Raw genomic sequence first — 221,815 nt, forward strand, 5'->3', positions numbered from 1 at the left:
TTTCCGGGCTCGAAACGACGTTTGCCTTGTACATCAACGACTTGTACGGCTTCACCTCCAAAGACTTGGGCTACATGTTTCTCGTCATGGGGATCATTTCCGCATTCGTCCAGGGCGGACTGATCGGAAAAATGGTGAAGAGCATGGGAGAAGCAGCAGTCCTGACTCTTGGGATACTCCTGTACGGCATTGGCTTTTTTGCCATCCCGTTATCTGGAAACTTCTGGGTGCTCGCACTCGTCCTGTCTTTGTTCGGTGCAGGACAAGGCATGATCCGCGCGACCGCTACGGCCATGATCACGCACCGTACGACGCAAGGACAAGGAGTCACGACTGGCGCGATCAGCTCAATGGACAGCTTGGGCCGAATCCTCGGTCCACTGGCAGGAGGCGCTGTGTACCAGTTTACCTCCAGCGGTCCGTTCTTCCTGGGCGGCGTGCTGATGGTGCTCATCCTTCTCTGGTTCCGCACCAGCTATAAGCGTTTGCCTGAGCCGAGCGCACAGGCATAAGAAAAAGGATCAGGATTTCAGTCTTTACACGGAGTCCCGATCCTTTTTTCTTTTTCATAGGACTTTATTAGATACCAGGTCCTCCGCGAGAGCTGTTAATTCGTCAGTTTGGATAGTGCCCCGAAATAATCGACGACGACTTCACGGAATTCTAGAGCAGCTCGCGAAATATACCGACTCCTGTGCCATAATAAAGCGATTTCCCGCACCAATTCGTGATTCTCTACTTGGAGATATTTGATTTGTTCCCGAGAATCTCTTGCCGTACTTGGTATGAAGGCTATGCCAATGTCTGCTTCCACAAGCTTGATTAGCCTTGCAGGTTCATCTCCCTCATACACATATTTAGGTGCAAATCCAACCGATCTGCATATTGAGTCTACTAAATCGCGTGTACCGTAACCTCTCTTTACGCCGACAAACCATTCATCCCTCAATTCTGTCAAAGATACGATGCTTCGGTCTGCCAGTCGATGTCCCCTTGGAACAGCTACGAGGATGGGGTCGATGAACACGATTTGACATTCAATGTCATCCTCTTGTATAGGTGGTGAGGACAAGCAAAAATCGACCTCTCCTCTATGAAGAAGCGCAGCCATTTCCTGCGTGCTCAGCATTTGTACGTGAAATTGGATATCAGGCAGCTTTTTCCGAAACTCTCGAAGGATATCGGGCAGCGTGCTTGCAGTAGTCACCGCCAATTCCAGTGTGCCATGCTCCGGGCTGGACAAATCGCTAAGCTCCAGCTTCCCCTGTTCCAATTCAAACAATGCTCTTTCCGCACGGCGCAGGAATTTGCTTCCGAACTCATTCAACCGCAGCTTTCTCCCTTTTCGATCAAATAGAGGGACTCCTAGATCCTCCTCCAATCGTTGAATCGTTTTGCTTAGTGACGATTGGGTCACATGCAGGCTTCGTGCAGCTTCGGTCACATGTTCCATACGAGCTACCTCGAGAAAGTATTGCAGTTGAAGAAGTTCCATTTCGCATCCTCCGTTCATTCCTTCAAATCAATGAAATCATAACATGAAATGCGTTGGAGTAAATGTTTGGTTTACAGTACGATATCATCAAAACGCTTTAGGGGGGCTGAAAATGGGGGCTCACAGCAGGTGGTTGATGATTTCCGTTGGACTGGGGATACTATTGAACCCATTAAATTCTTCGATGATTTCTGTTGCTATTGCGAGGCTGCAAGATGTGTACCGTCTTGACTTCACTGTTGTTTCGTGGATCATTTTCTCTTTCTACATTGCGAGTGCCATCGCTCAACCTGTCATGGGAAAGGCAAGCGATTTGTTCGGCCGTAAGAAGATATTTCTTACCGGGCTTGTCGTATCCTTCATAGCATCATTATTGGCTCCATTATCACCAAACTTTGGGTGGCTCATTGTGTTCCGAATTGTGCAAGCAATCGGAACAAGCATGATGGTTGCAGTTGGAATGGCCCTTGTACGAATTCATATTACGGAGAAACAAGCGACTGCGCTGTCCGTATTGTCTATCTTCCTATCCGGAGCAGCAGCGATTGGACCGTTTATCGGCGGGGTCTTGATTCATTATTGGGATTGGTCTGCTATCTTTCTCGTTAATATTCCGTTCTTGGTGGCGAGCTTGCTGTTAGCTTGGAGGATGATTCCAAAGGACGAATCCCCAACATCCGTGCTACTTAGCATGTCCTTTCGAAAATGGCTGGATTTGATTGATGCAACAGGGATCCTGCTCTTCACAGTGGGCCTGGTTGCACTGCTATTTGGATTACTGTCAGCAAAATCATCCGGGCATGTCTCATTGTGGCAGATCATTGTCGGGGTGATTGGCCTCGTGCTGCTTTTGGCTTTCGTACGACATGAGTTAAAAACGGCGTCACCCTTTATTCCTCTGCGGACATTCGCCAAGTATCCTGCGATGACTTGGGTCAATGTCGAATTCATGCTTGTTAACGTCCTTTTTTACTCGCTTTTTTTCGGGCTTCCGTCCTACTTGCAAAAGGTGCGTCATGTCAGCGAGTTCCATACAGGGATTCTCATGCTAAGCTTAGGTTTGTGCTCACTCGTTGTTTCTCCAATAGCAGGACGATGGATTGATAAATCAGGACCTCGGTCGGCATTGATCGTATCCGCACTACTAATGGCATTTGGGTCTGTGTGGCTCGTGTTGTTACATCAAGATTCACATGTCATCAGTGTGTGTTTGGCTTTAGCTGCGTTTGGTATCAGCAACGGGTTAAACAATGTCGGTATGCAAGCAGCCTTGTTCAAAAGTTCTCCAAAAGAAATAATCGGAGTAGCATCCGGATTATTTAATACATCCAGATACCTGGGGACCATTCTATCCTCGTTGTTGATCGGCATTGTAATGGGAGATCAGTTCAGCTCCGAGGGGTTGCGAGTGCTGGGGATTATCCTCACGACAATCGCATTGTTCTTGGTATTCATGAGTCTGCGACGGGAATCGAGACAATTGAGTCCAGCTTCCAAGTGAGCAACGCATTCATGAACGTAAGATGCGCATGCCAAATATCCTTCCAGAAACTTAGTGGAAGGCTTTTCTTTTCCTGATCTTTTATAGGATTTAAGCTAAATCAAGGAAAGCTTGTTCTCCGGTTTCAGATAGAATCGTTGCCTCGACTTTTTTGCCGATACCGGGAATCGATTGGATCATCTCATATTCTTAATGGGAAGCCCCCGGCTGACCTCAGCATACGACGGGTTCGATCGTGTAAAAGATCAAGCCAGTCTAACACTTTATTTTCGTGTTATGACTGGCCTTGATCCGCATTATCGCCCGCTCGACTGTACGATTTTCGCCATTTCAATCGGCTTTTCTTTCAGGAACAGTGCGCTGATGGCAGCCAATCCCGCCAATGCGGAGAAATACATAAAGACGTTGGTAAAATCAAAGCTTCCGCCCGAACCGACATTGACCAAGTATCCAGCGACTAATGGCGTCAGAAACGCGCCCAGCTGTCCGCTGCCATTGACAAGACCCGTGGCCCCCCCGACGACCTCGCTCGGGTAGCGCTTCTGCAGAGCTGCAGTGACGGATCCGGAATTGAAAGCAACGAAGAATCCCGAGAGGAATAGCATCGCAAGCAGGACAGGGACATTTCCCTTTTCAACAGTGCCGATCATCCAGAGTACCGGAATGCATCCGAGGTTGGCGATCAAGGCGATCGGTTTCATTCGTCCCAGTTTGTCCATGAGCCAGCCTCCCAACAGGATGCTCACAATGCTGATCACGGAAGGCAATGAGGCGACATACCCCATCTCCTTGATGTTAAAGCCGTGCTGCTTGACCAGGAAGGTGCTCAGCCATGTCGTGAAGCCCCAGAGAATCCCCATTTGGCAGAACATGATCAGGCAGATGATATAGAACGTACTGTCCTTCAGATAGACTTTATTTCTTCCTTTTTCAGTGGTTGCCTCGGGCATCGTTACCCCTTTGTCGGCACGGATCAGGTCCATTTCCTCTTGGCTCACTCTGCCTTTTTTGTACATTTCATCTGGCGTGTCCTTAAAGAATAACCACAGCAGCAAAACTCCGATCGCCCCTGGGATTGCCAAGGTATAAAAGACGGGCCTCCACTGACCATCAAACAGAGTGGCGGAAAGATTCGTCAAGACAATCGGAACGATAGCCAATCCGACGTAATTGGACGTGTTGAAAATCGAGAGGGCCGTTCCCCGCTGGGAGTATGGAAACCAATTGCTGATCGCCTTTGCCGCAGGCGGGAAATGATGGGCCTCACCTAACCCCAAACCGATTCGAACGGCAATGAATTGCCCAAAGTTTTTCACGAAACCCGTGACCACAGTGACGAGAGTAAAAGTTATGATAGCGACATTCATGACCTTTTTCGGTCCGAACTTATCTGCCAGAAAGCCGGACGTAATCTGACCGATGGCGTAGGCAAAAAAGAACGCAGATGCGATTTGCCCAACCTCTACCGGAGTCAAATTCATATCCTTTTGAATAAAGGGTAAAAACGTTAACACCGCCACGCGATCGAAGTAATTGATAATGTAGAGCAGCCAAAGAATGAAAAGGACGACGTACCGATATCCCCATGCTTTTTTGACAGCAGCAGACATAATGCCCCCCCTTTTACTGGTTTTGAATAGTAAGTTGAAGCTAGCAGTTGGACTGAGGAATCGGTTTTTCGTTCACGTTAAGCAACAATTGTTCATAAGCTTCTACACTAAGCCCCATGCTTAACGCGCCATCTATGGAGATCGCTTGACCAGTAATATAAGCAGCTTCATCCGTACAGAGATAATGGACAAGCGAAGCTACTTCTTCTGGAGTGCCGTAACGGCCTAGGGGGATGATTAGCTTCGTTGCCTGCCTTTGAGCGTCGGTTTCCCAATTTACCATAGGGGTAGCTATTTTTCCTGGACAAATGCAGTTCACTCTAATATTTTTGGAGGCCAGCTCCAGCGCAGCTGTCACCGTCAATCCGACTACGGAAAACTTTGAGGAAACATACGGACTTGAATTAACATCTCCTCGTAAGCCCAGCATGGAGGCAGTATTGATGATCGCTCCGCCGCGAACCATATGGCCTGCTGCATGCTTCATTCCGTGAAGGATACCCATGGAATTGATCTCAAAGGCTCTTTTATAGTTGGAAACGGGATTTTCCGTAACTCTTCCTTTCATACCGCTAACCCCAGCATTATTGAATACGAGGTCAATCTGTCCGAAAGTGTCAGCGGCCTTATCCATCAGAAATTTAACTTCTTCTTCTTTGGAGACATCGGTTTGAATGTACAAGCCTCCAATCTCTTCGGCTAACTGTGTTTGATCCGTAATGTCACCAATGACGACCTTGGCTCCCGCTTTGGCAAAGCGTTTGACCGTAGCAAGTCCTATTCCGGACCCTCCCCCAGTAATGACTGCAATCTTTCCAGAAAGTAAGAACATCATGTCCCTCTCCTTATTTTGATTTCCACGATCAAACATTTGCGTACCGTAACGGATGTTTCTATCAAAATCATGAATGAGTCAGTTCCAAAACCTCTGTGACGATCTTTGTCCACACCTCAGAGCTTTGATCGATGATTTCAAAGTGCTCGACATTAGGAAGTGAGATCATTTCCACTTGGTCTCCTGCTCGCTCAGCAAGCTCTTTATAGAGGCTGGATAGCTTCACCGGAACATTTACATCCAGATCTCCATGAATCAAGATCTGAGGTGTATGTAACGGCAGCAGTGCTACGGGAGAAACCTCTTTGTAACGACCAGGAACTTGCGTCGGAGTTCCGCCTACGAAGTCTGCCACTGGATTCTCAACCTCCACTTTGCTCACGATCCGCTGTTTGTAATGGATAAGCTTCCACATCAGCTCCAGATCGATAATGCCACCCAAGCTTACTACCCCTTTTACGGCTAATGGAACGTTGGAAGTTCTTAGGATGCTCCCTTCCGGCAAACGGTGGCGAGCCGCAAGCCAAACTGCAAGATGGCCGCCGGCCGAATGACCTAATGCCACCGTTCTTGACAAATCCAACTGATAGGTTGGAGCTATCTGGCGCAAAAAGTCAGCAGCGCTCGCTACATCCTGCAAGGTGCCGGGGTACCCTCCTCCAGCATCACCCACCCGTCTGTACTCGATATTCCAAGTCGCTAATCCTCTTCTGGCGAGGTCCTCCGAAACGGGTGTCATCAGATCGAGATCAAACATCGCCTTCCAAAACCCGCCGTGAATGACGATCACAACCGGATGCGGTCCTTCCCCTTCTGGCAGACGTAAATCGCCGAAATGAAACTCATTTTCCCCATACCTCAAACGTACTGCATTTGCCCGTTGAAGCTCCTGTTCATGGTTTGTTGCCATTTCATCGCCTCCAAATGAGTGATACATTGACTTGCATCTCGACAATAGGAGTTTTAAACAGTACCACTATCTTGAGATAGATCATAATTGAATTTTCAGTAAATTGTCAATATTAAATTCCAAATTAGTAGTTCCATTTAGTACTACTTATTCGTTTTTGATGAATTACGAACTTGATAATTTCTTCGATTCCGATAGTATGGAACCATAGCACGAAAATCAGTAGCACCTTAGAATCACTCTTACTTGTGTTTGCAGTAACTGGTATTTTGGTTAAGGAGGCTACAAATGATAGATTTACTTAATAAAATTGGACTCACCGATTTGGAGGCCCGCTGCTACCTCACCTTGCATGAAGAGCCCAATTTATCCGGCTACGAGGTGGCCAAGCGCGTCTCAGTCTCTCGTTCCAATGTGTATGCTGCCTTGCGTTCGTTGACCGAAAAAGGCGCTTGCCGCTACATTGACGGAGAGCCTGTTCGATATGATGCCGTCCCGATCGAGCAATTGGTTCGTCATTTGCAATTGGAGTTTGAGCAAACGACAAAGTCTTTAATCCGTCAGCTCAAATCCATGCCCAAGAATGAGAATTCCTTTTACAACTGGCAAGGGGACCACCAGATCAAGACAGCCATACACCGGGTAATCGCAAATGCCCATTCGATCATTGTCGCGGATTTATGGTCGGAGGATCTCCATTGGGTAGAAGAGGACTTGCTCGAGGCGGAAAAAAGGGGCGTAACCGTCGTACTCGTCATCATAGGGGAATGTCAAACCTCACTGAAAAACGTCTTTGTCCATGTCAGGAGCGATGAGTGGAGCATTTCGATGGCTCGAAAGTTTTCGATTCTATGTGACTCGCAAACAGCCCTGCTCGGTGGCTTTGGCGGCGATGCCAAGCATACGGCATTGGAGACATCACAGCCTGCGATCATCGAAATGTTGAAGACCGCTTTTTATCACGACATTATCATGCAGCATATCGAACGCGACTTTGCGGAAGAGTTGGCTGAGAAGTACGGGGAAAAGTACTCCAAAATCATTCATTATTACAACAAGGAGAAGGGTTGGGATATCTGACGAGTGGCTCCATTTTGGCCACTTCTCCTGAGCAAATAGGGGCTATCCCACATGGGACGCCCCTTTCTAGACTTTTTCTCTTCCACGCAACCCTACTTCATCTCTACATACTTCAGATCGCCATTCCCCAGCGCATCTGTATAGATCCCGTTCGCTACCTTTTCGCCTTGAAGCCAGCTGAGCGTGTAGAAATAGATCGGGGACAGAGGCATTTCGTCCATCAGGATTTGCTCCGCCTGACCAAACAGCTGCTTTCTTTTCTCGAGATCCCGCTCTTTGGCCGCCTGCTGCAAAAGCTCGTTGTAGTGGGGATTCGTCCAGTTCGTATTGTTGTTGCCCTTCTTCTCGCGGAAAATCTCGATGAAGTTCACCGGGTCGTTAAAGTCCGCTACCCAGCCTCTGCGTGCGATCTGGTAATTGCCAGAATCGAGCGTGTCCAGATACACCTTGAATTCCATATTCGCTACCTTGACATCGACGCCCAGCGTTTGCTTCCATTGATCCTGCACGGCTTCTGCAATCTTCTTGTGCGCCTCGCTCGTGTTGAAGATCAAGGTGATCGGCGGAAGCTTGCTGATGCCCAGCTCCTGCATGCCCTCTGCGAGCAGCTGCTTCGCCAGCTCCGTATCATGATCGCGGAAATAGCCGTCCGGTTTGACTGCCATCGTCGGCGGCAAGATTCCAGTCGCAGGGATTTGGCCCGCTTGCAAAATGTTATCGATGATCGCTTGCCGGTTGATGGCATACCCGAATGCTTTGCGGATTTTCACATTGTTGAACGGTGGCTTCTCAATATTGAATTGGTACCAGTACGTATTGGCGACTGGGATCACCTTGAATGCTCCGGATTCCTTCAAGGCCGGGATGGCATCCGTAGGCAGCGTGCTAAACGGTCCGCCCGCCCAATCCAACTCGTCGTTTTCGAACATGGACAGCTCTGTGTTCTGATCTTCAATCATCGTCACGTCGATCTTGTCGACCTTCACGTTGTCTTTGTCCCAGTAGCTGTCGTTTTTCACGAAGCTCATTTTGTTCTTGTGCGCCCATGTCTCCAGCTTGAAAGGACCGTTGCCTACATGGCTGCTTGCCTCCATCGCCCAATTCGGATTGGCTTCCACGACCTTTTTGTTCACAGGGTAGTACGTTGCGAAGGCAGTCAGCTCCAGGAAAAAGGGCGTTGGATTCTCCAGATGGACCTCGAGGGTCTTGTCGTCGAGCGCTTTTACGCCGACGTCGTCCCTTTTGGCTTTACCTGCGTTGTAGTCAGCGCCATTTTTGATGTAAAAGAGCTGGTAGGCGTAATCGGAAGCCGTCTGCGGATCGAGAGCTCGCTTCCAGGCGAATTCAAAATCGTGGGCCGTTACCGGATCTCCATTGCTCCACTTGGCGTCCCGCAAATGAAACGTGTAGGTCAGGCCGTCTTCCGATGTCTCTATCTTTTCGGCTGCGGCTTCGTGAAACTTGCCATCCGGTCCTTTGCGCGTCAAACCGTCGAACGTGGAGGAAACCACCATGCTCGAGATGTTGTCATCCGAGAGCCCCGGGTCTGCCGTCGAAGGCTCTGAGCCGATATTGAAGCGGAAAACCTTTGTACCGCTTCCTGCGGTGGACGTCCCGGGAGCTGGCTGACTGCTCTGGCTGCCTTCTGATGTCGGCGGTTTTGCTGCTGGAGAGCTCGCGGTCGAGCATCCTGCCAGCACCCCTGCCGCGAATAGACAAGTAACAAGAAATGCGCTCACCCTTCTCTTCATACAAGTTCCCCCTTTATTTTCCAGCTGACCATACTATAGCGCATGATCTGGAGGCCCGGAATAGAAAGCGGGAAGATTTTATTATGATTTATCAGATTATTGTTTTTGTTCAAAATAATAAAAACTAATAAAGCTAGCAATGTTTACCGAGGTTTATCAAAGAATCCGATAGAGCTGAGTGAAAAGGCGTCCGACTTTGGAGTGTAGCCGACCCTCTTTCTTGTTTCATCGAGATTGAGGCGCTTGAATCGGTTGTCAGAAATGCCGTGCAGGATCGTAAAAGGAGGAAGCTCTTGCGCAAGCATGGCCTTCTCGATGAGATCGCACAAATCCTCTGGACTGATATAAGCGCTCATGTCCCGGGCGGAAAGTGGCTCTCCATCCGGTCGATACTCATCATACGCTCCGATTCGCACAGCAATGCTCTGTAGCCCTTCGCTGTGGGCAAAATAAGAGGCAAGCGATTCACCGAAGCATTTGCTCACTCCGTACAGATTGCGTGGGCGTGTCGGCATATCCGGGTAAACCTGGGCATCCAGCGGGTAACCTTCTATCGCTTGGGCACTGCTCGCAAAAATGATTCGCCCTACACTTTGATCTTTTGCAGCACGAAACATATTAAACGTTCCTTTGATGTTGTTTTCCAGCAGGGATTCATAAAAGCCGGCATCAGGGGACGGATCTCCTGCGAGGTGAATGACGGTATCGATCCCTTTGCAAGCGTGTTGGCAGGCTTCCAGATCTGCTACCTGGAGAGTCAGCTTCTCGTGCTTCGGGTCATGAGCGATATCCAGCCTGGACAAATCCAGATCAGCCAATCGCAATGAATATCGGTCTTTAAAAAACGCTGTTAAGGCACTTCCTATTCTTCCCGCAGCGCCAGTAATTAGGATTTTCATAGTAACAGCTCCCTCTATGTAAAAGTGAATTGCCCTCTCTCACACCACAAATGGAGCAAGGACAGCCAGAACGATCGAGCACACGATGAGCGTAACGGTGAGCGGCCTCGGGAGCTTCTCTCGGCCTCGCCCTTTGTACCAGCCGGCAAACTGCCACTTGTTCCTGAATAAAAGGAAGACCCACAGGTAAATCGCGAGCCCGAGAAGCCAGCCATTTACGGAATCAAAGCCGAGCAAGGCGTATACCTGGTGCAGCATTGCGCTCAGAGCAGCGCCAAACAGAATCATGAGCAAAACGATGCGCACGATCTCTAGCAAGAACCCCATCTCTCCCTCCTCCCTCTTTCGCACATGGAAGAGAAACCAGGCTGCCACCAATCTTTCGACAGCCTGTGTCTCCTTCCTTTCTACTCCCTCTGGTATTTCTGCGGCAGCAGCTCCATGATTCCGATTTTGCGAGCGGGCTTCGTATCATCCGGCAAGAGGACGTGGACCTCTTTCCCGTAATCACTGATCAGCTCCCGGCAGATGCCGCAGGGGGAGACAAGACGAGCATCCCCCTGACCGTCGGATAGGACTGCCACAATGGTATCGAATTCATCCTCGCCCTCTGAGATTGCCTTTCCCAGTGCGATCGCTTCCGCGCACACCGCGACTCTCCCAATGTACGCCTCCAGATTGACTGCCGCATAGATCTTCCCCGACTTCGTGCGGACAGCCGCTCCCACATGGTGCCATCCTTCTCTGTAACGTGCCTGGATGATTTCCTTCGCCGATTCGATCAGCTCGACATCCCTGTGATCCAGCTTACTCATGACGATCTCTCTCTTTCCCTTCAAGTGTTGTGTCCTATCCAGGCCTACGATTCCTGCAGCGCAAGCCACGACTGATAATGTTCGTCTATCTGCAGCTGGAGCTGCTCACTTTGCGCTTGCCATTCGATCAGCTGCTGGTAGTCTTCTTTTCCCGCAGAGAGACGTGAAAGCACCTCATCACGTTCACTCTCCAGCTTCGCAATCTTTTGCTCCAGTTCGGCAAGCTTGTATGGATTCGGACGCTTTGCCGGCTCTGGAGGACGCAAAGCTGCAACTGGCTTCGGAGCAGCCACGACCTCGACTGCTGCCCATCTTGCCTTGGCTGCCTGCCGCTGCTTGCGTTTTTCCCTCGCCTCCTCATAGGTCCCGATATCGTGGACGAGCTGCTTGTCCTCGACCCAGAACACCCCGTCGGCCATCTTTTGCAAGAAATAGCGGTCATGCGAGACGATGAACAGCGAGCCTTTGAAGTCGGCCAGCGCTTCCTCCAACGTCTCCCGCGCTTCGATATCCAGATGGTTGGTCGGTTCGTCCAGCACGAGCAGGTTGATTTCCTGATGCATCATTTGTGCTAGACGCAGGCGCATCCGCTCGCCGCCGCTCAGCTGCCCGATCCTTTTAAACACATGCTCGCCGTAAAAGAGAAACTTCGCCAACAGATGCCTCGCCTCCGCCTCCGTCACATGCGCCACTTCCCGGAACAAATCGATGACACGCTGGCTTTGATCGCCCTCCAGCGCTTGCTGGGACAAGTATCCGACCTTGACGTTGCTGCCGATTTTGAGAGTGCCCGCATCTGGCTCTGTTTCCCCTAGCAGCATGCGGATCAACGTCGATTTGCCGCAGCCATTCGGACCGAGCAAGGCTTTGCGTTCGCCGTATCGAAGCAGGAACCCCGCATCCGCGAACAGCGTTTTTCCTCCATATGCTTTGTGCACGCCCGTTGCGATCAGCACATCCTGGCCGCTTCGCTCGGTCTTTTGAAAAGCGAGCCCCATGCGATCCGCTTCCATCTTGGGGCGGTCGATCCGCTCAATTCGTGCCAACGCTTTTTCCATGCTTTTCGCACGGCGGTGAAAGGCCTCGTTTGGAGGATTCGAGCGATTCCCCCACTCTTTCAGCCGTTTGATCGTTTCCTTCATTTTTTTGATTTGCTTTTGCTGCTCCTGATAGGCGGCGAATTGACGAAGCAGCCGCTCTTCACGCTCCCGGGCAAAAGCGCTGTAATTGCCGATGTAGTACTCTGCTTCTCCACCGTCGACATGATAGACAGAAGTCACGACGGCATCGAGGAAATAGCGGTCATGAGAGATGATCAAGACTGTGCCTGGATAGTCCTTTAAGAATCCTTCCAGCCATTCCATGGACTCTACGTCCAAATGGTTCGTCGGCTCATCGAGCAGGAGCACATCGCTGCGCTGGCAGAGAAGCTTGGCGAGGCCTGCTTTCGTCTTCTCTCCGCCGCTTAAGTGGGCAAAAGGCGTTTGCAAATGCTCAGGCAATATGCCCAGCCCTTCTACGACCTGCGCCATCTTCGTCTCCCACTGATAGCCGTCCAATTGCTCGAACGCTTCCTGCAGCTTTTGATAGCGCTGCATCAGCCTCTCTAGATCGGCAGCAGATTCGGATGCTTCGGCCATCTGCTGCTCAAGGCCGCGCATCTCCACCTGTAACCGGATGACTTCTTCAAAGGCACTGGCAATGACATCCCGTGCCCGCCAATCCTGCGGGTAGCTCGGCGACTGCGGCAGGTATGCCCACACACTGCCTTTTGCCCGGTACAGCTCACCTGCGTCCGGTGTCTCGATGCCTGCGAGCAGCTTGAACAACGTCGTTTTGCCGGCACCATTCGGACCGACGATCCCGACTCGCTCTCCTGCCTTGATCTCGATGGTAATGTCTTGCAAAACGGGATCCGCCCCGTACGATTTTTTAATTTGGTGCGTAGCGACTAGTATCATCGTGAAAATCCTCCTTGGTAGTGGATGGTAACGGAAAAACAAAACGCAAAAAAGCCGCAGGCCTACGCCCGCGGCATCGTCTAAGGACAAATCAATCGGCGACAGCTCTGCTGTGCCCAACCGTGTCCGTATTCGCATAGAACAAAACAACCGTTCCTTATCGATGCATGGTACGCCTATGGATAACCTGTTCAGTTGTATGGTTAAAAATGGGCAGACTGATCCCGTTGTATGCTACATCATGTGTCATACTGGTAATCTCTACCACAAACCATGCGTGAACGGCTCCAAACACGTACCTACACCTCCATTTCCAAGGAAGAATTTTACCTATCCTCCACTATACAACAGTTTGATGCTTTTCTCAACCTGCTCTCTGAAAAAACGGACAGATGCCGAGGACTACTGGGCAAACAGCGGTTTTTTCGTATCTGCATCCAGGAAGACCACCGTGGTATACGGCGGCAAATCAGCTTTTGCTACAATATACGGGTATGCGATCGCTTGGGTATACATCCTGCCCGGCTCTGGCTTTGTCTTTTTGACATACACCAGCAGCTGCTCCCAGCTCCACTGGGTATGCGTCACCTGCAGCCCGTATCCGGGATTCGGAGATTCCCCCCGCGCGATTACGTACAGATTGCCCCGCTGGTAAATGCCTTGTTCTTTTCGCACCGATTCGACATAAACCCGTTCATCCTTGGTCAGCTTGTCTTCGGTGAGCAGGACCAGAGCTCCCTCATGCTGGGCTGCCGACACTTCCACCGCCTTCTTTTGGGCGTTCCACGTAATTTTGCCACCTGCTTGTTCTACTATCCATCTCAGCGGCAGGTATACCTGGCCATTTTGAACCTTCGCCACCTGTCCATTTTCCACCCATTTTCCATTGACCGCTACCTTTCCATCGCTAAGCCGAAACGTAAAGCTCAGTTCATCCGAGAGCTTCAATACCCCATTGCCAGCGGATACCTTCCACTCCCCTTGCAGAAGCCGGCTCGCATCCTCAGCCGCAACGTATGTCCGCTGTCCCACGAGGATCGGTGCTTTGCCGAGAGTGGCGAGCACGCCATTCACATACACTTGCGCGGCTGCTGGTGCTGCAGGAGCAGCTGCAGCCGGATATGCCGCAAGAATTTGGATGCCCAGCGCGGCCGCGATCAAGATCTTTCCCTTCATCGTCGTTCCTCCATTCATCTGAACGCTTCTTCGTTGTTCCTATCTTGTAAGACTAGCAATCGGTTTTATTCGTTTCATTCCGGATAGAAGAAAACCCGATTTTCCACTCATGCGAAAAAATCGGGTCATTGGGGCAGTCAGTGCAAAAACCAGCTGCCCATGAACACGACAGCAGGAATCGTCAACAGAGCCAGAAGGGTAGAAAAGACAGTGGTCATCGCACCCATTTCCTCGTCCGCCTTGTAGCGTCCAAAAAGAATGGAAGCCAAGGTCAGGGTGGGCATCGCTACCTGCACGAGTGTCACACTCGAAATGTCTTTGTCGATCGTGAAGGTGGACAGCAGAAAAGCAGTCAGTAAAGGAAAGACAAATAATTTCATCGCAATCGGCATGCTGAGGAGCGGGAAGGAAACCTGCGGCTTGCTCTTCAGAAACATCGGCAGCAGCATCCCGATGTACATCATTGCCAGCGGGGAAGCCAGCTTGGACAGCGTGCCAAACAGCTGCTTGACAGGCTCAGCCGGAGCAAAGCCGATCATGGCCGAGCCCAGCCCAATAACGATCGCAATCATCGGAATGTTGATGATGGTTTTCAGGCCTTTGAGCGAGAAGGCTCCTTTGTCCTGGAGCATCATCACGGCAACCGTCCACAAGACGACATCCACCCCTGCATCAAAGATCGCGGCCAAGAGCGCTCCCTTGGGTCCAAAGAGGGCGGCACAGAGCGGAAGCCCGATAAATCCGGTGTTCCCCAGCGCGGACAGGATGGCAATCTCCCGGCGCTTTTTGGATGAAAGGGGCAAAGTCCGTGCTCCTATCCAACCGACGGCGATTCCCAAGCAGTTTAAAAGAATGGAAATGATGAAAATTGAAAAAATTTGGGTCAGCGTATTGCTGTCAATGGGGGTCTGAAAGATTCCGTCCAAAATAATGCAAGGCATCGCCACGTTGACGATGATCGTAATGACAAGCTGGCGGGAATCGGCCGTCAGCGGCTGTCGATAGCCAATCAGGCTACCGATTCCGATGATGACGGCCATGATCAGAATGGATTGGGTCAATGTCTGAAATTCCATGCCGTCCTCCCGCCTACATCTGTACAGGCAGCCATGTCAACTCAGTCGGCTCCCCTTTGTCACAGGTACGTAAAATGTCTCCGCAAAGCGGTACAGCCTTTTCCAAGGGCACGCACCACGAGACGGGAAAGGTGACTTCATTTCCTTCAATCACGAGGCCAGCCATCACGCCCGGATGCTTGTCCGTTGTAAGCACATAATGCTGCTCCTCCGGCTCATGCTCTTTCCATTGCACGAGAACCTGCCCGTTATTTCCCCCTGCCACGACCAAATCCACGTGATCGCCGTAAGCAGCGTGGACCAGCGTGCGGGAGCTCCCGTTCAGCTGTGCGATTTCTTTGAGGACCTCATGCCAAGCGACGTGCTTCTGCTCGATCCCGCTTTCATCTGTATAAAGACGCCAGTCGTTCAACATCGTATTGGACTCCTTTTCTCATCTGCTCATATCTAGCAAGTCATTGCCACGATTCGTACCTAATTGTACGCTTCTTTGCTGCGTTGCTCAATAACAAAACCTCCCGGATCCAAAGGCCTGACATAGCCTTCCCCTTCCTTGTGTATCCTAAGGGGGAGCAAAAAAGCGGAAAGAAAAACCGATCAATCAAATCGGATTTTACACTTTTTTGATTGACAAACCTTATTTCCGCCACTACTATGAAGCAGTAAAATTCTAAACCATCAAAGGGGATCATTCAATGAAAAAGCTACTTTTCTCCGCCTTAATCTCTAGCATGCTACTGGGTATTGTCGGCTGCGGCACTTCCGGATCCGGTTCAACCTCCCAGCCAAATAATACGACACCGCCTGCTGACCAAGCCGCTTCTCAAAGCCTGCTCGAGAAAGTGAAAGCAGACAAAAAGCTCGTGATCGGAACAGAAGGTACATACTCTCCTTTCACCTTCCACGACGAATCCGGCAAATTGACAGGGTATGATGTCGAGGTCGTTACTGAGGTAGCGAAGCGCCTGGGAGTAGAGCCCGTGTTTCAGGAAACACAATGGGATGCGATTTTTGCAGGTCTGGATTCCAAACGCTTCGATGTGATTGCCAATCAAGTGGGCATTCGTCCTGACCGCCAGGAAAAATACGATTTCTCCAAGCCGTATTCCGTATCGCATGCAGTCCTGGTCACCAATAAAAACAATACGACTGTAAAAGATTTTAAAGATATCAAAGGTCTGAAAGCAGGCCAATCGATGACGAGCAACTACGCGGACCTCGCTCGCACCAACGGAGCCGAGATCGTCGCTGTCGACAGCTTCAACCAAGCGATGGATCTCATCGCGACCAATCGCGTCGACGTCGTGCTCAACGACAATCTGACTGTCCTCGATTACTTGAAGCACAAGCCAGATGCGCCTATCCAGATTGTCAAGAAAAACGAAGAGGGTCAACCAACCGCCTTCATGTATCGCAAAGGCAGCACCGATCTGGCTGACGCGATGAATAAAGCGCTGGATGAAATGCAGCAGGACGGTACGCTGAAGAAGATTTCCGAAAAATGGTTCGGCGAAGATATCTCCAAATAATTCATTGACAAAACCACTCAACCCTTATAGTATTTTCCTTATTTAATTCACATCGGTTTAGTGGGGGTTATATTATGAAAAAACAAATATTCACCGCATTCGTCTCGACTCTGGTTTTTGCACTAGCCGGCTGCGGGGCTGCACCGAGCAATGAATCTCATCAAAATCACCAAACCTCTGCCCCTGCTCAAGCAGAAGCACCTAAGGAACAAAACCTGCTCGATAAAGTAAAAACGGATGGCAAGCTCTTGATTGGAACCGAGGGCACCTATGCACCGTTCACCTTCCACGATACGACCGGCAAGCTGACCGGCTATGATGTGGATGTCGTGACGGAGGTAGCGAAGCGAATCGGTGTAGAGCCAGTCTTCCAGGAAACGCAATGGGATGCGATGTTCGCGGGACTCGACTCCAAGCGGTTTGACGTGGTTGCCAATCAGGTCGGTATCCGTCCTGACCGCCAGGAGAAATACGATTTCTCCAAAGCGTACACCGTCTCTACCGCCGTACTCGTAACACACAAGGACAACACTAGCGTGAAAGGCTTTGAAGATATCAAAGGCTTGAAAGCAGCTCAGACGCTCACGAGCAACCTGACTGACATCGCGAAGAAGAACGGTGCAGAGATCGTAGGGGTGGAAGGCTTTAACCAGGCAATCGACCTTCTCGTCTCCAAGCGTGTCGACATCACGATCAACGACGGCCTCTCTCTCCTGGACTTCCTGAAACAGAAGCCTGATACGCCAATCAAGATCGTAGCCAAGGATCCGAATGTCGCGGAAAACGGCTTTATGTTCCGCAAAGGCAGCAAAGAGCTGGTAGATGCCTTCAACAGCGCGCTGGACGAAATGTCCAAGGATGGCACGCTGAAAAAAATCTCTGAGAAATGGTTTGGTGCAGATGTCTCTCAGTAACTTTTTTGACAATCCAGAACGCCTGGACCGTTGGATCTCAATCGCGCAAAGCTCCTTTCTCCCTCTGGTGAAAGGAGCCTTGCTCTATTCTTTGACGCTCGCGATTGCGTCCTTTTTCTTCGGTCTCATCATCGCTATTTTTACAGCATTGGCGCGAATCTCGGGAATCAAGCCGCTTGTGGCCATCGCCCGCGTCTACGTCTCGATCATTCGCGGTACACCTCTGCTCGTGCAGCTGTTTATCATCTTTTTCGGTCTTCCCAGCATCGGGGTGATGATCGATCCGATTCCATCTGCCATCATCGGGTTCTCTCTCAGCGTCGGAGCTTACTCTTCCGAAGTGGTCAGAGCAGCGATCCTGTCCATTCCAAAAGGCCAATGGGAGGCTGCGTACTCCATCGGTATGACGTACCGGCAGGCTCTGCAGCGGGTCATTCTCCCGCAGGCAGCTCGCGTTTCGGTGCCGCCTTTGTCCAATTCCTTTATCAGCCTGGTCAAGGATACCTCTCTCGCTGCTGCGATTCTCGTACCGGAGATGTTCCGAAAAGCGCAGGAAATCGTCGCATCCACCTATGAGCCTCTCCTCGTCTATTCGGAGGCCGCACTGATCTACTGGATGATTTGCTTTGTGCTCTCTATCATTCAGGACCGGCTCGAGAACCGGCTGGACCGTTACGTTTAATTGAATTGAAGTAGAAGTAGGTGAATTTCAAGCCATGATAGCCATCACGGATTTGCACAAGCAGTTTCATCACCTGCAAGTGTTGAAAGGAATCTCCTTGAGTGTGGCCAAAGGGAAAGTCATCGTCATCATCGGACCGTCCGGCTCTGGGAAAACCACCCTTCTTCGCTGTTTGAACGCGCTGGAGGTACCGACCAGCGGCGCCGTTCAAATCGGAGAGGTCAAGATGGATTTCTCGAAAAAGGTAGAGCGCTCCCAGCTGCCACAGCTGCGCAAGCAAACGGGCATGGTGTTTCAGAACTACAATCTCTTTCCGCACATGACAGCCTTGGAGAACGTCATGGAAGGCCCGGTCACAGTGAAAAAGGAGACCAAAGAAAAAGCGAGGGCCAAAGCCTCCACTCTCCTCGCAAAAGTGGGACTCGGCGATAAGCTCGATCATTACCCGGCGCAGCTTTCGGGGGGGCAACAGCAGCGTGTGGGAATTGCCCGCGCTCTCGCGATGGATCCGCAGGTCATGCTGTTTGACGAGCCTACATCAGCGCTGGATCCGGAGCTGGTCGGCGAGGTACTCAAGGTCATGAAGGAGCTGGCACAGGAAGGTATGACCATGGTAGTCGTCACCCACGAGATGGGCTTTGCACGCGAGGTGGCGGACGAAGTCATTTTCATGGATCAAGGAGTCATCGTGGAGCACGGCACTCCGGAGCAGCTCTTTACCAGTCCTCGTGAAGAGAGAACACGCCAGTTCCTGCAGCATTTGAAGTAAAATCTCTTTTTCGGCTAGAAAAAAAAAGACTCTGCGCCTCTCAATTGGCACAGAGTCTTTTTTCATGTAAAAATTCCTTAGTCATCACAGAAACATGCGATCAGAAGAATGATGAGAATGATCCACAGAAAACCGCCATTGCCGAATCCAAAGCCAAATCCCATCGCTATCTCTCCCCTCTCCTGCCGATGTGAGCTGCTGTCTATCAAACAGCGCTTCTATCTCACCATATGAAAACCCGGTCATACCCGTATGGATGCCTGTCTAGCTCGTGTCCCAAATGCAAAAAAAACGGGTGCTTGCCTCTCCAGGCCTAAAAATTAACAAATGCTTCATGTTGTCTCTACCGTTCCTTAACATCTGTCCTCTATCATGGAGATTGTCAGACCCTACGATGGACATATCGTCCTCCATTTGCCGCCCGAATAGCCCCCTTCTAGATCGGGCGGGCTTTTTTCATGAAACCAAACATGCAAAAAAAGCGAGCCTCTCAAAGAGCGCTCGCTTGCTTCTATTCGAACCTCGTGAATTTGTTCTCTGCCGGTGTTCGCGGCCCTGGCTTTGGAACAGCATCCTGATCGAAAAATCCGAGATGCAGGAATCCGACGATCTTCTCACCTGGGGCAACGCCCAGGACCTGATGGGCCTTGGGATCCCAGTTGTGCGGGTTTGTCTTCCAGACGACGCCGAGGCCCTTCTCCCAGGCAAGCAGCTGAAAGTTTTGGATCATCGCACAGGTAGCGCTGAAGTCTTCTTCCCATTGCTTCTGGCGAGGGTCTTCTTTCATGATCACGATCAGATAAGCCGCAGGAGCACTGAACAGCTCACGGCGGGTTGCCTGCTGCTCCGGAGCGTATACCGGAAGCATCCGTTCGATGAAGCTCTCTTTGTTTTCTGTCGGGACAAACAAAAACCGCCACGGCTCGCGCAATCCATGATTCGGCGCATAGACAGCGTCATTCAAGAGTTCAAGGACCAGCGATTCCGGAACCGAATCCGGTTTATAGTCTTTTTTAATCGAGCGGCGCTCGCGAATGATTTTGGAGATTGACATAGGTTCACCTTCTAGTAAAGAAATGTAATTTTGATAATGGTTCTCATTTTCATATGTTATCGTTTACGTAGCTCAAAATCAAGTGGCACCTATCATGAATTTTCCATATTCCGCATATGACCGGCATGATACAATCCTTACCAGGAGGCGATGTTGCGTGAATCAAGAACGTCCACACTTGATCAGACCTGGCTTTTTCAGCATCAATGCCGCAGCGGATCGGCGACGAAACGAGTTTGACTTCCACAATGAAGCGCTGCTCTATCATGATCGCACCATCGATACGATCTTTTTTGGAGACTCTATTACGCACTGGTGGGATCTTTCCACGTTCTTTGCAAACTCCCCGTACACGATCATCAACCGCGGGATTGGCGGAGATACGACCACTCATGCTCGCCTGCGTTTTCCTGCCGACGTGCTGCAGCTTCGGCCGCGGCATGTCATCATCCTGATTGGCATCAACAATACATGGGCCCTGGACGCTTTTTCTCCTGTAGATCGGCTGTCCGCGGAAGAAATCTACCGGCAAGTGACCGGCGATGTAGATTCCATGGTCCAAGCAGCGCTGGAGATGGCCATCTGTCCGGTCGTCTGCTCCCTGCTCCCCACCCGGATGGACCGCTATGCCCGCAACGATGAGCGAAATGACCTCGTCGTGCGAATCAATCAGGCCTTCAAAACCATGGCAGCCGGCTCAGGTGCCATCTATGTAGACTACCACTCGCACCTGACCGATTCGGATGGGCTTACTTTGCGCGAGGAGCTCGCCGACGATGGCCTGCATCCTCATGTGATCGGATACGGGATCATGACCAAGGTGCTTTGCGAAACGCTTTCCGCACATGGCATTGAGCTGCTCGGATAAAAAGAAAGGATGAGGCGTTCAAGCAGCCCCATCCTTTTTCGTTTATTCGGGACGTCGGTCTTTGAGCCAATCGCCGCCCTTTATTTTTCCTACCGAAGCCATGAGGACGGACAGGTGCGCGACCCCATCGATCCCCAAATATCGGTTCATGTCGCGATCCATCCAGTGACCGACCGTACTGACGCCAAGTCCCAAGCCGTTTGCGACGACGTGGAGATTCTGCGCGACATGTCCGGCATCCCACCAAATATAGCGATAGGCCCGTTCCTTGTACTTGTCCTTCGTCCGGTCCACGACGGCGGTCCAAACAAAATTGACAGCTGCGCGCCGCGTCATTTCCTGTTCCTCCGTAAACAAGTAGGCCGACTCTGCAGGGTCTTCCCGGCGAAGTCCTTCCAGCTGCCAATTTTCCACATCGAGGTGGTACAATCCTTTTTCCAGACCTTCGACATGGTTGACCAGCAAATAGGTTTCGATCGGATAAAGAGCCCCTGCCGACGGAGTCGTCCGCAGCTGGTAGTCCCCCATATCGGCTGTAATTCCTTGGGTTCCCCAGAGGAGAATGTTCAGCTCATTTAGCGTCATCGGCGTAGCCAAAAAGTTCCGCTTGGATCGGCGGCTGCCAAGCAGCTCCCACAGGTTTGGCGAATCGGGGAAATCAGGCTTGCCTAGGGGAATGCGGACGAATGCTTCCTCATAACGCAAATAAGTAGCGGGACGCTTGGAAAAATCGTAGCGGGAAGCCCAGCCCTTTTCCAGCTCCCCTACACCGTATGAAGTTGCCTGGATAAATTCATTTGCGATTCTTTGCCATTCCGGATGCATCTTCTTGCAGCCTCCCTTTGGATAAACGTTTCGTATGAATCTCACTATACGTTTCGCATTACCATTAGTAAAACAATCGTTTATAATAGGTTGCATAAGAATTATCTAATGGAATGGAGGCGTTTGCTTGTGACTTTGGCCCAGCTCCAGGTCCTCATCGCCGCTGCCAAGGCTGGAAGCTTTACGCGAGCCGCCGAGGACATCGGCTTTACCCAGTCCGCCGTATCGCAAATGATCAGCAGTCTGGAAAAAGAACTGGGAGTCTCCCTCTTTCACCGCAGCCGCAGCGGGATTACCCCGACCAGCATCGGAGAGCGCATGCTGCAGCATGCGCGGGACATCCTCCAAATCACCGCCTGCATGACCCAGGAGGCGGCATCCGCACGAAATCTGGATACAGGCACCCTGCGCATCGCGGCGCTCAATAGTGTGGCGTCCAGGCTGCTCCCGGGGCTTCTGGGTGACTTCCGCAAACGGTATCCGTCCGTAGAAATCATCCTGTTCGAAGGGAAAAATGACGAGATCGACAATTGGATCGCCAGCTCCGTAGTCGATATCGGGATTACCGTTCATCCCGATTCAGACCTGCAGACCCTTCCCCTGATTCAAGACCTCATGATGGTCATTTTGCCCGAGTCGCATCCGCTATGCCAGGAGCCGCTTCTTTCTTTTTCCCAGATCGAGGAGCGCTGCTTTATCATGCCGCGAGATGCATGCGTCAAAAACATGCTGCACAACAATGGCATCTACCCCAAGTCGACGTTTGAAGTCGGTGACATCAGCACGATCCTGACCATGGTCCAGGAGTACATCGGGGTAAGCATCCTCCCCGAGCTGTACATCCCCCAGACCATCCCGAAGATCGTGGCGATCCCGCTCGATCCACCCATCACTCGGCAGCTCGTTCTCGCTGTGCGCAATTGGCAAGCCATCTCGCCTGTGACCGCTGAATTTGCGGTGCACTGCCAGAAGTACATCAGCTCACTGGAAAAGAAAGCGGTCAGGTCTTCGCAGACCTAACCGCTTTCGTCATTTCCCTAAGCTGGCGACAATCTGGCTCAGCTGCCTGATTCCCCGCTCCAGATCCTCCAAAGAAGCATGCGCGTATGAAAGCCGCAAATAGCCATCCGTTTCCTGAGCGTAGATGTTCCCTGGATTCAGCAAAATCCCCTGACGCGAAGCCTTGCTGAAGAGCTCAAGCATAGATACCTTGGCGTTGATCTTCAGCCAGATAAAAAATCCTCCGCTCGGGATTTGCCAGGTAGCCAGCCCGCTCATATGCGTATCCAAAGCCTGGAGAGCCGCTGCCAATCTGACCTTCAGCTCCCTTCGCACCGCCTGGACATGCTCGCTGTACAGACCGCTGGAGAGCCATTCTGCTGCCACTCTCTGCGACAAGGAGCTGGACCCGTAGTCCGTCTGCATTTTGATGTCTGACAAGCGATCAATGACTGGCTCCGGCCCAATCACCCACCCGATGCGTAGCCCCGGTGTCAACGTCTTGGACAGACTGCCCAGATACAGCACGTGTCCATGCTTGTCCCGCGCCTTGAGAGGCAGAGGCGGCGGCTCGTCAAACCAGAGCTCCCGATAAATGTCGTCTTCCATGATCGGCAGGCGTTCCTCTTCACAGACGTGCAGAAGCTCCCGGCGTCTTTTTTCTGTCATGAGCACACCGGTCGGATTGTGGAAACAAGGAATGGTGTAGAGAATATCCCCATTTTTTTGCTTCTTTTGCGCTGCGATCGCACTTGGAAGCAGCCCATGCTGATCCATCGGCAGACCCGACAGCTTCATCCCCGCTGACTGAAACAGATGAAGGGAGTACAAATAGGACGGGCGCTCCAGCAAAACGGTAGAGCCACGGTGCAGCAGTCCCACAGAGATGAGCTGCAGCGCCTGCAGCCCCCGGACACGATCAGAATCGAGGATGGAGATGCTTCGATCCCAAAGCTTTTGACGTACTCACTCAATGCTTGCCTGAGCGGCAAAAACCCTCTCGGCTCTTCATAACCAAACGTCCCCAGATTCCCGGTTACCCGGTGCATGACTTCCTTCATGGTCTCCAGCGGAAAAATATCAGGAGACAGCTCACCTTTTCCGAGTTGAATGAAGCTCTGATTCGATTCATCCCGATTGATTTCCTGAACGGCTGCTTGACTCGGCTTGTACAAGCCGGATTGGACATATTCATTCCAGTCGGGCGGCGGATTGGTGGCGAGCAATGTCCAGGTATTGTTGATGACAACCGTCCCCATGCCCATCCTTCCTTCCAAGAGTCCATCCGCTATCAGCTCCTCCAACGCCGTTATGACTGTACTCCGGTTGACCCCAAACGTAGCAGCGAGGTCGCGCTGGCTGGGAATCACGCTGCCGATCGGCCATTCCCCCGTGGATATTTTCTCCATGACGTACGCGATGATTTGCTTGTACTTGGGTTCCTTTTTGGCGGTTCTCATGCCGTTTTTGCTCATTTGATCAGTCCCCTCCTCTACCCGATCGATGGCAAAGTGGTTGGGTTTCGTTTTGTGCAACTGGTTGAAGCTATTTTAGCAATTCGTCATTAAGATGAAAACAAAAAGGAAGTCGGCCCTTTAAAATGGTTGGGTTTTCTCACAGAAAGGAACAAGCGTAATGAAGAAACGGTCTTCGCTCGCGATTTTCATCGCGCAATGCACCTCCCTCGTGCTTTGGGCTTCGGCATTCCCCGGGATTCGGGTGGGGCTGGAAGCATACTCGCCCGATCAGCTCTCGCTGCTGCGCTTTCTCATCGGTTCTGCGCTGCTCATTCTGTTTGCCGTCGTCTTTCGCATCCGCTTGCCTGAAGGAAAGGATATCCCCGTCCTCCTGTTGCTTGGCGGGCTTGGCTTTACCGTCTATCATGTCGCGCTCAACTACGGCGAGCAGACGATTTCTGCAGGAGTAGCCAGCCTGTTTGTCTCGACAACTCCCCTTTTTGCTTCACTCCTGGCCATGCTCTTTTATCGGGAGCGCTTTGGGATTCGCGGGTGGGTCGGCTCTTTGCTCGGATTCATTGGCGTCATGATCAGTTCCTTGGGGACGGGCGAGACCCTGCAATGGAATGGCGGAATATTCTTAATCCTGCTCGCATCCTTCTCCGAGAGCCTTTACTTCGCGTTTCAACGCACGTATGTAGAAAAATACGGCTTTCTCGCCTTTACGGCCTACACGATTTGGGGTGGAACCTTTTTCATGCTTTACGCGTTGCCTGGTTTGGGAGAAGCCATCGCCCATGCACCCGCGCAGGTTTCCGCAAGCGTCCTCTACCTGGGTATTTTTCCGACAGTGATTGCTTATCTGGCTCTCGCTTTCGTCACGTCGAGGGTCGGCGCCTCCGAGGCTACCAGCTCGCTTTACCTGACACCCGCACTCGCTTTTGCCATTGGCTGGGTATGGCTGGGAGAAGTTCCTACCCTGCCCTCGATCCTCGGGGGAGTCGTCACGCTGTTGGGTGTTTTGCTTGCGACGTTCAGAGTGCAGCACTCCTCTGCGGCAAATGACATCAAGGGGAAGCTCGGCCATTAACGGATCCGCTCTTCCCCTTCTTTTCCGACTGCTCTCTATTCCATCATCCGCACCAGTTTTCGCGAAAGGGCCAGCAGAACCAGCCCCATCAAGATCGCGAGAAGACCAATGATGCCGAAAACCTCAAAATAGCCGAGTGACTGCGTAAAAGCGGCGAGATAACCGCCGAGGATATTCGCCACACCCGTACTTGCGAGCCATACTCCCATCAAAAGCGATGCCAGCTTGAGAGGTGCCAGCTTGCTCACCATCGACAGCCCGACTGGAGAGAGGAAGAGCTCCCCTAAGGTATGGAGCAGATACGTGAAGATGATGAACATGATATTGGATTGAACGACGATGTTGTTTTCGTCACTCCCCGTCTGCAATACAGCGACGATCAGCACCATGTACCCCAAGCCGAGCAAGATCATCCCGCATGCCATTTTCACGGGGATGCTGAGGTCGCCGCGTTTGGTCGATGCCAGCTTGACCCAAAAGCCTGACAAAACAGGGGCGAGTACGACAATGAAAAACGGATTGAGCGACTGGAACCAAGCGGTGGGCACTTCCCAGCCAAAGAAATGCTTGTCCACAAACTTGTCGGCGTACAAGGTCAATGAACTCCCCGCTTGTTCAAAGCCAGCCCAGAAAAAGATGACGAAGCATGTGATGATGACAATGACCGCTGTGCGCTGCTTTTCTTTGGTGGTGAGAGGTTCCTTAGAAACGTCTCCCGCCCCCTGCGAAATAGATGCTGTCCTGACCGTCTCTTTGCCGATGTCGCCCAGATAGCGGTTTCCCAAGCCATTGTAAATGGCTTGTCCGATGATCATGCCGATCGCAGCAGCCAAAAATCCGTAGCGGAATCCAAAGTGATCGACACCATCCACGGATGTCTTGAACAAATCCTCTGCCAAGTAGCCGCAAATCAACGGCGCGAAAAACGCCCCGATGTTGATCCCCATGTAAAAGATGGTAAAGGCGGCATCCTTCCTGCCTTCGTCATTGGGATACAGCTCCCCGACTAGCGTCGAGATGTTGGGCTTGAAAAAGCCGTTGCCGATGATCAGCAGGGCGAGCCCGAGATAGAGCCCGACCGTGTTGGTAACCGCAAACAGCACGAAGTTGCCCAGTGCCATCAAAATCCCGCCAATGGTGATGGCGCGCCTTCTCCCGATGAAGCGGTCAGACAAATACCCTCCAGCGAGTGGCGTAAAATAGACAGCTCCCGTGAAAAATCCATAGATGCTCATCGCCGTGCTTTTCTCATAACCGAGTCCACCGCTTATCAGAGCCGAGGTCAAATACAAGGTCAGTAGAGCTCGCATCCCGTAATAGCTGAAGCGCTCCCAAAGCTCTGTGAAAAACAGCAAGTACAGCCCTGGCGGATGCCGAACCTTCCCATGCTGTGCTTGCCCTGATTCCGCCATCTTTCATCGCTCCCCGCCGCTAGTTTGTTTGCATGTCTCTTGGTACACATCTTTTACTATTTGTTACGGGAGACATTTTATTCCTCACAGAAAAACGCGGCCCCAGTCGAATGGAACCGCGTTGCCCACTTTCTTATTCGTCTATTCGTCGGCCAGCAAGCCGAGCTCGGCTGCGAGCACGAGGTACATGGCATGGGACCAAAGCAAGGGTACAGCCGGACTCCCTTCCCGCTCCACCCAATGCGTGTAGGATTCGGGAGATAACAGGCGATCTTGCACCTGCTCGGGCAGCCCTTCCGGAAGCAGATGAGATTCCACCCAGTGGAGGATCCAGCGCGCTTCTTCCTGTTTTCCGGCGCGGACGTAGTACCAGCCGAGCCATGCTGACAGCAATGGCCACTGCCCACCGCCAAAGTACGTATCTGCCGCATAGCGGTGAACGCCATGACCTGACAGCAGCTCTCGCTCGATTGCTTCTACCGTCCGGATCATCGCCGGATCACTCGGTTCGATCACCCCAAAGGGCACGGAGATCCACAGCAAACTGGCATCCACAGCCGCATTGCCCACCGATTTGATGAAACGGCCGTCGTTGATTCCTTTTTCGAGGACAAAACGGCGAATGTCCTCCCCCCACTGGAAAAGCTCCCCGGCACGCTCCGGAATATGCTGTGCCATCGCTTGGACACCGCCGTAAATGGCTGCCATCGTCACGGGATGCTGCCGGTCTCCCCATTCCTCCCAGCAGTCGTAATTAGGCAGCTCCCAGCATGTCCGCAAGTAATCCAGAGTCAGATCGATGGACGGCCGCAGCTCGCGGATAAGCTCTATCTCGTTGCTGAGCCGCACATGCTCGGAGAGTCCCCACAGCCATGTGCCGTACCCATCGAGCTGAAAGCTTCCCCACTCCCCTGGCACCTCTTCTCCGTCCAAGGTATAGCGGGTATGCAAAAACTGCTCATTTCCGCCGCTGGTATGTCCAGCCTGCACCGCCGCGATCGCTGCCCGTGCTTTATCCGCATAACGTCGTATCACAGCATCGCACCAGCGATAAAAACGCCGGGCGCTCTCATGCTGTCGCGCACGATCCATGGCATAGGCGGTAAACGCCCCATCGCGAAGCCATGCATATTGATAAGGTCGAAAAGCAGGGGAAGCCAAGTAGGCCCCGCTCTTTGCCTGATACCGTTTGATAATCCGCATGCTTTCCTCGATCAAGGTACCTGTCGTCATTCGTTTTCCCCTCCTGTGAGACAAGCATCGTCCATTCCAAGAATCTCACATCAAAAAGAAACCGCTTCCCTTAGCATATGCACTTCTCCCCCCGAGGCGTACCCTCGCTTGGAGCCAAACAAAAACCTGCCGGAAGACGGTTCCAGCAGGTTTTGACTTTCTTCTTTTTCGTTCTCTCTACGTACCGTCAGCTAGATTCAGGTAATGCTGCAGCTCCTCGTAAAAAGCAGGATTGCAGGCCATCACACTGCTTTTCTGATCGAAGGGTAACGGCGTCCCCATCATATTCGTGACTTTTCCGCCCGCTTCCTCGACGATGATACGCGCTGCGCCGAAATCCCATGCGTTCAAGGACATGCTCACATAGCCATCCAGTCTTCCCGCTGCGACGTAGGACATTTCCAAGGCAGCGCTCCCCAGCAGCCGCATGCCGCGCACTTTTCCGGCCAGCTTCTTTACGATCTGGTCGATGCCCATTTGCTCGGCTCGCTTGTTCCAAAAGACGCTCGTGCACAGCAGCGCTTCCTCGAGCGTCACCACTTTCTCGAGGTGCAGCGGCCGCTCGTTCAAGTATGCCCCTTCTCCTTTGACCGCATAGAATAGTTCATCACGGGAAGGGTCGTACACAGCACCGACCAGACCCTCTCCCTTGTGATAGACCGCGATAGACACCGCAAAGTTGATTTGCTGATGGACAAAATTGGTCGTTCCATCTATCGGATCGATGACCCAGAGCGTATCGAAATGCTTGTAATCCCCTTTGAATTCACTTTCTTCCCCCAAAATCCCGTGATCGGGGAAGCGCTCCAAAATCATTTGGATCACGTGTTTCTCCACTTCTTTATCAACAGCCGTGACAAGGTCGGAGGCAGAGGTTTTGTATTCCACAGTAAACGGTTCCTTCATTCGCTTGAGACTCAGCTCACCCGCAGATCGGGCGCATCGCAGAGCCAGCTCTTTCAGCTGTGCCAGTGATGGTTCTTGCACACGTATCGCCACCTACAACATGACTTTTTGTTTAGTGTACCATACTTTACCTGTGGTTACACCACACTGAAACAGGGGTTTGGCCCATCGCGAACAAAAAGAGGCCCGAAACGATGGGCCTCCTTTTTCCTTCCTTAGCAGCAGCGTGTGACTCCGCCTTTTTCATACCGCTCCCGAAGCGCATACATGTAGTACTCTCGCTCCGTCATAGGGAAAACACCGGGCGCCGCATGGGTCGCATACCAATGCTGGACGTAGCGATCGTAGTCGGGCATACCGAAGATCGTCTTGATGGCAGAGCTCACACGGCGCAGTGACTTTCGGATCGCTCTCCACTTGCGCCTCATGCCACGTGGTGACCTTTTCCGTCGATGATATCCCCTTTGGATGGAATATACGGAGATTCGTAGAGCGGGTACTTCTTGCCGCGCAAGATATTGATCCACAAGCGAGCGCCATCCAGGATGATCCCGATCGTGATGACCATGAAAATCGCGCAAACAGCAGCATCGATCTGGTCATTCAAAATCATCTTTTGTGCGGCTTCGATCGTTTTTACGCCTTTGGGCAAAGTCCCTGCATCAAGCGCTTTTTGGAAAGCCTCCGCATGGGCGAGGAACCCGATTTTCGCATCCGGATGGAACAGCTTTTGCCAGCCGGCCGTCAATGTCGCGGCACTCAGCCACGCCATCGGAACCAATGTCACCCACGAGTAAGCGGCCTTGCCCATTTTGAAGATGAGCGTCGTTCCTACGGTAAACGCGATTGCAGCCAGCATCTGGTTGGCGATTCCAAAGAGCGGCCAGAGCGTATAGATGCCACCCAGCGGATCCATGACGCCTTGCAGCAGGAAGTAGCCCCAGCCGATGGAGATGATCCCCGATCCGATCAAATTGCCAGGAAGCCAATTCGTTTCCTTCATTTTCGGGAAGACGTTGCCGAGCATGTCTTGCACCATGAAACGGCCCACGCGAGTACCGGCATCGATGGTGGTGAGGATGAATACCGCCTCGAACAGGATGGCAAAGTGGTACCAGAATGCCATCAAAGCCTTTCCGCCCAATACGCCAGAGAATATGGTCGCCATCCCGATCGCCAGCGACGGCGCGCCGCCTGTGCGGGATAGGATCGTTTTCTCCTGAATGTCATTGGCAAGCGTCGTCAGCTGATCAGGCGTCACCGTAAAGCCCCAGCTTGATATCGTGGTCGCGGCAGCTGCCGCGTCTGCTCCGATGACAGCCCCCGGCGAGTTGATGGCAAAGTAGACTCCAGGCGTGAGCACGCAAGCGGCAATCATCGCCATGATGGCTACGCCGGACTCCATCAGCATGCCGCCGTATCCGATCAAAGGCGCGTGCGATTCCTTGGAAATCATTTTCGGTGTCGTTCCTGAGGAGACCAGTGCGTGGAAGCCGGATACGGCCCCGCATGCGATGGTGATAAACAGGAACGGGAACAGATTGCCCGCAAATACCGGGCCGGTACCGTCGATGAATTTGGTCAGAGCAGGCATGTGCAGCGGCGGCAGTGTCAGGATGATGCCGACAGCCAGTACGGCAATCGTCCCTACCTTGAGGAACGAGCTCAGGTAATCACGCGGTGCCAGGAGCAGCCACACAGGCAGCACGGAAGCGACAAAGCCGTACACAATGATCATCCAGGCCAGCTGTACCTTGGAGAACGTAAAGGCAGGTCCCCAGGTAGGCGATGCAGCTACCGCCTGCCCCAGCCACAGCGACAGGAACAGGAGGGCCAGCCCGATGATCGAGCCTTCCATGACCCTGCCCGGACGAATGTAACGCATGTACAAGCCCATAAAAACGGCGATCGGCAAGGTCATAAAGATGGTGAAGGTCGCCCACGGAGATTCCGCGAGAGCGTTTACAACAACCATCGCCAAAACGGCAATCAAAATGATCATAATGGCAATAATGCCTACCAGAGCGAGTGCACCGCCGAACGGGCCAATCTCTTCCTTGGCGATCTGACCCAATGATTTCCCATTGCGCCGCATGGAACCGAACAGAATGATGAAATCCTGGACCGCTCCCCCGATGACGACCCCCACAATAATCCAGAGAGTTCCCGGCAGGTAGCCCATCTGTGCCGCCAATGTCGGACCAACGAGAGGACCCGCACCTGCAATCGCTGCAAAGTGGTGGCCGAACAAGATCCATTTGTTCGTGGGAACGAAGTCCTTTCCGTCATTGTTCACTTCGGCCGGTGTGGCCCTGTTGTCATCCAGACCCATGATTTTCTTCGCAATAAAACGGCTGTAAAAACGATAAGCTACAGCATAAGTGCAAAAAGCGGCTGTGAGCAGCCAGAATGAGTTGACAGATTCACCGCGAGTCAGCGCAATAATCCCAAAGCCGACAGCGCCGAGCGCAGCAATCCCGCCCCAGATCAGAACGGAGAGTAACCATTTTCTCATCCGAGTATCCTCCTTTTTCATTTGGTATTCAGGCAAAAGAATGCCTTCCTAGAACGTATCACAAGAAGAAATTCCTCAAAATGGAAATTGGCTGAATCGCACAAATTACAACCTGAAACGCACCATAGACGCATGAATGAAAGCGGATACAATCCAAATGGACTTACCCTCTCTTTGGCATCATGCGTCCGCTCTCGTTTTCCCCGAGCACTTTTTGGATCGCTAGCTCTATCCTTTCTTTTTGCAATGGCTTTGCAATAAAATCCTTTGCTCCGGAGTGAATGGCCTGGATGACGGTATCCCGATAAGCAAGGGCCGAGCACATGATGATTTTGGCATCCTGATCAACCTCCAAGATCTTTCTAGAAGCACGAAGGCCGTCCATTCCCGTCATGGAGATGTCTATCAGAACCAAATCCGGCCGATACAAGCGATAATTTTTCACCGCTTCTTCCACCGAATCTGCCTCTGCAATGACCTTTAGCCCCATCGATTCGAACACGCTTCTCATCGTGAGCCGCGTGAACGCTGCAACATCAACGATCATAATGCTGTTCATTTCTTCTACGTTCTCCTATTCAGTCTGTCATCCCGCAGCCCTGCACCAAACGGCAACATTCTACCTGTACTTCCTCAACAATTTCTAAACAAACGGATCCAAATGCCTCTTTTCACAAAAAAAGTCGAGTGCAGCCCTAGGCTACCTCGACTCATTTCTCTCTTTTTCTGTTGTTCTTCCATACTTAAAGCTTAGCGACTAGTAGATTCAGCCTTTCTGCCATGCTCGCAAGCTCTTCTGTGGCCGATGCCGTCTCTTCCGTACTCGCGGAGGTTTGCTCGGTTACGGCAGCGATGCTTCGTGCGGAACTGGCCTTTCCTTTTTCTATCGTCTGTCCGAGCTTTCGTTCACGTCGATCGGATCCCTTCAAAAGCGTTTGTCACCAGATCGCGCATATAGGAATCATCCAGCTGGTCGCCGGTTACAAGCAAGCGATAAAAAATCGGCCCGTAAACAAGATCGATGCCTAATTCAACATCCAAATTCTCTTTCAGATCTCCTCGCTGAATGCCTTTCTCAAAAAGCTCTTTGGCTTGGAGGCGCCGGGGCTGGAAAAACCGCGCTCGATATTCCATCGCCAAATTGGAATCTAGCTGCCCTTCTCCTATTAACTCCTTGATGATGTTTCCCTCTCGACTCGTCAAAAACCTGGTTAAGCTGGTCGCGTGAATCAGAATATCCTGAAAGGTAGAGCCTGTATCTGGCACGGGTAATCTCGCAGATGCAGCATTGAGAAACCCTTCCATGATTACGGCAGCTTTGTTTGGCCACCATTTATATATCGTTGCCTTGCTAACTTTCGCACGCTCTGCAATCTTATCGACGGTGACCGCTTTAAAGCCCTCCTCCAACAGGAGGTCATAAGATGCGGAAAGGATTGACTTATGCGTTTCGACATTGCGCGGACGCCCTCTTTTTCCCTGCACATTCATCATCCCTTTCAAAAATAGAAACCATACGTTTAGTATACGTATTGCGGCTTGAAAAGGAAAAAAATTTTCCTTATTTACAAAACTATACGTTCAGTATATTATTTAATTGCAATTAGGAAACTGAACGTTCAGTATTTGTTTTTTTGTGAAATGATCATGGGAAGAGAAAACGGAAACAAAAAGGAGACCATATGAATACTTCGAGAAATCAAGCTATTGAAAAGAGTATCCCGGCCTGGCTAACCCTGCTTCTCGCAACCGCTTGCGGCATCATTGTCGCCAATCTTTACTATACGCAGCCTCTAGTCGGATTAATCAGTTCTTCCATCGGCCTGTCTGCTGGCAGTGCAGGCTTAATCGTAACGCTGACCCAGATCGGATATGTTGTCGGCTTACTGTTTATCGTTCCTTTGGGGGATGTGATTGAAAACCGAAAGCTGGTTTTCACTGCATTGGTTTTTACAGCAGCAGCTCTGACTGTTGCAGCAGTGACGAAACAAGCTACTCTTTTCTTTATCGCTTCCTTGCTGATCGGGATGGGCTCGGTCGCAGCACAAGTACTGGTACCTTTTGCATCCTATCTGGCGACAGATGCTGCGCGGGGCCGCGTCGTAGGCAATGTCATGAGTGGTCTGCTGCTGGGTATCATGCTTTCGCGCCCGTTGTCGAGCCTTGTGGCTGATATGTTTGGCTGGCACGCGATTTTTGCCTTGTCAGCAACAGCGGTGTTTCTCTTAGCGATCATTCTTTTGAAGGTGCTGCCTGCTAGAAAACCAGTCACAAACACAACCTATGCAACCCTTCTGGGTTCCATGTGGCACCTGCTGTTACAAACACCGATCTTACGTCGCCGTGCCGCTTACCATGCTTGTGTATTTGCCACGTTCAGCCTGTTTTGGACCACTGCCCCTTTGCTTTTGTCTGGTCCTGAATATCATTTTTCGCAGAAAGCCATCGCTTTGTTCGCACTTGTTGGAGTGGCGGGAGCCCTAGCTGCACCCGTAGCCGGACGGATAGCGGATCGTGGATGGACGAAACCTGCAACCGGAATCGCACTTGCCACCGTCATCGTTTCCGTTCTGCTGCCTCTTCTATTCCAGACACGTTCTATTGTTGGAATTGCTGCACTCGTCGTATCCGCCATCCTATTGGATGCCGGAGTTTCCGCAAACCTCGTGCTTGGACAACGCGAGATATTTTCGTTGGGACCGGATGTCCGCAGTCGATTGAACGGACTTTTTATGGCTATCTTTTTCTTCGGGGGTGCTATCGGGTCTGCTATCGGCGGTTGGTCTTACGCCGTCGGGGGATGGAATGCGGCTTTATGGATTGGGTTGGTTTTCCCTGTCCTTGCGTTCCTCTATTATGCAATGGAAAAAAAGCGTTCCTAAAAAATACTTGTGCAAATCAGCGAAATTCCCACTGCATCTTTTTTGAAATCAAGGGGTGAGAACGTAAGAAAAGAGGGTCCCATTTGGAACCCTCTTTTGCTTAGATGCGGAAGCCGCCGCCGGAGAGCTGTTGCTCCGCGAAGGTCACCAGACGCTTGGTGATTTCTCCTCCTACGGAACCGTTTTGACGGGAGGTCGTGTCCGGTCCGAGGATGACTCCAAATTCTGCAGCGATTTCGTACTTCATTTGATCGAGCGCTTGAGATGCTTGCGGAACGAGCTTTTGGTTGCTATTGCGATTGCCTGTGTTGAACATTCGTGATCCCTCCATTCGTTGTTGTGGGCTTATTATGCACCCGTTTCCGTGGCAATATTTACGCCGAATAGAGATCCCTTAACTTACCAATTTCAGAGCAAGCCTTTCACAAAAGGCTCCTCCAGCTTGCTGATCATCTGCTTCTGCTTTTCTGCCAGATTGACCTGTATCGATTCCTTGTATTCTATCGCGAATTTCACGCGGGACAGGATGCGTTGGGCAAGGCCCTGTTCATCAGTTGGCACCGTAAGTTCAGGCAGCTGCAGCGAGTGGGTGAAGTCCAGGCATTTGAAGCGGTACGCCAAGCAGACGAAAGGAATACCGCAAGCAGCACTGAGTACGTTGGCATGCAGCTTGAAGTTGATCGTCGCCTCCATCTCCTGGATGCGGCGCATCATCTCTGCATGTCCGTGCACTTCCAGATCAAGAGTAACCTGCCCGGGTCTTCCGATCTTTTGGCAGAGTCGCTTGTTTGCATCCCGATCCGGTCCCCACATGGTGAAAAGATAAAGCTGATAGCCATCATCCACCAGTTGTCGCGCCACTTTCGCCAAAGCATCCTCGACAGCAGCCTCGTTTTTCCCGTAAATGCGGTTGTACGATGTTCCCCAGTTGATCCCAACCACCTTTTGTCCATTCTCTGTTTTCCTGTTGCCGGCTGCAGGTGGGAGCAGCAGCATGCCCGGATCACCACTGATCGATAGGCAGTTGCCGACGCCCGCTTCCTGCAGATATTGATGAGTCAGCGGCCCACGCACCCCAAAAAACACAGCGTGCTGCCCGATTTCTCGCAGCATTTGCCGCATCTTCTCACTTTCTCCGAAGCGTGCATCCAAAAGTCTTCCTGCTGCGTCCAGCTGCGCCGGCATTTGCGTATCGTATCCGCTCCCCCAGATCACCAGTCGCTTCCGTTGAAGGACTGCCCGATGCGCGACATCCACGTAGCCGGGAACGAGCAGGGAACCACCGCCAAGGACGATCGTATCGTACGGGCCGAGGTCTGCGAGATCGACACCGGGCAAAGAAGGAACCACCTGCACCTGCTGTGCATCCAGATGCTTGTGCGACAGCTGTTCAAATACCCGCCACATCAGCTCGTCACCCAGATTGTTAAACCCGATCCAGCCCACGTACAAGACCTTTCTCATTGTGACACTCCCCCCTCCTTGCTGGTTATCACACGTTCGAACAGGTCGAGAATTTCCTGACCCTTTTGAAAAATGTCAAACTGGGACGAAACCCACGCTCGCCCCTGCTCCCCGATCTTACTCAGTGCTCCACGGTCGGCAAGGGCTCTTTTCAACGCTTCTGCAATCAACGCAGGGGACGGCTTTTCAATCGAATCATGATCGCCGAAATAGTAATCCCAGGCCATGGCGTAGAGTTCGGGTGTGATCAGGCCCACGTACCCGTGATTCCCAATCGCGAGCAAGGGTTTGCCGCAAGCCATCGCCTCCAGCGCCACGCGTCCCGTACCAATCACGAGGTCGCTCCTCCTGTAGTACGGCTTGACGTCTGTTTGCTCGCCGACGATGTGGACGTAGGTGGAACCCTTCATCTTGTTGAGGTTCCGGGCCAATTCCTGCACATGATGAGCCTGTGCCCCCGTTCCGACCACGACGATGTGCAAGTCTTCCGGTTCGGTCAACGTCTTCGTCGCACGCAGCACCATGTTGCAGACGGAGGCTTTCTGCCAAGCTAATCTGCTGACGTAGGTGACGACGGTCGCATGTTCGGGCAAATCAGGCAAAACCTGTGGCTTGTAAGCTTCGCCTGGTTCAGGTCCGAACTCTTCCGGATCAATCCCATTTGAAATGACTGTCGAGGCAATTCCGTAAGCCCGCCAATAACGCTCGACCGGTTTGCTCACACTGATGACTGCATCGCTCAGTTGTGCCAGCTCGGTCGCCTCTTCTCGCGGATAGTAGGTTCCATGCATGGTAAACACAACGGGGATGCCCAATTCTCTGGCTGCTGATGCAGCAATGATTCCCGACGGTGTCATATGAACGTGTACAATGGTGATGCCTTGCTGCTTCATGATCTGACTGTAGGCATCGTACAAAAACTTCTTGCGCTCGGGGAGTGGGACTCCTTTCGACTCCACGAGATGAATCTGAAAGCCTGCTTTGACAAACTCCTGATGGATTGGACCGTCCGCCCCTGCGTAAAACAGTCGGGCTCCACAGGCTAAAAACGGCTTGCTGATGCTAAGAACATGCGTCTCCGTCCCGCCTGTGCCCATGCTGTCCAGAACCATCAATATGCGGCTTGTCACGTTTATTCCTCCTTTCTGCGGTAATATTTGGTCGAGCGTTGATTGGCGTGAAGACGGTAGTAATACAGCGCCTCCGGAATGTTCTCGATCCTGGCTCTCGCGTTCAGGCTCTTCGCGATGAATTCGTAATCTTCCGCACCCTTGATCCGTCTGGTAGGCCCGCCGATCTGATCAAACAGGCGTCCTCTGAACACGATGGTTCCGTGACAAACGCAGTGTCCACCGTTTCCGTATACTTTTTTGATTTCGTCTCCGTATTTGATCCACGTAGACAATTCCCGCTTGGTCGGCATCTCGGAAGGGAAGGCATAATAATTCGTTCCCACGAGCTCGATATCCGGATTCTGCTGTAAAAACTTGATCTGACGCTCCAGCCTGAGCGCATGGGAATAGTCATCTGAATCCTGCACCGCAATGAATTCTCCCCGCGCCAGATAAAACCCGACATTGATCGCACCGGAAAAGCCAACATTTCTCGGCAGCACATGGACGATCACCTGATTTTCGGCCAATGACGCCTGATGCCGCCTGATCCACTCATTGATGATCAGGACGGAATCGTCGGTCGACGCGTCATCGACGATAATCAGTTCCCACTTTTGATAGGTCTGCAACAGAATGCTGTCGAGACATTCCCGTAAATAGTCAGCGCGGTTGTAGTTGGTGATGACCACGCTCACCAAATTCTTCACACGTTCCATCTCCATAGAATTTTCACTCCATTTTCTCATCGTTCTTTCGCAAATCCGCCCCTCTCTGCCAATAGTTGAAACGCTTCGATGTGATCCCCTACAATCTGACAGGCGGCAGGCGATCTGCCGAATGGGGCGAGATGCTTTTCCGGCCGAAGCCGATTCATCCCAAAACTGTCTACCTGATGCACTTGATTAATCGTCAATCCTGCCAGCATGGCTGCCATTTGCGCTTTCGGTGGACAAGCAAGCAGCGTCCATCCGAGCGGGGCAAACGACTCCCGGCGCAGGGCGAATGGCACGACGAGCATGGAGGCAATGTCCAGATCTTTGCGGTTGGCTGCCAGATTCAGGCCTTGTCTTGCCGCCACAACTACATTGTCCGTCCGTACTGCGGGCAGGAAATCGCGTTGATCATTGAGCGCGACGTCACAGCGAAGCTGACACGCGCGAACGAACGGATAGAGATCCATTGCCGGCACGACGAAATCGGCATCCACAAACAGCAGGATATCGCCGCGGGCGAGACTGGCTCCCACGGCCCGACCCGTGTCCACCCCGAGCGGCTCAGGAAACTCCACGACAACGGTCCCGTGCTGCTTTGCAATCTGTGCCGTCTGATCCTGCGATCCATTCACCACCACGATGATTTCGGACGGCTCGAGCTGCAGCACTTCTTTGATGACTCGCCCCAGTGTGGCCGCTTCGTTGCATGCGGGAATGATGACGGACAAATGCTGCCCACCGTAGAGCTCCGTTTGACAAAGAGGCCAATTCCCTGACTGTTTCACAGGGAGCTGGCTTTCGTTGCCTTGGAGCCGGTTTAGGATATCCCATCTTCGTCCGCCATCTCCCATTCCTCCTCTAGAAGGCAGGAGGGAACATACATGTACTTGCTCCGCGATGACCGCCTGTTCCCAGGTGGATAGCTCGAACAGCCAAGTCGCTGACAGCTCTGGCGAAAAAGGCATGTCATCTTTCGCCGGCTCCATTGGCTGCACCCTCATGATGGCACCGCCTGACGCCAAATACCTGTGAGCCTCTCCCGGATAAGCGAGACGATCCGCTCCTATTTTTCTCAGGGCATCTCGCGATAAGGCATGGGGCATCTCTAGCAGGCTGGCTTCCCTCAATTCCTTTCGACCATAGAGGTCATTGAGCATTCGTGCGAGGCTGTGGACAGGCTTTGCTCGTTTCATGCCTCTGCCCCTGCACACTTCCCGGGACAGCAACACCTCGACATTTTCGTACTGGATGGGAAAGAGAAAGCGTCGCAAGCTAGACTCCGGATAAAAGCAGTCCTCACCGAGAAACAGAAGTATGTCCCCTTTTGCCTGCTCTGCGCCGAGTGCCCGGCCTGCAAACAGATTTGCGGGTCCATCGATGGAAACGACATGGCACCCGGACTTGGCGGATGCAGGCAGGAAATCCAGCAAATGAGCGGATACGGTCAAAATGATTTCCAGAGGCTGCAGCCGCAGGCACTGAGCTATTTGTTGCTCTACATGCTTCGCCTGAAAGGTGGCGGGAATGATGATGGACAACGTTCGCGCACGCCGTTCCATCCTACCTGCTCTCATCGTCAGACGACCCTCACATAAGTGATGCGATCCAATTGGAAGGTGGTCGGCTGACCGCTCCCATACCCCGGCGCATCGGCAGCGAGGATCGTGGCCGTACTTTCCCCGACTCGGATCAACACTCCGGTTTCCACCTGCAGACCTGTAACAACCTCGATCGTCTCCCCCAGGAGAGACCGCAATTTTTCTTGGAAATCCATGTAAACTCCTCCTTTTACACTGTTTGAACAAAATTGATTTGACGAAACGGAATCACGACAATGGTGCCGCCTGACTCTTCGATCTGAGCATAATCGGCTCCGACCACCTGCAAGACTCCCGCAACATTCCCTGCTTCCGTCCCCACTTCAACCGTTTGATTGAGATAGCGTAGCAACACTTGCCGGATTTCCGGCTCTTTCGGACATGTCTTCTCCTGTGGAGGGCTGGGTTTGACTTTCTCCCACAAAAGCCCCCTGAGTCCCTCAAAGTATGCTTTCAGCTCTTTTTCATTTACAATGAGCCACATTCTCTTCACTCTCCTTCTTTGTTTCCTATCCTTGTGGAATTTCTCCACTCGTACAAGGTATACGAGAAATGTCGAAGGTGACATAAGTCATTTGCGCATTTTGCTCAGATTAGTTCAATTCCCGCATCCTTTTTGACCTGAAAATGAAAAAAACTCGGCAATTGCCGAGCTCATGGTTGTCCATCTTTCCGTTTTTCGGTCGTGCAGGCATGTCTTGCTTTCTCTTTCTTTCGAAAAAAAGGGACGGATGCACATTAAGAAGATTAACTTAGGATGAATTTATTTTTTGAAAAATTTACCTTTTATTCAAAATAGAAACCTCTCAATCTGGGCAAAAGCTTAGAATCACTTCTCGTTTTTCACCCCTTCGCGCACGGCTTTTATTTCGTAGGAGCCGACCTCCGTATGGAGGATGTATTCCGGCTTTGGCTTTCCGAGATTCGCTTTATGACCAGCAATATGGGCTTCACTCTTTTCCCATTGCTTCCAATGCTTCTCCGTTTCCCAGCGGATCTGCACCACTACCTCTTCATCGCCTTGACGAACCTTCTTAACCATTACGGTAACATCAACCAGACCTACCTGCTCATCGAGGACGCCAGCTTTGCTGAATCGTTCTACGACCTTGTCCGAGTGACCCTCTGCAACCGTAATCCTTCTCCATTGAACAAGAAGCCATTATCCCCTTTGCTTCCTACCGTTTGGATCGCTGTCGAATGGGGGCCATACTGCCATCCCCCATGTACCATCAAGTCTTACGAATCTAAATACGATATATCGTATTTTGTCAACGGGATCATGTATTACCTTTGAAAAGAAGATTTTTTGCGAAAGTTATCTAAACCTCTTGTACCTTACGCAACGTCAGGTTTTATACTTAAGGAACCGGTACACTGCTAGCGCCAAAGAAAGGAGTGGATTATGCAGAAGCATTGGAAAGTAGGGGATCTTTCCAAATTGACTGGACTTACGGTGCGAACCCTGCGGTATTACGACCAGATCGGCTTATTTTCGCCATCAGGGCATTCTGATTCCGGCCATCGATTGTATAACGAATCCGATATCAGACGGCTGCAAAAGATCTTGTCTTTGAAAGATTTGGGGTTATCTCTGGAGGAAATTCAGAAAGTGATGAAGGGACATGCCTATACTTCATCTGAAATCGTGGGGATCCAGATTGAACGGGTCCGAAGAAATATAAAAATCCAACAGAAACTTCTGGCTGAACTGGAACGTGTGGCTGAACGGATGAACCAGCAGGAGCCGCTTTCCATTGACGCATTTCTTTCCTTGCTGGAATCGATGAAGATGAGCCACGAAAAACACATCATCAGACATCGGTTGAATTGGGAGGACCGTTTCGATCTGCTCGGCGATTTTTTACACGATGAGTGACTGAAATTCTGTTCGCTAAAGGAGGATGTATGATGAAACAACGCTTTACGAGCCACTCTACATTCAAATTGGAGCGCATGTACCGCGCCTCTCTGGAACGCGTGTTTGCGGCATGGTCGGAGCGCAGTGCCAAAGCCCGTTGGTTTCAACCCGCAGAAGAATTCGAATTCCGGGTTGGCGGGCGAGAATTTAGCCGGGGAGGTCCTCCGGGCGGGCCCGTCTATACCTTTGAAGCATATTACCAGGAAATCGTGCCCCAGGAACGCATTGTATATACGTACTCTCTAGACCAAGATGAAATCCGGATATCTGTATCGATCGTAACCGTCGAATTTATCCCGACCCTCGATGGCATCAAACTCATTTTTACGGAACAGGGAACGTTTATCGACGGCCACGACACGCCTGAGCAACGTGAGCAGGGTACGAAGGAAATGCTGGAGCAGCTCGAAAAATCTCTTGGGGAAGGGACAGCAGACAATCTCGAGATCTTGACTCAACGGGTCTTCGACACACCTCGAAATCTGGTATATCAAGCATGGACCCAGCCTGAGCTGCTCGCCCAGTGGTGGGGACCCACCGGATTCACGAATACGTTCCACACTTTCGATTTACGACCTGGAGGCATCTGGGAGTTTACGATGCATGGTCCAAACGGTGCCGCCTATCCGAACCGAAGCGTTTTCCGTAAAATCAGTCCCGAATGCATAGAGCTTCGGCACGACTCCAAACCTCACTTTATTCTTACTGCGATGTTTGACGAGGTTGACGGTGGGACGAAGCTGACTTTCCGGCAGACTTTCGAAACAGAAGTGGAATATAACAAGCTGAAACCTATTTGCGAAGAAGCAAACGAACAAAATTTGGACAGACTGGGTGCGCTTCTGAAAAAGCTATCTGAATAACTCTTCCCGTGAAACAGGTGCCCAGCCTTGTATGTTTCATGCGTAACTGGTCAGGGGCAGCGTCCAAAGCTGCCCTCGGCTATTGGAAAAACCTTTCCTGGGCATTCTGTGTACAGAACTCTCTCCGTTTCTATTCAGAGAAAATGTCCTGCCCCTTCTCTGTCAATCGATACTGCCCTCGTCCTACCGGATTTTTTTCTGCCAGTCCTTTTTTGATCAATGCCCCAAGCGGCTGGTTCACATACAAGGAATGGAATCGCCGGGCATTCTCCGGACTCACCCCTGGCAGTTTCCCTGCGATCACAGTGGGAGTCCGCCACACGTCTCTCGCCAGTGCCAGCAGTACATTCCACTGCTTTTGCGGCAGCTTGTGCACGGATTTCTTTTTCCCTGTGTCACGGGCATTCCCTTGCCGAGAGCGAAAATAAAGCCTGCCTCCCTCTTTCTTTCGCTCACACCAGCCTGCTTCAAATTGCCAAAGAGCTTTCGCCAGAGAAGCACGCGGACTTGCATAGTGCGTCTCGCAATGATCGAGAATTTCCTTGATCGTCCGCCAATCGTTTGCCTCATCCAGGTATCTCCGAATCTGATTCATCGTGATGCGGTAGGGTGTGATATAGCCGCCGCCGCTTTGGCCGCCCTTCACCTCGGAAGTCTGATGATGCTCGGTGAGCGCATCCCGTAGATAAGGCAGCGTACGTCTGGCAAGCTTCGGCATCTTGTCCGGCCATACGCTCCCGAACTTGCTGATGGTCAGCACGCCGATCCCGTAATCGCGCAATACCATGGTCACAAACTTTTTATACGATTTTGGCTGATACGGAATCGCGATCCAAATGTAATGGGCATAGTCGCGCCATCTCAGCGCCTGTTCGATCAGGTCCAGACTGAGGGACTGCTTCATCTCCACGACTCCCACCAGCGGTCCGTTCGTCACGACTACATCCGCGCGCCCATTCCGATGACGGCATTCTACCTCCGGATAAACGGTGAACCCGCGCTCCTCCATCCAGCGTTTGATCGGTTCGTACATATCCTCTTCTTTCATTCGTTTTCTTTGCCTCTTTCGTTCTGTAGTCTTTTCCTCCACTTTATCACGAGCGGTTTGGACATACTATCCGGTCAACCGTTTTCCAACTGCGTCTTTTCCTGTACGATCGTTTTGCGTACAATAAACAAAGTGAGAAAATAGACGTTCCTGAAAGGGAGGTATTGACGTGGAAGAGAAAAAAGATGCACTTGTCCCGGAACTTGAGGAACTGCTTTATAAATTTACGGAATTGCTGACGGGCGAAGCCACGCCAGAGCGCGTCGAGATGGTAAAGGTATGGTGCCTCTACACCCATATGAGCAAGGCAATGCCGCCACTCATCCAGCACTGGGCGAGCGAGCCTGACCATCACGAAGCTCGCAACCAAATCCGGGAGATTATCGAGCAAATCAAGCAGTGGAATCAGACGAAAAACCAGAAGCATTAGGGGCGCGTTTTTGAAAGAGATTTCAGGGAGTTCTCTTTCTTTAAAGGTGTAAACCTAAACAAAAAGGCTGCCTCTTTTGGCAGCCTTCTCTTCATATTTTCCTCACAAGGAAGCACTGAAACGCTCAGGCACGTACTCGATGTTCGCTTCTGCTGTGATCGTCAAGCAGTGATTTACGTGATCGTATTCCACCGGATTATCCTTGACGTAAAACCATATTTTCTTCGTCGGTTCCCCTTCTGCTTCCCGGAAGAGAAAGACATTCAGCTCTTCCTTCCATTGCAGGATATCTTCCACGACAGCATCAAAAGGGACATCTATGCGAAACAGCCAGCCTGTCCCTGCCTGTTCCACGCGGTACGCCACATCGTGCTTGCTGGAATCAATAAACGTGCGACCACCGACGGCGTGTTTGACCAATAAGGTTTCCTTCATACTTCCCCTCTCCCTCACGGCAAATCGATTAGCATGAAAAACGCTTCATCCAAAGCTGTGATCGCAAGCTCCGATACGTCTTGGATACGTGCCGTATCCCTTTTCCCCAGCTCGTGTCCATTCACCGCAAGCTTTCCTTCGATCACAAACAAAAATACGCGTCGTCCTTCCTCCTGCTCAAACGACAGCTCCCGGCCCTGTTCCAGCCGGCTCAAGTAAATCGTCATGTCCTGATGAATGGACGCGACGCACTCGCTCCCTTGCCTAGAGACAACTGGCAGCAAGTCATTGTTCAACTGCTCCTGATCATAGCGCTTCGTTTCAAACGATGGCGTAAGTCCTCGCTCCTGCGGCATGAACCACAGCTGGAGAAACTTCACACCTTCCGTCTCCGATCCGTTGTACTCCGCATGCACGATGCCAGTCCCGGCTGACATTCGCTGCACTTCCCCCACCGAGATGACCTCGACATTCCCCAGATTATCCTCGTGCTTGACCTGTCCATCCAGGACAATCGTGACGACTTCCATATCGCTGTGCGGGTGAGGCCCAAATCCTTTTCCGCCCGCTACCTCGTCGTCATTGCACACTCGCATGACCCCAAAGCTCGTATTGTTCGGATCGAAGTATTCGCCAAAAGAAAAGCTGAGATGACTGCGAAGCCATCCCGCATCGACCGAATATCTCGAATTTGAAGGATATACTTGAAACATGGCAAACGTCCTCCCTTATTCCTTCTCGCCTACCCACATTGTACGGGGATTTTTCCTTTTCTACAAATAAGGACCCTGTGCAAAGTGCACCTGGTCCTCAAAAGCCAAGCCTCTTTTTCAATTCCTTTACCACGTTGCGGCTCACGGGAATTTCCGTTTTCCGGCAGTCCTGCATGACGAGATGAATCGAGCCCTTGAACCAGGGCACGAGCTCCGCCGTCCTCGATAGGTTGACGATAAATGCCCGATGCGTACGGAAAAATTGCTTGGGAGACAACCGGCTTTCCAGCTCCTGCAGCGTAAACGAAGTGGAGAACTGTTCATTTCCCGTATAAATGCTGGCATATCGGCCTTCCAGCGTAGCGTACACGATCTCGTTTGGATCGATGAGCATGATCTTTCCGCTTTTTTCTACCGGCACCCTGCGCGGCTGTTGATCAGCGAGGACGTTTTGCAGGAGGGTCTGCAGCTGCTCCTCCAGATACGGGGTGGTTGCTGCTGGCTGGGATTCTGGGCTGCGCATCTTTCTCACCCGATTCATCGTCTTCTCCAGCCTCGTCTCACTGAATGGCTTGACAATGTAATCGATGGCATCCGTCTCAAAGGCTCGCACGGCATGAATCTCGTAGGCACTCGCAAAGATGATGACCGGCGGATTCACCATCGATTCCAGCAATTCCTGACCGACGTCCACGCCATCCCGATCCTGCAGATGTATATCTAAAAAGACGGCATCCGGCTCGACCTGCAAGACGGCGTCGATGGCCTCTTCCCCGCTGCTCGCCTCACCTATGACGGACACCTCCGGAAACTGCTCCAGCAGGTACCGCAGCTCAGACCGGGCAGGCGCCTCATCATCCACGATGAACACTTTTAGCACTGGCACTCACTCCTACTGGCAAAGTAATGACACAGGTGGTCCCTTCGCTCACCACGCTTTGGATCGCGATCCCGTACGGTTGTCCGTACACCGACTGGAGCCTGCTCTTGACGTTGGACAGTCCGATCCCGGATAATCGGCGCTTGCCTTCCTGCTTGCTCGGGGGCATCGCAAAAGGATCTGTCTCCATGCCTACGCCGTTGTCAGCGACTGTCAGCTCCAGCGTCTTCATATCCAGCCGTCTTGCCTTGATCCTGACAGTCCCTCCTTCACGCTTGGGGAGCAAGCCGTGCTTGACCGCATTTTCCACCAACGGCTGAAGAATCAATCCGGGGACGATCACGCTTTCCACTTCTCTCTCGATGTCGTATTCGACGTGCAGCTTTTCCCCGAAGCGCGCACGCTCGATCGCGAGGTACGCCTCAATGTGCTCGAGCTCCTCAGCCAAGCTGACGTACCCTCCCGAATCGTGCAGATTGCGCCTGAAATATTCTCCCAAATGAATCAGCAGCTCACGCGCCTGCTCCGGACGGAAGCGGATGAACGAGACGATCGTATTGAGCGCATTGAACAAAAAATGCGGATTGATCTGGGCGTGCAGAGCCTTGATTTCCGCGTCAGCCAAGAGACGTGACTGCTTTTCCAGCTCAGCCAGCTCCAGCTGGGTCGAGATCAAATTGCCCAGACCACGGACGAGCTCCAGATCGACTGCAGACAGCTTGCGCGAACGGTCTTGATACAGCTTCAGCACACCCGCTGCCTCTCGCCTGCGCATGAGAGGAACGAGAATCGCGTAGCGCAGCGGACAGTTAGACTCCTTGCAGCCGATCTCCTCCCGATTGTGTGCAATCATCACTTCTTTGGTATCCAGAACAGCCTGCGTCGCTTTGGTCGTGATCCCTTCGCCTACCACGTGATGCGAGGCCCCGGCACCTACATGGGCGAGCACAGTCTTGGTGTCTGTGATGGCGACCGCCGCCACCCGAGTCGTCCGGAGGATTTCCTCGGCTACCTTTTTTGCCGACTCGTACGACAGCCCTTCCCGCAAATACGAGAGCGTCTTGTCAGCCACCTGCATTGTCCGCTGAGCTTGCAAAGCTCCGATGCGATCTTCCTCTTTTTTGACCAGGTCGATGATGATGACGAGGATGGCAATCCCCAGAGAATTGACGACAGACATCGGAACGCTGATGGACTTGACGAGCACCAGCGCATCCGCATACGGCCGGGCCACGAGCAAGATGATCCCCATTTGCATCCATTCTGCGATAAACCCGACGATCAAAGCAGTCGTCCAGCCGATTTCCTGCTGGCGATTGCGGCGGAATTGGTAGATCAGCCCCGCGATCAGTCCTTCGCTGATCGTCGAGATGGCGCACGCCAAATCGGTGAATCCGCCCAGGGAGTATCGATGAAGTCCAGCAATCAATCCTGTCATGAGGCCTACCCAGGGACCTGCCAACAGCCCCGCCACCACGGTACCGATCACACGGGAGTTGGCGATGGCATCCTGATACCAGATGCCATTGTACGTGCCGAAAATGGAAATCGCCGAGAAAATCAGGACGACCACCGCTTTTTCCTTCCATGTCGCTTGTTGGTTCAAAATGCTGCGGAAGGCGCGCACGCGGGTGAACAGCAGCGCTGCAACGATCAGGACAGCCGTCCGTTCAGCCAGCGGCATCATCAAGGCAAAATTCACGGGTATTCCCCCTACCGAAAACAATATCCTTCTTCCTATTATGGTCAGCAGCCCTATCATCGGTCAACCATTGTCAGAAACGGGGCAAAAAACAGAAAAAAGCGAATGGCCTGCACCATCGCTTTTCTCCTTATAATACGCGATTCAAAAATTCACGAGTGCGCTCTTCCTTCGGGTTGTTGAATATTTCATGAGGCGGGGCGAGCTCGATGATCCTTCCTTGGTTCATGAATGCCACAAAATCAGCGACATCCTTGGCAAAGCCCATCTCGTGCGTCACGATGATCATGGTCATTCCTTCCTTTGCCAGCTGCTTCATCGTCTCCAGCACTTCGCCGACCAGCTCCGGATCAAGGGCTGACGTGGGCTCGTCAAACAGCATGATATCCGGCTTCATCGCCAGTGAACGAGCGATGGCTACCCGCTGCTTTTGACCGCCTGAGAGACTGGCAGGATAAACATCCGCTTTTTCTTCCAGCCCTACTTTCTTCAAGAGCTGCATCGCCTCTCGCCTGAGCTCCTCCCGATTCGGCTTTCGCACGACCAGTGGCGCCTCCATGACGTTCTCCAGCACCGTCTTGTGGGGAAACAGATTGAAATGCTGAAACACCATTCCTACCTTTTGCCGCACCTTTGTCAAATCATCCTTTTTGGGATCGATGCTCTTTTCCTCGATGAAGATCTCTCCCCCGTCCTTGATCTCCAAAAAGTTGATGCAACGGATCAGCGTGCTCTTTCCTGAACCGCTGGCCCCGATTAGAACGGCCACTTCCCCTTTGTTCACCGTCAGGTTGACGTCCTTTAGCACCTCGTTGGACCCAAAGCTTTTTTTGAGATTCTGCACACGAATCATTTCCTGTTTCATACCCATCCCTCCCTTAGTCGCCTTTGGCCAAACGCTGCTCCATTTTGCCAACCAAATACGTGAAGAGCATGACGATCACCAGGTAGTAAAGAGCTACGATCAAAAAGAACGTCATCTCATCAAACGTCTCTGCAGACAGGCGGCGTGCCATGGAGAACAACTCGTCCATGGCGATGAAGGCGGCGAGAGACGACTCCTTCAGCGACAAAATGAACTGATTGCCGAGTGGCGGTATGGAACGCTTCAATGCTTGCGGCAAAATGATGCGGCGCATGGTTTGCCTCGTGGACATCCCGAGAGAAAGCCCTGCCTCCCTTTGTCCTCTATCGATCGACTGGATCGCGCCGCGGAAGATTTCCGCAATGTACGCCCCGCTGTGAACAGCCAAAGCCAGGGCGGCTGACCAAAATTGCCCCAGATCGATCACTTTGTAAAACCCAAAATATAAGACGAAAATTTGCACGATCAAGGGGGTTCCGCGAATGATGGTGATATACACATTGGCGAGAAGCTGACCTCCCGGAATCTTGGACACCTTTAGCAGCGCGACCAACAGGCCGATCACGGTTCCCACGATGACAGAGGCGATCGTCAGCTCAAAGGTAAGAAGCAACGGCTTCATAAAGAACGGCAGCGTACGAAAAAACTCTTCAAGTAAGTGAGTGAAACTGGGCACTCTATGCCACCTCCGCTTGTCTCAAATGGTCCTGCCAAGCCTGTCGATCGGCTTGGCAGGCACTTCTGTTTGTGGCACTAGTCCTTTTTGCTGATATCGCGGTTGAAATACTTTTCGCTGAGCTTCAGATAGGTACCGTCCTCATGAATCTGTTTCAGTACTTCATTGATTTTGGTCAGCAGCTCCGTATTCCCCTTGCGAACCGCGATGCCATGCTGCACCTCCGTGAGTGCCGCGCCGCTTTTCTTGATCTTGAGGCCCTGCTGAATAGCGATCTCGCCTACGACGCTGTCCGTAATCACGACATCGTGCTTTCCTTGCTCCAGAGCGCGCAGGGCGGTCACGTCACTGTCGTAGGTCTTGATGTTGTCCGTATACTCCCGAGCCATTTTTTCATGGGTCGTACCCAGAGCGACGGCTACTTCCTTTCCTTTCAGGCCATCCAGGGTAGAAATGGTGCCATCCGGCCTGGTAAAGAGCTGTCCGCCGGATAAGTAGTAGGGATCGGCGAAATCCACCTGCTGCTTGCGCTCTTCCGTAATCGCATGGCTCGCGATGGCCGCATCGTATCGACCTTCTTTTACCCCGGCGATAATGCCGGAAAAAGGTGAAGTAACTGGTTTTGCTTGAAGATTCAGACGTTTTGCAATCTCATTTCCGATCTCAATATCAAACCCTGTCAGCTGTCCGTCCTTAAAATAGCTGAACGGCTGATATTCACCCGATGCAGCGAACGTAAACACACCTGATTCTTTGGTCATCGACGACGCATTGCCCGCAGGTGCGCTGGCTCCTCCCGTGCTGCCGCTGGAAGTCGTCGCCTGGCCACAGCCTGCCACGAGTAGCGACGTGGTCAGCAGCAAAGTAGCAAGAAACCCCATATTTTTTTTCATTTTCTTTTCCCCCTTTTATTTCCCTTATTGGTTCTAGCACGGACGATCGAACGTTCCTTCCACCTCCTCTCGCGTGAGAGCTACTCTGGCAGCTGCAGATTCTCGGATATTTGCAGAGTGGCTCCCGTTCCCTCGATGACGTCTTCGAGCGAAAACGGGTACATGACTTCTGTCAGCACCAGACCTCCCGCAGTCACCTCGATGACCGCCCTCTCCGTGATGATGATATCCGCACACCGCTTTGCTGTCAGCGGCAGGGTACACTCCGATACGATTTTCGGCTCCCCTTTTGCATTCGCATGGCTCATCATGACGATCACTTTCTTGGCATTTCGCACCAGCTCCGTCCCGCCGCCGATTCCATAGACACGCTTCCCTGGGACGATCCAATTGGCGAGATCTCCTCTGCGGTTCACCTGCAATCCTCCCAGAAAAGCGACATCCAGCTTTCCTCTGCGAATGATGCCGTATGCCACAGTCGTGTCGAAAAAAGCTGCGCCGGGAACGATCGAAACAGGCGCTCCTCCGGCATTCGTGACGTGAGCATCTTCCTCTCCGGTCACAGGCGTAGGGCCGAGGCCGAGAATGCCATTGACTGAGTGAAACATGACGTTCCACTCTGGGGGGACAAAGTCAGCGACGAGCTCGGGGATTCCGATGCCCAGATTGACCGTCATACCCGGCTCGATTTCTCTGGCTGCCCGGCGAGCGATCATGTAGCGCTGGTCCATTTCCAATCCCATCACGCATGCCCTCCGCCGCTTTTGACGATATAATCCACAAAAATTCCTGGGGTCATGATCTGCTCCGGGTCCAGCTCTCCCACCGGGACGATCTCGTCTGCTTCCACGATGGTGATATCCGCAGCCATGGCGACTAACGGGTTCAGATTTCTCGCGGCTTTGTCATAGATCAAATTGCCGTAGGAATCCGCCCGCTTGGCATAGATCAGACCGATCTGTGCGCTGATGGCTGTCTCCAAACGATAGCGGTTGTCTTCCACATGGATGATCGGACTCTCGGTACCCATCTCCCAGCCTTGACTCGCTTCGACCAGGATTCCTGCCAAGCCGACACCGCCGGAACGAATCTTTTCCGCGAGGATGCCTTGCGGGTAGAACGTCACATCCAGCACCCCGTCGAGCATTTGCCGCCCCGCTTCGGGATTTGAGCCGATATGCGTCGTGATCAGCTTTTTCACCCTGCGCTTGGTGATGAGCCGACCGATTCCCCACTCTGGAAATCCAGCATCATTCCCGATGAGCGTCAAATCTTGGACTCCTTTTTGCAATAGATAGTCGATGAGCAGCAAGGGGGAACCGACTCCCCCAAAGCCGCCGTACAGGACTTCTGCCCCATCCCTGACGTTCTCCATCGCCGTTTCTACTGTGACCCATTTTGATAGCATGGCAAGCAAATCCTTATCTCTCTTATAGTTTGGTAACCGCCTCATGAGAGAATGGAAAGCAACATCTATGCCAAGCTGCAGTCGCCCATGCTGCTCCTGACAGGCACCTATCCGATTCAGGCGGTGAATCGAAATCGAATCAGCAGAAATGATAACCATTCGGAAAATACGATCTTTTCTGTCGATTCGATCCCGATTCACTTGTTGACAATATCGATTCACTTTACAATAAGGGGAATTTTTAACAATCAATGAATAAAGGAAGGAAGAATGAAAACATGGAAAAAGATGCTGAGATCATTGCCTTCTTTCAGACAAGCCAGTTGATTGATATTTTCAATACCTTGGCTGACGGGATCTACATCTCGGACGCGCAGGGAACGACCCTCTGGCTCAATCAGGCCAGTGAAAACCTGTGTGGGCTGCCCAAATCGGAGCTGATCGGCCGCAATGTAGTCGATCTGGAAGAGATGGGCATCTACAAGCCCTCCGTCACGCGTCTGGTGATTGAATCCGGCAAGCCCACGACGACGATCCAGCTCGTGAACAACAAGGGGAAATTTCTCGTCACAGGACACATCATTCCCGATGAAAAAGGCAATCCAGAGCTGATTGTCGCACACTCCCGCGACATTACGGAGGCGGCGCGCGCAAGCTCCCAGCTGGAAGAGACCGTTGCCTTGCTCAAACGGTACAGTGAGGAGATCCAGATCATGAAACGGGAGGCTCATCAAAACCTGTCCCAGGCATTCATAGGCAGCAGCCGCTCCTACCTCGCCCTTCTGGAGCTGGTCAAAAAAGTAGCCGTCGTGGATACGACCGTGTTGATTACGGGAGAGACGGGCGTGGGGAAAAGTTTTTTGGCTGAGCATATACATCAGCTGAGTGACCGCTGCGGCTCACCATTTATCCACGTAAACTGCAGCGCGATACCAGAGACGCTCATCGAGTCCGAGCTGTTCGGCTATCAAAAGGGAGCGTTCACCGGAGCCAGCCAGTCAGGGAAAATCGGTCTGGTCAAAATGGCGGATAAAGGCACGCTCTTTTTGGACGAAATCAGCGAGCTCCCCTATCATTTGCAATCCAAGCTGCTGTTGCTCTTGCAAAACAAAACGTTCATGCCGATCGGCGGTACGAAGACCTATACAGCAGACATCCGCATCATCGCCGCCACGAACGCCAATCTGCTCGATCTCGTCCGGAGCGGGAAGTTCCGGCACGATTTGTACTACCGCCTCAATATCCTTCCGATCAATGTGCCGCCCATGCGGGAACGGAAAGAAGATATTTTCCCGCTGCTGCATCACAATCTGAAAAAATTCAATGCCATCCACCATCAAAAGCGCCGTTTCTCCATCGAGGCCCTCGATGCCTTGCACCATTACGAGTGGCCGGGGAATGTGCGCGAGCTGGAGAATCTGGTGGAACGCATCGTCATCACGTCCAAAGAGGATGAGATTCAAATCACGGACCTGCCGGAGGAACTGCGGAGCATTCGTGATTTTGAGGAGAATCGCTGGTCTCTCGGGGGCACGTGCTCCTTGGTCGAGCGGATGGAAAAAATCGAGGGAGAGATCATCACGCAGGCACTGCGCTCTCACAAAAGCACACGGAAGGCAGCAGCTGCCCTCGGCATCACGCAGTCCCTCCTGATGCGTCGAATCAAAAAGTACGGAATACAGCTGGAGCCGCACGAGGATCAGTAGTCTTGTTTCGGCCGCCAAACGCAAAAGAACCCATCAACCGCCATGGCAGCTGATGGGTTTGCGCCTTCTCTTTTCTATTACAAATTCCCGCGACGCTCTTGCTCCCGCTCCAGCGCCTCGAACAATGCCTTGAAGTTTCCATTTCCAAATCCGCGCGCGCCTTTGCGCTGAATGATTTCCACAAACAGCGTCGGGCGGTCGACGATCGGCTTGCTGAACAGCTGCAAAAGGTATCCTTCGTCATCCCGATCCACGAGGACACCCAGCTTTTTCAGCGCCTCGATGTCTTCATCGATCTCACCTACCCGCTCCTTCAGATCCTCGTAATACGTATCCGGTACGGACAGGAAATCCACCCCGTTTGCTTGCAGCTTGCTGACCGTGCTGATGATGTCATTGGTCAGGATCGCAATGTGCTGAACACCCGGTCCTTTGTAAAACTCCAGAAACTCCTGGATCTGCGATTTGCGTCTGCCTTCTGCCGGCTCGTTGATTGGGAACTTGATCCGGCCCGTCCCGCTCTGCATGACCTTGGACATCAAGGCAGAATACTCGGTGGAAATATCGTCCTCGCTGAAGTTTTGCACAGCTGTGAAGCCCATGACTTTTTGATAATACGATACCCACTCATCCATGACTTCCACGTTACCGACAATGTGGTCGATGCCGATCAATCCTGTCCCTTCGCTCTTGACCGGAGATTCATAGGCGGTAAAGCCAGGCAGGAAGGGGCCGTTGTAGTCTTTCCGTTCAATAAAGGAGTGGATATTTTCCCCATACGTCCCGATGATCGCTTTTTTGATGGTTCCATGCCCGTCGGAATACTCCGTCGGCTCCATGATCGGAATCGCACCACGAGACACAGCTTCGCGGTAGGCTTGCTCGCAATCATCAACGCGCAGCGCTACGTCTTTCACGCCGTCTCCGTGCTTTTTCACGAATTCAGCAATCGGGCTGTCAGGCGTGAGTGCTCCGCTGATCACGAATGTCATGTGATTTTGCTTCAACACATAAGACACTTTCTCGCGGGAGCCTGTCTCCAGACCGGAGTATGCGACCGCTTGGAATCCAAAAGCTTTCGTAAAGTAATGCATGGTTTGCTTGGCATTCCCCGTGTAAAACTCTACATAGTCCCAGTCCTGAATCGGAAAAAAATCGGTGTTGCTCATTGCTACCCCTCCGCTTTCCTAATTATTCAACCATTTGGTTTTTTTGGCTAATTGGGATTATTTTGTCGTTATCATGAGCGTACATTGGAAACGCTTACTCGTGCAAGAACACGGAATAACGCGAAAACGCTCAAACGCTTTCATTGATTAAAGTACGTAATTGAGCGATTGCTTGGTACAATAAGGGCAGAAGTTAATGCTGCTGTGACCAAACAATGGATGAAAAGGGGTAGTCAGATCGTGAACCAATGGCATGAAAAATCAGTCACCCACTGGGATCAATTTGCCGCTGATTGGCATGCGAACAGCGATCATATGTGGGAAAAAGGAAGCCGCCGAACCATCCTGCCATTTTTGCAGCGGCAGGTATCAGAGGCGGACGGCCCGGTACTCGATGCAGGCTGCGGAGACGGCTATGCCAGCTGCAAGCTCGCTTCGCTCGGCTATGCCGTGGAAGGGATCGACATTGCCGGGGAAATGATTCGTCTGGCAAATGACCGGGCAACAAAGGACGGATTATCCATCCGTTTTCAGACAGGAGATATCAGCCAGCTGCCATTTGGGGACGACACCTTTGCCGGAATGCTCGCCATCAATGTCGTCGAGTTCACCTCTTCGCCCTTAAAGACGATCCGAGAGCTTCGCCGCGTCCTTTTGCCAGGCGGCACACTGGTTCTCGGTATTTTAGGGCCGACTGCTGGACCGCGCGCCCATAGCTATCGCCGCTTGTATGACGAAGAGACGATTCAAAATACGATGATGCCATGGGAAGCAAAGAAGCTCGCCACGGAGAACGGCTTTATCCTGCTGGACGAAGAGCCGGTCTACAAGGAAGGCGTCACTCCCGACATCGCTGGGCGGCTCAGTGTGGAATTGCGGGAGGCAGTCAGTTTTCTGACACTCTTTGCGTTCAGGAAGTCCGGGAGCTAAGAGCGGCATTCCCCACTAAGTGCCGCAGACATCCCGCCGGTTTTTGGCAGAAGCTCCGCACATGGAAAGAGCAGCCTCTTCGTCTGATCTGACGCGGAGGCTGCCCCTTTTTATTTGGCGGGTTGATACGCTACATTGTTTTGTTTCATCCAAGCGAGCTTGCTCTCGATCAGCTTGGCGATGGTCGCATCCTCCATGCCGTGCAGCAGCTGGTAGAGTCGCTGTGTCTCTACCAAGTCGTTGTACGTCAGGTACGGATAGTCTGCTCGGCCGAACGTGCCATCCGGAAAATAAGCATAGTGCAGATCACCGTTGCTCAAGATCCACTTGGAGCCGAGATTGATCACCCCTCCCAGCATGATATCGGCAAGATCCTTGTCTGTCGGACTGCCAAATTGCAAATAGCTGCTGTACAGGTAGTTGATCTCTGCCAGCTGGTGATTGAGAGAGACATGCGTATTCCCTTCTCGACCGACAGAAGCGTAATCGCCTACCAGCCAGCCTGGGCGGATCCCTTCGATGACGTAGTGATTGCCTACCGCATGCTGCTGGAAAAAGGCAGCATACTTTTGGGCCGACTCACAAAATTCTGCTTCTTCATACTGGGCACACCCTTTGAGCATCAATTCAGCCGCACCGGTATTAAAGCGAGTGTCATAAAAGCCTTCGGGAATCCCGTAATCTTCCTTCAGCCATTGCGAGCGCGGCAATGACTTCCAATACCCCAGCGGATCCTGCTGTTTCAAACTGGTTTTCAGCATCACATAGCCCATGTCGCGTGCCGCCTTGCTGCCTCCCGTGTACAAAAAGGAACGAAGGACGTAATTCTCCGGGATGCGCCAGTAGGAGCTTTCCGTGTAGGGCTCATACGTCGATGGGCTTTTGTAGTAATAGCCGTCGTAGAGCCATTTCGCATTATCCGTGACATCCAGTGACAGCCAGATGCTGTCCAGTGATTCCTTTCCCCAAACAACGAGCGGCTCCCGAGACTCCAACGCCCACATTTCACTGACGTACCCTGCCCGCACCGGCATGGGAATGCTCAACGTATACCCATTTGGCGATCGATTCACTTCGATCGGGAGTGCCATCCCCCGCTTCTCATCAATCGTCCCCCTCCCCATTGCCGTGTACACGATTGGTTTGCCCATCCAGATTGACTTGCCTTCCGTCTCCACAAAACCGGAAGCCTGAGGAAGGACGCGAACATCTCGCAAATTGACCACAGCCCAGTAAGGCTGCTTGTTTTCTGAAATGGCCCGATACCGAAAAGTGACGCTGTCGCCTTTGATCGGGATGGTCAGCACATACGGCTTTTGATTTTGCTGACCTGTGACTTGGTGCATCCAGTACACGTCACCATCCCCAAATGTATAGACCTGCTTCTTGTGACTCCCACCCTTTATTGCATCGGTGGTCTCTTTTTCAACCGGCTTTATCCATGGACTTGGGCTGGCGTTGGCGTTTGCCTCTGTCGGTATTACGGTAGCTCCTGTTAGGATCATGACCAAGCCGAGAAGAGTGCTTGCGAGTCTAATCATGACATCCCCCTATCCATCGCATGAACGTTCATCCATATTTATCCATTTTATTCTCCTATGTTCACACATAAGTCCTACAACCTGCCTGTCAAAATTGGACACTCCGGATGATTAACATTATGGTAATAATCTGATAATTTTGTTTGTATGGTCTGATTGCCTTTTGAGGAGGAATGTAATCGACATGAAAAAGCTATCTTCCATTCCCGCCGCCCTACTCGTCGCCTCGCTGCTTGCAACAAGCTCACCGCACATCGTCTCGCAAGCATCAGCAACAGAGACCAAGGTCGAGAAGCCATTTGTCCCGTATTACGAAAACGGCCCCACCTATTTGCAGCCTGCTGCCATCAAGGATCTGTTTCCTACGCCTGACATCGAATTTGGAACACCAGGCTTTCAACCGGACAAAGTGGCCTTTACCTCTCAAGAAGAAATGGTCGCGTACATAACCAAGCTCGTGACTGGCAACAAAAAAGCAAAGCTGGTCAGCATCGGTACATCTTTGGAAGGCCGAGACATCCCGCTGCTCATTTTTAGTAAAGACCCGGATCACGTGAAGACTGACAAGAAAAAGCCGCTGATCTGGCTGCAGGCGCAAATTCACGGAAATGAGCCGGCTGCCGGAGAGTCTGCACTGGTCATCGCCAAATGGCTTGCAGAAGAAAAGCTGGGCGCTGACCTGCTCGACAAAGTAAACATCATGATCGTTCCGCGGATCAATCCAGATGGATCCTACGCATTCAAGCGGTACATCGGCACCGATCTGGACGCCAACCGAGATTACATGAAGGTCGAATATCCAGAGGTCCAGGCCATTCACCAAGCGATCAACGAGTATCAGCCAGATGTCGTACTGGACGCCCATGAATACGGCGTGAACTACAGCCAATTTGCAGACATCGGTGAAAAGGGAGCGATCTCTTCCTATGACGTCTTGATCTCCTCTGCGAAAAACCTGAACATCCCCGAATCGCTGCGCCAAATGTCGGGTCAACTGCTGCTGCCTGAAGTACAGAAGGCATTGGATCAAGAAAAGCTCACCCATCATCCGTACTTTACACTGGCCAAAACCAAAGAAGGCAGGGTCGTCGCTACAGAGGGCAGCACGGAGACGCGAATCGGACGCAACGCGCTCGGCCTGAAAAATACGCTTACCTATCTCGTGGAGACACGCGGAATCGGAATCGGGCGTGCGGACTTTGAACGCCGCGTCTACAGCCAGGTCATCACCCACGCTGCCTTTATCCAATCCACAGCAGCCCACGCGGATGAGGTAAAAGCGGCAGTGGCAGAGGCCCGCCAAGAGATCAGCGAAAAAGGCAGCAAAGCGGACGACAATGACAAAATCGTCGTGCAAAGTGAAAACCAATTGGTTCCCGATCAGAAGCTTGTCGTGGTGGATTTGGCGGCAGCGAAGCGAGTGGAAGCGCCGATCGATTGGATCAGCTCAACCGATGCCTACCCGGTGTTGGAAAGAGAACGGCCGACAGCCTACATCATGCCGCCCGCTTATCATGAAATTGCCAAGAAGCTCCAACAGCTCGGCGTCCAAGTGAGCACGCTGTCTAAAGAAACGACGGTGAACGTCGAAAGCTATACGGTCGCTGAAAACAAAGTGAACACGACGTATGAGAATGGTCACTTTACGAATGAAGTCACGACCAATGTAGAAAATACGACCAAAACCTTCCCGGCCGGCAGCTATGTATTTAGCATGGGCCAACCCAACGCCAACTTCATCGCTTTGGCCATGGAGCCTGAGTCAGTTGACAGCTATGTCACGTTCAATTTTATCCCCGTCGAAAAAGGGGATGAAATACCCGTGTATCGGTACATGCTGGAGCAGCCCTTGCCTGCAAAGCCAGTGAATCCCTAACACCAAAAAACGTCCCTCTCCTGTATGACTATGGAGAGGGACGTTTCGTTACATTCAACTGACCATTATTTGGTAATTCCATCCAGAAAATAAAAAAGAGCCCTTTTCATAAGGGAAAGGATTCTTTTTCTTCTATGAATCATAATGGATTTCGATTTATTCCGGCAGCACTTTCTTTACCTGTAGATAGCTAGCCTGCAGATGTTCGTCGACCTCTTTTGCTCCCCTCACGTGGGTTGCCAGATCGTCATCCAGCTCACTCAGCAAGTGGATGGCCTCGCTCACCTGCTTGGAAACTTCATCCGCAAATTGCTTTTGATGCTCAATAATCTGCATGACACCCAGGACCTCGACGTTCACCTCTTGGAAGGCTTGCACGATTCCCTCCATTTTCGTAGAAGCGTCCTGACTGATCGCCAGTCCGTTTTTGATCGCAGAGCTGCTCTTTTCACTGTTGGCCAGCGCTTCCTTCGTTTCTTCCTGGATTTTCGCGATCAATTCGGCGATGGATTTGGTCGAGTTGGCGGTCATTTCAGCCAGCTTGCGCACTTCGTCAGCCACCACCGCAAAGCCTCTCCCCTGCTCTCCGGCACGTGCAGCTTCGATCGCCGCATTGAGTGCAAGCAGGTTGGTCTGGTTGGCGATGTCACTGATCACTTTGACGATGCTCGTAATCTCTGACGAGCGATCTTCCAACCGGCTCATGGAACGAGAGGTATGGACAGACTCCTCATCCAGCATGCTCATAACCTCGACGACTTCCTTCATCGCCTTTTTTCCCTCATCCGCACGTTCCATGGATTGCTTACAAATCGCAGTGAGTCTCACCCCGCGAGCATCCAGCTGATTGGCCGATTCGTCATCACTCTCGTTTATGTCCTTGATCTTCGCTACCACAGCTTTCATCTGCGATGCCAGTTGGGCAATGTTCTCATGCTGGTGATTCACTTCGCTGTTTTTGGAGAGTGCCTCTCCAATCTGCTCGTAGATGGCATGCAGATCTCTCTCAAGCTCAGCCTGGCGATTTGATTCCACCACAGTCGCCACAGCTGTCGCAGATGCTGCAGCTGTCTCCTTCTCTGCCAATCCCCTGTCCTTTTTCCAGAACATCCCTCTATCCTCTCCTTTGCCCTCTCAGCTAGTCGTCGCGACGGGAAAACGTACGGGATTCGATGATCCCCGGATGTTGTTTCGCCAGCGCAAGCAGGTTCTCCAAAAAATAATAATGACCCTCCAATAATTCCACGTCTTTTCGCTCGAACTGCTTGACCTGCAAATACTGCTGCATTTCCAGGGCGTAGCGCTCCAGCTTATGGTGAAAATCGTTGGCTTTAAGCATTTGTTCCACTTCAGGGTACTCCGACCTCAATCGGTTGATTTCGCTGTATACCCTGCCCCCTTCCCATATCATCTGATACGCGGTTCGTTCCAGAGAGGCACCCGTAGCAGCCTCCTGCTCGGCGCGCTCCTCGCGCAAAGCGGACAAGTACGTGATAAAATGGTAGACAGTCAGGAACAATGGGCCTAAAAATAAAATGATCCCTGCTTTGTAAACATGCTGATTGGACAAGTTGCTGATGAGCAGGAACAAGTGAAACAGAATCGCTCCCAGCCATACGTAGATAATGACCTGGTGATTGATCTTCCCTGCTTTTTGCCCACGCGAAAAGACAAACGTAAGCCCAAGCAGATAAAAAGCGAGCAAGGTGAAGCTGGCTGAAAACAGTGCCATCTCCATCTCCTGCAGCCAATCTGCGTCGGCGGGAATCTCGATCAAAAATTCAAAAGCGAGCACCAGCAGTGAGAAAAGCAACCCCATGATCCAAAACCGGCTGACTTCTGAGTCGTTCCTCCGCCGGGAGCGGTAGCGTTCCGCACGGGATCCCTTCATAATGCTCTCACCTCATTTTCTAAGATTCGCCATGATTCTATCTTTTCCTCTCCCAATCGGCCAAATTCTGACAACGGAGGCTTTTATGACACAACCTTTACCCACTGCCTTTACGGAGCGGATGCGCACCCTTCTGCACGACGAGTACCATGCATTCATTTCCTCCTATGAACAGCCGGTTTTTCATGGCTTGCGCGTCAATCCGTTGAAGGTCGACCGGGAGCGTTTTTTGACACTCTCCCCCTTCGCTCTCACGCCTGTAGCCTGGTGTGAAAATGGATTTCGTTATCCCGAAGGAGCGCGGCCAGGCAAGCATCCTTATCATGCTGCCGGCCTGTATTATCTGCAGGAGCCTAGCGCCATGTCTGCAGCCGAATGCCTAGGCGTCCAGCCGGGCGAGACGATCCTGGACCTGTGTGCAGCTCCCGGGGGCAAGTCCACGCAGCTCGCTGCGGCTCTTGGGGGACGCGGCCTTTTGATCGCCAACGAAATCCATCCCGTTCGCGCCCGGGCTCTGTCCGAAAATCTGGAGCGCTGCGGTGTGCCAAACGCCGTCGTCACCAACGAGACGCCCGAGCGATTGATGGAACGCTTTCCCCGGTTTTTTGACCGGATTCTCGTCGATGCGCCTTGCTCGGGTGAAGGCATGTTCCGCAAGCTTCCTGAAGCGATCGATGAATGGTCACCGCAAAAAGTAACGGAATGCCACCTGATGCAGGTCGATATCCTGGATGCAGCCGCGGCCATGCTAAAGCCAGGCGGGACACTCGTCTACTCCACCTGCACCTTTGCACCGCTGGAAAATGAGCAATCGATGGCGCTCTTTCTCGAACGCCATCCTGAGTTTTCTCTGATTCCGCTGCCGCATCCCGAATTCTTTGCTGAAGGTCATCCAGAGTGGGCGACGCCTGCTGCAAGTGAGCTCGCCCTGACGGCTCGACTCTGGCCTCATCTGTTGGATGGGGAAGGGCACTACCTCGCCAAGCTGCAAAAAAGCACAGATGCCGAACACGTGGAATCCCCGAAAAAGCGCAAAGAAAAACGAGGAGCAAAATCAGCTCCTGCCGGGCGAAAAGAAGCGATTGCTGCATGGCGCAGCTTTGCAGCGGAAGCCATCCCCCACGCGAAAAGGGTGCTGGATGACGAGCAGGCATTTCTCCTGTTCGGTGAGCAGCTCTACTATTCCCCTGCGCCCGAGATGGACTGGGACGGAATCAAAGTATTGCGAGTCGGCTTGCACCTGGGAACCGTCAAAAAGAACCGACTGGAGCCGAGTCATGCCTTGGCTCTCGCGCTGACTGCCGATGAAGCTGCCCGCGTCTCTTCCTTTACGGCCGATGATCCCACCCTCCTCCGTTATTTGAGGGGCGAAGCACTCAGCCGGGACGGCGCAAACGGATGGGCTCTCGTCACCGTCGATGGCTTTTCACTCGGATGGGGCAAACAGGCGGACGGTCAGTTGAAAAACCATTATCCAAAAGGTTTGCGCTGGCTCTAACCCACCTATTCTAGCCCATTTCCATCAGAATGCAAAATAAGCCCACTGACCTAAACGATGGTAATAATCGTGTAGGCGGTGGGCTTCATGTATGCTGCTGTTATCTCCCTCTCCGGGAGTGGTTGTCGACCACGGTAAGGGAGCCGCTTTTAATGTAGCGCAAGATCTTTGATACGGAAATGCCGGTCGCATTGGCAATCTGCATCGCGTTCGAATTCGGAAAGCTTCTGACATAATTGCGAATCATCCGGTATTCATCTATGTCATTTTGCCCACACACTTTGCAACTGTAATCCCCAGGGCTCATTTCACTCCCGCATTTCAAGCAAACATCTGTCATCACTGGTTCTCCTCACACCCCGCACTTAGCTTTTTTTCGCACAAAGGGTCCTATCTACCTATATTCTACCCACTTTGGGGTAGGTGGAAAACACTATTTCAAAAGGACCAAACATTTTGAATGAGAAGAACGAGTGCAAATCCGATCAAAAACAGTCCTACCACCCTATTCACTCGCTTCATCCACACGGGTTGAAGCAGTTTGGACGCATATGCCCCCAGTGCAGATATGCCTGTCAGAAACAACAGGGTAGACAGGACACAACCCGCAGCAAAGCCAATAGGATTCTCTTGCTCGGCCATGGAACGCGACGACATCAGCGATCCGAAAACACCGGCCCAAAATAAAACCGTCAGGGGATTGGTCATCGTCAGGACGACTCCGTACAGGAAGCTGTCAAAAGCCCGCTTGGTGGACAGCCTATCGTTTTCCGGAATGCTAACGGCCGTTCCGCCATCCTGCTGCGCTACGTGCACGACACTCGCCCGAGTCACCCCTACACCAAACCAGATAAGAATGGCAGCACCGGCAAGGGCAGTGATTTGTTTCACCAAAGGAATTTGCAAGAGCAGGGCGAGCCCGCCAATCGACCCCGCCATATATGCCGCGTCCACCAATGCCACGCCTATGATCATCCACCACGCATGACGAAAGCCAAGGGTAACCGAGCGCTGCAGCACAGCGAGACAAACCGGCCCCACGGACAGCTGCAGCAGCATGCCAAAGAGAAAACCATCCCATACGCCCATGCCTACATCTCCTCTTTCATGGAAGATAGGACGATCATGGTATTGGTCTTGGCTACACCCGCTACCTGTTTGATCGTGTGGGAGATCAGCTGTTCCAGCTCCCTCGTTCCGGGGAGCGCGACCTTCAGCATGTAATCATAGGATCCAGCCATATGGTGGCATTCCAGTACACTGTCGGTCTGCAGAATCGTTTCCCGGAAGCCCTCGACATGCTCCGGCCTCTCCAGCTGAACCATGATAAAGGCGATCAGATGTAGTCCCCGTTTATCGCGATTCAGCCGGATCGTAAATCGATCGATGACCCCTGTATCCTCCAGCTTGCGAATTCGTTCCGACACAGCCGGCACGGACAAATGAACCTGCTTCCCGATCTCGGAGCTGGTCATCCTGCCGTTTTCTTTGAGCAACCGCAATATTTCTTCGTCGATTCGATCCATCCGTACCGCCTCCTTTTCTCTCGATTATATCAGCCCTTTGATTTATTAGGAGCATTGCCATGAAGAACGATATTATTTAAGGTTTTTTCCGTGTTCCCTTTACTTCTTTAGGATAATACCTCCTGACAGCCTCATGCGCAAAAAAGTGTAAAGCAAAAAAATGCCCGGATCCCATCGATCCGGACATTTGTTCTCATGCATTTAGCCTCGGGATTTGCCTTTTCCTGCAGAAGGTCGAAACGGCTTTGCACCCTGACTTTTGCCGCCTGGTCTGCCTCCTGTGCCTTTCCCTGCCTTGCCAGCTGCCGCCGGTTTTGCTGTTTTTCCTGCCTTACGCGCTGCGATCGCTTCCGCACGCTTGCGGTTTTGCTCGTATTTCGTCTGGAGCTCATCCAGCTCACGCGCGAGCTTTTTCTTGTAGCCCGGTTTGACTTTCGTCTTTTTCTTGATCGCTTCCCGAATCGGTGCGAATTCTTTATCTTTTTCTTTCTGCTGTTCCTTTTGCTGCTGGGCGCGCAATTCGATAAAATGAGCTTCCCGCTCTTCCGCCCGTTGACGACGACCTGCGTCCAGATGGCGTCCCGCTTGCAGGATTCGTTCCTCGATGTTGGCTTTGGTCGTTTTCGCAAAGCGACCCATCAGGTTTTTCTGGCGAGGGGAGATCAGGGAGATCGCTTTCCCTTTTTGGCCCGCGCGACCGGTACGGCCCACACGGTGAATGTAGCTCTCCACGTCATTCGGCAGATCGTAGTTGATGACGTGTGTGACGCCTTCCACGTCCAGACCGCGAGCGGCGATATCTGTCGCGATCAAAAACTGGAAGCGGATCTCACGGAATTGCTTCATGAGCTGTTCCCGTTTGTTTTGGGACAGATCGCCGTAGAGCGCCTGAGCGGAGAGTCCGTTTTCCTGCAGACGCGCGGTCAATTGCTGGACGCGCACCTGCGTGTTGGCAAAAATAATCGTCAAAAACGGCTGCTCCTGCTCCAGCACGTCCACGAGCGCGTCGGTTTTGTCGCTTTGGTTGACGACGTAATAAAATTGCTCGATGCGCTCCACCGTTTTTTGCTTTCCTTCGATCTTGATGTGCGGCGGCTGCTTCATGAAGCGGTGCGCCAGCTTTTTCACCAAGTCAGGCATGGTGGCAGAAAACAGCAGCACTTGACGCTGCGATGGCGTATGGACGACCACCTGTTCTACATCCTCGAGGAAGCCCATTTCCATCATTTTGTCAGCTTCGTCCAAAACCAGGGTGGAAATGCGGCCGAAGTGCAGCGACCCGCGCTTCATATGGTCAAGCACGCGCCCTGGCGTACCGACTACGATATGCACGGTCTCCTTCAGCTTGTTGAGCTGCCTGTCGATATCCGTACCTCCGTGCAGTGAGAGCACATTGACATTCAAATGCTTGCCCAGTTTCTCTACTTCCTTGGCGATCTGGATGGACAGCTCGCGGGTCGGAGTCAGGATCAGTGCTTGGATATCGCGCTTCCCTTCCTCCAGAGCATTCAGAATCGGCAGCATAAACGCAGCGGTTTTCCCAGTCCCCGTCTGTGCTTGTCCGATCACGTCCTTGCCTTCCAGAATCAGCGGAATCGCTTCTTCTTGAATAGCGGTTGGTTCTTTATAATACAGGTCTTGAATCCCTTGCATCAGCTCCGGTCGAAAGCCAAAAGACGCAAACGATTTTGCCATAATTTCCACTTCCTTTCACTAGCGGACCGATTCGCCGCACCAAAAACTGCATGGACAGTGGGGGTGCACTCAATCCGGCTACCGTCAATATTCATCCGGCGATGTTCCACGGCGCCTAAATTCCTATCCTACCTATACTAAATGAGTCGATGTAAAAAAACAACCAGCCACTAAAAAGGCATTCGCTCGGACGGTGCCCGTGGGGAGGAAAAAGGGGAAAACGCTCCAGGTTAGTAGGGCCACTTGCAAAGGAGTATCAACTGTACGGCTCCACTCCAAAAACGGAACCGCGTCCAAAAGTAGCAGTCTGAGGGGGCAACTCAGAGGTTGGACGCTAAAAGCGTGTTCCGTTTTTTACGCTTCGCCTCGGCTGTGTCCCTAATACCTTCCGCTTTTTTCCCCTTTTTCCTGGACAGCTGACAAGTTTAATTCGACTACAAATATTAAATCAAGAGCATTCAACCTTAGCCTTCGCAGTCCTTTTCCACACATTTTTCCCCCTCCATACGAAGTTTACTCTTTTCGGGAGCGGCCAGAGAGCGTTCTCTAAAATCTACACACAAAAAAGCGGGTATGCCTCCTTCATTTGGGGCACATCCCGCTTGCCTTCAACTATATTACTTAGCCAGTTCATAGATGGCTTGGGCGTAAATCGCTGTCGCTTTCACCAAATCGTCGATCAAGATGTACTCATCTCGCTGGTGCGCGCTGTCCGGGCGACCCGGGAACAGGGGACCGAATGCCACGCCCACGTCCAGCGAACGGCCATAGGTCGCTCCACCGATGGCGATGATCCCTGCTTCCTCGCCTGTTTGCTCCGTGTACACGCGCTGCAAAGTCGTAACCAACGGATGGTTCGGATCGACGCGATGCGGGGTCAAATGCTCCACCACTTCCAGCTCAAATGCTTCCTTCGCGCCGCGCTCTGCGAGGACAGCTGACCATTGATCGAAGGATACCGAATGCGGATAACGGATGTTGAGGCGGAAGATCGCATCTCCCTCTGCCTGGTATTCCAGCACACCCGTATTCAAGGAGAGCGGCCCCATCTCGGCATCTTCATGAGCAATCCCGAGCGATTTGCCTTCGTGCTGGTTGTGCAGGTATTCGTCTGCAAAGCCGACGTAGCTGGCCGCACGTGCATCCAGTTTGAGCGTATGCAGGAAATGAATCAGATGGGTACCTGCGTTTACGCCTTTTCCCGGATCCATGCCATGGACTGACACGCCCTCCATGTGCAGCACAACCATGCCGTCCTTTTCTTCAGCAGCGCCTTTCAGCTTGTTTTCAGTGAGATGCTGACGATAGCGCTCTACGATCACCCCAGCGTCCAAGGCCTTTGGTTTCAAGACCGCTTCCCCTTTATCCGGCACCATGTTCATGCGCAGACCAGACTGCAGCGATACGAGCTCAGCCTGTACGTCAGCCGCCTCTTCCACTGCTTTCGCCGAAAACGCAGCCGGCGTCTGGCGCAGCGTCAGATCGGTCAATCCTTTTTCCGCATAAATGAGCGGGAAATCGGCATCCGGGGTGAAGCCCATGGTCGGCATCTCTTCCGATTCAAAGTACGTCTTCACGCATTGCCAGCTGGATTCTTCATCTGTTCCAAAGATAAAACGAACCCGTTTGGACAGCGGCAATCCCAGCTCCAGCACGATCTTAGCAGCGAATATCGCAGCCATGGTCGGCCCTTTGTCATCAATCGCTCCGCGGGCCACGATCTTGCTGCCATCGACAATCTCGGCAGCGTAAGGAGGGGTGCTCCAACCATCGCCTTCCGGAACGACATCGACGTGGCTGAGGATGCCGATCAGCTCTTCTCCTTGGCCGAATTCAGCATGTGCGGCATAGCCGCGCACGTCTTTGGTCGTCATGCCAGCTTGGCGGCAAACATCGAGGGCAAAATCCAGTGCCTGACGGATTCCTTCTCCAAAGGGAGCTCCTTCTTTTACACTATCAGGGTCAAGCACACTCTTGATCTGCAAAAAGGATTGCGTGGTGCGGATCAGGTCCTCTTTGCGCTTTTGTGTCTCTTCCAGCCAATTAATGCTTGTCATCGTCGTGTTCTTCCCCTTCATCCATGCTACTGTTTTCCATTCCGGCGTCGATGTCGAGGTCCAGCTCGACCAGCGACAGCAGGGAATCCATCGGCACTTCTTTTTTCGTGAATTCAGCTTGCGCCTCTTTGATCTCTTCACGGATATTGTTCATTTCGCTATCCAGCTTGTAAGATGCTTTGGCGGCTTCAAACAGGCGTTGGCGAATATTGGACGGGATGATCCCTTCGTATTTGTAATTCAGCGAGTGCTCAATCGTCGCCCAGAAATTCATTCCTAGCGTACGTATTTGAATCTCCACCGGTATGGTCACCTGTCCATTTGCCATCATGATCGGATACTCTACGGCCAGATGATAGCCGCGGTACCCGCTCTCTTTCGGCGTGGACACATAGTCCTTCTCCAGATAGACGCGCATATCGCCGCGCTTTTTGATCATCTCGACAACAGCGGGGATGTCCTCGATAAATTGACAGATGATGCGGACACCAGCGATGTCCCGGATCTCCCAGCATATATTTTCATCAATCGGAAATTGCAGGCGGTTTGCCTTGTTGTAAATGCTCGGGATCGTCTTCACCCTGCCCAGAGCAAACTCAATCGGAGAATACTCCTTGCGTTTGCGCAGCTCGTTGCGGATATTTTTAATTTTGACTTTGATTTCTTCTACAGCTTGCTCGAACGGCAGCAGATATAGTTCCCAATCTAGTTTGTGCACGCTTACGTCCCTCCGGCCTGAAACTCTCCATCGTACTTATCATTCAACATTTTGGCTAGGATATCCTCCTAAATGGCAAGAAAACCTATATCGAAGCCATTTCTCAGATGAGCGACCGCGTTATTGCGGATGGTTTAGAAAAAGAGACGAACAGAGGCCGGCATGCCTGCCAGCCTCCATCCGTCTCAATTTTCAGTCAACACAAACGTCGCAAGCGACCCGCGCAGTTCCTCCGCTAGCCTAGCCAGCTGGTCTGCTGAACTCACGATGAGCTCCATCGCAGCGCTCTGTTCTTCGACTGCTGCAGAGATGCTCTGAACTCCTGCCGCCGCCTGTGCAGACGCCGATGACACTTCCTCCGCCACTGCCACTACCTGTCTGGCATCTGGGGCCATCCGGTTGAACGCTTCTCTGACGCTCTCCATCTCCTGCGTGACGCGGATGATGTTTTGTTCGATCTGCTGGAACATCTCGCCGGATTGGCGTGCCGTTCTTAAACCGTGAGCCGTTGTCTCCGCCCCCTCTGCCATACGTGCGACAGCAGCAGCCGTATCCTTTTGCACATCTGTGATCATCCTGGCGATCTGCAGGGCAGCCTCATTGGTTCCCTCAGACAGCTTTCGCACTTCTCCCGCTACGACAGCGAACCCTTTTCCATGCTCTCCCGCACGGGCAGCCTCGATCGCCGCATTGAGCGCCAGGAGGTTGGTCTGACGGGCAATTTCGGAAATGACTGAGATAATGCGCGAAATGTCCTGGGACCGCTTCTCCAGCTCGTGAATGACATCCGTCGCGGATTCCACGGAGCGATTGATCTCTTCCATGCTGTCGATGACAGCAGTCACAGCCTGTCTGCCTGCTGCCGTATGCCGCTTCATCTCCTGCGAAGACAACGAGACTTGCTCCACATTATCCGTGACTCCCGCTACATCATTCGTCAGGTCGACTGCCAGCTGCAAGGTCTGCCCCATCTTGTCCATCTGGTTATCCGCTGATGCCGCCACCTGGTCCACGACTTGCACGATCTGCTGGCTCGAGGATGCGATTTCACTCGTATTGCCGTGAATTTCTTTGACTGACTCAGAGACGGAACCTGCCGCTTGTCTTACCTGCAGCAAGATCCCGAGTAGCTGATCCCGCATGGAAAGCAGCGACCTGGCCAGATCACCCAGCTCATCCTTGCGCCCCAGCAGCCACTGCGGGACAGGTGTGGCAAAATCTCCTTCGCCGATGCGCCCTGCCACCTTCAGCATGCCGCGGAAGGAGCGGCGCAGCCAATTGGCCGTATACAATGAAATGCCAACGATTACGACGAGCACGACGCCATTGAAGATCAGCATGGCTTTCATAATCCGGTTTGGGCCGTTTAAAATCTCTGTCATATCCATTTCAGCGAGCAGCGCCCATGTCATTTTGCCTACTTTGACTTGATCATAGGAGACGAGCACCTGTTGTCCCCGGTAGTCCACACTCTCGGTCGTCCCCCTGAATTGCTGGGTCAGCAAAACTTGATCCACGATCGGGGTATCTACCTTCTGCTTCAATAGCGTTTCTTGCCCCTCTCCCAACTCGGATCGCATCAATTTATCGGCACCGACGAGATAGATCTTTCCGGTTTCACCGAGACCTTCTCGCTGGCTTAGTTGCCGGGATATGTAGTCCAGCGTTACCTCTACCGCCAACTGACCAATGATATAGCCGTTTTCAAAAATCGGCGTCGCGATGAACACACCTGGCACGCCTCCTGACGGTTCGTAGGGACGAAGATCAGACATTTCCGTGCTCTGCCCTTTGAATGCCTTTTGAACGGTTTGCCCAAGCACGGAATCAGCGTACATTCCCTGCAGCAGGCTCGTGCCTAAATCTTTTTGCGGCTTGGTCTGGTACACCACTTCGCCTTTGTCATTTAACAGGTAGGCATTTGCAAAGCCGTACCTGGCTACTTCCATCTTCAGTTCCTTCGTGCGCTTCAGCTCGACTTCCTGATAAGCCGGAGATTCTCGCCCCTGCTCCCAGACTCCCCGAAACTCAGCCAATGCCGTGACCACCGTACTCGAAGCGGCCAACGTATCCAGGTTGCGGGAACGCTCTCGAAAGTAGTTCTCTACTTGCTCCTTGTTGCTGTTGCGTAGTGCCTCCAAGGTGGCTTTGCTGCTGCTCAATAGTTCCTGCCTGGATTCGTTGTACGCAAAAACCCCTGCTGATGTCAGCGGCACGATCCCAGCCAACAGCAGCAAAATCAATACCCGCGCCCCAAGCTTCATGATTAGCCCCCCATTAACAATCTTTCTCCGGTAGAAAATTCACTATATTTTTATAATTCATATGAATATAGTACCAGAAAAGAAAAATGGAAGGCTATACCTAAAGTATCATTCTGTTTCAAAAATCATCGCAATTTCATCGCACATAGGCAATTTGGAACAGTTGATGCAGTCTTTCCATACTTTTTGCGGCAGCGTTTCTTTCGCGACGATCCAGAATCCGCATTTCTCAAAGAAGGCTTTTTGATAGGTCAATGCCAGCACACGCTTGATTCCCAGATTGCGGCATTCCTCGACCAGGTGGAGCACCAGGTGTTTCCCCACTCCCATCCCTTTCGCTTTTTCGGAAATGGCCAACGAGCGAATTTCCGCGAGATCTTCCCACAAAATATGCAAGCCAGCCACACCTACGACCGTATCTCCATCATGCGCGACGATAAACGACTGCAAATGTTCCAAAAAGGAAAGTTTGGTCCGGGGAAGCATCAATCCCTGTTGTGCATATTCATTAACGATTTCCAACATCGCATCGACGTCTTTGATTGTGGCTTGACGCACAGTCAGCGCTTTCGCAACACTCATTTTACACTCCTCCACCCCATGCTCTAACGGCTTGGTACGATATAATAATTATTCATTATAGTATATAAATATACAGTCGACTTACACAGAAGTCTATCCCTTTTTTCGATGGTTTTTCCCTGATTGCGCGTATAAATTCTTGTGCAGGTAACGATTGTGCTATAATCAAGCATATGAAACGAGGAGGTGTCTCCTTTTTGACTACCAGGCGCGAACGAAAAAAGCGAGAAACACGTGAAAAAATCTTCAATTCCGCCATCAAGCTTTTCAAGCAGCACGGATTTGAAGCCACCACCATCGACATGATCTCGGAAGAGGCAGATGTCGCGCGGGGGACGATCTTCCTGCATTTCACTTCAAAGGAAGCCATCCTCGCCAACTGGGGCTATGAGCGTTTGCACGAGATTGAAGAACGCCGAGAAGAGTGGGACTACGATGACAACTGCAAGGCCAAGGTGCTGCGAATCTACAAGATCATGAATGAAGTGACGGTCACGAACTTTGATTTCATCAAGGTGGTCGTGGAGTCTTCGATGAAGCATCGCAAAGTGCTTGAAAATGAAAAGAACATGTATTTTGAACTGCGCCAGCTTTTCGCCGACCTGATTGAAGAGGCGCAAGAAAAGAAACAGCTGAAAGCCAAGTTCAATCCTCTCGTGGCAGCGAACATGCTGGAAAACATTTACTACAACGCACTGTATGATTGGGTGCGCAGCGAGGGTGCCTGGGCTTTGGAAGAGATCATGGAAGAAAAGGTCTCCATCGTATTCGAAGGGCTGGTCGAGGAATCATCCTAGCGACCAGCCCTTCTCGTCTTGAAAAGCTTTATTCAAACTTGGCCCACTTGTACTGCACATTCCCCAAACCTGAAATCACGACATCCTTCAAATTCGGGTTTTTCGCATACACCGTGGATTTAAAGTAGAACGGGATGACCGGCATTTCGTCGACCAGGATTTTTTCCGCGTCTCGGAGAATCTCCTTGCGCTTCGCAGCATCTTTTTCTTTCGACGATGCGGCCAACAGATCGGCGAACTCTTTCTTCTCCCAGTTTGTATGGTTATTGCCGTCCTTGGTGCGGAAGATCTCCAGGAAGTTGATCGGATCGTTGAAATCCCCCGTCCACCCCATCCGCGCTACCTGATATTTCCCATTTTTCACGTTTTCGTAATAGACGTTCCATTCCTGATTTTCCAGTTTGACGTGAACGCCCAGATTCTTCTGCCACATGTCCTGAACAGCCTGCGCGATCTTCGCCTGCGCTTCTTCGGTATTGTAGGATAGCGTGATCGGCGGCAGTTTGTCTACGCTCGCATAGCCCTCTTCCTGCATTCCCTCCGCCAGCAGCTGCTTGGCATTTTCCACGTCGTTGTCCTTGAACAGTCCCTGCTCATTTTCCGCAAACATGGTCGGCGGCACGACAGCGGTCGCAACAAGCTCGCCACCCTGCGTCACATTGTCCACCAGGTCTTTTCGGTTGATCGCATAGGCGAACGCCTGGCGGATTTTTTTATTGTTGAACGGCTTTTGCAAGGTATTGAACTCATACCAGTATGTGCCCGCTTTCGGGGTAATTTCCAGCAGGCCCTTTTCTTTCAGCGACTGCATCGCATCGAGCGGCAAGTTGCCAGTCGGCGCACCTGCCCAATCCAGATCGCCATTCTCCAGCATGGACAGCTCGGTATTGGCGTCGTTGATCATGTTCATCTCGATCTTGGTCAGCTTCACGGACCCAGCATCCCAATAGTTCTCGTTCTTCTCCAGGACGAGCTTGGTTTTATGCTCCCAGGACGCCAGCTTGAACGGGCCGTTGGTCGTGTAATTCGGACCCGCTTCCTTTGCCCAGTCCGGATGCTCCTTCATTACCTTCGCATTCACAGGGAAGTACGTATAGAAAGCCGTCAGCTCCAGGAAAAAGGGCGTCGGATTCTCCAGCTGAACGACCAGCGTTTTGTCGTCCTGTGCCTTTACTCCGATTTCCTCTGGCTTCGCCTTTCCATTGAAAGCCGCTTCGGCATTTTTCACGTAAAACAGCTGGTACGCGTACTCCGAGCCGTTTTTGGCATCCAGCGTCCATTTCCAGGCGCTTTCAAAATCTTGGGCCGTCACCGGATCTCCATTAGACCATTTGGCGTTGTCCCGCAGCTTGAAGGTATACGTCAGCAAATCGTCGGAGGCTGTGATGGCATCAGCGATGGCTGGCTGCGGCACCCCGTTTTTGTCGATGCGGGTGAGCCCCTCAAACGTCTGGAAAATGACATTGGAGGACCAGACATCGGTGATGAGCCCCGGGTGGAGAGACAGCGGCTCCGTAAAGTTGTTCAGCCGAAGCACTTGCTCCGGCTCCTTGGACTCCGGTGCGGGCGCAGGGGTTGACTGGGCAGCCGGTGCAGGGTGATTCTGAACACTTGGTTTTGCTGCCTCCTGATTTTGGGCACAAGCGGCAAGTGATACGCTCAAACCTGCCGCCAACACGGCTTTCCATGCGCGCCCTATCCAACGTTTTTTGCTAGGTATCATGACTGTTCTCCTTCCTCGTGGAGCCGTTGCTGCTGCGCGCGCTGCTGCCATTCTTTCAGCTCTGCTTTGATTTGATAGAGCTCTGCCCGCGTCTTTCGCTTGAATGCTTTCATTTCGCTTTTGATGCAGGCGAGCTCGTGAAAAAGCTTTTCCCACATTTCCTGATCCTTGTCCATGTTCGCCTCCTTTCGATCAAAGAACAGCAGGCAGATGAATGACCACCTGCGTGCCCTTCCCCAGCTCGCTCTCAAATTGAATCGTTCCATGCATGGCTTCGATAATGCGGCAGGTCACCATCAGCCCGAGTCCCGTGCCTTTTTCTTTTGTCGAGTAAAAAGGCAGACCGATCTGGCTGATTTGCTCCGGAGGAATCCCTACTCCTTCGTCGCGGATCACGATGACCACAGAGGAATCCGCCAGCTCTACGGCGACATGCAGAATGCCGCCATTCCCCATGGCCTCGATCCCGTTTTTCATCAGATTCATCAAGGCCTGCTTGAGCTTGACCGCACTGCTGATGACGTGCAGCTCTGGCTCTGCCTTCGTCACAATCTCCACTCCGTTCATGACCGCGTAGGAGGACATCAGTGCGGTCGTCTCGGAGACGAGATGCGTCAGCTCGATCAGACTCATCACATCTCCATGGGGCTTGGCCAAATTCAGATAATCCGAAATGATCCATTCGGCACGGTCGAGCTCCGTTAAGACAAGCTTTATGTATTCATTGTTCTTGGGATTCGTCTCTTCTCGAAGCAGTTGGACGAAACCGCGCACCACCGTCAGCGGATTGCGCACTTCATGGGCCACGCTGGCTGCAAGCTCGCTGATCAGATTGAGCTTTTCCGAACGTTCCACCTGAATCCGGATAAAGTAAGACTCCCGGATGAACTCCACCAGATAAACAGTGGCTCCAATCGTTAAAATGTAGAGAAACGAAATGTTCACGATCGGGACGATGCGATCGTATATCGATCCAAAAGGCAGCCCCTGTGACACCAACAGGATGGTTGTCATCGAGACGGCAGAGGATTCTTTGATGAATCCCATCAAGATGGTGAGCCCCAGCTTTTTGCGAAATGACAATCCGTACCATCGCCTCACCAAGTAAAATGGGAGGATGCAATACGCGGAAAAAGCGATGATCGCGACGGCAATGCCATCTCCGCCCAGGTACAGGCGGTAGCTGAACATCACGACGGAGACAATGATGCCTGGAATGTACCCTCCGTAAAGAATCGTGATGATCAGAGGAATCGAACGCAGGTCAAACCTCATTCCGCCGTCGGTATGGATGGGAAAACTCATGCAAAAAATAACGCTAAGCGAACTGAGCAAAACCACGAGCCCTGCTTGAATTCCCAAGTGTTTTGATTTCTTCTGATCAAGCCAAACGTTTTTGTAAAGCAGTACAGGGACGATAATAAATAATAATTGCAGCAATATATCTTTGATGAATAACATATCTGTTCCCCTGTTCAGATGGAATATTTGGACTTTTCTTACAGAATAACACCTTCTCCATCTAATATGGAAGGCGCATTTTCAACATCTGCCAAAGCCGATGTTTTCCTTGCGATGGCCACTCTATTTCCCTATGATGTAGATAGCTTGTTTGAAGACCTTGGAGGTAATGACATACACATGCGAAATGGTATCAAGCGTGAAGATATTGAGCTTTTGGCCCCCGCCGGAAACTGGGACTGTCTGAAAGCAGCTGTCGCCAATGGAGCCAATGCCATCTTTTTCGGAGTCGAAAAGTTCAACGCACGTGCGCGCGCGGAGAACTTCCATATGGCTGATTTGCCAGAGATCATGTCGTACTTGCACATGTACGGTGTGAAAGGATTCCTCACCTTTAATATTCTCGTGTTTGAAAACGAGCTGGAGGATGCGCGCGAGCTGATTGACGCCTGTATCCATGCCGGGGTCGATGCCGTCATCGTTCAGGACCTCGGTCTCGTTAAATTGATCCGGGAGATTTCTCCGGACTTCCCGATCCACGGCTCCACCCAAATGACGATCACCTCGCCGGAAGCGGTAGAGTTTACAAAGCCGTTTGACATCGAGCGCGTGGTGCTCGGTCGGGAAAACTCGCTCAAGGAAATCAAAAAGATCGGGGAAAAAGCCAAGCTGCCAATGGAAGTATTCGTCCATGGCGCTCTTTGCGTTTCCTACTCCGGTCAATGCCTGACATCGGAAATGTGGGGCGGTCGTTCCGCCAACCGCGGTGAGTGTGCGCAGGCTTGCCGCTTGCCATACGACCTGATGGTGGACGGCGTGCAAAAGGATATGGGCAACATCGCCTATGTGCTCTCCCCTAAAGATTTGGCTGCTCTCGAATTGGTGCCGGAGCTGATTGAAGCAGGCGTGACTTCCTTCAAGATCGAAGGACGCCTGAAATCACCGGAATATGTAGCCAACGTCGTCAGCAAGTACCGCGCCGCCATCGACCGTTATTTCGATGGTCTGGACGTGGCTCCATCCCAGACGGAGATCCGCGAGCTGCAGCAGAGCTTCTCCCGCGGTTTTACGCACGGCTTCCTGGAGGGCACGAACAACAAGACTTTAGTTGATGGCTCGTTCCCGAAAAGCCGCGGCGTTTTCCTCGGCACCGTCAAAAAATTGCTTCCGAGCGCCGTTCTCGTCGAGATCACATCTCCCGTCAAACGCGGGGATGGTATCGTCTTTGACGCCGGCGATCCGACGCAAAAAGAAGAAGGCGGACGGATCTACGACATCCACTCTCGCGGCAAGAAGATCGAAGGGGAAATCAGCAAAGGCCTTTATGAAATCGTCATGGGCCGCAATGACGTGAACCTGAAACGTCTGCATGTCGGTGATCGTGTATGGAAGACCAGCGATCCAGAGCTGGACAAACGCCTTCGCAAAACGTTCGAAACAGAAAAGCCGTACCACACCTTCCCGCTCTCCGTACATGTGAGTGGCAAGCTGGGTGAAAAGCTGAGCGTCACCTTTGTCGACAAGCTCGCCTCTCATGCAGTCTCGATTTCCTCGGAGATGAATTTGGAGGCTGCGCTGAAACGGCCGCTCTCAGCCGAACTGCTCCACGATCAATTGAGCAGACTGGGCGGCAGCATCTTCCGCCTGGATGCAGCGGATCTGACGGTCGATCTCGACGGCGATTTGATTGTTCCCGTCAGCGAATTGAACAGAATGCGCCGCGATGCAGTCGAACAGCTCGCGTTCCTGCGCTCCAAACCGCCTGTCTACCGTCATCAGGATGTCAACGTGTATGCGGACGTTCCCGTTCGTCAGCCAGTGGAAAAGCCGATTTTGACGGCCCTGTGCCGCTCTTTGGAGCAGCTGGAAGCCGCCGCACAGACCGATGTGGATTTCCTGTACGCCGACTTCGAGTTCGTCAAGCAGTACCCGGAAGGCGTGAAGCTGGCGCACAAGTACGGCAAAAAGATTGGGATCGCAACCATGCGCATTCACATGCCGGATGAAAATGGCGTACTCGCTCTGATCGCAAAGAGCAATCCGGATGCCATCCTGATTCGCAATACCGGCGCTCTCTACTACTTCCTGTCGCGCCGAGATGAAATCAAGATCCCGTTGATCGGAGATTTCTCTCTCAACGTCGCGAATCATAAAGCAGTGGAGCTGTTCCTTGGCGCAGGACTGTCCCGAGTGACGCCGTCCTACGACTTGAACATCCAGCAGATGGTCGACTTGCTCAGCCGCTCCAATGCGGCCGATATGGAGCTGGTCATCCATCAGCACATGCCGATGTTCCATACCGAGCACTGCGTGTACTGCACCTTTCTCAGCGAGGGCACGGATCATACGAACTGCGGGACGCCATGCGAAACCTCTCGCGTCTCCCTCAAGGACCGCGTCGGCTTCTCCCATCCGGTTCGGGTGGATACCGGTTGCCGAAATACCGTGTACAACGCCATTGACCAATCTGGCGCGGAGTATCTGAAGGAATTCCGCTCCCTGAATGTGGGCAGCTACCGGATCGAATTCCTCGAGGAAGAGCCGGAGCGTGTAAAAGAAGTCATCAGCCTGTATCGCCTTGCCTTGCGTGGAGAGGTAAGCGGAACCCATGTATGGCGTACCTTGAAAGCGACCAACCAGCTGGGCGTCACTCGCGGCCAGTTGACCAAATAAAGCACAAGTGAACGAGGGGGAGACCAACATGGCTGATCTGAATCAACCGTCTGTAGAAAACCTTGCTGTTTTGATCGAAGGCATCAAGTCCAAGCTGAACATGGCCAACACCGCAGTGATGCGTCCGGAGGATTTTGACCTGGCGCATTACGAGGACCTTTTGTACCTGTACAACATGGTGCAAAAGAAGACGGCATTCGGCATCAACGAAATGACGGCAATCGTCGAAGAGCTGGGCGCCATGCGCAAGCAAGGGTAAGCCTGCAAAGAAAAAGCGTCGTTCCCCCAAGGGACGGCGCTTTTTTGCACGGATAAGAATTGATAATTAGGACGGCTGGGGTGCCCCCTTTTTCTCTCGCACCTCGTCCTCTCTTTTCCGTGGATTGCGCAGGAACATGGCGAGCACCAGGGCCACGATTGCAAACAGGGTCGCGATCATGAACGCATCGTTCGTCCCCATCGCCATCCCTTGCATCGTCGCCAAGCCTACCTGGGCTTGATCGGCCGGATTGATGTGACTACCGCGGATGATGTCTGCAGTGTGTGCCGCACTCTTGGTCGTCATGATCGTCACAAACAAGGATGTACCGAGCGCCCCGCCAATTGCGTTGATCGTATTGGACATCGCTGTACCATGGGGATTCAAGCGCAGAGGCAGCGCATTCAGCCCCGATGTCATCACCGGCATCATCAACATGGACAAGCCCAGCATCCGAACCGTGTAGAGCGTCAACAAATAGCTGTAGCTCGTATACAGACTCAGCTTTGTAAAGCCAAATGTCGTGGCAGTCGTGATCACCAAGCCTGTGATGGCCAAGTAGCGCGCACCGAACTTATCGAATAGCCTGCCTGTAATCGGGGACATGATCCCCATGAGAATACTGCCCGGGAGCATCAGCAGTCCTGATTGCACGGGGGTGAAGTGAAGAATGTTTTGCACGTAGACCGGCAGCAGGATCATCCCGGAGTAAAGCGTCATGTTTACCATCAAACTTATGAGGATCGCCAGGGAATACGCCGGGATTTTAAAAATGCGAAATTCCAGCATGGCGTGATCAATATGGAGCTGCCGCCACACAAACACCGCCAGGCTGATGCAGCCGATGAGCAGCATGGCGATCACTTCCAGACTGCCCCAGCCCTTTCCACCTGCCGTACTGAATCCGTACAACAATCCCCCAAAGCCAATGGTGGAATAGATGACGCCCCACACGTCCAGCTTGGGTTTTCCCGTTTCCGTCACGTTCTTCAGGATGAAAGAAGAAAAGATCAGGACAATCAGCGCGATCGGCAAAACAACGAAAAACAGGACACGCCACGAATAGTGCTCCACGATCCATCCCGACAAAGTAGGACCGATCGCCGGAGCGAACACCATCGCGATCCCTACGACCCCCATCGCTGATCCCCGCTTTTCCAGCGGAAACATATTGAAAATGACGTTGGTCATGAGAGGCATGATGATCCCGGCACCAGCTGCTTGAATCACCCTCCCAATCAGCATGACAGAAAAGGCCGGAGCTGTTCCACAGACGAGTGTGCCGAGGGCGAATAAGCTCATAGCGGTGATGAACAACTGTCTGGTCGTAAATTTCTGCATCATGAACGCTGTAGTCGGGATCAGCACACCATTGACCAGCATGTAAATGGTAATCACCCATTGTGCGGTAGAGGTGTTAATATGAAACTGGTCCATCAGCTTGGGCAGTGCGACGTTCAGCAAAGTCTGATTCAGCAAAGCCGCGATTGCCCCCGCGATGATGACGGCAAGAATCGGGCCTCTTCGCACCTCTTGTTTTTCTGTATGGTTATGGTTATCTTTCGCCATTCGCCGAACTCCTTCACTACTCGATATAGGGATGATTTGTCATTCCTGCCTGTTTAGTATGCGACCTAACCCTATTTGACATTCGAGTTGCCAAAGCAAACCAAAAAACCTTCCGAATCCAGTCCGGAAGGTTTAGTAGAGCTAGAGACAATCATTCGTTTTGGTATTTTTTCAGGACGATCACGGCATTGTGTCCCCCAAAGCCAAAGGAATTGGAGATTCCAATGGTGATGCCGGCACGTCTCGCATGATTCGGCACGTAATCGAGGTCACAAAGCGGGTCAGGCACATCCAGATTGATCGTGGGCGGGATGATTCCCTCCTGCAAGCTTTTGGCCAGAGCGATCGCTTCCACACCACCGGAGGCTCCCAGCATATGACCGGTCATCGATTTATTTGCCGTGACAGGGATGTGCGGAGCCTTGTCGCCAAAGACTCGCTTGATAGCCACTGTCTCCGAGCGATCCCCGATCTCCGTGCTTGTCGCGTGCGCGCTGATGAGATCGACCTCTTCTGGCTGGATGCCGGCTTCCTGGAGCGCCCCTTTCATCGCCAGATACGGACCGTACCCTTCCGGATGAGTCGCAACCATATGATAGGCGTCCGAGCTGGCGCCATATCCAATCACTTCTGCATAGATTCGAGCTCCCCGACGTTTGGCGTGAGAAAGCGACTCCAGTATCAGGATCCCGGCCCCTTCCGCCATGACAAAGCCGTCTCGTCCCGCATCAAAGGGTCTGCTCGCTCGCTTTGGATCGTCATTTCGGCTCGACAACGCCGTAGCATTTCCGAATCCCGCCAGCGAAACTTCCGTGATGGCAGCCTCCGAGCCCCCGGCAAACACCACATCCACTACGCCCATTTTGATCAACCGAAACGCTTCCCCGATGGCCGTATTGCCGATGGAGCAGGCTGTCACCGGTGCCATTGTCGGTCCGTGAGCGCCGTACTTGATGCTGATCATCGCCGCAGCCATGTTCGGAATCATCATCGGCACCAGCAAGGGACTTACCCGATCAGGTCCTCGATTTTGCAAAACGGCATTTTGCTCCAGCAGCGTCCCTACCCCGCCAATCCCGGAGCCGACATAAACACCGATGCGCTCCCGATCCACCTGATCCTGCTGCAATCCGGCATCCTCCCATGCCTGCTCGGCAGCTGCCAGCGCAAATTGAGAGAAGCGGTCCATCCGGCGCGCTTCCTTTCTACCGAACATCCCCTCCGCATCAAAATCACGGACGCTTCCGGCTATTTTTGTTTTATGTCCAGCTGTATCAAACGAATCGATCAACGATATTCCCGATTTCCCCGAGGTCAAGCCCTCCCAGAACGCATCGACCCGATTGCCCAGTGGTGAAATGACACCCAATCCTGTAATCACGACTTTTTCCATCGTGCTCCTCCTTGTACCTTGGATACATCCATCTTTGCACAGCACTTATCCTATTACAAGTTGTTGTTTATCCTAGTATAATAGGTACCAGCATAAGGAGAATGGGGAGGAACCTGCATGAACCATCAGACGAGACTTCAGGAGTTATCCGCCTTTTTAAAAGCCCAGCGAGCCAAGATTCTGCCTCAGTCAGTGGGGCTCAGCCCAGGAACGCGGAGGCGTACGCCCGGATTGCGCAGAGAGGAAGTCGCCCAGCTCGCCGGAGTCAGTTCTACCTGGTATACGTGGCTGGAGCAAGGGCGCGACATCAAAGCGTCCCCCTCTGTATTGGATGCGGTCGCCAAGGCCTTGCAGCTAACCGTCGATGAGCGGAAGTACTTGCATGCGCTCGCCTTGGAAACGGGGGCAGGCGCTGCTTTGCGCGAGGAACACCTGCCACAGATCAGCCCTTCTCTCACACGCATTTTGAAGGAACTGCGCTCGTGCCCGACGATCATCTCTGACAGGCGCTGCCACATTGTAGGCTGGAATGAAGCGGCTGCAAACGTCTTTTTGGACTTCGAGCAAATCCCCTACGAACAGAGGAATCTGATTCGCTTGCTCTTCACGAGAAAAGAGCTGCAGCGTCTGGCGGTGAATTGGGAGCATTTCGTCAGCGGGTTTTTGGCCATATTCCGGGCCTATTACGGTCAATTCGTAGAGGATGAGTGGTATGAGCAGTTTCTCCAGGAGATGAAGGGACTGCATCCGGATTTCCAGCGGCTGTGGGAAGAAAACCGTGTCAGCACCGCTCCAGAAGTATTGGTGGAATTTCGCCATGCCAAAGCAGGCAAGATGCTTTTTCACCTGACCTCGCTTCAGGTCCAGGGGGATGTCGATCTCAGGTGCAGTATTTATACACCCGACCCCCACTCTTCTACCGAAGCCAAGCTGACGCAGCTGATGGGCATGGCAAAATGAACAAACAGCCTGACCGCTTGGGCCAGGCTGTTTTCTTTTAGTGATTCACGATACCTACTCGTGCATTTGCTGTCTGATGGAAGCCCGACTCTTCACAGCCTTCCTTCCAAAGAAGGAAGCGAATACTGTCAGCCAGTGCTTCCCAGCTGGCTTCGATCACGTTCGTAGAGACGCCGACCGTACTCCACTTTTCCCCGTTGTACGCAGACTCGATCAATACGCGCACCTTAGCGGCTGTCGCGCCGTTTTCATCCAAGACGCGAACCTTGTAGTCAGCAAGATGCATCTTGGCAATACAGGGGTAATACTTTTCCAGCGCCTTCCGCATGGCGTTGTCCAAGGCGTTAACGGGACCATTTCCATCGGCAGCTGTATGCACGGTTTCCCCATTGACATTCAGCTTTACGGTAGCCTCTGAAGTGATGGCACGCACAGCCGCCTTTTCCATGAGGATTTTAAAGGAGTCGAGGGTGAACAGATTTTTCAGCTTACCTGCCGCTTCCAGCAGCATCAAGGTAAGCGAAGCTTCTGCGCCTTCGTATTGATAGCCCTGGAATTCACGCTCTTTGATTCGCGTGATGATTTCACGCGCCTCTTCGCGCTCCAGCGAAAGATCGATCTGGAGCTCTTCCATTTTGGCCAGCAGGTTGCTTTGCCCTGCCAGCTCAGAAACCAGCACGCGGCGGATGTTGCCGATGTACTCCGGCTCAATGTGCTCGTACGTTTTTGGATCGCGCATGACCGCGCTGACGTGAATTCCGCCTTTGTGCGCAAAAGCGCTGTGTCCGACAAACGGCTGGTTGTTCGGCAGCGTCATGTTGGCGATCTCTGCTACGTAGCGGGAGAGCTGTGTCAGCTCCTGCAGCTGCTCGCTGCTCACACATTGGTAACCCAGCTTCAGCTGGAGATTGGGGATGACGGAAATCAGATTCACGTTTCCGCAGCGCTCCCCGATTCCATTGATCGTACCTTGCACTTGCTTTGCTCCCGCCTGAATCGCTGCGAGCGCATTGGCTACGGCCACCCCGCTGTCGTTGTGCGGGTGAATTCCGAGCGGCGTACGGATGCCTTCCGTTACGTTCTTCACGATATCGTAGACTTCTGTCGGGAGACTTCCCCCATTGGTGTCACAGAGGACGATCCAGTCCGCCCCAGCTTCCTCAGCCACTTCCAGCACGCGCAGCGCATAGCGCGGGTTGGCTTTGTAGCCATCGAAGAAGTGCTCCGCCAGGAAGAGGGTCACGAGTCCGTTTTCTTTCAAAAAGGCAACCGAATCGGCTACCATCCGCAGGTTTTCTTCCAATGTCGTTTTGAGAGCATCGGTGACGTGCAAGTCCCACGATTTGCCGAAAATGGCCGCTGCTTTTACGCCACTCGCAATGAGTGCCCGCAGATTGTCATCTTCTGCCGCCGCCACATTCGGACGACAGGTGCTCCCAAAAGCCGTAACCTTAGCATGCTGGAGAGGAATCTCCCGAATACGTTCAAAAAAGGCCATATCCTTCGGGTTGCTTCCCGGCCAACCGCCCTCGATAAAATCGATACCGAATTGATCTAGCCGCAGTGCGATCTTTATCTTGTCTTCCACCGACAGGCTGATCCCTTCTCCCTGCGTACCATCTCGCAGGGTCGTATCGTACAGATACACCTTGCTCTCCATGTCTCCACCCATTTCTGAACAATTTTCAGAATAATCTTATCATTTGAATCTTTAGATGCTATCCAGTATACCATAGCCCAAATAGATTTAGAACGCGAGGCGGTATAGGTTTTTTCTATGCACGCATAGGCAGTACAAACGAGACAGTTCGGTCGATCGCTTCCTCCAGCTGCTCGGTGCTTCCCAGGAAAGGATGACGTGCCCCAAAGGTATGGTCGCCGCCTTCGATCCAGTGAAGCTCACTGTTTTTCGCTGCCGCATGCAGGCGTTCGGAGCCTTTGACCAGCCTCGCAAAATCCTCTCGTCCCTGAATGATGCAGAGCGGTTGCTCCATGCTCGCTGCTTTTTCCACCAGATCGTACGCTTCCCGATTCTGATCGACATCGTCTATGACAGCGCGGGTAATGGGCATTTCTTGACCGGTTCGTGCATTCGGTATGTACCCGACTCCATCCTCCAGGATTTTCTGGCGCAGCTTCTCATCAAACAGGTTGACGTTCGCAATCCCGTTCCAGCTGATGATCCCTGCCACGTTCGGATTTCCCGCCCCAAACAAAATGGCATCTCCGCCGCCTTTGCTATGCCCCAGCACATACAGCCGGTCCGTCTTCACGTAATCAGGAAGAGCCAATCTTCCAGACAAGATCCATTCCGTCAAAACGTTCAAATCAGCAACTTCGCGGGCGTAGGTATTGCGGCCGAACTTTTCCAGCTCATCAAATTCCGTCAAGCTTTCTCCGACGCCATTGCAGGTAAAATTAAAGCGGATCGTCGTGACTCCGCGTTTGGCCAATGAATCCGCCACGTAGGGGAAGCTCCCCCAATCCTTGAAGCCTTTAAAACCGTGGCAGAAAATCAAGAGCGGCTGCTGATCTCCAGCTGCAGCATCCGTATGAATATCCCCGCGCAGTGTCAGCTCGCTGTCCACCGGTATGGCAAATGCTTCTCTCTTCATCTCTTCACCTCTTCTACCTTTTCTTCTTATTATGCCGTGCTGCCCGCCCAAATGAAATGAAAACAAAAAGAAAGAGGCATGAGCTTCCTCATGCCTGCTCATGCCTTCCTCATCCGAGAAGGTCTCCTTCTTGTTTTTCTTGCTCATTCTCTAACAGATACAAAGCGTACTCCAGCGGCCTTCGAATGGCTTGCCGATAGCGGATGTTCTGCCCGAGCTGTCGGAAAATGTCCCGCCCCGGCTTGGGGTTCATCTCGATGATCCAGACTCTCCCTTTCGCATCAATCCCCAGATCAAAGCCGAATTCGATCATTTGCCCGAAATGCTCCTCAATGCGCGCCACCGTCCGCAGTGCCAGCTCTTTGCATTCCAGAATGATCCGAGTGGCCTCACGCTCGCCGAAGCGCTCCTTTAAGAACGAGGCGGCAGGCAGCGCCTTACCTCCCCCGTGAAGATTGGATGTCGAGGAACGCGGCGAACCGATGCGAAGCCCCATTCCTGTCAGCCTCCACTGTCCCGTTCCATCCTTTTGGGCCAGCAGACGCGCATCCACGACGCGCTCACGGACCAACTCGAGGTCCAGACCCTGCTGGAGAAAGAATTGCTCGTTCCCGCTTTTTTCCTTCTCCATCCAGTGCTCCAGACGCTTGCACAGTACAGTCTTTGACAACAGCTTTTCGGTGCTTTTCGCTTGTTGCTTGGTTCGACCGTACAGCCGATAGCCATCCCGCAAGCGCTCCACCCGCAAGATGCTTCTCCCTCCCGTGCCATTCGTCGGCTTGAGGTAGAGGATGCGATGCTCTCTCAGGAGCTGGGACAGATTTTCTCTGGAATACGGGAGTGTCTGTGGCAGCCAGCGCACCAGTGCCGGGTCCTGCGATAGCACCTGATGCACCCGAAACTTATTGGTAAAGCGGCTATTCGCGTAGCGAAACCAATTTTGCTGGCGAAAGGGGAGATAGAGTCTGTGCTTGGGTACGGGGTAGTAACGATAACGGTCGATGACGATGTCAGGCCAGTCATACCAGCCACTTCTCCAGCCTGACTCCGCGGGAACATACCCTCTGATTCTTCTTTCAGAATAGCGGACGTCCTGCGGTCCGAACAGGAATACTTCCGCGCCCAGACCTTGTCCTTCCTTGACCAGCCTGCGCAGAAATCCCGGTTCTGTAAATCCAGCTTCTCCTCGGTAGGTCAGAATGCCAATCCGTTTTCTCACCGGCGGCATCACCCTCCTTCGTCTGGAACTGCCTTTTTCTCTCGTGTTAGCTTATGGTCAAATGCGTAAAAAAGCGCCTTCGCCAAGGGTAGGCGAACGCGCATATATCTGTTTCGTTTCGGATTAGCCCTGATGCTGTTCCAGATAGCGGAGCGCCGTGCGACCCAGCAGCTCCCCTGCAATCAGCATGGAATCTTCATCAATATCAAAACGCGGATGGTGATGCGGGTATTTTGCAAGCTTGTCCGGATTGCCCGCTCCGACGAACAAATAGGCGCCAGGCACCTTCTCCAGATAATAGGAGAAATCTTCTCCGCCCATGAGCGGCTTCATCGGCTCGACCCGTGCTTCCCCGAATGCTTCGATGGCGGCTTCGCGGGCAACCGCCGCTTCCTGCTCACTGTTGATCACAGCTGGATAGCCTCGCTCGTAGTGAACAGCGGCACTTCCTCCCAGCATGGCAGCCGTGCCTTCTGCGATCTCGATCAGGCGCTGCTCCGCGCGATCACGTACCTCTGGCAAAAACGTGCGTACCGTACCCGTGAGTCTGCAGCTGTCCGCGATAATGTTGTTGTTGTCGCCGCCGTTAAAGGTTCCCACTGTCACGACAACACTGGCCAATGGACTGATATTGCGGCTCGCGATGGTTTGGAGATTGCCTACGATTTGGGATCCGATCACGATGGAGTCGATCGTTTCTTCCGGCACCGCACCATGGCCGCCGCGTCCTTTGATTTCGATGACAAAATCGTCCGTGTTCGCCATGATGGGCCCACCGCTGATGAACACCTTACCAACCGGGAGCATCGACCAGAGATGAACGCCAAAAATCGCATCTACCCCATCGACAGCTCCGTCTGCCGCCATTTGGATCGCTCCGCCTGGGGACTCTTCCTCCGCATGCTGGAACAAAAAGCGGATTTCTCCGGCAAATTGATCACGATGCTGCGCAAGAACACTTGCCAGCCCGAGAAGCTGAGAGGTATGCGCATCATGTCCACATGCATGCATCACACCTGGCACAGTCGACTTGTACTCGACTTCCTTTTGGTCCTGTATCGGAAGGGCATCGAAGTCTGCGCGCAAAGCGACGACCGCTCCCGGACGGCTCCCCCGCAGCACCCCTACCACGCCGCGGCCACCTACACCTGTGCGCACTTCATCAAATTTCAGTTCTCTAAGGATGTCCGCGATAAGCGCGGGTGTCTTTTCTTCTTGAAAAGAAAGCTCCGGATGCTGATGAAGATGACGCCGCCAGCTGATGATCTGCGGCTCTATCTCCTGCAGCAATCCCTTTAGTTGATCTTGTAAGGACATCATTCTCTCTCCTCTACTTTGGCATCTCCTGCGCAGCCATGCTTTTCCCTATCATAGCAGAATTTTTGCAATAATGGGGAGAAAGGCAATCCACAAAAAAACGGGAAAAGAGCTTGTCTTTTCCCGTTTCATCACGACCATTGTTCCCTGCTACTCGCTTGCCTTGCGTTCGTACACATAAAAGCTGTGGGGGTATTTATTCTTGTCGTCCACGATCCCTTCCCGCTTGTCCACCACGGTAAACGCTTCGCGGTCCCACTCCGGGAAAAACGTGTCCCCTTCCACTTCCAGATCGATTTGAGTAATGTACATCCGTTCGACTACATCGAGAAACTGCTTGTAGATTTCCGCACCACCGAAAATGATGACGTCTCCTAAAGCCATTACCTCTTCCTTTGTATGAACCACATCGACGCCATCCGGGTGAAAATCCCGATTTCGCGTCAACACCACATTTCGGCGGTTTGGCAAGGGTCTACCCAGCGACTCAAACGTTTTGCGGCCCATGACGATCGTTTTGCCGGTCGTCAGCTCCTTGACGTGTTTGAGGTCGGCAGGAAGATGCCAAGGCATGACCCCATCTTTCCCAATCACCTGATTGCGCGCATATGCGACGATCAGACTGATCATACAGCCACCTCGCCTTTGATGTGCGGATGAGATTCGTAGCCGATCACTTCAATATCTTCATAGGTGAAATCGAAAATGGATTTCACATCTGGGTTTAGCTTCAGCTTAGGCAGCGGCTTTGGTTCGCGGGTCAGCTGCAGCTTGACCTGCTCCACGTGATTGAGATACAAATGTGCGTCGCCCAGCGTGTGGACGAAATCGCCTGGCTCAAGATCCGTCACATGCGCAATCATATGCGTCAGCAAAGCATAGCTGGCAATGTTGAACGGCACTCCCAGGAACGTATCCCCGCTGCGCTGGTAGAGCTGGCAGGACAGCCTTCCATTCGCCACGTAAAACTGGAACAGCAAATGGCAAGGCGGAAGAGCCATCTTGTCCAATTCCGCAGGATTCCACGCGCTGACTACAAGGCGTCGTGAATCGGGATTTCGCTTGATTTCATCAATCACCCATTGGATTTGATCGACCGTCTTTCCATCTCTTCCGGCAAAGGAACGCCATTGCTGCCCATATACAGGCCCCAGATCACCATTTTCATCCGCCCATTCATTCCAAATGCGCACCCCGTTCTCCTGCAGGTAGCGGATGTTGGTGTCTCCCGAAAGGAACCAGAGCAGCTCGTGAAAGATCGATTTGGTATGCAGCTTTTTCGTCGTCACCAGCGGAAAGCCCTCACCGAGGTCAAAGCGCATCTGATGTCCAAATACGCTGATCGTCCCCGTGCCCGTCCGGTCTTCCTTGGTGACGCCTTCGTCTAAAATACGCTGGCACAAGTCCAGATATTGTTTCATCTCCATCGCTCCTTCCCATTCTCATCTATATTAAACATCCGAGAGGCAAAATGAAAGAAGGGAAATTGGACTCCTGTTTTTCCCAGCATTATACTAGGGTAGGATGTACAAAAATGTCACAAATGCGAACACGCAGAGAAAGTGTGAGTGGATAAATGGCTGGCAAAGCAGCTTCCAAAAACAAGCCACTGTATAAGCAAATAGCGGAGCAGATGGAACAGCGGATCAGCAATGGAGAGTTTCCACCGGGCAGCTATTTGCCGTCTGAACGCACATTGGCAAATGAGCTTCACGTAAACCGGTCTACTGTCGTCGCGGCCTATGACGAGTTGCAGGCTGCCGGCGTGGTAGAACGCAAGCATGGCAGCGGCACCGTTGTCAGCCAAGACATCTGGGGTCTTGCCCGCACCCGCGTCCCCAACTGGCGGCACTTGACCGAGACAGGCTCCTTTCGTCCCAACCTCCCCTTATTCCGAAAGATTCGGCGTGAAACTCAGGAGCATGAGCTGATTGACCTGGCCAGCGGGGAGCTGTCAGCGGATCTGGTCCCGCACCAAGCCCTGCAGCAATTGCTCACACCGGATGACTTCCCGGCTCATTTGGGGTACGAGCATTCATTGGGCAATGGGTCACTGAGGGAAACACTCAGCGAGCATATGAAAAAATGGCGCGGCATCGATGCGGCTCCGTCCTCCATTCTCATCACCTCTGGTGCCCAGCAGGCGCTGCATCTCGTCGTGCAATGCCTCCTGCAGCCTGGCGATGCCGTAGCGATCGAGTCGCCGTCGTATTGCAACTCCCTGCCTCTTTTTCATTCTGCCGGCCTGCGCACCTTTCCCCTTCCGGTAGACCAGGACGGGATCGATCCGGATCAGCTGGCTGAGCTTCACAAGAAACACCGGATCAAAATGGTATTTCTCAATCCCAATTTCCAAAATCCGACGGGAACGCTCCTCTCCTATGAGCGCAGAGAAAAGCTTCTCGCCCTGTCGGCCGAAAGCGGCATCCCGATCATCGAGGATGATCCGTACAGCCTGACCTCTTTCGGTGGGGAGAGAGTCCATACGCTGAAGTCCATGGACAAGCACGGTACCGTTCTGTACATTAGCTCACTGACCAAGATCGTCGCCTCCGGATTGCGGATTGGCTGGATTGTCGGACCGCAGACGGTCATCGAGAGATTGGCAGATGCCAAACAGCAATTTGATTTCGGACATAGCATCTTCCCGCAGTGGCTGGCAGATCGTTTCCTCGCCTCGCCTGATTTTGAGCAGCACATCCAGCTGCTGCGGACACAGCTCGCCTGTCGGTGTGACCAGCTCGTTTTCTCCTTGCGTGACACCTTCAAAGATCAGATCGAATTCTCCCCGCCAGAAGGAGGCATTCATCTGTGGTGCCGCCTTCCCGGGGAATGGAGTGAGCAGCGCCTTTTATCCGAATCAGTGAAACGCGGTCTCGTTTTCGTACCCGGCAACTTATTCGGCGCGGATCCTGGATATGTACGCTTTACCTTTGGACGTTCCACACTCGAACAAATCCCCGATGCAGTCTCTCGATTTGCGGAAGCTCTTCCCGCAAGTGGATGGTCAAATTAGCTACAAAGTGGATGGCCCATTTTTTTATGTACCGTACTATGATCGAGGTAAGCCAGACGGAAAGGAAGATACGTTATCATGCCAATAACTCCATTTATCATCACGGTCTTCATTCTGGTCTTCATTGCCTTGATTCTGACATTCAGGATCGGTTTGAATCCCGAGGAAGCGAAGCAGCGGAGCTTTACCCAACGCTCCCGAAATCTGTTAACCGTTTACGGCGTCATCACCCTGCTCCTTGTGATCGCCCTCTCCGTTTTTCTTTACCTGAAATAAAGAAAAGAGCAGAGCAAAGACGCCGTCGAACATCGCACGGCGTCTGAATTATTGTCTTGGACAAGACATTGAGTCCTTCCTTATACCCCTTTACGCGCTACATTAGCCGCTTGCAGACCTCGCTGCCCATTCACAATTTCGAATATGACCTGCTCGCCTTCTTCCAAATTGCGATAGCCAGAGCCTGTGATTGCCGAGTAGTGAACGAAGACGTCAGGACCACCTTCACGCTCGATGAAACCGTATCCTTTTTCCTTGCTAAACCATTTTACTTTCCCTTGAATCATTGTGCTTCCTCCCTGTAATCAGTGCAGCTCTACGCTTACCCCATCATATGCGGATGCACAGAAAGTGGAGATACGTTAAAATAAATAATGTCTGGTTTATATACTGTAACAGCAGGAAGGAAGTGAACCGCTCATGCGCAAGACCATCGCTATCGTTAGCTGTGCGCTGCTGCTTTCTGCGTGCTCGGATCTGTCCGAGGGCGTGCAAAACGCCCAACAAGCCGTAGAGACTGGCAAACAGGCCATCGAAGTGGGGAAACAAGCTGTCGAAGCAGGAAAGCAGCTGGCTGAATCTGAAGTAGCCCAGCAGCTGAAGACCTTTCTCCAGCAAAAATATGAATCCTCTGAGCAATTGAGAAACGCGATGTTCAGTGGAGATGGCACTCTTTTGGCAGATGAATTGAAAAAGACTGAGCTCGCCAATTTCAGCTTTTACAAGTCTGATTTGTTCGGCGTGGAATATTCGGGTCAGCTGACAGGCGACGGTACATTCAAAGTGCTCAAGCACGATTTGAAAAATGCGGGCGCTGAACCGACCGTTGTAAAAGAGTTCAAAGTAACACTGGATAACAGTGGTCAAATTCAAGTCCAATAAAGAATGGAACACCATGCAAAAGCCTGCGACGCCGGATCGCAGGCTTTTTCTTTCCAAATAAAAATCTTTTTATTAGACTCTACGCAAATTTCTGTTTTTTTATGATGGATATTTATATTCATGCATGTTATTGTTTAAAACGTACTAATAATTTTAATACACACTAAACAAGAGGTGCTGCAATGAACATGCTGCTCGTTTCCATTATGGTGTATATGGCCGGCATGCTCCTCATCGGGTACTATGCCTACAAGCGTACATCCAATCTCAGCGACTATATGTTGGGAGGACGCTCGCTCGGTCCTGCTGTCACGGCCTTGAGTGCAGGAGCATCCGATATGAGCGGGTGGCTGATGATGGGCCTGCCTGGAGCTATGTTTGCTCAAGGCTTGAGTGCTTCGTGGATTGCTATTGGTCTCACCCTGGGGGCATACGCAAACTGGCTGTACGTCGCTCCCCGCCTCAGAACGTATACGGAGGTAGCCAATAACTCCATCACGATTCCCTCCTTTTTGGAAAACCGCTTCGGGGACGGCTCCCGCATGCTGCGTCTGGCATCCGCTCTGGTCATTATGATCTTTTTTACCTTCTATGTCTCTTCGGGACTCGTATCCGGTGGTGTACTGTTTGAAAACACATTTCACCTGAGCTACACGACCGGGCTGTGGATCGTTGGGCTGGTTACCATCGCCTACACCCTGTTCGGCGGGTTCCTCGCTGTAAGCTGGACGGACGCCGTCCAAGGGCTGATCATGGTCATTGCCCTTATTTTGGTGCCGCTCGTAACCGCATTGACCTCTGGCGGTTGGGAATCGACTTTCACTGAGATTCGTACGATTGATCCTTCACTGTTGGATATTTTCAAAGGGACGAGCCTGATCGGCATCATTTCACTGTTCGCCTGGGGACTTGGCTACTTCGGTCAGCCACACATCATCGTCCGCTTTATGGCGATCACCTCGACAAAGGAAATCAAAAAAGCGCGCAGTATCGGTATGTCCTGGATGATTTTCTCCGTAGCCGGCGCTATGCTGACGGGCTTGTTCGGGATCGCGCTGTATTCCAAGCAAGGGTGGACACTGTCGGATCCGGAAACGATCTTTATTCAGCTCGGCACGATCTTGTTCCATCCGATCATCACCGGCTTTTTGCTCGCCGCGATCCTGGCTGCCATCATGAGTACGATCTCGTCTCAGCTGCTCGTGACTTCCAGCTCCCTGACGGAAGACATCTTCAAGACTTTCTTGAATAGATCTGCGACAGATAAAGAACTGGTCACAGTCGGACGCCTCTCTGTTCTGCTCGTGGCTGTAATCGCCTTCTTGCTCGCTTTGAACAAGAACGACACCATCCTGGATCTCGTCGGATACGCATGGGCAGGCTTTGGCGCCTCGTTTGGTCCTGTCATCCTGCTGTCCCTCTACTGGAAGCGCATGAACAAATGGGGAGCGCTTGCCGGCATGGTCGCTGGTGCTCTCACGGTCATCATCTGGACGCGCTTCGATGTGCTGAAGGACTTCCTGTACGAAATGGTACCAGGCTTTGCTGTCAGCCTGCTCGCGATTGTGATCGTCAGCCGCCTGACCAGCAAACCGTCTCAGCAAGTAGAAGATCAATTTGACACCTATGAGCGACTTAATAAGTAAACAAGCAAAAGCGCCCTCTCTTTTTATCGAGCAGGGCGCTTTTTACGTTGGGCTCGTAACATTCTGCACTTTGGTACGTCAAAAGCTAATGAGAATCGATTTCCTGTAAACGGAAAGGGGAGGACTTGCTCTTGTTCCTTTTTTATGCAGCCATTTTAGTCGCATCTGTCTTGCTTTTCCTATGCTTCAAAAGAGCTGGTGTAGTCACTCCTTTTTCACGCACCATGCTTGTCGCCACACTGTTCAGCACCCTTGCAACCGTCTGCTTGGCAGATAACTACATACAAAGCCTCATCCCTGGTCTGCAGGATGGCATCTCGATTTCCAATTCTCTCGCTTATTATTTGATCGGGGAAGATAACTGGTCGCATGCAACATACCAAGCCGCCTTCGAGTACGCTGTCCTAGTCTCCATCCTGTGCCTGATCTCTTACATCGCGGCATCCATCCTGGAGGCTCGCAAATGATGGCAGCCCGTACCATGCCCTCGCCAATACCTGAATCCCTTCATCGATGTCCGCTTCGGCCATTCCGCCAAAGCCCACGATGATGCGCGGCAAGAACTGGCTAGGCGGGCTTGCCCGGACCATCTGACGAATGGATGGCAGGCGTGGCCCCGCAGGGATCGCGCCCGAGACGATCGCGCGGCTGATTTGTTGGTAGATTTGCTGGTAGAGCGGTTCCGTGCTGTTCGGATCGAGTACCGGTGTAAAATCCATCCTCCGCCTCCACCTGTCCTTATTCATTCATCCCGATTTGTCCCTATCAACAGGAACAGTTTTCTACTACCATCACTATATCAAATGGCAGCAAAAGAGAGGAGATCCAACATGTCTATCTACCTGAAAGGTGAAAAAGTGGTGCTCCGCGACATCCGTCCCGAGGATATCGATCTGATCTACATGTGGAAATACGAAGCAGATGACCGGGAGCATTTGAATTGGAATGGTCCGTACAAGCCGCTCGATCCCCTCACAAAGGAGGAACATCGAGCACTTCCCCGATATCAGGAGTCATTGGCCCTGGTCGGATCTGATGCACCCAGGACCGAGCTCATCCTTGAAATCGATGGTCAGCTGCGCGGGAGCGTGGGACGTTATTGGGTATCCGAGGAAACGAACTGGTGTGAGATCGGAATCGTCATCTATGATTCATGCTACTGGTCCAACGGCTATGGCAGCGAAGCTTTCCAAATGTGGATCGATTATTTGTTCACCCATATGGATACCGTGCGCCTAGGCATCGGGACCTGGTCCGGAAACGAACGCATGATCAAGCTGGCCGCCCGCTGCGGGATGCGGGAGGAAGCACGCGTGCGCAAGGCGCGGATCGTCCGCGGAGAATACTACGACGCCATCAAAATGGGAATGTTGAAGGAAGAGTGGGAGGCCTTGAGGCAAAATAGCTAAACGAAAGGAACCAAACAAAAAAAGCCAACGAGTGTTGGCTTTTTCCCTGTTTTACTTTTTGGTGATGGTGATCTCAAGATCCAGATCTTCGTCGCTGTCTCTCGCTGTCAGCGTGACGACTTCATCGTCCACATCAACGGTGTAGGCGGAGTCAATTTCGTCATTGTCCTTCAGCGCATCTGCGATCTTGTCAGCGATTTCTTCGGCTGTATCGTTGTCATCGACGTCGATTACTACCGTCTCATCGATATGATCATCTTCCACCTTGATCCGGTAGGTTTGATCAGAAGAAGCATCCGATTTCACAGTGATTTTCCAAGACTCTTCTTTCGCGTCATCGCCGAGAGAGCCTTTGGCTGTAGCACTATCCAATCCGAGATCATACAAGGCGCTTCCCGTAAATTTGATGGAAGGAACCTCGTCCGTAGGGCTGTTGTCCGTTTCGAAGACAAAGCGGTTATTGTCAAAAGATACCTTCACGCGATCGTCGTCACCAAGCGCGCGAGCAATCGCCTCTTCCAATGCTTCTGCCACTTCATCCCCATCGTCTTGCGTGCCGTCAATATCATCTAGGTCGATGGATTCTGCAGACTCCCCATTCAACGAGATCGAAAGCGATTCGTTCGACAGATCCGGCGTGCTGTCGCTGATTCGCGACCCTGTTTTTACCGCTTCCTCGAACTCATCTCCATTGCGGCCATCGGTGATTTTTTCGACCTTGAAGGTTACGTCATCCTCATCGTCACCCGTTGCCCCATACGCATAGATGGTTTGAATTTCGTTGTTTTTCAAAACCACATCGACTTTCATGCCTTCGGACAACGAGCCGAAGCTGGAGGATTTCCCATTGATTTTGACCACCACATCATTGGCTACTTTGTACGTTTTCGAACCGATGGTCAGCTCCTCGTCATCTTCATCGAGATCGACAATCGTCCCTTTGACATGATTCCCAAAGTCAGCATCACCGATCTTGCCAAGCAAGCGGTTCACGAAGACAGCCATCTCCGCACGCGTAACCGGCTTATTCGGCTTGAACGTCTGATCTTCGTAGCCCGCTACCAAGGATTGAAGCAAGGCGAACGAAAGATATTCCTTTTCCTCGGACGTCAGCGTGGAAATGTCACCGAAGAAAAGATTGCTCTCATCCACATCGTCGTAATCGGAGCCCAATGCGTTCACCAGGAGCTTGACTACGAAAAGTCGAGTCGCCGGTTTGTTTGGCTGAAAATCCTTCGAATCTACAATATGATTGATCATCGCCAGCTTGACGGATGATTGGGCCCAATCCGGAACGTCCTTATAGGAATCATAATAGCCGTCAGTCAGCAAATCTGTGTTTTGCGTCAACAGGTTGATCACCATCGTCAGTGCCTCAAGCTGCGTAACCGGCTTGTTCGGGCGGAATGTGTGATCGGGATAACCTTTGATAATGGATTTGTCCATCATGATTTTCACTGTTGCTTCTGCCCAGTGCTTGTTCAGATCGGAGAAAGGGTACTGGTTTTTGTTCACTTTTACTTGTTGAACATGGCCATTCCCTTTTGGCTTGTCGTTACCATGTCCATGTCCGTTTCCGTTTCCATTTCCGTTGTTCCCTTTCGCACTCACCGCTGTCCCAAACGAAACAGACAATGCCCCAGCCAGAATGGTAGGCAAAATCTTATGTCTCCACGTTTTCATGCCCTTATTCCTCCTCAACATTTACAGGTGCTCACACAAGTTCGAGACGGGCAAGAGTGACGAGAAGTTGCAAGATTCTCTCTTATTTTTGAATTTTATTTGTTCGGACTGTCTAGGTGCAGCAAAAAAGCGCCCAGGGCTTCCGCTCCTGAGCGCTCTCTTTTCTATCGATTACTCTACCAGCTCGGCCGCCACTCGATCCAGCTTGCCTTGGAGCTCATCCAGATCGACGTTCATATCGAGTGCTGCGAACAGACCGGTAAAGTAGGCGTTTACCTGATCCACTGCACGAGCACGCTCGGTTGCTGCAAGTTCGGCGAAAAGCGTTGAGAACTGGTCCGCAAGCTGATCGTTTCCTGTTGCGATATAAGCCGCCACAGGCTCTTGCATCCGTTTTTCGAGCTCTTCACGCACTTTCAGCTTGCCGTCCTGTTCAAAAAAGTCTTTCGTATTCTTAAACAGGGACAGGGCAGGCTGGAATGCGGCAGCACTCACGGGCAGCTCCTCAGCAAAAGAAAGCGTCTCAACCTGACGCGGCTGATACGGTGCCAGCGTGAGGCTATTCGCAGTCGCTTGCACTTCTCGCTGCCACTGGCCGACCAGCATGACTCCCTGCTTGTTGATGAACTTCTCCAGACGCAATGTAGTCGCACGAAGCTCCTGAGCCAGATCGTAGCTGATCGAGCGCATGAGGTCGGTCAGACAGCCTTGAAGCGTTTGCTTCATGTTGCGACCATCCTCTTTGAGCACCGAAGGGTTGAAAGCGAAGTTGTACAGTTCATTAAAGCGGAAGAACAGGCGCTGCTTCACATAGTAGAGCAGCTCTTCGCGTTCTTTTGCCAAATCGCGTTCATAGGAAGTCGTCGCGAGCCCTTCTACGGCAGCCAGCGCCGCAGCCTGTGCTTCACTAGCCGCTTGCCTTGCAGCCAAACGCTCGCTTTCCCCAGAAGTCGCCATACGCATAAATTCTGTCAGCGTGGCATGGGCACGGCGGATTTCTCCGATCGCAGAATTGACAGCGATCTGCGTCAGCTCCTCGATGGTGAAGCGAAGGAACTCGACCTCGAAGTTGGCCATTCCTGACAGCTTGAACGCTTCCTCTGCCGGCATCAGATCAGCGCCTTCCGCTGTCTGCGTCCGCTGACGGTATACCTTTTCTGCCGAACCCGCCAGCTTGCCTTTTTCATGCATGCGTGCGAGGAGTGCCGTCTGACTCGATACCGGGTAGATGCGCGGCAAACGAATCCCGCACGTCAGGAGGTTCTTCTCGATGTGGGTAATAACCCCCCCCAGCTCTTCTTCGGATGCAGCCAAGTCAGCCGCATTGACGATGAAGAACATTTTATCCATCTCGAAGGTATCCTTCACACGACCCATCTGCAGCAGGAATTCCCGGTCTGCCTGGGAGAACGCATGATTGTAGTACGTAACGAACAGGACGGCATCGGCGTTTTTCATGTATTCAAAGGCAACACCGGTATGGCGGGCATTGATCGAATCGGCACCAGGGGTGTCCACCAAGACGATCCCTTGCTCGGTCAGCGGGCAGGAGTAGAACAGTTCGATGTATTCTGCAAAACAAGCTTTTTCTTCTTTGGCGACAAAGCCCTTAAACGCTTGCATGTCGACAAGCAGCTCTCCATCGAGATGGGCAGCCATTTCTCCCAGGCCTTTGGTTACCGCCTTCAGAAAGGTGTAGTGCGGCTTGGCCGTTGGTGGAATTTGCGCCACGTCGATCTTGCCGAGCTCCGCCAGCGCTGCCTCCAAACCGGATGCAGACAGTCCAAAGACTGCGAGAGAGCGCAGAACATCCTGTTCGATGGCGTCTCTGCTTTTCAACACGACTCGCACCGTTCCATGAGGATGCTCGTCAGTCGGAGGCATAATCTTGTTGATGGCAGCTGTGGTCGGATTGGGGGATACTGGCAAAACCATATCTCCCATCAGGGCATTGGCAAAGGAAGATTTCCCTGCAGAAAACGCCCCGAACAACGCCACTGTAAATCGATTGGCCTCCAGACGTTCCGCTCGATCGAGCATCGCCTGGGCCTGCGCCTGCATCCCCGGCACAGATACGATTTCCTCGCTAGAATGCCGCAGACGCTGTGCCGCTGCAAACAGCTTTTCTCTCAGTTGATTCATGACACCTGTTCTCCTTTTTGCATGATAGTTTGCAGCTGTTCTCTGCTTTCCTGTTCGCCAGATGCCAGCTCAGCCAGCTTTTCGTGCACACTCGCCAGCTCGCGCAGAACTGCCAGACGTGCTTGCTGATCTTCCAGTTGTGCTTTGACTTGCTCCTGCAAACGTGCGATTACCTGGTCGATAAAGCCGAGTCCAGCACGGCGATATTCCAGCTTGATCCCGTTAGCAATATCGTTGCAATAGTTCAAAACGTATTCTTGAGATTGTGCGCCGTCCTTTACGTGGGACGCGAGGAACTCCGGAGTGATCCCTACTGTCATGGCATGGACAGAGGCATGGTACTCTTCGTCACGGATGTGATACTCTTGCGGCTGTTTACCCATCAGTTCCTTGAAGTGAAAATCCAGATTGCCCGCTACTTTTTCACGCAAGTCAGCCAGCAGCGCTTCCGCACGCCGGGCACGCTCTTCCTCTGTCTTTTTGCCAGCGAACAAGAAGCCGAGCTTGAACCCAGGCTTTCGGCTCTCCAGATAGCTTCGCGCCGCTTCATTCGTGCTGAAATAGGTCAGACGTGCGTTATCCAACAGCACACTCATTTCTTTCTCCATTTTCTTTCGTGCTTCTTCTGGCAGGCTTGCGAGTGCGGCTGCCTCGGCTTCCGCCTGCTGCAAGGCATTTCGGACCGCAGCTGCATCCCGGCTGTCCACGCCTTCTGTCTCCAAAGAGTCCATCTTGCTTTCCCATTCCATGCGCAAGCCTTCGCTCGCGGCCTTCAGCACCTGCACATGCTCGTCGATCAGATGCTCTGCAGCGCTTCTCACACTGTGTCCCACCAGCTCTTCCCGGTCACGGATCAGCTCAGACAGCTTGTTTTTAAACTCCTCGTACTGGTTTTCCGGATGGTCCGGTTCTGCCAGGGAGGTATAGAAAATCCCGTCCGGTTTAATGTTCCATGTCGCGAAAGCATCTTCCACACTTTCCTTGTAGCTGTCAAAGTCCAGCTCAAAATCAATGTGCTTGTCGATCATGTTCACGACGAGATAGACCGGTTTTCCACGGTCCTTCAATGTTTTGGTGAAGTTGAAATTTTCCTCTGCCTGTACATGGTTGTAATCCATCATGTATATGACGACATCCGCCAGATGCAGGGCTGATTCGGTCGCGATTTTATGCGCAGCATCCGTCGAGTCGATCCCCGGCGTATCGAGCAAGCTGGAGTGATCGTCGAGGAAAGTCCCCGGATACGAAACCTCCACGGACTCCACCGTATCTCCGTCTACCGCAAACTGCTTGAGCTTTTCCATCTCCGTATCGGGATCAAAGGTAATCACGCCGCTGTTCATCGTGTACACGCGTGCCGCTTTTTCCCCCCCGCGAATCTTGACCACATTGGCGCTGGTCGGGATCGGATTGGAAGGCAGCAAATTCACTCCCAAAAGGGTGTTGATCATCGTGGATTTCCCTGCGGAAAAGTGTCCGCAAAAGGCAATGTTCAATTCCGCTCGTTTGGTTTTGTCAGCGAGCTGAAGGAGTTTGACAGGGGTTGTCGTGTCCCCTTTCGCCTTCATTTGCTCCGCGAGCTGTTCCCATGTATGTGCAAGCCGGGAGAAATCCGTCTCCCGAATCATGACTTGACTTTGAAGCACTTGCTTACCACCCTCTCCAATTAATGCACTCTCTCTACTACTCTATTCTACCATGCCGAATGTACCATACCTGATGTGGTTGTTCAATTATTTGTGTGAAAGTTTCCCTGCGGAACCTTTCATCCGCATACTTTTCCTGTCTTTGGGAAAAAATCGCTCTAACATGATATTCGCGTTTTTGACAGGAGGAACTCTCATGTTGCGCAGAATACTGGCACGGCATCGCAAACAGAAGGCTTCCTCGCCATTGATTCAGCAGTCTTTGGGCCAGTCTTCTCCTCCTGCATTGTTAACCAAAAGCTTACAGGATAACCTGGATACCATTCGCACTCTCTTGGGAAATCCTCACGATTTGATTATCCGATCGTTTTTTATTGGAAATACGCAGCATTCGTGCGCTGTTGTCTGCATTGACGGACTAGCGAACAGCCAACTGCTACAGGACCAAATTCTGTCCAATATTCAGCTGATGATCACCACCGCAGAGAAAAAGGTGCCAACCGAGCCGGATGAGATCCTCTCTCTTTTGTATGAGGAGGTCTTGTCCGTGGTAGAAATCAAGAAAGATGACTCCTTGGATCAAGTGCTCGATTGCGTTCTCTATGGTGATACTGCGCTTCTCGTGAATGGCTCAAGCACAGCTATTTTGATTGACAGCAAAGGCTGGAAGTCCAGAGCCATCGAAGAGCCTGTCTCAGAAGGCTTGGTTCGCGGTCCACGGGATGGCTTTACCGAAGATATCCGGGACAATACCGTCCGAATTCGCAGGAGGGTGAAAGATTACCATCTTCGTTTAGATGCATCGATCGTGGGCACTCGAAGCAAGACCGAGGTCATCATCGCCTACATCGACAACCTCGTGGATCCGGAGCTGTTGGATGAAATCAAGCGGCGAATCGAAACGATAGACATCGACGAAATCGAGGAGTCCGGCTTTATCGAGCAGTGGATTGAAGACGATTTCATGTCTCCGTTTCCACAAGTCCATAACACGGAGCGCCCTGACAAGGTAGCCGCGTCCCTTTTCCAAGGTCGCGTCGCCATCCTGGTGGACGGATCTCCGATGGTGCTGATTCTGCCGGTCACGCTCGGGCTGCTCCTCCATTCACCGGAAGATTACTACGAGCGCTGGATCGTCGGCACGCTTGCCCGCCTATTGCGATATGTAGCGGCCTTTTTGGCTGTGTTTTCACCTTCTTTTTATATCGCGCTCGTCACCTATCACCCCGGACTGATTCCTTCCGACTTGGCTTTTTCTATCGCGGCTACTCGTGACGGGGTGCCTTTTCCTGCCTTTGTGGAATCGATCATGATGGTGACCACCATGGAGCTGCTACAGGAAGCCGGCCTTCGTTTGCCCAAACCGATCGGTCAGACAGTAGGCATCGTAGGCGGTCTGGTCATCGGGGATGCGGCCGTTTCTGCCGGAATCGTGAGCCCTGTCATGGTCATTGTCGTGGCATTAACAGCGATTGCCTCGTTCGCCATCCCGGCTTATCACTTGGCTATCGCGCTTCGCATGATACGCTATCTGGCGATGATTGCTGCCGCTATCTTTGGTGTCTATGGCGTGGTGCTCAGCTTCATTGTCATCATGATTCATTTGGCTAATCTGACAAGCATCGGGTATCCCTACCTTGCTCCATATGCGCCACATATGCCGCGAGATTGGAAGGACCAAATCCTTCGTGCACCTGTCACCTTTTTGAAAACAAGACCTGATATGCTGCATCCACAGGATAAAACTCGTTTGGGAACAGGGGATCCATCATGAGCACTCAGACTTTAACGGAAAAACTGATCAGCAAAAATCATATGGGGATCAATATCGCCTCTGTCACCATCGGAGTCGGCATCTTGACGTTCCCCCGCACATTGGCAAAGGCGACAAGTGCGTTTGATGGCTGGATTTCCGTTATTCTGAGCGGTGCGATTGCCTATCTGATCGCCTGGCTTTTGGCCAAGCTCGCCTCTCGTTTTCCCAGGCAAACGTTTTTCGAGTACACGTCGTTGATTGCCAGCAAGCCGGTTGGCTATACGCTGACGTTGCTCGTCTGCATCTACACGATGTTGTTTGTTTCCTTTGAAATCAGGGCAATCGGGAACATCGCCAAGCAGTATCTTTTTTACAATACGCCGGTAGAAATGATCACGCTGAGCTTTCTCCTCGTCGTTCAGTACGCTGTCGCGGGCTCCCGCGTCGCCCTGCTTCGCCTGAATGTCCTTTTCTTGCCAGTCGTCCTGTACGTCATGCTGGTGGTCCTCCTGTTTGCCCAGCCGCTCATTGACTTGGAAAACGTCCGTCCGTACTTCTCTTCCAGCTGGAGCTCGCTATTGAAAGGCACCAAGGACGTGGGCCTCTCCTACTCTGGCTTCGAGATCATCCTGTTCTACACCATGCTGATGAGAAGACCGGAGGAAGCGACCAAATCCGTCTTTCTCGGCTTGCTGATCCCCATTATTCTCTACTGGACCATCTACATTTTCGTCATTGCCGTTTTCTCTGCGGAGGTCGCTAAAAACTTGACCTACCCGACGATCGAGCTGGCCAAAGAAGTGGAAGTGCCCGGTGGATTTTTTGAGCGTGTGGACTCGATCTTTTTTACGATCTGGATCATGACCATTTTCAATACCTGTGCCATGTGGCTGGATATCACCGTGCTCAATCTGACATCGATGTTCAAGAAAGTCAAAAAGATGGTCTGGATTTTCACGTTGTCACCCGTGATCTATTTTATTTCCATGCTCCCCCAGACGCTGATTGACTTTTTTTCGTTTGGCGACAATCTGACCTATTTCGGAATGGTCGTAGTGTATTTCATCCCCATTCTCCTCCTGCTAATCGCCATTCTTCGCGGGGTGAGAAGCGATGGTTAAGCGGGTGGTGGCAGGCTTGCTCGTGATCGCGCTCTCGCTTGCCGTCACAGGCTGCTGGGATCAGGTACAGATCGAAGAACGCGGCTTTGTGATAGGTGTGGCAGTCGATTTTCCCCGCAACACGAAAGCCGAGGAACAGGCCCTTCAAGAAGCTCCTGACAAACCGGTGGGGCAGAACCGTTTTCTCATCACGACACAGCTGGTTATTCCCGGCGGGTTGATCGCATCCGGGCAATCCAGCGGAAGCGGACAAAACACGGCGAATGAAGCCTTTCTCAACCTCGTCTCAGAGGGCGACTCCATGTTTGAGGTGGGGCGTGAGCTGGCTACTCGCTCCAGCCGCACCCCCTTCTACCAGCATTTAAAGGTGACGATTATCTCTGAGGAGGTCGCCAGGTCCAAGGACGGTTTTGCGAATGCCATCGATGTCACCCTGCGCGACCCTGACTCCCGGCGCAGCTCCAAGGTGTACATTTCCAAAGGTGACGCGAAAAGCATCATGGATGTGAAGCCCAAAACGGAAAAGCTGCCTGCTCTCTACATCGATTCCGTAGGAAAAAACAACGACAGAAACGCACGCATGCTGCCGGATATTCGGCTAGGAGACGTGCATCAGCAGCTTCTCAACCATTTCAGCTTCGCGATCCCGAGAATCACAGCAGAAAAGCAGGAAGTGAAATTGGCAGGTGCCGCTGTCTTCAACGCGGATAATCAATTGGTCGGATTTTTGGGTGAGGAAGAAACGGAAGGATTGAATTTCCTCACGGGGAAAGTTCGCGGCGGGGTGCTAAAGACAAAGTTCAACAACGATTTGGTCGTACTGAATGTACAAGGGGCGAGAAAAACCATCAAAGCCGACGTTCGAGATCGAGAGCACATGAAATTTACCTTCAACATTGAGTGTGAAGGAGCGATCATGGAGTCGTTTATCCCGATTGATCTGTTGGACGAAAAAACGCTGCAAAAGCTCGAATCATCCTTTGCTCGTGAAATCGAGAGAATGAGCAAGGACACCATCTCCAAAGTGCATGAGGAGATGCCGGTCGATGTCCTCCGAATCGGACGCTATCTCAAGCAGTATCACAACAAGCTTTGGAAGCAAATCGAACGTGACTGGGAGAATGGGCGGCAGCTATACAAAAAAAGCGAGATTACCGTGAAGGCGCAGGTATTTATCCGTAACAACGGCGGGATCAATAAAACCGAGAATAAAACAGGTCGGTGAAGTTTTCTTGAAACATTTACTAGGCTTACTCCCTCCGTATCTGACGCTGGCAGGAGCAATCCTGTCGTTCCTAATCCCTTACATCCTCACCCTAATCAGCAGAAAGCTGCATGATTTGGGCGACCCTCCCTGGAAAAAGGGAGGGAAACCCAACTAGCCGCCTGCATCTCCTAGGAATGATTCTGCGCCACTGCATCCGCAAACGCTTTGGCATAGGCAGGCAAGTCTGGCGGTCGTCTCGAGCCGATAATGTGCCCATCTACGACCACTTCTTCATCTACCCAGATCGCTCCAGCATTTTCGATGTCGTCGCGGATTCCCGGCGTAGACGTCGTCTTTACACCTTGGAGGATTTTCGCGGAAATCAGGACCCACCCTGCATGGCAGATATGGCCGATCGGTTTCTTTGCCCGGTCCATCTCCTGAATGAAAGACAAAATCTCGGGATAGCGACGAAGCTTGTCAGGCGCCCATCCTCCCGGGACCAGTACGCCATCGTAATCTTCCGCTTTGACGTCGCGAATCGATTTGTCGGATTGGCACGGGACGCCGTACTTACCTGTATACGTATGGTTCGCTTCCGGGCCTACGAGGTCGACAGTCGCCCCTTCTTCCCTCAAGCGAAGGACGGGATACCACAGCTCCAAGTCTTCAAACTCATGCTCCACATAGCAGACGATATGCTTCCCTGCAAGTCTCACCAGATCAGCCTCCTTTTTCTCCATTGTAGCAGGCAGTCCAGAAAAATGAAAAAGTGAGAAACAGGTTTTTCACGCTGTTTCCCACCTTAGGCAAAAAAACTATGTATACAATTTCTGGTGCCGGTAGAGGGACTTGAACCCCCACGGTTTCCCTCACGATTTTGAGTCGCGCGCGTCTGCCAATTCCGCCATACCGGCAAAGCCACTTCTGAAATCGAGCACATTCGACAAATTTCGCAACGTGCTTCAATACTTAAATAATATACAGGCAAGTGCATCCGAAATCAACACCGGATTTTCTTACCAAAGACATAGTTAGCCTTTCAGTTCTCTGGAAAGGTATAAAATAAACAATCCTGCTAGATTAATGTAGGTACTGGACGCCTCCGCAGAATCTGCCAATCCTCCATTGCTTTGTTGCATGGCAAATAAATATTGCTCCGCCGTTCGCTTCATGGCCGGGAGTCGGGAATAGGCCTGCTCTCCCAGCAAGTAGGCAATGGTCGAAAGCGTGTATGTCCCCTCCCATTGCTTGAAGGCGCCGTTTCTCCCGATTTGTTTGGACATGGTCCCCAGTGTTTTTTCAAACATGGCTGCATCCCGGAGAAGACAGGCTGACCAGCCATTGGCAAACCAGCGCGCGTACGCAGGATAGGCAGACTGTTCGCCAGTGCCATCCAGCATCACGGCATACAGTCCTTTATGGGGATCAAAAAATCGTTCAAAATTGTCTTTTAGCCGCTGCGCCTGCCTTTCCGCAGAGGACTGGGGAAAAAGCGCCGCTGCTGCTAGCAATCCGACGTACGTCTCGGCATTGTCTGCCGCATATTTGACCTTATAGACATGATAATCATGGATCGATCGCGCTTTTTCTTCTTTTCTCAGCTGGTACGAGCTCCAGTAAAGCCCGTCATCGGGATCGAGGTTGTGCTCGATGAGAAACGCGTAAGCCCGCTTGGCAGCAGCGCGGACTTGTGAGCGAAGCTCGGAGCTGTGTGTCCTTCTGTCCACCTCTCGCGCCACATGAATGAACAGAGCCATCGTCGTATCAATCCCGCGAATGGCAGCAAATTGCCGGTAGCTCCCTGGAACAGCGGGGATATAGCCATCCCCCACTCGACGATAGGAGAGATGCCAATCGCCATCAGGCGTCTGCACACGCATCAGCCAGTTCATCCCACGCTCCACAGCCCGCCAGTACGCGGGTTCTCGGGTGAGGTCATAAGAGCTGATCAGTCCCATCAAAGCGTAGAGCATGTTGGAGTCCGTATTGATATAGCCGGATTCCGCGATCGCACCGTGCTCATCTTGCAGCTGTATAATAAAGCTGGCCGCTCTTTGTAAGCGAACGAGTCGAGCGTCTTCACGGGCAGCTTCTGCTGCCGCATAGCCAGAGCCTAGATTCCACACGAACAAAGAAACCAGCAGCCATATTCCCATTCGCCGCACAGGCATGGCAGGTTCACCTCCGGGGTTTTTAGTTTCCCCCAGTTATCCCTGCCAATTCCACACTTCCACCCTGCCTAGTTTACAATCATGAAACTTGTCCCATCCCAGCCTTTCGTTTGAGAGGGAGAGCCTGGCATGTGAAGTGCCTTCATCTCCCACCTCCTTTTACGGCAAAGAAGAAACTATCATTTATCGGCAACGCGCACAGCAACCGATCAGCGGAGTCCTCTCGTTTCCAGGCAGACTGAATGGATAGTCGAGCGGATGGCGACCGACTACGATCCATTTTCCGTCCGCTTTTTTTCGCAATTGGTACACCCGAAAAAAGCGATCGCTCGAGTCAAAAGCAAACCAGACGGCCAAGGTAACGTTTGACCCGCAGTGGGACAGAACTTGAGATTTGACGATAGGGGGTGCCCCAATGGTATCCCCGACAGGCACAGCCAGCCTTCCATTGATCCGTCGCAAATCCAGATTTTTGATCACACGGCTCGCCAGACAAGGAGTCATGCTTCTTTGCAGAAACCGCCGAATTTTTGCGACGGATCGAAATCGCTCAGGCAGCAGCCTGCCTCGGTTTCCTACCCGTTTTTGGGCGGAGAGAACGATGGTAAAAAATGCTCGCTCTGCTTGACGAACGGTTTGCAGCCACATTTTTTTCATCCGGCATACCTCCCTCTTACAAGCTTATGCAACCAGCGGTGCATGCGGTTGGGCTCTCGGACGCGTACATATTTCGTTTCCGTACCGGACAAATTACTGTGGTGCAGAACTCTCAAGATCCAAGGAGGAACAAACATGCCTACCCAAATCAACACGGATTCTCTGAAAAAAGCTGAGGCGTCCACCACGCTTGCCAAGTCGATGATCACGCAAGCCATTGAGCAATCCGCCGCCAACCCTCAACTGGCTGAAGAGGCACTCAAGCAAGCTTCCCAGGAGATCGCTCAAGCCCAAACCATGGTGTCACAAGTGCAATCCACCATTCAAACCCAGCAAGCACAGCAGCAGCAACAGCAAAAAGAGTCCAAGTAAATGTCAGCAGGCGAATCCCTGAACGGATTCGCCTGTTTTTTCTTATTTCTGGAAAAGCAATCGCAACTTTTATAAAATTGAGGTAAATCATGCTCTATTCTTGGGAGGAAGCTCATGCTACAACCGACTGGCATCAATCATTTCTTGTTTTCCGTTTCTGACTTGGAGAGGTCTTTTCGTTTTTATCAGGATGTCCTGGGTGCAAAACCGCTCGTCCGCGGCAGGAAGCTGGCCTATTTTGACCTGAACGGGTATTGGCTCGCCTTGAATGAAGAATCGGACATTCCCCGTCAGGAGATCCATCTGTCCTATACCCACCTCGCTTTTTCCATCGAAGAAGCTGATTTTGATGCCTGGCTTGCTCATCTGCAAAAACATGATGTCCACATCCTGCCTGGACGGGAACGCGACGCGCGTGACAAAAAGTCCATGTACTTCACGGATCCAGACGGTCACAAGTTTGAATTACATACGGGAACACTGGAGGATCGGCTTGCCTATTATCGTCAGGACAAGCATCATATGACATTTTTTGAATAAATAAAAACGACCTAACGCCCCCTTTTTTTGGCGGTTCGCCGACTGGCAGCTGCCTTTTTCGTCACGACTCGCCGAAGCTGCGCTGGGGTCAGCGGCTGCGTATATCCCAGATGGCCGCGACGACCTGTTTGCAGCGTTCTGGAGATTTTTCCAGTCGCTGTGGCTACGCGAAGCCCAAAAGCCTGCATCGCCCACTGAACAGGAAAAGAAATGGACAGCCTGCCGTCCTCAGAGCCCGCGAAATTTACCGCTGCTGCATAGTTGCCAGATGTCAGCCATACCGATCCGGAGTCCCCAGCCAGTGATACAGCCGTCTGGCCCCGGATCACCGTCTGGTTGCGAAAGCGGATCGTGCCTAGTCCGCCAAGGCTGCCGTAATCGACCTCGATGTCAGTATGGATGGATTCGACAGTTCCGCTGACACGCCCTGTCGTCCGTCCCACTTTCTTCAACCGAGTGCCGACCGCATAGCCCCGGACATGCCCACGTACCCTGCCTACGGTTGCGTAGCGCGGTGCGAGAAGACTGCTTCTGGTTGGGATGGAAATGGCAGCATCCATATAATTGACCGCGTTCTTTCGTAATCGCACAAACCTGTAGAGCCTGCCGATTCGACTCACACCTGATCGACCGCCATCTGCCCCTCCCGGCTGGATCGTTTCCGTATAGCCGCTCGTATTGTTTCGATTCAGTACATGATTGTTACTCAGCAAGTAACGTCGGGCACGCCGAGCTGCTTGGGAGACAATCAGTCCAGCGGTCCCCGATATACCCGGATATCCGACGCTGTAGCCCGCAATGACTGGCCGTATTCTACGGCGGTATCTTCCGCTTGCCGCACCCGGACGTACCAATGGGTGACAGCAGCAGCGGCCAGACACGATCGTCCTCACTGGTACTGATATGTTTGCTTTGGACAGGTGCCTGTTCACGGTGACGCTTCTTGGGCAGTGTTTGGCCACTTTTGCACTGGCATCGACCGTGTACATCACGATGCAGGCGCCGCCCTTTTTATTTTTCCCATTCACATAGCCGACCCCAATGCCGACGACGCCCGGCATCTTCCTCCACTTTTTCAACAGCTGACGCTTGGCTCGCAACGCTTCCCGAAAAGTTGCCATCGAATCTCTTCCTTCCTCCATCGGTTTCACATTGCCATCGTATGTCGGACTTGGCCACGTATATTGGACCCCTGACACAAGCTTGAATGCCTTTTTTGTCTCTTGCACGACCCTGCATCCACCTCATTCGCACTTTTCCAGCAAAAAAACCGCCTGGCTCTTTTTACGAGCCAAGCGGTTCTCTCTCAGGTTAGCGATTAGGACGCTTCCTGCACAGCAGCCTCCGTCACTGGATGCTGCAGGTTCTTATTGGTGTGGACCAACACGATATTCAAAATGACAGCTGTCAAGGAGCCTGTCACGATTCCATTTTGGAGCAGCATTTTTGCCATGGTTGGCAACTGATCAAACATGGTTGGCACTGCCGCAGAGCCCAATCCTACAGCAATACTGCAAGCGGCGATCAGCAGATTTTCGTTTTGACGCAGGTCTACCTGGGACAAGATGTTGATGCCAGACGCGACAACCATCCCAAACATCGCGATCATCGCACCGCCCAATACCGCATTCGGTACGATGGTGGTCAGCGCAGCCAGCTTCGGCAGCAGTCCCAGCACGACCAAAATACCGCCAGCGCCGATCATGACGTCACGCGTTTTGATGCCAGTCAGACTCACCAGACCGACGTTTTGGGAGAAAGCTGTGTACGGGAATGCGTTGAAAACACCGCCCAACATGATGGCTACCCCTTCGCCGCGCAGACCCTTCACTACATCTTGCTTGCTGATCTCTTTGTTCGTTACTTTTCCGAGGGCAAAGTACACGCCTGTAGACTCTGCCATGCTGATGATGTTCACCAGAATCATGGTGATGATCGCAACGATGCTGAATTGCGGCGTACCAAAGTAAAAAGGCTCAACGATGCTAAACCAGGAAGCGCTCGCCACATTGGCAAAGCTGACCATCCCCATGAAATAAGCCGCTACCGTACCGACGATCAGACCGAGCAAAACCGAAATCGCACGAATAAATCCAGTAAACAGACGATTGATGAGAAGAATAATAACGAGTGTTCCCAAAGCCAGAAGCAGATTGTGTGGCGCGCCGAAATCCGGCATTCCTTGGCCACCAGCGGCGTTGTTCATCGCTACAGGAATCAGGGACAGACCGATGATCGTCACCACTGAGCCTTGTACGACTGTCGGGAAGAAACGAAGCAGCTTGCCGAATAAAGGAGCCGCCAAAACGACGAAAATACCTGAAATAATAATGGCGCCATAGGCCGTTGCCAGGTTACTAGTAGAAGCGATGGCAATGATCGGCCCTACTGCCGTAAACGTACAGCCCAGGACGACGGGGAGACGAATCCCTGTGTAGCGAGTTCCCAATACTTGCAAAAGCGTTGCGATCCCGCAAGTGAACAAGTCTGCAGCAATCAAGTAGGCGATTTGCGCCGGGGTCAAATGGAGCTCTCCCCCGATAATCAATGGCACTACGACTGCTCCCGCGTACATGGCCAAAACGTGCTGCAAGCCCAGTGTTACCACTTTTTGTTTGGATAACATACGTTTTATTCTCTCTCCCTCTATTTATTTGGATGTTGCGTGTGTTGCAGCTGGTTCAATAAAATGAATCTCGCCTGGAGACATGGATTCGATGCGAGCGAGTGACTCGATGCGAACTCCCTCTTTCTCCAGCAATCCGCGGCCCTCCTGGAAGCTTTTTTCAATCACCGCGCCAATCCCGACGAGGTGTGCCCCCGCGTCCTTGATGATTTGCGTGAGCCCAACCAACGCTGCGCCTGTCGCCAGGAAGTCATCAACGATCAGCACGCGGTCATCAGCGTGCAAATACTGCTTGGAGACGCTGATCTGATAAGTCTCCTGTCGAGTAAAGGAGTGAACCGGCGCAGAATATACTTCCTCGGTCAGGGTAACCGCCTTCTTCTTTTTCGCGTAGATAAAAGGCACCCCTAACGCAAAAGAAGCCGCCAATGCGAAATGAATGCCGCTCGCCTCGATCGTCACTACTTTTGTTACGTTCTGATCGCGGAACAGCTCGGCAAATCTTTCACCGATCTTCATCGTCAGCTGCGGGTCTACCTGGTGATTCAAAAAAGCGTCCACTTTCAATACGGATGCAGACAGCACTTTCCCGTCCCGGACGATTCGCTCTTGTAGTTCTTTCATCTATTTTCCCCCTCCATGGAATGCAAAAAGCCTTATAAATCCAATAAAATAAAGGAAGCCCAGAGAGAACAGTTCACGGGCTGGTACGATCGAAAATACCAACTCCAAGTGAAATCTGTCCCTCTGGGCTTGTTTCTCCCTGAGGTGCAGCACGCTCATAAATCGCGCGAACATCAAACGCCAGTCAGCCCTGATGGCAAAGGATCGCCAAAAACAGAGGCTGGATCGCGGATGTTCTCTCACTCGTAGTCAGGTGATTTACGGTCACCCGGTAGAAACTGTTGGGCCTTATTCCCAAAATTATACGAGCCTGCATATGCTTTTTGGATATTGAACAATCTATCATATCTGGCAGCTTAGGAGCAAGCGTTAATTTTTGAAAGCCTGCATAGCTGTAAAAGATGGAAAGAGCCCCCGATTTACGAGGGCTCTCTCTTTTATCGCTTCGGCTTGCGCTGCCGCATTTGTACATTGATCTTTTTCCATTTGTCCTTCTCAGCTGCCTGCAGTCGCGCGTCTTCCTTTCGCGCCAGATGAGCAAGCTCTCTTTGCAGTTTGAGGTAGCTGTCAAAACGTGCTTTTTCCAACATGCCATCAGCGATTGCTTCCTGAACGGCGCAGCCTGGCTCCCGCACATGCTGACAATCGTTAAATCGGCACTCTTCTGCGATGGACTCGATGTCATCGAAGGCTCCGCGGAATCCTTCGTCCGCTTCCCAGAGCTGCAGCTCGCGCATGCCAGGCGTGTCAATCATTAAGCCTCCGCTAGGCAAGAGGAACAGCTCCCTGTGCGTCGTCGTATGCCGGCCGCGGTCGTCCCCTTCACGGACCTCACTGACCCGCTGCATGTCCGAACCACTCAGCTTGTTGATCAAGGTCGATTTGCCGACCCCGGAAGAGCCCATCAAGGCTATCGTCTTGCCTTCTCCCAGATAAGGTGCCAGCTGCTCCAGCCCTTCGCCTAGCTCCGAGCTGACGACGTGTATGGGTACGCCGATCGCCACAGACTCCACTTCACGAAGTCTGGAATCCACATCGTCGCACAAGTCGGCTTTGCTCAGTACGATGACTGGCGATGCACCGCTTTCCCATGCGAGGATCAGATAGCGCTCCATCCTGCGAATGTTAAAGTCATTATTCAAAGCGTTGACCAAGAAGACGGTATCTACATTGGCGGCGACAATCTGCTCTTCCACCGAATCGCCAGCCACTTTTCGAGAAAACTTGCTTTTGCGCGGCAAGAGAGCATGAATCGTCGCTTTCTTTTCCTCTGCCCGCGGACTGATCACGACCCAATCCCCCACCGCTGGATAATCCTCGCGGCCAGTCGCTTCGTACCTGAGCTTACCCGTAATTTCACCCAAGAGCTCGCCATGCTCGCTCAAGAGGCGATAAATCCGTTTATGTTCCAGTGTGATGCGTCCCACACTGTAGCCTTGTTCGGCAAATGGAGCGAAATGAGTAGCAAATGCCTCATTCCAGCCCAAAGATTGTAAGGTTTGTTGTACTTGTTGATTCACGAACGGATTCCCCCTGCAAATGGTTTGTAATTGGCGCTATGCCAGAACCAGTCACAGTCGAATCCTCACATCATGAACGGTTTTACTTCTCGCCAGAAAGGAGGATTCCTGTGACCCCGATTGCTACAATCTCTACCGTTTTTGTGTTTGCCATAAAACATCTCTCCTTCTTTGCAAACCGTTTTATCCAGTTTGACCGTTATTTCCCAACTATTGTACCACGAAACGACGCAGATGCAACAGCCTTAGTCGCCGCCGCCTCCACCGCCGTCGCTGCCCCCGCCGCCATCAGAACCGCTGTCACCATGGCTATGACCGTGGCCGTGGCCATGTCCCCAGCCTCCGTCAGAATCATCCCGCCTGTGATCGTTGTCGATGTAATACGGAGTGCTGCTGTCAGTCGACGAGTGGGAACGTCTGCGTCCGCCTTTTGCGTTTGTTGCCAGAACGATCATCAAGACAATGAACATGACCATAACGATAATGAAAATTTCCATCTGCTCCACTCCCCTCTGGGCCATGCCTTGAAACTCGGTTGTACAACCCCAGTATACCACGTTTTTGTAATCCTCATGGAACGGACTGTCATATTAGGGTGAGACTGGTCGATTATCCGGCAGTTCTGCCGTGAATAGGAGCCACTGCCAATATATTCGCGATGGCAAAAATGCGATACGCACCTCGCGTGTAACAGTATGCCTTCATCCTCTGCCCGGCAGCATCCAGCTCGAGAATGCGCACGATTCTCCTGCTGGTATCGCCGTTTCTATCCAAGTAAATCATCTCGATGCTTTGCTGTCTTTCCCAATATCTGTTCAGTTCACGCATCATCTGATGTCACCGCCATTTCATCCTTAGAAGCATTTTATCACCAGGAACACTTGTTCGCAACTTTTGTTCCTATTTTATGCGAACACAGCGTAAGCATGCAAGAAAAAAAGACACATGCCCATTGGTGAGCACGTGCCTTTTGGTTGTTCTTATTGCTTTCTCATGGCCTTACCGTACACGTAGACGATCGGGGATAACAGCACGGCCGCCACGATCAGGGAGGCTCGAATGGACACCCGACTTCCGACCCAACCGACAACGGGCCCCCCCGCCGTCTGTCCCAACGCATTGGATTGGCTAAGCATGGAGAGCACGGTCGCCCGTACGCTGCTCGGGATGTTGAGATTCAGCCACGTATCGTAAAGCGGGCTGCTGATCGCATCGAGGACGCCGATCAACAGCAGGGAGCAAAGCGCCCACCAGAAGCTCGGGGCCAGCGCAAAGGCCAGGAGCAGCACAATCCGCAAGCTCGTCAGGACGAACATCCCTACCATGACCGTGCGTTCGTTGTTTACATCGAGCCTTTTTTCCGTGACCTTTACCGCAATCAAGCCCAAAAAAGCAGTGAGCGCCGCGATCACCCCAAACCAGACAGCCATCGAGAAGGGAACCGTTCCCGGAAAGCCCACATCGGCAATCAGATGTGCTTCCCGCAGTCGATCATATCCTTCCGAGGCAGCTCCGCTAAACAAGGTGACGATCAGGATCAGCAGCAAGATCCGCTGGGAGCGCACGACTTTGACACCTGACAGCCACGTCGTTTTCATTTCCTGCCACTGGGTAGAATCCTTCTGTCTCTCTCTCGTGACGAATCCCGTCTCCTTCATGAAAAGGATCAGGAAAACTCCGAGAGCGGCATACATCAAGCCGCCGACAAAGTAAGGGAGCTGTGTCCCCAGCGTAGACAAGCCTACGCTCAACCCGATTCCAGCCAGCGTGGCCATGAGCGAAGCCCTCTTGGCACGAATAAACAGACTGCCCAAGCCTTTCTCCCCAACCTCGTCTGCGATCCATGCTGTATCAGCACCACTGACAAAGGTGTGCCCGACACCGAAAAACACCTGCGCCAAGAGTACCCATCCCAAAACCGGCAGAGTAGGAAGCATTTCCTGCAAGGGGCCAACCATGCCTTGGAGGGCAAATCCGGTGCCGAGGACAAACATGCCGATAATCATCGACAAGCGTCTGCTGTACGTATCGGCCACTACACCCGTGACTCCCTCAAACAGGACTACAGTGAGCTCCAATACCGTGCCCACGATCAACAGCTCCAAGGGAGACAGCCCCAGGGTAGCGATGTAGAAAATGGCGTAGGTCGTAAACATCGTCGAGTTGGCAAGTGACGTAATAAAGCGCATGACCAAGTACAATTGTGTCGCATTCATTTTCATAGGAACAACGATCCGCCCTTTTCGGCAGATGGACACGTTCCGTTTTCGTTCCGGTTTCGGTCTGTTCGACGTACGCTACTTCCTCCGTCTTTTCGCCAAACCTATTGCTGCAAAAGCGGACGCGTCTTTCTACCGCGTAATTTATCTTTTGGCAGTGAGTGAGTTGCAGCAATTTGGGATACTAACATGGTTCATACACCTCCGACAGTAATTAGTTTCATTATAATGAATTTGGAATTTTTGACCAGAGCCTTCCTTTTACGACCAATGACTTTCAGCGGACAGGAAATGGCGGAAACAAGCATTCTATTCTCGATCCTGAAGGAAGAAACAAAAAAACCGCGCAGCGTAGGTTCTGCACGGTTTCGATTCCTTCTTACGCTTTTTTGCGGAACAGGCTCACGATCGCGAGCAAGAGGGCCAATCCAGACAGGACCAACGGCAAAGTGTTGCTGCTACCGGACGTAGCTGCCGCTTCCTGAGCAGGTGCTGCACTCACTGGCTGCCCCGCATCATGACCTGCCTCGCCTACCCCTTCCTTGATGGTGGTCACGGATGCAGGGGTTTGAGAGTCAGGAGCTCCCGTCCATTCCACTACTTCTCCATCCGCATAGGTCTGGTACGCTTTCCAGGACAACGTGCCAGCTTCTTTCGGATTCGCGCCTACAAAGGCGAATTCCACAAATTCATGCGCCTTGATGCCGCCGTCCGTAGCAGTCCAGACCAAAGCCGTGTTACGTCCGTCCTTGTCTTTTTCAAACTCGTAGCTCCAGCCTGGAATGGGTTGGACCGTGCTCACTTTTACTTGGGCCGGGAACTCGACCTTGACCTTTGTCGTATTGACATCTTTCTCTACCGGAACTCGTACCGTGTATTTCTCATAAGCACCGGTCGTCGTTTCTTTCGGATAGACATTTACGTGTGCTTGTGCAGCAGATGCGAGGGTCAAAATCGCTCCTGCCATCAATACGCTGCTCATCCATTTTGTGATTTTCATCTGAAAAACCTCCTAATGTTGGTGCTGAATCAGCACTGCTTTTTCTGTATTTGCAATTTTATTTGCAGTTGTATTTGCCGGATAGTTCGTCTGGCTCATCCACAGGCCAGCCAAGATCGCCGCAATGCCCAAGAGCATTTCCCAGCGCAGCAGATTGGCTCGCAAGCCGTGGCCTTTGCGCCAACGCGTCGTTTGCCTCCAAGCGAGGGCAAGCATGCCACATACGGCTGCAGCTTTGCCATATAACAAATAGCTCCACGTCATGGGACTTTGCAGAATGCTGATCGCGTCCGTCTGGACAAACAGCATCACGATTCCCGTCAAGACGGCAAGCCCGGAGGCGATCGCAACGGTCCGCAAAAAGAACGGCTTGAACCGCTCATTTCCGCGTTCCACATGCCTGAGGGTAAGCAGTAAATACACCAGCGCACCCATCCATAGCGATACCGTCAGGACGTGCAGCAGTCTGAGTGTCAGCGAGAGCCACACGGGCTGTATTCCCCATGCATGACCTCCAAACGCCTGTATGCCAACGAGCATCACCCACAGCACCACATACCAGCCCGTCATCATGTTCGGAATGGCCAGCAAGATCAGCAAGGCAAAGGACGCAATCAGCATCACCGCAAAAGGCGACTGCATCAGAACAGTCCAGTTTCCTTGCCACAGCGCTTCGGTCAAAGACGCTGCCGTGAGTGCTTCATCATACAGGAACCAGAGGAATACCAAACCGACCAACGCCAGCCCCCATCCGATCTGTCTGCCGATCCCCAGCAGCTGGGTAAACGCAGGCAAACCGTATCGGTGTCCTCTCCATGCCAGCAAATACAATCCTCCGCCAAGCAAAATAATGCCTTGTGTGAGGTAGCGATACACGATGAGATAGCCGCTATCCGGCTTTTTCCCGGTCGGATCTGCTACCACTGCGCTCTTGTGCCCGATGGAAAAGGTCAAGCGCTCTTCAACGGGATGTCCGTCTTCTGAAACAACGGAGACAATCGCTACATACGTCCCTTCCTTCAAGTCCGGAAGCTGCGCATTGATCTGGGAAGCGTCACCCGGCTGCAAGGTGGGAGGTTCCAGCCTAACCTCTTCTCCGTTCCAATCATACAAATGTATAGCTACCAGATCAGGCTCCAGCGCTTCTGTAAAACGCAGGGAGATCTGTCCCGGGTTAGCCTGCAGTACCTCGCCGTCTTTGGGTTGGCTGCCCATCAGTCCTGCATGTGCCTGCACCGTCGTTGCCATGGCACCAAACACGAAGAACAGGGCGAGCCAAAGCACGGCCATATATCGTTTCAAGCTCATCACCGTCCCGTTCCCTTCCCTAGCCTTCCTACATGTTTTATCCTATCAAACTTCATTCACTGTCCATATGGCTCAAACGGGCTATCTGCTGTGACGAATTGTTGAAGCGTCCTACCAAGCAAAAAAGCACGCTGCGGAAGCCTCTTCCAAAGCGTGCCATGCCTATTTCTTTACTTTCCCTATGATTATGGTCTGCTGTCCCGAATGACGCGATTGGTCGTCGTCGTGCCATTGATTCTGTGGCGATGACCGTTTGTAAACTGTGTGAGAACATCTACGCGGTGAAAGTGATTGGGCCCGCCGCCAAATGGTCCACTGCCGTTGATTGACAATCCGGTCCTGCCGAAGTACAAATGGCGATGCCCATCAGACGTGGTGGTGATCGCACGGAACAGATGAAAATGGGACCGGGCACTCGGCACCCGCACGACAATGTCGGATATGTTGCTAAACAAATGCCGGTGGCCTCGCACCAGCGAAGTGTCTCCCTCCATGCGGTGCCTTACGCGATTGGGGCGAGCTTGTGTATTGCGGAACTTTTTCTTTGCGATGGAAAATCCCTCTTTTCTCAAGTACTTGCGCTATTTTATGAACAAGCACTGAGGTAGGAAACAGCTTGTCGCAGAAATGTGTGAATGCTCCATCACAAAAAACCGAGACTGGCAACACGCCCAGTCTCGGTTCTCCTTATCGTCCACTCTTCATTTCTGTCCAGTAGCGATCGTATTCTTGCAAGGTATCTCCCACGTCTACCAGCCACTCGGCACGGTCGATATCCGCTTTGTCGAGGAAGATCATTTTATTCGAGCGGTATTCCTCACTGTGCAGCGAGTAAGCTTTCTCATTCGGATTGCTGTATCCGATCGACTCGTAGTTCTTCACACTCACCTCTGGGTCCATCAGGTAGTTGATGAACTTCTCCGCCAGATCCTTGTGCTTGGCTCCTTTTGGAATCGCCAATGTATCTGCCCAAATGGTCGCGCCCTCTTTCGGAATCACGTATTCCACATCCGGGTTCTGCGCGTGAATGAAGGCAGCGTCGCCAGACCAAACCGTACCGATCCACGCTTCTTCTGCGATCATTTTTTGCTTGATGTTATCCGTATCAAAGGCCACTACGCCAGGAACGAGCGTTTTGAGGTCCCCAAATGCCTTTTCCAGCTCCGCCTTCTCCTTGGTGCTGTTGGAAAAACCGTTCTTGATCAGAGACATTCCCATCACTTCACGAGGGTCGTTCAAGAGAATCACGCGGTCATTGTATGTTTCGTTCCAGAGATCGGCCCAGCTCGTAGGCGCCTCTTTGACATATTTCTTGTTATACGCGATACCGGTGATGCCCCAGGTGTAGACAAGGGAGTGCTTGTTGTCCGGATCAAACGGAGGTGTCTGGAATGTAGACACGATGTTCTTCATGTTCGGGATGGCTTCCTTGTTCAACTCTTCCAACAGGCCCAGCTGAATCATGGTAGCAACCATGTAGTCGGATGGCTGAATCAGGTCATAGCCGGATGCGCCCGCCTGGATCTTTGCCAGCATTTCCTCATTGCTGCCGTATACGTCGTAATTGACCTTGACGTTGAATTTCTGTTCAAAATCTTTGATGACGTCCGGATCAAAGTTATCGGCCCAGCTGTAAATGTTGAGCACTTGCTCTTCTTGCTTCTCAGATGGGGACGACGAACAACCAACAACAGTCAATGCGAGTGCGGCGGACAAAGCGCCGATCATGAGGGACTTAAAACGTTTCATTTTCTCTTCTCAACCTCCAAATCAAAATGTGATCGTTTTCGAATCTTTTCGTCTGAACAGCTCAGCTATGATTACAAGCAAAACGGTACTTACAATCAGCAGGGTGGACAAGGCGTTCACTTCTGGCGACACACCCCGTTTGACCAAGCCGTAAATATATAAAGGCAATGTCGTCGAATTGGGACCTGCCACGAAGAACGAAATGATGAAGTCATCCAGTGACAGCGTAAAAGACATGAGAAAGCCTGCCACGATACCCGGCATGATCAGCGGGAGTGTCACGTGACGGAGCGTTCCCCAAGGGGTCGCCCCCAGATCCTGAGCCGCTTCCTCCAGCTCCTTGCCCATATCGGCGAGGCGTGCTGAGATGATGACCATCACGTACGGCATGCTGAACGTGACGTGAGCCAAGATCAGCGTCAGCTTACCCAGCTCCATGTGAATCTGGCTGAACAGGACGAGCAGCGCCAGGCCCATCATGATTTCAGGAATGACGATCGGCAAGTAAATCAAGCCGTTTACGATCGTGCGCGAGCGCAAGGAGTAGTGCTTGATCGCGAGCGAAGCTGCCGTCCCGAGTACCGTCGCCAGAATGCTGCTGGTGACCCCGATGGTGAGACTGTTGGCTAGCGCCTGCATCACTTGCCTATTTTCAAATAACGAAAGGTACCATTTCCAGGTGAAACCGCTCCATACCGCATTGATTCTGGAATCGTTAAACGAATAGAGCATCAGGATGGCAATCGGCAGATACAAAAAGACCAGCATCAGCCAAGAGTACCCGGATAACGTATGTCTGCGCCATGTTTTCATGCTGCTCCCTCCTTCGTCTCGCTGGCTTTGGTCGCACGGAAGTACAGAAGGATCAACAGCATGGACAAGAGCATCAGCACGATGGACAAGGCAGAGCCGAACGGCCAGTCGCGCGCAGAGAGAAACTGGTTCTGAATCACGTTACCAATCAGAGCGGACTTTGCTCCTCCCATCACATCAGGAACGACGAACATCCCGATGGAAGAGACAAATACCAGAATGGACCCTGTCACGACACCTGATTTGGTCATAGGCAGCGTGATGTGCCAAAAAGCCTGCCACGGTGTCGCTCCGAGATCTGCTGCAGCCTCTAGCTTTCTTCGGTCCATCTGCTCCAGCGATACGTAAATCGGCAGCACCATGAACGGAACCAGCGTGTAGACCATCCCCAGAAGCACGGAGCCCGAGTTGTACAGCAGCGGCAGTGGCTCTGTAATAATCCCGAGGGATTGCAGGACCGTATTGACCACGCCCTGTGAACGCAGGATGATGACCCAAGCGTAGGATCGGACCAGGAAGTTGATCCAGAACGGAATCATCACCAGCAAAAGCCAGATCTGCTGCTTGGAGCGCTCCAGGCGGGAAATGTAATACGCGAGCGGATATCCGAACAATATGGAAAAAACCGTCGTCAGGACGGCTACCACGAACGTGTCCCAAAAGATCTGTCCATACAACGGATCTAAAATTCGAATGTAATTGTTCAGGGTAAACTCATAGACAACTTGTCCGTATGTTCCTCTTTTCAAAAAAGAAAGAACGGCAATCAGCAGCATCGGCAAGACGAAGAGCGCACCCAACCACAACAGTGCTGGAAGCGCGAGGAGTTTTACCGGTTTTTTGTTTAGCAAGGCAGGATCACCTCGTCTGCCTGTGACCAGCCGATCGCCACGTGATCATCCACCTGCCAGTCAAGACCGTCACCCGCATACTGATGGGCCATCACGGTCTGGTCTTGTCCATCCAGCCGGATGAAGACCTTGCGCAAATTGCCCAAGAATACCGCGTCGGTTATTTTTCCCTTGCAGCGATGCTTGTCTGGCTCCAAATCCGTCCGATACAGCTTGATCTTCTCCGGACGCACCGCCGTGCATGTATCACCTTGACGGAAAATGTTGTTCTCCCCGATGAACGTCGCGACAAACAGCGTCTTCGGGTGGTTGTAAATCTCAGCAGGTGAAGCAATCTGTTCGATCCGGCCCTTGTTCATGACCGCGATTCGATCAGACATCGCCATCGCTTCTTCCTGATCGTGCGTTACATAAATGAACGTAATGCCCAAGTTTTTCTGCAGGTTTTTCAATTCGAGCTGCAGGCTTTTCCTCAATTGATAGTCGAGCGCACCCAGAGGCTCGTCCAACAACAGCACTCTCGGGTTGTTGATGATCGCCCGAGCGATCGCTACCCGTTGCTGCTGGCCTCCGGAAAGTTGCTTGGGTGTCCGCTTTCTCAGCTCCGTCAATTGGACGTACTGCAGGACTTCTTCCAGCCGCTTCGCTTGCTCGGCAGCGCCTACTTTTTTCATCTTCAGCCCGAACAGAATGTTCTGCTCCACACTCATGTGGGGGAACAGCGCATACTGCTGGAACACCATGTTCATATCGCGCTGATAGGGCGGGACGTGCCCAAGCTGCTTGCCATCCAGGTAGATTTCTCCTGAGGTAGACTCTTCAAAACCTGCAATCATGCGCAGGAGAGTCGTTTTCCCACAGCCGCTCGGCCCCAGCAACGTCAAAAATTCCCCTTCTCCAATAGATAGAGAGAGCGGGGGTACTACGACAGCATCGGCAAATCTTTTTTCAATTGTATCCAGATGTATGATAGTTTTCATTCGGTCATCTCACCATATGTCATAATACTCATAGCAATCTAGGTTACTATATCGAATATGCTGCATTTTGTAAACAGTTTCAATCACTCCTCACATAATTTTTCCTACCAAAAAGCCGGACAATAGCATGACTATGGCCCGGCATTATTATGCGTATTTCCTTATATCGATTCGGATGTGGATTTGACTTTTCTTTTCAGCGTTTTCGCCCCGAGGTAGTTGGTGCCAATCACGCCCGCAATAATCAGCACAGCACCCATCACATGATAGAGAGCCAATTGCTCCTGCAAAAAAACCGTCCCTGCCGCAACCGTGACAAGCGTAGACAAATTGTTGAATACACTCAGCTTGGAAGCTTCCATTTTAGACAGGGCAAAGTTGTTTAGGAAAGAAGTGACGAGAGATGATAGAACGCCGAGAAAGAGAACCGAGAGGACAAAGATCGGGCTTTGAAACGGTGTGAAAAACTGATTCAGCGTTCCCTCCGCGGCATGTCGGGTGACGGCCCAGACATTGAAGAACAGAAATCCGACCACCGAAACCATATAGGTGATGTCTATATAATGAAACGATCGGGTCATTTTCTTCGCCAAGACGCTGTAGCCTGCAATCGACAACGCCGATAGCAGGATCAAAATCGTCCCTAGGGCATTTCCGCCTCCAAGCGAAGCGCCTTTCATGACAAAGATGTAGATTACCCCTGCCACGGACAGGAAGGTCGACGCTTTTTGCAGCCATGTCGTGGTTTCCTTCAAGAAAAACGTCGCCATCAGCAGCGTAAAAATCGGCACCGTCGCCTGAATGATGCCAGCCTCGGATGATGTGGTGTACACGAGCCCAAAGGTCTGCAGAGCAAAAAACAAAGTAGGGTAAAGCAGAGCCAGTGGCAGCAGCATGATCATTTGCTTCGGCTTTATGGTCAATCGGACCCAGCCAAAGAGCACGGGTATCGCAGCTGCCACGAACGCAATCGTAAAGCGATGTGCGAGCGTATCGAGCGGGTCGCTCACGCTCAGAGCCAATTTGACAAAAATGAATGACAGCCCCACGATGATGGCATTCGTGACCGCAGCAGCTATCGCTTGTTTTTTAGGGGACATGCGGAACTCTCCTCATCTCATAATGCATGTTTGTTTTTTCCAAACGGCCGTCTTTCCTTCATGGTAAAGCCGCAGCACGCATGCTACAATGCAAAAAAAGACGATCTGTTCCGGTACAGATCTCCGGCGGAATGAGGAAGGTTCATGCACAAATACATGCACTTGCAAAATGAGTTGGAAGCGCTGCTCGAGGGCAATACCTACAAGGAAGGCGACAAGCTCCCGTCCATCCGGGAGCTGGCCAAGCAATACCAGTGCAGCATGAGCACCGTCATCCGCACGCTTGCAGAGCTGGAAAAGCGTCATCTCGTTTACTCTGTCGAGAAAAGCGGCTACTACGTTGTTAAAAAACAAAGCCAGCCTCGCGCCGTTTCATCTGACACCATCGACTTTGCCACTTCCGCCCCCGATCCCGATGTATTTCCTTATCTGGATTTTCAGCACTGCATCAACAAAGCGATTGAGACGTACAAAAACGATTTGTTCATTTACGGAACAGCCCAAGGCTTGCCGTCGCTCATCCAAGTGCTCCAAAGGCAGCTAGCCAACCACCAGGTGTTTACCCAGCCCGCAAACATTTTTATCACTTCCGGCGTCCAGCAAGCGCTGGCCCTGCTGGCGACGATGCCGTTTCCCAACCAAAAGAGCCACCTCCTCATCGAGCAGCCTGGCTATCATCTGCTGATCGAGTATCTGGAGACACACAAGCTCCCTGTCATCGGAATCAAACGGACTGCGAAGGGCATCGATCTCAGAGAGGTTGAGCGGCTGTTTCGCACAGAGAGCATTAAACTTTTTTACACGATGCCGCGATTTCATAGTCCATTGGGCACCACCTACTCCCGGCAGGAGAAGCAAGCACTCGTGGAGCTTGCTCGAAAATACGATGTGTACATCGTCGAGGATGACCATCTCGCGGATTTAGAGCAGGACAGCAAATCCGATCCGCTGTTCAGCTATGATTCATCTGGGCATGTCATTTATTTGAAGACCTATTCCAAAATCATCTTTCCCGGATTGCGTCTGGGGGCTGCTGTCATTCCAGACACGCTGACCCACACCTTCAATCAATACAAGCGATTGCTCGACATTGACAGCTCCATGCTGTCGCAGGCAGCCCTGGAAATTTACTTGAAAAGCGGCATGTTTGATCGGCACAAACAGAAAATCCGCCGTTCCTACGACCGCAAATCCCAAGTACTTGCAAGCGCGCTGCTACGGGAGCAAACGGCTGCTGGCGACCTGTTTGCCTACCAGGAGCAAAGACACCCCGGCATCCATACCCATCTTCTACTGCCTGAACACCTTTCTGTCGCTCGTCTGATCCCTTTGCTCACCAAACAATCCATCCTGGTAGAGTCGATCAACAAGCATTATTTGTCCGCCTTTCCACAAGAAAATATCCTCAAGCTGAACGCCTCCACCACCAAAGAAGAGATGATAGCGGAAGGAGTCTCCCGTCTGGTGGAGGTGCTCCGAAAAGCGAGCAGGCGAGGGCAGTAAAGACGAAAAAAGGAGGATTCGCATCGCCTGCGAACCCTCTTTTTCATGTAACGAGCCAGCTTGGATCAGCTTTGCTTGGAGACCTTGATCTCGCCGTTCTCTACCTCTACGCGAATCTCGTTTACAGCGTCTTCTTCCATGACAAGGTCGGCGATTCCATCCTCCACATATTGCTGGATCACCCGGCGCAGCGGTCTCGCGCCAAAGGCTGGATGATAGCCTTTTTCCGCAAGGACGGATTTGGCCTCGTCAGAGATGCTCATCTTCATTCCTTGATCGTTCAGGTTGTCGATCACTTCCTGCAGCAGCACATCCACGATTTTCACCAGATCTTCTTTTTGCAGCTGGTTAAAGGAGATGATGCTGTCAAAGCGGTTGAGAAACTCAGGTCGGAAGTAAGCTCCCAGCGAATCCAGAACGGTGGTCGGCTCAGGTGTTTTGGCACCAAATCCGACGGAAATCTTCCGTTCGCTCACACCCGCATTGCTTGTAGCGATAATGACCGTATCCTTGAACGCAACCGTACGGCCCTGGCTATCGGTAAGTCGGCCATCATCGAGAATCTGCAGGAACATGTTTTGTACGTCCGGATGCGCTTTTTCAATCTCATCCAGCAGAATGATGCTGTACGGGTTGCGGCGCACGCGCTCGGTCAGTTGGCCAGCCTCTTCATGGCCGACGTAGCCTGGAGGAGAACCAATCAGCTTGGAGATGGAGTGCTTTTCCATGTACTCGCTCATGTCCAGTCGGATCATCGAATCGCGCGTGCCAAACAGCTCCTCAGCCAAGGCGCGAGTCAGCTCGGTTTTCCCTACGCCTGTCGGTCCGACGAACAAGAACGAAGCGATCGGTCTGTGTTTTGGTTTCAGACCGGCACGGCTGCGGCGAATGGCTTTGGCCACCCGTGTGACAGCTTCAGTCTGACCGATAACCTTTTGCTCCAGATGCTCAGCGAGGTGCTTCATTTTGTTCTGCTCATCGCTTTGCAGCTTTTTCACAGGAATCCCTGTTTTTTGCTCAATAATCTCCTGAATGTCTTCGATGCGGACGGTCGCACGTTGGTCGGCGCTGTCCTTTTTGTCCAAAGCCTCGAGGATCTTCGCTTCCTCATCGCGCAATTTTGCCGCACGTTCATAGTCCTCTGACCGGGTCGCTTCCTGTTTTTCCTCACCGATCGCTTTCAGTCGCTCTCGAAGCTCCTCCGTATCATTGGTTGCCGAACGCAGGTTGAGCTTGGAGCCGGCTTCATCCAGCAGATCGATCGCCTTGTCCGGCAGGAAACGATCCTGGATGTAGCGGGCCGCATACCCCACACAAGCCTGGAGCACATCATCTGGGTAAGCGACCTGGTGGTAGGACTCGTATTTTGGGCGCAGCCCTTTTAAGATCTCCAGTGCTTCTGGAATCGACGGCTCTTTGACCATGACCGGCTGGAAGCGGCGCTCCAGAGCGGCATCTTTCTCAATCACTCGGTACTCCTTCAGTGTAGTTGCCCCGATGACTTGCAGCTCGCCTCGCGCCAGAGCCGGCTTCAGGATGTTGCCGGCATCCATCGAGCCTTCCGCCGATCCGGCACCTACCAACAGATGAAGCTCATCGATAAACAGAATGACATTTTTACGTTGTTGCAGCTCTGCTATGCTCTGTTTCATTTTTTCTTCAAACTGTCCGCGAATCCCGGTACCTGCAACGAGGGACGCCACATCGAGTGTGTAGACGACTTTGTCACGCAGCTTGACGGGCACGTCGCCTTCGACGATGCGCAGTGCCAAGCCCTCCGCAATCGCGGTCTTACCAACCCCAGGCTCCCCGATCAGGACCGGGTTGTTCTTGCCGCGGCGATTCAAGATCTCGATCACACGGTCAATTTCAGCGTCGCGACCGATGACTGGATCGATCAGACCCGCACGAGCGGCATCGTTAAGATTGCGGCCAGACCCGTCCAGCACACCGCCTCGCTCACGAGCTGGTGGTGCCATTTTTGGTGCTTCCCCGTTCATGGAAGACTTCGCGAAGCCTTGGAGAAAATCGTCCAGGCCGGAGAATGAAGAAAATGGACCGAAGTTCATGCCTTGGCCGATTTTATTCGTCAGCTTGGCATGGCATTCCGAGCACAGGTAATATTTTTGCTGCTTTTCTTGCAGCTGTATATTCAAAAACACGTTTGCGTTTCGTTGATGGCATACTTCGCACTGCATAATATTTACCCCCTATACAGCGATTGTGTAGGATTGTGACTAGCCTTCCTTTTCTTGGTCACAATAACGAAAGGATCGTTGGTTCATTGTTGTTTGACCTTTCCTGACCTTCCGATGACTTTATTATAGTTTGACCTTCTTTGACTTTCAAGTGGTATTCACTAGAAATTATTTGCTGTATTGATTCGGGTGTTCTCCGTTCCTATAATAATCATGAACGATAGAAAGTCAGGGGGCATTTTCCATTGAATACACTCGCGTACGGACTTCTTGGACTGGTTGCCCGGACACCCAGCTCCGGTTATGATTTAATGCTCCAATTGCAGCCATACTGGCAGGCCAAACACAGTCAAATCTATCCCTTGCTGGCCAAGCTGGAGCAGGAAGGCTATATGCAATTCACCCGTGTGCACCAGACCGATCGACCCGATAAAAAAGTGTATTCCATCACGGAAAAAGGTGAAATCGCTCTCAAGCTATGGCTCGCAGAACCGACAGCAGAGCCTGTCATTCGCGATGAGCTGGTCCTCAAAGCGTACTGCCTGCAGCTAACCGACGAGAAGGCTGCGCGCGCCATGTTCACAGAGCGGATCGAGCATTGCCGCGAACAAGCGGAAAGCTTCATGCACATCATGCAGGAAATGGAGCAGCAGACGGATGGCAAACATCCTGACCATCCCGATCACTCGGCTTTCAGCGATTACATTTTGCTCACGTGGGGCTATCGCCGCATGCAAGAGGACATGAAGTGGTGTGAATGGGTGCTGGGGCTATTGGAAAAAGGAAAAGCCGACACCGAATAAGAAAAATAGACATTCACCTTTTGGTATAATCGTCTAGTCCCTCTTTTTCTTCCACGCATACAATGCCGTAAACGAAAAAGAGGAGGAACCTCTTTGAAAATTCCAAAAAGCTTATGTGACCGCTTAGCTAAGATTCTAGGCGGGACCGGCATGTCCAATGATACTTGTTCGATCATGGTCAAGCGTAATCTCAATGCAACCATCAAGGGCAAAATGTATGATACCGAGCACGAAATTACGATTCAATCCCTCGATAAAGAGGGAAATGCTTTGAATACGGGGGAGTTCACTCTCCTGCAAAAGGAAGTCCAAAAATTCATCGACGCTCTTCGAAAAGAAGGGCTTAAAGTAACTGCCCTACACAATCATTGGCTTTTTGATAGTCCGCGGCTCATGTATATGCATATTGAATCCGTTGAGCCGCCTGTTCAGTTTGCCAAGAAATTGCGGCGCGCTCTGAAAGTGCTGAAGTAGCCGATCTCGTGATGAAAATGTACGGAAGCTAGCGCCTAGAAGCAACAAAAAACTTCTCCAGTTTCTACCGATCCCATCGGTGTACTGAAGAAGTTTTTTTATTACAGGCAACCGAAAATCAACACGTACCGACTTTCCGCTGCAAACCTATTATTTCTTTGTGATCAGTTCCAGATCTACTGGGATGTTGCTGTCTACTTTTTCACCTTTCGCTACTTTCAGTGCTGTTTGCACCGCAGTCTCCCCGATCGCAGCAGGTTTTTGAGCGACAGTCGCGCCCATTTTACCGTCGTTAACTGCTTTCACTGCATCGTCTGTCGCGTCGAAGCCTACTACGATGATGTCTTTGCCGGATGCTTCCACTGCTTGCAGGGCACCCAGGGCCATTTCGTCGTTGTGTGCGAACACAGCTTGCACGTCTTTGTTGGATTGCAGGATGTTTTCCATTACGGAAAGGCCTTTTGCACGGTCGAAATCAGCAGGCTGGGACGCCACCACTTTCACGCCTTCCTTGTTGTCAACAGCGTCATGGAAGCCTTTTCCGCGGTCACGCGCTGCGGATGTACCAGCGATTCCTTGCAGCTCTACGATGTTGCCTTTGCCACCCAGTTTTTCCAGGATGAAATCGCCTGCCATTTTACCGCCTTTTACGTTGTCGGATGCGATATGAGAAACCACTTGGCCGCCTTCAGCAGCGCGGTCTACCGTGATTACAGGAATGTTTGCTTTGTTCGCTGCTTCCACTGCTGTCGCGATCGCGGCACTGTCAGTCGGGTTGATCATAATGACGCTTACTTTTTTCTGGATCAGGTCCTCTACGCCGCTGATTTGTTTCGCGGTGTCATCCTGCGCGTCTACGACCAGCAGCTCGGCACCCGCATCCTTGGCTGCTTTCTCAGCGCCTTCCTTCAAGGAAACGAAGAACGGATTGTTCAGCGTAGATACAGCCAGACCAATCGTCACTTTGCCACCCGCGTTGCCGCCTGCATTTCCAGCGGATTGCTCTGGTGCTTTGTTTTCCAGATTGGATGACGTAGAGCAGCCTGCGAGTACACCCAGTACCAGCGACGAAGCCAGAGCCATTTTCAAAAATTTCTTCATAACGATTCCATCCTCCTTAATTTCCACGCTTTTTTTGTTTATTTATTTGCTTTAGATCGGTCCAAGAGCACTGCGATGAGAATGACCGCCCCTTTGACTACCGATTGGTAGAAGGAAGAGACATTCAGCAGATTCAGACCGTTATCTAACACACCGATGATCATCGCACCAATCAAGGTACCGACGATCCAGCCACGTCCACCGGACAGGCTCGTACCACCCAAGACGACGGCGGCAATCGCATCCAGCTCGTAGGATGTCCCTGCAGTCGGCTGGGCCGAATTGAGGCGGGACGTCAGGATGATCCCGCTCAGGGCTGCAAACAGACCGCTGATCGAGTACACCAGCACTTTTACCTTGCCTGTGCTGATGCCGGACAGCTTGGTCGCTTCCTCATTGCTTCCGAGTGCGTACACGTGCCGTCCAAAGGTCGTATGACGAAGAATGAAATAAAGGATCGCAAAGGAGATCAGCATCCAGATGACGGGCATCGGGATATCCAGGAAGAACCCTTTCCCCAGCATCGCGAAATCCGGATTGAGCCCGGTAATCGGTCGGCCTTCGGTGTAGACGAGTGTCAGACCGCGGAAAACGGTCATCGTCGCCAAGGTTCCGATAAACGGAGCCACTTTCCCTTTTGTAATAATCACACCGTTGATGGCCCCCATGACGACGCCTGCCAACAAGCCGATCAATACAGCCAGCCAGGTATCCATGCCGCTGGCCATCAAGCCTGCTGTGATAGCGCTTGCAAGTGCCAGCATGGACCCTACGGATAGGTCGATCCCGCCCGTCAAGATAACAAAGGTCATACCAAATGCGATCAAGGCGTTAATCGAAATCTGACGCAGTACGTTGAAGATATTGCTGATCGTCAGGAAGTCGCTGTTGATAATCGATAGAACGATGACAATCAAGGCGAGCCCAAGCAGCGGGCCCATTCTCTGCAAAACATTAAACCGCATGGCTAGTCCCTCCCGTCGCTGCATGCATAATCAATTCTTGGGTTGCTTCTTCTCTCGCAAACTCACCGGTGATGCGTCCTTCGTGCATGACCAGCACGCGGTCGCTCATCCCCAGTACCTCGGGGAGTTCGGAGGAGATCATCAAGATCGCGACGCCATCCTGCGCGAGTCGATTCATGATATCGTAAATCTCTTTTTTGGCACCGATATCGACACCGCGGGTAGGCTCGTCCAGAATCAGGATTTTCGGCTTTTTCGCCAGCCATTTGCCGATGACGACCTTTTGCTGGTTCCCGCCGGACAGCGACCCGACGATTTGCTCGCCGCCAGCCGTCTTGATGAACAGCCGCTGGATCGCCTCATTGCTGAGCGTTTTCTCCTGGCTCGGCTTCATGACTCCGAGAGAGGAAACCTTCTCCAGGTTGGGCAGGGAGATGTTTTCGCGGACCGAAAGAGACAGCACCAGCCCTTCTTCTTTGCGGTCTTCCGTCACGAGCGCGATTCCTGCTGAAATGGCATCGATCGGGCGCGTCACGCGAATGGGCTGGCCATCCACGAGAACGCGTCCTTCCCGCACTTTCTCCAGGCCGAACAACGCTTTGGCCATCTCCGTTCGACCTGCCCCCATGAGCCCTGCCACGCCGACGATTTCTCCGCTCTTGACAGAGAATGAGATGTCCGAGAGCTTTCCTTTGACATTCAGGTTCTCTACGCGCAAGCGCTCTTCGCCCCACTGAACCTCTGTTTTCGGGAATCGGTCGGTGATTTCACGCCCAACCATCATCTTCACCAGCTCATCCAGATTGGTTTTGGCCGTCTCTACTGTACCCACGTATTGACCATCGCGAAGCACGGTGATCCGGTCACTGACCTGGAAGATTTCCTCCATCCGGTGCGAAATGTAGATCATCCCGACACCCTTTTGCTTGAGGGATGCGATCATTTCAAAGAGGGCGTCAATCTCACGGTTGGTCAAAGCTGCTGTCGGCTCATCCAGTACGAGGATGTCCGCTTGCATGGAAAGCGCTTTGGCAATTTCGATCATCTGCTGCTGACCTACGGACAAATCTCCGACCAAAGTGTCCGGATCGAGCTTGATCGCCAGCTGATCGAGCCAGTGCCTGGTTTCCTGCTTCATTTTGCGCCAATTGACGAATCCGGTCTTGCCGTACGTGTACTCACGACCGAGAAATATATTTTCCATGACAGACAGGTGGGGAATGAGATTCATCTCCTGGTGGATAATCGCAATTCCTTTGCTTGCGGCGATATCCGGAGTCATCTTCTCCTGCTTCTCCCCTTTGACGATGATCTCTCCCGCATCCCGCTCGTAAATGCCGCCGAGAATTTTCATCAAAGTCGATTTGCCCGCCCCGTTCTCACCCATCAACGCGACAAGCTCGCCGCTTCGCAAGTTCAACTGGACGTCGCTGAGGACTTTGACCCCCGGGAACGATTTGCTGATTCCTTTCATCTCCAATAGGAAATCTGACATGTACACTCCTCCTCCCTTCGCCTTCTGCTTCTTAAAACGTCACGCCCGCTTGCAAGATGACATTCGCGTAGGGCGTACACTCTCCGGTGCGAATGACGGCTTTGGCATCTTTCGTCAGCTCTTTGAACTCTTCGTGGCTGACACTGGTCAGCTCCACATCTGGCAGAGCCGCTTCCAGATAGATATGGGTGCTCGGCTGTGCCTGGATCAGCTCCTCGGCAAAAATCGCCTTCTCCACTTGCATCTCCAGCAAAACCGCATTCAACACTTCGATAAGTGATGGCAGACCTGCCACGACAGCCAAATCGATGCGGGTCACATTGTCCGGGATCGGCAGACCGGCATCACAGATGACGATCCGGTCCGTGTGCCCCAGCTTACTGATGAGGGCAGAAATCTCACTGTTTAAAATGCCTATTTTTTTCATAATGTCTCCCTTACTCTGCGATGAATTCCTCTACTTGTGCGAGGGTAGGCATACCTGCCTGCGCGCCCAGCTTGGTCACCGCCAGCGCGGCCACTTTCGTCGCGAAGGAAACTGCCGCTTCGACTGGCGCACCACCGGCAAGCGCGTAAGAGAATCCGGCGTTAAAAGAGTCGCCTGCTCCTGTCGTGTCGACTACTTGTACAGGGTGGCTGTTGACCAGCCCGCTTTCTCCTGCAGCTGTCAGATAGGCGGCCCCTTTGGAGCCCAAGGTCGTCACGACTGTCGCCACGCCTTTTTGCAGCAGCATGTCCATCGCCTTCTCCAGCTCTACCTCCGCTCCGACTTTCGCCAGCAAATAGAGTTCCGATTCGTTGGGGATCAGCACATCGACATTCTGCAGAAGCTCATCCGGCAATTCACGAGCGGGTGCAGGATTGAGCACGACCGTTTTGCCTAGCTGCTTCGCTTTGGCAGCCGCGTAGATCACTGTCTGAAGCGGGATTTCCAGCTGAAGCAGGACCACATCAGCCTGCGCAATCTTGTCTTCGCTTTGATCGATATCAGCCACGGTCACCTGTCCATTGGCCCCGGCCACGACGATGATCTGATTGTCTCCCTGCGAGAGCACGATCGAGGCCACACCTGTGTGACTGCCCTCTATCGTCTTGACCGCTCCGACGTCAATCCCTTCCTGGCCGAGCGCTTGCAGCAGCCCTGCACCGAACGCGTCGCTGCCAACTGCTCCGATCATGGTGGTCTTCGCCCCGAGACGAGCCGACGCTACAGCTTGATTCGCTCCCTTTCCGCCTGGGATGAAGTGAACCTGATTGCCGTGGACGGTCTCTCCCATTAGCGGCGGACGATCTGCCTCCACGACGATATCCATATTTAAACTGCCAATGACGACAACCTGTGGCGGCTTGTTCATCGCTTTTCTCTCCTTTTATCTTTTCGTGGAATCTCGCACGATCAGCTCTACGTCAAGCTCATACAGCTTGGCTTCCTTGACACCGGACTCAATCGTCTCGATCAGCACCTTCGCCGCCAGCGAGCCCATATCGTAGTTCGGCTGGGCGATCGTGGAGAGCTCCGGCTGGGTAATTTCCGTCAGGCTGATTCCGTCAAATCCGATCAGCGCGACATCATCCGGTACGCGCACGCCCAATTGGTGAAGCCCTTTCAGCGCACCGACAGCCATCAGGTCATTTCCGCAGAAGATGCCGTCCACATCCGGGTGCTTGGCAAACAGCTCCTTGACTGCTGCTAGCCCCCCGTCCATCTTGAAGTGCCCCGGCACCATCAGGCTGGGCGTATACCACGGAAAATGGAGGACGGACTCTTCGTAGCCCAGCATCCGCTTCTTGGCGGTAATCAGCTCCTGCGGTCCGTACAGATGGGCGATCTTCTTGCAGCCGATATCGAGCAAGTGCTGGACAGCCAGCTTTGCCCCCTTGTAGTTTCGCGAGCGGATGACGCTGCACGATTGACTGGTCGGCGCCCGGTCGAGCACCACGAGAGGAATGTTGTTCTTGTTCATTTGCTCGACGTCATCCTGCCCCAGCGTGTTGGAGGCAAAGATGATACCATCGACATATTTTTTCCGGAGCATTTCGATGTACGACTTTTCCTTATGCCCCTGGTCATCGGAGTTGCACAGAATGACAGTGAAGCCATGCTTTTGCGCGACATCCTCCACGCCTCTCGCAATTCCCGGAAAAAACGGGTTGGCAATATCGGGCAAAATCAACGCGATTGTACCCGTCTGCTTCCCTGCCAAACCGCGAGCCACTGCATTAGGCTCGTAATTCAGCTGTTCGATCGCCTTGGCAACTTTCTGCTCCGTATCCTTGTTGACGTATCCATTTTTATTGAGGACTCTGGACACCGTTGCTACCGAGACCCCTGCCAATTTGGCCACATCGCGTATCGTTGCCATTCCATGTTTCACCGTCACTTTACTATGTGTAACCGGTTACACATCATTCAAAAAAAGAGAATGATCAAGGACGTCATCCATGTGTAACCGGTTCCATATTTGCTTACACTATACTCCCGTACAAAAAAATCTGTCAAGAGCCTATGTTGAAAAAATCTTGTTTGTGCCCATGTGGAAAATACAGGGAACTGATAGTTGGAGACGCAAAAAAGCAGCCTAAACCTTGCGTTTAGACTGCTTTTATCTTGGGTGCTCCTAGTGGCTGCGGTAGACTTCTCTTCCCGCCACAAAGGTAGACTTCACTTCAAACGACTTGTCCAGCACCACGATGTCCGCATCATAGCCAGCATCCAAGCGTCCTTTGCGATCGGCGATTCCCAGGATCGACGCCGGTGTGAGGGATGCCATATCCACGGCTTCCGGCAAAGGAACGCCGCCCAGCGTCACCATATTGCCCACTGCCCGGTTCAACGTCAGGATGCTGCCTGCAAGCGTACCGTCAGCCAGCTTGGCCTGTTCGCCGTGAACGTGCACCTCCTGCCCTCCAAGGTCGTAGGTGCCTTCTCCCATGGCTGTTGCCCGCATGGAGTCACTGACCAGCGCGAGACGACCAGCCGTTTTCACGCGGTACAGGATCTTCATGACAGCCGGATGCACATGGATGCCATCCGCAATAAGCTCCGTGCTCAGCTGCTCATGATACATGGCGGCACCCACCACCCCAGGCTCGCGGTGATGCAATCCGGTCATGGCATTGAAGCAGTGGGTGAAATGGCGAACCCCCGCTTCCACTGCATGTGCCGCTTGGGCAAAGGTCGCTCCGGTGTGACCTGCAGATACGATGACTCCCTGTCCTTCCAGCCAGGAGATGGCCGCGAGCGCTTCCGGCTGCTCCGGCGCGATCGTCACGACCTTGATCAAGCCCTCTGCCAGCTCGTATAGACGGCGAACGTCATCCAGCTCGGGCACAGCGATGTTTTCCTCTTTTTGTGCGCCTTTGTAGCGCGGATTGATCCACGGGCCCTCCAGGTGGATGCCGGCGACCTGCGCTCCCGGCAATCCGTTCCGGCTGTTTTGTGCAATGCTTTTCAGCACCGTCTCCAGCTCGCTGTAAGGCGAAGTCATGGTCGTTGCCAAAAAGGTCGTGACACCAAAGCGGGTCAGTGCACGAGAAATGGCCTGCAGCGACTCCGGTGTGCCGTCCATCGTGTCATGCCCTTCGATTCCGTGCATGTGGATGTCTATGAAGCCGGGAGTAATCCACCCTTCCTTCACTTCCAGCACCTGCTGTGGCATGTCACCTGTGTAATTGCCGGCCGGGCCGGCGAACTGGATGGTCTGACCCTCGACGACTACCAGGCCGTTTTCGATTTCCTGTCCATTTGCGATGACTGCCCCTCGTAGGGCGAATGTCTGATTCATTTGTTTCCCTCCGTAACGCGATCTGGCAAGTCCAGGACCTTTTCCAGCTCCAGCCTATCCGCAGTGGAATCCCGTCATGCCCACTCTGCAGGATCGACGATTCAGGTCCTCCCTAGCGCAATTTTCCGTATACATGCTCGGCTTCCTCGACGAGCTTGGCGACGAGCTCTGCTGCACGCAATCCGCGACTGAGGGAAGCAGCTTGACCTGCCCACAGAGACAAAAACTCCGTCCGGTCCTGCTTGGCAGCTGCCGTCCGGATGTCGCGTGTCAGCGCGTTTTGCACCGGATAAGGCGGCAGCTCGCCATCGAGCGGAGCCAGCAAGGTCATAAATTCGTTTTGAATTCCCCTCGCCGCTTTGCCGGAAAAAGCTCGTGTAATCACGGTCGCCTCATCTGTCGTTTCTCTCACTTCTCGCTTGTACGCTGGATGTGCCCCGCTCTCTACGCATGTCAGGAAAGCTGTTCCCATTTGCACCGCCTGTGCTCCAAGGGCGAAGGCTGCCACCATTCCCCGACCGTCCATGATGCCGCCTGCTGCAATCACGGGGATGTTCACGCGGTCGACGATTTGCGGAACGAGTGCCATCGTCCCCACGAGATTGCTGGGGGAATCCGGCAAAAAGGAACCGCGATGGCCGCCCGCTTCGGTCCCCTGGGCAGCAATCATGTCTACGCCGCTCGCTTCCAGCGCCACTGCTTCCCTGACAGTTGTGGCCGTACCGATCACAGTCACTCCGCGTTGCTTGAGCTCTGCCAGCCAACGCGGCTCCAGCACGCCAAATGTGAAGCTGAAGACTGGCACCTGCTCCTCCAAAACCACTGCCATCTGTTCCTCAAACGGCTCGGCGAAGCGTGCCACGACCGGATCAAGAGGAATCCCCAGGCCCTCCCGCACGCCATTCATTACCGCTGCAACCGAAGCTGATACGGGCTGTTCCCCATCGTACGCTTCCGGGATGAACAGATTGACCCCGAACGGCTTGTCAGTAAGCTCCCGAATGGTGCGGATTGACTGGCGGATCTGCTCTGCGCTCATATAGCCCGCTCCCAGCGTGCCCAGACCGCCGGCCTCCGACACGGCAGCGACTAGCTCAGGCGTCGTCGTCCCTCCAGCCATTCCCGCTTGAATGAGGGGCCATTTTATCTGCAATCGAGCTGTGATCGGATTGTCCTTCCACATTGTCATCCCACTTCCTCGTTTTGGTTTTCTCTACTGCAGGTCGTCGCGGATCAAGTCGAGAAAATGCGCAAGCACGCGGGCTGTCATGCCCCAAATCACGCGGCCCTCGACTTCGTAAAACAGGTGCTCGACCGTTCCAGACCGCCATGGATATCGCTCGCCCCCAGGGATCAAATGAAACGGAAAGCCTTCTTCGGGCTGCATGAAGGAGGAAGTCGTATGTACGGCAGGCTGTACGCTGAGCAACGTTTCCAGCGAGAGGATGAACACCTCTCCCACTTCATCGGGATTGGGCTTCATGTCTGTGATGTCAGTGAGAAAGCCGACGAATGGAAAAATGCTTCCCCTGCCCGGCCCCAGCAGGATGTCGAGGTCCCCGATATACGAAATGCGATCCAGCGGCAGCCCTAGCTCTTCGCTTGTTTCGCGGCGGGCGGTTGCCCAGCGGGACTCGTCGCCCTCCTCTGAGCGCCCTCCTGGAAAACAGACCTCATTGGCTTGACGCCGCATCGTGCTCGCACGCTTTTCAAACAAAATTCCCAAGCGCCCCTCTTCCATCTGCACTAACGGCAGCAGGACGCTGAACACACCGTAACGTTCGTCCCCCATGATGCGTGCTTCACGCTCGCCAAGCACCCTGCTGATCGTTGCCACAGTCGGGTCCACAGGAGCTGGCTCTTTCGTAGGCAGCGCCTGGGAGAGCTCAATCAGATTTCCGTCCGGATCGCGCAGGTATACAGAGAGAATCGGTCCCATGGCGCCTGTTCGCTGCACAGGTCCTTCTATGATTTCGACTCCGCACGACTCCACATGCTGCACGACCTGCTCCAGCGGAACGGAGGTGAGAAAACAGAGATCGGCCGAACCTGATACCGGATGAAGGGCTTTCGGTTCAAATTCGCGGCCAGCCTGATGCAAATTGATTTTCTGCCGGCCGTACTGCAATGCTCGTCTGCCGTTGCCAAAGGTGACTGTATTCATTTTGAGAACTTGCTCGTAAAATCGACAGGTCGCATCTATATCCTGAACCGTCAAGACAAAATGGTCCAGTCTGTCAATCATATGCATCTCTCCTAGAGAATTCGAATCATTCTGCTAGCCCTATTATAGCAAAATCCAGTTTCTTTACAGCAAGGCGCTTAGAAAACTTGGCTGCGCCAAGCCTTTTGGCGAAGCCGTAGTACCCAAAGGGCACAAGTCTCGCCTTCTCACTATTGTTCGAGGTCTCGCTATGTTGCACTTCTACTGGGTAGGAATCTTATAAATCCCTATCTGTGCAAAAAAGACCGGTCCACTTCCTTTGGGAAATGAACCGGTCCACTCTTTCTTTATTCAGCGACGAGCCACGTGACATGATGCGCCTGCAATTCCTTCTTCCAATCTTCGGGCGGCGCCGCGTCGCTGATGACGATGTCGACTTCCTTCAGCTCAGCCACTTTGCACAGCGTGCTGGTCCCGATCTTGGAATGGTCGGCCATGATGATGCTCTCATTCGCATTTTCAATAAAACGTCTTGCCAGTACGGCACGCTCCGGATCGTAGCACGTAATTCCTTTGTTGATGAGTAGGCCGTCCACAGACAGAAACGCTTTGTCTACGAAAAAGTCCTTCATCATGTGCTCGGCAAAAGCTCCGCCTACGCGGTGATGCTTGGCGTTCACCTTGCCCCCCAGGAAGTAAACATCTGCAGAGATCAAGCCGCCGTTTTGATGTTCTATCAGCATGTTGAGTGCCGTGATGGAGCTGGTCAGGATCGTCAAATCCTTTTTGGTGGATAGATAATTGATCATCTGCAGAGGGGTCGTCCCCTCATCGATGACGATCGTGTCGTTATCCTGCACCAAGTCAGCGGCAGCGCGCCCGATCCGTTTTTTCTCCTCGGCACGCATGACTTCCCGGCTCATGTGGGACGGCTCCGTACGATCCAGATTCAGTTTGACCGCTCCGCCGTATACCCGCTTCAGCTTTTTCTCCAGCTCCAGCTCTTCCAAGTATCTGCGGATCGACTCAGAAGAAACCTGCAGCTTCTCTACCAACTCGTTGGTCCGCACCTTGCCGTTTGCGTTTACCAATTGCAAAATGATCTGCTTGCGCTCTTCTCCGAACAACGACACGCTTTTTGTCCCCCTATGATTGTGCTGCCAGCTCGGTGATTTCCTCGTGAATCGCGATCTGGCGCTTGGCTAAATCAGCGAAATGATCCGTTCTGTGGCGATGGCCATCGGATGCGGGATGAGAAAAGCCATACAATTCCGTTTCTTTGCCTTCACTAGAATTGTAGAGGTATTGGGAGATACAATCAAGGTTCCGTGTTGGTTTTTATGTTTTTCCTTGGTTCTTGATGCAAAAAAATACGCTACCAGAATCTATTTTCTTCCACTGCTGCCAGCAAGCGCTGCATGTCCTCCGGGTAGACTTCGCCGATGTTCCCGATACGGAACGTGTCTGCCTGGGAGATCTTGCCCGGGTAGATCACAAAGCCCGCTTGCTTCAATCGCTCATAAAAAGCTCCAAAAGTAAAGGCTGCACTGTCCGGATAGTAGATCGAGGTGATGAATGGCGATTGGAACTCTTTCGGCAATAGAATGCGGAACCCGAGCCGCTCCAGCCCTTCAGACAAAATCTGCTGGCTGCGTTTGTACCGTTCGTAGCGTTTGGCGACTCCGCCCTCTTCCTCCAGCTCGACCAATGCCTGATAAAAGGCACGCACGACATGTGTCGGAGAAGTGTAGCGCCATTTTCCGTTATGCTTCTCCATCGTCTCCCACTGGTCGTACAAATCGAGGGAAAGCGTCCGAGCACGCCCTTTGCATGTTGCAAGCTCTGTCGTTTTGGCAATGACGAAGCCAAACCCAGGCACGCCTTGAATGCATTTGTTTGCGCTCGAGATCAGATAGTCGATGTGCAGCTCTGCCATGTCCAACGGGATGCCGCCGAAGCTGCTCATCGCATCCACGATATAGGTTTTGCCAAACCGCTTCGCGACCTCGCCGATGTCCGCGATCGGATTGAGCATGCCGGTCGTCGTCTCGGAATGGACCACCGCGATGTGGGTGATGGCCGCGTCTTGTTCCAGCAGCTCTTCCAGGGGTGCTTCAGCTACCGGAGAGACTTCGCCGAAATCCATCACTTCTGTTGGGATGCCGTGGACGCGTGCCATCTGCACCATGCGATCCCCGTAAGCTCCATTGGTCAGGACGAGCAGCTTGCCGTCCGCCGGAATGACACTGCTCAGAACGGCTTCCACACTGAAGGTTCCACTGCCCTGCATCAGGACGGTCGTGTATTCCTCAAAACGTGTCGTCGCCAGTCGCACCAGTTTTTCGCGGATGGCCTGCACCAGCTCGTTGTAATCTCGATCCCAGGTGCACCAGTCGCGCATCATCGCTTCCCGCACCGCCTGCGATGTCGAGAGTGGCCCTGGTGTGAGCAGCAAATACGGATTGTCTGTCGCGGTTTGGTTTGTCATCTATCCCATTCCTTTCGCTTCCCTATGTGGGTACTCGTTCATCAAGGACGTTCGCCTGCTGTCAATCGCGCATTGATTTTCGCCAATACTTCATCGAGGCTGCCGATTTCATCAATCACGTAATGCGCCCCTGCTTCCTTTAAACGTTTTGCAGCATGAGCCAGCTTTTCCATGAGCACTTCCTGCGGCAGCTCCTGTACCTCGATTTGGGACAATCCCAGCTCGCTTCCGCCTTTCAATACGCCTACCGTCCACATGCCGGCATTTCGTCCTTCTTTCATGTCACTTGTCGTGTCTCCGACCTTTACCATGTCGCTCATCGGATGGCAATCCAGCAGCATCGCATTTTGGTAGCACATCCACGGATACGGGCGTCCAGCTGGAACTTCACTCGGTGTGACGAGCGTATCGGGGGCGTAGCCTTGTTCTTTTGCGGACACTGTTACCACATCCATCATCTTGCGGGTATAGCCTGTCGTCGATCCCAGCTTTATTCCCTTTTCACGCAGACGATTTGCGAGGTCCACTGCTCCGGGCACGGGCGTCGCATACTGGTGCAGGGTCTCCATCAGCATCGGCTCAAAATCAGCGTACAGCTCATCCACGTCGCTCTCGCTCGGCATGCGGCCGTACTTTTCTTCCCACAGCGCTGCGACTCGCTCCATTTTGAGCAAGGCCTGGATGTGATCCCGTTTCAGCATCCCCATCGGCTCCCGTGCTTCCTCCGCGGTCAGCTCGATCCCACGCTTTTTGAAAACCTCCAAAAATACAGCCAGCGGTGCAAAACATCCATAATCCACCATCGTTCCTGCCCAGTCAAACACGACTGCTTTTATCATTTACGCCACCTGCTCCTTTTCTTGGTTTGTCCATGCTGCACGCTTGCTGATCCTTGCAGCGATCCACTGCGCACCAGCGCGAGCGATGATGTTCAGGACTACGATCAGTACAGACATCGCTGCAGCGGGCGCTACATCCCCTGCGTCATCCATGCTGACGATCGAGACAGAAGCGAGCTTGAAGTCTGCCGCATACAGGAAAACTACCGCCGAGATCGTAACCATGGAATTGATGAAAAAGTAAACGGCCATTTCGACGATCGCGGGAGTGCATACCGGAACCGTAACCCGCCAGAACACCTTTGCCCGCGAAATGCCCATGGATTCCGCCGCCATCTCAAACTCGGGATCGAGCTTCTTCAGTGCTGTCGTCGCCGTGATGAACGCAACCGCAAAAAAGTGAATGACGTTAGCCAGAATCAGGATCCAGATCGTCCCGTACAATCCGTGAAACGGGTTTTCCGGGTTGTTGAAAAAGAAGATGTACGCCAGGCCGATTACCATCCCAGGCAGAGCCAAAGGAAGGATCGACAGGAAGTAGCCAGCTTGCCGCAGCCCTTTCCATACCTGCGTTTTCTCAATCACATAAGCAGTGACAAAAGTAACCGCCGTCCCTAAAGCTGCCGTGATCAGCGCGACTAGGATACTGTTCCAAAGCGGCCCCATCCCTTCTCCCGCTACGTTGGAAAAGTCGTAATGCTGCAGCCCGAAGCTGAGCTCATACGGCCAAACCTTTATGAACGAAGCCAGTACGACTGTTGCCATGAGCAACAGGAGGAATCCGCTCACTGCCAGGCAGAAGAAGAAGTAAAACGTATCGCGAAGTCGGCTTTCCTTGATGCGGTACGGCTTGGATTTCGCTGTAACGGCTGCGTGCTGTTTGCGCTCGACGATCCGGTCTACGATGAAGGCGACCAGTGCCGGCAGGATCAGCAGAAGTCCTACGGTCGCGCCCATCGTCATGTTTTGCTGTCCGATGACTTGCTTGTACACATCGGTAGCCAGAACGGAATACTGCCCGCCCACTACCTTTGGAGCACCGAAGTCCGTAAACGCGAGTGTGAAGCAGACAAAGCAGGCACTGACGATCCCGTATTTCACGCTCGGTATGGTGACGACACAAAACTTGCGCCAATGTCCCGCTCCGAGCGTATCCGCTGCCTCGTAGAGCTGATAGTCGGCGAAGGCCATCGACACGGCCAAAATCAGGTAAGCCTGGGGAAAGACGTATACGATCTCTGCCAGGATAATTCCCACCGGGCCGTACAGATCAATGTCCCATGAGAATGGCAGCAGCCCGAACATTCCTGTGGTGACCAGCCCTTGGTTCCCGAACAGATAGGTCAATGCAATCCCGTGCATCATCGTCGGTGCAAACAGCGGCAGAAGCGCCACCGCTCGAAACGCCCGCTTGCCCCGAATCCCGCTGCGTGTCAGCGCATACGCGAACAAAAAGGCGAGTGTGACGGCCACAACCGTCGTCATGATCGAGATGTACAGGGTATGGGTCAGCGATTGAGACAGGGCTGGTGTAGAAAAGTAGGTCAGGAAGTTGCTCAGTCCGACGAACTGTCCGTCACGGTCGTAAAAAGCTTTCGCGAAGAGCTGCGTCAGCGGCAAAAGCACCGTTGCCAGAAGCGCTGCCACGACGAGCGTAATCAGTCCTTTTTGCACCGACTTGCCGCTTTGCCGCACTACAGATGCTTTCATTCCCGTCACCCCTGTTCCTTTGCAGCAGCAGCCTCATCCTGTTCGAAGCGGAGCAGATGCTCAAGCGGCAGCTCCAGGCACACCTTTTGTCCCCTTCGAACGTCAAGCTTGTTCGCCTGGGCAGCGGGTAGGTCGAGGGTCAACTGCACTGTCGTTTGTCCGTGATCGTCCCGCCATTCCAAATAAATTCGATAAAATGCGCCGCGAAACTCGCTTTCCAGAATCGTCGCCGGAATCCCGTACTCCGATTCATAGGCCAAGAGGCGCACATGCTCTGGCCGAATAGCGAGTAGAGTGGAAGCCTCCCTTTGTCCTGGATCGAAACGTCGGCTCTCGATAAAGTTGACCGCCCCGATAAAATCCGCGACAAACGGTGTGGCAGGCTGGGTGTAAATGACCTCAGGCGTGCCGACCTGCACGACTTCCCCGTGATTCATCACGACAATTTTGTCCGCCATCGTCAACGCCTCATCCTGATCGTGCGTCACCATCACGGTCGTCATCCCGAATTTTTCATGCAAGCGGCGGATTTCCCTGCGAAGCTTTTGCCGGACCTTGGCATCCAGAGCGGAGAGAGGCTCATCCAGGAGAAGGACATCCCGTGAGAGCGAAATGGCGCGCGCCAAGGCAATTCGCTGCTGCTGACCGCCCGATAGCTGGGCAGGGTACTTGTCCCTCACATGAGACAAGTCCACCATGTCCAAGGCTTCCTCTACCTTTGCCGCGATATCTTGCCTGGACAGCTTTTTCTCTTGCAGCCCAAACGCAATATTCTGGGCGGCCGTCAAGTTCGGAAACAGCGCATACGACTGGAACATCATCGCAATATTCCGTTTCGCAGGCGGCAGAGAGGTGATCTCCCTGCCAGCTATGATCATGCTGCCTGTCGTCGGCTGCTCCAGCCCTGCGATCATTCTGAGCAAAGTCGTTTTGCCGCAGCCGCTGGGACCGAGCAAGCAGACAAACTCATTCTTGGCGATATCGATGGAAACGTGCTCCAATGCAGCAAACAACCCGAAACGTTTACTGACCCCTTGTATGGATAAATAGGATTTTGTCATGCGGTATCTCCTCGTTGCTTACTTAGGCTCGCTCTTGGTAGCGTAGCGTTTTTCCCACTCAGCCAGCACTTTCTCGCGGTTTTCTGCCGCTTTTTTCAAATCGAGCAAAATGAGCTGTTTCAGCGGATCTACAGCGTATCCTTCTGGCAAAGCCGCTCCCTCTTGCTTCACACTGACGATCGCGAAGTTCGCGTTGTAAGCTTTCATCGCTTCATCGGAAACAGCCCAGTCGAGGAACAGCTTCGCTTCCGGCTTGATTTGCGCTTTTTTCATCAGGGCATTGGCTTCTACGTCCCAGCCGGATCCTTCCTCAGGGAAGACCACTTCAATCGGTGCTCCCTTTTTCTTTTCCGTGATCGCCCGGTAGCCAAAGGAAATGCCGATTGGATATTCACCTGTTGCCGCCATTTTGGCAGGCTTGGAGCCAGAGTGTGTGTAGACCGCCATGTTGTCATGCAGCTTATCGAGATAAGACCAGCCGTCCGCATCGCCCCTCAGCTGCATCACACCGTTGATGGTCAAAAGACCTGTTCCCGAGGATGCCGGGTTTGGCATGACGATCATGCCTTTGTATTCGGGCTTCGCCAGATCTTCATAGGAGCGAGGGATTGGCAGGTTGCGCTTTTCCAGCTCCTTGGTGTTTACCGCAAAAGCAGTCTCCCAAGCATCGATTCCGACCCAGTGCGTTGGCGACTTGTCGTCTTTAAACTCTGCGGAAACCTTCTCGACACCTTTTGGATCGTAGGCTTCCAGCATCCCTTGCTGGTCGAGGACGAGCAGGCTTGTTGCTGCGGTACCCCATACGACGTCCGCTTGCGGGTTGTCTTTTTCCGCGAGCAGTTTTGCTGTGATGATACCGGTCGAGTCACGGACGATGCTGACCTTCACATCCGGATATTTTGCCTTGAAGGACTCCAGATACGTTTTGATCTGATCGTCTTCCAAAGCCGTATAGACTGTGATCTCTCCAGATTGACTAGCATTGCTTCCACCTGGTGTGGAACCTTGTGTGTTTGCTTGGGATTGCGGGGCCAGGCCACACCCTGCCAGTACTGCCATGGATAAAAAAGACGCAAGCAAAGGATAATGCCACTTCTTCATGAGAATCTCTCCTCTGTGTGGGGATGTTCATTTCCTGTTCTTGCGTCCTATGTTACGTACGAAATATTAAGTTGATATGAATAGCACGTAAATTAATTGTTTTTAAGTGGTTTTAATTTGTTTTTCTTTGTCGTTTCATAAACCTTCCTTGATTTTGTTCACGAACGTCTCCCGCAAATGGCAGGCCAACTGCATCTTCAGCACATCTTCCGGCATTTCAAACGAAAGCTGCAGCAGCTGCTCTATCTTTTTCAGCCGTTTGTACAAGGTGTTGATATGAATGTGGAGCTGCTCTGCCGTCCGAATCGCCGAGCTGTTGGTCGCCATAAAGGTCAGCAAGGTGCGTTCCAGATCATTTTGTCTCGCTTTTTCTGTCCGAAGCGGAGTAAACATCTCTTCCAAAAAGACCATCAGCTCTTCAGCCGGCTGGTTCAAAAAGAGTCGGTTGATCCCGAGCTCCTCGTATCGCTGTGTTCCGCTCTGCTGACGTTCCGTGATGTAGCGGAGAGCTTTCTGCGCTTCCTCATGGCTCTTTTTGATGGCGCCGACTCCCAGACCAGCCGTCCCTATCCCCGCGCACAGCGGCAATCCTTCGCTGTCCCCCCACTCCTTCACCTCGTCCGTGATCCGTTGACAGAACGCATCGACATCGGCCTTCGAGGAAAGCATGGCCAGCAATGTGACCTTGTTGTGATAGCCAAAGATGAGGTGACGCCTCAATCCCAGCTTCCGCTTGATTCGAGCGATCAAACGGTGCACTTCCGCCTCCAAATGCCTCAAATCGTGGGAATGCCGAAGAGAAAACACGCAAACCGTCATGTAATCGGTAAGGCGCATCTCCCACTCTTCTCCGCCCATCCGCAGCAGCTCGGGGTCGCTGGTCTCCACCAGTTCCCGGAAAAACTCATGCGTTTTCTTATAGTACACGTCTGTGAGGGACTGCTTTTTCACCAGCTCCAGAGCCAGAACTGCCCCGCCCTGCTCCAGCGCGATCCTGCCGAGCTCGTCTAGCGGCTTATCCAGTATCGCAATCAGGCAGCCCAGGAAAACATGGCCGACGACGAGCGGTGTCACATGGTACTCGCAGCTCTCTTCTCCAGACATCCGTACGATTACCGGTGCCTGCTTGCGGGCAAACAAACGCGAGATTTCATCCATCGTAAATACCGGCATTGCCGTTTGCATGCGTGAGTACCAGTTGCCTTCCAAAAAGTCGACGAACAGCAAGGGTACCCCGATGATCTGGTCCAAAGCAGCGACAATCGCTTCCATCCCTTTGTTTTCGAGCGACAGGCGCGTCAGCGTTTCGTGAACTTCGTTGCGTTTGGACAAGTATTGGTTTTGGCCTTTCAGTTCTGCAAACAGCCGTGCATTCTCGATCACAACGGCTGCTTGACCCGCGAACCCCTTTAGCAGATGGACATCCCTCTCTGAAAGCGTCCCTTCCGTGTGATTTTGGTGGATGATCATCGCCCCGATCGGCTTGTCGCCTACCGAAATGGGGATGGAGATCGTCCCTTTCACATGGGAAAAGTCATAAGAGGCGAGCAAGTACTGGAGGTTTTCCCGTTCCATGTTGCTCATCGCCTCCGTAATCTCCTCGCGAGTAAAGTAGATCCGCGGCTGACCGTCCGCAAAGGTTTTTCCGACAATGGCCTCGCCCACTTTCAAACGATAGCGAAGGACATTGTCATTCAACCCGACGGCCGCACGATTGATCAGCCGATCTGTGGCGGGATCATACATGGCGAGGATGCCTGTGTCCGCAGCCGGAATCACTTCGATTGCATTGTCCAGAATTTCTTGCAAGAGGCTGTCCAGATCGAGCGAAGATGTGATGGCTCTGATGCCCCCGACCATCTTCGCGAGCTCGTTCTCCCGCTCTTGCACGACCCCCTCCCAATAGAGCTGGTAGAACAGCTGATAAAGATAGTTCCCGTCCCCTCTTTCCAGCACAAGGTCTGGATTCTTCAGCATCAGTGCAACCTTGTAGCCTTGGGGATAATCAAAGATCATCTGCGACCCTTGGTTCGGGATGGAGACCACTTCATAGTAAGGCTTTTTACGAGCCCGCCTGCTGCGTGCGAGAGGCGGCTGCTTTTCGCCTGCTGCCCCTGCGAGCCCGATCCGGGCGACATGCTCAAATTCTTGATGATGCGGCTTGCATTGCCAGATGTGCCCTGACCATGCCAGACCTTTTTCTAGTAAAAACGATTGGAGTTGCTTGATGACTCCCGTGGACACTTGCTGTCACTCCTTATGCTGGTAGAAAATCCTACACCAATAATCCGTTAATTGTACAAAAACCGACATTGAAATACAATTTTCATTATTCTTATAATTCTCGGTAATAGAATGCCATTCCAAGTAAAGGAAGTGATTCCATGACGCGCACGGCCGAGGATCGCCAAAAGTACATCGTGCTCTCCATGCTGTTTATCGCTTGGCTGATTGGCAACCTGGATCGCATGGTCATCAATGTTGCGATCATTCCCATCGTGGACGAATTCTCCCTCGATCCAACCGCGCAGGGCTTGATACTCTCCAGCTTCTTTGCCGGCTACGCCTTGATGCAGATTCCCGGCGGCTGGCTGGCCGACAAGTTCGGAGCTGCCAAGATCCTGACGATTTCCTTGTTTTTATGGTCCATTTTTACGGCATTGACTGGCTCTGCCTGGTCGCTAGTATCCCTCGTCCTCATTCGCTTTTTATTCGGCTTGGGAGAAGCGCCTTTTTCTCCATCCAGCGCCGTCTTGATCTCCGAGCATTTTCCCAAAGACCAACGCGGACGGGCTCAATCCACCCTGTTGTCTGCCAGCGTGATCGGCAAAGCGATTACCCCCGTCTTGGCATCGGGAATCATCGTCTGGCTCGGCTGGAGAAGCCTGTTTTTTGCCATCGGGGCCGCAGGCATGGTGATCGCGATCCTTTGCCTGGTTTACCTCAAATCACCCGTGCGTAACCAGGCGTCAGCAGGAGCCGCAGCGGAGAACAAGGTTCCCTTGAAGACGCTCCTGAAAATGCCTCTCCTGTGGAGCCTGTTGGTCACCTCTTTTGGCATCTATTTCGTGACTTGGGGAATGGCCAGCTGGATGCCTACCTATCTCGTCAAGGTACGTCATCTCGATCTTTTGTCCATGGGGGCATTGTCCACCATCCCTTCCATCTCCAGCTTTCTTTCCATGATCGCGGGAGGCGTGCTGTTGGACCGCTGGCTTGCTGGAAAGGAAAAAGGATTCGTGGCCGTATGCGCCCTCTTCACCGGGCTGTTCATTTACCTGATGTTCAATGCGCCCTCCGTCGGTATGGTCATCCTGTACGAGACTCTGAGCGGCATCACCGGCACTTTTATCGTGATCGCCGTAGGTCTGCAGCCGTTGAAGCGCTTCTCCCAGGAAGTGATCGGCACCGCGATGGGGATCGTCAATTTCGGCGGGCAAGCGGCAGGCTTTGCAGCGCCGCTCCTGATCGGGATGACCGTCAAGGCATTCAATGGTTCTTACGATGTCGCCCTGTGGCTTCTCGTCAGCATCATGGTTGTCTGCGCCGTCGCAGCGATGACTTGGCCGTCTGAAAGAAAAACAGCCAACGTCCCTTCTTCCCCGGTCCAAGCGGGTTGACAGGCCCACTCCCTTCCCTCGTACATCAGACAAAAAGGAGAGAATCACCATGCAAAACACACTGTTTGAAAAACTGGAAGCCCTCTATCCCGAACTGGTCGCCCTGCGCCGCGATATGCATATGTATCCGGAGCTTTCCTTTCAAGAGGTCGATACCCCTCGGAAAATCGCGGAATATTTGACTAAGCTGGGCCTCGAGGTCCGTACGGGTGTAGGCGGGCGCGGTGTCGTCGCTACTTTGCGCGGAGGCAAGCCCGGAAAAACGATCGCGCTGCGTGCCGACTTCGATGCATTGCCCATCCAAGATGAAAAGGATGTGCCCTATAAATCTCGCATCCCCGGCGTCATGCACGCTTGCGGCCATGACATTCACACCGCATCCTTGCTCGGTGTAGCCACGGTGCTGAGTGAAGTGAAGGACGGGCTCGCCGGAAACGTGGTCTTCTTGCACCAATTTGCCGAAGAGGTCATCCCGGGCGGCGCCAAGCCGATGATCGAGGACGGCTGTCTGGATGGCGTCGATGCGGTCTATGGGGCGCACGTCGCCTCCGAAGCGCCACTGGGCATGGTCGGCACCGGCGTGGGATATGTGACCTCCGCCTGCGATTCGTTTGATATCGTCCTCTACGGAAAAGGCGGTCACGGAGCCATGCCGCATGCCACAGTCGATCCTGTCGTGGCCGGCAGCCAGCTCGTCCTGAATTTGCAGCAGATCATCAGCAGACGCATCGATACCAAGTACCGGACTGTCTTGACCGTCAGCTCGTTCGTCGGCGGTGGGGACACGTACAATGTCATTCAGGACAAGGTCTCGCTAAAGGGTACGATCCGAACCTTCGAGGAGGATGTGCGCAAACGAATCGAGCAGGAAATCGCCCTGATCACCCGCACGACAGCCGAGCAGGCAGGCGGCACCGCAGAATTCACACTGACGCCCGGATACCCCGCCACCTGGAACCACGAAGCCGATGCTGCACGCGTGAAAAGAGTCGCGAGCGACATTTTTGGTCATGAGAAGCTTCTCAATCTCGAGTACGGCATGGGCAGCGAGGACTTCGCCTACTATCTACAGCACAAGCCAGGCGCTTTCTTCTTCGTTGGCGGACGCAATCCGGAGCTGAACGCCATCTATCCGCATCACCATCCCAAATTCGACGTGGATGAGCGCTCCATGCTGAATATCGGCAAGCTCTTTATCGGGATCGTGCTGGATTATTTGGCAAGTGAAGCAGAAGCATTAGCCTGATGCCAACTATAAAGAGCAGTGGCAGCCATGGACAACAATCTAGTCCTAGGCTGCCGCTGCTCTGTTTTTTTCCAATTTGGAATCATCCTACTTGATTTGCTCAATAAAGTGCCTTGCTGCCATGGAAAGGTAGTGGTCTTTTAGCCAGATGATGCCCGATGCGGCGCTCAAATGCGTGTCATCCATCCTGGTTGCTTTCAGCTCATGTCCCTTGTGCATTTTCAGCACGACCTCGGGTACTATCGTCGCTCCGAAACCGGATGAGACCAGTTCCAGCAGCATGGGGATATCCGAGCATTCGGACAACAGATTCACCTCCAAGTTGCGCCGGCTAAATTCCTCCAAGATCATGTGGTACACCCCTAAGCCTTCGGTACTCGGCAAAATCAGCGGATAGGCTTGCATCTCTTCAAACTGGATCGCCGAAGAATGCCGATCATCCTGAGCAGACGACACAAAGTAAAAAGGCTCTTTTTTCAATGGCAGGATGGAAAAGTCATCGAGCTCAAGCGGGAAGCGCACAATCGCCAGCTCTATCAATCTTTCCCTAACCATCTTGCAGAGCTGTGCCGACTCATTTTGCTGAATTTTATAGGTAATGAGCGGATACCGCTCACTATATTTCCGTAATTCAGTAGCCAATATGTCGGAAGAAAGCGTATTGACCCCCATGCTCAATTTCCCGCGCACTCCCTCACCGATTTCCTTCACTTCCAATCGTGACTCTTCCATATATTTCACGATTTTTTGTGCATGCTTGTACAGGTTTGCACCCGCTTCCGTCAACTCCAACCCTTTTGGATGCCGGATCACCAATTCAACCCCTAGAGACTGCTCAAGGTTTTTCAGCTGTTGGCTTAAGGGAGGCTGTGCCATATGTAGTTTTTTCGCGGCTGCCGAGATCTTTTTCTCTTCTGCAATGGCAATGAAATAGCGCAGTTGCTTGATATCCATAACAAGCGGCTCCTTTTGTCTGTGAAGTGACCGCATGCGGTCGAACAAAACGGTCCTGGTCGTTTTGATATACGAAAAACATTATCAACACCAATATCATTAATATTTTTCATATAGATGCTCCTATAGTAGCATAGGCATATGCAGCACGAAAGGAGTGTCATGCAGCATGCTTCGAATCTCATGGCACTCATAGACGCTGGAGCAGACGTGAATCTCCAAGATGATCTTCTTGATAATCCTTTTTTATATGCAGGTGCCGAAGGTCTTCTGGAAATCGTCAAGCTCATCTGGAGTGACCCCACTACAGCGTGCGAAAAAAAGCGGGTATACGAAAATCGAGCAGATTTTGCTGAAAGCTGGAGCAAAATAAAAGCTCATTCATTCAGGAGGAAAGCGCTGTGAAATCAAATCCATTCATGCAGCAAGCAATCGAATTGGCGTACGAAAACACCTTGAAGAATCAAGGCAAACCTTTTGGTGCGGTCATTGTAAAAGACGGGAAAGTGATTGGAACCGGAGTAAACGATGTGCTCGCCACCCATGATGTGACGGCTCATGCCGAAATGCAGGCCATTCGGGAAGCATGTAAAACTTTGGACAGCCCTTCGCTCGAAGGCTGCGAAGTATACGCCAGTGGACAGCCTTGCCCCATGTGTCTCGCTGCGATCTACTGGACAGGCGCTAAAACCGTATATTATTCCTACACCGAGAAGGATGCCGCAGAGGTTGGAATGAGCACCAAATACGTTTATGAACAACTGGCGCTTCCTTATGAAAAACAAGCCTTGCCGATCTTGCACCTGAAGAATGAAGAGGAGTCCAAAAATCCATTCGCGCTATGGAAGCAAACCATGACGAACAAGTAAGGCAGACTGCTTTTTTCAGAAGCAAAGGAGAAGAAATTCGTGTCTAACCATTCCTCATTCCCACTGCTACTCGTTAACATGTTTCTCGCGATGCTCGGCATCGGACTCGTCATTCCGGTCTTGCCGCAGTTTCTGCATGAATTTGGCGCTGGTGGACAAGCAGCCGGTTATATGGTCTCCTGCTTTGGGCTCACTCAGTTTCTTTTCTCCCCCATTGCCGGCACTATCGCGGATAAGTACGGACGAAAGCCGATGATTGTCCTCGGGCTATGCTTGTTCGCTCTTTCCAACCTCACGGCAGCCATCGCTGACGATTTGCTGCTTTTGTTCGTGTCACGTCTGATCGGTGGTGCCGGCTCTGCCGCTCTGGTGCCATCCATCATGGCGTATGCGGCGGATATTACAACGAACGAGCAGCGTACCAAAGTCATGTCGTATATTGGCGCGTCCATGTCCTCCGGTTTTATCATCGGGCCAGGTGTCGGGGGATTGCTCGCTGAGTACGGCATGCGTGCGCCTTTTTACGCCTCTGCGTGCATCGGTGTTCTCGCGATGATCGGCAGCATGATCTTTTTGCCTGAGTCGCTTTCGTTGGAAAAGCGTTTGACGCGCCAGCAATCCAAGGAAAAAAAGCCCAACGTTTTCCTGCAGCTTGCCTTATCGATCAAATCTCGTTTTTTTGTTCTGCTATTCCTTGTCTTTGCAGTTACCTTCGGCCTTACCCACTTTGAAGCGATTTACCCTCTATACGTTGTTCAAAAGTATGGCTTTACCACCCGTGACATCGCCATCTTGTTCACGCTATGCTCTTTGATTGCCACGTTCAATCAAGTGATGCTGACTACCCGGCTCATTCGACGATTCGGGGAAAAGAAAACGATCAATTTCACATTGCTGTTGTCTTCGATCTCGCTTGTCTTTCTGATCTTCTTTGGTCATTTTTTGTATGTGATGTTCATCACGATGCTGTTTTTCACTTGCAACAACATCTTGCGGCCAACGATCAATACCCTTCTTTCCAAGAGAGCCGGGGAAGAACAGGGATTCGTCGCTGGAATGAACAATGCTTATATGAGTCTGGGCAATATTTTCGGACCCGCACTTGCCGGCTTCCTGTTCGATGTGCAAATCAATTTGCCTTATCTGTTTGGAGCATTGGTCCTTTTGGTTGCCTACTTCGTCTCTGTCAAGTGGATCGAGAGGAAGAAAGCTGTCACAAGCATGGAATGGAATTAACGGAGGCACTTTTCGCCCCCTTTGACGGTTCCGTTTTTTTCCACATTTCCTTACAATAAGATTCGATGAATTCACCAGGAGGAGGGGCATTTCCTTGCGAATCAGTGAATTGTCAAAGATAACCGGTGCGAGTGCCAGGTCCATCCGCCATTACGAAAAGAAAAACCTGCTGTCTTCCGTTCGGCTGGAAAATGATTATCGGGTGTTCGATGAGTCTGCCATCAGGCGGATTCGGATTATCCAATTATATTTAGGGCTAGGCCTGACCACCGAGCAAATCGAGGAAATCCTCCGAGGCGAGGAAAGCGCTCCGTCCGACTACGCCTTTTGCACCGAAATGCTCGACTTGTATCAGGAGAAGCTGGATCAGGTCAATCGTCAGCTGGACGCCTTAGGAGCGCTCAAAGACCGATTGGAGTACCAGATCCAAACGATGGTCGATAAGCGAGAAAGCAAAGAGAGATCCCAGTCAGTTGGATGACCGGGATCTCTTTTTGCGTCAGCGCTTTCGCAGCAGTCCCCTGATAGCTATTGGGAAAATTGCCTACAATAATCACCCTTCGACTGTTATATGTGTAATTGTGTGCATTGGTCTCGAATTTTTTATTTAAAATTTATCTTTCTAGAAAAAAATTGAGTAAACACTACTTATTTACATATAACTATTTGCCTATGTATTTAATTACAAATATTGACTCACTAGGTCAATGCTTCTAATATTAATGTTGATTACTGACGAAGTATGTCGATTTTTGTAAATATTCTAATAGGCCTGTTAGAATCCTTACCAATGATTTCATATTCCTTTCCCATTTGCCATTTGAAAGGCCCAGATCCATTCGTAGCATCCATAGTTAACGACGTTAGAAGTGAACTCCTTTTTGAAAGGAGTTCTTATTTTAAAAAAATGATTGAGGTGATTTTTTGTGAAATTGACTATTGGGAAGAAGTTGATTGGCTCTTTTTTAATTATTGCGATATTACTAGGAATTACGAGTGCAATCTCATCGTATTACCTGCAAAAAATTGACGAAGCAGATACGGATTTGATTGAAAGACGTGCTGTCATTCTATCTAATGTCCAAAAAATACAAGTGGAAATGTCCAAAGAAACTAGCAGATTACGCGGATATTTGCTTACACGGGAACAGGAATTCTCAAATGGTGTACATACTTCTTACGATGCATCAACTAGTCTCATCCGAGAGACTCGTAGTCTGTCTCAAATTAAAGAATTACAAGAGGGATTGCAAGCATTAGAGGAATTAAATCATGAATTCAAGCAGAAATATGATCGGCTGTTTACCATGGTTCAAAGTAACCAATCCGAAATCGAACTAATGGATTACTATAAGCAAGAAGTATTACCTTTAGGCAGACTACTTGATTCGCAAGTAGAAAAGCTAGCCACTTATCAACTACAATCCATGAATGAAGCCAGTAAAAGAAACACAGCGCTCGTCGATTCTGCAATTGCAAATGTCGCCTCGCTTAGTGTTTTTGCCTTTGTCTTAGCGATTTTGATTGGCTATTTTAGTTCAAGGATGATCACCAAGCCTATAGTAGCCATTGCCAAAGTCGCTGAGCGAATCGCTTCCGGTGATTTAACCGTAGAGGACATTCGTGTGAAAAATAGAGATGAAATAGGTAATCTTGCTATATCGTTCAAACAAATGGCTGATAATCTCCGTGATTTGGTTCGGCAAATCAGCATCAGCTCTGAACATGTGGTTATGTCCTCAGAAGAGCTAACGGCAAGTGCAGGACAATCCAGTAAGGCCACTGAAACGATCACGTTGACTATCCAGGAAATTTCGGCAAATACCGAAAAGCAATCGCAAAGTGTACAAGAAAGTGTTGTAGCCATCAACGAAATGTCATCAGGCATCCAGCAAATTGCGTCAAGTGCTCAAATGACTTCTTCTTTATCCGTCCAAACGTCTCAAAAAGCGTTGGAAGGAAATCGAGCAATACAAACGACAGTCAAGCAAATGGATTCTATCCATAGCACAATGAATCATTTAGCGAAATCAGTAAGGGAAATGGAAGGGCATTCTAAAGGAATTGCACAAATTGTGGAGGTCATATCTGACATTTCCGCACAAACGAATTTGTTAGCATTAAACGCTGCAATAGAATCGGCTAGAGCAGGAGAACAAGGTCGCGGGTTTGCAGTGGTCGCTGATGAGGTTCGTAAACTAGCGGAACAATCTACGCAATCTGCCGAAAAAATTGCACATTTGGTAACTACGATCGAAAGTTACACTCATAAGGTGGTTGAATCGATGGAAGCCGGAGTGAAAGAGGTAAATGAAGGCATTCAAGTCGTTCATGCCGCTGGGCAATTGTTCGAAGATATTAAGCAAAATATTGACGAAGTTTCAGGGCAAGTTCAAGAAATATCGGCAGCTTCCCAACAAATATCAGCAAGCACGGAGCAAGTCATTCATTCGATTGAAGAAATTTCAGAGGGATCAAAACATATAGCCTCGGAATCACAAAATGTATCCGCCTCTGCGGAAGAGCAATTGGCTTCGATGGAGGAAATCACATCCTCTTCTGCCTCATTGACGAAAATGGCAGAAGAACTGCAAGATACGGTTGGAAAATTTAATGTTTAATGCAATTAGGCTTCCAAACATGTCATAAATATTCAGGTGACTTATGTTTCAAATGCCGAAAACAAAAACTCGGAAAATATTGAAACTGGAGAACTCTTTTCCACTCGGCACTATATACATTGTTGTTTTTGTGCTAACGGTGTGGATTGATGGTTACGTCTTTCCAGAAAAGAATTTATTAGCTTTGTATTTGTTTAATATTATAATTGCAGGGACCATTTTTTGGAGAAGCCTCGCTTTTCAAATCATCATGACTGGCTTACTTACATGGCTCTACTATTATTTCGCACCATTTCCCGCTCCAAATATGGAAATAATTATCATTCGCGGGCTAACTCATTTTTTAGCTATACTTTCTATTTCCATGATAATCAAATATTACAAAAGAGAAAATGAAAGTACACTAAATTTAGCCCTTGCCCTAGCAAAATCACTAGATGCCAGAGATAAATATACAGCGCTCCACTCTGAACATGTGGCTAACTACGCCTGCATGATTGCTAAAGAGATGGGATTATCACGAAAAAAATGTGAACAAATACATTTGGGAGGTCTATTGCACGATATAGGTAAGATTGGTATTTCCGAGTCTATCCTGTTGAAACCATCGAGACTGACATTGGAAGAATATGAGCTTATTAAACAGCATCCAGCCATCGGTTATCAAATGGTCAAGCATATTACGTTCTTCCAAAAAAACGGCATTCTTGATGCCATCTTGTATCATCATGAACACTTTGACGGAACTGGGTATCCTCAGGGGCTAAAGGGGAAGCAAATTCCCCTGATAGCCCGGATATTGGCAGTCGCAGATTCGTTTGACGCAATGACATCGAGCCGAGTCTATCGGGATAAATCGGATAAGAACCACGCTATTGATCAATTAAAGAAGAATGCAGGAACACAGTTTGATCCTGCAATCGTGGATGTGTTCATCAACATCATAGCTGATCGGTCAGGCGGGAGAAAGCATCCATGCCATAGCCTGCATCGATCGCCTGGCGGGCAATGGCATAGGCTGCGCTGAGCACGCTGGCATCGATGCCGTTGTGTTTGGCCGCGTGGATAATGTGCTCCATTCCTGCCGCTGCAGAGTTGAGGTTTGACTTGTCTCCCGGAAAGCTGTCTTCCTCCACGTGCTCCGCCATATATTCCATGATGTCAGGCAGGATGGCGACGATTCCTTGCGCGTACCGGGCAAACTCCCTGGGAGAGATATTCTCCGCGCGAGCCAGGGCGAGGGCGTGCACATACCCGCTCATGGTGGTCCAGAACAGGTCGAGCAGGGAGACGTCAAAAGCCGCTGCCCGGCCATGGTCATCCCCCAGGTACGATGCCGTACCGCCTATACTCGCCAAAGTCGGCTGGTGCACCGAGTAGACCGCTTCTGAGCCGCTGTACAAGACGACCGCAGCAGGCGTTCCTATCGTCGGGGTAGGAGTCATGATCGCTCCATCGAGGTAATCGATCCCTCTATCCGCTGCCCATTTCGCCATCGATCGGGCACGGTCCGGCGAGTCAGCCGTGAGATTGACCAATGTTTTCCCGCTCAGCGCCTCTCCCTCATGTCCGAGAATGGCTTCCACCGCGTGGTAATCCAGCACGCAGATCACAACGAGCGGACTCGCTTCGATCGCGTCCCTGACTGTCTGTGCGAGAGTGGCCCCCCTGGCGACGACTGCATCAGCCTTTCCCGCGGTGCGGTTCCAAACCGTTACAGGATGACCATTTTGCAAAAAGGCTCCTGCCAGCGCCTGACCCATGGGCCCCATGCCGATGACCGTGACCGATGACCGCTTGCTTGTTTGGTTATTTTCCATGGGGGTGACCTCCGTTCCTCTTCATCTCTTCAAACACACGCGTAAACGCATCGGCGCCATAGCCTTCCTCAACCATTTGCTTGGCGATCGCATGGATCGGAACCAGCCAGTCGGGTGAAATCCCCATTTCCTCGCTTGATTGGACGATGTTTTCCAGCCCGAGCCGGTTGACCGCCATGTTGGATACCTCCGTCGCATGGTTGCCCTCATCCAATGCGCGGGCGGTTTCGGGGTCCGTCAGCAGAGGAACGATCAGATGCTGGATCCAGTTGCTCGCATAAGGCAGGAATTCCGCTGCGGTGACGTTGGCTGTGCTCAGCATGGCATGGGCATGGAAGTAGCTGTACCAAGCACCATAAAGCATGCTCAGGAGCGCCAAGTCATACAGCAGAGGAACACCGGTATCTGGACCGAGATAGGTCGTGTTGCCCCCCAGCTGTTTCAGCAGTTGCTCGTGCGCATCAAAAACAGACTTCGGCCCCCCGTAGAAAATCAGTGCATCTGGAGCTCCGATCATGGGCGGAATCGCCATAATGGCACCGTCGAGATAGTCGATTCCCCGCTCGGTTGCCCACTGCAGTGTTTGGCGAGCCCGCTCTGGCGTTCCTGTCGTCAGGTTGATCAGGACTTTCCCCTTCATCTCCGCATTCAGCGGGGCGAACAGCTCATGCATGACCTCATAAGTAGTCAGGCAGACGACGACTACATCACTTGCGGATACCGCTTCGGCCAAGGACTGCGCGCGGTATGCACCTTTTCCAACCAGCTCATCCCCTTTTTCGCTTGAACGGTTCCAGACCGTAGTTGGATGACCCCCTTTCAGAAATGCGCCTGCAAGTGCCACGCCCATATTCCCCAATCCAATGACCGACACCGAGGTCAGCTTTTTCTCAGCCGAATCGGCTGCCCTGTTCTCGTGAAGCTCTTTCCTCATCCTTTTCCACTCCCATTCACTGATTGAATTTCGCTTCATCCTGACTCTAAGGGATGACACTAGTGTGAAGGTCAATGGGGGAATGGGCATGAAACTGCAAAAAAAAAAGAGATCTGCCAGCTGGGAATCTGGCGACCTCTTCTCGCGTTTATGGCTCTTGGCTATTTTTCCAGCGCTGCTTCTACGGCAGCGATCGCATGGATCTGGGTTGTATCGTACACCGGCACCGTGCAGTCCGCCTGCGAAATCAACAGCCCGATTTCCGTGCAGCCGAGGATGATCGCCTCCGCGCCTGCTTCGATCAAATCTGCAACAATCTTTAAATAAGCCTGCTTGGAGTCTTCCCGAATGACGCCTCGACACAGCTCTTCGTAAATGATCGCATGAACCGTCTGCCTGCCCTCTTCGTCTGGGGTGAGGACCTCCAGTCCGTGCGTATCCCGCAGCCTGCCTTTATAAAAATCTTGCTCCATGGTAAAGCGCGTCGCGAGCAGCCCCACGCGCCGGTGACCATCCGCCTTGATCTTGCTGGCCGTGGCATCGGCGATATGTACAAATGGCAGCGTCGTCGCCCCCAAAATGTGGTCGGCCAGCTTGTGCATCGTATTGGTGCACAAAATGATCAGATCAGCGCCTGCCGCCTCCAGACTTCTCGCCGCATCCGCCATATGCTCGCCGGCTTCCTCCCACTTCCCTGCATGCTGCAATTCCTCGATCTGCGCGAAGTCCACGGAGTACAGAATGCATTTGGCCGAGTGTAAGCCCCCCAGCCGATCTCTCACTGCCTCGTTTACCAGCTGGTAATAGACCTGGGACGATTCCCAGCTCATTCCGCCGATGAGTCCGATTGTTTTCATCTGTGTAATCCCTCCTGCTCTCATGCCTCTTCCAGCTCTTTGATTTTCTCCAATCGATTCATGTTGCCCATAAACGGGGTGCGGAGCCACGTTTTCACGATCTCATAGCCCAGCGCGCGCCCGATCATCATTTCCCCTAGCGCCAGCACATTGGAGTCGTTATAAAGGCGCGTCTGTTCAGCCGAAAACGTATCGTGCACCAGTGCGCAGCGCACTCCCCTTACTTTGTTCGCTGCGATGGACATCCCGATCCCCGTCCCGCATACGAGAATTCCCCGATCAACATTACCGGAAGCAACAGCTTTTCCCACCATTTCAGCGTAGTCCGGGTACCCTATTGCGTAATCGTCCGACATTGGATCAGTGCAGCCAAAATCATGGATGGCGACCAAATCGGCAGCCAGCTTTTCCAGGAGGTATTGCTTGAGGGCGAATCCGCCGCGGTCTGATGCCAAGGCAATTTTCAACGCTATCTCTCCCCTCGTTTCCCTACAGACTTCGAAAGGCCGTTTTCAACAAGGCGCGCGCTCTGCTCGCATCGAGCGAGGTATCAAGCGGTATGCCCAGTTCTCTCGCCCTTTCTTCGGACAGCACGTCCTCTTTCACCAGATCCGGGTTCAAGCCTAGTCGCGCCGCCATTTTCCGGCAAAATGAGTAATAGCTCTCCTTCCTTGCCGGTCCCAAGTGAAGCGTGCCTGTGTATGCGCTCGGCACCAGCTCCGCTATCGCCCGAGCCAGGTCCTCGACGTGGACAAAGGATTTGAAGAGGTTGCCCGTACGGACCACTTCACGACCTTCCAGCTCGGAAGCCAGCGAGCTCACTCTCTTGTCCCATACATCTGCTCCATTTTTCCCATAGATCGGGCCGTAGCGCAGGATGAGATGGTTTTCACTCCTCCCGCGAACAAGCTCCTCCCCCTTTATTTTGGCGAGACAGTAGCCTGCCAGCGGATTTCGTTCATCGAGCAGCCCGGTTTCTTCCTCTTCCGTGAAAGGTCCTGTTTTTTGACCGAATACCCCATCTGTAGAAAGATACATGATTTTCGAATGTTCAGGCACACTTTTCAATAATGTTTCCATGCCTTGTTCGATCAATTCAAGGGCGTCGACGCTGTCTACTCCCCGCAGCGACCAGACGACCACATCAGGCTGGAGCCGATTGATCAGCGCAGCAAAGGAGCGATCATCCTTCACGTCGATTCGAGCCAGATCAGCATGTACGGATGACGAATAGCAGGTACCTACTATCTCGTTCGCTTGGTCGTGCCTCAGTTCCTGCAAGATTTGCGCTCCCAAATAACCGCTTGCGCCCAACAAAAGCACCCTGCGCTTTGCCATTTCGGTCTTCCTCCTAACCTCTCTGCAATCCTCCATGTCTTTTTCCTTATTGTTCCAGTACAATATATCGCAGAGCAGTCGAAGAATCTAGTAAAAAGACGTGTAGTAGGGAGTGGATGTAACCGTGAGCAAAAAGTTCGTATTGGCTGGCGGCTCCGGCTTTCTAGGGAATGCCTTGGCTGATGATTTGACAGAAAGAGGTCATGAGGTCGTCATCTTGACTCGAGGAAAATCGCGGACGGACCGCTCCATCCGCTATGTACAGTGGGACGGCGCTACGCCCGGTGATTGGACGCATGAAATGGACGGGTGCCATGCCGTGGTCAACTTTACGGGCAAAAGCGTGAACTGCCTGTACACCTCCAAAAACAAGGACGAAATCATTCGCTCCAGGCTGGACTCCGTGCGCGTCCTGACAGATGCCATTCTAAGCTGCGAGCACCCTCCTGCCGTTTTCGTCCAGGCCGGATCTCTCGCCATCTTCGGAGATACCGAACAGGAATGCGACGAAAATGCTCCGCACGGTACCGGCTTCTCCGTCAACGTCTGCGAGCGATGGGAGGAAGCCTTTTTTGCCCGTGAACTGCCGCAAACGAGAAAGGTGCTCCTGCGCATCGGCTTCGCCCTCGGGAAGCATGGCGGCGCCCTCGAGCCTCTAGCCAAGCTGGCCTCGCTCGGGCTTGGCGGCACGGTCGGCAGCGGCAGCCAGTACATCAGCTGGCTGCATGTCGATGACTTGAATGAGATGTTTCGGTTTGTCATCGAAAACGAGCAAGTCAGCGGCATTCTCAATGCTACGGGACCGAATCCCGTGACGAATCGGGAGTTCATGAAGACACTTCGCAACGTGCTTGGCAAGGGCTGGGCCCCGCCGACTCCCGCTCCCTTCGTCATGCTGGGTGCCTACCTCGTCATGCGGACAGACCCGAGCCTGGCTCTCACGGGCCGCAACTGCGTTCCGACCAAGCTGCTTTCGCACGGCTTTTCCTTTGGCTACACCAATCTGGAAGAAGCACTGCGCGACTTGCTCGTACCCCAAAGAGTAAATGACTGAGTGAGCGCGACCGAAACGACAAAAGGCAGCGGTTGACGTCTTGGACGGCCGCTGCCTTTGCTCATTTAGGTTCCGCAGAAGGTTTGATACGGATAGGTGGATGGCGCAGGCAATGCAGCGTACTCATCCTGTTCGGGGGCGTACGCAAACGGATTCGAAAGAGCATCGAGCAGCCGCTCCATCACGCTGATGTCTCCTTCCACCGCGGCTTCCAGCGCTTCTTCTACACGGTGGTTGCGAGGGATGATCGCAGGATTGCTGCTTTTCATCCTTTGAAGCGAGTCGGCTTTGGACTGCGGCTGTCTGTCCCATCTCGCTTGCCACAGCTTTAGCCACTCGGAAAATTCCTGGGTCCCGAACATGGGCGTATCCTCTGGCTTTTCAAGCGTCAGGGCGCGGAAGGTGTTGGTGTAGTCCGCCTGATGCTGTTCCATCAAGCGGAGCAAGCCTTCCACGAGGGAGCCGTCCTGCTCTTCTTCGTTGAAGATCCCCAGCTTTCCTCTCATGCCTGCGAGCCATTCGCCGGAATACTGCTTTGAAAAGTCCGCGAGAGCCGCCTCAGCCAGCTTGACTGCCTGCTCTGGGTCCTTGTACAGCAAAGGGAGCAGCGTTTCCGCAAATCTCGCGAGGTTCCAGACCGCTATATAGGGTTGGTTGGCATACGCGTAGCGCCCTTGCTCGTCAATCGAACTGAAAACGGTGGCAGGGTCAAACGTGTCCATGAACGCGCAAGGACCATAATCAATGGTTTCTCCGCTGAGAGCCATGTTGTCCGTGTTCATCACCCCGTGGATGAATCCGACCAGCTGCCATTTGGCGATGAGCGCAGCTTGGCGCTTGATGACTTCCTTCAGGAGGAACAGATAGCGGTTCTCCTCTTCATCGGCACCCGGGAAATGTCTCTGCAAGGTGTAGTCTGCCAGCGTCTGCAAATCCTCCAGCGTTCCCCACTTTGCAGCGAATTGAAAGGTGCCGACGCGTATGTGGCTGGCAGCTACACGGGTCAGGACTGCGCCGGGCAGATACCTTTCCCGGATGATGGACTCTCCTGTTGTCACGACTGCCAGACTGCGAGTAGTGGGAATCCCGAGGGCGTGCATGGCTTCGCTGATGATGTATTCCCGCAGCATCGGTCCCAGTGCCGCTCGGCCATCGCCTCTGCGGGAGTACGGTGTTCGGCCAGCGCCCTTCAGCTGAATGTCAAAACGCTCGCCCAAAGGGGTGATCTGCTCGCCCAGCAGCACCGCCCGGCCGTCGCCTAGCATGGTAAAATGCCCGAATTGATGCCCTGCGTATGCTTGTGCCAAAGGCTCAGCTCCATCCGGGATCTGGTTGCCGGCAAAAACTTCAGCGCCCTCCTGACTTTGCAGAACCTGCGGGTTCAACCCCAAGGCGGTTGCCAGTGGGCGATTCAAAGCAACCAGCTTGGGCTCCTGCACGGGGTTCGGGTTTTGCCAGGAATAGAGCGATTGGGGCAGCCGGGTGTAACTATTATCGAAATTCCATCCTGTATCTTGCATCCGTTTTTTCTCTGTCATGGCATCTCCTTTTTACCGCGGGCATTTTCACTTTCCAATCTACTGCAGTCATTTTATTGTTTGCTTTTTCCATCTTATTATAACGCGTTGCCAACACTGCTCGTGCACTTCTGTCTGCCCGTTCGTCTATTCCCCAGCAAAAAAAGTCCACCTCTACAGGTAGACTTTTCGCTGCACAGCTTCCATTGTCCTCTTCTAGACTCCGTACCAGTTCAAGCCTTGCTTGCCGAGATCGACCCAGACGCTTTTCGTGTGCGTGTACATATCCATCGCCTGGATGCCCAGCTCCCGGCCAAAACCGCTTTGCTTGGTGCCCCCGAATGGAGTCGTACTGTCGAGCATGCTGTACGTATTGATATAGACAGTTCCTGCCTGCAGACCGCGGGCCATGCGGTGAGCCCGTTTCAAGTCGTTGGTCCAGACTCCGGAAGCCAGGCCGTACGTCGTATCATTGGCGAGGCGGAGCGCGTCCTCCTCATCCTTGAAGCGGATGACGGAAATGACTGGGCCGAAGATCTCCTCCCTCGCGATCGTCATGTCATTCGTGACGTTTTCAAAGATGGTCGGGGAAAAGAAGTAGCCTGTGCCTGCCTGCGGATTGCGTTTGCCGCCCAGCACGAGGCCCGCTCCCTCCTCCAAGCCTTTCTCCACATAATGCTCGATTCTCTCCAGCTGTGCCAGCGATACCTGCGGTCCCATTTGGGTCATCGGGTCCAGCGGATTACCGACTCGGATCGTTTGCGCCTTTTTGCTGAAGGCATCCAGAAAGCGGTCGTAGACACTCTCCTGCACGAACAGGCGCGAGCCGGCAGCGCACACCTGCCCTTGGGCAAAGTAGATGCCGAATAAAGCGCCGTTCACCGCATCCTCGAGCTGGGCATCGGCAAAAACGATATTGGGAGACTTGCCGCCAAGCTCAAGGGAAACCGGCTTGAGATGCTTGCTCGCCGCCTGCATGATGAGTCTGCCCGTCGCTGTCGATCCGGTGAAAGCGATCTTGTCCACATCAGGGTGAGAAGCCAAGGCATCGCCCGTTACGGCACCGAAGCCAGGCACCACATTGATCACGCCATCCGGAATGCCCGCCTCCTGAAAGATCTTCGCCAGCTCCAGTATGCTGATAGGTGTCTGTTCGGCAGGCTTGATGACAATCGTATTTCCAGCTGCAAGGGCAGGCGCCAGCTTCCACATCGCCAGCATGAGCGGGAAATTCCACGGCACGATGGCGCCGATCACGCCAATGGGCTCTCGCAGCGTGTAGTTGAATCGATTTCCCGGAGAAGACAGCGTCTCCCCTTGGACCTTGTTCGCGAGGCCTGCGTAAAATTCCAGCACGTCGATCGTTGCAGGCATGGCGATGTACTTGGTTTCATTGATCGGCAAGCCGTTGTCGCTGGACTCGATCGCCGCCAGTTCGTCCAGCCTCTCCCACATTTTTTGAGCTGCCCGATACAGCAGTCTGCCTCGATCGCTGGGTGCCATCTCTGCCCAAGGCCCAGATTGAAAAGCCTTGCGTGCTGCCTTTACCGCCAGATCGACATCCCCTGCTCCCGCCTCCGCGACGATGCCATTGACTTCCCCCGTCGCTGGATTGAATGATTCAAAGGTCTTGCCTGACAATGCGTTTACCCATTTCCCACCGATGAACAATTGGTAGCTTTGTGCCATTTGTTTCTCCTCCGATTCGTCTATGATTGGCTCCTTGCAAAATTACTCTTCCTCTGGCAGATCCAGGGTTGGTGTCTGATTGAAGAAATTCCACGGCTTCAGCATGGCGTGCACCCACTCCGTCGGCATGATCGGCCATTCCTCCGCACGCGCGACATGCGTCGTTCCCGTCGTCATCCACACCACGTTATCCGTGTTCACGATCGGATCGTTATTGGCGGTAAACTCCTTCAAGCCTGTATCTGTCTTGGCCCGGTTCGGATATTTCCCCTCTGGGAAGCGCTCGTCTGGATTGTATTTCGTTACCCAGATTTGTTTGTCCATAAAATTCACGCGGTTGTACAGCCACTCGTCCTTGCTGAACATGGCCCCCTTCGCCACCGGGTGCGTGCCGCCTGCGTACGGCATGATTTGGTAGGAGACCGGGTTGCCAACCTTGTTCTCTTTATTAGGGTTGCTGAGCAAGCGAATCGTAGACGGGTCAAAGGTTTGAATGGCATCCTGCTCTGTGGTGACCGTTTTCTCCTCGGTCACGATGGCGCTCTTGCGCGGACCGCCCGCTGTATTTTTCGCGATTTGCGGATTGAGCTCAGTCAACGTGTTGTTTTCTCCGTCCACGTCCAGATCGAGACGGAAATTGTAGATGTGCTGATGAGTCGTCCCCACGATGTTGTGGTCGATCAAGGTACCGTAGCGGGTATCCTCCTTGGCTGTCGGATCATGCATCGTCGCGGATTTGACTGCCTTCACCGCTTCGATCCCTGTAGCACCGACATCGATCTTGATCGTTCCGTTCGGGGACAGGACCCAGTCAAAAATATAATCGTAGTTGCCCACCGTGCTGATCCAGCGCACCACCAGCTCTCGGCGCTCGCGGCTCACATTGTCTTTGCCCATCTCCTGATGCTTGAATTCCGGCCCTGCGTATTGCTCAAAAATGGCAATCGCATCGGGAATCGTGTACGGGTTGCCGTCGTTGTCCGAAATGGTGGCATCCAGCAGCTGCGCATTATCCGGCACGTCTGTACCTTTTTGCAGCGAGGAGGTCAGCACGCCCATCCCGTAATCGCCCGAGTCCAGATACGCCTTGAAGTACCAGCCCACATCCGGATCGCCATAAGGAACGATCATGCCGCCGAGCGAACCTTCGTACATGATTTTTCGTTTGGTGCCGCTGTCGTTGTAGGTCATCGTGGAGAGGACAGGGCCTACGCGTGAATCGAGATGGAGATGAAAGTCCCAGTTGCCCCAGTGGATGGTGTTGCCTTCGAGGGCGTAGTTTTTCCCTTGCGGCTCCAGAGTGGCGAGCGGCTTCACACTCTGTTTGACTTGCTGATTGCGTCCATCGTACGGAGTCGGCTTCAACGGTACCGGGATGACCCCGGCATCCTCGATCTTGATGACCTTCTTTTGCTCCAAATCGACGATCGCGACGAGGTTTTCGATCGGATGGGCCCAGTAGTTGCCGTCTCCCACATCCAAATAGGAGACGACCTTCAGGAGCCGCAGATCCTGCTTCAAGCCATCCGCCTCATTGAAGTAGCCGACGGTGAGCGGGGTCGCGACTACCTTTTTCACGTCATCGATGCCCCGCTTTCTGAGGGCATTCGCGTACTCCTTGCTTTCCTCGATGGCGGTCTGTACGGTCTGGAAGTCGTCCAGGATGACCATCCCGTGAGCCCCCTCGATTTCCTTCCAGGAGACGAGCTTCTTGGCAGCGAGATCAACCTCGCCTTCGATGACCTTTTTTCCGTCGAGCATCACCACATTTGCAGTTCGCTCGAAAGTCTGCTTTTGCCCGTACACCCAGTTCCACACCTTGGCTTTGTCGGGTTCCTTCAAGGAAATTTGCGTAAAACGCAGGCTCTTTTTGTAGGAGTCAGATGCTTTGATTACGTTCACTGCGGCATTGATTTCGTCAGCGGTCAGCGGGTTCAAGGGATGCGCTTCCTTTTGCACCTGGACCGTCTGATCCAGCTGCGATTGAAACACTTCATTCAGGAAGTGGTGCGTCACATAGAGGGTTCCATTTGTATTGACGACAGGCGCTTCCAGCTTGACGGTCTTTCCATTGACTTGCACCTCTGCCAGATTGGGCTTCAGTGATACAATCGTGCCGTCCCTCTTGACCTGAGCTGTCTGCGTTTTGTTATCCCACACGACAGTTCCGCCGAATTCCTCTACCATTGGTTTGAGAGGAAGGTATTCCGCTTCTCCTCCGTGCGCGCTGACCTTTTCGACGAACGGAACTGAAGGCCCCGCCGCAAATGATAGCGCTGTCATAAATGCTGCCGTGGACATGATGATTTTTTTCTGCATGAAGATCCCCCCGCATTTTCAACTCTTTGCACGTCCATTTTAGGAGCAGGCTTCGAGGGGTGTATTGTAAATTTCGGAACTATCAGTTTTCTTTCTTTTCGGTCATACTACTAGTAACTGCTTGCCCCCAATACCCGATGACTTTGTAAAGGTGGTCATGGATGAATGAATCGCGTAGAAATTGCCGCCAATTTGCCTCCTGTTCAATACGGCTTCCGCCTGGAGACCAGCAGCTACCAGGAGAGGCTCGTCCCTTATCTCGGACAAACCGTTCTCTACTATCAGTACGCCATGGGCAAGACCGTTGACGCGATTCGGGTCGTGCCTGATGGCTGTATGGATGTGCTCATCTGCTGCGATCCCAAGCGGCCGCACTCTCTGATTTGCGGGACTATCCTGCAAGGCGAAAGCATCCCCTTTCATGCGGGAGCAACGTATTTCGGAGTGCGCTTCACCCCGCTGCAGAGTCTGCATCTATCCCCCGCCCCCTTTCGTGATTTGATTGATCGACAGCTCTTCTTGGGAGATGTCGTGCACGGCGTCAGCAGCCTTTGCGACGACATCGCGGAAAAGGCATCGTTTTCAGAGAGGATTGCCCATTTTGACCAATTTTTGCTGCCCAAGCTGTTGTCGCCTGACCAGCCGTCGGGATGGCTACCATACTGTCTGCAGCAAATCTATCAGTCCAAAGGGAACGTCACGGTCGATCAGCTCGCGGATGACATCGGCTTTTCCACCCGCTACATCCGGAAAAAATTCGTAGAGACCCTTGGACTGTCACCCAAACAATACAGCCGCATCACGCGCTTTCAAAATACACTCTCGTCCATGATGAATCGCAGAGCTTCCTTTGGCGATCTCGCCAGCGAGCACGGCTACTACGATCAGGCTCACTTCATCAAAGACTTCAAGCATTTCACTTTGTTCACCCCTATGCAGATCCTCATGCTGATGCAGACTCCCCCTTTTTAGTTCAATCAGACAGCAAAAAGTCCACCTCGGATAAGGTGGACTGCTGATCCTCTCTCATGATGCCGTTTTGCCAGATCGGTCTTCCTTCTCATGGCTCAGCTTTTTCCTGTACTTGGCATAGTAGATCAAGGTGAGGAACGCCAGCCATGGCACCCCGATGATCCAGGAAACGTTCCAGAACTCGGTGTCCAGCCCCATCGTAATCAATATCGCTGCGATCAGCACGATCCCGACGATTTGCAGGACCGGAAACAGCGGAGCGCGGACCGGAAGCCGCTCTCCTCCACCTTGCTCCCATTGCTTGCGGAATCGCAAATGCGCGAGGAGAGTCAATAGCCACACAAACAGCGCACCAAACAGGGCGATCCCAAACAAATAGTTGTAAGCGAGCGGACTGATTTTCGATATGAGAGCCGCCAGCGCCACACCGACGCTCGAGAGCAGGAGCGCATTGACCGGTGTTCCGTCCTTGTTCAGCTTGCCAAGAGCCTGTGGCGCGTAGCGGCTCCGCGACAGAGAGAACATCATCCGGGAGGTCATGTACAGGTTGGTATTCATGCTGGACAAGGCTGCCGTCAGGACGACGAAGTTCATGATGCCTGCCGCAGCGGAAATTCCTACGTGGTTAAAGACGAGAACGAACGGGCTCTGCGCGATTTCCTTGGCGCCGGCATTGATCCACGGAACCACGGCGATCATGATTCCCATCGCGAGGAAGTAGAATACGATCAGGCGCACCACCATCGTACGCATCGCCCGTGGCACAGCCGAACGCGGATCTTTTGCCTCCCCTGCGGTCACCGCGATCACCTCCACCCCTACAAAGCTGAAGATCGCCATCAGCACCGCCATCCAGACACCCCCAAATCCGTGGGGCAAAAATCCGTCGTGCTTGGTAAAGTTTTCGAAGCCTACTGCTGGGGTGCCGATCCCGAGTACCACTGCCATACCGAAAATAATAAATGCGATAATAGCAACCACTTTGATCATGGCAAACCAATACTCAATGCTGCCGAAATTTTCTACCGACCGGGAGTTGACGAAGATCAGTGCCGCTCCAAAGCCGAGAGTCCATACCCACACTGGAATATCAGGGAACCAGTACGTCATGTAGATTCCCACTGCAACTGCCTCTCCACCCACCGCGATGACCTGCGCCGCCCAATACGTCCAGCGAGAGGTGAAGCCAGCCCAACCGCCCAAATACTTCTCCGCATACACCCCAAACGATCCCGCCGTCGGATGGGCGACCGCCATTTCCGATAGGGAAAACATCATGATCACGGCGATAAACGCTGCGATCACATAGCTGAGTATCACGGCCGGCCCCGCGTAGTTGATCGCGATGGCACTTCCCATGAAAAGCCCGGTCCCAATCGCGCCACCCAGCCCGATCATCGTCAGCTGATTCTTGGATAGCCCGCGATGAAGGCCCGATTCGCGCTCGATAAAGCTGTCCTTTTCCTTCACATGTATGCCCCCCGTCATGACCTTTGATTTGCAATATTGCGAATTCAATTCGTCGTACTGACCTTCGCTTGGGATTCACCTCCTTTTGGCTGCCCCCATGCCATGAACACATCGACCGCTTTCCCTGCCACCACCAAGGAAATGAGCGTAAAAAGAGAGTGAAGCACATCCGACACCAGCCCGGAAGCAATCACGATGAGGGCGTTCATGGCGATCATCATTTTGCCGATGGTGAAGGCTGGCCATATTTTGTTGAGCACGACGCATGCAATATCCACCCCGCCTGTCGTCCCTTCGGCGCGCAAGACCAATGCGATCCCCGCTCCGCTGACGATTCCCCCCAGTAAGGTCCCCGCCACCGCCTGATGCCATCCAGGCAAGGATTCGAAAAGCCATAAGAACAAGGACAGGCTCAGCATCCCTACCAGACTGTTGATGACAAATCTTCTCCCGACGAAGCGATATCCTAAGAGAAACAGCGGCACGTTCAACAGAAAATAGATGAGTCCGAGAGAGATCGGGAGAAAGTAGCTGATGAGTACGGCTACTCCTCCCAGTCCGGGAGCTGTGATTTCATTCGGCTGCATGAACAGGTAATACGCCAGTGCAACCAGTGCCGTACCTGCCAAAATCATGCCCCATTCCTTTCCGACCGACTTCATGTGGCTCCTCTCCCTCCTACAAGCCAGCTGGCAGATCCGCCAAAGCGTCAATCGCCGCCATCACCTCTTGCTCCGTGTTGTAAAAATGCGGTGCGATGCGAATGACATCGTTGCGAGCGGACACGATGATTCCCTTTTCCTTTAAGATCGCTTCCGCTTTGGAGGCTTGCGGAATATAGATGGCGGTGTTTGCTGCTTTCTGGTTCAAATCGAGAGGACTCATGACGCGCAGCCCTTTTTCTTCTGCATAAGCGATCGCCACGGAAGACAGGTTCTGCAAATAGGCTTCAATCCGCTGCACCCCGATGTCGCCCAGCATTCCAATGCTTGCCGCCGCCGCATAACCGTTCACCATCGGAGGAGTCCCCGTTTCAAAGCGCCGTGCTCCTTTTGCGTAATCCAGATGCTTGATGTCGAAGGCAAACGGGTTGACGCGTCCGAACCATCCGGTCACGACAGGCTCCAGTTTTTCAGCCAGCTCACCCTTCACGTACAGGAAGGCGATTCCCGGGATGCCCAGCATGTACTTCTGGACGCCTGCTGCCAGGAAGTCAATGTCCATCTCCTTCACATCGATCTTCACGCTCCCAGCAGACTGGTAGGCATCCACGAATAGATACGAGCCTTTTTCATGCACGATCTTGGCGATTTGCCGCACGTCCTGCTTGAAGCCGTTGTAATAGCTCACATGGGGGATCGAGGTAATCAGGGTCTGTTCATTCACCGTCTGGCTGTAGTACTCTAGCGGTATAACCGATTCAGCCGCAGGAATAAACTGAATATGTGCCCCCCGCTTCTGCTGGGCCAGCCATACGTGACCGATGCTGGGAAAATCCATTTCGGTCGTCACGATCTGGTTGCGTTTACCCGAGAAGTCCAGGGCGGTCGCAACGGAGGATGCACAATCGGACACGGAAGACAGGACGGCGATTTCTTCCACAGAAGCATTGATCAAACGGGCGAAATGTCCTTTCGCTTCCTCGACCTTGTCCATCCATAGATTCCAGTCCATCCCCGTGTGTCTAAGCGTTTCCATGTATGCGGCAATGGCTTCCTCCACCTGGCGACTGAGAGCACTCTGCGAGCAGCTGGACAGCTGGATTTTTTCGTTCAGAATCGGAAAATATTCTCTTTCCTTTGCAAATGGAAACGTCATGACAATCCCTCTTTCTATTGTTCAATGATTGTGGAGTGATACCGACCATGCTTTCATTCTTCGACGACAAGACCTCCCCATGGATGGAGGACCTTCCTTACGACTGGCGTGACGTTTACTCCCTCGGGCAAACGGTGCACTATCAAAAGCACGACCCCATCTTTCACCAGGATCAGGCAGCGAAGCATGTCTTCATCGTTCTTCAGGGACGCATCCGCCTCTTTTTGACCACGCCTTCCGGAGAAGAAAAGGCGATCGCCATCATCGGGCGAAATGGACTGCTCGGCGAATGCGGGCTATTCGATCATCCCACATACAACAACGGGGCAATCTCTGCATCCAAGGCGACCCTGATGAAAGTGCCAGTCGAACGCTTCAAGGAAGCGTTTTCAACAAACCTTGCCATCGCTCATCCCGTTCTCCGTTTTCTTGACGGAAAGAACCGGATTCTCGCTTCCCACACCATGCAGCTCAGTTTTTACTCCGCAGCCCAGCGCATTTGCTTCACCCTGCTGCAGCTGGGAAGCACCTACGGAAAAGAACGGGAAGGCAAACGGATCATCTCCGTCCGCTTTACCCATCAGGAGCTGGCGAATGTCGTCGGCACCTCTCGCGTGACGGTCGCGGGCACCATGAAGGAGCTCGAGCGAAAGCACATCCTTTCCAAGGAAGGCGGCCTGTATGTCATCGAGGATGAAGACCAGCTGTACCGCTCCGTTCTGGATGGACTATCGTAGGAATACCTTCACGATACAGGATGAGTTGTGCTGGAATCAGTAAAGCACTTTACACTTTTCGTATTTTTGAGCCAACTTTCTGACAACGAAAACAGAAAAAGGGAGGCGCTTTCGATGACGCTGTTGGTTTTTGTCGTTTTGGTGCTGGGGGGAATCCTGCTCTTTGGGGTTCTTTACGACTGGTACGCCAGGCGGGCTAAAAGAAAGGCAGTCATACAGCCTGGCAAGTACGATCAAACGTACACCGAGCAGCTGCTGCAGGATACGCGGGATACGATCAATAGAGGGGAGACATAAAAAATGAGTTACTTGTCCAATTGCATTTGTCCAAGCATGGCTTGCCCTCCTGCATATGCTGAAAGCAGATAGATAAAGGGGGGATTTTCATGAGAAGGAGAAATATCCGCGCCAGGCGTCGTAATTGGAATAACGGTAACAATGGGAACAACGGGAACTTCGGCAACCCCAGGACCTTTCGGATCACTCTTCGTCCCGGCGACAGGCTTGTCATAACGGTTCGCGAAGACGACTAACCTGCGTTTCGACAGCAAAAAAGCCATTCTCTCGAAAGGAGGATGGCTCTTTTGGTTTTACCGTTTTTTGCGGAGTCCTTTTCGCTTCGCTTTTGCTCCGGTTTTGGCCCTTGCCTTTCCGTTGGCTTTCCCCTTTTTTGAAGCCCGTACTTTCTGATTGCTCTTTGCATTTTTATTGAAAGCGACGGAGCCCTTCCCTCCACCGACTGCATGCTGCTGCTTGGAATTGAGGCTTTCGATAGCCGAGTTGGTGCCACCCGTGCTATCCGTCCCCCCTCCGGCTGCTACCTGTGTCGCGGATGCGTTGGAGCCTCGCCTCGCGAGCTTGACGACCTGGTCATTGACGATGACTACGGCCCTGTTCTGACCGCTCTTCCCATTGCGCCGACCATTTCTCTGGATCGGAGCCACCTGCTTGCCCTTCATCCCCCGGTTTTTGGCTTTTCCTCCAGCTCCCACGGCTTGCTGCTGCTGAGAATTCGTCGAGTCAATGCTGGCGTTATTTCCGGCTGCGCTGCTGCGGCCTGCTCCGCTCGCTAACTGCGTCGTATTCGGCGCATTGGTGAATTGGCTGTTCAGCACAACGACTACCTGCCGATTGCCGTTCAGCGGTGATTTAACGACCATCTTCTTGTTGCCTTTTTGAAAAATGACGGTAAGCTTGTCATTCTCACGTGTCATGTTGCGCTCATCCTTTTTTCCTCGGACTTATCCTATAGCCAATGCATGCGAGGGACAAATCGTGTGGGACAATGCTCACGCTTGTAGAAAATATGCGAAAGACCCTTAGATCGTACGGCCTCCCCCATTTGAAAAAGCATTTTTCAATAAAATGATTAGCCGTGTGCATAAAAACATGTCGATGAACCATAATAAAGTCATCGAGCTCGGTGGTGTGTTCTCAAACAGGCTTTAGTCTTCTAGGAGGCGATGTGCCATGGATGATTTACACAGCACCAAAGCGAGTAAGGGAAACCGTTCACAGTTGTAAGCTTCTAACTTCAAATTGGAGGTAGATGCGTCGCACGTGATTATCGGTAACACCCTACAACCAGACGAGCTCGATGAATACCGTCACCTTTTAGGTGGCGGTTATTTCTTTGCATTTCATTCGCAACCAGTTGATTCCATCCTCCGTATAAAAAAAGATAACCGCAGGAGGATTGGCTAGTAACCTTGCTGCATCTCATTCCATCCGCGTACCTGTTCAAAGACTACGATCATCCGACTCTGAGCGCATGGAACTGGTCATTTCTGCCGCTGGATATATTGATCTCCTTAACGGGCTTGGCTAGTTTGTATTTGTACAAAAAGCAAAACCACATGTGGAAGCAGATCGCTCTCGTATCTTTGGTACTCACTTTTTGCTCAGGATTGCAGGCGATTGCTTTTTGGGCCATCAGAATGGATTTTGACCCCTCCTGGTGGCTCCCCAATCTTTTTCTGATGCTTTACCCGCTTCTCTTTATCCCCAGGTTGCTTCGCCATGATGTTCACTAAAACCCAGTGGAATAAGAAACCCCCGCAGCACACCTTCACTGCAGGGTTCCATTCCTTGACGAAAGAGCCGAATGAGTTAGAAAGGTCTTCTAACCACTCGAATGATCCGTGCTCCATTGCGAATAAGCCTCATTGCCCGTTGCCGACTGATTCTGACAAGCACAGAAGTATCGGTTGCATTTTCAACATCAAAGACTGAGAAAAACCGACCGTTTGCAAACAAGACCCCTTTAAACTCAACGTCCAATCCAGGTCTTGGTTGTGGACGAGTGTTCTGGATGGTCGTTCGCATCACACCGGCATTCAGCAGCCTACGTGCTTGGTCGCGGGTCAAGCGTACTGCAAATACAGGGTCAACTTCAACTCCCGGTACTTTTGCTTCAACCTCCACAATCAGGAAAAAACGGTTGCCGATTCTCGCAATGCTATTTGCTCCAATAAAAATGGGCGGGTTCATTGCCATATGAGATACCACCTCCTTGTACACAAATATGCAGGTGAGGTCGAGGTGGACAAGGGCATCCCTACAATTTTTGATTTTTGGTATTTTAACCCACAATGAAAAACCCCTGCATGCATATGCAAGGGCAAAGGGGAGTGAGTGAGAGTTGTTAGGGTTCGAGCTGGATGATCCGACAAACAATTGCTTGAATCCGTTGGTAAATGTCGTTCCGTTCATCCCAGGTCAATTCAGCTGCAGGAGCTCTTGATGCCAACCCTTCGCGCATCGCTTCCAATACATGGACGTCGGTAATGGAATTTAAAAGTTGGATAAACTCACTCATTATCACATCTCCTTTATCGACCACGTATTTCCAATGTATGGAGCAAACGACTGTTTTGTATGGACATTTGCGCAAATTCAACAAACTCCCAGGCTGCGATTAGCGACCTGGGAGTTTGTCATGCATCTCTCTATTTCTATTTGGACGATAGGGTCACCTTTACCTGGGCTGTCTTGCCCGCATATGAGACCGTAATGGTAGCCTTGGAGCGTTCTTTTGCGTCAGTCGCGACCCGAATCATACCGTTTTCGTCGACAGCTGCGACTTCTGGATCACTGGATTCGTAGTCGATTCCTTCCGCTTTTGTCACGTCTTCCTTGCTTCCATCAGCGAGGGTGGCAATCACGTTCAACTGCACCTCTTCCCCTTGTGCAAGCTTCAGGGAGTTTTCCTTCACTGTGATCGATTTGATCGAGGCTTCGCCGATAACGTAGGGAGCTGCCATTTCTGCGGTAAAAACTGCCTGATCATCCTCGATGATCAGCTCTCCTGCTTTACCCCGCCCCTCTTTTACCGGCATCCACGCTTTGCCCCGGTGCAAATAAGCCTCAAGCTTGTCACCAGCCTCAGAGGAAACAGGCAACCCGAGCTGTACACCCGTATTCCCAAAGCTGTTCATTTCTTTCCCGTTCGTCCAAACGTACAGTGTGTACGGGTCTCCTGGATGAAGCACCTTCTCTACCTTTTCTACCGAAGGCAGCAGAGAGAGACCGATCGATTTACCGCGATATTTGTCCAGGAACTCCACCGTAAGCTGTGCCCACGCTGCAGACGGGATGATCATCCGGGCTGCCACTTCATTTTTCCGCATCAGCTCAACAAGCTTCCCATCCAGGACGATCATCTGCTCTGCCTTTTCTCTCTTCTTACCGAGAGCTCCAGCCGCATCTTTTTCCTCGTCCACCTGGATGAACAGGATCGGCTCAAAAGCGATTCGATCATTCCGCTTTTCGATTGCCTTCATGAAGTCTGCGATCAACTCCATGATTTCCTTGAGATTGTAATCAGCGGCTTCGATCTTCTCTCCCCGCTCCACCCGCAGGGTCGCTGCTTTTTTCAAAAGCGTTTCTGCCGTCGACCGCAGCTGCTCTGCCAAATCGTCGGTCATCGCTTTTTTGCCAAGAGGCGCAAGTGATACTTGTGCCAGAGAGGTCAGCACCTGAAATCCTTGGCGCGCCAGCTTTTCATCCGCATCTGTCTCTGCCTCAATCGTAGGTTCAAACGCTCTCTCGAGGAATTCAACGGTCAGTTGTGCCAGCGTTTGCTCACGGATGATCCCGCGCTCGGTCTGTTTCACGACGGCGGCCAGGACAGTGGTGATCGAATGCTGAACCGTCTCCCATTTGTCTTCTGCTTCCACCTTTTCGGACCGGACCACTTTTTCCAGGCTGTCTAAGACTCTTGTTACTTGCTGGTTGATCTCTTCTTCTCCTGTGGCTGCCAGGATGAGCTCTGCCGCCTGCTCATTCAACTCCCGTTGGCTTTCCGCAGTAGGGTCACCTGGCTCCGTAGGTATCTTGGCCGGCACATGGACTGTAATGTGACTGGTCGCTGCGACGGATTGGTCAGCCTCTCTCTTCACCTCGAAGACGAGCTCTACATCTGTCTGGCTCACAGGGGGCGTGATCGTGCCGTCCAATGCGATTACCTGCGGATCACTAGATGTTTGGATACGGATGGAAAATCCTTCCGGAACCTTCGGCAGCGTCAATCGAGTCGCATCGGCAGCTGGCTGGGACACCTCAGTGATCCCCTCTGCGACCTCCTTCGCCGTCGGTTCCTTCTCGCCTTGATCCGGCACATCGATCTGCACCAGAACAGGGTCATGATCGCTTACCCGTCCCTCTTTTTCGGTAAAGCCTGCATTGATGTGGACGATGTCGATCTTCGTGTCGTCCGCAAGGTGATTGCTAACCAGAATTTGGTCCAGCACCTGCGAATTACCCTGGTAGACATACGTGTATTGCTTGCCCGCAGGCAGCTCCTCCACCATGTTGGTCAAAACCCCATCCTTTAAGGCCTGGACGGGACGGGAAAAAGGAAAATCGTTCAGGTCGCCCAGCACGACTACATTTGCTTTCGGATCAGATGCGTGAATCTCTTTTACAAATTGGTTGAGCACGCCGGCTATTTTCATGCGTTGAGCCTCGCTCACCAGCTCGGGGGGCTGCTGTTTGCCGTAAAGTCCGCCGTCTCCCCCTTTGGAGTTGAAATGGTTGGCGATGACGATGACAGGTTTACCCTGGAAGACAAATTCGGCTGCCAACGGCTTGCGGCTGTTGTCGAATGCTTCATTCTCGGGATCGACACGACCCGGATTCAAGGACAGGTGAGCGACGCCATCCGTGGTTGCCACCTGCACGGCTGTGACGGCATCCCCGGCAGTCCCTTCCGCCAGCACGACTCTTTGCGGATTGTAGAAAAACCCGACACGGATATTGCCGCCTGGCTGACCGCCATCCTGATTGTTTTGTGGGGCGATATCCACATACCGGTAATCTGGCCCGCCTTCTGCCTCCACAGCATCGATCAATGTCTGCGCCGACTCCCGCGCGTCAGTAATGCCCGTGTCAGTCGGTCCGTTGTTGTCCTGCATTTCCACCACGCCGATGATGTCCGGCTGTTTCAGGTTATGGACGATGGTTTCAGCGATCCGCGCCACTTTTGCCGGATCTGCTTTGGATGAAAAGTTCTCGATATTGTAGGACGCGATGGTCAGCTCGTCATCCTCTGGATCTATCTTCGTCACGGTAGGCTGATAATCGCTCACTGTGACCTCGAACGGCTCTGTATGGTACAGCTTGTAATTCGAAAAGCTGTAATCGATAATGCCCACAAGCGGCTCGGACAGCCTGTCTCCCACTTTGGGCTCGGAGGTTATGGGCAGCAACTTGTCTGCCACGGTAATCCTCTCTGGGTGATTGTCATCCGCCTGGAGCAGCACACCTCCCGCTGGAGTACGCGGCTGATCTGGATGCGCCTTGTCATCGATGACCACAAATTCCACGCTGGCCGGATTGGTGAACGTCTTGGTTTCTCCGACGACGATCGGATTGTTTATTTGCACGAGCATTCCCTCGACGCTTTCCCAGAAATCGATGCCGTCTTCTTCGGGATCGAATGCCGTCATGCTGTCGTTGTCAATCGTGCCTTCCGGATAGGAATAGCCGCCTTCTCCCAAGACCACAGGCTGGGGAATCGGATTCTTTGGGCTGACAACCGTGAATGCGCTGGCGTCAATCTGGGTCTGGGTCAAGTCGGTAGCGGCCCTGCTGGAGCTGACGTACTCCTTTACCACTCCGCTGACCGACACCAGATCACCTGGCGCCACCGCTGCTCTCGGTTCATACACATAAATGCCCTCGGATGTACGCAAATCGTTGTCCGGCTGCGGATCCTGCATGTAGAAGCCCTGCACGCTGCTGCCGCTTTTGACGACTGCCGTGACGATGCCCTCCACTCCATTGACCGTTGAATTGTCGTACACAGAGGTGTGTGTCCGGCCCTGGATATCATGAATGCGAACGGCATCTTTTTGAATGGTGTACGTAAAGCTTGCTATGTCGCTATCGGTGTACCCATCCTTTACTGCAAACGCTTTGATGGTCATTTCCGCATCCACCTGAATCGGCCCCGCGTACGTTTGACTTTCTCTCGTGGGCTTGGAGCCGTCTGTCGTATAGTGAATGACCGCGTCTGCCAATGCCGTGCTGAGCGCGACCTTCGTTCCTGCCGCCACCATAGGTCCCGCGGGAGTGGCCGTGACCACAGGCACCTTGCTCGCATCGGTTACCAGATCAGACGCGAAACGGGGCACCAGCTTGAAGACGTTAAAGTCGTAGGTGACGACACCCGTGACACTTTCGTACGTCGTGCCGATCGACAAAGGCAGCGACGCCCCTGGCCGAGAAACAAACGTGCCGTTCTCATCCCTCAGCGTGTAATTGCCATTGTCATTTTTTTCTACCGTGACGCCATGGAGGGTGACCAGCTCCGCTTCCAGACTTTCGCCTTTGTCAGCCGAAAAATCGAGCGATGTGACCAGCTGAGGTGCCGGAACGCCTGCTTGGGGTTGAAGCACGGTGACGTCACTGGCGTTCGCCTCCAGCTGGGCAAGACCGTAGTACTGGTTGACTTTCCCTTGCGCCCGGACTTTGTCGCCGATGCTGATCTTACTCGCCACATCTGCAGCCCGCAATACGATCCCTGCCGTTTCGTCCTGCACGTACACATTGTTTTGGCCGCCAGCCTCAAAGATGGCCGTTACGATCCCTTCCACGGCGACAACCGTCCCATTGGCTTTTACCCTCGCTTCGGAAACCGCGATCGATGTCACATCGCCTGGGCCGGGCGGGGGCTCCTCCGTCCCCAATGCATTTATCGGGCTCAGGTCTGCCGTGAGAAAATCCGCTCCGTTGTTGTCCGTATCCCAGCCGTTTCCGTCCCCTGGGACAATTCCGCTTTCATTGCTTTTGCGGGATATTCCCACGGCAGCCGAGGGAGCTGCTGTGGGCGCGCCTCCTTCTGCGGCATTGGCAGTCGTGCCGTAGCCGACAAAATCGATCACACCTGTTTGTCCCACCGGATTGGTGCCGCTAAGCACAGTGGCATGGCTGACCAGTGCCACCTTGCCCGCGGATGCGCCCATCGCGATGCTCCCCTGTGCGTCTGGGACTGGCAGACTCTGCGTTCCTCCCGAGCCCGCCGCTTCCTGAATCAAATAGTATCCATTCGGCGGAATGCTTCCCGATAGCTCCGTCTTTTGCCAAGTGGAACCGGCTGCAGATGCATACTGCACCGACCAGCCGGAAAGCGAAATGGCTTGTCCTGTAGGGTTGTACAGTTCGATAAAGTCGTTTTTGTAGGTAGCGCCGCTGTTCCCCCCGCCTCCGTATACTTCGCTGATAACCACGTGATCGGCGGTTTTCGCTTGCGCCTGTGGCAGCCAACCAGCCGGGGTGATCGATCCGATCATTACGGCTACGATCAGCCCCAGCGATCGGAAGCGACTGTAGTTGCTCCTTTTTTTCACCATTTTCCCTCTGTTCCTCCTCTATCTCGATTGGGTTCTGTTACCTCATATCGTATACAAGCTGTCTAAATTTTACGTAAACAAGATGTAAAGAATACAGCACATTTTCCAATATCTATCAAAAAACCGCCGAAAGGCATAGGCCACCTCGGCGGTTTATAGGTCTTTTTTCATTCTGTCATGACTACATGCGGAACGTATCTACCTTTTTTCGCAGTTCCTGAATGTTTTCCGTCACTTGCTGGATCTCGGCGACAAATTGCCCGACGTTGCCGCTCACTTCATGGATGGTGGCCGACACTTCCTCGGTCGCGGCTGCGGTTTGTTCGGAAATGGCTGTCACCGTCAGCACGGACTCGTTCACTTTTTCCTGACCGCTTTTCATGGTTTCCACACGGGAGTGAACCTGCACCAGGGAATTTTTGAGTATGCCCGTCATCTCCGAAAGGGTCGTAATCCCTTGTGTGACAGAATCGATGCGTTTCGAACCCGCATTGTACTTCTCCATTGTCTCGTTCGTTTTTTCCATCGCCTCATCCACTTGGAGCTGGATATCCCGGATACTCTCCTGGATGACCATTGTTGCTTCTTCTGTCTGTTCGGCCAGCTTCCGCACTTCGTTTGCCACCACAGCGAAGCCTCTGCCTGCTTCCCCCGCACGCGCGCTTTCGATGGCGGCATTCAAGGCGAGGAGATTGGTCTGTCCCGCGATTTTCTGGATCGTCTCGATCACGTCATTGATCCGGTTCGACTTCTCCTCCAGCATGCTCATGGTTTGGCGAACATCGCGGAACTGCTTGTTCGTCTCGGTCCCGTCAGCCAAAAACTCCTGCAGCACCGTGTAGCTCTTCTGTCCGGTCTCGGCTACCTGATTCGCTATCTGGTCCATTTTCTCGATAGAATCATCCAGGTGGGAGAGCTCGCCTAAAAATTGCTGGACGGTCTGTACCGTACTTTCCATGGCCGTAGCCGTCTGCTCGTTTCCAGCAGCGATTTCCTGGCTCGCTACCACGACATTTTGGTTTTGCTCCCGAACGGCCATTGCTCCTTCCTGGATCGTGACCGCCATCCGGTCGATCTGTACCGTCGTCTCTTTCACGTCACCGATGATTTGTTTCAATTGCTTGGTCATATCTCCAAAAGCGATCACGATTCTGCCGATTTCATCCCTTTTGTTGGCGACGGAAATTTCCTGTGAGGTGAGGTCACCCGATGCGATACGAACCGCCGCCTCCTGCAGCATACCTAGCGGGCGCAGCATTTTTCGCAGTGTCACGAAGACGACCACCATGGTGAGCACCGTCACTGCAGCCAGCGAGATCGCCACCCCGGGCAAGGTTTCGTTGACCACCGCCTGGCTAATGATACCAACCTTTTCCGCTGACGTGTCCACGCCCAAAACGCCGATGACTTGTCCGTTCTTATCCTTGATGGGGGCGAATGAGCTGAGGTAGTCCCCGTACTGGGGATCATGGACAATCTGCGTGGAATTGGTGCCTCCTGCAAGAACAGGAGCGATGTCCGCCAGCATCGTGGTGGTCGTCGTTTGCCCGACTTCAGATGCCCCTTCCGCTCCTTTAGGCATGCCATCCACCATGATTTTCACGACCCCGCCATCTTCCATCATCGTATAGACATAAAGGGAGCCGGTCTTTTTCAAATAATCAGCCAGGTATTCACGGATCGCCCAGTAATCGTCATCTTCCTTCTTTTGCTCCAAAAAGCGGCTGTACGCCTCCGCATCCACTCCTGAAGCTATGTTCGTTGCCGTAGCGATGTTTGCCCGGGATATGGTCCTCTCTACGGTTGCCGCGCTGTTTTGATAAATCATCGCAATCGTTGCGGCGACCATGAGGATCATGATGACTCCCACCATGGCAACCACCCGGGTAGCCAGAGATGTACTCTTCAATCTTTCTTCTCCCCTTTCCATTGCCCTTGACTATTTTACGAGAGTATATCTTACATAACTACCCAAGCGGGCACTTGCTTGAAACAAAAAAACACCTGGAATAGGTGTTTTTTGTTGGCCGCGCTTGCGATATGGTGCCCTGCGCAAATTATTTTCAATCCTGGGACCCAATGCGAGCCCGAGGACAAGCGGAGCCAACTCTAGGCTTTGGCATCCGTCTGCTGCAGCTGAGCCTGTGGCGAACGCTGATCCAGCATATGCTTCCCGACGAAGATCGCCGCAACCATCAGATAGGCGTAGACGAATTGCATGGAAGGGGCCTGGGCGAATCCGACTGTCGGTGCGTGAATGATGCCGAATAAAGATAGGATGGAGCCTGTCGCACCGGCGATGGCAGCCCGCAGCGGTTTGTTGGTGATCGCAAAAATGGCGATGCAACCCCACACCATGCTGCTGAGCGGCGCCCCATTCCCCAGATGCACCAGACCGTTGTAATAGACGCCTTTGTTGGCTAAAACGGCCGCCCCGACCTTTTGTCCAGTCGTTCCCGCTGCCGAAAGGACGTTATTGGCAAGGGTCAGCGCCCAGTTGGCGATCCACGGGAACAGGCAGACGAAGATAACTGGCACCTCTAGCTTGGGTGTCTCCCTAACGACCTGATTGGCTGTGACGATACCGATGTACACCAGGATGGGCACGATCGCCGCAACCGGGATGACAGCCAGCAAAAACGCCCCTAACCCAAAGAGAGAAATGATCAGCATGGACAAGCCCGTAGCGACTGTGTAGCCGATCCCCGCCCCCAGCGACTTCCAGCCAGCGTGTCCCACGTACACGGTAACCGGATACGGATTGCCGCAAAAGCAACCGATGATGGAGGAAATTCCATTTGCCAGCATGACTTTGCGCGTATTGTATTCGTCACCTGCTGCATGGGCACTCTCGATGTTCTCGAGGTCAAAGATGTAATTCGCGAGTCCAAGCGGTACGGCAGAGGCCAAATACGGAAGAGCATGGGGAATTCCCTGGATCAAGCTGTCGATGTGAACCGTAGGCGGATTAAAGCCAAACGACTGCATGGAGGCAGCGATCGCGGCAGGGTCCTGCAATCCGAAAATCCATGCCAGAGCTGTGCCGGTTGCGAGCAAGAGGAAGCCAGTCGGGATCTTGGCGAACAAGGGTGATTTCCCGAACCAGTTGAGGAAAATGATGATGAGGACAGCAAACGCCACGAGCGGCGTTTCAAAGGATTGCAGCATCGGGTTCATCGCCAGAAGCAAAAGCCCTAGACCTGACAAGCAGGACAGCAGCACGGTTCGCGGGATCATGCGGCGGATCGTATCCCCCAGGAAGGATCCGACGACGAGAATCATCGCTTCAAAAAAGCACCAGACCAGAGCGATCTGAAAGGCAAACTCTGCGTTTTTCGTCTGCAAATAAACCGGCAGAATAACCAGGAACGTCACCGTAAAAATCGACGGCGCACTAGGACCGGAAGGCAGTGCCGTTACATCCCTTCTCCCCGTCCGCTTCGCCAGGTAATATCCGAACACAAAGTAGCAGATACTGGCTAGACAAATCCCGAGACCAAAAGCCGGAACCACTCGCCCGTAGACGATTTCTTTTGGGAAGCCTACAACGAAAAGCAGCAGCGCAATCATCGTCAAAAGATTGGTCAGATTGTTGGCGAGCAACCCAAAATACGCTGCCCAGTCTCCCTTTTTCCACAATAATCCTTTCAGCATGTGATCCATGTCCGCTCAACTCCTAGTAGGAAGGATGAATGAAAACCAAAAGACTCGGATGATTCAGAAAAATACAGGCAAAGAAGAGCTGCTGGTCATGGTGCTTTGGCAAAGTCAGGATGGGCGTGCCAGAGAGCATCCCATCTTTGGGGTTCACTATCTGGCACCAGTCTCATCCTTCTCATGTTCTCCTACACGCTTGCTTTGTCATGGAAATGCGTGAACAAGTGATCGCAATCGGCGCGCTTCTCCACCTTGATCATGTTCAATGCGCTTTTGTCTTTGCCCGACAAATAATCGCGGAGATGCTTGTCGGAGAAGCCGTGCTCATGCGCGTCGTCGTTCGTCGAGCAGTAGTATACTTCCTTGATGCCCGCCCACATGATGGCACCCACGCACATCGGGCAAGGCTCGCACGTTGCGTAAATCACGCAGCCCTCGAGGTTCATGGTTCCCAGCTTTTTGCACGCTTCGCGGATCGCCACCATTTCAGCATGCTGCGTCGGGTCGTTATCCGCGATCATGCGGTTGCTGCACACGACGATAATCTCGCCATCTTTCACTACTGCTGCCCCGAACGGACCTCCGATATGGTTGTCCATGCCTTCGATGGTTTTCTCTACCGCCAGTTTCATGTAATCCATGGCGTTTTTTGCCTCCTCTTGTTCGCTTATCTCACAATGTGAGTGCCTGCCTTGTTGTTGACTGCCTCTTTCAAGCTCTCCGGGTTCGTGATGATGACGCGGGACCCGCTTTTTTCCAGGAAGCTCAGGCTCGCTTCGATCTTCGGCAGCATGCTGCCTTTGGCGAAGTGATCCTCTGCGATATACTGTTTGGTTTCTTCGATGCTGATTTGCTCGAGCGCCTTTTGGTTTGGTTTCCCGAAGTTGATGCAGACGCGTGGAACACCCGTGGTGATAATGAGCGTCTCCGCCTGAATTTGCTCCGCCAGCAGGCTTGTCGCAAAGTCTTTGTCGATGACGGCATCGATCCCGTCGTACTCATTGTCGCCCTTCTTCACGACCGGAATGCCTCCGCCGCCAGCCGCAATCACGACATAACCGGAGTCGATGAGAGATTTGATCGCATCTTTTTCAATGATATCGATGGGACGCGGGGAAGGGACGACACGACGGTAGCCGCGTCCGGAATCCTCCACCAGCACCCAGTCAGGATGCTCGGCCTTCATCGCTTCTGCCTGCTCCAGGGTAAAGAAGGAGCCAACCGGCTTCGTCGGATTTTGGAAGTTCGGATCATCGGAGCTGACCTCCACCTGGGTAATCACGCTCGCCACCTTCTGGCTCATGCCGCGCTTCGCAAATTCGTTCGTCAGTGCCTGCTGGATCTGGTAGCCGATCCCGCCTTGTGTTTCTGCCACACAGTTAACCAGCGGAATGGTCGGCATCCCCGTGATTTCATTGGCAATCTCACAACGGCGCATCGCGAACCCTACCTGCGGGCCGTTGCCGTGTGTGACAACTACTTTATAGCCCTCCTCGATCATATCGGCAATATGGGCGACCGTTTCCTTTACCGCTTCATATTGGTCCTGAATCGAGTCGCGTCCGTTTTCCTTGACTAGTGCGTTGCCCCCGATGGCAACAATAACAAGTTCTCCCATCTGTATACCCCTTTTTCTGATGATATCGTCGCTACGCTTCACTGGGCAGAAACGCTTCGTTCGTTTTGTTCATGCGATAGCAAAGTGTATAGAGCACGCAGGAAAGAATGAGCCCGCTGAAAAAGGCGAATTGATTCAGCGTAGACAGCAGAGGAACATTCGTGAAAAAGGCACTGGACATCGGAAGGATGAAGCTGATCGCCATGACCACGCAGGCAACCCTATTAAAGCCGTTGGCATACTCTCCGTTTTTTCCGGGCTTTACGTACATCGTGGACAGGTCCAGTCTTCGTTTCCGTTCGATGTAAAAGCTGGAGAGCATGATTCCCGCAACGGCCCGTACATCCCCCTCACCCTCGACTCTCGCAGCAAATGCCAAACTCTCCCCGCTGCTGCGAAAGTCTCGTGATGAAGAAAAAAGCTTGTTAGCTGATGCGTTCGCTCAAAGTCAGGAGTGCTTTTTCAAAAGCCTCGGCAGGCGGGTACGTGATGCCCGCACCGATCATGCCGATACCTGCTTCTTTGTGGGCAATCGCCGTATTGATGATCGGCAGGATCCCGGTTTGCACCACGTTGCGAATATCGATTCCCGTCGCGACCCCTTGGAAGTTCAAGATCGGGATCGTCACATTCGGATTTTCCGCTGTTGTGATCTCTTTCATCTTGGTAGAGAAGCCAATCGCTTCTTCTACGGTTCCGCCTACCAGTGCCACGATCGCTGGAGCAGCCGCCATCGCGAATCCACCGATGCCGTATGTCTCCGTAATCGCGCTGTCACCGATATCGAGTCCGGAGTCTTCCGGCTTGTAGCCTGCAAACATCGGTCCGATTACCTTTTGCGCCGGCCCCGTGAACCACGTATTTCCCGGCATGCCGCTGACGCGGATCCCGAACTCTACTCCGTTGCGCGCCATGGTCGTTACGATGGTGCTGTATTCGATGCCGTGTGCCGCGTCGAGCGCGCATTTGCACAAGGCCATCCAGGTCGGGCCGGAGAAGTAATCGCTGCTCGCGACGAAGTCAAAGACTTCGCGCTTTTGCTCCTTCGTGAAATCCGTTTCCAGAATGTAGGGAGTCAATGCTTGGATCAACAGGCTCGTGCCCGCATTGTTGCGGTTGTGGCACTCGTCGCCCATGTGCAGAGCTTGTGCGAGCAGCAGTCGCAGATCGATTTCGCCAGCGATTTTCATGGCATCTCGCAGCATCGGACCGAGCACGTCGCGCATCCAGTTCAGACGGGTAATGACACTTTCGTCATTTGCACCCATTCGAAGAATTTTGGACATTTGCTCACTCAGGTTCGTGTATGCTACGTTGCCGTACGTTTTGTTCTTGACGACATGCATGAACATCGATGAGGAAGTGACGCCCGCCATGGAGCCTACGCAGTTGTGCTCGTGGCACGGGGCGAAGGTGATCTCGCCGGATGCAGCCACTCTCTCCGCTTCTTCGATATCCTTTGCCAAGCCTTCGAATACGAGCGCACCAGTCACGGCACCCTTCATAGCTCCGTTCATTCTCTCCCAAGTGATCGGAGGTCCCGCGTGCAAAATCGTGGTCTTGGTCATGCCTGGCACGACATTGATCGCTTGGTCAAAGCCTACCAGCATCGGCTGGGATTGAATGATCCGCTCGACAGCCAGCTTGTTTGCCGCTTCGATTTTCTCTGCCAGCTCGGCGTTTTCCAGTCGATCCAGTGCCGCGATCAGCTCAGGCTTTCCACCGCCTGGCGGTTTCCATTCCAGATGGGTAGCATTTGCCTGCTGTTTGATGATGTCATCTTTAAAAAATTCGATCCCTACGTTGATCGCATGAAGCTTGCTCGAAAACAGCTCGTTGATTTTGCTCATGGTTATGCCCCTTTCACCACAAATTCTCTAGCCAAAAGACCCGCGTTCGTGCTGCTGCTCGCGATGGTCACGCCTGCTGCCATCAGCTTGTTCACCTGATCCTCGAACTTCGGCGTATCCAGATCGGTTCCCATCACATAGCCGAGAATCTCCAGATGACGTCCTTCTTTTTCAGCCAGCTGCTTCGCCTCGAGGATCGCTGGCAGCATGACGCCGACCGGATCCTCATGGGAGCCGAATCCTAGGATGAAGTCCATGACGATCACGCCGACCGACGGATCTTTGGCTTCCTGCAGGAATCTGGCGATGCGCAGAGATGGATCGATCATCGGGTGAGGTTTGCCGTTCGTGAAATCATCGTCGCCCATGTCGAGGAAGGTGTGCGCCTTGCTCTCATGCAGGTTTTTCAGCTTGTAATCCGGGTTTTTCTGAATGTTGCTGTACACGTCTTCAAACGTTTCCATCGCGCTGTACATAGCCTCGTCGCACAGGGTGCCGCCGCAGAACAGACCGCGGATATACTTTTGCTCCGGAGTCAATTTGGCGCGCACTTCTTCGATCAATGGCCAGTTCAAGGCGCGCTTGTTGAGTTCATCCTCGTTCGCACCCGCCAGGACGACGGCTTTGAGAGCAGCCTCCTTGGAGGTTTTCGCGAAATGCCCGCCTGCGGCTGCTACCGCTTCTTCTTTTCCACCGATGAAGTAGACCACGACCGGCTTTTTGCATTGTTTCACTTGGGCAAGCACTTTTTCTTCGACGCTTGGCGCCGGCGGCTTGGAGATCAAGACGATGACTTTGGTTGCTTCATCCTCGTCCAATGCTTTGATCCCATCCAGCATCATGATGCCGCCTACCTGCTCGCTCAGATCGCGGCCCCCGGTTCCGATGAGCTGTGTAATTCCGCCTCCGAAGTCGTGAATGCGCACACTGACTTCCTGGCTGCCTGTTCCGGATGCGGCCACGATGCCGATATTCCCTTTGCGCACCGCATTTCCAAAGCACAGCGCTACGTTTCCGATGATTGCCGTACCGCAGTCCGGCCCCATCATCAAAAGTCCTTTTTCGTGCGCGTATTTCTTCAAGGCGATTTCGTCCTCGATGCTCACGTTGTCGCTGAACAGCATGACATGCAAGTCATTTTCCAACGCTTTGCGGGCTTCTCTCGCTGCAAATGCACCGTTGACGGAAATGATCGCCAGGTTTGCTTCGGGTATGCTTTTCGCTGCCGAGTCGATGGTCGCGTACTTGATCTCGCTTGTGCCCTTGGTTTCCCCTTTTTTGGAGAACAGCTCCTCGATGCCTGCGAGTGCCTTGTCGCAAAGCTCTTCCGTCTCTGCCTTGACCACGATCATCAGGTCACTGCTTTTCGCTTCTTCCACTTCTGCAGTCAAAAGTCCGACATTGCGCAGGACTTCCTTGTTCATTTCCGTACCCATCGCGATAACGGCTTGTTCCACACCTGGAAGCTGGTTCGCCTTGGTCGACAGGGACATCAAGGATACAGAATCAAAATAGGTGCTCTTCTTGATCACGACTTTGATAGACATACGTTACCTCCCATTTCTAATTGGAGCGCAAGCCCGCTGATCAGCCCCATCGCCATGTCTGTTCCGGACGATGAACCGATGCCGAGGACATTGCCCAAAGAATGAACCACCTCTTCGGGGGTTCCATTGACGACGGCCTCAAGCAGCCTGACCATCGATTCTCTCACATGGCCGATCGCCGCTTTTTTGATCATCATGTAACTGATTTCATTCGTTCGCTGGTGGGCACCGCGGGTGAATTTTTCGAAAAATGGGTATGGCAAACAGCACGGAGCGTTCGGCATGTGATAGACGCTAAACAATCCCGCAAGATAATCGTCTCCTGACGGCGTCAATCCGGGTCCGAGTCCTACTAGGCCAATCGCGAACTCGCATGCCTCGGACCACCTGCCATGAGCCAATGCATGATACAGCTCGTTCGTTCGCGCAATCAAGAGCGACGAGACTTCCGCTTCAAAGACATTGGCTGGCGATGACGCCTTTTTCAAGCCGCCCGACTTGCCGTGAGCGGCCACATATTCCTTGATGACAGCCATATTTTCCCGCAGCTTCTGATCCGAGGAAGGATAGACTGGCAGCACGCACTCCCACTGCCTAGCGTGCTGCCAGGTAAGGCTGAGCGCTTTTCCAATGATCAAGCTGTCTGCTTTTACGGACACCGGGTCATTCACAGCGATTCCCATATTTTGAAAGCGCTTTCGATCGACCACTAGCGTGTTCGGCCCGTTATCCAGCTCGATGCAGGCGATCGTGAACAACTCTCCATTTTCCTCGCAATGAATGTTGATCGTCCTATCAAAGAGGCTGTGAACGGACCCATGTAGCTCTCCGCTGGCGACTCGCCTGAGGAAACCGTCGTCGCCCGACAGCGTTCGAACGTGCAGCACTGTCGTTTACTTCGCTCCAGCTTCCAGCAGGATTTGCTCGATTTCCTTGTAGCCTTTTTGTCTGGCGAGCGTGAGCGGTGTGACGCCGTATTTGTCCACCATATGAACATTGGCGCCGTGCTCGATGAGCAGCCTGATGACCTCCTGCTGTCGTTCCCCACCGTCATTCAGAATGATTGCTTCGATGAGAGGCGTCCAGCCGACGAAATTGGTATGGTTCACGTTGATGTCCGTCGTGTTCAGCAACTCACGCACGATTTCCACGTGACCTTTTTCACTTGCAGGCGTAATGCCTACTCCGCCAAAGCGAGTGAGCAGCTCCACGTTCGTGCCTGCTTTGACCATTAGTTGGACGAGCTCCAGCTTCCCGTTGATGCAGCCGTACAGGAACGGGTTGAAGCAGGTCTCATCCTGCAGATCGATGTCTGCGCCAGCCTCGATCAAATAGGCGACTGCATCGTAGTGGTCGTTCATCGCTGCGAGCAGGATCGCCGTTCTTTTCTGCTTGTTGCGCGCATTGAGATCGACGCCTTGTGCCACGTAATTTTGAAGTGCTTCGACATCCCCTTGGCTTGCTGCTTCCAGGAATGATTGGACGAGCCTTTGATCTGCCATGTTGACCTCCTACTATCCTAGTCACCCTCTCAAAAAGAACAGATTGCACAATCAAGTCCCTATGATATAGTTGACTGGTATAAACCGCGGCTTTTTCTCAGCAGCCGGGTAAAATAGCGGGCATAAACCCCTGCAGCCTTATTGTAGACAGGATCCGAACGCTCGTCATTGTGTATCCAAACTAAAAATGATTGGGCTTCATTATGCACCGTGCACAATTATTGAAAACAAGCGAGAGCCGCAAAAGGAGGGCTTCTATGCTGACGATCAAAGACTTGCTCCAGATCAAATCGATTGACGGCATGCGTATCATCGCAGGGGAACGAGGAATCAACAACGTCGTTTCCATCGTCAACATCATGGAAAATCCCGATGCCTTCGACTGGCTGACGCCAAACGAGCTGCTCTTGTCCACCGGTTATATCTTCAAAGACAACGTAGAGCTCCAGAACCGAATCATCAAGGAGCTCGCGGAAATCAACTGCTCCGGCCTGTGCATCAAGATGCACCGCTACTTCGATGAGATCCCGCAAAACATGATCGATCTTGCCAATCAGTACGGGCTTCCGCTCTTGGCCCTGCCGTTTGAGTACACCTTGTCCAAAGTGATCGCGATCATCAATGAAAAGGCATCGGGAAGATATGACCTGCTCAATCGCAAATCACTGGACATGCACAATTCCTTGTTTCGCATTGCGCTGGAGGGCGGCGGGATCGACCGCGTTTCCGCCGAGCTGTCTGACACCATCAACAACCCGATTCTCTTTTTGGACCGAGACTGGAACCTGCTGCATTACACGGAAGTAGCGGACAATCCTGTGCCGCTAGCCTCCTGCCTGCATTTGGCGAAAAATCATCCCGTGTTCACCAAGGAATTTACCGATACGATTCCGCGCAACATCAGCCAGATCAAAAAATCGGTCAAGCGCATCTATCATTCCAAAGGCCGCGAAATCAAGTGCCGCATTTTGCCTGTCGCGGTCGCCAACTACATTTACGGCTATATCATCGTGTGGCAAACGGTGCGGGAATTGACCGAGTTTGACTACATCGTCCTGGAGCAATCCTCTACCATTCTGGCATTGGAGCGGATACGATCGCGGGAGATCGAGGAGGTCAAGCTGACGATCCGGCAGGACTTTTTTGATGATCTTCTCACCGGAAAGCTGACGTCGATCGATTCCATCCAGCCTTTATGCGATTTGCACGGCATCAACGCGAGCTACATGTACTACTGCATGGTGATTACGATCGAACCGGAAGTGCCTGGCAGTCTGGAGGATATGGTTGTCCGCAAATACGAGCAGGACCACATCGCCAAAAAATGCGTCGATCTCATCTACGAGAAAAGCAGCTCCTCCAAAGGCGACATCCTATGCTTTTATCGGAACAACCGGATAATCGTCCTCGTCGGGCAGCACGAAAACAGACCCGTGATCACGATCGGTGAGGCCAAGCAGTTTGCTGACGAGCTGTATGAAACCCTGCTGGCAAAAATCAAAAAAACGACCTTCTCCCTCGGGATCGGCCGTCAGTACAAGACGATCACTTCGTTGCACAAAAGCTTTTCCGAAGCACATGAAGCGATCCGGCTGATGCATAAGTTCGATGGAAAAAGATCCGTCTCTCATTTCGAGGACTATTCCATCTATCATTTTCTCGAATCCAATATCAAGGCCAGCGAGCTGGAGGATTTCTTTCTCAAGCGGCTAGGCAAAGTGCACGAACACGATCTCAGTCTGTATACGAGCTTCATGACGACGCTGGAGAGCTATTTCGCCCACAATCAAAATGTGAGTGAAGCGGCAAAAGCCCTGTTCATTCACCGCAATACGTTCATCTACCGCATGGATAAGATCAAGGAGATTCTCGGCACGGACCTCAAGCATTCCGAGGAGCTCTTGCAGATTCAGCTGGCCTTGAAAATCTACAAGCTTTTGCAAAAAGAATAGACACGCGAAAAAGCCCCCCGGCTACGTGCAGTCCTCACACGAAATAATGTGCGGGTGCGGTGCCGAAAGGGCTTTTTTCGCCATGGCTGACGATGTAGTTGTGAATGTATTTTTCAAAGACTTTGCCGAAGTCTTTCACGACGTATTTGTCATGCGCGTCCTTCAGCCAGTCAAACGTGTACTGATTCAAGGTTGAAAGTTGTGTCGCGATGTCTGCCGACAGCTTCGTGGCGCTGCTGATGGTGCTTTGCGCAAGATGGAGGCTCTCTCTCGCATGCTGCAGGGCGATTTATCCATCTCCCCTTCTTTTGGGCTTTTTGTCCTCACTTCCAATAGTGCGAGCGACTGTGTGCCGGGTTGCATGATTCTAGTATAATGCGGTTACAACTGAATATTCGCACAATGTTTCGCGCGTGGTGACAGGCTATTTCCCAAGGAGGAGAGGACTCATGAAGACTGGCTACGATCCTTTTTTTCTCAGCGAAAAGCACCGCATTCCACTACCCGTGCCGCAGGGGCGCGTCGCTTCCCATGCGCTGGACGACGCTGCCGTATTTGACTTCACTCACTTCTCGATCGTCATGAACCAAAACACCCGATTCGCTATTTTTTCTGCTGCAAACGTGGACATCAGCCAGGCACGGGAAGTTCCTCGCGACAACTCCTCCTGGCATTTTGATGACCGCATCGGGAGGGAAAATCAGGTCGGCCCCGAGTTTTACGCACAAAACGATTACGACAAAGGACATCTCACCCGCCGCAGAGATATTTGCTGGGGAGATCGCCAAGAAGCGAAGCGCGCCAATTACGACTCGTTCTGCTACGCCAACATCGCCTTGCAATATCATAACTTCAACACCGGCATCTGGAACTGCCTGGAAGACTGGGTGATTCAGCGATTGCAGTCTGCAAAACGGCTGGTCATTCTCACCGGACCGATTCACAGGGATGACGATGAAGAATACTGCGGCGTAAGAGGCGAGCCAGGCTGCGGGGTGCGCGTCCCGTTCGGCTTTTGGAAAACGGTCCAGTATGTAGGGGACGATCAGCAGGTGACATGCCTCTCGTTTCTCATCCGGCAGAGCCCGGAGCGTTCCTCGGATCGCTGTGAATACGCACGGCTCGTCACCTATCAAGTGCCGCTCGAGACGATCGCCAAGGAAGCGAGTCTGCAGTTTGACGCCAGTCTCTACCCTCGCAATCCTCTGTATGCAAAGCATCGCCTGATCGCCGGCAGACGCGATGCGATCGCACCGGACAAGATCCCCATTCATGGCTTGTCAGCTATCAGAATGGAACCGTCTTGATGCGATACCAGTACGAATAGACTTCCTTGTACCCCAGCTTTTCATAGAGACGCAGCGCGGGTTCATTATCCTGCAAGACTTGCAGGTAGGAATATTCCGCGCCATGCCTGGCTCCCCATTCAAGCATGTTCAAAATGAGCTGTTTCCCATACCCGCGATTGCGGTAGGCAGGAGCCGTCACAATATCATAGAGTCCAATGTGCCCTCTCTCCAAGACGCCAAGGCCGCAGGCGACGACCTCCCCCTCCTGGTACAAGGCGGCATAACAGGTGGCGGGGATAATTTTTCCGAGCGTATGTGACATCGTCTGCTTTTCTTTTTCATCCTTGCCGGACAGGAGGCAAAAGGCGTTCACCCATTCCTGTGTGAGCTTCGCATCGAGTCGAACCGTCCGAATGGATGGGGATTCCATTCCGGACAACGAAGCGATTTGAACACATGTATCCGCGTGCAGCTCGTACCCTTTTTGTGCCAGCAGACTGTCCAGACCTGCGGGGGAAGAGTACGGTGTCAGCTTGAAAATCGTGGGAAGCCGCTTGCTGCTGTAATGTCTTTCACAGGAAGCTATTCGTGCCTCCAAGGCTTGTGTCTTCGGTTCATAGAGTGGGTAGACCGCGTTCGCTCGTTTCGTATATCCGTCTGCAAAGCGCAGCAGCCAGCCATCGTCGACCATTGTCTCAAGTGCCGGCCAGGCGTTGACCGACAGCTCCTCCAGGTAGGCGTACATGAAAATCAACTCCCTTTTAAAAACGCATTCATTCAGTACAGCCCCTTTCCTTTTACTCGAAAGGGGCTGTTCGCGTGCAAACACCTCTAGACGGCCCCTCTCATCGCTGCGTCACACGGAATGGGAGTCCACGCATACATTTGCAAGCCGTACCTATTTTCTGTTCAGCTGCGTTTTTTCAAGATCCCCAAATACTCCACCCACGGCCCGACGTCCGTTCTATATCGCTCGGCCATGACCCTGACGATCTGTGCGATGTGCGTGAGATCGTGCACCGCCCACGTTGAGATCAGCTCTCTCACCTTCACAGGGCCAAATGCCGGGTGCGAACCAGTCCATTCGAGATGAACGGCAGGATCGATGAGAGTCTTGAGCTTGGCGATGTTCTGTGCACGAACGTTCTTGAATTCCTGCAGCTTTTGCTCCATGGTTCGCTCTTCTTTCTGATTCAAATGGGAATAGCGATCAAAGCGCGGGAATGGACGACCTTCCCCCTCCTGCAAAATGAAAGCCAGCCTGGGCAGCCAATTGTTGTTCTCCCCTTCGATGAGATGGTCGATCACCTCCGATGCATTCCAGGTGCCCTCTCCTTCGTTGCACGTGACCCATCCTTCCGATAGGCCAGAAAGAAAAAACGCCAACGTCTGCGGTGTTCGCTCCAGAATCTCAATGGCTTCCTTCATGGTAAAATTCATCTTCCTGCTCCTCTCTGTTCCAGCCACATGTGAGTTTCCCTGCCTGCTTTGATCCGAGTGCAAGCGCATGAAAAAGGCCAGTCCGTACACGCGTGATTGTGTTAGGCTGGCCTTAGCTGATTATGATGGCTGTCAAAAATCGCGATCATCCGTATTTTGATTTTACCATTCGGATCATTGATTTTCAAAAATTTCCACAGTTTTGCACCTGCTCGATATTTTCCTGAGCAATGTCTACCTGATGGCATACCTATTCAATCTCTCCTCGGACGACAGCATCGCTGCCGCCAGACCCTTCCTGTCATCCTCCACTCCTCTTCTGAAATAAAGGCTGCGCAGAAAGTTCTTGCTGTTCACGCAGGCGATCCGCTGACTGCGGCTTCTGGGCCATTCACTGCAATCTGCTAGGCCCTCGATCCAATCAGCCAGCTCGTTTTGGGAAAGCAGGTTTTGGTCGATCATGGTATCCACAATCGTCGCCATCCGCTCATCATCTTCGTCGCAGAAAATCGCTCTATCATTCTGCAGCATTCCTTTGACAGCGTCGAGCACCTCCAGCTGCACGGCTGCGTCACTCTCCGGGCACTGGATCAGCTCATCCAGCGCATCCGCACCGTGGGACGCTCCGTGAGCCCAGCCGCCATCTGTCACATAGCCGCGCAGGTCTTTTTCTTCCCGATAGTACCGGAGCAGCGCGTGCTTCAAACGGTCAAACTCCTTTTGCTCCAAAAAGGGCTGCTTCCTATGGCGCTGCAGAATCAATGCGATCGGCAGGACTGAAAACGTCCGTGTAAATACCGACTCGTCCTTCTCGTTCCCGATTTGATAGAACAAATGCTGATCATCCGTCAGAGCTTCCAGCAATGTCGTCAGTTCCCTCCCCGTAAATCGCTTCTGCTCCGCAATCCACGCTTGAAAGGTCGGATAGATCAGCTCGTCGCGCAAATGCGGATCGGGATCGCCGATGTAGTGCAAAAGCTGTGTCACAAAGCCTTGCAGCTCCTCTCCTTCTCGAAGCTGGTAATGCTCCTCCTCCAAGCGCTGCAAGTCCCGAATCAACGCCATTCTTCTCTCATCCACCATCCGCTCATCCTCTCGATTTACATCTCCACGATCACCGCTTCCCTGCTATCGCTTCAACGATAAGCATTTTTGTGCCACTCGCTATGTAAAAAGGTGCAATCGCATTCTCTTGTTGCTTCTTCATAAGAAATTTCCTCGCTGCTACCAAGGATGGCGCGAAGATAAGCGATTCGATTCGCAATATCCTTCTCGATCTTCTGTTTTCCGCTAATCACGGCCCCATGACTGGGGATCAGCGTATAGTGACTGTAATCCTTCAGTTTCGTTAACGAATCAAAATGCCTCTTCACCGAGCTGTGAAAATCTACCGATGGCAATAAAGGCTCACCCTGATTGGAAAAAAGCAATTCGTCTCCGATATGCACATACTCGTCGTTGATGTTTACCAGAATGCTGCATGGGGCATGCCCTGGAAAAAGAGACAACGTCAGCGTATGTCGCCCAAAGCGGATCGAAAGAGTGTCTTCCACTACGACCGATGGCGTGAAAGTGGGATGGTCTTCCTTTTTCGTCCACTGATCGAGTGTGGTTTGATAATGAACACTTCCGTATAACGGTACCTCAGGCAATGCTTTCAAGCCATTGATATGATCGGGATGGAAATGGGAAAGGATAACGCTTTTGACGGCGATCCCTCTGCCTTCAAGATCCTGATACACTTCCCTTGCTTGATTTTCATAGGCCGTATCGATGAGAATCGCTTGATTTCCCTCTATCAAAGCCGTGATGGTGAAACCAACGTGTTTGCCTGGATCCGGATTGAAAGTATAAAGGACAATTCCATCAGATAGCTCCTGCTTGTGCATACGTGTTCCTCCTTCTGGTTCATAACGGATGTTGTACACCCACTATAAAACAAAATGACTGACACCTATCTGTCAGTCATTGTACGGGAGCAGCATTTCTTTTACATATTCTTTTAGTTCTTTCCTCAAATAATCGGGCTCGACGACCTGGCATTCCTTTCCAAAACCTAATATGAATTTGAGCAGCCCTTCTTCATAGGGAAATTGATCCACTACGACGAATTGGCCATTTTCTGTCTGATGAATGCAATCCTTTGAAAAATACTCGCTTAGCTGCTCGCCCATGCGGCGGGTAAACTGCAAGGTGACGGTGATGCTGTGGCGTTGATAGCTATCCTGGATGATCTTCTGAATTTGCTCCTTTGAGATCTCTTTTTTCACAAAAGGGCTGCCCAGCTTCAAATTCTTGATCCGCACGAGCTTGAACCTTCTGTAGTCGTTCCGTTCTCTGCAAAAAGCAAACAAGTACCATTGACCTTGGGAATATGCAATTTGAAGCGGCTCTACAGTCCGCTGGAAATACTCCAGGTTTCTGTTGATGTAGTCGAACACGACCAATTTATCCTCTTCGATGGCCTTGCTCAGCAAAGAAACATGCTCCTTCCATTCATGCTTCATGCTGAACGGAGACATCGCAATGCTCCATTTGTCTGGATGGCTTCGCTCTTGCTTGAACGTATTCTCGATCTTCAACGACATAGCATGGAACTTCTCGCTCTTCCCAAATTCAAAGTTCAGTTGATCCATGACCGCCATGAAAGTATGAGCTTCCTCTTTGTTTAAAAATAAATTGTCCACCGTATAGTTTTCCATGATGGAATAGCCCCCGCCCCTTCCGCCGACGGAGGCGACCGGAATGCCTGCTTCGCTTATTTTCTCGATATCCCGGTAAATCGTGCGCAAGGATACCTCAAAATGCTCCGCAAGCTCTTTGCCTGTGACCATCCCTTTTTTGGATATCATGAGCAGCATGGCAAGCAATCGATCTACGCGCATATCCATGTGTGACGCTGCATTTGCACAACGTCTCCTCCGTTTTTTCTCTGGCAGCGTGCCAAACCAAAGAATACGGAACCACTCCTGTCATGGTTCCGCATCCTTCCTTTTTTACAGCCACGTCGTCTTCTTGTCCACCTCTTCACGAGCGGTAGCCGGGACCTCAGCCTCCGGATATCCGATAAACAGCGTGCCGACTACCTTTTTGTTCTCAGGCGATCCGAGGAACTTCATCAACCGCTCGTCCCGCACCAAGCCCACACCTCTCGTGCGCCACACCATGCCGAGACCGAGTTCTTTTGCTGCCAGCCACATGGAGTGAATGGCGCAGCATACCGCATATTCATTATCTTCCGACGATGCCTCGTCACCGGGGATGATGTCCGCTGTCGCGACAATGACCAACGGCGTTTTTTCCAGTACGGCTAACGATTCCTTGACGAGGTGGGGCTTAGTCGGAAAGCGCTCCAGCAAAAATTCCTGGGCGATCGCCTCGAACCGTTCCTTGGCCTCTCCGCGAATCACATAAAAATGCCATGGCTGACGCAGTCGATCGTTCGGAGCGAGGACAGCACTCTCCAGCAGCGCTTGAATTTTTTCCGTCTCGACCTCTTTGGGCAAATAATTCCGCACAGCTCTTCTGCTTTTCAACAAATCCATTACGCTCATCATTCTCTCTCCCTTTAAAAGACTGCATGATCCCATCCTTCCATTATATACAAGCTGTAGTCCGCTCGCATAGAACGCTAATGATCGGCCGAGCATCTGCCGGCTCTCCGAAAAGAAAAAGCGACTCCCCCATGAATAGGCTGGGTAAGTCGCTCCGTCCCTTGCTGTCGTTTACCTGCTATGAATGGCTGCCTGGGCCTTGTACTCGTCTTCCTTGGCAACATAAATATCGTACTGCGTAAAATCCTTTGCCGGAAAGGTCGGGAAGGATCCTCGAAGACGCTGGTGGTCGTAGTGCGACCTGGTCCGAAACGAAACCCCAGCCGCCGTTAGCTTCTGAACCACCCGGATGTATTCCTCGCTGCCAAAAGCCGTATAGATCAAGCATTTGCTTCTGGAAAACAAGAAATCGAACAGGCCCATAGTCAAATTCCCCCATTCCTTTTACAGGTATACGTCTCCCCGTCATGAATGGTTTCACTGACCCCGTTCGATCAGCGCAGCAGGCCTACCTTGATTCCTTTGTTCAAGATGCTCGGATAATCGATGAACGCGTAGATGTCATCATCGATAAAGGAACTGATCTGCTTCAATTCTTCCAGAGTCAACTCTTCGATCGCTTTCTGATGATCCTCGCAATAAATCACGATGGAACCGACGATGCTGTGCGCATCCCGAAATGCGACCCCTTTGCTGACCAAATAATCCGCTACCTCTGTTGCATTCAGGAAGCCTTCCTTCACAGCCCTCTTCATGTTTTCGTGATTGACCTTCATCGTCGCGATCATCCTGGACATGATCGCCAGGCACGATAGGACGGTATCCAAGGCATCGAAGAAAGGCTCCTTGTCTTCCTGCATGTCTTTGTTGTACGCGAGCGGCAAGCCTTTCATCGTGGTGAGCAGCGAAGTCAATGAGCCGTACACCCGGCCCGTTTTTCCACGAATGAGCTCGGCAGCGTCCGGATTTTTCTTTTGCGGCATAATGCTGCTGCCCGTCGAGTACGCATCATCGATCTGGATGAATCTGAATTCCTGACTGCTCCACAAAATCAGCTCTTCACTCAATCGGCTCAGATGCATCATGAGGATGGAGAAGCCAGACATCAGCTCCAGCAAATAATCGCGATCGCTTACCCCATCCAGGAAGTTGTCGACCGGCTTTGCGAATCCAAGCTCTTCGGCCGTCATATCTCTGTCAATGGTATGCGTGGTACCAGCCAAAGCTCCGCAGCCAAGAGGGCTTTCATTCATGATCTCGATTGCGTTTTCCACTCTTTGCTTGTCGCGCTTCAGCATCTGATCGTACGCCAGCAAATGGTGCTGGAAGGTGACGACCTGCGCTCGCTGCAGATGCGTGTAGCCAGGCATGATGACATTGTTTTCTCTTGCCTTGTCTTGCAGGCTTTGCTTCAGGTCTTCGATCGCCTGGATGACCTCCTGCGCCTTGCGTTTCGCGTAGAGACGGATATCCACCGCCACCTGGTCATTTCTGCTGCGTGCGGTATGGAGTTTTTTTGCGGTGCTTCCGATCCGCTCCGTCAGATTTGCTTCTACAAAGCTATGGATATCTTCAAAATTTCCATCGATCGGCAATGCTCCCGCTTCGATATCTTCGAGAATGGAGATGAGCCCTTTGACAATCTCCTCTCCCTCCTGCTGGGTGAGCAGACCGCTATGCATCAGCATGTTGACGTGGGCGATGCTCCCTTTGATATCCTCCGCATACAGTCTTTGATCCACATGGAGAGAACTGTTGAAGTCCTCCATGAGCTTGTTTTCTTCTTTTCGAAAACGGCCACCCCAAAGCTTCATAGCCCTGCTCTCCTTTTCTCCCATTCGTGTTTACGATGGATTCGTGATGCTTTCCTCCAGCTCTGCCACGTTCCCTTTTTTGCGCATGTACCACACCCCGTTATAGACAGCCAGGTAGTAAAAGGCAAATCCGGCCACTGCTGCAATCAGCGACATGTATGGCTCAGGAAGAATGCCGATACCACCGAAATTGCCCAGATAGGACAAAGCGATCAGCATGAGGATATACACAATCAGGTACAATCCGCCAAGGATCTCTTCTGTTTTATGCTTCCGGATAAAATGGACGATCAAGTAACATCCCACTCCGATGATCAGACCCGTAATGCCCAGCTGCACCTTGCTCCACTTCGTCCAATAAATCAGAAGCGTCGCGAACACAAAGGCCAGAGGTGCGATCACGCTCATGCCCGGCAGGCCTTTGTCTTTCGTCAGGCCAACCTTGCGGAATACCATGACGGTTACGCAGGCAGAAGCGTACTTGTAGATCCCGATCGCTCCCACGATGGCGACGATCGCCGTCCAGCTCTTCAACGGGAACAAGAATAAGAGTCCGATGACAAAATTGAAAGCGAGGGCGCGAGTCGGGACACCAAAGCGTTTATTGATCACACCGAAGTACCCTGGCAAAAATCCGCTTTTCGCCATTCCGAACACATGGCGGGAGGTTCCCGCTGTATACGCAAGCGCAGAGCCAGTCGGAGATATCATGGCATCCGCGGTAATGATCCAGGACAGCCAAACCATATTGGCAATCATGGCCAGATTGGCAAACGGAGAATCAAATTTGATTCCGCTCCAGCCATTCGCCAGCATCTCAGGTGGAACCGCGCCGATAAAGACGACTTGCAGCAGCACATACATGATCGCCGCTACGACGAGAGAGGCAATCAGCGCCAACGGGATGTTTCTCCGCGGATTGACCACTTCTCCGCTCATCATGATAACGTTGCCAAAACCGGTGTAAGCAAAGAAAATTCCGCTTGTGAGGATGGCACTTAAGCCGGCGCTGTAGCCGTTCGGTGCGAATCCTTGGCTCGTGAAGTTCTCTGCATGGAAGCCTGTCATGAAAAACGCCAGAATTGTGAGGACGGGCACGACAAATTTGATGACGGTAATGACCGTGTTTGTGACCGCGAACAGCTTTACCCCGAAATAGTTGAATACGACAAAGAAGATCATCAGGACGGTTGCAGCCAAAATGCCCGTTGTCGTCAGTTTTTCAGTAGCTACATCATAGAGCCCTGGCCAAAACTGATTGGCGTACTGAATCACCCCAGCCGATTCCACGGGTGCCGTCGCACAGTAGCCGAGCCAAATCGAGTAGCTGGTCACGGTCGCCAGCATGCTTCCATGAGAATAGAGCGGGTAGCGCCCTAATCCGCCTGATTCGGGCTTGACCCTTCCCAGTTCGGCATACACCATCGCGATGAAAGTAATCACGACTGCACCGATCAGCCAGGAAAGAATAGCGGCAGGTCCCGCCAGCTTCGCCGTAGCCCATGGACCAAACAGCCAGCTCGATCCGATAATTCCCCCGAGAGAAAGTGCCGTAAGAGACCAAAATCCCATTTTCTTTTTCAAGTATTGTTCTTGATCCATGAAATTACCTCTCTCTTCACGTTGTGTAGGCAACTCTATTCAGAATGACAGGTAGACTCCTTTCTCGTATTTTGTGAAGCCGCCCCTAAGAACTCAACCCCAAGCATGAGCGAAAGTTAATTTAGGGTAATAAAAGGGTAAATGAACTAAATGAATTATATTTGAATCATTCTTATTTTTCAATGCGAAATAGTAAGAAAATAAAAATAACCATCCAGATGATGAATGGTTATTTCAAGCGATATCTTTTTCCCGGCCTTCCCCTCGTTGAAAAGGACTCTTCCCCAATATATTCCGCCAAATCCACTTCACAAAGACTTCCCATGAACCGCCGCGCATTCCGTTCATCCCAATACAGATGAGCAGCTACATCTTTGACCGTGAAGTCATTCCAATTCATCCTCTTGATCAATGCGGTTAGCTTATGATAGTTTTTGACGCTCATTTTGACGCTTTTCAGTTTTTCCATCAGATCTTTGTCATCAAAACGGTAAGAGAAGCTGAGTTCCTCCTCCTCCCCTGCGGATTGAATGATGGTTCCGTCCTCACGAATGATCACGATCCCATGTTCATCCTTTTCCTTTGACAGCTGCAGAGCCCGCTGCGCATTGATCTCAGCGGAATGGTACGTCACTCCGTACCCGACTCCTACACTGACCGTATGATCCGCTTCCTCTGAAAGCTGACTGACCGTATCCTGAAGCACTTTGATTTCCCGTTCGATCGCTCCACGAGAACTGAAGATCACATATCGCCCGTTTCCTTTTTCAAGCAAGGATCCATCCAGCTTCTCACAATACCGCAGCAGCGTTTCTTTTACCTTCATTTCAAAGAACTGCAGCTGGTAGGAGCTTTTCGCCTTTTCGCTGATCTTGTCAAAATGCTCGATTTCCACCATTTGAACGCCAATCTGCGTATCTTTATAGAAAAAGGTCCGCCTCTTCTCGGCAAGAATGCGCAACGCTTGCCGAATCTCCATGTCCGTACTGGATATTCGGTAGGTCGGCACACCCGCCTCTGTCAGCGCCACTGCGACTGCCTCGAAACAAGTCAAAGCGCCCTTCGTTTTTTCGCTTAGGTACAATTCCAGATGGAAATCGATGAGCTCTCGTGTGCTCGATTTCTCATCAAACGTCTTCACATAGACATCCTGGGGAGTGATCTCAATTTGCTGCAGAGCCTGCTCCAGGTGCGAGGTCGTAATCTCGTCGATGCTTACTTTGCTTAAAAATTCGTGCTGATAGTACCCCATATGCAAAAGGCTTTTATAGATACCCGATTCTGTATGCTGAATGTAGACTAGCTTTTCATCTGCTTGCAGTGTGTTTTTCGCTACCATGTAAGAAATCTGACCCGAAAAAAGCCAGACATCGACAGCATGGTCGTTCTCCCGGACAATCCCTTCCGTCTCCTGAAAGTCGCGGTAAGGAAAAGCGACGAATTCCATGGTCGGCTCATATTCTTTTCCCAGATGCAGAATACGTTCTATCGATGAATGAGGACCGATAACCCCAACTTTATACATGATTACCTCCTATTCAAAAAGACCCGTAATTCCTATTGTAACATGGCGGCAGCTTCAGAAGAACAATCGGCAGACATGGAGAAAATCGCAGCTTCGACCCCCAATCCTCCAGCATTCACTAGAATAGGTTCGTCTCCCAAATACTGAAATTGTAATGTTTCCATAAAGGATCTATAATGGATGTCTGTTCATAATGCCGAACGTTAATTGACAGTAAAATTTGAATTTTTCGCAGTCAGCCGAACGGTATTTCATAGCTTCAAGGTTAAGGCTGATAGGAGGTTTTTTATGTCACAAAAAGTGCCGTTTTCTTTTGTTGTCATTATAGGATTCATGTTGTTTGCATTGTTTTTTGGAGCCGGTAATTTGATCTTTCCACCTATGCTGGGTCAATTGGCAGGAACAAATGTATGGCTGGCCAATGCAGGCTTTTTAGTTACGGGCGTGGGATTGCCGCTCCTGGCGATCACTGCTTTTGTTTATTCCGGCCAAGACGATTTACGTTCGTTAGCGAATCGTGTCCACCCGTTATTCGGCATGGTATTCACGGTTATTCTTTATTTGGCCATCGGTCCATTTTTCGCTATCCCTCGGTCTGGCAATGTATCTTTTGAAATTGGGGTCAAGCCATTCCTATCTGAATCGGCTGGCTCCCTCCCGCTCATTCTTTTCACTATTTTGTTTTTTGCCACTGCCTGTCTCTTATCACTCAATCCTGGTAAAATCATCAACGTGGTCGGGAAAATTTTAACGCCAATCAAATTGACTTTTATCGGATTTATTGTCTTGACAGCAGTGATCCGTCCCATTGGAGCTCTGCAAGCCCCGTCTGAGGATTACACGAAACATGTATTTTTCAAAGGCTTTCAAGAAGGCTATTTAACCCTGGATGCTCTCGTCGCTTTTGTTTTCGGGATCATTATCGTGAATGCCATTAAGGAAAAAGGAGTAACGACCAAAAAACAGATATTGGCCACGTGTGCAAAGGCGACGATGATCGCAGGTACGCTCCTCGTTCTTTTTTATTCGGCTCTTTCCTATATGGGTGCTTCTAGTGTGGAAAAATTGGGCCATTTGGAAAACGGGGCTGAGGTTTTGGCGAAGGTTTCGAATTATTATTTCGGTTCCTATGGTGCCGTTTTATTGGGATTCATGATTACAGTGGCGTGCTTGACAACCAGTGTAGGGCTCATAACGGCGTGCTCTTCCTTTTTCCATCTGTTGTTTCCGAGCATCTCATACAAAAAAATTGCCGTGGTTTTATCGGTTTTCAGTGCAATTGTCGCAAATATCGGATTAACGGAGCTAATCAAGGTATCTGTTCCGATCTTAATGACGATGTACCCCATTGCTATCTCACTATTGTTCTTAACATTTCTGCACAAAGCATTTCGTGGTTGGCCCGAGGTATATCAAGGAAGCTTGCTTTTCACCTTTATCATCAGTTTGTTCGATGGATTGAATGCGGCCGGATTGCACATCGCTGTCATTCAAAATATGTTCACTCAGTACCTTCCCTTTTACGAGGTAGGCTTAGGCTGGCTGCTTCCCGCTTTCATAGGTGGTTTGTGCGGATACATCTTCCGTGTTTTCCGTAAGAGCAGCCCCCTTCGTTCTTATGCCATCCGGTTGCATGATGGAAATACCGACGGGCATTGATCATGGATCCGCTTTAGCAGGAAAACAGCGCCCCCCTAGACAGATGCATCTAGGGGGGGTCCTTTTGTCTTTAAACTGATTCAATCGAACGCTGTCAATCTATTACATCCGTGTTGATGAAAATCTTTCTGAAAGTTGTTATTATAGTTTCAATCATTCAAAAAAGGCGGTGGGATTTCATGTCACGAACAGAGCTTGCGAAACAACGGCTCGAAGGTTACATCGATGACCTCGACCAGCTATTACAAGAGCAGAAAAAGGATTACCCCAAAATTGTGCGAAGAGCTATCAGTAACGAGATCAACCAGATTCAAAAATCAATAAGGCACTGGGACAATGTCCTTCAATCACAGGCCAGGGATTAATGGCCTGTTTTTTTCTCTGCTCTGAAATTGTGCTTGCCCGCTCATCGAACGAAGGCTCAATTCAGATAGATAACCCCCTTTCGAAACAAGCTAGGTTCTTGTTCCGATCACGATGGTAGCTTCAAGTTCTTGATCAGTTGCCACTCGCGGAGTTAACCCGTTTCGCGAGAAGATTTCGACGGTTAGCGGCACCTGACGCTCACTCGTCTCGACCAACAAGTGACCGCCCGGAACGAGCCAAAGCGCCGCCTCGTCTGCCACCCGCCGTATGATGTCAAGTCCGTCTTTACCCCCATTCAGCGCCACTGGTCCTTCATATATTCTGGCCTCAGGCGGAAGCAGCCTGATTGACTCGGTTGGTACGTAGGGGGCATTCGCTACCAGGATATCGACGCTGTTCCGCAATGTGGCGGGCAGAGGCTCATAAAGATCGCCTACATAGACGTGACCACCGGCCATAGACACGTTCTTTAGAGCACACCTTACTGCGTCGGGATCGATGTCCACTGCATGCAACTCGATCCGCTCGAAATTTGCGGCTAGAACGGCACCCAACGCACCCGATCCAGAGCACAGGTCTACCACTACTGCTCCTGACCGTGCCAAGGCGATAGCTTGGCGGACTAGAAACTCGGTGCGTTGACGTGGTACGAAAACCCCAGCGTCCACGGCTATCCTCAGACCACAGAACTCGGCCCAACCGAGAATGTGTTCGAGGGGCAAGCCTGCTATTCGCCTGTTTACCATCTCCTCGAGCTCGGCAGCTGTCCGTGCTGCTGAGATCAGCAATTTGGCCTCATCTTCTGCGAAAACACAACCAGCAGCCCGAAGCTTGTTTACGATCAATTCACTAATGGATCATCTACTCCTATCGTAAATGTAATGATTACATATATTCGTGTTCATTAAACGAGACTCCCCGTTCGTTTTACGTTCACCCCCTTCTTCAAGCTGTGATATGGCTGGTGCCATTTTCTACGGTACCATATCATGCCATTTCTGGATACTTGTTCATCTATCTGCCTCCTTGCCTGACGAGACTGCCGGTTCACCAGCAACAGGAAGAAAAAGGACCAAGCAAAGACAAATGATGGCGTTCACCTATCTCGGCCATTTCACATAAATTAGTTTGAAGTTAGCCTAGCTAGAAACGATGGGGGTATTTAGGTGATTACTTTCCTCTCTTTTCAGGGGACCGTTACTATGATAAGCGATTTTATGACAGGGCAAAATGGGGAAGGGGAAGGCTGTTATAAATTCATAGCTGTAGAAAACGGAACGGGAGCAATCGTTCATTTCGTCGTGTCACCTGCAACTTACTTTGTTGACCATGCAATGGTCGCAATAGGCGATCTCGTAACTGGATACTATGATGGGAATGCACCTGTTCCTTTTATATACCCTCCACAATATCAAGCACTTGTCATGGTAAAACACAGCTCCTTTCAGAATGTAAAAGTAGATTATTTTAATAGTCAGTTGGTTAGCAGTGACGGGCAATTGCAACTACATATTTCTCCGTCTACCCAAATGGTGTTAACAAATGGGCAACTATTTACGAAAAACCCGGCGAACCGCGATCTCGTTGTTATCTATGGACCTTCTACAAGAAGTATCCCCGCCCAGACCACGCCATACAGAATAATCGTTTTGTGCTAGTGGTTACTAATTCGCGTTCTTGCCATGCTATAACAGGTACGGTTCCTTGGTCATGACTCTGCCCCAAGGAATCTTTTCGCTTTCGGGAAGGTCAGCCTGTGAGAACCCTCCGACGAATACGGTTATACCACCGACTAAAACAAAAAGGCTCACTTCTCCACATGAACAGGGGGAATGAGCCTTTTCTTCAAGCTCTCCCCTCTCTTGCTACATCGCTAAAAAACTTTCTTCCCACAAAATGTAACTTTCCTGATTGACAGATCGAATCGTTGCTCTTATTATTTGTTGTACATACAAAATAGAAATTCATCAAGCCTACCCCACGTGGAGGAAAGAAGATGACCCACCCAATGAATCAAGAACCTGAAAAAGATGAGTCTTTTCTTCAAGACTGCCTGTACTTTACCACCAACCGTCTGAGTCGGGCGATTACGCGCATGGCCGACGAGGCGTTTGCCACCACAGGATTGACGCCCGCTTACGGATATCTCATTCGTCTTGTGATTGGATCCCCAGGCATTACTCAAAAGGAGCTTTCCGAAAAGCTGTCCATTACTCCTTCGACACTGACCCGTTTCGTCGACAAGCTTGAGACCAAGCAGCTCGTGGAGCGTAAAGTTCACGGAAAGACCGTCATGGTATACCCGACCGAGAAGGGTATAGAGCTGGGACCGACTCTTCGCCAAGCTTCCAAAAGGCTGAAGCAGAACTACGAGGAGATCCTTGGCAAAGAGCTCAGTGATCTGTTGACTGTGTACTTGACGTCATCTAGCAAGCTGCTGGAAAAATAACCAGCTGACGATTCTTTTTACCTTTGTATGTACAAACAAAATTATAAAGCGTGGGGTGTATGTATGGATTCTCTGAATGCGCAAAATGGCTTCAAGCCCAAATCCCGCATGTACTACGGCTGGATCATTGTCCTGCTGACCTTTGTCACTCTTTTGGTATCCGCAGGGATCCGATCGTTGCCTAGTATTTTGCTGGTCCCTTTTCAGGATGAGTTTGGATGGAGCCGGGGAAGCATCTCCAGCGTTCTCTCCATGGGGATCTTTCTGTACGGCCTGGTCGGGCCTTTCTCCGCTGCTTTGCTCTTGCGCTTCGGCGTCCGCAAAGTCGTCGTCCTGTCTCTCGCCGTGCTAGCCCTCAGTTTGGCCGCTACTCCTTTTATGACCGCACTGTGGCAATTTGAGCTTCTTTGGGGTCTTGTCTCCGGTCTTGCTACTGGGATGATGGCCAACGTTTTGGGTGTGACCGTAAGTAATCTGTGGTTTGTCAAAAGCAAAGGGCTCGTCGTAGGCATGTTGACTGCCAGTGCCGCTACCGGTCAATTGATCTTTCTGCCTTTGATGGCGAAGCTGACAACGGACTTGGGCTGGAGATACGCGATTGCAACGACTGTCGTTGTCCTGATCCTCGTCTTGGCAGCAGTCGCGATCTGGATGCGAAACCACCCATCAGACGTAGGCGCTGCTCCTTATGGAACCGAGGAAGTCGTGCCGCCTACACCATTTACCGGCAACATCTTTTTGGCCCCCCTGCAAATTCTGCGTTATGCCATGGAAAATTCTACCTTCTGGTTGCTCTCGGGGACCTTCTTCTTCTGCGGTTTTTCCACGAATGGCCTTATCGGTACTCATCTTATCGCCGCCTGTGGAGATTTTGGTCTACCGGAAGTGACGGCCGCTGGCTTGCTCGCCTTGATGGGATTGTTCGATCTTGTCGGCACGACGATCTCCGGCTGGCTGTCGGATCGCTTTGACAACCGCTGGCTCCTGTTCTGGTACTACGGACTGCGCGGCTTGTCCTTGCTGTTCTTGCCGTATGCCCTGGATTCCACGCCGACGATGCTCATCATCTTCTCCGTATTCTACGGCTTGGACTGGATCGCGACTGTACCGCCGACTGCCAAGCTGTCCAGTCAAGTGTTTGGCAAAGAGAAGTCAGGAATGATCTTTGGCTGGATCGTCGTTGCCCACCAGGTAGGGGCTTCCGCCGCGGCTTATGGGGCAGGCGTCATGCGCGACTGGCTCGGCACGTACTCCGAAGCCTTCATGATCGTGGGCTTTGTCTGTTTCTTCGCTTCACTCATGGCGGTCAAAATCAAAAAGCATGTGGATGCAAAAACGAATTCCGCCATTCAAGCATAAGAAAGGTGCCATTGCGAAACCGATCGCGATGGCACCTTTTTTATGCTTCCATGATAAGGGACGCTGTTCAGGAAGTCCCTTTTTGCAGTCTGCTTTTTTTCTCTCTGAGAGTTAAAACGAAACAAACGATCAAGATGATACATGCAATCGTATACGGATAATCAATATCCAGATCGAACAAATATCCCGCTACGATAGGCCCGATAATATTGCCGAGACTGGTAAAGGCTGAGTTGAGACCGGCGACATAGCCTTGTTGATCCCGGGCCACCATTGAAAGCTGCGTACTGATGGCGGGACGCAATATGTCGATCGCCAGAAATATGATGAACGTAACGGCAAAAATCATCCAGAATGTGTGGACGAAAAGCGTCAACAGAATAAAAACCCCAGCAAAGAGAAGGCAGACCGAAATGACACGATCCTCGCCAAAACGATTCAATATCCAGCTAAAGGCTGTAAGCTGGACCACAGCGCCGGCTATGGAACCGAATGTAATGATAAAGGCAATATCTTTCGGCTCAAACCCGAATTTATGATCGACAAACAATCCAAACACCGTTTCAAAATTCGCCAGCCCGAAAGTCATGACAAAAACGATGATCAAGCTTAAAAAATAGGGCTCCCGGTAGGCAAACCTCAATTGCATAAGGAGGCTGCCCTGTTGCTTTTCTGGAGATGAAGATTCCGCTTCATCTTCTTTTGCAGGGAGAGATTCCTGCAGGATCACCAATGTGATGCATCCAGCGATCACTCCCGCAACAGCGGCGCTATAAAAGGGCACCCGGATCCCAAATTCAGCAATATAGCCGCCAATGCCTGGCCCAATGATAAAACCTGTCGTAATGGCTGCGGTAATATACCCCATCCCGGTTGCGCGTTCTTCTGTCGTTGTGACATCCGCAGCATAAGCCATGACAGCTGGCATGATCATCGCGGCACTGATGCCCCCCAGCAACCTGGAAATAAAAAGCAACCAGGAGGAGCTGGCTAGCCCGAACAGCCATTCTGAGAGGGCAAACACGAGCATCCCGATGACAATCATCCTTTTTCGTCCGAATGAATCAGACAATCTGCCGGCCAAGGGCGAAAAGAGCAGCTGCGTCAGCGAAAAGGCCGCGACCAACAGGCCGATGATCCCCCCGGTAATTCCCAAACTCTCCATAAACTTCGGCATAATCGGTATGACCAGGCCGATCCCCGTAAAAACAAGAAACAGATTGAGCATAAGGATCAGCAATGCTCCCCGATTTTTTACGAGTAGCGCCATTCTTTATTCCTCCAATGCTGCACAAATACCGAATAAACATTCTAGATTGATACAAAAAAAGGGGCTACCTAGGGTTTTTGACAATTCCGTGCAAAAACACATCCATAGCCAACCGGTAAGCCGCCAGCGCTTCCTCCCGATTCATTCTTTGGGTATGCTGACATAATCCAGCCATCAAGCTGTCCAAGATCACGGCGAGTCCGGCAACATTCGTGCTTTCAAATTCGCCGTTTTCGACCCCTTTTTGCAGCAGCTGCTGATTAAAGTCAAGATAGCCTTTCACCATTTCATTGATCCGCTCCACTACATCCGTAGCTTTCTCTGCGTTATTGAAAAACTCATCCACCGCTTTGGTTAGCGGATGATTCAATTGATCAAGAGCCAGATGCTCGGCCATGCCGTACAATTTATCGATCGTTGTCGGGTATAGCTTTTCTTTGGTCAACCATGTTTCTTCCCATTCCCGGTTCCAATCTTCAATCAGATGTAAAAATAGCCCTTCCTTGCTTTTGAAATGATAATAGATGTTGCCCGCGCTGCATCCAGTCGCTTTCACAATTTCTTCGATGGATGTGGCTTTGTAGCCTTTTTGTACAAATAAAGCTCTGGCAGCATCAGCGATCTTCTTTTTCGTATGCTCGGTTTGCTGTTTCTTTTTGTTCACACCTGCTCCTCCCACTCGATTCGTTTTGTACGCCAAATCGGAACCGTTCTATACTGAATCTTTATTCAGTATTGTAAGCGATAATAGCAAACTTGGCAAACCCTCTCCACAGCCCATTTATTGGAGCCATTCATGCGGTTTTGTAGAAGAATGGTGAGAGTACAGGTCTGCCTCCCTAGCAGAAGCTGGCACTTTTCCCTATTTGCGAGCCGTCCTGAATCTTGCGGTTCCCTTTGGTTTCAACAAGATGATCCACTCCATTCTTCCTACCTTGCAACGAAAAATTTGATAAACTGGAAATTGTTTCACACTCTCTTTTTATTGAAAGGACTGAATGATGCCCAGGTAAAAATTACGATTCCATTCAGATCAACAAATGGGGAGGTAATTTTATGGAAATGAAACATTTAGAAACCCAAAGATTATTACTTAGACCAATCGAACTCAATGATGCGCCTTCGTTATTTACCTTTTGGTCCGACCCTAATGTTTCAAAACATATGAACATTGAAACGTTTTCAGAGGTTACGCAGGCTGAACAAATGATTTTACTTCTTCAAAAACTTAGCGTTGAACAAAAAGCATGCCGTTGGACAATTCTTCTAAAGCATACCAGTCAAGTTATAGGCTCGTGTGGTTTCAATTATTTTGATTTCGAAAATGAAAGAACGGAAATTGGTTACGACCTTGGTTACCCCTTTTGGGGAAATGGTTATATTCCTGAAGCCTTACAATCATTAATTTCTTTTGGCTTTCATGAGCTAGGCTTAAATAGAATCGAAGCAAAGGTTGAGCCTGAAAACATAAACTCACTAAAGGTCTTAAAAAAATTACATTTTGTCGAAGAAGGCACACTGCGACAATATGAGAAATCAAAGGGTCAGTTAGTTGACTTGATCATGTTTTCTGTATTACGGAATGATTGGATTGAACATACCAACGCATAGCTGGAGACTCCAGACTCTCCTTCAAACCGTTGACGATGCCGATTGCCGGGACGAGGTAATGAATCAGCGTCTCCTAATCGCTCAAGAGCTTGGCCAACTCTTATCCGCCTTTACGGGGGACACGTGGGAGAACCACGGCTTGTCATTTGCCTGTACGGACCCGAGCCGCTCCATGTGGACTTGAAGTTCATCACGGTGCGTGAACTCGAAACCCGCGTGGAGAACCCGCTTGTTCTCTGGGAGAGGGGACGCAGGATCACGGAAACCATCGAGAGCACTGTGCCGGTTTATCCGTCTATTGACCCTCAGTGGACGGAAGATAGGTTTTGGATATGGGTCCATTACGGAGCAGCGAAGCTCGGTAGAGGAGAACTCTACGAAGTGATTGACACGATTACTTTCCTGCGACGAAGCGTGATCGGCCCCTGCATCCTTCATTTGAAAGGCCGCCACCCCAATGGCGTCAGAAGGTTGGAGGAGTTCTCAAGCGAGTTTGCCGATGCGTTGAAAGAAACCGTCCCCAGCCATTCCGCCAACAACTGCTATCACGCGCTTAAAACCACGATTACGTTGTATCGGGATTTGCGGGACCGTATCAGCCGAATCAAACGAAAAGCAGATGCAGAAGAAGCAGCCGTCGCTTACTTGGATAAGGTGTATTCCTCTCTTTCGCGTTAAACACTAGCAGATAGCAAGAGCACCGGCCCTAATTGGCTGGTGCTCTTTGTGTGCTCAGAAACAGTCTTCCCCCCAACAAGCGGTCGCCATCATGGAGAGCAGTAAACCTGCGCTTTCAATACGGAATACAACCTGATTGAAGGCGGCTCGCTTTATGATCTGACTTCGAAATAGGTTGAATGTTATCCGTATCGCCAAGCATTGCTTCAGCAATCATCCGAAAATCCTCGAACCCGATCTCAAAATGGCCAAAGCGGAAGTTGTACCCCCAATTTCGATTCCCACGTGTAAAGGTAAGCTGGTCCAATAGGTCGGTAATCTTCACTTCGCGACACGGGAGATAGCGGATATTCCGACGATATGGCACAAAGGATTCTGACATCGGATATTCGTAGACTCTGTCATCCGCAACAAGACCAATGGCGGTAAATGCTTGAAGCGCCTCTCCCCTCGACAAGTCCGTTCGTGGAGAGTAGTATATCAACCAATCATTTGCAGACATCCGCCGCAATGGTGCCGACTTGCCATGGCAGAGCTGTGCGAATCCGCCATGCACCCCCAGTTTTACGTGAGAAGCAGATACAACTCCAATCCAGTAACGGCTTTGCTGGTGTTTTCGATTGTTCGTCATCGATCCTGTCCCTTCCTTCTCCATGATTGATGGGTTACATGTTAAAAAATTTTTATATGTTCCATCTGCAGAACATGATGACGATCGTGCACTTCGATAAGCAAAACAACTCCCCAATCATCATCTGATGTAATGATATAAAAACGCTACTGACACCATCTTGTCAGTAGCGTTTAACATTTTTCAGCTTTATCGCGAACCCCTAAAAAGCTATCGATGCCGTTACTTCAACAACTTTCCCGTATTTGTTATACGGTTCACGAACGGTCATACCTGCAGACAGGAAGGGTACTCCATGTAGGAATCTCAGTAGCACCCGCACGCAGATTAACAAGATACAGAGCAGCCAAGCACCATCATTTCATCCGCTGCTCTCTTTTATGGATGGCTCACGTAATCCCCATACTACGGGAATGCCTAATAATGCGAAGAAAAAAAGGGTATAGAACAGGAGATGGTAATCCATTAGCAAACTTACTAAAACGGAAGCGATCATACCTCCCACATAACGGAATGTGGAAAAGATACCGGAGGCAACCCCTGACATCTCCTTTGAAACAGCTTGCAGCGAAGCCGTTTGCATAGATGCTGAACCTATTCCTGCCCCTAGTCCTCCGATGACCAGGCCAATTACGATCGTAACGAGTGAATGGTTGGAATAGAATCCTACGTATATCCCCACTGCTACGGCGGAGAAAAGAAAGGAAAGCAGAACTGTCATTTTCTTTCCAACTTGATCTGTCAGGTACCCGCCAACCCATGAAAACAGAGACATCGACAGCGAAAATGCAAAGAGCAGAACGCCAATCGTTTCCACGGAGAAGTGGAATTCATTCTGCAAAAGAATAGGCATCACCAGGATGGTACTATACATGATGGCATTGCTAAACAGAATAGAAAAATTAGCACTGGTAAACATGCGGTTTTTGAATAATTGAAATTGAATGAGCGGTTCCTCACATTTCTTTTCCTGACGGATGAACAGAAGAATGAGCATGCACAGGAGTCCCAATGTCCAAATCGTCCTATATTCGTTATGCGTCACTAACAGAATGAGCGTTATGAGACTGACACCTAGAAGGACCGATCCATAGATATCCAGCGTTGCAGTCTTTTCCTTTTTGATGGCTGGCAAAAGAAAAAACGATGCACATAACGATATCAAAGCAAAGGGGACATTGATCCAGAAGATGGACGTCCAGCCCCATAAGCTGATTAAGATCGAGCCCATTAATGGGCCAAGCGCGGCGCCAATGCCCATGGAGAAACCAAACAATCCAAAGGTCTTGCCCATTTTCTCTCTGGGGGTCACATACCTGATGATGGCGCTGGCATTCGGAGCAGCCAATGCGCCACCGACAGCCTGAACGGCTCGAAAAATGATCAACCAAAGCAAATTCATCGTAAACAGACATGCGATGGAGGAAAGTAGAAAAAGCAGCATGCCTAAAAGAAACATCTCCCGATTGCCATAAATATCCCCCAGTTTTCCGGCAATCGGCTGAAGCACGGTCATTACGATCAAATAAACGGTAATGATCCAAGAGGCATGAGTCAGGCTGCTATGCAAGGATTCAACGATGCTAGGCAAACCAACAGCAATCATGGTTGAATTGACAGGGACCAAAAAAGTCCCTGTCAATATGGTGAGCAGCACGAGTCCGTGCCTATTGTTTTCCAAAGTGAACCACTCCGCTGGTACCATCTACCGTGACGATATCTCCATCCCTAAGAACGCTCGTCGCTACTTTCGTCCCCACTACAGAAGGCACACGGTACTCTCTGGCAACGGTTCCTGCATGAGATAAGATCCCGCCCGCATCGGTCACGACCGCTCCCACGACTGAAAACAGAACCGTCCATGGCGGGGTCGTTGTTTTACAAACCAGTACATCTCCTGCCTGGATTTTGGAAAAATCCTCAGGTCCTCGCACTACCTTTACAACTCCCGTGTACTGCCCCTGTGAAGCCGCATAGCCGGAAAAATGTTTCTCCTGCTCATTCACGTCTGGTGTCTTTATTCCAAACACGCGCTCCAAAATGGGATCGTCTGGAACTTGTTCTGGTGGTGTTCCATAAACGGGTGGCACGTTTTTCTGTTTGTTCTCCTCATGCTCCTGTTTTCGCCGCTCTATTGTTTGAGATACCAAAGTGGGTTTTGACAATACGTCGAGCAACTCATCATAGTACAGAAAGAAGATATCATTAGGAGCTTCCACTGCATTCGCTTCCACAAGCATCTCCCCCACCCGTAACAAGAAGAGCCTAGATTTCGCGGGGAGCATCGCGTCAATATAGAAGTGGTGGTCCTCATCCAGCCCCCAGGCATCCAGCGCCCATTGATGCAATTGGATAAACGCCTGCTTTCCTTCTCCCTCTGGCATTTTGGCTAACGTCTCAAGTAACTTCTCCTCGCGCTTTTGAACGATTTGCGCATATTCCTTTTCAAAATCATACTCTTTCTGCAAGTAGGCGCTGACCATGTATAGAACCTGATTGGGATTTTCGATCCAGGTTTCATCCAGGAATTCATGGGAGTTTGGGGAACGGTACCCGTACACCTCGAGAAATGCCTGCAGGTCTGTTAAAAAAGCTCTGCCTTCTTCTTGTTTACCGAGCTGTGATACGATTTCCTCAGTGGGAAATCCTGTGAATATCCCTTCTAGTACCGCAGACTGTTTCACCTGCACAGCCAGTTTCCATAGCTCCCGATCTGTCTCCAGCGTCTTGTTCATCACACCTGACAGACATTCATAAACGGCCGTTGCATCCGACTCGTTGGTTAGTCGAGCGTACATCTCCTCCAGCGCCATCGAATGTCCGCTTCTTGGCATCACAATTTCAAAATGCAGCTGCCATGCTTTCTCGTAGAACGCAAATAGTTCCTCAACTCTTTGTTTGGCTTCAGCTAATGTAGCCGTTTGGCTGCGATATGCATCCAATTGGCGATAAAATGGGGAGAATATATGTTCCACGGAATCCATCAGCCTTTGCTTTTGAATGGGAAACAAGGTACCTACCAGCTCTTGATGCTCTCGAATCCGTGAGGGCATATCTCCCTCATGAGGAAGTGTTGCTTGATAAAGGCGACCATCCGCCAATTTCATCATGAATTGACGGAGTGGCATTTTGAGATTTTCAAAGGCCGTTTTCGTTCCTTTTGTCATCGCCGGAATTTGAAACGACGCAAACAACGGGCTTACGGCATGGGCCAAATGAACATCATCCTGTACCCAAAAATAGTTCTGTTTGTCTTCTTCATTCAGAATGATCTCTCTTTGAAATTCTGTCAGTGGCGTCATCAATCCTGGCCTCCTCTTGTGGTAACAGGTCTCACTTGCAGGATGTAGATGTGGTCAGCCTTGATCGCAAATTCGATATCGACGGGATGCTGGTAGAATGCTTCCATTTTTTTCGTTTCACTTACCAGTGACAATAGTTGCTCATCTTTGAGACAAAAGCACTTTTGCTCTTCACTAGTTGTCTCTACTTCTTTTACGCCCTTTTGCCCATAAACCAGTTTCATTTCTTTCCCGCCCAGATCTCTGTGAATATAAGCAAGCTGTTTGCTGACAAGAAAGCTATCTGGCGTAACCATGCCGGAAACAATAGCTTCTCCCAGGCCATAGCTCGCGTTAATCACGATCTCTTCCTTGTTTTCGGTTACCGGATTCATACTGAAAACGACACCTGAGACATCCGCTTCGATGCACCGTTGAATCAAGACCGCCATCGGAAATTTCTCAGCAGCAATCTTTTTTTGCTGGGCGTATTGCTTAACCCTGTCTGAAAACAAGGAGCTCCAACACATTTTCACGCTCTCCATGAGATGAGGGAAATCTTTCACGTTGAGAATGCTTTCGTATTGGCCTGCAAAAGAGGCTCCATCCAAGTCCTCTGCTGCAGAAGAAGAACGAACGGCAACAGAAAGATCTGATTCGTTCGTTTCCACTTTCAGTCGCTCATAGGCGCTTGCAATGTCGTGCTCAATCTCTGCCGGTACAGTCGCCTCCCACATTTTTTCCTCTAAATGATTCTCTATCATGAAGCGAGCAAGTGCATTGGAAGTAATGATAAATCCTTGTGGTACTCGGAAGTTTTCTTTCACCAATTGCCCTAAATGGAATGCTTTTGTACCCACTCGAAGGATGTCTTCCTGACCTGCCGATTGTAGGGATACCGTGTACAACCATATGCACTCCTTTACCGTAATGTAACGAAAATTTCACGAATGTTTTATAATCCTTAAACAGTATTCAAGAGTGACCCTAATATTCGAAAAAAATATTCTACTGAGTAATGATTCGGTGAAGCGCGCTACATTTTCTCAACGTGAAAAAGACACGAGCTGTTGGCTTCGTGCCTTTCGAAGTGTTACCTGCCGGTTCGCATAACTCCCCCCGCTCCCCACGATCATTGTTCATTGTGGGTTTTACTTTACATTCTTTTCATAAACAAAAGCGGTTTGACGTCCAATTATCAATCATCAATACAACTTCTGTTTGCACTCTACATTTTTTAAAATCAAGCCCGCTAGTGCTCCGGATTGACTCGTTGGTTAACATTTGTTCAAGAGCCTTTTGAGATAAATTCAATATTTCCCGTAACAAAGCAGATACTTTAAGCCGAGATGGATAGGGGCTTTAACGGGCCCTAGTATTTTATACTTTGGCAGGCCAGCTTCAGCTCCGTTTTTCTGTATCAGCCCCGTATCCATAGCATATTTCTTGACAAGCTCACCGTCATTGCTACGGAACCCCTCTAATATTTCAGAGGCAATGCTTTTGGGATTGATACGGGAGTAAATAGTCATATTCCATGTACAATCGCAATCCGAACATTTATAGATTAACCATATATCTAAATACTTGCGTTGAGCGCTTACCCGAAACAATCCGGAACAAACATGCTCTGCTTTTTTCCCACATTTCTTACAATACTGATTGCAGGGGGTGGAGATAGATATTGTATCTCCACGTTTGCTATTTGCATAAAATTTTATCCTTCCTATTTAGATTTAAATTCAGGAAAGAGAAAAGGTGGATTGTCACAAATCCTTCTCATAATTGTCCCTCCCAGTCTGGCATTTCGTCTGCTTACATTGTATTATCCAGTCCCGCAAAACCAAACCTTAAAGACTTTTCATAAAAGAAAATGAGCCAGTGCAGAAGGTAAACTGCATTGGCTCGTACTATGCTTCATTCATGTTTCTTTGTTCCCGTATTATCCTTTGCATGCTTTTCAAAGACAAAAAATATTTATCAGATAATTCTTGCTGACTGTTCCCCGCCAAATAATCTTCATAAATCTGCATATTTCGCTGCTGTAATTCTATGCGGGTAGATGTATTTGAGCCCCATTCTTTTTTATTGCCTGATTTTCTAGGTATATAGATAAACTCACCATCTACATACTCTTGAACCACCAAGCGCGGGCTCCATCCGATACAAAAACGAGCAAAAGACCCCTAAGGCTACCGATATATTACCGGTAGCCTCCTCGTGTTGTAGTGAGCTCTCCCCCTACCTGTTGATCAAAAACTCATGAAGGAATCAGCTTATCCTGTTTGATTGGCGAGGACAACACAATTAGCGTAGTGGAGTCGCCGAACGCGCCCAGCTCATTGATCGCACTCTCCAGCGTTTGTAGCGATTCGGTGACGAGCTTAACGAGAAAATTATACTGATGTCCGCTGATGCGATGCAGCTCGACCACATCCCGCGCCTCCCGACAATACTCCACGAATCGGTCGCATCCTTTTGTATAAAACAGGATGAAGGCGGAGATCGGCTTGTTGATTTTCTCAGGGGCGACGACGGCGCGATAGTGCTCGATGATGCCCTTCTCTTCCAAGCGACGCACCCGCTCCGTGACCGCAGGTTGTGACAATGAGACGCTTTTGCCTAAATCCGTCATCGAGATGCGACCTTGCTCCTGCAGCACGAGCAAAATTTGTTTGTCCAGATCGTCCATTCAATGGGCCTCCTGATTTTTTAAAGTCATCTACGCAAATGAAAATGATTTTAAAGTTAAACTCCATTCAAATACTTGAAAACCCCATGGGAGCGAATGATTTAATTATATAAAATTAATTCCAGAAAAGAAAAAACAAAGGGGAGAAATATAGGATGAATTCCGAGTTGCTCCAGCCTACACGTATCGGCTCTTGGCACCTTCGCACGCGAATCGTGATGGCGCCCATGACCCGTGGATTCGCTCACGATGCCACTGGGACGGTCGGTGAGGAGGTCGTGTCTTACTATCAGCGGCGGGCTCATGACGGAATCGGTCTCATTATCACGGAGGGCATTACGCCATCGCCCCGAGGAAAAGGAACCTTTGGTGTTCCCGGCTTGTATATGAAGGAACATGCAAACGCATGGCGTAAAGTGACGGAAGCGGTGCATGAGGAGGGTGGCACAATCGTAGCGCAGCTTTGGCATGTCGGCAGACTGACCCATCCGGATTTAACCGGCGGCCTTGCGCCTCTGGCCCCTTCAGCCCTCCAGGCAGAAGGACTCGTACATCGGTTACGTAAACCTTACGCGATGCCTGAGGCCATGACCATTGGCGAGATCCGGGAAGTTGTCCACCAGTATAGGCAGGCAGCGATGCACGCGGTAGACGCGGGTTTCGACGGCATCGAGATTCATGGCGCTCATGGCTACTTAATTGATCAGTTCGCATCGGAGATAACGAACCGCCGAACCGACTGCTATGGTAACGAAAGAGCCGGACGCCTTCTGCTCATGAAAGAAATCCTTGCCACCGTAGGGGAAGTGGTAGGGATGGAACGTCTCATCCTTCGCTTTTCCGAACTGAAGGACGATCTGCCCGACTACCGGTGGTTGGATCCCGAAGTGGAAATCGAGGCATACCTCGGCGCGTTTCGCGAGGTTGGCCTTCGCATTCTCCATCCGTCTACGAATACGTTCCTCCAGCCGATATCGGGAGGACTTACGCTGCACGAGCACGTTCGCGATCGCTGGGATGGCACCTTGATCGGTGTCGGTGGCCTGAGCACCAGTTCCGCCACGGATGCAATCCGCTCAGGGGTTATCGATCTGGCCGCATTTGGCCGACCGCTGCTGGCCAACCCGGATTTCGTACAGCGGCTTAGGGCCGGGATGCCACTTGTCCCTTATGAGCCGGCAATCCATCTGAAGCATCTTCTGTAACTGCATGTCTCTACCTGCCGCAAGGCCCTCCACTTTTGTCAGAGCTGTACGCGACCCGTAAATGGAGAAAAGCAGCCGGTCGATTTGACCGGCTGCCCGATTATATCCATTAAAGTGCTTAAGCATTTGGGTGAAATCATGAAGCTCCTCATTTTTTCAGTCCGAGATTTGGACTTGGACGAGAACTTTGGTTTGCATCCGTATTAGAACGATTATTGAAAGCTCTTCGTCCTGGAGATCCGCGAAGAGGAGCCGATATTATTACAATAAGTACAAAAAGAACCGTGCAATTTTTGCACGGTTCTTTGAAAGCATATATTCGCACTCGTACCTTCAAAACTGGATCTGCATGTTTGCCAAGAGTGTGTGGATAAGTCCTCGACCGATTAGTATTCGTCAGCTCCACGTGTTACCACGCTTCCACACCGAACCTATCAACCTCATCGTCTATGAGGGGTCTTACCAGCTTGCGCTGTGGGAAGTCTCATCTTGGAGGGGGCTTCACGCTTAGATGCTTTCAGCGCTTATCCCGTCCGCACATAGCTACCCAGCTGTGCCACTGGCGTGACAACTGGTGCACCAGCGGTGCGTCCATCCCGGTCCTCTCGTACTAAGGACAGCTCTCCTCAAACTTCCTACGCCCGCGACAGATAGGGACCGAACTGTCTCACGACGTTCTGAACCCAGCTCGCGTACCGCTTTAATGGGCGAACAGCCCAACCCTTGGGACCTACTTCAGCCCCAGGATGCGATGAGCCGACATCGAGGTGCCAAACCTCCCCGTCGATGTGGACTCTTGGGGAGATAAGCCTGTTATCCCCAGGGTAGCTTTTATCCGTTGAGCGATGGCCCTTCCATGCGGAACCACCGGATCACTAAGCCCGACTTTCGTCCCTGCTCGACTTGTAGGTCTCGCAGTCAAGCTCCCTTCTGCCTTTACACTCTACGAATGATTTCCGACCATTCTGAGGGAACCTTTGGGCGCCTCCGTTACCTTTTGGGAGGCGACCGCCCCAGTCAAACTGCCCACCTGGCATGGTCCTCTCGCCCGATAAGGGCGACGAGTTAGAAACTCCGTACATCAAGGGTGGTATCCCACCGACAGCTCCACAGAGGCTGGCGCCCCTGCTTCTCAGCTTCCCACCTATCCTGTACATGATGCACAAAGTTCCAATACCAGGCTACAGTAAAGCTCCATGGGGTCTTTCCGTCTTGTCGCGGGTAACCTGCATCTTCACAGGTATTATGATTTCACCGGGTCTCTTGCCGAGACAGCGCCCAAGTCGTTACGCCTTTCGTGCGGGTCGGAACTTACCCGACAAGGAATTTCGCTACCTTAGGACCGTTATAGTTACGGCCGCCGTTTACTGGGGCTTCGGTTCAAAGCTTCGCCTCGGCCCACCGAACCTAAGCTTACGCTCACGTTCGGCGGGGTCCCGAAACTAACCCATCCCCTTAACCTTCCAGCACCGGGCAGGCGTCAGCCCCTATACTTCGCCTTGCGGCTTCGCAGAGACCTGTGTTTTTGCTAAACAGTCGCTTGGGCCTTTTCACTGCGGCCCCCTCGGGCTCAGCCCGCCTGACACAAGCTTACGCTCGCGTCAGACGGGGACCCTCACCCTACCGGGGCGCCCCTTCTCCCGAAGTTACGGGGCCATTTTGCCGAGTTCCTTAGCAAGAGTTATCCCGCGCACCTTAGGATTCTCTCCTCGCCTACCTGTGTCGGTTTGCGGTACGGGCACCTTATTCCTCGCTAGACGCTTTTCTTGGCAGTGTGAAATCAGGGACTTCGGTACTTACATTTCCCTCGCCATCACAGCTTGCCCTTACGGTGTGCGGATTTGCCTACACACCAGGCTTGCTGCTTGGACGGCCATCCAGTAGGCCGCTCACCCTATCCTCCTGCGTCACGCCATTGCTCAAGCGGAACAGAGGTGGTACAGGAATATCAACCTGTTGTCCATCGCCTACGCCTTTCGGCCTCAGCTTAGGTCCCGACTAACCCTGGGAGGACGAGCCTTCCCCAGGAACCCTTAGGCTTTCGGTGGACAAGATTCTCACTTGTCTTTTCGCTACTTACACCGGCATTCTCACTTCCAAGCGCTCCACCGCTCTTTCCAGTACGGCTTCACTGCTGCTTGGAACGCTCCCCTACCCAGTCCGTAAGGACTGCCATAGCTTCGGTGATACGTTTAGCCCCGTTACATTTTCCGCGCAGAGTCACTCGACCAGTGAGCTATTACGCACTCTTTAAATGGTGGCTGCTTCTAAGCCAACATCCTGGTTGTCTGGGCAACTCCACATCGTTTCCCACTTAACGTATACTTGGGGACCTTAGCTGATGGTCTGGGCTGTTTCCCTTTTGACGATGGATCTTAGCACTCACCGTCTGACTCCCGGACATAAGTCATTGGCATTCGGAGTTTGACTGAGTTCGGTAACCCGATGAGGGCCCCTAGCCCAATCAGTGCTCTACCTCCAAGACTCTAAATTCCGAGGCTAGCCCTAAAGCTATTTCGGGGAGAACCAGCTATCTCCGAGTTCGATTGGAATTTCACCGCTAGCCACACCTCATCCCCGCACTTTTCAACGTGCGTGGGTTCGGGCCTCCAGTAGGTGTTACCCTACCTTCACCCTGGACATGGCTAGATCACACGGTTTCGGGTCTACGGCAGCGTACTATCGCCCTATTCAGACTCGCTTTCGCTGCGGCTCCGTCTCTTCAACTTAACCTCGCACGCTACCGTAACTCGCCGGTTCATTCTACAAAAGGCACGCCGTCACCCTTTTAACGGGCTCCGACTATTTGTAAGCACACGGTTTCAGGTACTATTTCACTCCCCTCCCGGGGTGCTTTTCACCTTTCCCTCACGGTACTGGTTCACTATCGGTCGCTAGGTAGTATTTAGCCTTAGCAGATGGTCCTGCC

At 51.9% G+C, this 221,815-nt stretch carries 208 protein-coding genes, 1 tRNA gene, 1 rRNA gene, 3 pseudogenes and 1 riboswitch (2 of these 214 only partly in view); of the genes and pseudogenes, 60 read left to right on the forward strand and 153 right to left on the reverse strand.

Going from position 1 to position 221,815, the window contains the following annotated elements:
- A protein-coding gene (locus tag JNE38_RS22510; protein ID WP_203353358.1) for an MFS transporter crosses the window boundary here: on the forward strand, positions 1 to 512 show its final stretch. Its footprint begins 658 nt before the window's first position; 512 of the gene's 1,170 nt are visible here — the last part of the coding sequence; the start codon falls outside the window, past its left edge; the stop codon is at positions 510 to 512.
- Between the two features lie 95 nt (positions 513 to 607).
- Here the strand turns inward: JNE38_RS22510 and JNE38_RS22515 are convergent, their stop codons facing one another.
- Positions 608 to 1,495 carry a LysR family transcriptional regulator gene (locus JNE38_RS22515; protein WP_203353359.1) on the reverse strand — a complete coding sequence of 296 codons (888 nt, stop codon included), beginning with the start codon at positions 1,493 to 1,495 and terminating at the stop codon, positions 608 to 610.
- A gap of 112 nt (positions 1,496 to 1,607) precedes the next feature.
- Here JNE38_RS22515 and JNE38_RS22520 point away from each other — a divergent pair, with 112 nt between their 5' ends.
- Complete coding sequence (locus JNE38_RS22520; RefSeq protein WP_203353360.1) at positions 1,608 to 2,996, forward strand: MFS transporter; 1,389 nt, start codon at positions 1,608 to 1,610, stop codon at positions 2,994 to 2,996.
- 296 nt (positions 2,997 to 3,292) lie between these two features.
- On the opposite strand, the gene JNE38_RS22530 is transcribed toward JNE38_RS22520, so the two are convergent.
- The 3 genes from JNE38_RS22530 to JNE38_RS22540 all read right to left on the reverse strand — a co-directional run bounded on the left by JNE38_RS22530 (position 3,293) and on the right by JNE38_RS22540 (position 6,351).
- The gene (locus JNE38_RS22530; protein WP_203353362.1) at positions 3,293 to 4,606 is read right to left on the reverse strand and encodes an MFS transporter; all 1,314 of its coding nucleotides are present in this window, start codon (positions 4,604 to 4,606) and stop codon (positions 3,293 to 3,295) included.
- A 40-nt stretch (positions 4,607 to 4,646) separates the two neighbouring features.
- On the reverse strand, positions 4,647 to 5,441 hold the full coding sequence (locus tag JNE38_RS22535) for an SDR family NAD(P)-dependent oxidoreductase (RefSeq protein ID WP_203353363.1): 795 nt from the start codon (positions 5,439 to 5,441) through the stop codon (positions 4,647 to 4,649).
- 67 nt (positions 5,442 to 5,508) lie between these two features.
- The gene (locus JNE38_RS22540; RefSeq protein WP_203353364.1) at positions 5,509 to 6,351 is read right to left on the reverse strand and encodes an alpha/beta hydrolase; all 843 of its coding nucleotides are present in this window, start codon (positions 6,349 to 6,351) and stop codon (positions 5,509 to 5,511) included.
- Positions 6,352 to 6,639: 288 nt separating this feature from the next.
- Here JNE38_RS22540 and JNE38_RS22545 point away from each other — a divergent pair, with 288 nt between their 5' ends.
- Positions 6,640 to 7,431 (forward strand): TrmB family transcriptional regulator, encoded by a 792-nt coding sequence (locus JNE38_RS22545; RefSeq protein ID WP_203353365.1) that lies wholly within the window; start codon positions 6,640 to 6,642, stop codon positions 7,429 to 7,431.
- Between the two features lie 92 nt (positions 7,432 to 7,523).
- Here JNE38_RS22545 and JNE38_RS22550 read toward each other — a convergent pair whose 3' ends face one another.
- The 8 genes from JNE38_RS22550 to JNE38_RS22585 form a co-directional block, all read right to left on the reverse strand.
- Positions 7,524 to 9,182: a peptide ABC transporter substrate-binding protein gene (locus JNE38_RS22550; RefSeq protein ID WP_203353366.1), complete on the reverse strand. Its 1,659-nt coding sequence runs from the start codon at positions 9,180 to 9,182 to the stop codon at positions 7,524 to 7,526.
- A gap of 143 nt (positions 9,183 to 9,325) precedes the next feature.
- Complete coding sequence (locus JNE38_RS22555; protein ID WP_203353367.1) at positions 9,326 to 10,081, reverse strand: NAD-dependent epimerase/dehydratase family protein; 756 nt, start codon at positions 10,079 to 10,081, stop codon at positions 9,326 to 9,328.
- 39 nt (positions 10,082 to 10,120) lie between these two features.
- Entirely contained in the window at positions 10,121 to 10,408 is a 288-nt protein-coding gene (locus tag JNE38_RS22560; RefSeq protein WP_203353368.1) for a hypothetical protein, read from the reverse strand.
- Between the two features lie 80 nt (positions 10,409 to 10,488).
- Positions 10,489 to 10,896 carry a cytidine deaminase gene (locus tag JNE38_RS22565; protein ID WP_203353369.1) on the reverse strand — a complete coding sequence of 136 codons (408 nt, stop codon included), beginning with the start codon at positions 10,894 to 10,896 and terminating at the stop codon, positions 10,489 to 10,491.
- Between the two features lie 44 nt (positions 10,897 to 10,940).
- Positions 10,941 to 12,857, reverse strand: coding sequence for a ribosomal protection-like ABC-F family protein (gene abc-f / locus JNE38_RS22570; protein ID WP_203353370.1), 1,917 nt, complete (start codon positions 12,855 to 12,857; stop codon positions 10,941 to 10,943).
- A gap of 402 nt (positions 12,858 to 13,259) precedes the next feature.
- Positions 13,260 to 14,033, reverse strand: coding sequence for a stalk domain-containing protein (locus tag JNE38_RS22575; RefSeq protein ID WP_203353371.1), 774 nt, complete (start codon positions 14,031 to 14,033; stop codon positions 13,260 to 13,262).
- Positions 14,034 to 14,170: 137 nt separating this feature from the next.
- Entirely contained in the window at positions 14,171 to 15,109 is a 939-nt protein-coding gene (locus JNE38_RS22580) for an AEC family transporter (RefSeq protein WP_203353372.1), read from the reverse strand.
- A gap of 13 nt (positions 15,110 to 15,122) precedes the next feature.
- Positions 15,123 to 15,524 carry a hypothetical protein gene (locus tag JNE38_RS22585; RefSeq protein ID WP_203353373.1) on the reverse strand — a complete coding sequence of 134 codons (402 nt, stop codon included), beginning with the start codon at positions 15,522 to 15,524 and terminating at the stop codon, positions 15,123 to 15,125.
- Positions 15,525 to 15,804: 280 nt separating this feature from the next.
- Here JNE38_RS22585 and JNE38_RS22590 point away from each other — a divergent pair, with 280 nt between their 5' ends.
- The 4 genes from JNE38_RS22590 to JNE38_RS22605 all read left to right on the forward strand — a co-directional run bounded on the left by JNE38_RS22590 (position 15,805) and on the right by JNE38_RS22605 (position 19,003).
- Positions 15,805 to 16,638 carry an amino acid ABC transporter substrate-binding protein gene (locus JNE38_RS22590; RefSeq protein ID WP_203353374.1) on the forward strand — a complete coding sequence of 278 codons (834 nt, stop codon included), beginning with the start codon at positions 15,805 to 15,807 and terminating at the stop codon, positions 16,636 to 16,638.
- 74 nt (positions 16,639 to 16,712) lie between these two features.
- The gene (locus tag JNE38_RS22595) at positions 16,713 to 17,552 is read left to right on the forward strand and encodes an amino acid ABC transporter substrate-binding protein (protein ID WP_203353375.1); all 840 of its coding nucleotides are present in this window, start codon (positions 16,713 to 16,715) and stop codon (positions 17,550 to 17,552) included.
- Entirely contained in the window at positions 17,539 to 18,234 is a 696-nt protein-coding gene (locus JNE38_RS22600; RefSeq protein WP_203353376.1) for an amino acid ABC transporter permease, read from the forward strand. The genes JNE38_RS22595 and JNE38_RS22600 overlap by 14 nt, the downstream gene beginning before the upstream one ends.
- Before the next feature lie 34 nt (positions 18,235 to 18,268).
- Positions 18,269 to 19,003, forward strand: coding sequence for an amino acid ABC transporter ATP-binding protein (locus tag JNE38_RS22605; protein ID WP_203353377.1), 735 nt, complete (start codon positions 18,269 to 18,271; stop codon positions 19,001 to 19,003).
- A gap of 511 nt (positions 19,004 to 19,514) precedes the next feature.
- Here the strand turns inward: JNE38_RS22605 and JNE38_RS22610 are convergent.
- Positions 19,515 to 20,057 (reverse strand): nitroreductase family protein, encoded by a 543-nt coding sequence (locus tag JNE38_RS22610; protein WP_203353378.1) that lies wholly within the window; start codon positions 20,055 to 20,057, stop codon positions 19,515 to 19,517.
- Positions 20,058 to 20,214: 157 nt separating this feature from the next.
- On the opposite strand from JNE38_RS22610, the gene JNE38_RS22615 reads away from it, so the two are divergent.
- The gene (locus tag JNE38_RS22615) at positions 20,215 to 20,925 is read left to right on the forward strand and encodes a GDSL-type esterase/lipase family protein (protein ID WP_203353379.1); all 711 of its coding nucleotides are present in this window, start codon (positions 20,215 to 20,217) and stop codon (positions 20,923 to 20,925) included.
- Between the two features lie 42 nt (positions 20,926 to 20,967).
- Here the strand turns inward: JNE38_RS22615 and JNE38_RS22620 are convergent, their stop codons facing one another.
- A complete protein-coding gene (locus JNE38_RS22620) occupies positions 20,968 to 21,750 on the reverse strand; it encodes a SagB/ThcOx family dehydrogenase (RefSeq protein ID WP_203353380.1) in 783 nt (260 codons plus the stop codon).
- Positions 21,751 to 21,879: 129 nt separating this feature from the next.
- Between JNE38_RS22620 and JNE38_RS22625 the strand changes: the two genes are divergently transcribed.
- Positions 21,880 to 22,770, forward strand: a complete 891-nt coding sequence (locus tag JNE38_RS22625) for a LysR family transcriptional regulator (RefSeq protein ID WP_203353381.1) — start codon at positions 21,880 to 21,882, stop codon at positions 22,768 to 22,770.
- Between the two features lie 9 nt (positions 22,771 to 22,779).
- Here the strand turns inward: JNE38_RS22625 and JNE38_RS22630 are convergent.
- Positions 22,780 to 24,209: pseudogene (locus JNE38_RS22630) on the reverse strand (PLP-dependent aminotransferase family protein).
- Positions 24,210 to 24,384: 175 nt separating this feature from the next.
- Here JNE38_RS22630 and JNE38_RS22635 point away from each other — a divergent pair.
- Positions 24,385 to 25,296, forward strand: coding sequence for a DMT family transporter (locus JNE38_RS22635; protein ID WP_203353382.1), 912 nt, complete (start codon positions 24,385 to 24,387; stop codon positions 25,294 to 25,296).
- Between the two features lie 35 nt (positions 25,297 to 25,331).
- On the opposite strand, the gene JNE38_RS22640 is transcribed toward JNE38_RS22635, so the two are convergent.
- From JNE38_RS22640 to JNE38_RS22675, 8 genes are all read right to left on the reverse strand, one after another.
- Positions 25,332 to 26,708, reverse strand: coding sequence for a peptide MFS transporter (locus JNE38_RS22640; RefSeq protein WP_203353383.1), 1,377 nt, complete (start codon positions 26,706 to 26,708; stop codon positions 25,332 to 25,334).
- Positions 26,709 to 26,849: 141 nt separating this feature from the next.
- Positions 26,850 to 27,941 (reverse strand): glycoside hydrolase family 15 protein, encoded by a 1,092-nt coding sequence (locus JNE38_RS22645; protein WP_203353384.1) that lies wholly within the window; start codon positions 27,939 to 27,941, stop codon positions 26,850 to 26,852.
- A 177-nt stretch (positions 27,942 to 28,118) separates the two neighbouring features.
- Positions 28,119 to 28,928: an inositol monophosphatase family protein gene (locus tag JNE38_RS22650; RefSeq protein ID WP_203353385.1), complete on the reverse strand. Its 810-nt coding sequence runs from the start codon at positions 28,926 to 28,928 to the stop codon at positions 28,119 to 28,121.
- A 134-nt stretch (positions 28,929 to 29,062) separates the two neighbouring features.
- Positions 29,063 to 29,275, reverse strand: coding sequence for a CstA-like transporter-associated (seleno)protein (locus tag JNE38_RS22655; protein ID WP_203353386.1), 213 nt, complete (start codon positions 29,273 to 29,275; stop codon positions 29,063 to 29,065).
- Positions 29,272 to 31,362, reverse strand: coding sequence for a carbon starvation CstA family protein (locus JNE38_RS22660; RefSeq protein ID WP_203353387.1), 2,091 nt, complete (start codon positions 31,360 to 31,362; stop codon positions 29,272 to 29,274). Before JNE38_RS22660 ends, JNE38_RS22655 begins: the two co-directional genes overlap by 4 nt.
- Before the next feature lie 163 nt (positions 31,363 to 31,525).
- Positions 31,526 to 31,921: a response regulator gene (locus JNE38_RS22665; RefSeq protein WP_203353388.1), complete on the reverse strand. Its 396-nt coding sequence runs from the start codon at positions 31,919 to 31,921 to the stop codon at positions 31,526 to 31,528.
- Between the two features lie 184 nt (positions 31,922 to 32,105).
- Entirely contained in the window at positions 32,106 to 32,291 is a 186-nt protein-coding gene (locus JNE38_RS22670) for a hypothetical protein (protein ID WP_203353389.1), read from the reverse strand.
- Positions 32,269 to 32,856, reverse strand: a complete 588-nt coding sequence (locus JNE38_RS22675) for a TetR/AcrR family transcriptional regulator (protein ID WP_203357693.1) — start codon at positions 32,854 to 32,856, stop codon at positions 32,269 to 32,271. Before JNE38_RS22675 ends, JNE38_RS22670 begins: the two co-directional genes overlap by 23 nt.
- A gap of 188 nt (positions 32,857 to 33,044) precedes the next feature.
- Here JNE38_RS22675 and JNE38_RS22680 point away from each other — a divergent pair, with 188 nt between their 5' ends.
- On the forward strand, positions 33,045 to 34,244 hold the full coding sequence (locus tag JNE38_RS22680; protein WP_203353390.1) for an MFS transporter: 1,200 nt from the start codon (positions 33,045 to 33,047) through the stop codon (positions 34,242 to 34,244).
- 100 nt (positions 34,245 to 34,344) lie between these two features.
- Here JNE38_RS22680 and JNE38_RS22685 read toward each other — a convergent pair whose 3' ends face one another.
- From JNE38_RS22685 to JNE38_RS22715, 8 genes are all read right to left on the reverse strand, one after another.
- A complete protein-coding gene (locus tag JNE38_RS22685) occupies positions 34,345 to 34,560 on the reverse strand; it encodes an alpha/beta-type small acid-soluble spore protein (RefSeq protein ID WP_203353391.1) in 216 nt (71 codons plus the stop codon).
- A 92-nt stretch (positions 34,561 to 34,652) separates the two neighbouring features.
- On the reverse strand, positions 34,653 to 35,708 hold the full coding sequence (locus JNE38_RS30785) for a polysaccharide pyruvyl transferase family protein (RefSeq protein WP_238933422.1): 1,056 nt from the start codon (positions 35,706 to 35,708) through the stop codon (positions 34,653 to 34,655).
- Complete coding sequence (locus JNE38_RS30790) at positions 35,705 to 36,838, reverse strand: glycosyltransferase (protein ID WP_238933423.1); 1,134 nt, start codon at positions 36,836 to 36,838, stop codon at positions 35,705 to 35,707. The genes JNE38_RS30785 and JNE38_RS30790 overlap by 4 nt, the downstream gene beginning before the upstream one ends.
- 2 nt (positions 36,839 to 36,840) lie before the next feature.
- On the reverse strand, positions 36,841 to 37,545 hold the full coding sequence (locus tag JNE38_RS22695) for a glycosyltransferase family 2 protein (protein ID WP_203353392.1): 705 nt from the start codon (positions 37,543 to 37,545) through the stop codon (positions 36,841 to 36,843).
- A 20-nt stretch (positions 37,546 to 37,565) separates the two neighbouring features.
- Entirely contained in the window at positions 37,566 to 39,095 is a 1,530-nt protein-coding gene (locus JNE38_RS22700; protein ID WP_203353393.1) for a glycosyltransferase family 2 protein, read from the reverse strand.
- A 17-nt stretch (positions 39,096 to 39,112) separates the two neighbouring features.
- Positions 39,113 to 39,310, reverse strand: a complete 198-nt coding sequence (locus JNE38_RS22705) for a hypothetical protein (RefSeq protein ID WP_203353394.1) — start codon at positions 39,308 to 39,310, stop codon at positions 39,113 to 39,115.
- A 14-nt stretch (positions 39,311 to 39,324) separates the two neighbouring features.
- Complete coding sequence (locus JNE38_RS22710; protein WP_203353395.1) at positions 39,325 to 39,618, reverse strand: DUF2642 domain-containing protein; 294 nt, start codon at positions 39,616 to 39,618, stop codon at positions 39,325 to 39,327.
- 345 nt (positions 39,619 to 39,963) lie between these two features.
- A complete protein-coding gene (locus JNE38_RS22715) occupies positions 39,964 to 40,272 on the reverse strand; it encodes an antibiotic biosynthesis monooxygenase (protein WP_203357694.1) in 309 nt (102 codons plus the stop codon).
- Between the two features lie 267 nt (positions 40,273 to 40,539).
- Between JNE38_RS22715 and JNE38_RS22720 the strand changes: the two genes are divergently transcribed.
- Both JNE38_RS22720 and JNE38_RS31100 read left to right on the forward strand, forming a co-directional pair.
- Positions 40,540 to 41,013, forward strand: coding sequence for a MerR family transcriptional regulator (locus JNE38_RS22720; protein ID WP_203353396.1), 474 nt, complete (start codon positions 40,540 to 40,542; stop codon positions 41,011 to 41,013).
- Positions 41,014 to 41,042: 29 nt separating this feature from the next.
- Entirely contained in the window at positions 41,043 to 41,918 is an 876-nt protein-coding gene (locus tag JNE38_RS31100) for an SRPBCC family protein (RefSeq protein ID WP_343071324.1), read from the forward strand.
- Positions 41,919 to 42,048: 130 nt separating this feature from the next.
- Here JNE38_RS31100 and JNE38_RS22730 read toward each other — a convergent pair whose 3' ends face one another.
- Positions 42,049 to 42,966 (reverse strand): hypothetical protein, encoded by a 918-nt coding sequence (locus tag JNE38_RS22730; protein ID WP_203353397.1) that lies wholly within the window; start codon positions 42,964 to 42,966, stop codon positions 42,049 to 42,051.
- Between the two features lie 169 nt (positions 42,967 to 43,135).
- On the opposite strand from JNE38_RS22730, the gene JNE38_RS22735 reads away from it, so the two are divergent.
- The gene (locus tag JNE38_RS22735; protein ID WP_203353398.1) at positions 43,136 to 43,396 is read left to right on the forward strand and encodes a DUF2573 family protein; all 261 of its coding nucleotides are present in this window, start codon (positions 43,136 to 43,138) and stop codon (positions 43,394 to 43,396) included.
- Between the two features lie 102 nt (positions 43,397 to 43,498).
- Here the strand turns inward: JNE38_RS22735 and JNE38_RS22740 are convergent, their stop codons facing one another.
- From JNE38_RS22740 to JNE38_RS22780, 9 genes are all read right to left on the reverse strand, one after another.
- Positions 43,499 to 43,831, reverse strand: a complete 333-nt coding sequence (locus tag JNE38_RS22740; RefSeq protein ID WP_203353399.1) for a hypothetical protein — start codon at positions 43,829 to 43,831, stop codon at positions 43,499 to 43,501.
- Between the two features lie 14 nt (positions 43,832 to 43,845).
- Entirely contained in the window at positions 43,846 to 44,544 is a 699-nt protein-coding gene (locus JNE38_RS22745) for a pirin family protein (RefSeq protein ID WP_203353400.1), read from the reverse strand.
- A gap of 97 nt (positions 44,545 to 44,641) precedes the next feature.
- The gene (locus tag JNE38_RS22750; protein WP_203353401.1) at positions 44,642 to 45,424 is read right to left on the reverse strand and encodes a LytR/AlgR family response regulator transcription factor; all 783 of its coding nucleotides are present in this window, start codon (positions 45,422 to 45,424) and stop codon (positions 44,642 to 44,644) included.
- Entirely contained in the window at positions 45,399 to 47,126 is a 1,728-nt protein-coding gene (locus tag JNE38_RS22755; protein ID WP_203353402.1) for a sensor histidine kinase, read from the reverse strand. Before JNE38_RS22755 ends, JNE38_RS22750 begins: the two co-directional genes overlap by 26 nt.
- Before the next feature lie 130 nt (positions 47,127 to 47,256).
- Positions 47,257 to 47,997: an amino acid ABC transporter ATP-binding protein gene (locus JNE38_RS22760; RefSeq protein WP_275296598.1), complete on the reverse strand. Its 741-nt coding sequence runs from the start codon at positions 47,995 to 47,997 to the stop codon at positions 47,257 to 47,259.
- A gap of 7 nt (positions 47,998 to 48,004) precedes the next feature.
- Positions 48,005 to 48,667: an amino acid ABC transporter permease gene (locus JNE38_RS22765; protein WP_203353403.1), complete on the reverse strand. Its 663-nt coding sequence runs from the start codon at positions 48,665 to 48,667 to the stop codon at positions 48,005 to 48,007.
- Positions 48,668 to 48,744: 77 nt separating this feature from the next.
- Positions 48,745 to 49,560 (reverse strand): transporter substrate-binding domain-containing protein, encoded by an 816-nt coding sequence (locus JNE38_RS22770; RefSeq protein WP_203353404.1) that lies wholly within the window; start codon positions 49,558 to 49,560, stop codon positions 48,745 to 48,747.
- Positions 49,561 to 49,640: 80 nt separating this feature from the next.
- Complete coding sequence (locus JNE38_RS22775) at positions 49,641 to 50,303, reverse strand: 3-oxoacid CoA-transferase subunit B (protein WP_203357697.1); 663 nt, start codon at positions 50,301 to 50,303, stop codon at positions 49,641 to 49,643.
- On the reverse strand, positions 50,303 to 50,968 hold the full coding sequence (locus JNE38_RS22780; RefSeq protein WP_203353405.1) for a CoA transferase subunit A: 666 nt from the start codon (positions 50,966 to 50,968) through the stop codon (positions 50,303 to 50,305). The genes JNE38_RS22775 and JNE38_RS22780 overlap by 1 nt, the downstream gene beginning before the upstream one ends.
- A gap of 51 nt (positions 50,969 to 51,019) precedes the next feature.
- On the opposite strand from JNE38_RS22780, the gene JNE38_RS22785 reads away from it, so the two are divergent.
- Both JNE38_RS22785 and JNE38_RS22790 read left to right on the forward strand, forming a co-directional pair.
- Positions 51,020 to 51,223 (forward strand): hypothetical protein, encoded by a 204-nt coding sequence (locus tag JNE38_RS22785; protein ID WP_203353406.1) that lies wholly within the window; start codon positions 51,020 to 51,022, stop codon positions 51,221 to 51,223.
- A 23-nt stretch (positions 51,224 to 51,246) separates the two neighbouring features.
- A complete protein-coding gene (locus JNE38_RS22790; protein WP_203353407.1) occupies positions 51,247 to 52,674 on the forward strand; it encodes a sigma-54 interaction domain-containing protein in 1,428 nt (475 codons plus the stop codon).
- A gap of 77 nt (positions 52,675 to 52,751) precedes the next feature.
- Here JNE38_RS22790 and hppD read toward each other — a convergent pair whose 3' ends face one another.
- The gene (gene hppD / locus JNE38_RS22795) at positions 52,752 to 53,843 is read right to left on the reverse strand and encodes a 4-hydroxyphenylpyruvate dioxygenase (protein WP_203353408.1); all 1,092 of its coding nucleotides are present in this window, start codon (positions 53,841 to 53,843) and stop codon (positions 52,752 to 52,754) included.
- 240 nt (positions 53,844 to 54,083) lie between these two features.
- On the opposite strand from hppD, the gene JNE38_RS22800 reads away from it, so the two are divergent.
- On the forward strand, positions 54,084 to 54,773 hold the full coding sequence (locus JNE38_RS22800) for a class I SAM-dependent methyltransferase (RefSeq protein WP_428993670.1): 690 nt from the start codon (positions 54,084 to 54,086) through the stop codon (positions 54,771 to 54,773).
- 110 nt (positions 54,774 to 54,883) lie between these two features.
- On the opposite strand, the gene JNE38_RS22805 is transcribed toward JNE38_RS22800, so the two are convergent.
- Complete coding sequence (locus JNE38_RS22805; protein ID WP_203353409.1) at positions 54,884 to 56,314, reverse strand: hypothetical protein; 1,431 nt, start codon at positions 56,312 to 56,314, stop codon at positions 54,884 to 54,886.
- Positions 56,315 to 56,498: 184 nt separating this feature from the next.
- On the opposite strand from JNE38_RS22805, the gene JNE38_RS22810 reads away from it, so the two are divergent.
- Positions 56,499 to 58,190 (forward strand): M14 family metallopeptidase, encoded by a 1,692-nt coding sequence (locus JNE38_RS22810; protein WP_203353410.1) that lies wholly within the window; start codon positions 56,499 to 56,501, stop codon positions 58,188 to 58,190.
- Positions 58,191 to 58,346: 156 nt separating this feature from the next.
- Here JNE38_RS22810 and JNE38_RS22815 read toward each other — a convergent pair whose 3' ends face one another.
- Positions 58,347 to 59,300 (reverse strand): methyl-accepting chemotaxis protein, encoded by a 954-nt coding sequence (locus JNE38_RS22815; RefSeq protein ID WP_203353411.1) that lies wholly within the window; start codon positions 59,298 to 59,300, stop codon positions 58,347 to 58,349.
- 28 nt (positions 59,301 to 59,328) lie between these two features.
- Complete coding sequence (locus JNE38_RS22820; RefSeq protein WP_203353412.1) at positions 59,329 to 60,081, reverse strand: hypothetical protein; 753 nt, start codon at positions 60,079 to 60,081, stop codon at positions 59,329 to 59,331.
- An 85-nt stretch (positions 60,082 to 60,166) separates the two neighbouring features.
- On the opposite strand from JNE38_RS22820, the gene JNE38_RS22825 reads away from it, so the two are divergent.
- Complete coding sequence (locus tag JNE38_RS22825) at positions 60,167 to 61,579, forward strand: RsmF rRNA methyltransferase first C-terminal domain-containing protein (protein ID WP_203353413.1); 1,413 nt, start codon at positions 60,167 to 60,169, stop codon at positions 61,577 to 61,579.
- A 100-nt stretch (positions 61,580 to 61,679) separates the two neighbouring features.
- Here the strand turns inward: JNE38_RS22825 and JNE38_RS22830 are convergent, their stop codons facing one another.
- The 8 genes from JNE38_RS22830 to JNE38_RS22865 form a co-directional block, all read right to left on the reverse strand.
- Positions 61,680 to 61,919: a hypothetical protein gene (locus JNE38_RS22830; protein ID WP_238933424.1), complete on the reverse strand. Its 240-nt coding sequence runs from the start codon at positions 61,917 to 61,919 to the stop codon at positions 61,680 to 61,682.
- A 98-nt stretch (positions 61,920 to 62,017) separates the two neighbouring features.
- A complete protein-coding gene (locus tag JNE38_RS22835; RefSeq protein ID WP_203353415.1) occupies positions 62,018 to 62,668 on the reverse strand; it encodes a LysE family transporter in 651 nt (216 codons plus the stop codon).
- A gap of 2 nt (positions 62,669 to 62,670) precedes the next feature.
- The gene (locus tag JNE38_RS22840; RefSeq protein ID WP_203353416.1) at positions 62,671 to 63,105 is read right to left on the reverse strand and encodes an Lrp/AsnC family transcriptional regulator; all 435 of its coding nucleotides are present in this window, start codon (positions 63,103 to 63,105) and stop codon (positions 62,671 to 62,673) included.
- Positions 63,106 to 63,306: 201 nt separating this feature from the next.
- The gene (locus tag JNE38_RS22845) at positions 63,307 to 64,800 is read right to left on the reverse strand and encodes a DEAD/DEAH box helicase (RefSeq protein WP_203353417.1); all 1,494 of its coding nucleotides are present in this window, start codon (positions 64,798 to 64,800) and stop codon (positions 63,307 to 63,309) included.
- Positions 64,801 to 65,417: 617 nt separating this feature from the next.
- The gene (gene pepV / locus JNE38_RS22850) at positions 65,418 to 66,857 is read right to left on the reverse strand and encodes a dipeptidase PepV (protein WP_203353418.1); all 1,440 of its coding nucleotides are present in this window, start codon (positions 66,855 to 66,857) and stop codon (positions 65,418 to 65,420) included.
- Positions 66,844 to 67,575, reverse strand: a complete 732-nt coding sequence (locus JNE38_RS22855) for a GTP pyrophosphokinase (protein WP_203353419.1) — start codon at positions 67,573 to 67,575, stop codon at positions 66,844 to 66,846. Before JNE38_RS22855 ends, pepV begins: the two co-directional genes overlap by 14 nt.
- Before the next feature lie 185 nt (positions 67,576 to 67,760).
- Positions 67,761 to 69,839 carry a methyl-accepting chemotaxis protein gene (locus JNE38_RS22860; RefSeq protein ID WP_203353420.1) on the reverse strand — a complete coding sequence of 693 codons (2,079 nt, stop codon included), beginning with the start codon at positions 69,837 to 69,839 and terminating at the stop codon, positions 67,761 to 67,763.
- A gap of 108 nt (positions 69,840 to 69,947) precedes the next feature.
- A complete protein-coding gene (locus JNE38_RS22865; RefSeq protein ID WP_203353421.1) occupies positions 69,948 to 70,421 on the reverse strand; it encodes an N-acetyltransferase in 474 nt (157 codons plus the stop codon).
- A gap of 197 nt (positions 70,422 to 70,618) precedes the next feature.
- Here JNE38_RS22865 and JNE38_RS22870 point away from each other — a divergent pair, with 197 nt between their 5' ends.
- Entirely contained in the window at positions 70,619 to 71,218 is a 600-nt protein-coding gene (locus JNE38_RS22870) for a TetR/AcrR family transcriptional regulator (RefSeq protein ID WP_203353422.1), read from the forward strand.
- 28 nt (positions 71,219 to 71,246) lie between these two features.
- Here the strand turns inward: JNE38_RS22870 and JNE38_RS22875 are convergent, their stop codons facing one another.
- Genes JNE38_RS22875 through JNE38_RS22885 form a run of 3 tightly spaced genes read right to left on the reverse strand, consistent with a single transcriptional unit; the run spans position 71,247 to position 74,402 of the window.
- A complete protein-coding gene (locus JNE38_RS22875) occupies positions 71,247 to 72,941 on the reverse strand; it encodes a peptide ABC transporter substrate-binding protein (protein WP_203353423.1) in 1,695 nt (564 codons plus the stop codon).
- Positions 72,938 to 73,117, reverse strand: coding sequence for a hypothetical protein (locus JNE38_RS22880; protein ID WP_203353424.1), 180 nt, complete (start codon positions 73,115 to 73,117; stop codon positions 72,938 to 72,940). Before JNE38_RS22880 ends, JNE38_RS22875 begins: the two co-directional genes overlap by 4 nt.
- A 16-nt stretch (positions 73,118 to 73,133) precedes the next feature.
- On the reverse strand, positions 73,134 to 74,402 hold the full coding sequence (locus JNE38_RS22885; protein ID WP_203353425.1) for an ATP-binding protein: 1,269 nt from the start codon (positions 74,400 to 74,402) through the stop codon (positions 73,134 to 73,136).
- A gap of 180 nt (positions 74,403 to 74,582) precedes the next feature.
- On the opposite strand from JNE38_RS22885, the gene JNE38_RS22890 reads away from it, so the two are divergent.
- A complete protein-coding gene (locus tag JNE38_RS22890) occupies positions 74,583 to 77,075 on the forward strand; it encodes a U32 family peptidase (protein ID WP_203353426.1) in 2,493 nt (830 codons plus the stop codon).
- Between the two features lie 28 nt (positions 77,076 to 77,103).
- Entirely contained in the window at positions 77,104 to 77,334 is a 231-nt protein-coding gene (locus tag JNE38_RS22895) for a DUF1128 domain-containing protein (RefSeq protein ID WP_203353427.1), read from the forward strand.
- A 66-nt stretch (positions 77,335 to 77,400) separates the two neighbouring features.
- Here JNE38_RS22895 and JNE38_RS22900 read toward each other — a convergent pair whose 3' ends face one another.
- A complete protein-coding gene (locus tag JNE38_RS22900) occupies positions 77,401 to 78,903 on the reverse strand; it encodes a DHA2 family efflux MFS transporter permease subunit (RefSeq protein ID WP_203353428.1) in 1,503 nt (500 codons plus the stop codon).
- Between the two features lie 151 nt (positions 78,904 to 79,054).
- The gene (fabF, locus tag JNE38_RS22905) at positions 79,055 to 80,296 is read right to left on the reverse strand and encodes a beta-ketoacyl-ACP synthase II (RefSeq protein WP_203353429.1); all 1,242 of its coding nucleotides are present in this window, start codon (positions 80,294 to 80,296) and stop codon (positions 79,055 to 79,057) included.
- Positions 80,297 to 80,413: 117 nt separating this feature from the next.
- On the opposite strand from fabF, the gene JNE38_RS22910 reads away from it, so the two are divergent.
- Positions 80,414 to 81,256, forward strand: coding sequence for a helix-turn-helix transcriptional regulator (locus JNE38_RS22910; protein ID WP_203353430.1), 843 nt, complete (start codon positions 80,414 to 80,416; stop codon positions 81,254 to 81,256).
- A gap of 37 nt (positions 81,257 to 81,293) precedes the next feature.
- Here JNE38_RS22910 and cimA read toward each other — a convergent pair whose 3' ends face one another.
- The 6 genes from cimA to JNE38_RS22940 form a co-directional block, all read right to left on the reverse strand.
- Positions 81,294 to 82,916, reverse strand: coding sequence for a citramalate synthase (cimA, locus tag JNE38_RS22915; RefSeq protein WP_203353431.1), 1,623 nt, complete (start codon positions 82,914 to 82,916; stop codon positions 81,294 to 81,296).
- Positions 82,917 to 83,031: 115 nt separating this feature from the next.
- Positions 83,032 to 83,871, reverse strand: a complete 840-nt coding sequence (locus JNE38_RS22920; protein ID WP_203353432.1) for an alpha/beta hydrolase — start codon at positions 83,869 to 83,871, stop codon at positions 83,032 to 83,034.
- A 109-nt stretch (positions 83,872 to 83,980) separates the two neighbouring features.
- Positions 83,981 to 85,090, reverse strand: a complete 1,110-nt coding sequence (locus JNE38_RS22925) for a YheC/YheD family endospore coat-associated protein (protein WP_203353433.1) — start codon at positions 85,088 to 85,090, stop codon at positions 83,981 to 83,983.
- A gap of 123 nt (positions 85,091 to 85,213) precedes the next feature.
- Entirely contained in the window at positions 85,214 to 86,407 is a 1,194-nt protein-coding gene (locus tag JNE38_RS22930; protein WP_203357699.1) for a M20 metallopeptidase family protein, read from the reverse strand.
- A gap of 150 nt (positions 86,408 to 86,557) precedes the next feature.
- Positions 86,558 to 87,037 (reverse strand): dihydrofolate reductase, encoded by a 480-nt coding sequence (locus JNE38_RS22935; protein WP_203353434.1) that lies wholly within the window; start codon positions 87,035 to 87,037, stop codon positions 86,558 to 86,560.
- A complete protein-coding gene (locus JNE38_RS22940; protein WP_203353435.1) occupies positions 87,034 to 87,828 on the reverse strand; it encodes a thymidylate synthase in 795 nt (264 codons plus the stop codon). The genes JNE38_RS22935 and JNE38_RS22940 overlap by 4 nt, the downstream gene beginning before the upstream one ends.
- 155 nt (positions 87,829 to 87,983) lie before the next feature.
- Here JNE38_RS22940 and JNE38_RS22945 point away from each other — a divergent pair, with 155 nt between their 5' ends.
- Entirely contained in the window at positions 87,984 to 89,423 is a 1,440-nt protein-coding gene (locus tag JNE38_RS22945; protein ID WP_203353436.1) for a MocR-like pyridoxine biosynthesis transcription factor PdxR, read from the forward strand.
- A gap of 78 nt (positions 89,424 to 89,501) precedes the next feature.
- Positions 89,502 to 89,699 carry a hypothetical protein gene (locus tag JNE38_RS22950; RefSeq protein WP_203353437.1) on the forward strand — a complete coding sequence of 66 codons (198 nt, stop codon included), beginning with the start codon at positions 89,502 to 89,504 and terminating at the stop codon, positions 89,697 to 89,699.
- Positions 89,700 to 89,779: 80 nt separating this feature from the next.
- Here the strand turns inward: JNE38_RS22950 and JNE38_RS22955 are convergent, their stop codons facing one another.
- Positions 89,780 to 89,986, reverse strand: a complete 207-nt coding sequence (locus JNE38_RS22955) for a cold-shock protein (RefSeq protein WP_203353438.1) — start codon at positions 89,984 to 89,986, stop codon at positions 89,780 to 89,782.
- A 133-nt stretch (positions 89,987 to 90,119) separates the two neighbouring features.
- Between JNE38_RS22955 and JNE38_RS22960 the strand changes: the two genes are divergently transcribed.
- The 3 genes from JNE38_RS22960 to JNE38_RS22970 all read left to right on the forward strand — a co-directional run bounded on the left by JNE38_RS22960 (position 90,120) and on the right by JNE38_RS22970 (position 92,694).
- Complete coding sequence (locus JNE38_RS22960) at positions 90,120 to 90,581, forward strand: hypothetical protein (RefSeq protein WP_203353439.1); 462 nt, start codon at positions 90,120 to 90,122, stop codon at positions 90,579 to 90,581.
- A gap of 182 nt (positions 90,582 to 90,763) precedes the next feature.
- Entirely contained in the window at positions 90,764 to 92,227 is a 1,464-nt protein-coding gene (gene putP, locus JNE38_RS22965) for a sodium/proline symporter PutP (RefSeq protein WP_203353440.1), read from the forward strand.
- A 131-nt stretch (positions 92,228 to 92,358) separates the two neighbouring features.
- Positions 92,359 to 92,694, forward strand: coding sequence for a hypothetical protein (locus tag JNE38_RS22970; RefSeq protein ID WP_238933425.1), 336 nt, complete (start codon positions 92,359 to 92,361; stop codon positions 92,692 to 92,694).
- Here the strand turns inward: JNE38_RS22970 and JNE38_RS22975 are convergent.
- On the reverse strand, positions 92,632 to 92,946 hold the full coding sequence (locus JNE38_RS22975; protein WP_203353441.1) for a GntR family transcriptional regulator: 315 nt from the start codon (positions 92,944 to 92,946) through the stop codon (positions 92,632 to 92,634). The genes JNE38_RS22970 and JNE38_RS22975 overlap by 63 nt on opposite strands.
- A gap of 111 nt (positions 92,947 to 93,057) precedes the next feature.
- Between JNE38_RS22975 and JNE38_RS22980 the strand changes: the two genes are divergently transcribed.
- Positions 93,058 to 93,636, forward strand: coding sequence for a GNAT family N-acetyltransferase (locus tag JNE38_RS22980; protein ID WP_203353442.1), 579 nt, complete (start codon positions 93,058 to 93,060; stop codon positions 93,634 to 93,636).
- 51 nt (positions 93,637 to 93,687) lie between these two features.
- On the opposite strand, the gene JNE38_RS22985 is transcribed toward JNE38_RS22980, so the two are convergent.
- From JNE38_RS22985 to JNE38_RS22995, 3 genes are all read right to left on the reverse strand, one after another.
- On the reverse strand, positions 93,688 to 95,319 hold the full coding sequence (locus tag JNE38_RS22985; RefSeq protein ID WP_203353443.1) for an S-layer homology domain-containing protein: 1,632 nt from the start codon (positions 95,317 to 95,319) through the stop codon (positions 93,688 to 93,690).
- Between the two features lie 171 nt (positions 95,320 to 95,490).
- A complete protein-coding gene (locus tag JNE38_RS22990) occupies positions 95,491 to 97,461 on the reverse strand; it encodes a dynamin family protein (RefSeq protein WP_203353444.1) in 1,971 nt (656 codons plus the stop codon).
- Positions 97,458 to 99,107: a dynamin family protein gene (locus JNE38_RS22995; protein ID WP_428993671.1), complete on the reverse strand. Its 1,650-nt coding sequence runs from the start codon at positions 99,105 to 99,107 to the stop codon at positions 97,458 to 97,460. Before JNE38_RS22995 ends, JNE38_RS22990 begins: the two co-directional genes overlap by 4 nt.
- A 196-nt stretch (positions 99,108 to 99,303) precedes the next feature.
- Here JNE38_RS22995 and JNE38_RS23000 point away from each other — a divergent pair, with 196 nt between their 5' ends.
- From JNE38_RS23000 to JNE38_RS23010, 3 genes are read left to right on the forward strand one after another with little or no spacing between them, the layout of a single operon-like run.
- Positions 99,304 to 100,881 carry a spore germination protein gene (locus JNE38_RS23000; RefSeq protein ID WP_203353445.1) on the forward strand — a complete coding sequence of 526 codons (1,578 nt, stop codon included), beginning with the start codon at positions 99,304 to 99,306 and terminating at the stop codon, positions 100,879 to 100,881.
- Positions 100,878 to 101,984: a GerAB/ArcD/ProY family transporter gene (locus JNE38_RS23005; RefSeq protein WP_203353446.1), complete on the forward strand. Its 1,107-nt coding sequence runs from the start codon at positions 100,878 to 100,880 to the stop codon at positions 101,982 to 101,984. The genes JNE38_RS23000 and JNE38_RS23005 overlap by 4 nt, the downstream gene beginning before the upstream one ends.
- Positions 101,977 to 103,209: a Ger(x)C family spore germination protein gene (locus JNE38_RS23010; RefSeq protein ID WP_203353447.1), complete on the forward strand. Its 1,233-nt coding sequence runs from the start codon at positions 101,977 to 101,979 to the stop codon at positions 103,207 to 103,209. The genes JNE38_RS23005 and JNE38_RS23010 overlap by 8 nt, the downstream gene beginning before the upstream one ends.
- 170 nt (positions 103,210 to 103,379) lie before the next feature.
- Here JNE38_RS23010 and JNE38_RS23015 read toward each other — a convergent pair whose 3' ends face one another.
- The 4 genes from JNE38_RS23015 to JNE38_RS23030 form a co-directional block, all read right to left on the reverse strand.
- Positions 103,380 to 103,910 carry a type 1 glutamine amidotransferase domain-containing protein gene (locus JNE38_RS23015; RefSeq protein WP_203353448.1) on the reverse strand — a complete coding sequence of 177 codons (531 nt, stop codon included), beginning with the start codon at positions 103,908 to 103,910 and terminating at the stop codon, positions 103,380 to 103,382.
- 115 nt (positions 103,911 to 104,025) lie between these two features.
- A tRNA-Leu gene (locus JNE38_RS23020) sits at positions 104,026 to 104,108 on the reverse strand.
- Between the two features lie 117 nt (positions 104,109 to 104,225).
- Positions 104,226 to 105,365 (reverse strand): glucosidase family protein, encoded by a 1,140-nt coding sequence (locus JNE38_RS23025; protein WP_203353449.1) that lies wholly within the window; start codon positions 105,363 to 105,365, stop codon positions 104,226 to 104,228.
- Between the two features lie 183 nt (positions 105,366 to 105,548).
- Complete coding sequence (locus tag JNE38_RS23030; RefSeq protein WP_203353450.1) at positions 105,549 to 106,022, reverse strand: hypothetical protein; 474 nt, start codon at positions 106,020 to 106,022, stop codon at positions 105,549 to 105,551.
- 135 nt (positions 106,023 to 106,157) lie between these two features.
- Between JNE38_RS23030 and JNE38_RS23035 the strand changes: the two genes are divergently transcribed.
- On the forward strand, positions 106,158 to 106,394 hold the full coding sequence (locus JNE38_RS23035) for a hypothetical protein (protein WP_203353451.1): 237 nt from the start codon (positions 106,158 to 106,160) through the stop codon (positions 106,392 to 106,394).
- A gap of 114 nt (positions 106,395 to 106,508) precedes the next feature.
- The gene (gene fosB, locus JNE38_RS23040) at positions 106,509 to 106,934 is read left to right on the forward strand and encodes a metallothiol transferase FosB (protein ID WP_203353452.1); all 426 of its coding nucleotides are present in this window, start codon (positions 106,509 to 106,511) and stop codon (positions 106,932 to 106,934) included.
- 11 nt (positions 106,935 to 106,945) lie between these two features.
- Here fosB and JNE38_RS23045 read toward each other — a convergent pair whose 3' ends face one another.
- The 15 genes from JNE38_RS23045 to JNE38_RS23115 all read right to left on the reverse strand — a co-directional run bounded on the left by JNE38_RS23045 (position 106,946) and on the right by JNE38_RS23115 (position 121,724).
- Entirely contained in the window at positions 106,946 to 108,055 is a 1,110-nt protein-coding gene (locus JNE38_RS23045) for a chymotrypsin family serine protease (RefSeq protein ID WP_203357702.1), read from the reverse strand.
- 197 nt (positions 108,056 to 108,252) lie between these two features.
- A complete protein-coding gene (locus JNE38_RS23050) occupies positions 108,253 to 109,560 on the reverse strand; it encodes a nucleobase:cation symporter-2 family protein (protein WP_203353453.1) in 1,308 nt (435 codons plus the stop codon).
- A 24-nt stretch (positions 109,561 to 109,584) separates the two neighbouring features.
- A complete protein-coding gene (locus tag JNE38_RS23055; protein WP_203353454.1) occupies positions 109,585 to 110,184 on the reverse strand; it encodes a xanthine phosphoribosyltransferase in 600 nt (199 codons plus the stop codon).
- A 226-nt stretch (positions 110,185 to 110,410) separates the two neighbouring features.
- Positions 110,411 to 110,512: riboswitch (purine riboswitch) on the reverse strand.
- 109 nt (positions 110,513 to 110,621) lie between these two features.
- Complete coding sequence (gene rsgA / locus JNE38_RS23060; RefSeq protein WP_203353455.1) at positions 110,622 to 111,704, reverse strand: ribosome small subunit-dependent GTPase A; 1,083 nt, start codon at positions 111,702 to 111,704, stop codon at positions 110,622 to 110,624.
- Positions 111,705 to 111,949: 245 nt separating this feature from the next.
- Positions 111,950 to 112,201: a hypothetical protein gene (locus tag JNE38_RS23065; protein ID WP_203353456.1), complete on the reverse strand. Its 252-nt coding sequence runs from the start codon at positions 112,199 to 112,201 to the stop codon at positions 111,950 to 111,952.
- 112 nt (positions 112,202 to 112,313) lie between these two features.
- Complete coding sequence (locus JNE38_RS23070) at positions 112,314 to 112,535, reverse strand: WYL domain-containing protein (RefSeq protein ID WP_203353457.1); 222 nt, start codon at positions 112,533 to 112,535, stop codon at positions 112,314 to 112,316.
- Positions 112,536 to 112,684: 149 nt separating this feature from the next.
- The gene (locus JNE38_RS23075; RefSeq protein ID WP_203353458.1) at positions 112,685 to 113,926 is read right to left on the reverse strand and encodes an MFS transporter; all 1,242 of its coding nucleotides are present in this window, start codon (positions 113,924 to 113,926) and stop codon (positions 112,685 to 112,687) included.
- 376 nt (positions 113,927 to 114,302) lie between these two features.
- Positions 114,303 to 114,923, reverse strand: coding sequence for a YcnI family copper-binding membrane protein (locus JNE38_RS23080; RefSeq protein WP_203353459.1), 621 nt, complete (start codon positions 114,921 to 114,923; stop codon positions 114,303 to 114,305).
- Between the two features lie 12 nt (positions 114,924 to 114,935).
- Complete coding sequence (locus JNE38_RS23085) at positions 114,936 to 116,231, reverse strand: copper resistance CopC/CopD family protein (RefSeq protein WP_203357703.1); 1,296 nt, start codon at positions 116,229 to 116,231, stop codon at positions 114,936 to 114,938.
- Positions 116,232 to 116,416: 185 nt separating this feature from the next.
- Positions 116,417 to 116,725 carry a YmaF family protein gene (locus tag JNE38_RS23090; RefSeq protein ID WP_275296599.1) on the reverse strand — a complete coding sequence of 103 codons (309 nt, stop codon included), beginning with the start codon at positions 116,723 to 116,725 and terminating at the stop codon, positions 116,417 to 116,419.
- Between the two features lie 193 nt (positions 116,726 to 116,918).
- Complete coding sequence (locus JNE38_RS23095; protein WP_203353461.1) at positions 116,919 to 117,980, reverse strand: ABC transporter substrate-binding protein; 1,062 nt, start codon at positions 117,978 to 117,980, stop codon at positions 116,919 to 116,921.
- Between the two features lie 21 nt (positions 117,981 to 118,001).
- A complete protein-coding gene (locus tag JNE38_RS23100) occupies positions 118,002 to 118,793 on the reverse strand; it encodes an ABC transporter permease (protein ID WP_203353462.1) in 792 nt (263 codons plus the stop codon).
- Positions 118,790 to 119,644 (reverse strand): ABC transporter permease, encoded by an 855-nt coding sequence (locus JNE38_RS23105; RefSeq protein ID WP_203353463.1) that lies wholly within the window; start codon positions 119,642 to 119,644, stop codon positions 118,790 to 118,792. The genes JNE38_RS23100 and JNE38_RS23105 overlap by 4 nt, the downstream gene beginning before the upstream one ends.
- A complete protein-coding gene (locus JNE38_RS23110; RefSeq protein ID WP_203353464.1) occupies positions 119,638 to 120,624 on the reverse strand; it encodes an ABC transporter ATP-binding protein in 987 nt (328 codons plus the stop codon). Before JNE38_RS23110 ends, JNE38_RS23105 begins: the two co-directional genes overlap by 7 nt.
- 161 nt (positions 120,625 to 120,785) lie before the next feature.
- Complete coding sequence (locus JNE38_RS23115; RefSeq protein WP_203353465.1) at positions 120,786 to 121,724, reverse strand: DMT family transporter; 939 nt, start codon at positions 121,722 to 121,724, stop codon at positions 120,786 to 120,788.
- A 144-nt stretch (positions 121,725 to 121,868) separates the two neighbouring features.
- On the opposite strand from JNE38_RS23115, the gene JNE38_RS23120 reads away from it, so the two are divergent.
- The gene (locus JNE38_RS23120) at positions 121,869 to 123,227 is read left to right on the forward strand and encodes an aminotransferase-like domain-containing protein (RefSeq protein WP_203353466.1); all 1,359 of its coding nucleotides are present in this window, start codon (positions 121,869 to 121,871) and stop codon (positions 123,225 to 123,227) included.
- Positions 123,228 to 123,292: 65 nt separating this feature from the next.
- Here JNE38_RS23120 and JNE38_RS23125 read toward each other — a convergent pair whose 3' ends face one another.
- Positions 123,293 to 125,425 (reverse strand): ATP-dependent Clp protease ATP-binding subunit, encoded by a 2,133-nt coding sequence (locus JNE38_RS23125; protein WP_203353467.1) that lies wholly within the window; start codon positions 125,423 to 125,425, stop codon positions 123,293 to 123,295.
- 245 nt (positions 125,426 to 125,670) lie between these two features.
- Here JNE38_RS23125 and JNE38_RS23130 point away from each other — a divergent pair, with 245 nt between their 5' ends.
- Positions 125,671 to 126,228 carry a PadR family transcriptional regulator gene (locus tag JNE38_RS23130; protein ID WP_203353468.1) on the forward strand — a complete coding sequence of 186 codons (558 nt, stop codon included), beginning with the start codon at positions 125,671 to 125,673 and terminating at the stop codon, positions 126,226 to 126,228.
- Positions 126,229 to 126,321: 93 nt separating this feature from the next.
- Positions 126,322 to 126,702, forward strand: a complete 381-nt coding sequence (locus JNE38_RS23135) for a DUF1259 domain-containing protein (RefSeq protein ID WP_203353469.1) — start codon at positions 126,322 to 126,324, stop codon at positions 126,700 to 126,702.
- 150 nt (positions 126,703 to 126,852) lie between these two features.
- Here the strand turns inward: JNE38_RS23135 and rbsB are convergent, their stop codons facing one another.
- From rbsB to JNE38_RS23215, 16 genes are all read right to left on the reverse strand, one after another.
- Entirely contained in the window at positions 126,853 to 127,803 is a 951-nt protein-coding gene (gene rbsB, locus JNE38_RS23140) for a ribose ABC transporter substrate-binding protein RbsB (protein ID WP_203353470.1), read from the reverse strand.
- A 38-nt stretch (positions 127,804 to 127,841) separates the two neighbouring features.
- Positions 127,842 to 128,768 carry an ABC transporter permease gene (locus JNE38_RS23145; protein WP_238933427.1) on the reverse strand — a complete coding sequence of 309 codons (927 nt, stop codon included), beginning with the start codon at positions 128,766 to 128,768 and terminating at the stop codon, positions 127,842 to 127,844.
- The gene (locus JNE38_RS23150) at positions 128,758 to 130,263 is read right to left on the reverse strand and encodes a sugar ABC transporter ATP-binding protein (protein WP_203353472.1); all 1,506 of its coding nucleotides are present in this window, start codon (positions 130,261 to 130,263) and stop codon (positions 128,758 to 128,760) included. Before JNE38_RS23150 ends, JNE38_RS23145 begins: the two co-directional genes overlap by 11 nt.
- Positions 130,264 to 130,294: 31 nt before the next feature.
- Complete coding sequence (gene rbsD / locus JNE38_RS23155; RefSeq protein ID WP_203353473.1) at positions 130,295 to 130,690, reverse strand: D-ribose pyranase; 396 nt, start codon at positions 130,688 to 130,690, stop codon at positions 130,295 to 130,297.
- 10 nt (positions 130,691 to 130,700) lie between these two features.
- Positions 130,701 to 131,618, reverse strand: a complete 918-nt coding sequence (gene rbsK, locus JNE38_RS23160) for a ribokinase (protein WP_203353474.1) — start codon at positions 131,616 to 131,618, stop codon at positions 130,701 to 130,703.
- A gap of 15 nt (positions 131,619 to 131,633) precedes the next feature.
- Complete coding sequence (locus JNE38_RS23165) at positions 131,634 to 132,626, reverse strand: LacI family DNA-binding transcriptional regulator (RefSeq protein WP_203353475.1); 993 nt, start codon at positions 132,624 to 132,626, stop codon at positions 131,634 to 131,636.
- A 255-nt stretch (positions 132,627 to 132,881) separates the two neighbouring features.
- Positions 132,882 to 134,048, reverse strand: coding sequence for an N-acetylglucosamine-6-phosphate deacetylase (nagA, locus tag JNE38_RS23170; protein ID WP_203353476.1), 1,167 nt, complete (start codon positions 134,046 to 134,048; stop codon positions 132,882 to 132,884).
- A gap of 112 nt (positions 134,049 to 134,160) precedes the next feature.
- A complete protein-coding gene (locus JNE38_RS23175) occupies positions 134,161 to 135,231 on the reverse strand; it encodes an NAD(P)H-dependent flavin oxidoreductase (RefSeq protein WP_203357704.1) in 1,071 nt (356 codons plus the stop codon).
- A gap of 30 nt (positions 135,232 to 135,261) precedes the next feature.
- A complete protein-coding gene (locus tag JNE38_RS23180; RefSeq protein ID WP_203353477.1) occupies positions 135,262 to 136,293 on the reverse strand; it encodes a VOC family protein in 1,032 nt (343 codons plus the stop codon).
- 266 nt (positions 136,294 to 136,559) lie between these two features.
- A complete protein-coding gene (locus JNE38_RS23185) occupies positions 136,560 to 137,345 on the reverse strand; it encodes a DeoR/GlpR family DNA-binding transcription regulator (protein ID WP_203353478.1) in 786 nt (261 codons plus the stop codon).
- Between the two features lie 242 nt (positions 137,346 to 137,587).
- Complete coding sequence (phnW, locus tag JNE38_RS23190; RefSeq protein ID WP_203353479.1) at positions 137,588 to 138,700, reverse strand: 2-aminoethylphosphonate--pyruvate transaminase; 1,113 nt, start codon at positions 138,698 to 138,700, stop codon at positions 137,588 to 137,590.
- 41 nt (positions 138,701 to 138,741) lie between these two features.
- Positions 138,742 to 139,536 (reverse strand): phosphonoacetaldehyde hydrolase, encoded by a 795-nt coding sequence (phnX, locus tag JNE38_RS23195; protein WP_275296728.1) that lies wholly within the window; start codon positions 139,534 to 139,536, stop codon positions 138,742 to 138,744.
- A gap of 3 nt (positions 139,537 to 139,539) precedes the next feature.
- Positions 139,540 to 141,249: a putative 2-aminoethylphosphonate ABC transporter permease subunit gene (locus JNE38_RS23200; protein ID WP_203353481.1), complete on the reverse strand. Its 1,710-nt coding sequence runs from the start codon at positions 141,247 to 141,249 to the stop codon at positions 139,540 to 139,542.
- Positions 141,250 to 141,254: 5 nt separating this feature from the next.
- The gene (locus JNE38_RS23205) at positions 141,255 to 142,310 is read right to left on the reverse strand and encodes an ABC transporter ATP-binding protein (protein ID WP_203353482.1); all 1,056 of its coding nucleotides are present in this window, start codon (positions 142,308 to 142,310) and stop codon (positions 141,255 to 141,257) included.
- An 18-nt stretch (positions 142,311 to 142,328) separates the two neighbouring features.
- Entirely contained in the window at positions 142,329 to 143,411 is a 1,083-nt protein-coding gene (locus JNE38_RS23210; RefSeq protein WP_203353483.1) for a putative 2-aminoethylphosphonate ABC transporter substrate-binding protein, read from the reverse strand.
- A 135-nt stretch (positions 143,412 to 143,546) separates the two neighbouring features.
- Positions 143,547 to 145,655, reverse strand: a complete 2,109-nt coding sequence (locus tag JNE38_RS23215) for a helix-turn-helix domain-containing protein (RefSeq protein WP_203353484.1) — start codon at positions 145,653 to 145,655, stop codon at positions 143,547 to 143,549.
- 140 nt (positions 145,656 to 145,795) lie between these two features.
- Between JNE38_RS23215 and JNE38_RS23220 the strand changes: the two genes are divergently transcribed.
- A complete protein-coding gene (locus JNE38_RS23220; protein ID WP_203353485.1) occupies positions 145,796 to 147,031 on the forward strand; it encodes an MFS transporter in 1,236 nt (411 codons plus the stop codon).
- A 49-nt stretch (positions 147,032 to 147,080) separates the two neighbouring features.
- Positions 147,081 to 148,277, forward strand: coding sequence for a M20 metallopeptidase family protein (locus JNE38_RS23225; protein ID WP_203353486.1), 1,197 nt, complete (start codon positions 147,081 to 147,083; stop codon positions 148,275 to 148,277).
- An 87-nt stretch (positions 148,278 to 148,364) separates the two neighbouring features.
- On the opposite strand, the gene JNE38_RS23230 is transcribed toward JNE38_RS23225, so the two are convergent.
- On the reverse strand, positions 148,365 to 149,231 hold the full coding sequence (locus JNE38_RS23230; RefSeq protein ID WP_203353487.1) for a LysR family transcriptional regulator: 867 nt from the start codon (positions 149,229 to 149,231) through the stop codon (positions 148,365 to 148,367).
- 186 nt (positions 149,232 to 149,417) lie between these two features.
- Between JNE38_RS23230 and JNE38_RS31250 the strand changes: the two are divergent.
- The 6 genes and pseudogenes from JNE38_RS31250 to JNE38_RS23260 all read left to right on the forward strand — a co-directional run.
- A pseudogene (locus tag JNE38_RS31250) lies at positions 149,418 to 149,519 on the forward strand (ankyrin repeat domain-containing protein); the annotation flags it as partial.
- A gap of 113 nt (positions 149,520 to 149,632) precedes the next feature.
- Entirely contained in the window at positions 149,633 to 150,100 is a 468-nt protein-coding gene (locus tag JNE38_RS23240; RefSeq protein WP_238933428.1) for a nucleoside deaminase, read from the forward strand.
- A 39-nt stretch (positions 150,101 to 150,139) separates the two neighbouring features.
- Positions 150,140 to 151,336 carry an MFS transporter gene (locus JNE38_RS23245; RefSeq protein WP_428993672.1) on the forward strand — a complete coding sequence of 399 codons (1,197 nt, stop codon included), beginning with the start codon at positions 150,140 to 150,142 and terminating at the stop codon, positions 151,334 to 151,336.
- 94 nt (positions 151,337 to 151,430) lie between these two features.
- Entirely contained in the window at positions 151,431 to 151,817 is a 387-nt protein-coding gene (locus JNE38_RS23250; protein ID WP_203353488.1) for a MerR family transcriptional regulator, read from the forward strand.
- 445 nt (positions 151,818 to 152,262) lie between these two features.
- Complete coding sequence (locus tag JNE38_RS23255) at positions 152,263 to 153,957, forward strand: methyl-accepting chemotaxis protein (RefSeq protein WP_203353489.1); 1,695 nt, start codon at positions 152,263 to 152,265, stop codon at positions 153,955 to 153,957.
- Positions 153,958 to 154,009: 52 nt separating this feature from the next.
- Complete coding sequence (locus tag JNE38_RS23260; protein ID WP_203353490.1) at positions 154,010 to 154,984, forward strand: HD-GYP domain-containing protein; 975 nt, start codon at positions 154,010 to 154,012, stop codon at positions 154,982 to 154,984.
- Here JNE38_RS23260 and JNE38_RS23265 read toward each other — a convergent pair.
- The 5 genes from JNE38_RS23265 to JNE38_RS23285 all read right to left on the reverse strand — a co-directional run bounded on the left by JNE38_RS23265 (position 154,899) and on the right by JNE38_RS23285 (position 158,906).
- Positions 154,899 to 155,777: an NAD(P)-dependent oxidoreductase gene (locus tag JNE38_RS23265; protein WP_203353491.1), complete on the reverse strand. Its 879-nt coding sequence runs from the start codon at positions 155,775 to 155,777 to the stop codon at positions 154,899 to 154,901. The genes JNE38_RS23260 and JNE38_RS23265 overlap by 86 nt on opposite strands.
- Positions 155,767 to 156,711, reverse strand: coding sequence for an NAD(P)-dependent oxidoreductase (locus tag JNE38_RS23270; RefSeq protein WP_203353492.1), 945 nt, complete (start codon positions 156,709 to 156,711; stop codon positions 155,767 to 155,769). The genes JNE38_RS23265 and JNE38_RS23270 overlap by 11 nt, the downstream gene beginning before the upstream one ends.
- Before the next feature lie 161 nt (positions 156,712 to 156,872).
- Positions 156,873 to 157,568 carry an aspartate/glutamate racemase family protein gene (locus JNE38_RS23275; protein ID WP_203353493.1) on the reverse strand — a complete coding sequence of 232 codons (696 nt, stop codon included), beginning with the start codon at positions 157,566 to 157,568 and terminating at the stop codon, positions 156,873 to 156,875.
- Between the two features lie 20 nt (positions 157,569 to 157,588).
- Positions 157,589 to 158,035, reverse strand: coding sequence for an RpiB/LacA/LacB family sugar-phosphate isomerase (locus JNE38_RS23280; protein ID WP_203353494.1), 447 nt, complete (start codon positions 158,033 to 158,035; stop codon positions 157,589 to 157,591).
- 22 nt (positions 158,036 to 158,057) lie between these two features.
- The gene (locus JNE38_RS23285; protein ID WP_203353495.1) at positions 158,058 to 158,906 is read right to left on the reverse strand and encodes a sugar nucleotide-binding protein; all 849 of its coding nucleotides are present in this window, start codon (positions 158,904 to 158,906) and stop codon (positions 158,058 to 158,060) included.
- 124 nt (positions 158,907 to 159,030) lie between these two features.
- Between JNE38_RS23285 and JNE38_RS23290 the strand changes: the two genes are divergently transcribed.
- Entirely contained in the window at positions 159,031 to 159,960 is a 930-nt protein-coding gene (locus JNE38_RS23290; RefSeq protein WP_203353496.1) for a TIGR01777 family oxidoreductase, read from the forward strand.
- 65 nt (positions 159,961 to 160,025) lie between these two features.
- Here the strand turns inward: JNE38_RS23290 and JNE38_RS23295 are convergent, their stop codons facing one another.
- The 3 genes from JNE38_RS23295 to tynA form a co-directional block, all read right to left on the reverse strand.
- Positions 160,026 to 161,498 (reverse strand): protein adenylyltransferase SelO, encoded by a 1,473-nt coding sequence (locus tag JNE38_RS23295; RefSeq protein WP_203353497.1) that lies wholly within the window; start codon positions 161,496 to 161,498, stop codon positions 160,026 to 160,028.
- 195 nt (positions 161,499 to 161,693) lie between these two features.
- Positions 161,694 to 163,166 carry an aldehyde dehydrogenase family protein gene (locus tag JNE38_RS23300; RefSeq protein ID WP_203353498.1) on the reverse strand — a complete coding sequence of 491 codons (1,473 nt, stop codon included), beginning with the start codon at positions 163,164 to 163,166 and terminating at the stop codon, positions 161,694 to 161,696.
- A 42-nt stretch (positions 163,167 to 163,208) separates the two neighbouring features.
- Positions 163,209 to 165,485 (reverse strand): primary-amine oxidase, encoded by a 2,277-nt coding sequence (tynA, locus tag JNE38_RS23305; protein ID WP_203353499.1) that lies wholly within the window; start codon positions 165,483 to 165,485, stop codon positions 163,209 to 163,211.
- Between the two features lie 165 nt (positions 165,486 to 165,650).
- Here tynA and JNE38_RS23310 point away from each other — a divergent pair, with 165 nt between their 5' ends.
- Entirely contained in the window at positions 165,651 to 166,457 is an 807-nt protein-coding gene (locus JNE38_RS23310) for a helix-turn-helix domain-containing protein (RefSeq protein ID WP_203353500.1), read from the forward strand.
- 54 nt (positions 166,458 to 166,511) lie between these two features.
- Here JNE38_RS23310 and JNE38_RS23315 read toward each other — a convergent pair whose 3' ends face one another.
- From JNE38_RS23315 to JNE38_RS23325, 3 genes are read right to left on the reverse strand one after another with little or no spacing between them, the layout of a single operon-like run.
- A complete protein-coding gene (locus JNE38_RS23315; protein WP_238933429.1) occupies positions 166,512 to 167,927 on the reverse strand; it encodes an amino acid permease in 1,416 nt (471 codons plus the stop codon).
- Positions 167,928 to 167,971: 44 nt separating this feature from the next.
- Positions 167,972 to 168,589: a YitT family protein gene (locus JNE38_RS23320; RefSeq protein ID WP_203353502.1), complete on the reverse strand. Its 618-nt coding sequence runs from the start codon at positions 168,587 to 168,589 to the stop codon at positions 167,972 to 167,974.
- Between the two features lie 16 nt (positions 168,590 to 168,605).
- Positions 168,606 to 169,745 (reverse strand): aminotransferase class V-fold PLP-dependent enzyme, encoded by a 1,140-nt coding sequence (locus JNE38_RS23325; RefSeq protein ID WP_203353503.1) that lies wholly within the window; start codon positions 169,743 to 169,745, stop codon positions 168,606 to 168,608.
- 47 nt (positions 169,746 to 169,792) lie between these two features.
- Here JNE38_RS23325 and JNE38_RS23330 point away from each other — a divergent pair, with 47 nt between their 5' ends.
- Together JNE38_RS23330 and JNE38_RS23335 are read left to right on the forward strand one after the other, a co-directional pair.
- A complete protein-coding gene (locus JNE38_RS23330) occupies positions 169,793 to 170,482 on the forward strand; it encodes a Crp/Fnr family transcriptional regulator (RefSeq protein WP_203353504.1) in 690 nt (229 codons plus the stop codon).
- 114 nt (positions 170,483 to 170,596) lie between these two features.
- Positions 170,597 to 170,779, forward strand: coding sequence for a hypothetical protein (locus tag JNE38_RS23335; protein ID WP_203353505.1), 183 nt, complete (start codon positions 170,597 to 170,599; stop codon positions 170,777 to 170,779).
- Between the two features lie 8 nt (positions 170,780 to 170,787).
- Here JNE38_RS23335 and JNE38_RS23340 read toward each other — a convergent pair whose 3' ends face one another.
- Positions 170,788 to 171,033 (reverse strand): hypothetical protein, encoded by a 246-nt coding sequence (locus JNE38_RS23340; protein WP_203353506.1) that lies wholly within the window; start codon positions 171,031 to 171,033, stop codon positions 170,788 to 170,790.
- Positions 171,034 to 171,072: 39 nt separating this feature from the next.
- A complete protein-coding gene (locus JNE38_RS23345; RefSeq protein WP_203353507.1) occupies positions 171,073 to 171,696 on the reverse strand; it encodes a hypothetical protein in 624 nt (207 codons plus the stop codon).
- 495 nt (positions 171,697 to 172,191) lie between these two features.
- On the opposite strand from JNE38_RS23345, the gene JNE38_RS23350 reads away from it, so the two are divergent.
- A complete protein-coding gene (locus tag JNE38_RS23350) occupies positions 172,192 to 172,515 on the forward strand; it encodes a DUF5360 family protein (protein ID WP_203353508.1) in 324 nt (107 codons plus the stop codon).
- Between the two features lie 76 nt (positions 172,516 to 172,591).
- On the opposite strand, the gene JNE38_RS23355 is transcribed toward JNE38_RS23350, so the two are convergent.
- From JNE38_RS23355 to JNE38_RS23410, 12 genes are all read right to left on the reverse strand, one after another.
- On the reverse strand, positions 172,592 to 172,978 hold the full coding sequence (locus tag JNE38_RS23355; RefSeq protein ID WP_203353509.1) for a hypothetical protein: 387 nt from the start codon (positions 172,976 to 172,978) through the stop codon (positions 172,592 to 172,594).
- 148 nt (positions 172,979 to 173,126) lie between these two features.
- Positions 173,127 to 173,300 carry a hypothetical protein gene (locus JNE38_RS23360; RefSeq protein WP_203353510.1) on the reverse strand — a complete coding sequence of 58 codons (174 nt, stop codon included), beginning with the start codon at positions 173,298 to 173,300 and terminating at the stop codon, positions 173,127 to 173,129.
- Between the two features lie 136 nt (positions 173,301 to 173,436).
- Positions 173,437 to 178,335 carry a chitobiase/beta-hexosaminidase C-terminal domain-containing protein gene (locus JNE38_RS23365; RefSeq protein WP_203353511.1) on the reverse strand — a complete coding sequence of 1,633 codons (4,899 nt, stop codon included), beginning with the start codon at positions 178,333 to 178,335 and terminating at the stop codon, positions 173,437 to 173,439.
- A 181-nt stretch (positions 178,336 to 178,516) separates the two neighbouring features.
- The gene (locus JNE38_RS23370; protein ID WP_238933430.1) at positions 178,517 to 180,244 is read right to left on the reverse strand and encodes a methyl-accepting chemotaxis protein; all 1,728 of its coding nucleotides are present in this window, start codon (positions 180,242 to 180,244) and stop codon (positions 178,517 to 178,519) included.
- Positions 180,245 to 180,444: 200 nt separating this feature from the next.
- Positions 180,445 to 181,998, reverse strand: coding sequence for a SulP family inorganic anion transporter (locus JNE38_RS30805; protein ID WP_238933431.1), 1,554 nt, complete (start codon positions 181,996 to 181,998; stop codon positions 180,445 to 180,447).
- A 182-nt stretch (positions 181,999 to 182,180) separates the two neighbouring features.
- On the reverse strand, positions 182,181 to 182,633 hold the full coding sequence (locus JNE38_RS23380; protein WP_203353513.1) for a nucleoside deaminase: 453 nt from the start codon (positions 182,631 to 182,633) through the stop codon (positions 182,181 to 182,183).
- 26 nt (positions 182,634 to 182,659) lie between these two features.
- Positions 182,660 to 183,610, reverse strand: coding sequence for a carbamate kinase (gene arcC / locus JNE38_RS23385; RefSeq protein WP_203353514.1), 951 nt, complete (start codon positions 183,608 to 183,610; stop codon positions 182,660 to 182,662).
- A gap of 31 nt (positions 183,611 to 183,641) precedes the next feature.
- Positions 183,642 to 183,989: a hypothetical protein gene (locus tag JNE38_RS23390; protein WP_203353515.1), complete on the reverse strand. Its 348-nt coding sequence runs from the start codon at positions 183,987 to 183,989 to the stop codon at positions 183,642 to 183,644.
- A 46-nt stretch (positions 183,990 to 184,035) separates the two neighbouring features.
- On the reverse strand, positions 184,036 to 185,460 hold the full coding sequence (locus tag JNE38_RS23395) for a YlbE family protein (RefSeq protein WP_203353516.1): 1,425 nt from the start codon (positions 185,458 to 185,460) through the stop codon (positions 184,036 to 184,038).
- Positions 185,461 to 185,462: 2 nt separating this feature from the next.
- Entirely contained in the window at positions 185,463 to 187,007 is a 1,545-nt protein-coding gene (gene fdrA, locus JNE38_RS23400; protein WP_203353517.1) for an acyl-CoA synthetase FdrA, read from the reverse strand.
- The gene (locus tag JNE38_RS23405) at positions 186,989 to 187,894 is read right to left on the reverse strand and encodes an oxamate carbamoyltransferase subunit AllH family protein (protein WP_238933432.1); all 906 of its coding nucleotides are present in this window, start codon (positions 187,892 to 187,894) and stop codon (positions 186,989 to 186,991) included. The genes fdrA and JNE38_RS23405 overlap by 19 nt, the downstream gene beginning before the upstream one ends.
- Before the next feature lie 6 nt (positions 187,895 to 187,900).
- Complete coding sequence (locus tag JNE38_RS23410; protein ID WP_203353518.1) at positions 187,901 to 188,509, reverse strand: ankyrin repeat domain-containing protein; 609 nt, start codon at positions 188,507 to 188,509, stop codon at positions 187,901 to 187,903.
- Positions 188,510 to 188,766: 257 nt separating this feature from the next.
- Here JNE38_RS23410 and JNE38_RS23415 point away from each other — a divergent pair, with 257 nt between their 5' ends.
- On the forward strand, positions 188,767 to 190,461 hold the full coding sequence (locus JNE38_RS23415; RefSeq protein WP_203353519.1) for a PucR family transcriptional regulator: 1,695 nt from the start codon (positions 188,767 to 188,769) through the stop codon (positions 190,459 to 190,461).
- 34 nt (positions 190,462 to 190,495) lie between these two features.
- Here the strand turns inward: JNE38_RS23415 and JNE38_RS23420 are convergent, their stop codons facing one another.
- On the reverse strand, positions 190,496 to 190,750 hold the full coding sequence (locus JNE38_RS23420; protein ID WP_203357709.1) for a YvbH-like oligomerization domain-containing protein: 255 nt from the start codon (positions 190,748 to 190,750) through the stop codon (positions 190,496 to 190,498).
- Between the two features lie 160 nt (positions 190,751 to 190,910).
- Between JNE38_RS23420 and JNE38_RS23425 the strand changes: the two genes are divergently transcribed.
- Entirely contained in the window at positions 190,911 to 191,768 is an 858-nt protein-coding gene (locus tag JNE38_RS23425) for a DNA/RNA non-specific endonuclease (RefSeq protein ID WP_203353520.1), read from the forward strand.
- On the opposite strand, the gene JNE38_RS23430 is transcribed toward JNE38_RS23425, so the two are convergent.
- The 10 genes from JNE38_RS23430 to JNE38_RS23475 all read right to left on the reverse strand — a co-directional run bounded on the left by JNE38_RS23430 (position 191,749) and on the right by JNE38_RS23475 (position 201,685).
- Entirely contained in the window at positions 191,749 to 192,495 is a 747-nt protein-coding gene (locus tag JNE38_RS23430) for a GNAT family N-acetyltransferase (RefSeq protein WP_203353521.1), read from the reverse strand. The genes JNE38_RS23425 and JNE38_RS23430 overlap by 20 nt on opposite strands.
- 164 nt (positions 192,496 to 192,659) lie before the next feature.
- Positions 192,660 to 193,190 (reverse strand): DinB family protein, encoded by a 531-nt coding sequence (locus JNE38_RS23435; protein WP_203353522.1) that lies wholly within the window; start codon positions 193,188 to 193,190, stop codon positions 192,660 to 192,662.
- A 234-nt stretch (positions 193,191 to 193,424) separates the two neighbouring features.
- On the reverse strand, positions 193,425 to 194,270 hold the full coding sequence (locus tag JNE38_RS23440) for a DUF2785 domain-containing protein (RefSeq protein ID WP_428993736.1): 846 nt from the start codon (positions 194,268 to 194,270) through the stop codon (positions 193,425 to 193,427).
- Positions 194,271 to 194,326: 56 nt separating this feature from the next.
- The gene (locus JNE38_RS23445; RefSeq protein WP_203353523.1) at positions 194,327 to 195,079 is read right to left on the reverse strand and encodes an MBL fold metallo-hydrolase; all 753 of its coding nucleotides are present in this window, start codon (positions 195,077 to 195,079) and stop codon (positions 194,327 to 194,329) included.
- Between the two features lie 72 nt (positions 195,080 to 195,151).
- Positions 195,152 to 196,081 (reverse strand): helix-turn-helix transcriptional regulator, encoded by a 930-nt coding sequence (locus JNE38_RS23450; protein ID WP_238933434.1) that lies wholly within the window; start codon positions 196,079 to 196,081, stop codon positions 195,152 to 195,154.
- A 105-nt stretch (positions 196,082 to 196,186) separates the two neighbouring features.
- Positions 196,187 to 196,744, reverse strand: coding sequence for a nitroreductase family protein (locus tag JNE38_RS23455; RefSeq protein WP_203357712.1), 558 nt, complete (start codon positions 196,742 to 196,744; stop codon positions 196,187 to 196,189).
- A gap of 171 nt (positions 196,745 to 196,915) precedes the next feature.
- A complete protein-coding gene (locus tag JNE38_RS23460; RefSeq protein ID WP_203353524.1) occupies positions 196,916 to 197,167 on the reverse strand; it encodes a hypothetical protein in 252 nt (83 codons plus the stop codon).
- A gap of 71 nt (positions 197,168 to 197,238) precedes the next feature.
- Positions 197,239 to 198,558: an argininosuccinate lyase gene (gene argH / locus JNE38_RS23465; protein ID WP_203353525.1), complete on the reverse strand. Its 1,320-nt coding sequence runs from the start codon at positions 198,556 to 198,558 to the stop codon at positions 197,239 to 197,241.
- Between the two features lie 30 nt (positions 198,559 to 198,588).
- Positions 198,589 to 200,160, reverse strand: a complete 1,572-nt coding sequence (locus tag JNE38_RS23470; RefSeq protein ID WP_203353526.1) for an APC family permease — start codon at positions 200,158 to 200,160, stop codon at positions 198,589 to 198,591.
- A 229-nt stretch (positions 200,161 to 200,389) separates the two neighbouring features.
- The gene (locus JNE38_RS23475) at positions 200,390 to 201,685 is read right to left on the reverse strand and encodes a hypothetical protein (RefSeq protein WP_203353527.1); all 1,296 of its coding nucleotides are present in this window, start codon (positions 201,683 to 201,685) and stop codon (positions 200,390 to 200,392) included.
- A 288-nt stretch (positions 201,686 to 201,973) separates the two neighbouring features.
- Here JNE38_RS23475 and brnQ point away from each other — a divergent pair, with 288 nt between their 5' ends.
- Entirely contained in the window at positions 201,974 to 203,344 is a 1,371-nt protein-coding gene (gene brnQ / locus JNE38_RS23480; protein WP_203357713.1) for a branched-chain amino acid transport system II carrier protein, read from the forward strand.
- A 455-nt stretch (positions 203,345 to 203,799) separates the two neighbouring features.
- On the opposite strand, the gene JNE38_RS23485 is transcribed toward brnQ, so the two are convergent.
- Positions 203,800 to 204,564, reverse strand: a complete 765-nt coding sequence (locus JNE38_RS23485; protein WP_203357714.1) for a putative protein N(5)-glutamine methyltransferase — start codon at positions 204,562 to 204,564, stop codon at positions 203,800 to 203,802.
- Between the two features lie 312 nt (positions 204,565 to 204,876).
- Between JNE38_RS23485 and JNE38_RS23490 the strand changes: the two genes are divergently transcribed.
- From JNE38_RS23490 to JNE38_RS23500, 3 genes are all read left to right on the forward strand, one after another.
- Positions 204,877 to 205,368 (forward strand): hypothetical protein, encoded by a 492-nt coding sequence (locus tag JNE38_RS23490; RefSeq protein ID WP_203353528.1) that lies wholly within the window; start codon positions 204,877 to 204,879, stop codon positions 205,366 to 205,368.
- Between the two features lie 338 nt (positions 205,369 to 205,706).
- Complete coding sequence (locus JNE38_RS23495; protein WP_203353529.1) at positions 205,707 to 206,159, forward strand: MarR family winged helix-turn-helix transcriptional regulator; 453 nt, start codon at positions 205,707 to 205,709, stop codon at positions 206,157 to 206,159.
- A 63-nt stretch (positions 206,160 to 206,222) separates the two neighbouring features.
- A complete protein-coding gene (locus tag JNE38_RS23500) occupies positions 206,223 to 207,518 on the forward strand; it encodes an MFS transporter (RefSeq protein WP_203353530.1) in 1,296 nt (431 codons plus the stop codon).
- Between the two features lie 67 nt (positions 207,519 to 207,585).
- On the opposite strand, the gene JNE38_RS23505 is transcribed toward JNE38_RS23500, so the two are convergent.
- Together JNE38_RS23505 and JNE38_RS23510 are read right to left on the reverse strand one after the other, a co-directional pair.
- Entirely contained in the window at positions 207,586 to 208,788 is a 1,203-nt protein-coding gene (locus JNE38_RS23505) for an MFS transporter (RefSeq protein ID WP_203353531.1), read from the reverse strand.
- Positions 208,789 to 208,852: 64 nt separating this feature from the next.
- Positions 208,853 to 209,452 (reverse strand): TetR/AcrR family transcriptional regulator, encoded by a 600-nt coding sequence (locus JNE38_RS23510; RefSeq protein ID WP_203353532.1) that lies wholly within the window; start codon positions 209,450 to 209,452, stop codon positions 208,853 to 208,855.
- Between the two features lie 398 nt (positions 209,453 to 209,850).
- On the opposite strand from JNE38_RS23510, the gene JNE38_RS23515 reads away from it, so the two are divergent.
- Positions 209,851 to 210,399, forward strand: coding sequence for a GNAT family N-acetyltransferase (locus tag JNE38_RS23515; protein WP_203357715.1), 549 nt, complete (start codon positions 209,851 to 209,853; stop codon positions 210,397 to 210,399).
- A 123-nt stretch (positions 210,400 to 210,522) separates the two neighbouring features.
- Entirely contained in the window at positions 210,523 to 211,077 is a 555-nt protein-coding gene (locus JNE38_RS23520; RefSeq protein WP_203353533.1) for a hypothetical protein, read from the forward strand.
- 115 nt (positions 211,078 to 211,192) lie between these two features.
- Here the strand turns inward: JNE38_RS23520 and JNE38_RS23525 are convergent, their stop codons facing one another.
- The 7 genes from JNE38_RS23525 to JNE38_RS23555 all read right to left on the reverse strand — a co-directional run bounded on the left by JNE38_RS23525 (position 211,193) and on the right by JNE38_RS23555 (position 217,681).
- The gene (locus JNE38_RS23525; protein ID WP_203353534.1) at positions 211,193 to 211,708 is read right to left on the reverse strand and encodes an EVE domain-containing protein; all 516 of its coding nucleotides are present in this window, start codon (positions 211,706 to 211,708) and stop codon (positions 211,193 to 211,195) included.
- 361 nt (positions 211,709 to 212,069) lie between these two features.
- Positions 212,070 to 213,389, reverse strand: a complete 1,320-nt coding sequence (locus JNE38_RS23530; protein WP_203353535.1) for an MFS transporter — start codon at positions 213,387 to 213,389, stop codon at positions 212,070 to 212,072.
- Positions 213,376 to 215,010 (reverse strand): PEP-utilizing enzyme, encoded by a 1,635-nt coding sequence (locus JNE38_RS31005; RefSeq protein WP_203353536.1) that lies wholly within the window; start codon positions 215,008 to 215,010, stop codon positions 213,376 to 213,378. The genes JNE38_RS23530 and JNE38_RS31005 overlap by 14 nt, the downstream gene beginning before the upstream one ends.
- Positions 215,010 to 215,897, reverse strand: coding sequence for a PEP/pyruvate-binding domain-containing protein (locus JNE38_RS23540; RefSeq protein WP_203353537.1), 888 nt, complete (start codon positions 215,895 to 215,897; stop codon positions 215,010 to 215,012). The genes JNE38_RS31005 and JNE38_RS23540 overlap by 1 nt, the downstream gene beginning before the upstream one ends.
- Before the next feature lie 402 nt (positions 215,898 to 216,299).
- Positions 216,300 to 216,602: a DUF1062 domain-containing protein gene (locus JNE38_RS31255; protein ID WP_203353538.1), complete on the reverse strand. Its 303-nt coding sequence runs from the start codon at positions 216,600 to 216,602 to the stop codon at positions 216,300 to 216,302.
- Positions 216,603 to 216,899: 297 nt separating this feature from the next.
- The gene (locus JNE38_RS23550) at positions 216,900 to 217,133 is read right to left on the reverse strand and encodes a CD3324 family protein (protein ID WP_238933435.1); all 234 of its coding nucleotides are present in this window, start codon (positions 217,131 to 217,133) and stop codon (positions 216,900 to 216,902) included.
- Positions 217,134 to 217,249: 116 nt separating this feature from the next.
- Positions 217,250 to 217,681 carry an Lrp/AsnC family transcriptional regulator gene (locus tag JNE38_RS23555; RefSeq protein ID WP_203353539.1) on the reverse strand — a complete coding sequence of 144 codons (432 nt, stop codon included), beginning with the start codon at positions 217,679 to 217,681 and terminating at the stop codon, positions 217,250 to 217,252.
- 155 nt (positions 217,682 to 217,836) lie between these two features.
- Here JNE38_RS23555 and JNE38_RS23560 point away from each other — a divergent pair, with 155 nt between their 5' ends.
- A complete protein-coding gene (locus JNE38_RS23560) occupies positions 217,837 to 218,886 on the forward strand; it encodes an oxidoreductase (protein ID WP_203353540.1) in 1,050 nt (349 codons plus the stop codon).
- Between the two features lie 170 nt (positions 218,887 to 219,056).
- Positions 219,057 to 219,152, forward strand: a pseudogene (locus JNE38_RS30815) (short-chain dehydrogenase); the annotation flags it as partial.
- Between the two features lie 100 nt (positions 219,153 to 219,252).
- Here the strand turns inward: JNE38_RS30815 and JNE38_RS23565 are convergent.
- Positions 219,253 to 221,815: ribosomal RNA gene (locus tag JNE38_RS23565) — 23S ribosomal RNA — on the reverse strand (it continues 450 nt past the right edge of the window).

Origin of the sequence: Brevibacillus choshinensis (genome assembly GCF_016811915.1) — a bacterium.
GTDB lineage: Bacteria > Bacillota > Bacilli > Brevibacillales > Brevibacillaceae > Brevibacillus > Brevibacillus choshinensis_A.

Coding starts and splice junctions, on each gene's coding strand:
- JNE38_RS23455 (WP_203357712.1), bottom strand. CDS start 196,744: ATGAGCGTAATGGATTTGTTGAAAAGCAGAAGAGCTGTGCGGAATTAT.
- JNE38_RS23125 (WP_203353467.1), bottom strand. CDS start 125,425: ATGCAGTGCGAAGTATGCCATCAACGAAACGCAAACGTGTTTTTGAAT.
- JNE38_RS23435 (WP_203353522.1), bottom strand. CDS start 193,190: ATGAATTTTACCATGAAGGAAGCCATTGAGATTCTGGAGCGAACACCG.
- JNE38_RS23045 (WP_203357702.1), bottom strand. CDS start 108,055: ATGGCAACTTTTCGGGAAGCGTTGCGAGCCAAGCGTCAGCTGTTGAAA.
- JNE38_RS22980 (WP_203353442.1), top strand. CDS start 93,058: ATGTCTATCTACCTGAAAGGTGAAAAAGTGGTGCTCCGCGACATCCGT.
- putP (WP_203353440.1), top strand. CDS start 90,764: ATGAACATGCTGCTCGTTTCCATTATGGTGTATATGGCCGGCATGCTC.
- JNE38_RS31005 (WP_203353536.1), bottom strand. CDS start 215,010: ATGACGCCACTGACAGAATTTCAAAGAGAGATCATTCTGAATGAAGAA.
- JNE38_RS22835 (WP_203353415.1), bottom strand. CDS start 62,668: ATGGGCGTATGGGATGGTTTTCTCTTTGGCATGCTGCTGCAGCTGTCC.
- JNE38_RS23205 (WP_203353482.1), bottom strand. CDS start 142,310: ATGACAAAATCCTATTTATCCATACAAGGGGTCAGTAAACGTTTCGGG.
- JNE38_RS22620 (WP_203353380.1), bottom strand. CDS start 21,750: ATGCATCCGGAATGGCAAAGAATCGCAAATGAATTTATCCAGGCAACT.
- JNE38_RS23075 (WP_203353458.1), bottom strand. CDS start 113,926: ATGAAAATGAATGCGACACAATTGTACTTGGTCATGCGCTTTATTACG.
- JNE38_RS31100 (WP_343071324.1), top strand. CDS start 41,043: ATGATGAAACAACGCTTTACGAGCCACTCTACATTCAAATTGGAGCGC.
- JNE38_RS22665 (WP_203353388.1), bottom strand. CDS start 31,921: ATGAACAGCATTATGATCGTTGATGTTGCAGCGTTCACGCGGCTCACG.
- JNE38_RS22805 (WP_203353409.1), bottom strand. CDS start 56,314: ATGATTAGACTCGCAAGCACTCTTCTCGGCTTGGTCATGATCCTAACA.
- JNE38_RS23325 (WP_203353503.1), bottom strand. CDS start 169,745: ATGACGTTTCCATTTGCAAAGGAAAGAGAATATTTTCCGATTCTGAAC.
- JNE38_RS23100 (WP_203353462.1), bottom strand. CDS start 118,793: ATGAAAACATGGCGCAGACATACGTTATCCGGGTACTCTTGGCTGATG.
- fdrA (WP_203353517.1), bottom strand. CDS start 187,007: ATGTCTATCAAAGTCGTGATCAAGAAGAGCACCTATTTTGATTCTGTA.
- JNE38_RS23380 (WP_203353513.1), bottom strand. CDS start 182,633: ATGGATTACATGAAACTGGCGGTAGAGAAAACCATCGAAGGCATGGAC.
- JNE38_RS22780 (WP_203353405.1), bottom strand. CDS start 50,968: ATGCTATCAAAATGGGTCACAGTAGAAACGGCGATGGAGAACGTCAGG.
- JNE38_RS22845 (WP_203353417.1), bottom strand. CDS start 64,800: ATGGCAAAATCGTTTGCGTCTTTTGGCTTTCGACCGGAGCTGATGCAA.
- JNE38_RS22540 (WP_203353364.1), bottom strand. CDS start 6,351: ATGGCAACAAACCATGAACAGGAGCTTCAACGGGCAAATGCAGTACGT.
- JNE38_RS23450 (WP_238933434.1), bottom strand. CDS start 196,081: ATGGATATGCGCGTAGATCGATTGCTTGCCATGCTGCTCATGATATCC.
- hppD (WP_203353408.1), bottom strand. CDS start 53,843: ATGAGCAACACCGATTTTTTTCCGATTCAGGACTGGGACTATGTAGAG.
- JNE38_RS23470 (WP_203353526.1), bottom strand. CDS start 200,160: ATGGATCAAGAACAATACTTGAAAAAGAAAATGGGATTTTGGTCTCTT.
- JNE38_RS22695 (WP_203353392.1), bottom strand. CDS start 37,545: ATGGAGATGGAACGTGTGAAGAATTTGGTGAGCGTGGTCATCACCAAC.
- JNE38_RS22585 (WP_203353373.1), bottom strand. CDS start 15,524: ATGTTGAACGACTGGCGTCTTTATACAGATGAAAGCGGGATCGAGCAG.
- JNE38_RS23415 (WP_203353519.1), top strand. CDS start 188,767: ATGCTGACGATCAAAGACTTGCTCCAGATCAAATCGATTGACGGCATG.
- JNE38_RS22640 (WP_203353383.1), bottom strand. CDS start 26,708: ATGGCGGAATCAGGGCAAGCACAGCATGGGAAGGTTCGGCATCCGCCA.
- JNE38_RS22700 (WP_203353393.1), bottom strand. CDS start 39,095: ATGGAACGGCGTGCGCGAACGTTGTCCATCATCATTCCCGCCACCTTT.
- JNE38_RS22860 (WP_203353420.1), bottom strand. CDS start 69,839: ATGAAGCTTGGGGCGCGGGTATTGATTTTGCTGCTGTTGGCTGGGATC.
- argH (WP_203353525.1), bottom strand. CDS start 198,558: ATGAAGCTTTGGGGTGGCCGTTTTCGAAAAGAAGAAAACAAGCTCATG.
- JNE38_RS23320 (WP_203353502.1), bottom strand. CDS start 168,589: ATGAAGTCGGTCGGAAAGGAATGGGGCATGATTTTGGCAGGTACGGCA.
- JNE38_RS22940 (WP_203353435.1), bottom strand. CDS start 87,828: ATGAAACAATATCTGGACTTGTGCCAGCGTATTTTAGACGAAGGCGTC.
- JNE38_RS23115 (WP_203353465.1), bottom strand. CDS start 121,724: ATGTCCCCTAAAAAACAAGCGATAGCTGCTGCGGTCACGAATGCCATC.
- JNE38_RS23335 (WP_203353505.1), top strand. CDS start 170,597: ATGACGCTGTTGGTTTTTGTCGTTTTGGTGCTGGGGGGAATCCTGCTC.
- JNE38_RS22720 (WP_203353396.1), top strand. CDS start 40,540: ATGCAGAAGCATTGGAAAGTAGGGGATCTTTCCAAATTGACTGGACTT.
- JNE38_RS22560 (WP_203353368.1), bottom strand. CDS start 10,408: ATGGGGTTCTTGCTAGAGATCGTGCGCATCGTTTTGCTCATGATTCTG.
- nagA (WP_203353476.1), bottom strand. CDS start 134,048: ATGAATCAGACATTCGCCCTACGAGGGGCAGTCATCGCAAATGGACAG.
- JNE38_RS22610 (WP_203353378.1), bottom strand. CDS start 20,057: ATGTCAATCTCCAAAATCATTCGCGAGCGCCGCTCGATTAAAAAAGAC.
- JNE38_RS23050 (WP_203353453.1), bottom strand. CDS start 109,560: ATGTTATCCAAACAAAAAGTGGTAACACTGGGCTTGCAGCACGTTTTG.
- JNE38_RS23460 (WP_203353524.1), bottom strand. CDS start 197,167: ATGGGCCTGTTCGATTTCTTGTTTTCCAGAAGCAAATGCTTGATCTAT.
- JNE38_RS22530 (WP_203353362.1), bottom strand. CDS start 4,606: ATGTCTGCTGCTGTCAAAAAAGCATGGGGATATCGGTACGTCGTCCTT.
- JNE38_RS22885 (WP_203353425.1), bottom strand. CDS start 74,402: ATGTTATTCATCAAAGATATATTGCTGCAATTATTATTTATTATCGTC.
- JNE38_RS23085 (WP_203357703.1), bottom strand. CDS start 116,231: ATGAGCTTGAAACGATATATGGCCGTGCTTTGGCTCGCCCTGTTCTTC.
- JNE38_RS22675 (WP_203357693.1), bottom strand. CDS start 32,856: ATGATGAATGTGCAGGGAAAAAGAGGGCGTCCGCGCAATGTCGAAACG.
- JNE38_RS23000 (WP_203353445.1), top strand. CDS start 99,304: ATGTTGCGCAGAATACTGGCACGGCATCGCAAACAGAAGGCTTCCTCG.
- JNE38_RS22575 (WP_203353371.1), bottom strand. CDS start 14,033: ATGAAGGGAAAGATCTTGATCGCGGCCGCGCTGGGCATCCAAATTCTT.
- JNE38_RS22990 (WP_203353444.1), bottom strand. CDS start 97,461: ATGAATCAACTGAGAGAAAAGCTGTTTGCAGCGGCACAGCGTCTGCGG.
- fabF (WP_203353429.1), bottom strand. CDS start 80,296: ATGGAAAAAGTCGTGATTACAGGATTGGGTGTCATTTCACCACTGGGC.
- JNE38_RS23180 (WP_203353477.1), bottom strand. CDS start 136,293: ATGATTGACAGACTGGACCATTTTGTCTTGACGGTTCAGGATATAGAT.
- JNE38_RS22810 (WP_203353410.1), top strand. CDS start 56,499: ATGAAAAAGCTATCTTCCATTCCCGCCGCCCTACTCGTCGCCTCGCTG.
- JNE38_RS23505 (WP_203353531.1), bottom strand. CDS start 208,788: ATGGCGCTACTCGTAAAAAATCGGGGAGCATTGCTGATCCTTATGCTC.
- JNE38_RS22555 (WP_203353367.1), bottom strand. CDS start 10,081: ATGAAAATCCTAATTACTGGCGCTGCGGGAAGAATAGGAAGTGCCTTA.
- JNE38_RS23360 (WP_203353510.1), bottom strand. CDS start 173,300: ATGAGTGAGTTTATCCAACTTTTAAATTCCATTACCGACGTCCATGTA.
- rbsB (WP_203353470.1), bottom strand. CDS start 127,803: ATGAAGAAATTTTTGAAAATGGCTCTGGCTTCGTCGCTGGTACTGGGT.
- JNE38_RS22825 (WP_203353413.1), top strand. CDS start 60,167: ATGACACAACCTTTACCCACTGCCTTTACGGAGCGGATGCGCACCCTT.
- JNE38_RS23165 (WP_203353475.1), bottom strand. CDS start 132,626: ATGGCAACGATACGCGATGTGGCCAAATTGGCAGGGGTCTCGGTAGCA.
- JNE38_RS23225 (WP_203353486.1), top strand. CDS start 147,081: ATGCAAAACACACTGTTTGAAAAACTGGAAGCCCTCTATCCCGAACTG.
- JNE38_RS23495 (WP_203353529.1), top strand. CDS start 205,707: ATGACCCACCCAATGAATCAAGAACCTGAAAAAGATGAGTCTTTTCTT.
- JNE38_RS22520 (WP_203353360.1), top strand. CDS start 1,608: ATGGGGGCTCACAGCAGGTGGTTGATGATTTCCGTTGGACTGGGGATA.
- JNE38_RS22770 (WP_203353404.1), bottom strand. CDS start 49,560: ATGAAAAAAAATATGGGGTTTCTTGCTACTTTGCTGCTGACCACGTCG.
- JNE38_RS23005 (WP_203353446.1), top strand. CDS start 100,878: ATGAGCACTCAGACTTTAACGGAAAAACTGATCAGCAAAAATCATATG.
- JNE38_RS22660 (WP_203353387.1), bottom strand. CDS start 31,362: ATGAGAAAATGGTTACTCTCCGTTCTGATCTGGGGCGGGATTGCTGCG.
- brnQ (WP_203357713.1), top strand. CDS start 201,974: ATGTCACAAAAAGTGCCGTTTTCTTTTGTTGTCATTATAGGATTCATG.
- JNE38_RS23120 (WP_203353466.1), top strand. CDS start 121,869: ATGCACAAATACATGCACTTGCAAAATGAGTTGGAAGCGCTGCTCGAG.
- phnW (WP_203353479.1), bottom strand. CDS start 138,700: ATGACAAACCAAACCGCGACAGACAATCCGTATTTGCTGCTCACACCA.
- JNE38_RS23150 (WP_203353472.1), bottom strand. CDS start 130,263: ATGTCAGATTTCCTATTGGAGATGAAAGGAATCAGCAAATCGTTCCCG.
- JNE38_RS22775 (WP_203357697.1), bottom strand. CDS start 50,303: ATGGGATTGGAAATGGACCAGCGCTACATGATCGCTCGCCGGGCAGCC.
- JNE38_RS23345 (WP_203353507.1), bottom strand. CDS start 171,696: ATGACACGTGAGAATGACAAGCTTACCGTCATTTTTCAAAAAGGCAAC.
- JNE38_RS23230 (WP_203353487.1), bottom strand. CDS start 149,231: ATGGATATCAAGCAACTGCGCTATTTCATTGCCATTGCAGAAGAGAAA.
- JNE38_RS22935 (WP_203353434.1), bottom strand. CDS start 87,037: ATGATCAGTCTGATCGTCGCATATGCGCGCAATCAGGTGATTGGGAAA.
- JNE38_RS22550 (WP_203353366.1), bottom strand. CDS start 9,182: ATGAAGAGAAGGGTGAGCGCATTTCTTGTTACTTGTCTATTCGCGGCA.
- JNE38_RS22955 (WP_203353438.1), bottom strand. CDS start 89,986: ATGATTCAAGGGAAAGTAAAATGGTTTAGCAAGGAAAAAGGATACGGT.
- JNE38_RS23055 (WP_203353454.1), bottom strand. CDS start 110,184: ATGAAAGAACTACAAGAGCGAATCGTCCGGGACGGGAAAGTGCTGTCT.
- JNE38_RS30785 (WP_238933422.1), bottom strand. CDS start 35,708: ATGAGAAAGGTCTTGTACGTGGGCTGGATCGGGTTTAACAATCTGGGT.
- JNE38_RS23525 (WP_203353534.1), bottom strand. CDS start 211,708: ATGACGAACAATCGAAAACACCAGCAAAGCCGTTACTGGATTGGAGTT.
- JNE38_RS23285 (WP_203353495.1), bottom strand. CDS start 158,906: ATGGCAAAGCGCAGGGTGCTTTTGTTGGGCGCAAGCGGTTATTTGGGA.
- JNE38_RS23070 (WP_203353457.1), bottom strand. CDS start 112,535: ATGATGCGTGAACTGAACAGATATTGGGAAAGACAGCAAAGCATCGAG.
- JNE38_RS22985 (WP_203353443.1), bottom strand. CDS start 95,319: ATGAAAACGTGGAGACATAAGATTTTGCCTACCATTCTGGCTGGGGCA.
- JNE38_RS22515 (WP_203353359.1), bottom strand. CDS start 1,495: ATGGAACTTCTTCAACTGCAATACTTTCTCGAGGTAGCTCGTATGGAA.
- JNE38_RS22865 (WP_203353421.1), bottom strand. CDS start 70,421: ATGAGTGTTGCGAAAGCGCTGACTGTGCGTCAAGCCACAATCAAAGAC.
- JNE38_RS22790 (WP_203353407.1), top strand. CDS start 51,247: ATGGAAAAAGATGCTGAGATCATTGCCTTCTTTCAGACAAGCCAGTTG.
- JNE38_RS22535 (WP_203353363.1), bottom strand. CDS start 5,441: ATGATGTTCTTACTTTCTGGAAAGATTGCAGTCATTACTGGGGGAGGG.
- JNE38_RS22920 (WP_203353432.1), bottom strand. CDS start 83,871: ATGAAGAGAGAAGCATTTGCCATACCGGTGGACAGCGAGCTGACACTG.
- JNE38_RS22600 (WP_203353376.1), top strand. CDS start 17,539: ATGTCTCTCAGTAACTTTTTTGACAATCCAGAACGCCTGGACCGTTGG.
- JNE38_RS22710 (WP_203353395.1), bottom strand. CDS start 39,618: ATGTGGCTCATTGTAAATGAAAAAGAGCTGAAAGCATACTTTGAGGGA.
- JNE38_RS23275 (WP_203353493.1), bottom strand. CDS start 157,568: ATGAAAACAATCGGACTCATCGGCGGAATGAGCTGGGAATCGTCCCAG.
- JNE38_RS22950 (WP_203353437.1), top strand. CDS start 89,502: ATGCCAATAACTCCATTTATCATCACGGTCTTCATTCTGGTCTTCATT.
- JNE38_RS22900 (WP_203353428.1), bottom strand. CDS start 78,903: ATGGCGAAAGATAACCATAACCATACAGAAAAACAAGAGGTGCGAAGA.
- JNE38_RS23430 (WP_203353521.1), bottom strand. CDS start 192,495: ATGTACGCCTACCTGGAGGAGCTGTCGGTCAACGCCTGGCCGGCACTT.
- JNE38_RS22730 (WP_203353397.1), bottom strand. CDS start 42,966: ATGAAAGAAGAGGATATGTACGAACCGATCAAACGCTGGATGGAGGAG.
- pepV (WP_203353418.1), bottom strand. CDS start 66,857: ATGACAAGCATTAATTGGCTGGAAGAGACACAAAAGCGCAAAGAGGAC.
- JNE38_RS23110 (WP_203353464.1), bottom strand. CDS start 120,624: ATGAAAACTATCATACATCTGGATACAATTGAAAAAAGATTTGCCGAT.
- JNE38_RS23330 (WP_203353504.1), top strand. CDS start 169,793: ATGCTTTCATTCTTCGACGACAAGACCTCCCCATGGATGGAGGACCTT.
- abc-f (WP_203353370.1), bottom strand. CDS start 12,857: ATGATACTAGTCGCTACGCACCAAATTAAAAAATCGTACGGGGCGGAT.
- JNE38_RS23270 (WP_203353492.1), bottom strand. CDS start 156,711: ATGAGGAAAGAGCTTCACGAGAACAGGGCAGCCGATTCGGCTGAGAAA.
- JNE38_RS23265 (WP_203353491.1), bottom strand. CDS start 155,777: ATGGAAAATAACCAAACAAGCAAGCGGTCATCGGTCACGGTCATCGGC.
- JNE38_RS23310 (WP_203353500.1), top strand. CDS start 165,651: ATGAATCGCGTAGAAATTGCCGCCAATTTGCCTCCTGTTCAATACGGC.
- JNE38_RS23300 (WP_203353498.1), bottom strand. CDS start 163,166: ATGGCACAAAGCTACCAATTGTTCATCGGTGGGAAATGGGTAAACGCA.
- JNE38_RS22975 (WP_203353441.1), bottom strand. CDS start 92,946: ATGGATTTTACACCGGTACTCGATCCGAACAGCACGGAACCGCTCTAC.
- JNE38_RS23475 (WP_203353527.1), bottom strand. CDS start 201,685: ATGTATAAAGTTGGGGTTATCGGTCCTCATTCATCGATAGAACGTATT.
- JNE38_RS23200 (WP_203353481.1), bottom strand. CDS start 141,249: ATGAAAGCATCTGTAGTGCGGCAAAGCGGCAAGTCGGTGCAAAAAGGA.
- JNE38_RS22545 (WP_203353365.1), top strand. CDS start 6,640: ATGATAGATTTACTTAATAAAATTGGACTCACCGATTTGGAGGCCCGC.
- JNE38_RS23175 (WP_203357704.1), bottom strand. CDS start 135,231: ATGTGGAAGGACAATCCGATCACAGCTCGATTGCAGATAAAATGGCCC.
- rbsK (WP_203353474.1), bottom strand. CDS start 131,618: ATGAACAAGCCGCCACAGGTTGTCGTCATTGGCAGTTTAAATATGGAT.
- JNE38_RS22910 (WP_203353430.1), top strand. CDS start 80,414: ATGAACCATCAGACGAGACTTCAGGAGTTATCCGCCTTTTTAAAAGCC.
- JNE38_RS23080 (WP_203353459.1), bottom strand. CDS start 114,923: ATGAAAATCACAAAATGGATGAGCAGCGTATTGATGGCAGGAGCGATT.
- JNE38_RS30805 (WP_238933431.1), bottom strand. CDS start 181,998: ATGGATCACATGCTGAAAGGATTATTGTGGAAAAAGGGAGACTGGGCA.
- JNE38_RS22645 (WP_203353384.1), bottom strand. CDS start 27,941: ATGACGACAGGTACCTTGATCGAGGAAAGCATGCGGATTATCAAACGG.
- JNE38_RS22705 (WP_203353394.1), bottom strand. CDS start 39,310: ATGGATTTCCAAGAAAAATTGCGGTCTCTCCTGGGGGAGACGATCGAG.
- JNE38_RS23065 (WP_203353456.1), bottom strand. CDS start 112,201: ATGGAAATTTTCATTATCGTTATGGTCATGTTCATTGTCTTGATGATC.
- JNE38_RS22590 (WP_203353374.1), top strand. CDS start 15,805: ATGAAAAAGCTACTTTTCTCCGCCTTAATCTCTAGCATGCTACTGGGT.
- JNE38_RS23500 (WP_203353530.1), top strand. CDS start 206,223: ATGGATTCTCTGAATGCGCAAAATGGCTTCAAGCCCAAATCCCGCATG.
- fosB (WP_203353452.1), top strand. CDS start 106,509: ATGCTACAACCGACTGGCATCAATCATTTCTTGTTTTCCGTTTCTGAC.
- JNE38_RS22840 (WP_203353416.1), bottom strand. CDS start 63,105: ATGGATCGAATCGACGAAGAAATATTGCGGTTGCTCAAAGAAAACGGC.
- JNE38_RS22760 (WP_275296598.1), bottom strand. CDS start 47,997: ATGGGTATGAAACAGGAAATGATTCGTGTGCAGAATCTCAAAAAAAGC.
- JNE38_RS23295 (WP_203353497.1), bottom strand. CDS start 161,498: ATGACAGAGAAAAAACGGATGCAAGATACAGGATGGAATTTCGATAAT.
- JNE38_RS22565 (WP_203353369.1), bottom strand. CDS start 10,896: ATGAGTAAGCTGGATCACAGGGATGTCGAGCTGATCGAATCGGCGAAG.
- JNE38_RS22820 (WP_203353412.1), bottom strand. CDS start 60,081: ATGAAGGGATCCCGTGCGGAACGCTACCGCTCCCGGCGGAGGAACGAC.
- JNE38_RS22635 (WP_203353382.1), top strand. CDS start 24,385: ATGAAGAAACGGTCTTCGCTCGCGATTTTCATCGCGCAATGCACCTCC.
- JNE38_RS23090 (WP_275296599.1), bottom strand. CDS start 116,725: ATGGAGGGAGACACTTCGCTGGTGCGAGGCCACCGGCATTTGTTTAGC.
- JNE38_RS22960 (WP_203353439.1), top strand. CDS start 90,120: ATGCGCAAGACCATCGCTATCGTTAGCTGTGCGCTGCTGCTTTCTGCG.
- JNE38_RS22685 (WP_203353391.1), bottom strand. CDS start 34,560: ATGTTCAACACAGGCAATCGCAATAGCAACCAAAAGCTCGTTCCGCAA.
- JNE38_RS22895 (WP_203353427.1), top strand. CDS start 77,104: ATGGCTGATCTGAATCAACCGTCTGTAGAAAACCTTGCTGTTTTGATC.
- JNE38_RS22875 (WP_203353423.1), bottom strand. CDS start 72,941: ATGATACCTAGCAAAAAACGTTGGATAGGGCGCGCATGGAAAGCCGTG.
- JNE38_RS22680 (WP_203353390.1), top strand. CDS start 33,045: ATGAATACTTCGAGAAATCAAGCTATTGAAAAGAGTATCCCGGCCTGG.
- tynA (WP_203353499.1), bottom strand. CDS start 165,485: ATGCAGAAAAAAATCATCATGTCCACGGCAGCATTTATGACAGCGCTA.
- JNE38_RS23365 (WP_203353511.1), bottom strand. CDS start 178,335: ATGGTGAAAAAAAGGAGCAACTACAGTCGCTTCCGATCGCTGGGGCTG.
- JNE38_RS23260 (WP_203353490.1), top strand. CDS start 154,010: ATGCCGAAAACAAAAACTCGGAAAATATTGAAACTGGAGAACTCTTTT.
- JNE38_RS22945 (WP_203353436.1), top strand. CDS start 87,984: ATGGCTGGCAAAGCAGCTTCCAAAAACAAGCCACTGTATAAGCAAATA.
- JNE38_RS22930 (WP_203357699.1), bottom strand. CDS start 86,407: ATGTCCTTACAAGATCAACTAAAGGGATTGCTGCAGGAGATAGAGCCG.
- JNE38_RS22580 (WP_203353372.1), bottom strand. CDS start 15,109: ATGGAATTTCAGACATTGACCCAATCCATTCTGATCATGGCCGTCATC.
- JNE38_RS23010 (WP_203353447.1), top strand. CDS start 101,977: ATGGTTAAGCGGGTGGTGGCAGGCTTGCTCGTGATCGCGCTCTCGCTT.
- JNE38_RS22880 (WP_203353424.1), bottom strand. CDS start 73,117: ATGGACAAGGATCAGGAAATGTGGGAAAAGCTTTTTCACGAGCTCGCC.
- JNE38_RS23035 (WP_203353451.1), top strand. CDS start 106,158: ATGCCTACCCAAATCAACACGGATTCTCTGAAAAAAGCTGAGGCGTCC.
- JNE38_RS23095 (WP_203353461.1), bottom strand. CDS start 117,980: ATGAAACGTTTTAAGTCCCTCATGATCGGCGCTTTGTCCGCCGCACTC.
- JNE38_RS23220 (WP_203353485.1), top strand. CDS start 145,796: ATGACGCGCACGGCCGAGGATCGCCAAAAGTACATCGTGCTCTCCATG.
- JNE38_RS22815 (WP_203353411.1), bottom strand. CDS start 59,300: ATGTTCTGGAAAAAGGACAGGGGATTGGCAGAGAAGGAGACAGCTGCA.
- JNE38_RS23025 (WP_203353449.1), bottom strand. CDS start 105,365: ATGCCTGTGCGGCGAATGGGAATATGGCTGCTGGTTTCTTTGTTCGTG.
- JNE38_RS22740 (WP_203353399.1), bottom strand. CDS start 43,831: ATGAAGGAAACCTTATTGGTCAAACACGCCGTCGGTGGTCGCACGTTT.
- JNE38_RS23425 (WP_203353520.1), top strand. CDS start 190,911: ATGAAGACTGGCTACGATCCTTTTTTTCTCAGCGAAAAGCACCGCATT.
- JNE38_RS23395 (WP_203353516.1), bottom strand. CDS start 185,460: ATGAGCAAAATCAACGAGCTGTTTTCGAGCAAGCTTCATGCGATCAAC.
- JNE38_RS23355 (WP_203353509.1), bottom strand. CDS start 172,978: ATGGCAATGAACCCGCCCATTTTTATTGGAGCAAATAGCATTGCGAGA.
- JNE38_RS23145 (WP_238933427.1), bottom strand. CDS start 128,768: ATGCGGTTTAATGTTTTGCAGAGAATGGGCCCGCTGCTTGGGCTCGCC.
- JNE38_RS23560 (WP_203353540.1), top strand. CDS start 217,837: ATGAATTCCGAGTTGCTCCAGCCTACACGTATCGGCTCTTGGCACCTT.
- JNE38_RS23410 (WP_203353518.1), bottom strand. CDS start 188,509: ATGGCAGATCAAAGGCTCGTCCAATCATTCCTGGAAGCAGCAAGCCAA.
- JNE38_RS22605 (WP_203353377.1), top strand. CDS start 18,269: ATGATAGCCATCACGGATTTGCACAAGCAGTTTCATCACCTGCAAGTG.
- arcC (WP_203353514.1), bottom strand. CDS start 183,610: ATGGGAGAACTTGTTATTGTTGCCATCGGGGGCAACGCACTAGTCAAG.
- JNE38_RS23515 (WP_203357715.1), top strand. CDS start 209,851: ATGAAACATTTAGAAACCCAAAGATTATTACTTAGACCAATCGAACTC.
- JNE38_RS23030 (WP_203353450.1), bottom strand. CDS start 106,022: ATGAAAAAAATGTGGCTGCAAACCGTTCGTCAAGCAGAGCGAGCATTT.
- JNE38_RS23555 (WP_203353539.1), bottom strand. CDS start 217,681: ATGGACGATCTGGACAAACAAATTTTGCTCGTGCTGCAGGAGCAAGGT.
- JNE38_RS22745 (WP_203353400.1), bottom strand. CDS start 44,544: ATGTTTCAAGTATATCCTTCAAATTCGAGATATTCGGTCGATGCGGGA.
- JNE38_RS23210 (WP_203353483.1), bottom strand. CDS start 143,411: ATGAAGAAGTGGCATTATCCTTTGCTTGCGTCTTTTTTATCCATGGCA.
- JNE38_RS22655 (WP_203353386.1), bottom strand. CDS start 29,275: ATGAGGCGCAAGTGGAGAGCGATCCGAAAGTCACTGCGCCGTGTGAGC.
- JNE38_RS23445 (WP_203353523.1), bottom strand. CDS start 195,079: ATGCACAAGCAGGAGCTATCTGATGGAATTGTCCTTTATACTTTCAAT.
- JNE38_RS22830 (WP_238933424.1), bottom strand. CDS start 61,919: ATGACAGATGTTTGCTTGAAATGCGGGAGTGAAATGAGCCCTGGGGAT.
- JNE38_RS22595 (WP_203353375.1), top strand. CDS start 16,713: ATGAAAAAACAAATATTCACCGCATTCGTCTCGACTCTGGTTTTTGCA.
- cimA (WP_203353431.1), bottom strand. CDS start 82,916: ATGGAGAGCAAGGTGTATCTGTACGATACGACCCTGCGAGATGGTACG.
- JNE38_RS22785 (WP_203353406.1), top strand. CDS start 51,020: ATGGAAAGCAACATCTATGCCAAGCTGCAGTCGCCCATGCTGCTCCTG.
- rbsD (WP_203353473.1), bottom strand. CDS start 130,690: ATGAAAAAAATAGGCATTTTAAACAGTGAGATTTCTGCCCTCATCAGT.
- JNE38_RS22890 (WP_203353426.1), top strand. CDS start 74,583: ATGCGAAATGGTATCAAGCGTGAAGATATTGAGCTTTTGGCCCCCGCC.